The sequence below is a fragment of the Streptomyces sp. WMMC500 genome (genome assembly GCF_027497195.1).
Taxonomy (GTDB): domain Bacteria; phylum Actinomycetota; class Actinomycetes; order Streptomycetales; family Streptomycetaceae; genus Streptomyces.
Map to the genome: position 1 here is coordinate 7,081,197 of NZ_CP114905.1, position 228,654 is coordinate 7,309,850.

Annotated in this window: 205 protein-coding genes, 1 tRNA gene and 2 riboswitches (2 of these 208 running past the window's edge); of the genes, 132 read left to right on the forward strand and 74 right to left on the reverse strand. The window is 73.7% G+C overall.

Annotated elements, in window-relative coordinates:
* From coxB to O7599_RS30505, 4 genes are all read left to right on the forward strand, one after another.
* Positions 1 to 715: the 3' portion of a cytochrome c oxidase subunit II gene (gene coxB, locus O7599_RS30490; RefSeq protein WP_281618822.1), read on the forward strand. 284 nt of this gene lie to the left of the window's left edge; 715 of the gene's 999 nt are visible here — the last part of the coding sequence; the start codon falls outside the window, past its left edge; it ends in the stop codon at positions 713 to 715.
* On the forward strand, positions 712 to 2,463 hold the full coding sequence (gene ctaD, locus O7599_RS30495) for a cytochrome c oxidase subunit I (RefSeq protein ID WP_281618823.1): 1,752 nt from the start codon (positions 712 to 714) through the stop codon (positions 2,461 to 2,463). Before coxB ends, ctaD begins: the two co-directional genes overlap by 4 nt.
* Positions 2,460 to 2,858 (forward strand): cytochrome c oxidase subunit 4, encoded by a 399-nt coding sequence (locus O7599_RS30500; protein WP_281618824.1) that lies wholly within the window; start codon positions 2,460 to 2,462, stop codon positions 2,856 to 2,858. The genes ctaD and O7599_RS30500 overlap by 4 nt, the downstream gene beginning before the upstream one ends.
* Positions 2,859 to 2,972: 114 nt before the next feature.
* A complete protein-coding gene (locus tag O7599_RS30505) occupies positions 2,973 to 4,226 on the forward strand; it encodes an Ig-like domain-containing protein (RefSeq protein ID WP_281618825.1) in 1,254 nt (417 codons plus the stop codon).
* A 103-nt stretch (positions 4,227 to 4,329) separates the two neighbouring features.
* On the opposite strand, the gene O7599_RS30510 is transcribed toward O7599_RS30505, so the two are convergent.
* Entirely contained in the window at positions 4,330 to 4,743 is a 414-nt protein-coding gene (locus tag O7599_RS30510; RefSeq protein ID WP_281618826.1) for a hypothetical protein, read from the reverse strand.
* Between the two features lie 146 nt (positions 4,744 to 4,889).
* On the opposite strand from O7599_RS30510, the gene O7599_RS30515 reads away from it, so the two are divergent.
* From O7599_RS30515 to O7599_RS30540, 6 genes are all read left to right on the forward strand, one after another.
* A complete protein-coding gene (locus O7599_RS30515; RefSeq protein WP_281618827.1) occupies positions 4,890 to 5,513 on the forward strand; it encodes a heme-copper oxidase subunit III in 624 nt (207 codons plus the stop codon).
* Between the two features lie 65 nt (positions 5,514 to 5,578).
* Positions 5,579 to 6,391 (forward strand): c-type cytochrome, encoded by an 813-nt coding sequence (locus O7599_RS30520; protein WP_281618828.1) that lies wholly within the window; start codon positions 5,579 to 5,581, stop codon positions 6,389 to 6,391.
* The gene (locus O7599_RS30525; RefSeq protein ID WP_281618829.1) at positions 6,388 to 7,464 is read left to right on the forward strand and encodes a Rieske 2Fe-2S domain-containing protein; all 1,077 of its coding nucleotides are present in this window, start codon (positions 6,388 to 6,390) and stop codon (positions 7,462 to 7,464) included. The genes O7599_RS30520 and O7599_RS30525 overlap by 4 nt, the downstream gene beginning before the upstream one ends.
* On the forward strand, positions 7,461 to 9,095 hold the full coding sequence (locus O7599_RS30530) for a ubiquinol-cytochrome c reductase cytochrome b subunit (protein ID WP_281618830.1): 1,635 nt from the start codon (positions 7,461 to 7,463) through the stop codon (positions 9,093 to 9,095). The genes O7599_RS30525 and O7599_RS30530 overlap by 4 nt, the downstream gene beginning before the upstream one ends.
* 127 nt (positions 9,096 to 9,222) lie before the next feature.
* A complete protein-coding gene (gene trpD / locus O7599_RS30535; protein WP_281618831.1) occupies positions 9,223 to 10,290 on the forward strand; it encodes an anthranilate phosphoribosyltransferase in 1,068 nt (355 codons plus the stop codon).
* A gap of 115 nt (positions 10,291 to 10,405) precedes the next feature.
* Positions 10,406 to 10,523, forward strand: a riboswitch (SAM riboswitch).
* A gap of 182 nt (positions 10,524 to 10,705) precedes the next feature.
* Positions 10,706 to 12,088, forward strand: coding sequence for an aminotransferase class V-fold PLP-dependent enzyme (locus O7599_RS30540; protein ID WP_281618832.1), 1,383 nt, complete (start codon positions 10,706 to 10,708; stop codon positions 12,086 to 12,088).
* A 60-nt stretch (positions 12,089 to 12,148) separates the two neighbouring features.
* Here the strand turns inward: O7599_RS30540 and O7599_RS30545 are convergent, their stop codons facing one another.
* The 6 genes from O7599_RS30545 to O7599_RS30570 form a co-directional block, all read right to left on the reverse strand.
* The gene (locus O7599_RS30545; RefSeq protein ID WP_281618833.1) at positions 12,149 to 13,339 is read right to left on the reverse strand and encodes a glycerate kinase; all 1,191 of its coding nucleotides are present in this window, start codon (positions 13,337 to 13,339) and stop codon (positions 12,149 to 12,151) included.
* A gap of 79 nt (positions 13,340 to 13,418) precedes the next feature.
* Positions 13,419 to 14,843 carry an SLC13 family permease gene (locus tag O7599_RS30550; protein WP_281618834.1) on the reverse strand — a complete coding sequence of 475 codons (1,425 nt, stop codon included), beginning with the start codon at positions 14,841 to 14,843 and terminating at the stop codon, positions 13,419 to 13,421.
* Between the two features lie 90 nt (positions 14,844 to 14,933).
* Positions 14,934 to 15,626 (reverse strand): response regulator transcription factor, encoded by a 693-nt coding sequence (locus tag O7599_RS30555; protein ID WP_281618835.1) that lies wholly within the window; start codon positions 15,624 to 15,626, stop codon positions 14,934 to 14,936.
* A complete protein-coding gene (locus O7599_RS30560) occupies positions 15,626 to 17,041 on the reverse strand; it encodes an ATP-binding protein (protein WP_281618836.1) in 1,416 nt (471 codons plus the stop codon). Before O7599_RS30560 ends, O7599_RS30555 begins: the two co-directional genes overlap by 1 nt.
* Before the next feature lie 3 nt (positions 17,042 to 17,044).
* Positions 17,045 to 17,380, reverse strand: coding sequence for a hypothetical protein (locus tag O7599_RS30565; protein ID WP_281618837.1), 336 nt, complete (start codon positions 17,378 to 17,380; stop codon positions 17,045 to 17,047).
* A gap of 87 nt (positions 17,381 to 17,467) precedes the next feature.
* Positions 17,468 to 17,749 (reverse strand): Lrp/AsnC ligand binding domain-containing protein, encoded by a 282-nt coding sequence (locus O7599_RS30570; RefSeq protein WP_018837650.1) that lies wholly within the window; start codon positions 17,747 to 17,749, stop codon positions 17,468 to 17,470.
* Positions 17,750 to 17,927: 178 nt separating this feature from the next.
* Here O7599_RS30570 and O7599_RS30575 point away from each other — a divergent pair, with 178 nt between their 5' ends.
* The 6 genes from O7599_RS30575 (at position 17,928) to O7599_RS30600 (ending at position 24,083) form a co-directional block, all read left to right on the forward strand.
* A complete protein-coding gene (locus O7599_RS30575; RefSeq protein ID WP_281618838.1) occupies positions 17,928 to 19,286 on the forward strand; it encodes an NYN domain-containing protein in 1,359 nt (452 codons plus the stop codon).
* 304 nt (positions 19,287 to 19,590) lie between these two features.
* A complete protein-coding gene (locus O7599_RS30580) occupies positions 19,591 to 20,613 on the forward strand; it encodes an NlpC/P60 family protein (protein ID WP_281618839.1) in 1,023 nt (340 codons plus the stop codon).
* A gap of 212 nt (positions 20,614 to 20,825) precedes the next feature.
* Positions 20,826 to 21,866 carry an NlpC/P60 family protein gene (locus tag O7599_RS30585; RefSeq protein ID WP_281618840.1) on the forward strand — a complete coding sequence of 347 codons (1,041 nt, stop codon included), beginning with the start codon at positions 20,826 to 20,828 and terminating at the stop codon, positions 21,864 to 21,866.
* 203 nt (positions 21,867 to 22,069) lie between these two features.
* Positions 22,070 to 23,284: a hypothetical protein gene (locus O7599_RS30590; RefSeq protein ID WP_281618841.1), complete on the forward strand. Its 1,215-nt coding sequence runs from the start codon at positions 22,070 to 22,072 to the stop codon at positions 23,282 to 23,284.
* A 63-nt stretch (positions 23,285 to 23,347) separates the two neighbouring features.
* Complete coding sequence (locus tag O7599_RS30595) at positions 23,348 to 23,941, forward strand: XRE family transcriptional regulator (protein WP_281618842.1); 594 nt, start codon at positions 23,348 to 23,350, stop codon at positions 23,939 to 23,941.
* A gap of 16 nt (positions 23,942 to 23,957) precedes the next feature.
* Complete coding sequence (locus O7599_RS30600; RefSeq protein WP_281618843.1) at positions 23,958 to 24,083, forward strand: DUF6126 family protein; 126 nt, start codon at positions 23,958 to 23,960, stop codon at positions 24,081 to 24,083.
* Between the two features lie 21 nt (positions 24,084 to 24,104).
* On the opposite strand, the gene O7599_RS30605 is transcribed toward O7599_RS30600, so the two are convergent.
* Positions 24,105 to 25,358 (reverse strand): glycosyltransferase 87 family protein, encoded by a 1,254-nt coding sequence (locus O7599_RS30605; RefSeq protein WP_281618844.1) that lies wholly within the window; start codon positions 25,356 to 25,358, stop codon positions 24,105 to 24,107.
* A 104-nt stretch (positions 25,359 to 25,462) separates the two neighbouring features.
* Between O7599_RS30605 and O7599_RS30610 the strand changes: the two genes are divergently transcribed.
* Complete coding sequence (locus O7599_RS30610; RefSeq protein WP_281618845.1) at positions 25,463 to 26,641, forward strand: glycosyltransferase family 4 protein; 1,179 nt, start codon at positions 25,463 to 25,465, stop codon at positions 26,639 to 26,641.
* Positions 26,642 to 26,743: 102 nt separating this feature from the next.
* Here O7599_RS30610 and O7599_RS30615 read toward each other — a convergent pair whose 3' ends face one another.
* Positions 26,744 to 28,564: an AMP-dependent synthetase/ligase gene (locus tag O7599_RS30615; RefSeq protein WP_281618846.1), complete on the reverse strand. Its 1,821-nt coding sequence runs from the start codon at positions 28,562 to 28,564 to the stop codon at positions 26,744 to 26,746.
* 121 nt (positions 28,565 to 28,685) lie between these two features.
* On the opposite strand from O7599_RS30615, the gene O7599_RS30620 reads away from it, so the two are divergent.
* The 6 genes from O7599_RS30620 (at position 28,686) to O7599_RS30645 (ending at position 33,981) form a co-directional block, all read left to right on the forward strand.
* Positions 28,686 to 29,447: a metallophosphoesterase gene (locus O7599_RS30620; protein WP_281618847.1), complete on the forward strand. Its 762-nt coding sequence runs from the start codon at positions 28,686 to 28,688 to the stop codon at positions 29,445 to 29,447.
* 49 nt (positions 29,448 to 29,496) lie between these two features.
* On the forward strand, positions 29,497 to 29,967 hold the full coding sequence (locus O7599_RS30625; protein ID WP_281618848.1) for an SRPBCC family protein: 471 nt from the start codon (positions 29,497 to 29,499) through the stop codon (positions 29,965 to 29,967).
* A 9-nt stretch (positions 29,968 to 29,976) separates the two neighbouring features.
* Entirely contained in the window at positions 29,977 to 31,293 is a 1,317-nt protein-coding gene (locus O7599_RS30630) for an ArsA-related P-loop ATPase (protein ID WP_281618849.1), read from the forward strand.
* Between the two features lie 225 nt (positions 31,294 to 31,518).
* Positions 31,519 to 31,971 carry a DUF5304 family protein gene (locus O7599_RS30635; RefSeq protein ID WP_281618850.1) on the forward strand — a complete coding sequence of 151 codons (453 nt, stop codon included), beginning with the start codon at positions 31,519 to 31,521 and terminating at the stop codon, positions 31,969 to 31,971.
* Positions 31,972 to 32,044: 73 nt separating this feature from the next.
* Positions 32,045 to 32,986 carry an ROK family glucokinase gene (locus O7599_RS30640; protein WP_281618851.1) on the forward strand — a complete coding sequence of 314 codons (942 nt, stop codon included), beginning with the start codon at positions 32,045 to 32,047 and terminating at the stop codon, positions 32,984 to 32,986.
* A gap of 218 nt (positions 32,987 to 33,204) precedes the next feature.
* On the forward strand, positions 33,205 to 33,981 hold the full coding sequence (locus O7599_RS30645; RefSeq protein WP_281618852.1) for an endonuclease/exonuclease/phosphatase family protein: 777 nt from the start codon (positions 33,205 to 33,207) through the stop codon (positions 33,979 to 33,981).
* Here O7599_RS30645 and O7599_RS30650 read toward each other — a convergent pair.
* The 4 genes from O7599_RS30650 to O7599_RS30665 all read right to left on the reverse strand — a co-directional run bounded on the left by O7599_RS30650 (position 33,965) and on the right by O7599_RS30665 (position 37,268).
* Positions 33,965 to 35,026 carry a hypothetical protein gene (locus O7599_RS30650; RefSeq protein WP_281618853.1) on the reverse strand — a complete coding sequence of 354 codons (1,062 nt, stop codon included), beginning with the start codon at positions 35,024 to 35,026 and terminating at the stop codon, positions 33,965 to 33,967. The two genes, O7599_RS30645 and O7599_RS30650, sit on opposite strands and share 17 nt — an antisense overlap.
* Complete coding sequence (locus O7599_RS30655; RefSeq protein WP_281618854.1) at positions 35,019 to 35,672, reverse strand: sigma-70 family RNA polymerase sigma factor; 654 nt, start codon at positions 35,670 to 35,672, stop codon at positions 35,019 to 35,021. Before O7599_RS30655 ends, O7599_RS30650 begins: the two co-directional genes overlap by 8 nt.
* Positions 35,673 to 35,782: 110 nt before the next feature.
* The gene (locus tag O7599_RS30660; protein ID WP_281618855.1) at positions 35,783 to 36,469 is read right to left on the reverse strand and encodes a hypothetical protein; all 687 of its coding nucleotides are present in this window, start codon (positions 36,467 to 36,469) and stop codon (positions 35,783 to 35,785) included.
* The gene (locus O7599_RS30665) at positions 36,456 to 37,268 is read right to left on the reverse strand and encodes an alpha/beta fold hydrolase (protein WP_281618856.1); all 813 of its coding nucleotides are present in this window, start codon (positions 37,266 to 37,268) and stop codon (positions 36,456 to 36,458) included. Before O7599_RS30665 ends, O7599_RS30660 begins: the two co-directional genes overlap by 14 nt.
* Positions 37,269 to 37,470: 202 nt before the next feature.
* Between O7599_RS30665 and O7599_RS30670 the strand changes: the two genes are divergently transcribed.
* The 4 genes from O7599_RS30670 to O7599_RS30685 all read left to right on the forward strand — a co-directional run bounded on the left by O7599_RS30670 (position 37,471) and on the right by O7599_RS30685 (position 42,069).
* Complete coding sequence (locus O7599_RS30670; protein WP_281618857.1) at positions 37,471 to 38,244, forward strand: lysophospholipid acyltransferase family protein; 774 nt, start codon at positions 37,471 to 37,473, stop codon at positions 38,242 to 38,244.
* 35 nt (positions 38,245 to 38,279) lie between these two features.
* Complete coding sequence (locus tag O7599_RS30675) at positions 38,280 to 39,497, forward strand: DUF5931 domain-containing protein (protein WP_281618858.1); 1,218 nt, start codon at positions 38,280 to 38,282, stop codon at positions 39,495 to 39,497.
* Between the two features lie 741 nt (positions 39,498 to 40,238).
* Positions 40,239 to 40,883: a response regulator transcription factor gene (locus O7599_RS30680; protein ID WP_281623582.1), complete on the forward strand. Its 645-nt coding sequence runs from the start codon at positions 40,239 to 40,241 to the stop codon at positions 40,881 to 40,883.
* A 157-nt stretch (positions 40,884 to 41,040) separates the two neighbouring features.
* Positions 41,041 to 42,069: a 6-phosphofructokinase gene (locus O7599_RS30685; RefSeq protein ID WP_281618859.1), complete on the forward strand. Its 1,029-nt coding sequence runs from the start codon at positions 41,041 to 41,043 to the stop codon at positions 42,067 to 42,069.
* Between the two features lie 90 nt (positions 42,070 to 42,159).
* Here O7599_RS30685 and O7599_RS30690 read toward each other — a convergent pair whose 3' ends face one another.
* Positions 42,160 to 44,094, reverse strand: a complete 1,935-nt coding sequence (locus O7599_RS30690) for an anthranilate synthase family protein (RefSeq protein ID WP_281623583.1) — start codon at positions 44,092 to 44,094, stop codon at positions 42,160 to 42,162.
* A 348-nt stretch (positions 44,095 to 44,442) separates the two neighbouring features.
* On the opposite strand from O7599_RS30690, the gene O7599_RS30695 reads away from it, so the two are divergent.
* Together O7599_RS30695 and O7599_RS30700 are read left to right on the forward strand one after the other, a co-directional pair.
* Positions 44,443 to 45,804: a 3-deoxy-7-phosphoheptulonate synthase class II gene (locus O7599_RS30695; protein WP_281618860.1), complete on the forward strand. Its 1,362-nt coding sequence runs from the start codon at positions 44,443 to 44,445 to the stop codon at positions 45,802 to 45,804.
* A 107-nt stretch (positions 45,805 to 45,911) separates the two neighbouring features.
* Positions 45,912 to 46,190: a (2Fe-2S)-binding protein gene (locus O7599_RS30700; protein ID WP_281618861.1), complete on the forward strand. Its 279-nt coding sequence runs from the start codon at positions 45,912 to 45,914 to the stop codon at positions 46,188 to 46,190.
* Between the two features lies 1 nt (position 46,191).
* Here O7599_RS30700 and bfr read toward each other — a convergent pair whose 3' ends face one another.
* Positions 46,192 to 46,674, reverse strand: coding sequence for a bacterioferritin (bfr, locus tag O7599_RS30705; RefSeq protein WP_281618862.1), 483 nt, complete (start codon positions 46,672 to 46,674; stop codon positions 46,192 to 46,194).
* Between the two features lie 159 nt (positions 46,675 to 46,833).
* Between bfr and O7599_RS30710 the strand changes: the two genes are divergently transcribed.
* On the forward strand, positions 46,834 to 47,448 hold the full coding sequence (locus O7599_RS30710) for a sulfite oxidase-like oxidoreductase (protein ID WP_281618863.1): 615 nt from the start codon (positions 46,834 to 46,836) through the stop codon (positions 47,446 to 47,448).
* A 13-nt stretch (positions 47,449 to 47,461) separates the two neighbouring features.
* On the opposite strand, the gene O7599_RS30715 is transcribed toward O7599_RS30710, so the two are convergent.
* From O7599_RS30715 to thiO, 5 genes are all read right to left on the reverse strand, one after another.
* Positions 47,462 to 48,406 (reverse strand): deoxyribonuclease IV, encoded by a 945-nt coding sequence (locus O7599_RS30715; protein ID WP_281618864.1) that lies wholly within the window; start codon positions 48,404 to 48,406, stop codon positions 47,462 to 47,464.
* Between the two features lies 1 nt (position 48,407).
* Complete coding sequence (gene pknB, locus O7599_RS30720) at positions 48,408 to 50,321, reverse strand: Stk1 family PASTA domain-containing Ser/Thr kinase (protein ID WP_281623584.1); 1,914 nt, start codon at positions 50,319 to 50,321, stop codon at positions 48,408 to 48,410.
* Positions 50,322 to 50,534: 213 nt separating this feature from the next.
* The gene (locus tag O7599_RS30725; protein WP_281623585.1) at positions 50,535 to 51,314 is read right to left on the reverse strand and encodes a thiazole synthase; all 780 of its coding nucleotides are present in this window, start codon (positions 51,312 to 51,314) and stop codon (positions 50,535 to 50,537) included.
* Between the two features lie 113 nt (positions 51,315 to 51,427).
* A complete protein-coding gene (thiS, locus tag O7599_RS30730; protein ID WP_281618865.1) occupies positions 51,428 to 51,721 on the reverse strand; it encodes a sulfur carrier protein ThiS in 294 nt (97 codons plus the stop codon).
* Complete coding sequence (thiO, locus tag O7599_RS30735) at positions 51,718 to 52,986, reverse strand: glycine oxidase ThiO (protein WP_281618866.1); 1,269 nt, start codon at positions 52,984 to 52,986, stop codon at positions 51,718 to 51,720. The genes thiS and thiO overlap by 4 nt, the downstream gene beginning before the upstream one ends.
* Positions 52,979 to 53,089, reverse strand: a riboswitch (TPP riboswitch). (Overlaps the previous gene by 8 nt.)
* A gap of 88 nt (positions 53,090 to 53,177) precedes the next feature.
* Here thiO and O7599_RS30740 point away from each other — a divergent pair.
* From O7599_RS30740 to O7599_RS30760, 5 genes are all read left to right on the forward strand, one after another.
* Entirely contained in the window at positions 53,178 to 54,467 is a 1,290-nt protein-coding gene (locus O7599_RS30740; RefSeq protein WP_281618867.1) for an FAD-dependent oxidoreductase, read from the forward strand.
* Between the two features lie 120 nt (positions 54,468 to 54,587).
* Complete coding sequence (locus O7599_RS30745) at positions 54,588 to 54,953, forward strand: Rv2175c family DNA-binding protein (protein ID WP_281618868.1); 366 nt, start codon at positions 54,588 to 54,590, stop codon at positions 54,951 to 54,953.
* A gap of 63 nt (positions 54,954 to 55,016) precedes the next feature.
* Positions 55,017 to 55,715, forward strand: a complete 699-nt coding sequence (gene thiE / locus O7599_RS30750; RefSeq protein ID WP_281618869.1) for a thiamine phosphate synthase — start codon at positions 55,017 to 55,019, stop codon at positions 55,713 to 55,715.
* A gap of 90 nt (positions 55,716 to 55,805) precedes the next feature.
* Positions 55,806 to 56,723 (forward strand): methylenetetrahydrofolate reductase [NAD(P)H], encoded by a 918-nt coding sequence (gene metF, locus O7599_RS30755; RefSeq protein WP_281618870.1) that lies wholly within the window; start codon positions 55,806 to 55,808, stop codon positions 56,721 to 56,723.
* A 40-nt stretch (positions 56,724 to 56,763) separates the two neighbouring features.
* Complete coding sequence (locus O7599_RS30760; protein ID WP_281618871.1) at positions 56,764 to 57,867, forward strand: hypothetical protein; 1,104 nt, start codon at positions 56,764 to 56,766, stop codon at positions 57,865 to 57,867.
* Positions 57,868 to 57,906: 39 nt separating this feature from the next.
* Here the strand turns inward: O7599_RS30760 and O7599_RS30765 are convergent, their stop codons facing one another.
* Entirely contained in the window at positions 57,907 to 59,469 is a 1,563-nt protein-coding gene (locus O7599_RS30765; protein ID WP_281618872.1) for an NAD(P)/FAD-dependent oxidoreductase, read from the reverse strand.
* Between the two features lie 545 nt (positions 59,470 to 60,014).
* Here O7599_RS30765 and O7599_RS30770 point away from each other — a divergent pair.
* From O7599_RS30770 to O7599_RS30780, 3 genes are all read left to right on the forward strand, one after another.
* The gene (locus O7599_RS30770; RefSeq protein WP_281618873.1) at positions 60,015 to 60,491 is read left to right on the forward strand and encodes an SAV_6107 family HEPN domain-containing protein; all 477 of its coding nucleotides are present in this window, start codon (positions 60,015 to 60,017) and stop codon (positions 60,489 to 60,491) included.
* A 578-nt stretch (positions 60,492 to 61,069) separates the two neighbouring features.
* Complete coding sequence (locus tag O7599_RS30775; RefSeq protein WP_281618874.1) at positions 61,070 to 61,909, forward strand: methyltransferase; 840 nt, start codon at positions 61,070 to 61,072, stop codon at positions 61,907 to 61,909.
* Between the two features lie 228 nt (positions 61,910 to 62,137).
* Positions 62,138 to 62,554 (forward strand): DUF3040 domain-containing protein, encoded by a 417-nt coding sequence (locus O7599_RS30780; RefSeq protein WP_281618875.1) that lies wholly within the window; start codon positions 62,138 to 62,140, stop codon positions 62,552 to 62,554.
* Positions 62,555 to 62,836: 282 nt separating this feature from the next.
* Here O7599_RS30780 and O7599_RS30785 read toward each other — a convergent pair whose 3' ends face one another.
* From O7599_RS30785 to O7599_RS30800, 4 genes are all read right to left on the reverse strand, one after another.
* Positions 62,837 to 65,227 (reverse strand): DUF3488 and transglutaminase-like domain-containing protein, encoded by a 2,391-nt coding sequence (locus O7599_RS30785; RefSeq protein ID WP_281618876.1) that lies wholly within the window; start codon positions 65,225 to 65,227, stop codon positions 62,837 to 62,839.
* A gap of 1 nt (position 65,228) precedes the next feature.
* Complete coding sequence (locus O7599_RS30790; protein WP_281618877.1) at positions 65,229 to 66,638, reverse strand: DUF58 domain-containing protein; 1,410 nt, start codon at positions 66,636 to 66,638, stop codon at positions 65,229 to 65,231.
* Positions 66,638 to 67,681 (reverse strand): MoxR family ATPase, encoded by a 1,044-nt coding sequence (locus tag O7599_RS30795; RefSeq protein ID WP_281618878.1) that lies wholly within the window; start codon positions 67,679 to 67,681, stop codon positions 66,638 to 66,640. The genes O7599_RS30790 and O7599_RS30795 overlap by 1 nt, the downstream gene beginning before the upstream one ends.
* Positions 67,682 to 67,827: 146 nt before the next feature.
* Positions 67,828 to 68,385 (reverse strand): carbonic anhydrase, encoded by a 558-nt coding sequence (locus O7599_RS30800; RefSeq protein ID WP_281618879.1) that lies wholly within the window; start codon positions 68,383 to 68,385, stop codon positions 67,828 to 67,830.
* Positions 68,386 to 68,679: 294 nt separating this feature from the next.
* On the opposite strand from O7599_RS30800, the gene rsmH reads away from it, so the two are divergent.
* From rsmH to O7599_RS30880, 16 genes are all read left to right on the forward strand, one after another.
* The gene (rsmH, locus tag O7599_RS30805; protein ID WP_281618880.1) at positions 68,680 to 69,642 is read left to right on the forward strand and encodes a 16S rRNA (cytosine(1402)-N(4))-methyltransferase RsmH; all 963 of its coding nucleotides are present in this window, start codon (positions 68,680 to 68,682) and stop codon (positions 69,640 to 69,642) included.
* A gap of 22 nt (positions 69,643 to 69,664) precedes the next feature.
* The gene (locus tag O7599_RS30810) at positions 69,665 to 70,318 is read left to right on the forward strand and encodes a septum formation initiator (RefSeq protein ID WP_281618881.1); all 654 of its coding nucleotides are present in this window, start codon (positions 69,665 to 69,667) and stop codon (positions 70,316 to 70,318) included.
* Positions 70,315 to 72,327, forward strand: a complete 2,013-nt coding sequence (locus O7599_RS30815) for a penicillin-binding protein 2 (protein ID WP_281618882.1) — start codon at positions 70,315 to 70,317, stop codon at positions 72,325 to 72,327. Before O7599_RS30810 ends, O7599_RS30815 begins: the two co-directional genes overlap by 4 nt.
* 114 nt (positions 72,328 to 72,441) lie before the next feature.
* The gene (locus O7599_RS30820) at positions 72,442 to 74,184 is read left to right on the forward strand and encodes a UDP-N-acetylmuramoyl-L-alanyl-D-glutamate--2,6-diaminopimelate ligase (protein ID WP_348652576.1); all 1,743 of its coding nucleotides are present in this window, start codon (positions 72,442 to 72,444) and stop codon (positions 74,182 to 74,184) included.
* A complete protein-coding gene (gene murF, locus O7599_RS30825) occupies positions 74,181 to 75,608 on the forward strand; it encodes a UDP-N-acetylmuramoyl-tripeptide--D-alanyl-D-alanine ligase (RefSeq protein ID WP_281618884.1) in 1,428 nt (475 codons plus the stop codon). Before O7599_RS30820 ends, murF begins: the two co-directional genes overlap by 4 nt.
* A complete protein-coding gene (mraY, locus tag O7599_RS30830) occupies positions 75,605 to 76,672 on the forward strand; it encodes a phospho-N-acetylmuramoyl-pentapeptide-transferase (protein WP_281618885.1) in 1,068 nt (355 codons plus the stop codon). The genes murF and mraY overlap by 4 nt, the downstream gene beginning before the upstream one ends.
* A 28-nt stretch (positions 76,673 to 76,700) precedes the next feature.
* Positions 76,701 to 78,137, forward strand: a complete 1,437-nt coding sequence (gene murD, locus O7599_RS30835; RefSeq protein WP_281618886.1) for a UDP-N-acetylmuramoyl-L-alanine--D-glutamate ligase — start codon at positions 76,701 to 76,703, stop codon at positions 78,135 to 78,137.
* A 174-nt stretch (positions 78,138 to 78,311) separates the two neighbouring features.
* Positions 78,312 to 79,727 (forward strand): putative lipid II flippase FtsW, encoded by a 1,416-nt coding sequence (gene ftsW, locus O7599_RS30840; RefSeq protein WP_281618887.1) that lies wholly within the window; start codon positions 78,312 to 78,314, stop codon positions 79,725 to 79,727.
* 43 nt (positions 79,728 to 79,770) lie between these two features.
* Positions 79,771 to 80,865 carry an undecaprenyldiphospho-muramoylpentapeptide beta-N-acetylglucosaminyltransferase gene (gene murG, locus O7599_RS30845; protein ID WP_281618888.1) on the forward strand — a complete coding sequence of 365 codons (1,095 nt, stop codon included), beginning with the start codon at positions 79,771 to 79,773 and terminating at the stop codon, positions 80,863 to 80,865.
* 37 nt (positions 80,866 to 80,902) lie between these two features.
* Positions 80,903 to 81,727 carry an FtsQ-type POTRA domain-containing protein gene (locus O7599_RS30850; protein ID WP_281618889.1) on the forward strand — a complete coding sequence of 275 codons (825 nt, stop codon included), beginning with the start codon at positions 80,903 to 80,905 and terminating at the stop codon, positions 81,725 to 81,727.
* 241 nt (positions 81,728 to 81,968) lie between these two features.
* The gene (ftsZ, locus tag O7599_RS30855; protein WP_281618890.1) at positions 81,969 to 83,183 is read left to right on the forward strand and encodes a cell division protein FtsZ; all 1,215 of its coding nucleotides are present in this window, start codon (positions 81,969 to 81,971) and stop codon (positions 83,181 to 83,183) included.
* Between the two features lie 30 nt (positions 83,184 to 83,213).
* Entirely contained in the window at positions 83,214 to 83,951 is a 738-nt protein-coding gene (pgeF, locus tag O7599_RS30860) for a peptidoglycan editing factor PgeF (RefSeq protein WP_281618891.1), read from the forward strand.
* Positions 83,951 to 84,772: a YggS family pyridoxal phosphate-dependent enzyme gene (locus O7599_RS30865; protein WP_281623586.1), complete on the forward strand. Its 822-nt coding sequence runs from the start codon at positions 83,951 to 83,953 to the stop codon at positions 84,770 to 84,772. The genes pgeF and O7599_RS30865 overlap by 1 nt, the downstream gene beginning before the upstream one ends.
* 121 nt (positions 84,773 to 84,893) lie before the next feature.
* Positions 84,894 to 85,529 (forward strand): cell division protein SepF, encoded by a 636-nt coding sequence (sepF, locus tag O7599_RS30870; protein ID WP_281618892.1) that lies wholly within the window; start codon positions 84,894 to 84,896, stop codon positions 85,527 to 85,529.
* 63 nt (positions 85,530 to 85,592) lie between these two features.
* Entirely contained in the window at positions 85,593 to 85,880 is a 288-nt protein-coding gene (locus tag O7599_RS30875) for a YggT family protein (protein ID WP_281618893.1), read from the forward strand.
* A gap of 64 nt (positions 85,881 to 85,944) precedes the next feature.
* Entirely contained in the window at positions 85,945 to 87,174 is a 1,230-nt protein-coding gene (locus O7599_RS30880; RefSeq protein ID WP_281618894.1) for a DivIVA domain-containing protein, read from the forward strand.
* A gap of 179 nt (positions 87,175 to 87,353) precedes the next feature.
* Here the strand turns inward: O7599_RS30880 and ileS are convergent, their stop codons facing one another.
* Entirely contained in the window at positions 87,354 to 90,524 is a 3,171-nt protein-coding gene (gene ileS, locus O7599_RS30885; RefSeq protein ID WP_281618895.1) for an isoleucine--tRNA ligase, read from the reverse strand.
* A gap of 522 nt (positions 90,525 to 91,046) precedes the next feature.
* Between ileS and O7599_RS30890 the strand changes: the two genes are divergently transcribed.
* The 3 genes from O7599_RS30890 (at position 91,047) to O7599_RS30900 (ending at position 93,858) form a co-directional block, all read left to right on the forward strand.
* The gene (locus O7599_RS30890; RefSeq protein ID WP_281618896.1) at positions 91,047 to 92,060 is read left to right on the forward strand and encodes a TraR/DksA family transcriptional regulator; all 1,014 of its coding nucleotides are present in this window, start codon (positions 91,047 to 91,049) and stop codon (positions 92,058 to 92,060) included.
* 113 nt (positions 92,061 to 92,173) lie between these two features.
* Entirely contained in the window at positions 92,174 to 92,881 is a 708-nt protein-coding gene (gene lspA / locus O7599_RS30895; RefSeq protein ID WP_281618897.1) for a signal peptidase II, read from the forward strand.
* Between the two features lie 35 nt (positions 92,882 to 92,916).
* Complete coding sequence (locus O7599_RS30900) at positions 92,917 to 93,858, forward strand: RluA family pseudouridine synthase (RefSeq protein WP_281618898.1); 942 nt, start codon at positions 92,917 to 92,919, stop codon at positions 93,856 to 93,858.
* A 28-nt stretch (positions 93,859 to 93,886) separates the two neighbouring features.
* Here the strand turns inward: O7599_RS30900 and O7599_RS30905 are convergent, their stop codons facing one another.
* Positions 93,887 to 94,969, reverse strand: a complete 1,083-nt coding sequence (locus O7599_RS30905; protein WP_281618899.1) for a mechanosensitive ion channel domain-containing protein — start codon at positions 94,967 to 94,969, stop codon at positions 93,887 to 93,889.
* 53 nt (positions 94,970 to 95,022) lie between these two features.
* On the opposite strand from O7599_RS30905, the gene O7599_RS30910 reads away from it, so the two are divergent.
* Positions 95,023 to 95,616 (forward strand): dienelactone hydrolase family protein, encoded by a 594-nt coding sequence (locus O7599_RS30910; RefSeq protein WP_281618900.1) that lies wholly within the window; start codon positions 95,023 to 95,025, stop codon positions 95,614 to 95,616.
* Positions 95,617 to 95,634: 18 nt separating this feature from the next.
* On the opposite strand, the gene O7599_RS30915 is transcribed toward O7599_RS30910, so the two are convergent.
* On the reverse strand, positions 95,635 to 96,426 hold the full coding sequence (locus O7599_RS30915; protein WP_281618901.1) for a thioredoxin domain-containing protein: 792 nt from the start codon (positions 96,424 to 96,426) through the stop codon (positions 95,635 to 95,637).
* A 62-nt stretch (positions 96,427 to 96,488) separates the two neighbouring features.
* Complete coding sequence (locus tag O7599_RS30920) at positions 96,489 to 97,130, reverse strand: hypothetical protein (RefSeq protein WP_348652637.1); 642 nt, start codon at positions 97,128 to 97,130, stop codon at positions 96,489 to 96,491.
* Positions 97,131 to 97,314: 184 nt separating this feature from the next.
* Here O7599_RS30920 and dnaE point away from each other — a divergent pair, with 184 nt between their 5' ends.
* Positions 97,315 to 100,857, forward strand: a complete 3,543-nt coding sequence (gene dnaE / locus O7599_RS30925) for a DNA polymerase III subunit alpha (RefSeq protein WP_281618903.1) — start codon at positions 97,315 to 97,317, stop codon at positions 100,855 to 100,857.
* A gap of 48 nt (positions 100,858 to 100,905) precedes the next feature.
* Here the strand turns inward: dnaE and O7599_RS30930 are convergent, their stop codons facing one another.
* Both O7599_RS30930 and O7599_RS30935 read right to left on the reverse strand, forming a co-directional pair.
* Entirely contained in the window at positions 100,906 to 101,091 is a 186-nt protein-coding gene (locus O7599_RS30930; RefSeq protein ID WP_281618904.1) for a hypothetical protein, read from the reverse strand.
* 5 nt (positions 101,092 to 101,096) lie between these two features.
* A complete protein-coding gene (locus tag O7599_RS30935; protein ID WP_281618905.1) occupies positions 101,097 to 101,288 on the reverse strand; it encodes a hypothetical protein in 192 nt (63 codons plus the stop codon).
* Positions 101,289 to 101,524: 236 nt separating this feature from the next.
* On the opposite strand from O7599_RS30935, the gene O7599_RS30940 reads away from it, so the two are divergent.
* A complete protein-coding gene (locus O7599_RS30940; RefSeq protein ID WP_281618906.1) occupies positions 101,525 to 102,790 on the forward strand; it encodes an NYN domain-containing protein in 1,266 nt (421 codons plus the stop codon).
* Positions 102,791 to 102,864: 74 nt separating this feature from the next.
* On the opposite strand, the gene O7599_RS30945 is transcribed toward O7599_RS30940, so the two are convergent.
* The 6 genes from O7599_RS30945 to O7599_RS30970 all read right to left on the reverse strand — a co-directional run bounded on the left by O7599_RS30945 (position 102,865) and on the right by O7599_RS30970 (position 108,936).
* Entirely contained in the window at positions 102,865 to 103,551 is a 687-nt protein-coding gene (locus O7599_RS30945) for a hypothetical protein (RefSeq protein ID WP_281618907.1), read from the reverse strand.
* 77 nt (positions 103,552 to 103,628) lie between these two features.
* The gene (locus tag O7599_RS30950) at positions 103,629 to 104,459 is read right to left on the reverse strand and encodes an ABC transporter permease (protein WP_281618908.1); all 831 of its coding nucleotides are present in this window, start codon (positions 104,457 to 104,459) and stop codon (positions 103,629 to 103,631) included.
* Positions 104,460 to 104,581: 122 nt separating this feature from the next.
* Positions 104,582 to 105,532 (reverse strand): ABC transporter ATP-binding protein, encoded by a 951-nt coding sequence (locus tag O7599_RS30955; RefSeq protein ID WP_281623587.1) that lies wholly within the window; start codon positions 105,530 to 105,532, stop codon positions 104,582 to 104,584.
* Positions 105,533 to 106,051: 519 nt separating this feature from the next.
* Entirely contained in the window at positions 106,052 to 106,549 is a 498-nt protein-coding gene (gene ybaK, locus O7599_RS30960; protein WP_281618909.1) for a Cys-tRNA(Pro) deacylase, read from the reverse strand.
* Between the two features lie 17 nt (positions 106,550 to 106,566).
* Entirely contained in the window at positions 106,567 to 107,304 is a 738-nt protein-coding gene (locus tag O7599_RS30965) for an LON peptidase substrate-binding domain-containing protein (protein ID WP_281618910.1), read from the reverse strand.
* Between the two features lie 30 nt (positions 107,305 to 107,334).
* Positions 107,335 to 108,936 carry an oxidoreductase gene (locus O7599_RS30970; RefSeq protein WP_281618911.1) on the reverse strand — a complete coding sequence of 534 codons (1,602 nt, stop codon included), beginning with the start codon at positions 108,934 to 108,936 and terminating at the stop codon, positions 107,335 to 107,337.
* Positions 108,937 to 109,097: 161 nt separating this feature from the next.
* On the opposite strand from O7599_RS30970, the gene hisD reads away from it, so the two are divergent.
* The 8 genes from hisD (at position 109,098) to hisF (ending at position 115,024) form a co-directional block, all read left to right on the forward strand.
* Complete coding sequence (hisD, locus tag O7599_RS30975) at positions 109,098 to 110,480, forward strand: histidinol dehydrogenase (protein WP_281618912.1); 1,383 nt, start codon at positions 109,098 to 109,100, stop codon at positions 110,478 to 110,480.
* Positions 110,477 to 111,583, forward strand: a complete 1,107-nt coding sequence (locus tag O7599_RS30980) for a histidinol-phosphate transaminase (RefSeq protein WP_281618913.1) — start codon at positions 110,477 to 110,479, stop codon at positions 111,581 to 111,583. The genes hisD and O7599_RS30980 overlap by 4 nt, the downstream gene beginning before the upstream one ends.
* Entirely contained in the window at positions 111,580 to 112,173 is a 594-nt protein-coding gene (gene hisB / locus O7599_RS30985; protein WP_281618914.1) for an imidazoleglycerol-phosphate dehydratase HisB, read from the forward strand. The genes O7599_RS30980 and hisB overlap by 4 nt, the downstream gene beginning before the upstream one ends.
* The gene (locus O7599_RS30990; RefSeq protein WP_281618915.1) at positions 112,173 to 112,337 is read left to right on the forward strand and encodes a hypothetical protein; all 165 of its coding nucleotides are present in this window, start codon (positions 112,173 to 112,175) and stop codon (positions 112,335 to 112,337) included. Before hisB ends, O7599_RS30990 begins: the two co-directional genes overlap by 1 nt.
* Before the next feature lie 68 nt (positions 112,338 to 112,405).
* Positions 112,406 to 113,074, forward strand: coding sequence for an imidazole glycerol phosphate synthase subunit HisH (hisH, locus tag O7599_RS30995; protein ID WP_281623588.1), 669 nt, complete (start codon positions 112,406 to 112,408; stop codon positions 113,072 to 113,074).
* A complete protein-coding gene (priA, locus tag O7599_RS31000) occupies positions 113,074 to 113,814 on the forward strand; it encodes a bifunctional 1-(5-phosphoribosyl)-5-((5-phosphoribosylamino)methylideneamino)imidazole-4-carboxamide isomerase/phosphoribosylanthranilate isomerase PriA (protein ID WP_281618916.1) in 741 nt (246 codons plus the stop codon). Before hisH ends, priA begins: the two co-directional genes overlap by 1 nt.
* Entirely contained in the window at positions 113,814 to 114,236 is a 423-nt protein-coding gene (locus tag O7599_RS31005; protein WP_281618917.1) for a RidA family protein, read from the forward strand. Before priA ends, O7599_RS31005 begins: the two co-directional genes overlap by 1 nt.
* A complete protein-coding gene (hisF, locus tag O7599_RS31010; protein ID WP_281618918.1) occupies positions 114,233 to 115,024 on the forward strand; it encodes an imidazole glycerol phosphate synthase subunit HisF in 792 nt (263 codons plus the stop codon). The genes O7599_RS31005 and hisF overlap by 4 nt, the downstream gene beginning before the upstream one ends.
* Before the next feature lie 19 nt (positions 115,025 to 115,043).
* On the opposite strand, the gene O7599_RS31015 is transcribed toward hisF, so the two are convergent.
* On the reverse strand, positions 115,044 to 116,153 hold the full coding sequence (locus tag O7599_RS31015) for an ABC transporter substrate-binding protein (protein ID WP_281618919.1): 1,110 nt from the start codon (positions 116,151 to 116,153) through the stop codon (positions 115,044 to 115,046).
* A 64-nt stretch (positions 116,154 to 116,217) separates the two neighbouring features.
* A complete protein-coding gene (locus O7599_RS31020) occupies positions 116,218 to 116,838 on the reverse strand; it encodes a TetR/AcrR family transcriptional regulator (RefSeq protein WP_281618920.1) in 621 nt (206 codons plus the stop codon).
* Between the two features lie 93 nt (positions 116,839 to 116,931).
* On the opposite strand from O7599_RS31020, the gene O7599_RS31025 reads away from it, so the two are divergent.
* Entirely contained in the window at positions 116,932 to 118,104 is a 1,173-nt protein-coding gene (locus tag O7599_RS31025; RefSeq protein ID WP_281618921.1) for a thiolase family protein, read from the forward strand.
* Positions 118,105 to 118,168: 64 nt separating this feature from the next.
* Here O7599_RS31025 and O7599_RS31030 read toward each other — a convergent pair whose 3' ends face one another.
* The 10 genes from O7599_RS31030 to O7599_RS31075 form a co-directional block, all read right to left on the reverse strand.
* Complete coding sequence (locus O7599_RS31030) at positions 118,169 to 118,579, reverse strand: tetratricopeptide repeat protein (protein WP_281618922.1); 411 nt, start codon at positions 118,577 to 118,579, stop codon at positions 118,169 to 118,171.
* Position 118,580: 1 nt separating this feature from the next.
* Positions 118,581 to 119,231 carry an FMN reductase gene (locus O7599_RS31035; protein ID WP_281618923.1) on the reverse strand — a complete coding sequence of 217 codons (651 nt, stop codon included), beginning with the start codon at positions 119,229 to 119,231 and terminating at the stop codon, positions 118,581 to 118,583.
* Positions 119,228 to 120,334 carry an LLM class flavin-dependent oxidoreductase gene (locus O7599_RS31040; RefSeq protein ID WP_281618924.1) on the reverse strand — a complete coding sequence of 369 codons (1,107 nt, stop codon included), beginning with the start codon at positions 120,332 to 120,334 and terminating at the stop codon, positions 119,228 to 119,230. The genes O7599_RS31035 and O7599_RS31040 overlap by 4 nt, the downstream gene beginning before the upstream one ends.
* A 301-nt stretch (positions 120,335 to 120,635) precedes the next feature.
* Positions 120,636 to 122,672 (reverse strand): glycoside hydrolase family 48 protein, encoded by a 2,037-nt coding sequence (locus O7599_RS31045; protein ID WP_348652577.1) that lies wholly within the window; start codon positions 122,670 to 122,672, stop codon positions 120,636 to 120,638.
* Between the two features lie 278 nt (positions 122,673 to 122,950).
* On the reverse strand, positions 122,951 to 124,321 hold the full coding sequence (locus O7599_RS31050) for a glycoside hydrolase family 6 protein (RefSeq protein ID WP_281618925.1): 1,371 nt from the start codon (positions 124,319 to 124,321) through the stop codon (positions 122,951 to 122,953).
* Between the two features lie 894 nt (positions 124,322 to 125,215).
* Positions 125,216 to 126,106, reverse strand: a complete 891-nt coding sequence (locus tag O7599_RS31055) for a 2-dehydropantoate 2-reductase (RefSeq protein WP_281623589.1) — start codon at positions 126,104 to 126,106, stop codon at positions 125,216 to 125,218.
* Between the two features lie 271 nt (positions 126,107 to 126,377).
* Positions 126,378 to 127,109: a hypothetical protein gene (locus tag O7599_RS31060; protein WP_281618926.1), complete on the reverse strand. Its 732-nt coding sequence runs from the start codon at positions 127,107 to 127,109 to the stop codon at positions 126,378 to 126,380.
* Positions 127,110 to 127,119: 10 nt separating this feature from the next.
* Positions 127,120 to 127,752: a hypothetical protein gene (locus O7599_RS31065; RefSeq protein WP_281618927.1), complete on the reverse strand. Its 633-nt coding sequence runs from the start codon at positions 127,750 to 127,752 to the stop codon at positions 127,120 to 127,122.
* A gap of 134 nt (positions 127,753 to 127,886) precedes the next feature.
* The gene (locus tag O7599_RS31070; protein WP_281618928.1) at positions 127,887 to 128,111 is read right to left on the reverse strand and encodes a DUF397 domain-containing protein; all 225 of its coding nucleotides are present in this window, start codon (positions 128,109 to 128,111) and stop codon (positions 127,887 to 127,889) included.
* Complete coding sequence (locus O7599_RS31075; protein ID WP_281618929.1) at positions 128,108 to 128,938, reverse strand: helix-turn-helix transcriptional regulator; 831 nt, start codon at positions 128,936 to 128,938, stop codon at positions 128,108 to 128,110. The genes O7599_RS31070 and O7599_RS31075 overlap by 4 nt, the downstream gene beginning before the upstream one ends.
* A gap of 219 nt (positions 128,939 to 129,157) precedes the next feature.
* Here O7599_RS31075 and O7599_RS31080 point away from each other — a divergent pair, with 219 nt between their 5' ends.
* The 3 genes from O7599_RS31080 (at position 129,158) to O7599_RS31090 (ending at position 130,490) form a co-directional block, all read left to right on the forward strand.
* Positions 129,158 to 129,892 carry a hypothetical protein gene (locus tag O7599_RS31080; protein WP_281618930.1) on the forward strand — a complete coding sequence of 245 codons (735 nt, stop codon included), beginning with the start codon at positions 129,158 to 129,160 and terminating at the stop codon, positions 129,890 to 129,892.
* Positions 129,893 to 130,029: 137 nt separating this feature from the next.
* Complete coding sequence (locus tag O7599_RS31085; RefSeq protein WP_281618931.1) at positions 130,030 to 130,188, forward strand: hypothetical protein; 159 nt, start codon at positions 130,030 to 130,032, stop codon at positions 130,186 to 130,188.
* A gap of 122 nt (positions 130,189 to 130,310) precedes the next feature.
* Complete coding sequence (locus O7599_RS31090) at positions 130,311 to 130,490, forward strand: hypothetical protein (protein WP_281618932.1); 180 nt, start codon at positions 130,311 to 130,313, stop codon at positions 130,488 to 130,490.
* Positions 130,491 to 130,603: 113 nt separating this feature from the next.
* On the opposite strand, the gene O7599_RS31095 is transcribed toward O7599_RS31090, so the two are convergent.
* From O7599_RS31095 to O7599_RS31105, 3 genes are read right to left on the reverse strand one after another with little or no spacing between them, the layout of a single operon-like run.
* Positions 130,604 to 131,347, reverse strand: a complete 744-nt coding sequence (locus O7599_RS31095) for a succinate dehydrogenase/fumarate reductase iron-sulfur subunit (RefSeq protein ID WP_281618933.1) — start codon at positions 131,345 to 131,347, stop codon at positions 130,604 to 130,606.
* Positions 131,344 to 133,293 carry a fumarate reductase/succinate dehydrogenase flavoprotein subunit gene (locus O7599_RS31100; protein WP_281618934.1) on the reverse strand — a complete coding sequence of 650 codons (1,950 nt, stop codon included), beginning with the start codon at positions 133,291 to 133,293 and terminating at the stop codon, positions 131,344 to 131,346. Before O7599_RS31100 ends, O7599_RS31095 begins: the two co-directional genes overlap by 4 nt.
* A 2-nt stretch (positions 133,294 to 133,295) precedes the next feature.
* Positions 133,296 to 134,057, reverse strand: a complete 762-nt coding sequence (locus O7599_RS31105; protein ID WP_281618935.1) for a succinate dehydrogenase — start codon at positions 134,055 to 134,057, stop codon at positions 133,296 to 133,298.
* A 92-nt stretch (positions 134,058 to 134,149) separates the two neighbouring features.
* Here O7599_RS31105 and O7599_RS31110 point away from each other — a divergent pair, with 92 nt between their 5' ends.
* Entirely contained in the window at positions 134,150 to 135,088 is a 939-nt protein-coding gene (locus O7599_RS31110) for a LysR substrate-binding domain-containing protein (protein WP_281618936.1), read from the forward strand.
* Positions 135,089 to 135,106: 18 nt separating this feature from the next.
* Here the strand turns inward: O7599_RS31110 and O7599_RS31115 are convergent, their stop codons facing one another.
* The 3 genes from O7599_RS31115 to O7599_RS31125 all read right to left on the reverse strand — a co-directional run bounded on the left by O7599_RS31115 (position 135,107) and on the right by O7599_RS31125 (position 138,916).
* On the reverse strand, positions 135,107 to 136,969 hold the full coding sequence (locus O7599_RS31115) for a glycoside hydrolase family 3 protein (protein WP_281618937.1): 1,863 nt from the start codon (positions 136,967 to 136,969) through the stop codon (positions 135,107 to 135,109).
* Positions 136,970 to 137,183: 214 nt separating this feature from the next.
* Positions 137,184 to 138,194, reverse strand: a complete 1,011-nt coding sequence (locus O7599_RS31120) for an endonuclease/exonuclease/phosphatase family protein (RefSeq protein ID WP_281623590.1) — start codon at positions 138,192 to 138,194, stop codon at positions 137,184 to 137,186.
* A gap of 41 nt (positions 138,195 to 138,235) precedes the next feature.
* Positions 138,236 to 138,916 (reverse strand): M15 family metallopeptidase, encoded by a 681-nt coding sequence (locus tag O7599_RS31125; RefSeq protein WP_281618938.1) that lies wholly within the window; start codon positions 138,914 to 138,916, stop codon positions 138,236 to 138,238.
* 86 nt (positions 138,917 to 139,002) lie between these two features.
* Here O7599_RS31125 and O7599_RS31130 point away from each other — a divergent pair, with 86 nt between their 5' ends.
* Genes O7599_RS31130 through O7599_RS31145 form a run of 4 tightly spaced genes read left to right on the forward strand, consistent with a single transcriptional unit; the run spans position 139,003 to position 142,895 of the window.
* Positions 139,003 to 139,707, forward strand: a complete 705-nt coding sequence (locus tag O7599_RS31130; RefSeq protein ID WP_281618939.1) for a response regulator transcription factor — start codon at positions 139,003 to 139,005, stop codon at positions 139,705 to 139,707.
* A 22-nt stretch (positions 139,708 to 139,729) separates the two neighbouring features.
* Positions 139,730 to 140,863 (forward strand): HAMP domain-containing sensor histidine kinase, encoded by a 1,134-nt coding sequence (locus O7599_RS31135; protein ID WP_281618940.1) that lies wholly within the window; start codon positions 139,730 to 139,732, stop codon positions 140,861 to 140,863.
* On the forward strand, positions 140,821 to 141,459 hold the full coding sequence (locus O7599_RS31140) for a helix-turn-helix domain-containing protein (RefSeq protein ID WP_281618941.1): 639 nt from the start codon (positions 140,821 to 140,823) through the stop codon (positions 141,457 to 141,459). The genes O7599_RS31135 and O7599_RS31140 overlap by 43 nt, the downstream gene beginning before the upstream one ends.
* Entirely contained in the window at positions 141,456 to 142,895 is a 1,440-nt protein-coding gene (locus tag O7599_RS31145; protein WP_281618942.1) for an MFS transporter, read from the forward strand. The genes O7599_RS31140 and O7599_RS31145 overlap by 4 nt, the downstream gene beginning before the upstream one ends.
* Before the next feature lie 49 nt (positions 142,896 to 142,944).
* Here O7599_RS31145 and O7599_RS31150 read toward each other — a convergent pair whose 3' ends face one another.
* Together O7599_RS31150 and O7599_RS31155 are read right to left on the reverse strand one after the other, a co-directional pair.
* Positions 142,945 to 143,577, reverse strand: coding sequence for a TIGR03085 family metal-binding protein (locus O7599_RS31150; RefSeq protein WP_281618943.1), 633 nt, complete (start codon positions 143,575 to 143,577; stop codon positions 142,945 to 142,947).
* 82 nt (positions 143,578 to 143,659) lie between these two features.
* Positions 143,660 to 144,337, reverse strand: a complete 678-nt coding sequence (locus O7599_RS31155; protein WP_281618944.1) for a hypothetical protein — start codon at positions 144,335 to 144,337, stop codon at positions 143,660 to 143,662.
* Between the two features lie 115 nt (positions 144,338 to 144,452).
* Here O7599_RS31155 and hisI point away from each other — a divergent pair, with 115 nt between their 5' ends.
* From hisI to O7599_RS31250, 19 genes are all read left to right on the forward strand, one after another.
* A complete protein-coding gene (gene hisI, locus O7599_RS31160; RefSeq protein WP_281618945.1) occupies positions 144,453 to 144,830 on the forward strand; it encodes a phosphoribosyl-AMP cyclohydrolase in 378 nt (125 codons plus the stop codon).
* Positions 144,827 to 146,380, forward strand: coding sequence for an anthranilate synthase component I (locus O7599_RS31165; RefSeq protein WP_281618946.1), 1,554 nt, complete (start codon positions 144,827 to 144,829; stop codon positions 146,378 to 146,380). The genes hisI and O7599_RS31165 overlap by 4 nt, the downstream gene beginning before the upstream one ends.
* A 185-nt stretch (positions 146,381 to 146,565) precedes the next feature.
* Positions 146,566 to 147,180, forward strand: coding sequence for a TIGR02234 family membrane protein (locus tag O7599_RS31170; RefSeq protein WP_281618947.1), 615 nt, complete (start codon positions 146,566 to 146,568; stop codon positions 147,178 to 147,180).
* An 89-nt stretch (positions 147,181 to 147,269) separates the two neighbouring features.
* Positions 147,270 to 147,494 carry an HGxxPAAW family protein gene (locus O7599_RS31175; RefSeq protein WP_281618948.1) on the forward strand — a complete coding sequence of 75 codons (225 nt, stop codon included), beginning with the start codon at positions 147,270 to 147,272 and terminating at the stop codon, positions 147,492 to 147,494.
* Positions 147,495 to 147,630: 136 nt separating this feature from the next.
* A complete protein-coding gene (locus O7599_RS31180; protein ID WP_281618949.1) occupies positions 147,631 to 148,110 on the forward strand; it encodes a DUF2752 domain-containing protein in 480 nt (159 codons plus the stop codon).
* A 148-nt stretch (positions 148,111 to 148,258) separates the two neighbouring features.
* The gene (trpC, locus tag O7599_RS31185) at positions 148,259 to 149,068 is read left to right on the forward strand and encodes an indole-3-glycerol phosphate synthase TrpC (protein WP_281618950.1); all 810 of its coding nucleotides are present in this window, start codon (positions 148,259 to 148,261) and stop codon (positions 149,066 to 149,068) included.
* 7 nt (positions 149,069 to 149,075) lie between these two features.
* The gene (locus tag O7599_RS31190; RefSeq protein ID WP_281618951.1) at positions 149,076 to 149,375 is read left to right on the forward strand and encodes a hypothetical protein; all 300 of its coding nucleotides are present in this window, start codon (positions 149,076 to 149,078) and stop codon (positions 149,373 to 149,375) included.
* Entirely contained in the window at positions 149,350 to 150,591 is a 1,242-nt protein-coding gene (trpB, locus tag O7599_RS31195; RefSeq protein ID WP_281618952.1) for a tryptophan synthase subunit beta, read from the forward strand. The genes O7599_RS31190 and trpB overlap by 26 nt, the downstream gene beginning before the upstream one ends.
* Entirely contained in the window at positions 150,588 to 151,421 is an 834-nt protein-coding gene (gene trpA / locus O7599_RS31200) for a tryptophan synthase subunit alpha (RefSeq protein WP_281618953.1), read from the forward strand. The genes trpB and trpA overlap by 4 nt, the downstream gene beginning before the upstream one ends.
* Positions 151,422 to 151,514: 93 nt before the next feature.
* Positions 151,515 to 151,838, forward strand: a complete 324-nt coding sequence (locus O7599_RS31205) for a hypothetical protein (protein ID WP_281618954.1) — start codon at positions 151,515 to 151,517, stop codon at positions 151,836 to 151,838.
* A 38-nt stretch (positions 151,839 to 151,876) separates the two neighbouring features.
* Positions 151,877 to 152,653, forward strand: coding sequence for a thioredoxin domain-containing protein (locus O7599_RS31210; RefSeq protein WP_281618955.1), 777 nt, complete (start codon positions 151,877 to 151,879; stop codon positions 152,651 to 152,653).
* Positions 152,654 to 152,751: 98 nt separating this feature from the next.
* Positions 152,752 to 153,774, forward strand: coding sequence for a prolipoprotein diacylglyceryl transferase (gene lgt / locus O7599_RS31215; protein ID WP_281618956.1), 1,023 nt, complete (start codon positions 152,752 to 152,754; stop codon positions 153,772 to 153,774).
* A 483-nt stretch (positions 153,775 to 154,257) separates the two neighbouring features.
* Positions 154,258 to 154,986, forward strand: a complete 729-nt coding sequence (locus tag O7599_RS31220; protein WP_281618957.1) for a VIT1/CCC1 transporter family protein — start codon at positions 154,258 to 154,260, stop codon at positions 154,984 to 154,986.
* Positions 154,987 to 155,308: 322 nt separating this feature from the next.
* Positions 155,309 to 159,895, forward strand: coding sequence for a glutamate synthase large subunit (gltB, locus tag O7599_RS31225; protein ID WP_281618958.1), 4,587 nt, complete (start codon positions 155,309 to 155,311; stop codon positions 159,893 to 159,895).
* Complete coding sequence (locus O7599_RS31230) at positions 159,888 to 161,348, forward strand: glutamate synthase subunit beta (RefSeq protein WP_281618959.1); 1,461 nt, start codon at positions 159,888 to 159,890, stop codon at positions 161,346 to 161,348. Before gltB ends, O7599_RS31230 begins: the two co-directional genes overlap by 8 nt.
* Before the next feature lie 259 nt (positions 161,349 to 161,607).
* On the forward strand, positions 161,608 to 163,146 hold the full coding sequence (locus tag O7599_RS31235; RefSeq protein WP_281618960.1) for a PQQ-dependent sugar dehydrogenase: 1,539 nt from the start codon (positions 161,608 to 161,610) through the stop codon (positions 163,144 to 163,146).
* Between the two features lie 262 nt (positions 163,147 to 163,408).
* A complete protein-coding gene (locus O7599_RS31240; protein WP_281618961.1) occupies positions 163,409 to 164,710 on the forward strand; it encodes a sugar ABC transporter substrate-binding protein in 1,302 nt (433 codons plus the stop codon).
* 34 nt (positions 164,711 to 164,744) lie between these two features.
* Positions 164,745 to 165,737: a sugar ABC transporter permease gene (locus O7599_RS31245; protein WP_281618962.1), complete on the forward strand. Its 993-nt coding sequence runs from the start codon at positions 164,745 to 164,747 to the stop codon at positions 165,735 to 165,737.
* Positions 165,734 to 166,561 (forward strand): carbohydrate ABC transporter permease, encoded by an 828-nt coding sequence (locus O7599_RS31250; RefSeq protein ID WP_281618963.1) that lies wholly within the window; start codon positions 165,734 to 165,736, stop codon positions 166,559 to 166,561. The genes O7599_RS31245 and O7599_RS31250 overlap by 4 nt, the downstream gene beginning before the upstream one ends.
* Positions 166,562 to 166,591: 30 nt before the next feature.
* Here the strand turns inward: O7599_RS31250 and O7599_RS31255 are convergent, their stop codons facing one another.
* Positions 166,592 to 167,509: a hypothetical protein gene (locus O7599_RS31255; protein ID WP_281618964.1), complete on the reverse strand. Its 918-nt coding sequence runs from the start codon at positions 167,507 to 167,509 to the stop codon at positions 166,592 to 166,594.
* An 80-nt stretch (positions 167,510 to 167,589) separates the two neighbouring features.
* On the opposite strand from O7599_RS31255, the gene O7599_RS31260 reads away from it, so the two are divergent.
* Positions 167,590 to 168,060 carry a PPOX class F420-dependent oxidoreductase gene (locus O7599_RS31260; protein ID WP_281618965.1) on the forward strand — a complete coding sequence of 157 codons (471 nt, stop codon included), beginning with the start codon at positions 167,590 to 167,592 and terminating at the stop codon, positions 168,058 to 168,060.
* A 62-nt stretch (positions 168,061 to 168,122) separates the two neighbouring features.
* On the opposite strand, the gene O7599_RS31265 is transcribed toward O7599_RS31260, so the two are convergent.
* Complete coding sequence (locus tag O7599_RS31265; RefSeq protein ID WP_281618966.1) at positions 168,123 to 169,898, reverse strand: beta-galactosidase family protein; 1,776 nt, start codon at positions 169,896 to 169,898, stop codon at positions 168,123 to 168,125.
* 125 nt (positions 169,899 to 170,023) lie between these two features.
* Here O7599_RS31265 and O7599_RS31270 point away from each other — a divergent pair, with 125 nt between their 5' ends.
* The gene (locus tag O7599_RS31270) at positions 170,024 to 170,935 is read left to right on the forward strand and encodes an AraC family transcriptional regulator (protein ID WP_281618967.1); all 912 of its coding nucleotides are present in this window, start codon (positions 170,024 to 170,026) and stop codon (positions 170,933 to 170,935) included.
* Positions 170,936 to 170,956: 21 nt separating this feature from the next.
* Here the strand turns inward: O7599_RS31270 and O7599_RS31275 are convergent, their stop codons facing one another.
* From O7599_RS31275 to O7599_RS31295, 5 genes are all read right to left on the reverse strand, one after another.
* Positions 170,957 to 171,619 (reverse strand): response regulator transcription factor, encoded by a 663-nt coding sequence (locus tag O7599_RS31275; RefSeq protein ID WP_281618968.1) that lies wholly within the window; start codon positions 171,617 to 171,619, stop codon positions 170,957 to 170,959.
* On the reverse strand, positions 171,616 to 173,055 hold the full coding sequence (locus O7599_RS31280; RefSeq protein ID WP_281618969.1) for a histidine kinase: 1,440 nt from the start codon (positions 173,053 to 173,055) through the stop codon (positions 171,616 to 171,618). The genes O7599_RS31275 and O7599_RS31280 overlap by 4 nt, the downstream gene beginning before the upstream one ends.
* 152 nt (positions 173,056 to 173,207) lie before the next feature.
* Positions 173,208 to 174,047 (reverse strand): ABC transporter permease, encoded by an 840-nt coding sequence (locus tag O7599_RS31285; RefSeq protein WP_281618970.1) that lies wholly within the window; start codon positions 174,045 to 174,047, stop codon positions 173,208 to 173,210.
* Entirely contained in the window at positions 174,044 to 174,979 is a 936-nt protein-coding gene (locus O7599_RS31290) for an ATP-binding cassette domain-containing protein (RefSeq protein ID WP_281618971.1), read from the reverse strand. Before O7599_RS31290 ends, O7599_RS31285 begins: the two co-directional genes overlap by 4 nt.
* A 114-nt stretch (positions 174,980 to 175,093) precedes the next feature.
* A complete protein-coding gene (locus tag O7599_RS31295) occupies positions 175,094 to 176,107 on the reverse strand; it encodes a DMT family transporter (protein ID WP_281623591.1) in 1,014 nt (337 codons plus the stop codon).
* A 93-nt stretch (positions 176,108 to 176,200) separates the two neighbouring features.
* Here O7599_RS31295 and O7599_RS31300 point away from each other — a divergent pair, with 93 nt between their 5' ends.
* Positions 176,201 to 176,560 carry a chorismate mutase gene (locus tag O7599_RS31300; protein WP_281618972.1) on the forward strand — a complete coding sequence of 120 codons (360 nt, stop codon included), beginning with the start codon at positions 176,201 to 176,203 and terminating at the stop codon, positions 176,558 to 176,560.
* A 32-nt stretch (positions 176,561 to 176,592) separates the two neighbouring features.
* On the opposite strand, the gene O7599_RS31305 is transcribed toward O7599_RS31300, so the two are convergent.
* Positions 176,593 to 177,429: a hypothetical protein gene (locus O7599_RS31305; RefSeq protein WP_281618973.1), complete on the reverse strand. Its 837-nt coding sequence runs from the start codon at positions 177,427 to 177,429 to the stop codon at positions 176,593 to 176,595.
* Between the two features lie 113 nt (positions 177,430 to 177,542).
* Between O7599_RS31305 and pepN the strand changes: the two genes are divergently transcribed.
* From pepN to pyk, 5 genes are all read left to right on the forward strand, one after another.
* Complete coding sequence (pepN, locus tag O7599_RS31310; RefSeq protein WP_281618974.1) at positions 177,543 to 180,101, forward strand: aminopeptidase N; 2,559 nt, start codon at positions 177,543 to 177,545, stop codon at positions 180,099 to 180,101.
* Positions 180,102 to 180,304: 203 nt separating this feature from the next.
* On the forward strand, positions 180,305 to 181,762 hold the full coding sequence (locus tag O7599_RS31315) for an aminotransferase class V-fold PLP-dependent enzyme (protein ID WP_281618975.1): 1,458 nt from the start codon (positions 180,305 to 180,307) through the stop codon (positions 181,760 to 181,762).
* A complete protein-coding gene (locus tag O7599_RS31320; RefSeq protein ID WP_281618976.1) occupies positions 181,752 to 183,170 on the forward strand; it encodes a SidA/IucD/PvdA family monooxygenase in 1,419 nt (472 codons plus the stop codon). The genes O7599_RS31315 and O7599_RS31320 overlap by 11 nt, the downstream gene beginning before the upstream one ends.
* Positions 183,167 to 183,874: an SIMPL domain-containing protein gene (locus tag O7599_RS31325; RefSeq protein ID WP_281618977.1), complete on the forward strand. Its 708-nt coding sequence runs from the start codon at positions 183,167 to 183,169 to the stop codon at positions 183,872 to 183,874. The genes O7599_RS31320 and O7599_RS31325 overlap by 4 nt, the downstream gene beginning before the upstream one ends.
* Before the next feature lie 134 nt (positions 183,875 to 184,008).
* On the forward strand, positions 184,009 to 185,442 hold the full coding sequence (pyk, locus tag O7599_RS31330; protein ID WP_281618978.1) for a pyruvate kinase: 1,434 nt from the start codon (positions 184,009 to 184,011) through the stop codon (positions 185,440 to 185,442).
* A 288-nt stretch (positions 185,443 to 185,730) separates the two neighbouring features.
* Here pyk and polA read toward each other — a convergent pair whose 3' ends face one another.
* A complete protein-coding gene (gene polA, locus O7599_RS31335) occupies positions 185,731 to 188,406 on the reverse strand; it encodes a DNA polymerase I (RefSeq protein ID WP_281623592.1) in 2,676 nt (891 codons plus the stop codon).
* Between the two features lie 154 nt (positions 188,407 to 188,560).
* Between polA and O7599_RS31340 the strand changes: the two genes are divergently transcribed.
* From O7599_RS31340 to O7599_RS31400, 13 genes are all read left to right on the forward strand, one after another.
* Positions 188,561 to 190,891, forward strand: a complete 2,331-nt coding sequence (locus tag O7599_RS31340) for an FdhF/YdeP family oxidoreductase (protein WP_281618979.1) — start codon at positions 188,561 to 188,563, stop codon at positions 190,889 to 190,891.
* Positions 190,892 to 190,909: 18 nt separating this feature from the next.
* Positions 190,910 to 191,362 (forward strand): hotdog fold thioesterase, encoded by a 453-nt coding sequence (locus tag O7599_RS31345; protein WP_281618980.1) that lies wholly within the window; start codon positions 190,910 to 190,912, stop codon positions 191,360 to 191,362.
* 370 nt (positions 191,363 to 191,732) lie between these two features.
* On the forward strand, positions 191,733 to 193,100 hold the full coding sequence (locus O7599_RS31350; RefSeq protein ID WP_281618981.1) for a sulfotransferase: 1,368 nt from the start codon (positions 191,733 to 191,735) through the stop codon (positions 193,098 to 193,100).
* The gene (locus tag O7599_RS31355) at positions 193,097 to 194,278 is read left to right on the forward strand and encodes a glycosyltransferase family 4 protein (protein ID WP_281618982.1); all 1,182 of its coding nucleotides are present in this window, start codon (positions 193,097 to 193,099) and stop codon (positions 194,276 to 194,278) included. Before O7599_RS31350 ends, O7599_RS31355 begins: the two co-directional genes overlap by 4 nt.
* The gene (gene cysC / locus O7599_RS31360) at positions 194,271 to 194,840 is read left to right on the forward strand and encodes an adenylyl-sulfate kinase (protein WP_281618983.1); all 570 of its coding nucleotides are present in this window, start codon (positions 194,271 to 194,273) and stop codon (positions 194,838 to 194,840) included. The genes O7599_RS31355 and cysC overlap by 8 nt, the downstream gene beginning before the upstream one ends.
* Positions 194,837 to 195,763, forward strand: coding sequence for a sulfate adenylyltransferase subunit CysD (gene cysD / locus O7599_RS31365; protein ID WP_281618984.1), 927 nt, complete (start codon positions 194,837 to 194,839; stop codon positions 195,761 to 195,763). The genes cysC and cysD overlap by 4 nt, the downstream gene beginning before the upstream one ends.
* Before the next feature lie 2 nt (positions 195,764 to 195,765).
* The gene (locus O7599_RS31370; protein ID WP_281618985.1) at positions 195,766 to 197,118 is read left to right on the forward strand and encodes a GTP-binding protein; all 1,353 of its coding nucleotides are present in this window, start codon (positions 195,766 to 195,768) and stop codon (positions 197,116 to 197,118) included.
* A gap of 186 nt (positions 197,119 to 197,304) precedes the next feature.
* A complete protein-coding gene (locus O7599_RS31375) occupies positions 197,305 to 197,928 on the forward strand; it encodes a hypothetical protein (protein ID WP_281618986.1) in 624 nt (207 codons plus the stop codon).
* Between the two features lie 255 nt (positions 197,929 to 198,183).
* Positions 198,184 to 199,425 (forward strand): branched-chain amino acid ABC transporter substrate-binding protein, encoded by a 1,242-nt coding sequence (locus O7599_RS31380; protein WP_281618987.1) that lies wholly within the window; start codon positions 198,184 to 198,186, stop codon positions 199,423 to 199,425.
* 108 nt (positions 199,426 to 199,533) lie between these two features.
* Positions 199,534 to 200,463, forward strand: a complete 930-nt coding sequence (locus O7599_RS31385; protein ID WP_281618988.1) for a branched-chain amino acid ABC transporter permease — start codon at positions 199,534 to 199,536, stop codon at positions 200,461 to 200,463.
* Positions 200,464 to 200,468: 5 nt separating this feature from the next.
* On the forward strand, positions 200,469 to 202,262 hold the full coding sequence (locus O7599_RS31390) for a branched-chain amino acid ABC transporter permease (RefSeq protein ID WP_281618989.1): 1,794 nt from the start codon (positions 200,469 to 200,471) through the stop codon (positions 202,260 to 202,262).
* Positions 202,263 to 202,267: 5 nt separating this feature from the next.
* Positions 202,268 to 203,179, forward strand: coding sequence for an ABC transporter ATP-binding protein (locus tag O7599_RS31395; RefSeq protein ID WP_281618990.1), 912 nt, complete (start codon positions 202,268 to 202,270; stop codon positions 203,177 to 203,179).
* Positions 203,176 to 203,892 carry an ABC transporter ATP-binding protein gene (locus tag O7599_RS31400; RefSeq protein ID WP_281618991.1) on the forward strand — a complete coding sequence of 239 codons (717 nt, stop codon included), beginning with the start codon at positions 203,176 to 203,178 and terminating at the stop codon, positions 203,890 to 203,892. The genes O7599_RS31395 and O7599_RS31400 overlap by 4 nt, the downstream gene beginning before the upstream one ends.
* 101 nt (positions 203,893 to 203,993) lie before the next feature.
* On the opposite strand, the gene O7599_RS31405 is transcribed toward O7599_RS31400, so the two are convergent.
* Positions 203,994 to 204,668 (reverse strand): response regulator, encoded by a 675-nt coding sequence (locus O7599_RS31405; protein WP_281618992.1) that lies wholly within the window; start codon positions 204,666 to 204,668, stop codon positions 203,994 to 203,996.
* A gap of 105 nt (positions 204,669 to 204,773) precedes the next feature.
* On the opposite strand from O7599_RS31405, the gene O7599_RS31410 reads away from it, so the two are divergent.
* From O7599_RS31410 to O7599_RS31420, 3 genes are all read left to right on the forward strand, one after another.
* Positions 204,774 to 204,847, forward strand: a tRNA-Leu gene (locus O7599_RS31410).
* A 107-nt stretch (positions 204,848 to 204,954) separates the two neighbouring features.
* On the forward strand, positions 204,955 to 205,734 hold the full coding sequence (locus O7599_RS31415) for a helix-turn-helix domain-containing protein (RefSeq protein ID WP_281618993.1): 780 nt from the start codon (positions 204,955 to 204,957) through the stop codon (positions 205,732 to 205,734).
* A gap of 405 nt (positions 205,735 to 206,139) precedes the next feature.
* Positions 206,140 to 207,540: a hypothetical protein gene (locus tag O7599_RS31420; RefSeq protein WP_281623593.1), complete on the forward strand. Its 1,401-nt coding sequence runs from the start codon at positions 206,140 to 206,142 to the stop codon at positions 207,538 to 207,540.
* A 40-nt stretch (positions 207,541 to 207,580) separates the two neighbouring features.
* Here the strand turns inward: O7599_RS31420 and O7599_RS31425 are convergent, their stop codons facing one another.
* The gene (locus tag O7599_RS31425; RefSeq protein ID WP_281618994.1) at positions 207,581 to 210,250 is read right to left on the reverse strand and encodes an ATP-dependent helicase C-terminal domain-containing protein; all 2,670 of its coding nucleotides are present in this window, start codon (positions 210,248 to 210,250) and stop codon (positions 207,581 to 207,583) included.
* A 98-nt stretch (positions 210,251 to 210,348) separates the two neighbouring features.
* Positions 210,349 to 211,218: a class I SAM-dependent methyltransferase gene (locus O7599_RS31430; protein WP_281618995.1), complete on the reverse strand. Its 870-nt coding sequence runs from the start codon at positions 211,216 to 211,218 to the stop codon at positions 210,349 to 210,351.
* Between the two features lie 338 nt (positions 211,219 to 211,556).
* Between O7599_RS31430 and rpsA the strand changes: the two genes are divergently transcribed.
* The 4 genes from rpsA (at position 211,557) to O7599_RS31450 (ending at position 217,685) form a co-directional block, all read left to right on the forward strand.
* The gene (rpsA, locus tag O7599_RS31435) at positions 211,557 to 213,050 is read left to right on the forward strand and encodes a 30S ribosomal protein S1 (RefSeq protein WP_281618996.1); all 1,494 of its coding nucleotides are present in this window, start codon (positions 211,557 to 211,559) and stop codon (positions 213,048 to 213,050) included.
* 180 nt (positions 213,051 to 213,230) lie between these two features.
* Entirely contained in the window at positions 213,231 to 214,496 is a 1,266-nt protein-coding gene (locus O7599_RS31440; RefSeq protein WP_281618997.1) for a histidine kinase, read from the forward strand.
* Positions 214,493 to 215,161, forward strand: a complete 669-nt coding sequence (locus tag O7599_RS31445) for a response regulator transcription factor (RefSeq protein WP_281618998.1) — start codon at positions 214,493 to 214,495, stop codon at positions 215,159 to 215,161. The genes O7599_RS31440 and O7599_RS31445 overlap by 4 nt, the downstream gene beginning before the upstream one ends.
* A 286-nt stretch (positions 215,162 to 215,447) precedes the next feature.
* The gene (locus O7599_RS31450) at positions 215,448 to 217,685 is read left to right on the forward strand and encodes an MMPL family transporter (protein WP_281618999.1); all 2,238 of its coding nucleotides are present in this window, start codon (positions 215,448 to 215,450) and stop codon (positions 217,683 to 217,685) included.
* A gap of 58 nt (positions 217,686 to 217,743) precedes the next feature.
* Here the strand turns inward: O7599_RS31450 and O7599_RS31455 are convergent, their stop codons facing one another.
* A complete protein-coding gene (locus O7599_RS31455; RefSeq protein ID WP_281619000.1) occupies positions 217,744 to 218,982 on the reverse strand; it encodes an ABC transporter substrate-binding protein in 1,239 nt (412 codons plus the stop codon).
* A 320-nt stretch (positions 218,983 to 219,302) separates the two neighbouring features.
* Here O7599_RS31455 and O7599_RS31460 point away from each other — a divergent pair, with 320 nt between their 5' ends.
* The 5 genes from O7599_RS31460 (at position 219,303) to O7599_RS31480 (ending at position 223,281) form a co-directional block, all read left to right on the forward strand.
* Entirely contained in the window at positions 219,303 to 220,229 is a 927-nt protein-coding gene (locus O7599_RS31460; RefSeq protein ID WP_281619001.1) for a PAC2 family protein, read from the forward strand.
* A gap of 18 nt (positions 220,230 to 220,247) precedes the next feature.
* A complete protein-coding gene (gene coaE, locus O7599_RS31465) occupies positions 220,248 to 220,868 on the forward strand; it encodes a dephospho-CoA kinase (protein ID WP_281619002.1) in 621 nt (206 codons plus the stop codon).
* A 106-nt stretch (positions 220,869 to 220,974) separates the two neighbouring features.
* Positions 220,975 to 221,340 (forward strand): tetratricopeptide repeat protein, encoded by a 366-nt coding sequence (locus tag O7599_RS31470; RefSeq protein ID WP_027771297.1) that lies wholly within the window; start codon positions 220,975 to 220,977, stop codon positions 221,338 to 221,340.
* A gap of 127 nt (positions 221,341 to 221,467) precedes the next feature.
* Entirely contained in the window at positions 221,468 to 222,142 is a 675-nt protein-coding gene (locus tag O7599_RS31475) for a nitroreductase family protein (protein WP_281619003.1), read from the forward strand.
* 266 nt (positions 222,143 to 222,408) lie between these two features.
* On the forward strand, positions 222,409 to 223,281 hold the full coding sequence (locus tag O7599_RS31480; protein WP_281623594.1) for a sugar phosphate isomerase/epimerase: 873 nt from the start codon (positions 222,409 to 222,411) through the stop codon (positions 223,279 to 223,281).
* Between the two features lie 296 nt (positions 223,282 to 223,577).
* Here the strand turns inward: O7599_RS31480 and O7599_RS31485 are convergent, their stop codons facing one another.
* Positions 223,578 to 225,347: a hypothetical protein gene (locus tag O7599_RS31485; protein WP_281619004.1), complete on the reverse strand. Its 1,770-nt coding sequence runs from the start codon at positions 225,345 to 225,347 to the stop codon at positions 223,578 to 223,580.
* 371 nt (positions 225,348 to 225,718) lie between these two features.
* On the opposite strand from O7599_RS31485, the gene O7599_RS31490 reads away from it, so the two are divergent.
* Complete coding sequence (locus O7599_RS31490) at positions 225,719 to 226,360, forward strand: uridine kinase (protein ID WP_281619005.1); 642 nt, start codon at positions 225,719 to 225,721, stop codon at positions 226,358 to 226,360.
* Positions 226,361 to 226,472: 112 nt separating this feature from the next.
* Here O7599_RS31490 and O7599_RS31495 read toward each other — a convergent pair whose 3' ends face one another.
* Positions 226,473 to 226,772, reverse strand: coding sequence for a DUF6343 family protein (locus O7599_RS31495; RefSeq protein WP_281619006.1), 300 nt, complete (start codon positions 226,770 to 226,772; stop codon positions 226,473 to 226,475).
* Positions 226,773 to 226,845: 73 nt separating this feature from the next.
* On the reverse strand, positions 226,846 to 227,157 hold the full coding sequence (locus tag O7599_RS31500) for a hypothetical protein (protein ID WP_281619007.1): 312 nt from the start codon (positions 227,155 to 227,157) through the stop codon (positions 226,846 to 226,848).
* A gap of 161 nt (positions 227,158 to 227,318) precedes the next feature.
* Here O7599_RS31500 and O7599_RS31505 point away from each other — a divergent pair, with 161 nt between their 5' ends.
* Entirely contained in the window at positions 227,319 to 227,777 is a 459-nt protein-coding gene (locus O7599_RS31505) for a type II toxin-antitoxin system PemK/MazF family toxin (protein WP_281619008.1), read from the forward strand.
* A 34-nt stretch (positions 227,778 to 227,811) separates the two neighbouring features.
* Here the strand turns inward: O7599_RS31505 and map are convergent, their stop codons facing one another.
* On the reverse strand, positions 227,812 to 228,579 hold the full coding sequence (gene map / locus O7599_RS31510; RefSeq protein WP_281619009.1) for a type I methionyl aminopeptidase: 768 nt from the start codon (positions 228,577 to 228,579) through the stop codon (positions 227,812 to 227,814).
* A 54-nt stretch (positions 228,580 to 228,633) separates the two neighbouring features.
* Here map and O7599_RS31515 point away from each other — a divergent pair, with 54 nt between their 5' ends.
* Positions 228,634 to 228,654 carry the 5' portion of a helix-turn-helix transcriptional regulator gene (locus O7599_RS31515; protein ID WP_281619010.1) on the forward strand. 264 nt of this gene lie beyond the right edge of the window, so the window shows 21 of its 285 coding nt (coding positions 1-21); it begins with the start codon at positions 228,634 to 228,636; its stop codon lies off the right edge, out of view.

Below are 228,654 nucleotides of genomic sequence, written 5' to 3' on the forward strand. Positions count from 1 at the left end.
CCACCGCCGCTCCAGGACCAAGATCGAGGTCCCGGCCCAGGTCCGGTACAACCTGCCCATCGAGGCGCTGTACACGGTCGTCCCGCTGATCGTCGTGGCGGTGTTCTTCTACTTCACCGCGCGCGACGAGAGCAAGCTGCTGGAGACGTCGGACAAGCCGGACCACGTGGTCAACGTGGTCGGGTACCAGTGGAGCTGGGGCTTCAACTACCTGGAGGACGTGGACGGCGACGCCGCCACGCCGGCGAAGCGGCCCAAGGAACTGGCCGCCATCCCCGACCGGGACTACGAGGCCGTGCCGAAGGGCGCCGAGGGCGTGTACGACTACGGCGTGCCCGCCAGCGAGAACGAGGACACCGGCAACCCGGGTCCCACGCTGGTCCTCCCCAAGGGCGAGACCGTCCAGTTCGTGCTGACCTCCCGGGACGTCATCCACTCCTTCTGGGTGGTGCCGTTCCTGATGAAGCAGGACGTCATCCCCGGCCACACGAACGTCTTCGAGGTGACCCCCAACAAGGAGGGCACCTTCATGGGCAAGTGCGCCGAGCTGTGCGGCGCGGACCACTCCCGGATGCTCTTCAACGTGAAGGTGGTCTCCCCGGAGGAGTACCGGCAGCATCTGCAGGAGCTGGCCGCGAAGGGCCAGACCGGGTCGATCCCGGCGGGCATCCCCCAGACCGACGCCGCTAGGAATGCGGAGACCAACGAGCAATGAGCATCCTCAACGAACCCCAGGGTGCGGCGACCGCGGGCGCGGGTGAAGACGCGTACGAGAACGAGGTGCCGGCGCGTCGCCGCCAGCCCGGCAACGTCGTGGTCAAGTGGCTGACGACCACGGACCACAAGACGATCGGCACGCTGTACCTGGCGACCTCGTTCTTCTTCTTCATCTTCGGCGGCGTCCTGGCCCTGTTCATGCGGGCCGAGCTGGCCCGGCCGGGCACGCAGGTGATGAGCAACGAGCAGTTCAACCAGGCGTTCACGATGCACGGCACGATCATGCTGCTGATGTTCGCGACGCCGCTGTTCGCGGGCTTCGCCAACTGGATCATGCCGCTGCAGATCGGCGCGCCGGACGTGGCGTTCCCGCGGCTGAACATGTTCGCGTACTGGCTGTACCTCTTCGGGTCGCTCATCGCCGTCGCCGGCTTCATCACCCCGCAGGGCGCGGCGGACTTCGGCTGGTTCGCGTACACGCCGCTCTCCGACGCGGTGCGCTCGCCGGGCGTCGGCGCCGACATGTGGATCATGGGCCTGGCGCTCTCCGGCTTCGGCACCATCCTCGGCTCGGTCAACTTCATCACGACCATCATCTGCATGCGGGCGCCGGGCCTGACGATGTTCCGGATGCCGATCTTCACCTGGAACGTGCTGCTCACCGGTGTGCTGGTGCTGCTCGCCTTCCCGGTGCTGGCCGCCGCGCTGCTGGCGCTGGAGGCGGACCGCAAGTTCGGGGCGCACATCTTCGACCCGGCCAACGGCGGTGCGCTGCTCTGGCAGCACCTCTTCTGGTTCTTCGGCCATCCAGAGGTGTACATCATCGCGCTGCCGTTCTTCGGCATCATCTCCGAGGTCATCCCGGTCTTCAGCCGCAAGCCGATGTTCGGCTACATCGGCCTGGTGGCCGCCACGATCTCCATCGCCGGCCTGTCCGTGACCGTGTGGGCGCACCACATGTACGTGACCGGAGGCGTGCTCCTACCGTTCTTCGCCTTCATGACCATGCTGATCGCGGTGCCAACGGGAGTGAAGTTCTTCAACTGGATCGGCACCATGTGGAAGGGATCACTGAGTTTCGAGACACCGATGCTCTGGTCCATCGGCTTCCTGGTGACGTTCACCTTCGGCGGTCTGACCGGCGTCATCCTGGCCTCGCCACCGCTGGACTTCCACGTCTCCGACTCGTACTTCGTGGTGGCCCACTTCCACTACGTGGTCTTCGGCACCGTCGTCTTCGCGATGTTCGCCGGCTTCCACTTCTGGTGGCCCAAGTTCACCGGGAAGATGCTGGACGAGACGCTCGGGAAGATCACCTTCTGGACGCTCTTCATCGGCTTCCACGGCACGTTCCTGGTGCAGCACTGGCTCGGCGCGGAGGGCATGCCCCGGCGGTACGCGGACTACCTCGCGGCCGACGGCTTCACCGCCCTGAACACCTTCTCGACGATCAGCTCGTTCCTGCTCGGCATGTCGATGCTGCCGTTCTTCTACAACGTGTGGAAGACGGCCAAGTACGGCAAGAAGATCGAGGTCGACGACCCGTGGGGCTACGGCCGCTCCCTGGAGTGGGCCACGTCCTGCCCGCCGCCGCGGCACAACTTCACCTCGCTGCCGCGCATCCGGTCCGAATCGCCGGCCTTCGACCTGCACCATCCCGAAATCGCGGCGGCCCAGGTCGGCCACGGCCACGGCGCCGGTGACAAGACGCTCGTCGGCGGCGGCAGCGAAGGGGAAGCGAAGTGAAGATCCAGGGCCACATGTTCGGCTGGCTCGCCGCCTTCATCCTGATCGCGGCGATCGTCTACGGGTACTGGTCGAACGAGCCGGTCGGCACCACCGGGCTCTTCCTGGCCTTCGGCCTGACCGCGATGATCGGGTACTACCTGGTCTTCACGGCCCGCCGGGTCGACACCGGGGCGCAGGACAACAAGGAGGCCGAGGTCGCCGACGACGCCGGCGAGCTGGGCTTCTTCAGCCCGCACAGTTGGCAGCCGCTGTCGCTGGCGATCGGCGGCGCGCTCGCCTTCCTCGGCATCGTTCTCAACTGGTGGCTGCTGTACTTCTCCATCCCCGTGATCCTCGTCGGCATCTACGGCTGGGTCTTCGAGTACTACCGCGGGGCGGACCAGAACCAGTAGCGCACTACAGCACAGCTCCGCCGACGGGGCCGCGGCACGCCGAAAGGGTGTCGCGGCCCCCTCGTACGGCGCACACACCGCGCGCCGCACGGAGTATCTGCCTAGCGTGTGATCATGAGCCAAACGCCCCATCGCCGCACGGCAGTCAGTTGTTCCCTGCTGTTGGTCGCCCTCGCCCCGGGCCTCGCCGCCTGCGGCGCCGGCGGACACCCGCTGGCCCGCGAGCCGGGAGAGCCCGCCGGCCGGATCACCCTGGCCGGCCTGGCCGGTGACACCGAGCTGGCCGACCCGGCCGACGACCTGGAGGTCACCGCCCAGGGCCAGGCGCGCATCACGGACGTCACAGCCGTCGACGAGCGCGGCCGGTACGTACGCGGCCGCCTGTCCACCGACGGCCACACCTGGCGCAGCACCGTGCCCCTGGCCGCGCGGTCCCGCTACAGCGTCGAGGTGAGCACCGAGAACGACGACGGCACGCCCGGCCGCAAGCGGCTGACGTACCGGACGTCGAAGGCCAGGACCAAGAAGCCGATGAAGGTCGAGCTGGGCCCCGACCGGGGCACCTACGGCGTCGGCCAGCCGCTCACCGTGGAGCTCGGCCGGGCCGTGAAGACCCAGGCGGAGCGCGCCGTCGTCGAGCGCGGGCTGAAGGTCACCTCGACCCCGGTGGTCGAGGGCGCCTGGTACTGGGTGGACGACAAGGAACTGCACTACCGCCCCAGGGAGTACTGGCCCGCGGGCGCCCGCGTCCGGCTGGAGAGCAGGCTGGAGGGCGTGAAGGTACGCGAGGGCGTCTACGGGAGCGCCACCAGACCCCTGGAGCTGAAGATCGGCGACCGCATCGAGGCGGTCACCGACGCCGGCTCGTACCAGATGACCGTCTACCGCAACGGTAAGCAGATCAAGATGATCCCGGTCACGACGGGCAAGGCCGGCTTCGAGACCCGCAACGGCAAGAAGGTGGTGCTGGAGAAGCAGTCGCTCGTCCGGATGACGGGCGCCAGCATCGGCGTCGGCGGCACCGGCGAGGACTACGACCTCCAGGTCTCCTACGCGACCCGGGTCACCTGGAGCGGCGAGTACGTGCACGCCGCGCCCTGGTCCGTCGGCTCGCAGGGCGCCGCCAACGTCAGCCACGGCTGCACCGGGATGAGCACCGAGGACGCCGCCTGGTTCTTCAAGACCGTACGGCCCGGCGACATCGTGGAGGTCGTCAACAGCTTCGGCGAGGACATGGCCCCGTTCGGGAACGGCTTCGGGGACTGGAACCTCTCCTGGCCCAAGTGGCAGGAGGGCAGCGCCCTGACCCCCGGCGTCCGCGACGGAGGCGGCCCGGGCGACGCGAACCGCCTCCGGCCCGCGGTCTGAGACGCCCGGCCCGGCCCGGGACCCTCAGGCCGGCCGGGGGAGCGGCGCCCCGAAGGCGCCGCCGGCGCTCAGGAGCCGCCCGCGCTCAGACGCCGCCCCGCGCTCACGCCTCAACCGCCAGCCGGGTGCGCAGCACGCCCGCCAGGGCGTCGGCGAGCGCCGCCGGGTCGACCGGGTGCGCCACGGTGGCCTCGGCGCGGCTCCAGGTCGCCAGCCAGGCGTCCTGCGGGCGGCCGATGAGCAGCAGGACGGGCGGGCACCGGAAGATCTCGTCCTTGATCTGCCTGCACACGCCCATGCCGCCGGCGGGCACCGCCTCGCCGTCGAGCACGCAGGCGTCGATGCCGCCCCGCTCCAGCTCCGTCATGACCGCGGGGAGCGTGGCGCACTCGACGTAGGCCACCGGCGGCAGGTCTGCCGCGGGCCGGCGGCCGGCGGCGAGCCGGACCTGCTCGCGCGTGTTCGCGTCGTCGCTGTAGACCAGCACGTTGACCGGTCCTGCGGCCGTCGACTCCATGGTTCCTCCGGTGGTTCTCGGGCACCGCTCTCACCGCGGATGCTACTCCGCCGGGGGTGCGGCGGTGCAGTCCAGGGCCCCTCTGCCGGGCCCTGACACTCCGAACGGGACCCCCCGGAGTGAGGCGGAGTTAAGGGACCGACATAATGTCGGACGTGGCGACAGCAACAGCAGCAGTAGAGACCGGGCACGCGCACCCGTCGGTCAACAGGCCGAACCTCACCAGCGTCGGAACCATCATCTGGCTGAGTTCCGAGCTGATGTTCTTCGCGGCCCTCTTCGCGATGTACTTCACCCTGCGGTCGGTGATGGGTGCGGACTACTGGAAGGCACAGGCCGAGACCCTGAACCTTCCGTTCGCGCTCGGCAACACCACGATCCTGGTGCTCTCCTCGCTCACCTGCCAGCTCGGCGTGTTCGCGGCCGAGCGCGGTGACGTGAAGAAGCTGCGCATGTGGTTCACGGTGACCTTCGTCATGGGCGCGGTCTTCGTCGGCGGGCAGGTCACCGAGTACGTGGAGCTGGTGGAGCACGAGGGCATCTCGCTCTCCTCCGGCCCGTACGGCTCGGCGTTCTACCTGACCACCGGCTTCCACGGACTGCACGTGACGGGCGGACTGATCGCCTTCCTGCTGATTCTGGGGCGCACCTACGCGGCCAGACGGTTCACCCACCAGCAGGCGACCGCCGCGATCGTGGTGTCCTACTACTGGCACTTCGTCGACGTGGTCTGGATCGGCCTCTTCGCCACCATCTACTTGATCAAGTAAAACCGGCCGGGGAGCCGGCACCGAGAAGCACACCGACGCTGAAGATCCTGATACCGGGGTAATCCGTGAAAAAGCTCTCCGCACGACGGCGCCATCCGCTGGCGGCGCTCGTCGTCCTACTCATCGCGCTGGCGGCCACCGGGGGGCTGTACGCCACATTCGCGCCCACGGGCAAGGCGCAGGCCGAAGACACCAGTGCACAGTCCCTCGCCATCGAAGAGGGGCAGAAGATCTTCCGGGTCGGCTGCGCGAGCTGCCACGGCACCGGCGGGCAGGGCTCCAGCGACGGCCCCAGCCTCGTGGGCGTCGGCGCGGCGGCCGTGGACTTCCAGGTCTCCACGGGCCGGATGCCCCTGCAGCAGCAGGGCGCCCAGGCGCCGAAGAAGCCGAACACCTACACCCAGAAGGAGATCGACCAGCTCGCCGCGTACGTCGCCTCCCTGGGCCCCGGCCCGGCGATCCCCGAGGAGAGCCAGTACGACCCGGCGGGCGGCGACGTCGCCCGCGGCGGTGACCTGTTCCGTACCAACTGTGCGCAGTGCCACAACTTCACCGGCAAGGGCGGCGCCCTGACGGACGGCAAGTACGCACCGAACATCGACGGCGTCGATCCGAAGCACATGTACGAAGCGATGGTGACCGGCCCGCAGAACATGCCCTCCTTCCCGGACAGGCTGCTGACGCCCAAGGACAAGCAGGCCATCATCGCCTACCTCGACACGGTCGGGGGCGACGAGGCCGAGTCGCCCGGCGGGTTCAGCCTCGGCGGCCTCGGCCCGGTGAGCGAGGGTCTGTTCGCCTGGGTCTTCGGGCTCGGGGCCCTCGTCGTCCTGACGATCTGGATCACCGCCCGGAGTGCAAAGGCCAGGAAGTCATGAGTAGCCAGGCTGGACCTGAGAACGAGAACAACGGCGAGAAGCACCTGCCGACCGTCCGGGAGGGCGAGGAGAGCGGGGGCGTCGCGGTCGAGGAGCGCGACCCGTTCGCCAACCCCGGCCTGCCGCCGCACGAGCCGCGCAAGCAGGACATCGACGAGCGGGCCGCCAAGCGGTCCGAGCGCACCGTGTCGCTGCTGTTCACGGTGTCGATGCTCGCGACCGTCGCCTTCATCGCGGCGTTCGTCGCCATCGACGTCGACGAGATCGTCTACATCTTCCCGCTCGGCCACATCAGCGCGCTGAACTTCGCCCTCGGTGTCACCCTGGGCCTCGCGCTGTTCTGCATCGGCGCCGGCGCCATCCACTGGTCGCGCACGCTGATGTCGGACGTGGAGGTCATCCAGGAGCGGCACCCGATCGAGGCCAGCCCGGAGACCGAGGCCATCAGCAAGGGCGACTGGCGGCAGGGCACCGAGGAATCGGCGATCGGCAGCCGTAAGATCATCCGGCGCACCATGCTCGGCGCGCTCACGCTCGTCCCGCTCACCGGCATCGTGCTGCTGCGCGACCTCGGCCCGCTGCCCGGCACCAAGCTGCGCAACACCCTGTGGGACAAGGGCAAGCTGCTCATCAACATGAACACCGACGAGCCGCTGCGCCCGGAGGACATCACCGTCGGTTCGCTCTCCTTCGCCAAGCCCGAAGGGCTGGAGGAAGGCGCCCACAACTTCAACAACGAGATCGCCAAGGCGGCACTGATGCTCGTCCGGATCCACCCGGGCGACATCAAGGACCCGAAGTCGGCCGACTGGGGCCACGACGGCATCCTGGCCTACTCCAAGATCTGTACGCACGTCGGCTGCCCCGTCAGCCTGTACGAGCAGCAGACGCACCACGTGCTCTGCCCGTGTCACCAGTCGACGTTCGACCTGTCGGACGGCGCGCGCGTACTCTTCGGTCCGGCGGGGCACGCCCTGCCGCAACTGAGGATCTCGGTCAACGATGAGGGTCACCTGTACGCGCTCGGCGACTTCGACGAGCCGGTCGGCCCGAGCTTCTGGGAGCGCGGATGAGCACCACCATGACAGACACACGCCGCAAACCGCCGAGCAGAGGCGAGAGGTTCGCCGACTGGACGGACGGCCGACTGGGGCTGCACGCCGCCGGCCGGAAGAACCTCCGCAAGATCTTCCCGGACCACTGGTCCTTCCTGCTCGGCGAAATCGCCATGTACACGTTCCTGATCGTGCTGCTGACCGGCGTGTACCTGACGCTGTTCTTCAAGCCGAGCATGGCGGAGATGACGTACCACGGCTCGTACGCGCCGATGAACGGCGTGACGATGACCGAGGCGTACGCCTCCACGCTGGACATCAGCTTCGACGTCCGCGGCGGTCTGCTCGTCCGGCAGATCCACCACTGGTCCGCGCTGATCTTCATCGCCGCGATGGCGACGCACATGATGCGCGTCTTCTTCACCGGCGCGTTCCGCAAGCCGCGCGAGGTCAACTGGCTCTTCGGCTTCACGCTGCTGGTCCTCGGCTGCGTCGCCGGCTTTACCGGCTACTCGCTGCCCGACGACCTGCTCTCCGGCACCGGCGTCCGCTTCATGGAGGGCGCGACGCTCGCCACCCCGGTGATCGGCACCTACCTGGCGTTCTTCCTCTGGGGCGGTGAGTTCCCCGGGTCGGACATCATTCCGAGATTCTTCGCGGTGCACGTGCTCCTGGTGCCGGGAATCATGCTGGGGCTCTTCCTGATCCACCTGATCCTGATCTTCTACCACAAGCACACCCAGTACGCGGGCTCCGGCAAGACCGAGGACAACGTCGTCGGCATGCCGTTCATGCCCGTCTACGTGGCGAAGGCGGGCGGGTTCTTCTTCCTCGTCTTCGGCGTGGTCACGGTGATCGCGGGACTGTTCACCATCAACCCGGTCTGGGATCTCGGACCCTATCGGCCGGACATGGTCTCCACCGGAGCCCAACCGGACTTCTACATGGGCTGGACCGAGGGGCTGATCCGGTTCATGCCCGGGTGGGAATGGGTCATCCCGGGCGGATACACGATCAACTTCGGGGTGTTCATCCCGCTGATCATCGTGGGCATCATCCCGACGGTGATGGTCGCCTATCCGTTCTTCGAGGCCTGGATCACCGGCGACCGCCGCGAGCACCACATCCTGGACCGCCCGCGCAACGTGCCCACCCGCACCGGCTTCGGCGTGGCCTGGCTGACCTGGGTGTTCGTGCTGCTGGTGGCCGGTGGCAACGACCTGTGGGCGACGCACTTCCACCTCTCGATCGAGGCGATCACCTGGTTCGTGCGGATCGCGTTCTTCGTCGCCCCGGTGGTGGCCTTCTGGGTCACCCGGCGCATCTGCATCGGGCTGCAGCGGCGGGACCGCGAGAAGGTCCTGCACGGCCGGGAGACGGGCATCATCAAGCGGATGCCGCACGGCGAGTTCATCGAGGTGCACGAGCCGCTGTCGCAGGAGGAACTGCACAAGCTCACCGCGCACGACCAGTACGCGCCGCTGGAGCTCGGCCCGACGGTCGACGACAACGGGGTCGTGCGCAAGCTGAGCCCGGGGGAGAAGCTGCGGGCCAGGCTGTCGAAGGGCTACTTCGGCGAGGCCGGCCAGATCCCGAAGCCGACCCGCCACGAGTACGAGGAGATCACCAGCGGCCACGGGCACCACTAGGGCCCGACCGCCGCAGGGCGAGCGACGCCGGGGCCCCCGTCCAGCAGTCGGACGGGGGCCCTTCGGCGTACCCTGCGCTCGATAGGCTGACGCCCGACGACGGAGACGACCCACGGGACGGTGTGCCATGAGCGTGCAGACGGCAGCAGGAGGCGACAGCACGGCGGCGCGTTCCTGGCCGGACGTCATCAGCGCGCTGATCGCCGGGCAGGACCTGGGCGCCGAGGACACCGCCTGGGCCATGGACCAGATCATGTCGGGCACCGCCAGCAACGCGCAGATCGCCGGTTTCGCCGTCGCCCTGCGAGCCAAGGGCGAGACGGTCGCGGAGATCTCCGGGCTGGTGCGGACGATGTACGAGCACGCCAACACCATCGCCGTCCCCGGCCCGACGGTGGACGTCGTGGGCACCGGCGGCGACCGCGCCCGTACGGTCAACATCTCCACCATGTCCGCGATCGTCGTCGCCGGGACCGGCGCGAAGGTCGTCAAGCACGGCAACAGGGCCGCGTCCTCCGCCTCCGGCGCCTCCGACGTGCTGGAGAAGCTGGGGGTCAACCTCGACCTCACGCCGGAGCGGGTCGCCGAGGTCGCGGAGGAGGCGGGCATCACGTTCTGCTTCGCGGTGAAGTTCCACCCCGCGATGCGGCACGTCGCGCAGACCCGCAAGGAGCTGGGCGTCAGCACCCCGTTCAACTTCCTCGGCCCGCTCACCAACCCGGCCCGGGTCGGGGCGCAGGCCACCGGCGTCGCGGACGCCCGGATGGCGCCGATCATGGCCGGCGTGCTGGCCGAGCGCGGCACCTCGGCGCTCGTCTTCCGCGGCGACGACGGGCTGGACGAGCTGACGACGACCGCCACCTCCCAGGTGTGGACGGTGCGCGAGGGCACGGTGCGGCAGGAGAGCTTCGACCCGCGGGACGTGGGCATCGACCGCGTGCCGGTGGAGGCGCTGCGGGGCGCGGACGCCTCGTACAACGCCGATGTCGCGCGCCGGCTGCTGGCCGGCGAGACCGGCCCGGTGCGCGACGCGGTGCTGCTGAACGCGGCGGCGGCGCTCACGGCCCTGGACACCGGCACGGACGGCCCGCTGCCGGACCGGATCGCGGCGGGGATCGTACGGGCCGCGGAGTCAATCGACTCGGGCGCGGCGCAGCGGGTGCTGGAGCGCTGGGTCGCGGCCAGCAACGGCTGAGACGGGCCGGGGGCTTGCGGCTACGCGCCGCTCCCCCGGGCGATATCCGGAGAGTTGCGGACAGTCCGGGCAACCGGGTTGCGCCGCGGCTCTCCGGTGCGCATACTCCTGACCAGGTCACGAGCGACAGCGATCAAGGCCCCGGCCCGCTGTCCGGCAACCCTCCGTCCGTGGCGGGGTGCCCCGGGTGATGACCGGGCCGCAGGCAGCGAGGTCTGCGGCAAGCGCGGACCCCTCGCGATTCCAGGGGTCCTGGTCGGCCGAGGGAGTACCGCCGTGAGCAACCGAATGCGCTAGGGGCCGCTGCCCCGCCGCCGCTGCGCGCGTCCTTCCGCCAGAGCGTCGCGCGCGTCCTCCGTCCGGGCCGTACGGGCCCGTCACCCCGCATCCTCACGTCTGCTCACGGGAGTTCCGCATGTCCGCGCCCACGCTCACCCCCGCCTGGCTGCCCGTCCTCGGCCGCGACGTCCGCGCGCCGCTCGTCACCGGCGGCGACGCCGAGTACGCCGCCCTGGACTACGCCGCCAGCGCCCCGGCGCTGCAGCGCGTCTGGGACGACGTCGCCGCCTACGCGCCCTACTACGGCAGCGTGCACCGCGGCGCCGGCTACCTCTCGCAGTTGTCCACGGAACTCTTCGAGTCCAGCCGGGCCACGGTCGCCGGATTCCTCGGCTGCCGCCCCGACGACCAGGTCGTCTTCACCCGCTCCACCACCGACTCGCTCAACCTGCTGGCGACCGCGCTGCCGCCGGGTACCGAGGTCTACGTGTTCGAGACCGAGCACCACGCCGCCCTGCTGCCCTGGCAGCACGCCGGGTCCGCGGCCGGCCGCGTCACCGTGCTCGGCGCGCCCGGCAGCCCCGAGCAGGCCGTGGCGTCGCTGGACTCGGCGCTCGCCGCGCGGGTCGGCGACGGCCCGGCGCTGGTGTGCGTCACCGGCGCCTCGAACGTCACCGGCGAGCTGTGGCCCGTACGGGAGCTGACCGCGGCGGCGCACCGGCACGGGGCGCGGCTGGTCCTGGACGCGGCGCAGTTGGCGCCGCACCACCCGGTGGACGTGGCGGACCTGGGCGTGGACTGGGTGGCCTTCTCCGGGCACAAGCTGTACGCGCCCTTCGGCGCCGGGGTCCTCGCCGGCCGGGCGGACTGGCTCCGGGCGGCGCCGCCCTACCTCGCCGGCGGGGGCGCGAGCCGGCGGGTACTGCGGGCCGAGGACGGGGGAGTGGACGTCGAGTGGCACACGACGGCCGCGCGGCACGAGGCGGGGTCGCCGAACGTCATCGGCGCGTACGCCATCGCGTCGGCCTGCAAGGCGCTGACGGAGGCCGGGTTCGACGCGCTGGTGGCGCGGGAGCAGGCGCTGGTGGCGCGGGTGCTCGCGGGGCTCGCGGCGCTGCCGGGGGTGCGGGTGCTGTCGCTGTTCGGCGCGGACGCGGCGCGGGTGGGGGTGATCTCGTTCGTGGCCGACGGCTGGAGCAGCTCGCATCTGGCGGCGGCGCTGTCGGCGGAGCACGGGATCGGGGTGCGGGACGGGCTGTTCTGTGCGCACCCGCTGGTGCGGGCGCTGCTCGGCGGGGCGGGCGAGTCGGCCGAGTGCGGGAGCGGGGAGGCGGACGGGGAGCGGCCGCTGAACGCGGTGCGGGTGAGCTTCGGCGCGGGGACGCCGGACGCGCACGTGGACCGGTTCCTGGCGGCGCTGGGGTCGCTGGTGCGCGAGGGGGCGCGGTGGTCGTACCGCACGGTGGACGGCCGCTGCGTACCCGCCTCCGGCGAGGACCGGACTGCTACCGCGGCCTGACCCGGCGGGCAGCCGCGGGGGCAGGCCGCTCGCGACCGCCGGTCGAGCGCCCCTCCGTCGTCAGGCGGGCGGCCGGCTCGCCGACTCGGGCGCCGGCCGCACGGCCATTGCGCCGATCAGCACCATGCGCAGCGTCCGTTCGGCCGCGTCGGCCAGGAACTCCCGGGCGCGCAGCAGCGCCTCGGGCAGCGCCATCGGGCCCGGGATGATCGTGCCGTAGGCGTCGACGCCCGTGCCGTGGACCTCGTGCGCGCCCTCGCCGATCGTGCCGGCGAGCGCCAGGACCGGGCGGCCGTGGAGCTTGGCGCGGCGCGCCACCTCCGCGGGCACCTTGCCGCGCGGCGTCTGGTGGTCGAGGGCGCCCTCCGCGGTGATGACGAGGTCGGCGGCGGCCAGCCGGGCGTCGAGGTCGAGGTGGCCGAGGAGCACCTCGAAGCGGGGCAGGAGGCGGGCGCCGACGGCCGCGAGGCCCGCGCCGAGCCCGCCGGAGGCGCCGGTGCCGGCGCCGCGGCGCAGGTCGGTGCCGGGGGCCGGGAGGTCGCGGGTGAGGACGTCCGCCCAGCGGTCGAGGGCGGCGGACAGCTCCTCGACCTGCTCGGGCGAGGCCCCCTTCTGCGGCCCGAAGACGCGGGCGACGCCGCGGGGGCCGCACAGCACGTTGTACGGGTTGCAGGCCACCAGCAGCTCCGTCTCGGCGAGCCGCGGGTCGAGGCCCGCGGTGTCGATGCGCGCGAGGCGGGCGAGCGCGGCGCCGCCGGGGGCGAGGTCGCGGCCCTCGGCGTCGAGGAGGCGGGCGCCCAGGGCCGTCAGGGCGCCGGCGCCGCCGTCGGAGGTGCCGGAGTCGCCGCAGCCGACGATGATGCGCCGTACGCCGAGGTCGAGCGCGGCGCGGATCAGCTCGCCGACCCCGTACGTCGTGGTGCCCCCCGGGTCGCGCCGGGGGCGGGGCACGAGGGCGAGGCCCGCGACGGCCGCCATCTCCACCACCGCGGTGGTGCCGTCGCCGAGGAGCCCGAAGTGGGTCTCCAGCCGGTCGCCGAGCGGGCCGGTGGCGGTGCGCGGGACGAGCCGCCCGCGGGTCGCGGCGGCCAGCGCCTGCGCGGTGCCCTCGCCGCCGTCGACCAGCGGGATCAGGTCGACGGCGGCGTCGGGCAGCACCCGGCCGACGCCTTCGGCGATGGCCTCGGCGGCGGCCTCGGCGGACAGGGACTCCTTGAAGCCGCTGGGGGCGACGACGACGCGGTCGAGCATGAGGGTCTCCCGAGGATCGGAGGGTTCTGTGGGGGGTCGGCGGTGAGCGGGCGGCGGTCGGCGGGCAGAGGGCCGGCGGTCAGCGGTGCACGACCGGCACGCCGAACAGCGGCCAGACCGCGAGGGCGAACAGCAGCACCAGCGCCGCCGTCAGCGGGGCCAGCACCGCGGCCGTACGCAGCAGGTCCCGCGGCGTGTACGTGGCCACGCCCGGTATGTCGGAGAAGAGTGCGACGGGCTTGGCGGACGCCGGCAGCGTCTGGCAGAAGCCGGCCGCCGCGGTGGACGCCAGCGCGGCGGCCACCGGGTTCACGCCGGCGGCCAGCGCCGCGGCGATGACCAGCGGGACGAGCACGCTGGAGCGCGCGGAGCGGGACTGCAGCACGAGGTGGGCGGCGGTGCTCACGGCGACCACCCCGGCCAGGAACGCCCACCCCGGCACCGACGAGCCGCCCGGGAGCCCGGAGACCAGCCACGCGGCGGCCCTCGACTCCGACAGCGCGATGCCCATCGCCATCGTCGCCGCCATGAACAGCAGCAGCGACCACGGCACCGTGCGCAGCGCGTCCTTCAGCCGTACGGTTCCGATCGCCGGCGACGCCGCGACCACCGCGCCGATCAGCGCCACGACCGCGGGCGGCACCCGGTGCAGCGGTTCGCTGCACCACAGCACCACCACCGTGCCGATCAGCAGCGCGCAGCGCGCCTCGGCCTGCGACAGCGGCCCGGTGACCGGCTGTTCCGTGTGCTCCTGTATCTGCCCGGCGGTCAGGTGCACCGGGCCCTTGCGGTCCGCGCGCTTCGTCGTCGTCAGCAGCACCACCTCGGCGGCGAGATGCGCGGAGGCGATCGCCAGCGGGAGCCCGAGCAGCAGCCAGTCCACGAAGCCGATCCGGTCCCCGGTCGCCTCCCAGAGCACCGACACCGTGATCAGGTGCGCACCGGCGCCGATGAGGGTCGCCACCGCGGAGAGCAGGATGACGGTGGGAAAGAGCAGCGCCAGCATCACCACCAGCCGCTTCCGCTCACCCAGCGCCTTGGCCAGGGCCAGGAACACCGGCAGCGCGAGGGCCGCACGGCCGGAGGTGGCCGGGACGGCGAAGGCGGTGACGACGAGCGCCGCCGTCGTCAGATGCACCAACTGCCGTACGGAGCGCGCCCCGGTGACCAGGAACACCGCCGCCCGGCCCGCCAGGCCCGTACCCGCGACCGCGGCAGCCACAACGAACGCGCAGATCAGCAGCCACACCGTCTCGTCACCCAGCGTGCCGAACAGCGTCTCGCTGTCGAGCACCCCGGTGACGACGAGCGCGAGCCCCGCGCCCAGCGCGATGAAGGTGTCGTCGATCGGCGTGCCGATCCAGGCGCAGGTGGCCAGGGCGAACACGGCGAGGGTCAGACGCCCGTCGGCCGTCAGCCCGGGGGCGTTGCCCGGGACGGCCAGCAGGGCGCAGATGCTGAGGGCCACGCACAACGTCGCGGTCTGGCGCAGGGAGAGGCTCACGCACAAGAGCCTCGGCAGCGGCGGTGAGCCTGTGATGAATCGAAGATGAAGGAGATTTCACCTTTAACCCGGACGTCACCCGAACGGGTGTCAGCGGGACAGCTCCGGTTCATCCGGCCGGCGGGCGGGCAGCCGGTAGCCCATGCCGCGGACGGTCTCCACCCGCTCGGCGCCCATCTTCTTGCGCAGCGCCCGTACGTAGACGTCCACGATGTTGGAGCCCGGGTCGAAGTCGTAGCCCCACACGTGGGAGAGGATCTGCTCGCGCGAGAGCACCTGCCCGGGGTGGCGCAGGAAGAGTTCGAGGAGCACGAACTCGCGGGCGGTCAGGTCCACCATGCGCCCGCCGGCCTGTGCCCGGCGCGTGCGCAGGTCGAGCGAGAGGTCGCCGCTGCGCAGCACGGTCACCTCCGGCGCCCGCGCGGCGGTACGCAGCCGCAGCCGCACCCGGGCGAGCAGCTCCTCGAAGCGGAACGGCTTGGTCATGTAGTCGTCGGCGCCGCCTTCGAGACCGGCGACGGTGTCGGTGACCGACGCGCGCGCGGTGAGCACGATCACCGGCACCGAGGAGCGGGCCTCGCGCAGTTGGCGCAGCACGGTGAAGCCGTCCCGGCCCGGCAGCCCGATGTCGAGGACGACCAGGTCGAAGCCCCCGGTGAGGGCGAACTCGTACGCGGTGTCGCCGTCCGCGGCGACGGTGGTGGTGAAGCCGTTGGCGCGCAGCCCCTTCTCCACGAAGGAGGCGATGCGCTCCTCGTCCTCGGCGATGAGAATCCGGTTCATCACAGACCATCCTGAAGGATCAGAGTAAAGGTGGCCCCGCCGCCTTCGGTGGGGCTGAGTTCGACGCGGCCGCGGTGGCCCTCGGCGATCGCCTTGACGATGGCCAGGCCCAGGCCCGCGCCGCCGCCGCGGGAGCCGCGGCGCGCGGTGCCGCGGCGGAAGCGTTCGAAGATGAGCGTGGCGTCCTGCGGCTGGATGCCGGGACCGCCGTCGGCGACGTACAGCTCGACGTGCCCGCCGGCGGCCCGCGAGCCGATCCGGATGCGGCTGCCGGGCGCGGTGTGCTGGACCGCGTTCTGGGCGAGCTGCACCATGGCCTGCGTGACGCGCTGCGGATCCAGGCGCATCTCGCCCTCGGCGACCTCGCTCAGCTCCCAGTCCCGCTCGCCCAGCGTCCTGGCCTTGACGAACACGTCCGCGGTCAGCTCCGCCAACTGCACCGGCTCCGGCTCGACGAAGTCCGGCCGCTCGGCCTTGGCGAGCAGCAGCAGGTCCTCCACGATCCGGGTCATCCGGTCCAGCTCGTCGGTGACCAGCCGCAGCGTCTCCTCGCGCTCCGCCGGGTCCTCGCCCATCAGCTCCAGGTGCCCGCGCACGATGGTGATCGGCGTCCGCAGCTCGTGCCCGGCGTCGTCGACGAACTCCCGCTGGGCGGCGAACGCCCGCTCCAGCCGGTCCATCATGGCGTTGAACGTCGCCGCCAGCGCCGCCGTCTCGTCCCGGTCGGCCCGCCCGCGCACCGGGATCCGCCGGGTCAGGTCCTGTTCCGTCAACTGCGCGGCGGTCTCGCCGACCAGCCGTACGGGCGCGAGGATGCGGCCCGCCACCGCCCAGCCGATCGCGCTGATCAGCACCAGCGCCACCGCCGAGATCGCGAGCATGATGACGAACACGTCGGCCACCTGCTGCCGCTCGCGCTCGGTGTGGATGGCCACGACGAACGCCGCCGCGTCCGGCCCGTCCGGCGCGCCGATGCCGACCTTGGCCCAGCGCAGCTCGCCCGAGGGCCGGTCGAGGGTGCCCGTGCCGTCCCCGGACTCGAAGATCTCCCGGCGGCCCGCGGGGTCCGCCTCCAGCGGCCGGGTCACCGTCAGGGTCCGGGGCTGTACGAGCTGCGCCGGGCCCCGGTCGGACCGGCCGACCAGGCCGAGCAGCTCCTCGTCCGGGTCCGCGTACTGCCGCTGCAGGAAGACCCACAGCAGCCGGCGCGGGCTGGTGAAGGGCCGCCCGGTCTCGGGGTCGACGCCCTCCTCGTAGAGGTTCGCGAACTCCTGCGTCTCCTGTGCCAGCAGCCGGTCCACCCGGTGATCCAGGTCGCGCAGCAGGATGGACCGCGTGGTGCCGGCGACGGCGGCGAGTGCCACGGTCATCACCACCAGCAGCCACAGCAGGATGCGGGCACGCGCGGAGATCATCGATCAGTCGTCGAAGTCGTCGTCGTCGTTTCCGCCGCCGGAGTCGTCACCGGTGTCGTCGCCGCCGTCGTCGGTGTCGCCGTTGCCCCCGCCGCCGGACGGATCCGCCGAGGTGGGCCCGTCGCGTACCGGCGGCGGGGAGACCACCTCGTCGCTCGGCGAGACCTCGGGGGAGGGGGAGGTGGAGCCCGACGGGGAGGGCGTGCCGCTCTCCATCTCCACCCGGGCGGGCGGGGTCGGCTCCTCCGGGTCGTCGGTCAGGGCGTAGCTGGTCGCGGCGACGCCCAGCGGGATCGCCACCACCGCGGTCAGTGCGGCCATGCGCTGCGAGAAAGCCATACCCGGAAGGCTGCGGCCGGCGGGTGCGGCGCAGCGTGAAGGCCGGATGAGAGATTCTTCATCTGCGCCCCCGCCGCGCGCACCGCGCTACTCCTCGAGGCCGATCGCGAACGCGGCTTCGAGGTCGTGCTGCGAGTACGTGCGGAAGGAGATGTGCGTCTCCGTCGCCGCCACGCCCGGCACCTTGCTGATGCGCCCCGGGATCACGTCGGCGAGATCGTCGTGGCGCGCCACCCGGACGATGGCGATGAGGTCGTGCGCCCCGGTGACGGAGTACACCTCGCTGACCCCGTCGATCGCGGCGATGGACTCGGCGATCTCGGGAATGCGGTCCACGTCGGTGTTGATCAGAACGATCGCGGTGATCATGTGTTCGCTCTCCCTCTCGGACCCGGGTGCGGCGCTCACTCTATCTGTCTGCCTAAGACCTCGCTCCAGGTCGTAGGGTGGGGGCACGGCCTGCGACGACGGTCGGTGCGCCGGGCCGGCGCCGGCGCCGGACGGCCCGGCCGAAGCCGCGGGGATCGCTGAGGCGGAAGGGTGACCGGTGGTGGAGCCGAGGGAAGGCCCGGGCGTCTCCTCCGAGGAGGACGCGGCCGAGGTGCTCGACGGCCCGCTGCCCGAGGGGGTGCGCCGCAGGATCGTCTCGCTCGCCGACGCGTGCTTCGGCGGACTGACCGTCGCTGAGCTGCCCCCGCAGTTGCGGCAGTACGCCCGGTTCACCCCGTCCCGCCGCGTCAAGCTCGCCGGCAACGCGATCGCCGCCGCCCTGGCGGGCGACGCCGGCTTCCGCGACCGGATCGCCGAGCGGGCCGCGGAGCTCCAGCCGGAGCTGGCCGCCGCGCTGCGCGGCGGCAGTCCGCCGGCCGCCGCCGAGCCGGTCGACGTCGCGGCCCTCGCGTACCTGCTGCGCCCCCCGGGCTGGGTCAAGCTCATCGCCGCCGCCGGCGAGGAGGAGCAGCGCGCGGGCGCCGAGCGGGCCGGCGAGGAGGCCGCCCGCGAGCTGGCCCGGCTGCGTACGGAGCTGGCCGAGGCCCGCGCCGCCGCCCGCGGCGAGTCGGAGCGCACCCGGCACGAGCTGGAGGCGCTGCGGCGCGAGAACGAGGGCCTGCACCGCCGCCTGCGCAGCGCGCTCAGCGACGTCAAGCGCGGCGAGGCCGCCGTGCGCAAGCTGCAGCAGGAGACCGCCGCAGCGCGCGAGGAGGCCGCCGCGCACCTGGCCGCGGCCGAGAGCGAGGCGCGCCGGCTGCGCGCCCGCCTCGGCGAGGCCGAGTCCGGCCTGGAGGCCAGCCGCCGCGCCGCCCGCGAGGGGCGCAGCGTGGAGGACATGCGCGTACGGCTCCTCCTCGACACCGTCCTCGACGCGGCCCAGGGGCTCCGCCGCGAACTCGCCCTGCCGCCCGCCCGCATGAGCCCCGCGGACACCGTCCGCGCGGTCGAGCCCGGCACGATGTCGCCGATGGACGTGGCCGCCCGCGCCCTGTCCGCCACCGACCCGGCGCTGCTCGACCAACTGCTCGCCCTGCCGCACGCGCACATGGTCGTCGACGGCTACAACGTCACCAAGAGCGGCTATCCCACCCTCCCGTTGGAGAAGCAGCGCCTGCGCCTCCTCGGCGGCCTCGCCGGCCTCGCCGCGCAGACGGGCGCGGAGGTCACGTGCGTCTTCGACGGCGCGGAGCTGGCCGCGCCGGTGCTGCTCGCGCCGCCGCGCGGGGTGCGGGTGCTGTTCAGCAAGCCGGGCGAGACCGCCGACGAGCTGATCCGCCGGCTCGTCCGGGCCGAACCCACCGGCCGGCCCGTCGTGGTGGTCTCCGCCGACCGCGAGGTCGCCGACGGCGTCGCCGCCGCCGGCGCCCGGCCCGTGTCGTCCGCGCTGCTCCTCAAGCGGCTGGCGCGGAGCTGACAACCCGGGAAACGCGGGCGAGTTCGGACATCACGGCGGTCTCGGCCGGGTGGGGACAGTTCGCCGCTCCGAGTCCAACTCGTTGTCCAACGGTGACTACTGGCCGTGTGATGTGAGTAAAGAAACGCGCTTCGGGGGGACTTTTTTGCCTGAGGGATTTGAACGGATCACCTGAGCCTCGTTAGTGTCTGGCCCGAACCTTCGTGCTGTCGATCGCTCATCCGGGGCGATGGCGAGGGTCCCGCCGGTACCGGGGCGTCCCCAAGCCACGGTCGGGCGGCTGGAGGAAGAGGAGCTCGCCTTCGTGGCGTCCCACCGTCGACCGAAGCAGCCGAACCGGGCCAGGGTCACCGTCTTCACCGCGACCGCCGCCGCAGCAGTCGCCCTCTCCACCCAGAGCGCGCACGCCGCCCCCGACAAGGACGACGTCAAGCGGCAGGTGGACAACCTGTACGAGGACGCCGAGCGCGCCACCGAGAAGTACAACGGCGCCAAGGAGCGGCAGGACAAGCTCGAAGAGGACGTCAAGGAGCTGCAGGACAAGGCCGCCCGCGGCCAGCAGGAGCTCAACGACCTCCGCGACGGCCTCGGTTCGCTGGCCACCGCCCAGTACCGCAGCGGCAGCATCGACCCCTCCGTGCAGCTCTTCCTCTCCTCCGACCCGGACACCTACCTGGACAAGGCGTCCACGATGGACCGGGTCAGCGGCAAGCAGGCCGAGTCGCTGGAGCGCATCGCCGACAAGCAGCGCAGCCTTGCGCAGCAGCGCCAGGAGGCCGGCGAGAAGCTCAAGGACCTGGAGGAGACCCGCAAGGAGCTGGGCTCCCAGAAGAAGAAGGTCCAGAACAAGCTCAGCGAGGCCCGCGCGCTGCTCAACGAGCTGACGGAGGAGGAGCAGGCCGCGCTCGCCGAAGAGGAGCTGCGCGCCAGCCGCGAGGCGGAGGACCGCGTCGACCTCGGCGACCTGCCGCCCGGCTCGTCGCACGGCGCCGCCGCCCTGTCCGCGGCGCAGAGCAAGCTGGGCGCGCCGTACGTCTACGGCGCCACCGGCCCCAGCTCCTTCGACTGCTCCGGCCTCACCGGCTGGGCCTTCTCGCAGGCCGGCGTCTCGCTGCCGCGCATCTCGCAGGACCAGGCCAACGTCGGCACCCGGATATCCTCGGCCAGCGCCCTGCAGCCCGGGGACCTCGTGTTCTTCTACAGCGACCTGCACCACGTCGGCATCTACGCCGGCAACGGGCAGATCATCCACGCCCCGAAGCCGGGCGCGGTGGTGCGCTACGAGGCCGTCGGGAACATGCCGTTCATGTGGGGCGCGCGGGTCTGACCCCCGCCTCCGTCCGTTCCCCGCCGCCCCGCCGCCCGCCGCGGCGGGGCGCGTTCGGAGCCGGCGCGGCCACCGTGCCGCCCGTTCGGGCGAATTGCCGACACCGCGCGTTTCGAACGCCCCGCGGGTGACCTGCGCCGGGCCCCGGGCGCCGACATCGCGCCAAGAGACGGTTCTTGGCGCTGCGTAGTCACGTGGTTACTGTCTGCCGCGTGTCAGCACATCGACGATCCACCCGGCCCTGCGGTGCCGCCCGGCTGCGTACCGGCGTCCTCACCGCCGCCGCGGCGGCGGCGCTGTCCGGCTCGCCCGCCGTCTTCTCCGGCCTCTCCGACGCGGCTCTCGCCGCCCCCGACGACCACGCGGGGGCCAGGGAGCGCGTACACGACCTCTACGTCCGGGCGGAGCGGGCCACCGAGAAGTACAACGCCGCCCGGGAGCGCACCGAGGAGCTGCGCCGCAAGGCGGCGCGGCTGCAGGACCGCGCCGCCCGCGACCTCGCCCGGATCAACCGGATGCGCACCGAACTCGGCTCGCTCGCCGGCGCGCAGTACCGCTCCGGCGGCATCGACCCGAACCTGACCCTGATCCTGTCGGAGAGCCCCGAGGGGTATCTGGAGAAGGCCGCCACCCTGGAGCGCATCGGCGACCGGCAGAGCGGGCGGCTGCGCCAACTCGTCGGCCTGCAGCGGCGGCTGGAGCAGCAGCGCGTACGGGCCCGCGACACGCTCGCGGAACTGGAGCGCGAGCGCGACGCGCTGGCCGGGCACAGGCGCGAGGTCACCGAGCGGCTCGCGGCGGCACGGCGGCTGCTCAACTCGCTGCCGGCGGAGGAACGTCCCGACACCGGCCGCAGCCGGGCCTCCCGCTCCGCGCCGACGCCCGACCTCGGCTCGGCCCCGGCCTCCGGCCGCGGCGCGGTCGCGGTGGCCGCGGCGCGGGGGGCGGTCGGCACCCCGTACGTGTGGGGCGGCGCGGCGCCCGGAGGGTTCGACTGCTCGGGGCTGACGCAGTGGGCCTACGGCCGGGCCGGGGTGTCGATCCCGCGCACGTCGCAGGCGCAGCGCTACGCGGGCCGCCAGGTGCCGCTGGGCGAGGCGAAGCCGGGTGACCTGGTGACGTATCGGGCGGACGCGAGCCACGTCGCGATGTACGTGGGCGGCGGGCAGGTCGTCCACGCGCCCTACCCGGGCGCGACGGTGCGCTACGACCCGGTGGGGATGATGCCGGTCGCGTCGGTGACGCGCCCGTAGCAGCCACCCGCACAAGTCCCGCAGAAACCCCCTGAAGTCCCCCGCACTCCCGCCCAAGGGTAGGCCGCCCCTCTGACAAACCGCCCCACCGGCAACACCGCCCCGGTCGCCCGCCCCCGGCACCCGCCAACGGCGCCCGCCCCCACCACCCGCCCCGGTCCCCGCGCCGCACCGCCGGGACCGGGGCGACGTACGCTCGGGGCGTGGCAGGCGTGCGGACCGTGGTGCTGGTGCTCTGTGCCGGGCTGGTCGCCGCCCTGCTCGCCGGCTGCGGCGAGGACGACGAGTCCCGCGACGCCACCCGCGACGCCACCCGCGCCGTCGCCGAACTGCTCCGGCAGCGCTCCGCCGCCGTCCGCGAGGGCGACGAGGCCGCGTTCCTGCGCACCGTCGACCCGCAGGCCGGCCCGTACCGGGAGCGGCAGCGCACCGCCTTCCGCAACCTCGACGCCCTCCCGCTCGCCGCCTGGACCCTCCGCCCCGACGGCCCGGTACCCGCCGACGGCAACCGCGCCACCGCCGACGTCCGCCTGGCCTACCGACTCCGCGGCTACGACGCCGGCGACGCGACCGCCGCTCCGCGGCTGGAGTTCGTCCGCCGCGACGGCCGCTGGTACGTCGCGGGACCCGCGCCCGGCAGCCCGCCCCAGCCGTGGGACCAGGGCTCCCTGACCGTCGTACGCGGCACGCACAGCCTCGTGCTCGGCGTCGGCCACCCCGAGGGCCGCCTGCGCGGCATCGCCGCCGTCGCCGACCGCGCCGTGCCCGACGTCTCCGCCGCCTGGGGCGCCTCGTGGACTCGCCGCGTCGTGGTGCTGGTGCCCGCCTCGCAGGCCGCGATGGGGGAGCTGCTCGGCGCGGGGCCCACGGCCTACGCCGGCGTGGCCGCCGTCACCACCGGCCGGAACCGGGACCGCACCCCCGCCGACCGCGTCGTCGTCAACCCCGAGGCGTACGACATCCTCGGCGCCCTCGGCCGGCGCATCGTCCTCACCCACGAGACCGTCCACGTCGCCACCCGCGCCCACACCTCCCCGGCCACCCCCCTCTGGCTCTCCGAGGGCTTCGCGGACTGGGCGGCCTTCCGCGGCGCCGCCCGCGGCCCGCGCCAGGGCGCGCCGGAGCTGGCCCGTGCCGTCGCCGCCGGCAAGCTGCCGCGGGACCTGCCCGCCGACGCCGACTTCGGCCGCGGGGCCGGCGGCGAGCGGGTGGCGGAGGCGTACGGCGAGGCGTGGCTGGCGGCCCGGATGGTCGCGGACGAGTGGGGCGCCCAGCGGCTCGTGGCGCTCTACCGCGCCGTGGGCGCCGCGACGTCACGCGAGCAGGCGGTCGGCCCTGTGCTGCGCGCGGAGCTGGGCGTGGGGCTCGGCGAGTTCACGGCGCGCTGGCGGGCGTATCTGGAGCGGGAGCTGGGGTGAGGCCGCGAGGGCGTTTTGCCTGAGAGGCAAGAAGTTTGACTCTGGGGCACTCCCGGTGGCTCAATGGGCGTCATGAGCCCCGACCACCCCCAGGCACCCCGCCTGCGCGAGCTGCGCCGCCGCGCCGGCCTGACGCTGGAGGCCGCCGCCGCCAGGGCAGAGCTCTCGCCCGCCCACCTGTCCCGGCTGGAGACCGGGCAGCGGCAGCCCTCGCTGCCGGTGCTGCTCAAGCTGGCCCGCATCTACGGTACGACGGTCTCCGAGCTGCTCGGCGAGGCGCCCGCGGCCCAGACGTCGGTCGTCAGGGGCGCCGAGGCACCGGTACGGGAGGCCGGCGGCTGGTCGTACCGGCAGGCCGGCGGCACGGACCGGGGGATGCAGGCGCTCCGGGTGCACGTGCCGTACGACGCCGAGCACCGCGACCTCGTCCGCGTCCACCCGGGCGAGGAGTGGCTCTACGTGCTCGACGGGCGGATGCGGCTCGCGCTCGGCGGCACCGAGCACCTCCTCGACCCGGGCGACAGCGCCCAGTTCGACTCGCTCACCCCGCACCGCATCGCCGCCGCCGAACGCGGCGGGCTCGACCTGCTCTTCGTCCACACCCTCCTGCAGAGCGCCGTCGCCGAGCTGTGCCTCGGCGGCGCCGCACGGCACTGACCCGAAGGAGAACGCCGTGTCTAAGCGGATCGAGGAGAGATTCCCCCGCGGCCTGGTGATCCGCCTCCTCGTCTACGTCTTCCTCGGCCACCTCTTCGCCGCCTTCCTGCTCCTCCTCTTCAAGGCGGGCGGCAGCGCGTGACCCGCACCACCGGGGACCCACTCACCACGTGAGCATGTCGCTGTCCGCCGACGCGGTACGCCCCTGCTGCCGCGGCACCGGCGCCCTCCCGTCCCCCGCCCGGACCGGATCCGTGACCGTCGAGCGCCACAGCCGCCGGCACGCCACCACCGTCGCCGCGACCAGCAGCCCGTTCCGCACCGCCAGCAGCGTGATCCCGAACCCGGTGCTCCCCACGACCTCCCCGAACCACACCGGGAACTCCGCCAGCGTCACCCCCGTCGCCGCCAGCACCAGCCCCGCCGGCAGCGCCATCCGCGCCGCCCGCAGCGTCAGGCACACGGCCGCCAGCCCGACGAGCCAGATCAGGTACTGCGGGCTGATCACCCGGCTCGTCGTGGTGAACAGCAGCGCCCCCGCGAACGCCGCCTCGCACCCCGTCGTCGCCGTGAACTCCCGCGCCCGCAGCCGCCACAGCACCAGCCACCCCATCGCCAGCGCGGACAGCCCCAGCGCCAGGGCGCTGACCAGGCCGACGCCCGGCCCGAGGAACTCCATGGAGCCGTAGTGCAGTTGTACGGTGCCCTCCCAGCCGTGGTGCCGGCCGACGTGGAAGACCAGCGCGCCCAGCGACTCCACCTCGGTGCCGCGGTCGCGCTGCGCGGTGACGAAGTCGAAGGCCCCCGGCAGGGCGACGGCCGCCACCAGCGCCACCCCCGCGGCCGTGCCCGCCGCCGCGCCCCACGACAGCCGCGTCGCCCGCCCCCGCGCGGCGCCGAGCAGCAGCAGCGCCGGCCACACCTTCAGCATCGCGCCGAACCCCGCCAGCGCCCCCGCCACCGCCGGCCGCCGGGCCGCGGCCAGCAGCGCCGCGACGGCGACGGCGGTGACCATCACGTCGTAGCGCGCGTACGCGGTCGGCCCCAGCAGCGGCACCCCCGCCACCCAGAACCACGCCCCCGCCCGCGACCGCCCCGCGCCGCCCCCGGCCCGCAGCAGCAGCCCCAGCACCGCCGCGTCCGCCGCGCAGGCCAGCGCGAAGAAGGCGTGCGCGTAGCCGAGGAACGGCAGGAGTGCGGGGGAGAGCACCGGGAGCGCGGCGCCCGGCGGGTACTGCCAGCTCACGTCGCCGACCGGGAACGTGCCGGTGCGCAGCACCTCGTACCAGCCGCGGTAGATCACCTCGACGTCGCTGGTGACGTCGGGACCCGGCAGCGTGACCACCTGGAGCACGAACAGCAGCAGGCCCGCGCGGGTCAGCGCCCACGCCGCCACCGGCGCCGCGACCCGTGCCATGGCTCGACCTCCGCCCCGCCGCCGTGTGCGTCCGACGACACTACGGCACGGCTCCGCCCGGCCGCAGGCGCCCCGCGCCCCCGCCCCCGGTACTGTCGGCCGCGATGGACAACGGACCCGCCGACAGGCCAGCGCGCAAGACGCTCGTCGTCACCAACGACTTCCCGCCGCGCCCCGGCGGTATCCAGAACTTCCTGCACAGCATGTGCCTGCGGCTGGACCCGGAGCAGGTCGTCGTCTACGCCTCCACCTGGAAGCGCGACGCCGAAGGCCGCGCCGCCACCCGGGACTTCGACGCCCGCCAGCCCTTCCAGGTGATCCGCGACCGCACCACGATGCTGCTGCCCACCCCGCGCGTCACCCGCCGCGCGGCGGGGCTGCTGCGCGCGCACGGCTGCCGCGCCGTGTGGTTCGGCGCCGCCGCGCCGCTGGGCCTGATGGCGCCCGCGCTGCGCCGTGCGGGCGCCGAGCGGATCGTCGCCACCACCCACGGCCACGAGGCGGGCTGGGCTCAGTTGCCGGCGGCCCGGCAACTGCTGCGCCGCATCGGCGAGTCGGCGGACACGCTCACGTACCTCGGCGAGTACACCCGCGCCCGGATCGCCCGCGCGCTGGGCGCCGAGGCCGCCGCGCGCATGGTGCAGTTGCCGCCGGGCGTCGACGAGACGGCGTTCCACCCGGGTTCGGGCGGCGAGGCCGTACGCGCCCGCCTCGGGCTCGCGGACCGGCCGGTCGTCGTCTGCGTCTCCCGGCTCGTACCGCGCAAGGGCCAGGACACCCTGATCCGCGCGATGCCGCGGATCCTGGCGGCGCAGCCGGCGGCGGTGCTGCTGATCGTGGGCGGCGGCCCGTACCGCCGGCGCCTGGAGAAGCTGGCGGTGGCCACGGGCGTGGCCGGCTCGGTGCGCTTCACGGGCGCGGTGCCCTGGGAGGACCTGCCCGCGCACTACGGCGCGGGCGACGTGTTCGCGATGCCGTGCCGCACGCGCCGCGGCGGGCTCGACGTGGAAGGGCTGGGCATCGTGTACCTGGAGGCGTCGGCGACCGGCCTGCCGGTCGTCGCGGGCGACTCCGGCGGGGCCCCGGACGCGGTGCTCGACGGCGAGACCGGGTGGGTGGTGCGCGGCGGCGCGGAGCGCCAGGCGGCGCAGGCCGCGGAGCGCATCGTGACGCTGCTGGGCGACGCGGAGCTGCGCGCGCGGACGGGCGCGCGGGGGCGGGCCTGGGTGGCGGAGCGGTGGCGCTGGGACCTGCTGGCGGAGCGGCTGACGTCGCTGCTGTGAGGCGGGCGTACGGTACGGGCCGGACGGCGCTCGTCCGCGCTGGTCCCGCCGGTCCCGTACGGCTACGGCGGCCTCCCGCTCGTACGCCTACCGCTCGTACCCCTACCGCTCGTACAGCGCCTCGATCTCCGCCGCGAAGTCCTTCGCCACCGCGCTCCGCTTCAGCTTCAGCGACGGCGTCAGGTGCCCCGTCTCCTCCGTGAACTGCCCCCGCAGGATGCGGAACTTGCGCACCGACTCCGCCCGCGACACCTGCGCGTTCCCGTCGTCCACCGCCGACTGCACCGCCGCCCGGAGCTCGGCGTCGTCCGCCAGCTCCGCCGCCGTCCGGCCGGTCTTGCCGTTGTCCGCGGCCCACTTGCCGAGGAACTCCTCGTCCAGCGTGACCAGCGCCCCGACGAACGGCCGCGCGTCGCCGACGACCATGCACTCGGCCACCAGCGCGTGCGCCCTGATGCGGTCCTCCAGGACCGCCGGCGCGACGTTCTTGCCGGCCGCGGTGACGATGATCTCCTTCTTCCGCCCGGTGATGGACAGATACCCGTCCTCGTCCAGGCTGCCGAGGTCGCCGGTGTGCAGCCACTCGCCGTCGAGGGCCGCGGCGGTCGCGTCCTCGTCGGCCCAGTACTCCCCGAACACGTTGCCGCCGCGCACCATCACCTCGCCGTCGTCGGCGATGCGGATCGTGCAGCCCGGAAGCGGCTGCCCGACGGTGCCGATCTTCGGGCGCTCCACCGGGTTGACGGTGATCGCGGCGGCGGTCTCGGTCAGGCCGTAGCCCTCCAGGACGGTGAAGCCGATGCCGCGGTAGAAGTGGCCGAGCCGCTCGCCCAGCGGGGCGCCGCCGGAGATCGCGTGCGTGGCCCGGCCGCCGAGGACGGCGCGCAGCTTGGCGTAGACGAGCTTGTCGAAGAGCGCGTGGCGCAGCCGCAGCCCCAGCGCGGGACCGCCGGTGTCCAGGGCGCGGCTGTACGCGATGGCGGTGTGGGCCGCCTTGTCGAAGATCTTCCCCTTGCCGTCGGACTGCGCCTTGGCGCGGGCGGAGTTGTAGACCTTCTCGAAGACGCGGGGCACGCCGAGCAGCAGCGTCGGCCGGAAGGCGGCCAGGTCGTCGGTGAGGTTCCGCACGTCCGGCGCGTGGCCGAGCTTCATCGGGCCGACCATGGCGGCGATCTCCACCAGCCGGCCGAAGACGTGCGCGAGCGGCAGGAAGAGGAGGATCGAGCTGTCGCCGGGCCGGAACAGCGGGCGCAGCAGCTCCACGGCGTTGCCGCACTCGGCGAGGAAGGCGCCGTGGGTGATGACGCAGCCCTTGGGGCGGCCGGTGGTGCCGGAGGTGTAGACGAAGGTCGCGGGGGAGTCGGCGCCGGCCGCGGTGCGGTGCTTCTCCAGCGTCTCGTCGGACACCTCTGCCCCGGCGGCGGTGAGCGCGGCGACGGCGCCCTGGGGGTCGGCGCCGGCGGAGGACCCGCCGTCGATCTGCCACACCCGGCGCAGCTCGGGCACCCGGCCGCGTACCGACTCGACCGCCGCGGCGTGCTCCGCGGTCTCCACCACGCACGCCACCGCGCCCGAGTCGCTCAGGATCCACTGGATCTGCTCCGGCGAACTGGTCTCGTACACCGGGACCGTCACGCCGCCCGCGGTCCAGATCGCGAAGTCCAGCAGCGTCCACTCGTACCGCGTACGGGACATCAGCCCGACCCGCTCCCCGGGCCGCAGCCCGGCCGCGACCAGGCCCCTGGCCGCCGCCCCCACCTCCGCGAGGAAGTCCGCGGCGGACACGTCCTCCCAGTCGCCGGCGGCGCTCTTGCGGGCGACGACGGCCAGCTCCGGAGTCCGGTCGGCGTTGGTGCGGATGAGGTCCGTCAGGTTGGCGTCCGCCGGGACCTCGTACAGGGCGGGAAGGGCGAACTCTCGCAAGACGCTGCTCCTCGACGTTCCGGTGGGCCACCTGCGACCCTATCCCCACGGGGGCACCTCGCGGCAGTGGCGCGGGTCACCGTCGTGCGGGTGCCGTGCGCGCCGGAAGTAGGGTGAGCGCATGAGGGTCCACGTGGTCAGCGACGTGCACGGAAACAGCGCCGACCTGGCCCGCGCGGGCGACGGCGCGGACGCGCTGGTGTGCCTCGGCGACCTCATCCTCTTCATCGACTACGCCGACCACTCGCGCGGCATCTTCCCCGACCTCTTCGGCGTCGCGAACACCACGCGCAGCGTGGAGCTGCGCACCGCCCGCCGGTTCGACGAGCACCGCGACTTCGTGAACGCGCTGTGGGCGGGCAAGGACAAGCGCGACGAGATCGAGAAGGCGGTGCGCAAGCAGTACGCGGAGCTGTTCGCGGCCTTCCCCACGCCGACGTACGCCACGTACGGCAACGTCGACATTCCCCGGCTGTGGCCCGAGTTCGCCCGGGAGGGCACCACCGTGCTCGACGGCGACCGGGTCGAGATCGGCGGGCTGGTCTTCGGGTTCGTCGGCGGCGGACTGCAGACGCCGATGCGCACGCCGTACGAGATCGACGACGAGACGTACGCCGCGAAGGTCGCCGCCCTCGGGGACGTCGACGTGCTCTGCTCGCACATCCCGCCACTCGTCCCCGACCTCTGCTACGACACGGTGGCGCGCCGCTTCGAGCGGGGCAGCGAAGCGCTGCTGGAGGCGGTGCACCGGGTGCGGCCGCGGTACGCGCTCTTCGGCCACGTCCACCAGCCGCTGGCGCGGCGGATGCGGATCGGGGCGACGGAGTGCGTGAACGTCGGGCACTTCGCCTCCCGCGGGAAGCCGTGGGTTCTTACGTGGTGAACCGGGCGCGGTAACCTTCAGCGCGGACGGTTGACGGAGGAGCCCAGGCATGGCAGAGCACACCAGGTCGAGCATCACCATCGACGCCGCGCCGGACGCGGTGATGACGGTGATCGCGGACTTCGACCGCTACCCGGAGTGGACGGGCGAAGTGCGGCGGACCGAGGTGCTCGAAGCGGACGGGCAGGGGCGCGCGGTGCGCGTGCTGCTGGTGCTGGACGCGAAGACGATCCGGGACGAGCAGACGCTCGCGTACACCTGGGCCGGGCCGCACGAGGTGCGCTGGACGCTGGAGAAGTCCCAGATGCTGCGCGCGCTGGACGGCGCGTACCTGCTGAAGCCGCTCGCCGGCGGGGAGCGCACCGAGGTGACGTACGAGCTGACCGTCGACGTCAAGATCCCGATGCTCGGGATGATGAAGCGCAAGATGGAGAAGATCATCATCGAGCGGGCGCTCGACGGGCTGAAGCAGCGCGTCGAGAGCGTCCCGGGCGCGTCCGCCGGCACCGGCACGGACTGACGCCGCCGCGTGCGTACTCTCCTCGTCACCGGCGCGGCGGGCGCGGGCCGTACGACGGTCGCGGCGGCCACGGCGCTGCGGGCGGCGCGCGACGGGGCCCGGGTGCTGCTGCTGACGGCGGACCGGGAGGCCGGCGGGCTGCTGGCGGGGGCGCCGCAGGCGCAGGTTCCCGGGCCGCGGTCGGAGGCGGGGACGTACGCGGGCGAAGCGCCGCCGTGGACGGAGCCGGTCCGCGTCGAGTCGGGTCTGTGGGCGGCGCGGCTGCGGGGGGCGGAGGCGGCGACGGAGTCGCTGGCGGACTGGCAGGAGCAGCACGAGGACACCCTGGAACTGCTCGGCGCGACGCCGCTGGCGGCGGAGGAGCTGACGCCGCCGCCGGGCTCGCGCGAGTTCGCGCTGCTGCGGGCGCTGGCGGCGTTGTACGAGGCGGGGCCGGCGGACGGAACGGGCCCGGCGGACGGTCGTGCCGCGGGGCGGGGCGGCGGCGCGGCAGCCCGGGACCTGACCGTCGTGGACATGCCCGCCGCCTGGGAGACGCTGCGCGCGCTGGCGCTGCCGGAGCAGTTGGTGCGGTACCTGCGGCGGCTGCTGCCCGCGGAGCGGCAGGCGGCGCGGGGGCTGCGGCCGCTGCTCGGGCGGTTGCTCGGGGCGCCGGTGCCGGCGGAGCGGATGTACGAGGCGGCGGCCCGCTGGGAGGACCGGCTAGAGGCCGTACGGGAGGCGGCCGAGGCCGCCGGGGCGCGGGTGCGGCTCGTCCTGGAGCCCACTCCGCGCGGGGCCCGCGAACTGCGCCGCACGCGCGCGGCGCTCGCGCTGCAGGGCTGCGCCGTCGAGGCCGTGGTCGCGAACCGGGTCCTGCCCGCGGGCTCGGAGGACGCCTGGTTCGCGACGCTCGCCGACGAGCAGCACCGGGTCGTCAAGGAGGTGGGCGCGGAGCTGCGCGCCGCGGGCGGTACGTTCTGCGCCCTGCCGCACCTGGGCCCGCAGCCGCAGGGCCCGGTCGCCCTGGCGGCGCTGGCGGACGCGGTGGCGCCGCCGGGAGGACGGCCCGCGGGTGCGGGCCCCGGGGACCCGGCCGAGGTGGACGACCTGCTGGCCGACGAGGGCGTGCTGCTGTACCGCCTGCCGCTGCCCGGCGCCGAGCGGGCGGACCTCACCCTCGTACGCCGCGGCGACGAACTCCTGATCACGGCGGCCGGCCACCGCCGGGCCCTGCCGCTGCCCGCCGCCCTCCGCCGCTGCACCATCACCCGCGCCGGCCTCCACGAGTCCGAACTCCGCATCCGCTTCGCCCCCGACCCCGCGGTCTGGCCCCACCCCCGCTGACCCACCCCCGGTGACCCACCCCGCCGACCCGTCCCCGGCCGACCCGCTGCCCGACCCGCACACGGCCGCGACCGCCGCGGGCCGGGACGGGCGCCCCGCGCGCGCCCGGCGGCGGCCGTGCGCCGGTGCGCCGGCGGCGGCGTCACCCCCGCCTCCCGCCTCCCCGTCGACACAACCTCGTGCGGGGCAGTCAACGTGAAGTCGGCGTTCGGGTACCGTCGATGTATGAGTGATGCCATCGAGCGCCCTGAACCCGGTGCGGCCTCCACCGTCCCGGACCCGGACGCGTGGGCCGAGGCGTGTGCCGAGGACTTCGCTGCCGAGCAGGCCCGGCGGCGCGCGGTCTACGGGCCCGAGCCCGTCAGCGCCGCCGAGGAGCTGCGCCGCTTCTTCGACTCCCTCGCCGACAGGGTCTCCGAGATTCGCGCCCCCGGCGCGACCGGGGGTACCGCCGCGGTCGCGCAGACCGCCGCGCAGCAGTTCGCGAAGCAGTTCCTCGCCTCCGTGAAGACCGTCGTCGAGCCCGTCGTCGAGCGCAATCCGCAGATCTTCGACCACCTCGCCACGGCCGGCACGGAGATCGCCGCGGCCTATCGCGCCGCAGTTCAGCGGCAGGAAGCGGACTGGTCGCGGGACGAGGAACCGCCCAGCAGCCCCAAGCAGATCGACCTCGACTGACGGCCGGGCCCCGCGGTGCCTCCGGTAATGTGAGGAGGCGCAGCGGGGCTCGAACCGAATAACCGAGGGAGACATGGGACTCACCATCGGCGTCGACATCGGCGGCACCAAGATTGCGGCCGGTGTGGTCGACGAAGAGGGCTCGATCATCCGGACGAGCACGGTACCGACCCCCGAAACACCCGAAGGCGTCGTGGACGCCATCTGCGCGGCGGTCCAGGAGGTCACGTCCGCCACCCCCGCCGAGGCCGTCGGCATCGGCGCCGCGGGGTACGTGGACGACAAGCGCGCCACCGTGCTCTTCGCCCCGAACGTCAACTGGCGCCACGAGGCGCTCAAGGACAAGGTCGAACAGCGCATCGGCCTGCCCGTCGTGGTCGAGAACGACGCCAACGCCGCCGCCTGGGGCGAGTACCGCTTCGGCGCCGGCCAGGGCCACGACGACGTCGTCTGCATCACCCTGGGCACCGGCCTCGGCGGCGGCGTGATCATCGGCGGCCGGCTGCACCGCGGCCGCTTCGGCGTGGCCGCGGAGTTCGGCCACATCCGCGTCGTGCCGGACGGGTTGCTGTGCGGCTGCGGCAGCCAGGGCTGCTGGGAGCAGTACGCCTCCGGCCGCGCCCTCGTGCGGTACGCGCGCCAGCGTGCCGCCGCCACCCCCGAGGCCGCGGCGATACTGCTCGCCCTCGGCGACGGCTCGCCCGAGGGCGTCCAGGGGCGGCACGTCAGCGAGGCGGCCCGGCAGGGCGATCCGGTGGCGGTCGACTCGTTCCGGGAGCTGGCCCGTTGGGCGGGGGCGGGGCTGGCGGACCTGGCGTCGCTCTTCGACCCGTCGGCGTTCATCGTCGGCGGCGGCGTATCGGACGAGGGCGACCTCGTCCTCGACCCCATCCGCAAGTCGTTCCGGCGCTGGCTGGTGGGCAACCAGTGGCGGCCCCACGCGCAGGTGCTCGCCGCCCAACTCGGCGGCCGTGCCGGGCTCGTCGGCGCCGCGGACCTGGCCCGCCAGGGCTGAGAGAGGCCCACGTGACGGCCCGCGTGCCGGACGGTGCCACCGCCCGAAGGCACGAGGGCCCACGGCTCCGGGACCCGCACCGCGAGCCGCCCACGCCCGACGTCCCACCGCCGACCGCGCCGTGCCCCACGGCGGCCGGGCGGACCCGGCGCGTCTCACCCCTCGAGGCGCGCTCGGCCGACCGCCACCGGCGCCCGTCCCCGGGTAGTCTCACCCCCGTGCTGCTGCCCGATCTCCCCGCCTCGCGCACCGAGCCGGACGGCTCCGCCGTCGTCCGGCTGCTCAGCTACAACATCCGCTCCCTGCGGGACGACACCGCCGCACTCGCCCGCGTGATCCGGGCCTGCGCCCCGGACGTCGTCTGCGTCCAGGAAGCGCCACGCTTCTTCCGGTGGCGCAAGAAGGCCGCGCGGCTCGCCCGCGCCACCGGTCTGCTCTACGTCACCGGCGGCGCCACCACCGCCGGGCCCATGCTCCTGGCCGGCCTGCGCGCGCACGTGGAGCGCACCGACGAGACGCTCCTGCCCCGCACCCCCGGTCTGCACCAGCGGGGTCTGGCGACGGCGGTGCTGCGCTTCGGCGGCGCCCGGCTGGCCGTCGTCAGCACCCATCTCAGCCTCGCCGGGGCCGAGCGCTACGAGCAGGCCGGGCTGCTGCTCGCGCACGTGCGCGCGCTCGGCGAGCCGCACCTCGTCGTCGCCGGAGACCTCAACGAGCGCCCCAAGGGCCCCGCCTTCCGCCGGCTGGCCGCCGAACTGCAGGACGGCTGGGCGGTGCGCCCGTGGGGCGGCCGGCACACCTTCCCCGCGCTCGACCCGCGCAAGCGCATCGACGCCGTGCTCGCCTCGGACGCCGTGGAGGTCCTGGGCTGCGGCGTCCCGGCGGGCCTGCCGGGCGTCTCCCCGGCCGACCTCCGCGACGCCACCGACCACCTCCCGGTCCTGGCCGCGCTCCGCGTGCCCGCGTCCGGCCTGCCGGCTACGGGCGCTTCCTGACGTCGTCCACGACGTCGTAGGCGTCGAGGTACGAGAGCTTCGTGAACGTCCTGGACTCGTTCGGATCCGAGGAGCGCCGCGTACGCAGACCCAGGTACTCGTGGGTGTCCGCGGCGAACAGCAGGTACGTGGGCGAGTCGTCCGTGTCCCGGCAGGTGAGCGCGAGGGCGTCCCTGCCGTGGGCGTCCTCCGCCCCGTCCGCCACGAGCAGGTCGGGGAACTCCGCCAGCGCCGCGAACACCGCGGGCAGCAGCCCTTCCGGCAGTACGGGGATCCAGTTGAGCAGGCCGCTGAGGTAGAAGAACGACTGCTGCCACTCGTCGTCGCCGAAGTCAGCGGGCAGGATCCGGCGTGGCCCGCCGCCCGGGTAGGGGGAGCTGAGGAACGTCAGCAACGCCTCCGGCTCCGTGGGGATCCCGGCGACCGTGCGCCAGTCCGCCGGCGGCCAGATCGCGCCCGCCTCCTCCTGCTGCCGCCAGCTTCCCCCGCGGCCCCTGCTCAGCCACGACCGGCGCGAGGAGTCCGCCGCGATCCAGCACTCCGACGCGTACGTCACGGCCTTCCCGGTGTCGTCCGCGATCTCCCGGAAGAACACCCGGGTGTAGACGTACTGGCCGCGGCGCGGCTCGAGGGGGGCCCGCAGGCGCTCGCGCTCCCGCTCCAGCCGCGCCGCCCGGCGCAGCACGCCGGCGCCGTCCGCGGCGGGTCCGGTGGCGCCGTCCCCGGCCAGCAGCGTGAGCGGGGTGCCGACGGCCGCCGCCGTGGCACCGGCGGCGACGAGGGTCCGTACCGCCGTACGACGGGACATCCCGCCCGCGGCCGGCGTCCCGCCCGGGCCCGGTCCGCGGACCCCGCCCGGCCCGCGGACCGGGCGGGCCACGAGCCGGAGCCGGGCCCGGCGCGGGACCGCGGCCGGGGCGTGGTTCGCGGCCGGGGCGGCGGCGCGGGCCGCCTCCAGCAGCCGTTCGCGGGCCGCCTGCCGGGCCGCCTCGCGCGGCTCTCCCGCCCCCGCGTCCCAGTCCCGCAGCAGCTTCAGCTCATCCACGTCCGCGCTCCTTCCGCCCGGTGCCCGCATGGTCGGTGTCCGTGCCGCCGGCATCCGGCACATCCCTGCCGCCGGCCACGGCGCCCAGTTCCTTGCGCAGTCGGCCGCGGGCCCGGTGCAGCCGCGAGCGCACCGTGCCCACCGGCACGTCGAGCGCCTGGGCGACCTCCTCGTACGCCAGGTCCGCCCAGGCCACCAGCAGCAGCACGTCGCGCAGCGCCGGCGACAGCCGGGCGAGCGCGGTGGCCAGCTCGCGGCGCAGGCCGTCGGCCGTCGCGCGGGCCGCGACGCGGTCGGCGAGCGGCTCGTCGGTCTCGGCCGGGGCCGGCAGCCGGGACAGGGCGCGGAACCGGCGGGCCTCCGCGCGCCGGTGCCTGCTCACCAGGTGCGTCGCGATGCCGAACAACCACGGGCGCACGTCGCCGCGCCCCGGGTCGAACCGGTCGCGCAGCCGGAAGGCGGTCGTGAACGTCTCCGCCATGACGTCGTCGGCCGCCTCGTCGCCGAGGCGCCGTGCGGCGTAGCGGTGGACGTCGGCGGCGTACCGGTCGAAGACGGCGGCGAACGCCTCCGGCTCTGCATGCGACCGGGCGACGATCGACGCGTCGCTCTCCGGCTCCGTGTGCACGCCCGTCATGCCCCCCATCGAGCGCCTCCAGAAGGTGGTGGACTCGGCCCGTTCCCGGGCCCTGCACCACTACTTCGCCGGGGCGCCCCGACGGGTTCCGTGCCGGGAACGGGCCGGGACCGGGCCCGTCAGACCACCGCGCCGCCGCCCGGCGGCTCGTCGTCATCGTCGCCGCCGGGACGCATCCGGGCGACGAGCGTGGCGAAGCCGCCGAGGAAGCCGCCGATGCCGAGCACCGAGGCCCACCAGGTCATGGGCTGCTGGAAGATGAGCATCAGCAGCAGGAGCAGCGGACCGCCGAGGACCGCGATCCAGGCGAACTTGGTCGTCGTGTCCGCCTTGGGCAGCGGCGGCGGCTCGGGCGGGACGAAGTGGCCCTCGTCGGTCTCGTCCAGGTCGTCGTCCGAAGCTTCGGCCGCCTCCCAGTCGCGCGGGCCGGTGCCGGCGGAGAAGACGATGAAGCTCGCGCCGCCGTCGGCGCCCGCGGGGCCGGCGCCCCCCGGGCCGCTGCTCGCGGGGCCGCCGTCCTTGTCGGTGCCCGACGGGCCCTCCGCGGTGGCGACGCCACCGCCGCCCGGGTCCGCCACGCCGCCGTCCGTGCCGTCCGCCGGGCCTTCGTCCCCGGCCGCCGTGCGCGCCGCCCGCTCGTGCGGGGGCTCCACGGGGTCCTCGTCGAACGCCGCGACGATCTCCGCCCACGCGGCTTCCTCGTCGAGCGGCGTGCCCGACGCCGTCGGCTCCGCGCCCGCCGGCTCCGTCTCCGCGGGCCCGTCGCCCTGCTGCGGGTCCTCCCGGTCCGGGTTACGCTCCGCCACGGGCCCGGGCTCCCTTCCGCTGCTCGCTCTTCCGCTGCTCGCCGCCGTCGGTCTGCGGGGTGTGCCGGTCGATGAAGTGGTCGGTGGCCGTGAAGATCCGTTCGGCGTCGTGGTCCAGCGTGGCGACGTGGTAGCTGTCCTCCAGCACGGTCTCGGTGACGTCCCGCGACGAGACCCGGCTCAGGATGCGGGCGGAGTCCGCCGGTGAGACGACGTGGTCGACGCGGCTGTGCAGCACCAGCAGCGGCTGCGTCACCTGGGGGAGTTCGGCGTCGACGCGGGCGAGGAGCTGCCGCAGCGAGTGGGCGGCGTGCAGGGGCACGCGCGGGTAGCCGGTCTCGACCGCGCCCGCCTTGGCGATGTCGTTGACGACGCCGGGCGCGGTGCGTACCAGAAAGCGGGCCGCGGGCAGGGCCTTCGGCAGCAGCCCGTGCAGCCTGTTCAGCGGGTTGACGGCGACCACGCCGGCGACCGCGTCCCCGTGCAGGGCGGCCAGCCGCAGCACCAGCGCGCCGCCCATGGACAGCCCGCACAGGAAGACCCGCTCGCACTGGTCGGACAGCTCGCGCAGCTCCCGGTCCACCGTCGCGTACCAGTCCTGCCAGCGCGTCATCTGCAGGTCCTGCCAGCGCGTGCCGTGCCCGGGCAGCAGCGGCATGGAGACCGTCAGGCCGCGGGCGGCGAGATGCTCGGCCCACGGCCGTACGGACTGGGGCGAGCCGGTGAAACCGTGGCAGACCAGCACCCCGGTCTCGCCACCCGGCTGGCGGAACGGCTCGGCTCCGGGAAGGACCGGCATGACGGGACTCCGATCGTGTCAGGCGGGCGGCGGATACGTGCCTGGCGCTGCCCTTGAGCGTACTGCCCCGTACGGACGGACGGGCCCCCGCGGACACCCCCCGGAAGGCCCGCCCCGCCCGCGGGCCGGGCGGCCCGCCCCCGGATACCGCTCTCCGACCAGGAGCGCTATGGTCACACGAGCGGATCGCAGGAGGCCCCGGTTGTTCTACAGCGCGATGAAGATGTCTCTCGGCAACAGCCTGAGGCTCGTCTTCCGTCCCTGGGTGGAAGGCATGGAGAACGTGCCGGACACCGGTGCCGCGATCCTCGCGAGCAACCATCTGTCGTTCTCCGACTCGTTCTTCCTGCCCTCCATGCTGCACCGGAAGGTCACCTTCATCGCGAAGGCGGAGTACTTCACCACGCCGGGCGTGAAGGGCCGGCTGACCGCGGCGTTCTTCAAGGGCGTCGGGCAGTTGCCCGTCGACCGCTCCGGCAGCCGCGGCGCCGGCGAGGCGGCGATCAAGAGCGGCCTGGAGGTGCTGGAGCGCGGCGAGCTGTTCGGCATCTACCCCGAGGGCACGCGCTCGCCCGACGGCCGCCTCTACCGCGGCAAGCCCGGCGGCCTCGGCCGGCTGGCGCTGCTCAGCGGGGCGCCCGTGCTGCCGGTGGCGATGATCGACACGGAGAAGATCCAGCCGCCGGGACAGGTGATGCCGAAGGTCATGCGGCCGGGCATCCGCATCGGCAGGCCGCTGGACTTCACGCGCTACCAGGGCATGGAGCACGACAGGTTCATCCTGCGTTCGGTGACCGACGAGGTCATGTACGAGATCATGAAGCTCTCCGGCCAGGAGTACGTGGACGAGTACGCGACGGCGGCCAAGCGGCGGATGGCGGACGCGGCCAAGCGCCGCAAGGCGGAGGAGAAGGCCGGGAAGTCCGAGAAGTCCGACGGCGGCTCCGGCGCCGGCGGGCGGCGGGACGCCGCCTAGCGCGCGGGACGCTGGCGGGAGGGAGAGCCGGGGCGATGGCCGGGCAGAGCAAGCGGCGGATGTCGGTGGAGCAGCCGCTGTGGCAGGCGCTGACGTACTTCCGGGTGCTGACCCTCGCGTACGCGGTGGCGCAGTTCGTCCACCGGCACGACGACGTCGCGCGGCCGGCGCTGGGCTGGGCGTACTTCGCGGTGCTCACCCTGTGGACGCTGGTCACCTTCCGCCGGGTCTCGTCGGCGGAGCGCTGCACGTACCGGTTCCTCGCGGCGGACATCACGCTCACGCTGACCGGCATCCTGCTGACGATCCCGGTGGAGACGGCGGAGCGCATCGACGACGGCGCCACGACGCTGCCGTCGATCTGGGCGGCGGGGTCGGTGCTGGGCTTCGCGATCAAGGGCGGCTGGCGGTGGGGCGCGGCGTCGTCGGCGGCGGTGGGCCTGTCGAACATCGTGCAGCGCGGCGAGGTGGTGCAGGACAACTTCCACAACATCGTGCTGCTGATGGTCGCGTCGACGGCGATCGGCTACATCGTGGAGGTCGCGCGGATCAGTGAACGGACGCTGGCCCGGGCGCTGCAGATCGAGGCGGCGACGCGGGAGCGGGAGCGGCTGGCCCGCGACATCCACGACAGCGTGCTGCAGGTGCTGGCGCTGGTCCAGCGCCGCGGGGCGGCGATCGGCGGCGAGGCGAAGGAACTGGGCCGGCTGGCAGGCGAGCAGGAGGCGGCGCTGCGGACCCTGGTGATGGGCGCGAGGCTGCCGGCGCAGCGGACGGCGGAGTCGGCGGAAGGTTCCGCCGGGCGGCGGGCGGCGGGGCCGGACGGCGGGGAGCCGGGGGCGGACGACGGGGAGACGTCCCTGCGGCTGCTCCTGATGTCGATGAGCGGGCCGAACGTCTCCGTCGCGGAGCCCGGCACGCCCGTGGCGCTGCGGACGCACGCGGCGCGGGAGTTGGCCGCGGCGGTGGCGGCGGCGCTCGACAACGTGCGCGCGCACGTGGGCCCCGAGGCGCAGGCGTGGGTGCTGCTGGAGGAGGAGCCGGACGGCACGGTGGTGGTGACCGTACGGGACGACGGCCCCGGCATCCCGCAGGGCCGCCTGGCGGCGGCGGAGGCGGAGGGCCGGCTGGGCGTCGCGCAGTCCATCCGCGGCCGGCTGCGGGACCTGGGCGGCACGGCGGAGTGGGTCTCGACCCCGGCCCAGGGCACGGAAGTGGAACTCCGCCTCCCCCCAACCCCCGCCCCCCGATGACCCCCCGCCCCACCGAGGCCCGCGGGGCCCGGCGGAGAACCTCTCGCCAGCGCGCCGAAACGCCGCGGTCGCGGCCCCGGCCCCGGCCCCGGCGGAACGTTCCGCCACCGAGCCCTCGCCCCGAGCCCGGCGCCGCCGGCCGCCCTCCGGGCGCGCGGGACCCGCGCCGCCCGTACCGGGCCGGTCGTGGTGGGGCCCGGGCACGCCCCACGCCCCCGCGCCCGCCGCAGGCGCGCCCGCGCCGCGGCCGCTCGCCCACGCTCCTTCGCGCCGTACGCGTCCCCCGCCCCCGCGGCCCCATGCCCCGCCCCCGCGGCCCCATCCCGCCCTCGCGCGGACACACTGTCCCGTCGTCCCCGCGGGCGGCGATACGTGCCGGAACGAGCGACGTGCGCCACCATGGTCCGCGGACCGTGTCCGTCCGTATGCGTCCCCCGCCCCCGCGGGCCCATGCCCCGCACCGCGGGCCCACGTGTCCCGGCGTCCCCGCGGGCGGCGATACGTGCCGGAACGAGCGACGTGCGCCACCATGGTCCGCGGACCGTGTCCGTCCGTATGCGTCCCCTGCCCCCGCGGGGCCCCCGCCCCGCACCGCGGGCCCACGTGTCCCGCCGTCCCCGGGGGCGGCGATACGTGCCGGAACGAGCGACGTGCGCCACCATGGTCCGCGGACCGTGTCCGTCCGACGGCAGCAGGGAGGGAGTCGAGGTGGTCGGTGAAGGCAGGGGTGGGGTCAAGGTGATGGTCGTCGACGACCACCCCATGTGGCGTGACGCCGTCGCCCGGGATCTGGCCGCCGCCGGGTTCGCCGTGGTGGCCACCGCCGGCGACGGGCCCCAGGCCGTGCGGCGGGCCCGGGCCGCCGGGCCGGACGTGCTGGTGCTGGATCTCAATCTGCCCGGGCTGCCCGGGGTGCAGGTGTGCAAGGAGGTCGTCGGCGCCCAGCCCGGCGTGCGGGTGCTCGTGCTCTCCGCCAGCGGCGAGCACGCCGACGTGCTCGAAGCCGTCAAGTCCGGCGCCACCGGCTACCTCGTGAAGTCCGCCAGCACCGAGGAGTTGATCGACGCCGTGCACCGGACCGCCCAGGGCGACCCGGTGTTCACCCCCGGCCTCGCCGGCCTCGTGCTCGGCGAGTACCGCCGGCTCGCCGGCGAGCCGGCCGCCGCGAACGCCGACGAGCCCGAGGTGCCCCAGCTCACCGACCGCGAGACCGAGGTGCTCCGCCTCGTCGCCAAGGGGCTCTCGTACAAGCAGATCGCCGAGCGCCTCGTCATCTCCCACCGCACCGTCCAGAACCACGTGCAGAACACCCTCGGCAAGCTCCAGCTCCACAACCGCGTCGAGCTCGTCCGCTACGCCATCGAGCGCGGTCTCGACGACGACTGACCCCCGCCTCCCTTAGCCTCCCGGTCCCTCCTCCGGGTGAAGTCCGCCGCCTAATTGACAGGTTGGTGCGCGAATCCCGCCGGCTCCGTGCCATGTGAGGTGGATCACCGTTAGCGTTGCTGCAGCGGGGTCACGACCGTCAGAAGGGAAACCTGTGATGCGGGTAGGAGTACTGACCGGTGGCGGTGACTGCCCCGGGCTCAACGCGGTCATCCGGGCCGTCGTCCGCAAGGGCGTCCAGGAGTACGGGTACGAGTTCACCGGCTTCCGGGACGGCTGGCGCGGGCCGCTGGAGGCCGACACCGTCACCCTGGACATCCCCGCCGTCCGCGGCATCCTGCCGCGCGGGGGAACGATCCTCGGGTCGTCGCGCACCAACCCCCTCAAGGTCGAGGGGGGCATCAAGCGCATCAAGGAGAACATGGCGAAGCTGGAGGTGGAGTCGCTCATCGCCATCGGCGGCGAGGACACCCTCGGCGTCGCCCAGCGGCTCGCCGACGAGTACGGCATCAAGGTCGTCGGCGTGCCGAAGACCATCGACAACGACCTCTCCGCCACCGACTACACCTTCGGCTTCGACACCGCGGTCAACATCGCGACCGAGGCCATCGACCGGCTGCACACCACGGCCGAGTCCCACATGCGCGTCCTCGTCGTCGAGGTGATGGGACGGCACGCCGGCTGGATCGCCCTGCACTCCGGGCTCGCCGGCGGCGCGAACGTGATCCTCATCCCCGAGCAGCGCTTCGACGTCGACAAGGTCTGCGGCTGGGTGACCTCCCGCTTCAAGGCCAGCTACGCGCCGATCGTGTGCGTGGCCGAGGGCGCGATGCCGAAGGACGGCGACATGGTGCTCAAGGACGAGTCCCTGGACGCCTTCGGGCACGTCCGGCTGTCGGGCGTCGGCGAGTGGCTGGCGAAGGAGATCGAGCGGCGCACGGGCAAGGAGGCCCGGACGACGGTCCTGGGACACGTGCAGCGCGGCGGCACGCCCAGCGCGTACGACCGCTGGCTCGCCAGCCGCTTCGGGCTGCACGCGATCGAGGCGGTGCACGACGAGGACTGGGGCAAGATGGTCGCCCTTCAGGGCACGGACGTGGTGCGCGTGCCGCTCGCCGCGGCCACGGCGCGCATCAAGACCGTCGACCCGAAGCTGTACGAGGAGGTCGGCGTCTTCTTCGGCTGATCCCCAGGGCCGCCGGCGGCCCGACCGGCGGCCCGAGCGGAGGTCCGGCCGGGTGCCGGGCGGCGCGAGCCGCCGCCCGGCACCCGGCCCTCAGCCCCGTACCAGCACCGCCGCCAGCAACTGCCGCACCAGCCGGTCGCCGTCCAGGGTCAGCACCGACTCCGGATGGAACTGGACCCCGGCGAAGCCGGGCCCGCGCAGCGCGTGCACGTCGCCGCTGCGCGGGTCGCGGCTCAGCTCGACGCCGTGCGCCGCGGCCAGCGCCGCCGCGGCGGCCTCGTCGCAGCGGGCGGTGTACGTGCTGTAGAAGCCGACCGTCTCCGGCCGGCCGAAGAAGTCGATCTCCTCCTGCGCCCCCTGGTACGGCACGTCCTTGCGGACCAGGGGCAACCCCAGTTCGGCGGCGAGGAGCTCGTGCCCCAGGCAGACGCCGAGCAGGCCGTGCCGGTGGCCGTGCAGCAGCTCGCCGGCCAGCCCGCGCAGGAAGCGCATCTTCGGGTCGGCCGTGTCCGCCGGGTCGCCGGGGCCCGGGCCGAGCACGACCGGCCCCCGATGCGCCAGCGCCGCGTCCCGTACGCCGGGCGCATCGAAGCGGCGCACGTCCACCTCGGCGCCGGAGGCGCGCAGGACGTGCGCGAGCATCGCGGTGAACGTGTCCTCGCCGTCGACCACCAGCACCGGTCCCGGCAGCGGACCGGCCGCCGCCGCCCCGGGCGCCGTCGTCGGGCGCTGCACCCGCTGCATGCGCAGCCAGAACGGCGACAGGTGCGTCCTGCGGGCCGCCAGCGCCGCCTGCACCTCCGGGTCCGCGGCGAAGCGCGGCCGGGCCCCGCCCGCCGGCCGCGCGGGCGCGGGGCGTACGCCGAGGGCGGCGAGCACCCCGGCGGCCTTGGCGTGGGTCTCGGCCACCTCGTCGGCCGGCCGGGAGCCGCGGACCAGCGTGGCGCCGACGGGCACCCGCAGCAGGCCGTCCGCGCCGATGTCCGCGGTGCGGATGAGGATGGGGGAGTCCAGGGTCTGCGCGCCGCCGGCGTCGCGGCCGAGGAGGGCGAGCGCGCCCGCGTAGTAGCCGCGGCCCGCCCCGTCCCGGCCGGGGGGCTCGTAGCGCTCGATGACGCGGCAGGCGTTCTGTACGGGCGAGCCGGTCACCGTCGCCGCGAACATCGTCTCGCGCAGCACGTCGCGCGCGTCGAGCGCGGTGCGCCCGCGCAGCTCGTACTCGGTGTGCGCCAGGTGCGCCATCTCCTTCAGCCGCGGCCCGACGACCACGCCGCCCTCGCGGGCGACGGTGCACATCATCTTCAGCTCCTCGTCGACGACCATGGAGAGCTCCTCGATCTCCTTGGCGTCGTGCAGGAACGCGAGCAGCCCGGCCCGGTCGGGGCCGGCCGGCGGGTAGCGGTACGTGCCGCTGATGGGGTTCATCACCACCGTGCCGCCGGTCATCCGCACGTGTACCTCGGGGCTGGCGCCGACGAGGGTGCGCACGCCGGGGCGGTGCACGGCGAAGGTCCAGTACGCGCCCTGCTCGCCGGCCAGCAGCCGGCGGAAGAGGGCGAGCGCGTCGGCGGCGCCGAAGCCGTCGACGCGGCCCTCGTAGGTACGCCGGATGACGAAGTTGGCGCCCTCGCCGGTGCCGATCTCGTCGGCGAGGACGCGGCCGACGATGTCCGCGTACTCCTCGTCCGGCACGTCGAAGCCGCCGCCCGCCACCCGGACGGGATGCGCCGGCAGGGCGTCGAGCAGCGCCGCGGCGGGCAGCTCGTGGACCTCGTCGGGGACCAGGACGGCCAGGGGCGTGCCGTCGTCGCGGACGTCGAAGCCGCGCTCGCGGATCTGCCGGTACGGCACGAGCGCGAGCGCGCCGGCGGCGCCGGGCGCCGGGCCGTCGGGGATGTCCGCGAGCCGGTCCACCTCGTGGACGGGGCCGAGGAGCACCTCGACGGGGGCATCCGGGCGGCCGGGGGTGCGGCGGTGGAGCACGGCGAACGGCGGGGCGCCGTCGGCCAGCAGCCTGCGGACCAGGGCGGCGGCCTCCGCGGCGGCCTCCCCGGCGGGCTGTCCGGCTCTCCCCTCCGGGTGGTCCTGCGGTCGTGACCTGGGATGATGCTGCACGGGTCGTTCCTTCCTGCGACGGAGGGACCGACCCGCGGAAACACCGAAGGCCGCCCCTCGGGCGGCCTTCGCGGAGTCTTCGGGTACGCGAGATCAGGTGGCCGCCGGTAGGACGGGCCACCACCAGGTGCGGGCGTCGAGCGCGTACATGGCGGAAACCCTAGCGGACCGCGGCGCGTCCGGCCGATCGCCGTCTGTTCCGTCTCATCTGTCGGTCACCGGCAGGTGCGGCACGGGCGACCCCGTAATCTTGGCTCCGTGACTGTCAACGCCGAACCCGCCACGAGCGCCGCCGGTATCCCCCAGACCTGGCGCGACCTGCCCGCGGCGCAGCAGCCCGACTGGCCGGACCCCGCGGCTCTGCGCGACGTGACCGCCGAGCTGGAGTCGTATCCGCCGCTGGTCTTCGCCGGCGAGTGCGACCAACTGCGCGACCAACTGGGTGCGGTCGCCCGGGGCGAGGCCTTCCTGCTGCAGGGCGGTGACTGCGCGGAGGCGTTCGACGCGGTCTCGGCCGAGCACATCAGGAACAAGCTCAAGACGCTGCTGCAGATGAGCGCCGTGCTCACGTACGCCGCGTCCGTCCCGGTCGTCAAGGTCGGCCGGATCGCCGGGCAGTACTCCAAGCCCCGCTCCAAGCCGACCGAGACCCGCGACGGCGTCACGCTGCCCGTCTACCGGGGCGACTCCGTCAACGGCTTCGAGTTCACCCCCGAGTCCCGCACGCCGGACCCGGAGCGGCTGAAGCGGATGTACCACGCCTCGGCGGCCACGCTGAACCTGGTGCGCGCCTTCACCACCGGCGGCTACGCCGACCTGCGCCAGGTGCACGCCTGGAACCAGGACTTCGTCCGCTCCTCGCCCTCCGGCCAGCGGTACGAGGCGCTGGCCCGCGAGATCGACCGGGCGATGAGCTTCATGCACGCCTGCGGCGTGGACCCGGAGGAGTTCAAGACCGTCGAGTTCTTCTCCTCGCACGAGGCCCTGATCCTGGCCTACGAGTCGGCCCTGACCCGCATCGACTCGCGCACCGGCAAGCTCTACGACGTCTCCGGCCACATGGTCTGGATCGGCGAGCGGACCCGGCAGCTCGACCACGCGCACATCGAGTTCGCCTCCCAGGTCAGCAACCCCATCGGCGTCAAGCTGGGCCCGACGACCACGCCGGAGGACGCGCTCGCGCTGATCGACCGCCTCGACCCGGAGCGGATCCCGGGCCGGCTGACGTTCGTGACCAGGATGGGCGCCGACAAGGTGCGCGACCGGCTGCCCGAGCTGGTGGAGAAGGTCACGGCCTCCGGCGCCCGGGTGGCGTGGGTGTCCGACCCGATGCACGGCAACACCTTCGAGGCCGCCTCCGGCCACAAGACGCGCCGCTTCGACGACGTGCTGGACGAGGTCAAGGGCTTCTTCGAGGTCCACAAGGCGCTCGGCACCCACCCCGGCGGCATTCACGTGGAGCTGACCGGCGACGACGTGACCGAGTGCGTGGGCGGCGGGGACGAGATCTTCGTCGACGACCTGCACCAGCGCTACGAGACGGCGTGCGACCCGCGGCTCAACCGCAGCCAGTCGCTCGACCTGGCATTCCTGGTCGCCGAGATGTACCGGGACCAGTGAGCGGGCCGGCCGCGACGTAACACAGGTCACGGCAGGGCGGCTCTTTCACGGCACCCCCGGGCCGGGTAAGGTTAGGGTTACCTAATCGTCCCGACCCGGGGGTCTCCGTGTTCGTGTGCTCGTGCTTCGGCATCACCGAGGAGCAGGTGCGCGAGCACGCCTCCGCCGGGCGCTGCACCCCCCGCCAGATCGCCTCGGACTGCAAGGCGGGGACGGACTGCGGCTCGTGCGTGCGCCGGATTCAGGCGCTGCTCGGCCGCGGCGCGGGCTGCGCCCGCGGGGAGCTGCTGGAGGACCGGCAGCCGGCGGCCGGGACCGAGGGTACGGTCCCGATGCCGGTGACGGCCCCGGACCCCGTGACCGTCCCGGACCCGGTGGCCGCCTGACCTACGCCTCCTCCGGCTGCTCGATCTGCTGCGCGATGTACAGCGCCTCACCGAGCTTCTTGATCAGGTCGAGCTGGGTGTCGAGGTAGTCGATGTGGTGCTCCTCGTCCGCCAGGATCGACTCGAAGATGTTCGCCGACGTGATGTCGCTCTTGGCGCGCATCAGCTCGATCCCGCGGCGCAGCCGGTCGATCGCCTCGACCTCGATCTGCCGGTCGGCCTGGAACATCTCGGTGACCGTCTGCCCGACCCGGACGTGGAAGAGCCTCTGGTAGTTCGGCAGGCCCTCCAGCAGCAGAATGCGGTCGGTCAGGATCTCCGCGTGCCTCATCTCGTCGAAGGACTCGGACCGGGTGTACTTCGCCAGCTTCGTCCAGCCGAAATTCTCCTGCATCTTCGCGTGCAGGAAGTACTGGTTGATCGCCGTCAGCTCCGCGGTGAGCTGCTCGTTCAGGAATTCCAGCACCTCGGGGTCGCCCTGCATGGCCGGGACTCCTCTCCACGTGGGTCGGGCAGGTCAGGGCGCATCCTCGCACCCCGGGCCCCGGACGATCCAGTAAGTGCAGGCTTATCCGGGTTGCCCGCGTCCGGCCCCGCCCGCCCCCGGTCATGACCATGCGCAAGCGTCTGCCACCATGGGGTCATGGGTCAGTCGGAGCGCCACGAGGGGGACCTGCCTCCCGGCCAGCGGCTCCAGCGCGGCTGGCCCGTGACGCACTACGGCCCGGTGCCGCGGTTCAAGCCCGACCGCTGGGAGCTCCAGGTCTTCGGGGCCACGGCGAGCGGGGCGAAGCGGTCCCTCACGCACGACGAGTTCACGGCCCTGCCGTACGCGACGGTCGTCGGCGACCTGCACTGCGTGACGAAGTTCAGCATGCTCGGCGCCGAGTGGGGCGGGGTCCGGGCCCGTACGCTCCTGGCGCTCGCGCCGCCCGCGCCCGAGGCCACGCACGTGATGGTGTGGGCGGAGTACGGGTTCAGCTCCAACCTGCGGCTGGCCGACTTCGCCGACGAGCGGACGATCTTCGCCACGCACAAGGACGGCGAGCCGCTGACCGCCGAGCACGGCTTCCCCGTACGGCTGGTGGTGCCGCACCTGTACGCCTGGAAGGGCCCCAAGTGGGTGCGGGGCGTGGAGTACATGACGGCCGACCGCCGCGGCTTCTGGGAGGAGCGCGGCTACCACAACGTCGGCGACCCGTGGCGCGAGCAGCGCTACTCGTACCAGGAGGAGCCGGGCGACGGCCCCGACCTGTAGCCGCTGGCCGCCCCTACGGCGCCGCGCCCTCGCGCAGCTCCTTGAGCAGCGCGATGTCCGCCGCCGCCTTCGGCCCCTCGGGGCCGCCGCCGGGGGTCTCGATGATCAGCGGCACGCCCTCCGTCGCCGGATGCCGCATCAGCTCGCGGAACGGCTCGGCGCCGATCTGCCCGGCCCCGATGTTCTCGTGCCGGTCCAGGCACGAGCCGGCCGCGGCCTTGGAGTCGTTCGCGTGCAGCAGCCGCAGCCGCCCCGGGCCCGCCACCTCCAGCAGCTCGTCCAGCAACTGTTTCGCGCCGCCGCTCGCCGCCAGGTCGTGGCCCGCGGCGAAGACGTGGCAGGTGTCGAGGCAGACGCCGAGCCGCGGGTGCCTGTCCAGCAGGTCCAGATAGGCGCCCAGCTCCGGCAGCCGGGAGCAGAGCGAGAAGCCCTGCCCCGCGGTCGGCTCCAGCAGCAGCGCGGGCGCTCCCGGCTCGTCGGCGGCGTCGCCCAGCTCGTCCAGGAGCGGCAGCGTCAGCTCCCGTACCTGGGCGAGCGCGGTCTCCCGGGGCCGCCCGCCGGTCGCCGAGCCGGTGTGCACCACGACGCCGCGGGCGCCGATCGCCCGGCCGCGGCGCAGCGAGTGCCGCAGCGAGGCGACGGAGTTCTCCGCGGTCGCGGGGGTGTGCGAGCCGAGGTTGATCAGGTACGGGGCGTGCACGTACACCGGGATGTCGTCCTCGGCGCAGCGCCGGCGGAACTCCTCGTCCTGCGCCGGGTCGCCCGGGGGCGTCGCCCAGCCGCGGGCGTTGGCGACGAAGACCTGGACGGCCTCCGCGCCGATCCGGCGGGCGTGCGCCAGGCCCTTGGCGGCCAGCCCGCCGGCGACCGGCACATGGCTGCCGACGGGGTTGCGGACGCGGGCGGCGGCGCGGGGCTCGCCCCCCGAGGGCCGTGCGGGGGTCGTACGGGAGGACACGTCACCTCACCCAGAGGGTGATCTCGCTGCCGCGCGGCGCCTCGTCGCCGCCGTCCACGGACTGCCGCCAGACGGTGTCGCCGAAGAAGATCTGGTTCGCGTCCGCGGCGAAGCCGGCGTCCTCCAGCGTCTCCTCGGCGTCGTCCACGCTCATGCCGACCACGTCCGGGACCTCCAGCAGCTCGGGGCCCCGGGAGATCGTCAGCGTGACCTTGTCGCCCTCGCCCAGCTCCGTGCCCGGCTCCGGCGAGGTCTCCGCGACCGTGCCGGCGTCCTCCTCCGAGTACACCGTCTCCTCGGCGACCTCGACGGTCAGACCCTCCTCGCGGAGCTCCTCCGCGGCCTCGTCCTGGTCGTCGCCGACGACGTCCGGCACCTCGACGGGCGCACCGCGGCTGACCACCATGGACACCGCCCGGCCGGCCCTGATCTCCTCGCCGTCCTCCGGGTCGGTGCTGATCACGCGCCCGGCGGGCAGCTCCTCGCTGAACGCCTCCCGCGTCACGCCCGGCTTCAGCCCGGCGTCGCGCAGCTCGTCCCTGGCCTCGTCGAGCGGGACCGCGTACAGCTCGGGGATCTCGACGATCTCGGGGCCCTTGGAGAGCACGATCGTCACGGAGTCGCCCTGGCGGATGCGGCTGCCGCCCTCGGGGTCGGTACGCAGGACGAGGCCGGGCTTCACGGTGTCGCTGAAGTCCCTCCTGACCTCCGCGTCCAGGTCCTCGCCGGCCAGCGTGCCCAGCGCCTCGGCCTCGGTCTTGCCGAGCACGAACGGGACCTTGGTGAACTGCCCGGAGTTGATGTACCAGACGCCCGCGCCGACGCCCAGCACGAGCACCGCCGCCAGCAGCGCCAGCAGCCCGATGCGGGGCTTGGGGCGGCCCGGCACCGGGTCGCCGGGCGCCGGCGGGCCGGGCGGCGGGGCTGCGGTGGTGTCCGCCGGCGCGGCGGCGGACGTCTCCAGCACGCTCGTGACGTTCAGCCGCTCCCGCCCCGGCGTGCCCGCCGGGCCCGGCACCACGGCCGTACGGTCCTCGGAGCCGATCCGCTCCCCGGCGAGGGCCTGCGGCGGTACCGCGTCCAGCTCCGCGTCGGTGAGCTGCGCGCGGGCGCTCCGTACGGCGGACAGCAGCTCCACGGCGTCCGCCGGGCGCGCCTCGCTGCTGCGCGCGGCGGCGGTGGCGACCAGGTCGTCCAACTGCGCGGGCAGCCCCGGGACGGCGGCGGACGGCGGCTCGACGTCCTCGTGCAGGTGCTGGTAGAGCACGTGCGCGGCGTGCTCGCCGGCGTGCGGCTTGGCGCCGGTGAGCATCTCGTAGAGCATCACGCCGCAGGCGTACACGTCGACGCGGGGGTCGGCGGCGCCGCGCTCGATCTGCTCGGGCGCCAGGTACGACACGGTGCCGAGCACCGTGCCGGTGGAGGCGGTGGTGTGGCTGTTCACGGCGCGGACGAGCCCGAAGTCGGCGACCTTGACCCGGCCGTCGTCGCCGATGAGGACGTTCTCCGGCTTCATGTCGCGGTGGACGAACCCCGCCCGGTGCGCGGCGCCGAGCGCGGCCAGCACGGGCTCCAGGATGTCCAGCGCGGCCCGCGGCTGCAGCGCGCCGCGGTCGTTCAGCACGTCGCGCAGGGTGCAGCCCGGCACGTACTCCATGGCCAGGAAGACGTGCGGGCCGTCGGTGCCCTGGTCGTAAACGCCCACGACGTTCGGGTGGGCGAGGCCGGCGACGGACTTGGCCTCCAGGATGAACCGCTGGACGAAGGAGGCGTCGGCGGCGAGCGACGGGTGCATGACCTTGACGGCGAGCACCCGGTCGAGCCGGGTGTCCAGCGCGCGGTAGACCGTGGCCATGCCGCCGGCGGCGATGCGCGCGTCGACGCGGTAGCGCCCGTCGAGCATCTGCCCGACCATGGGGTCTCCCCACCCTCCCGGCGGATGGGGGGACGGGTCCAGAGTCGTGTCCACGCAGCGCAGTCTACGAGGTGAGGGACGCGTTCCCGTCACCGTTGTGCTGCAGTCCGTTCCCGATGGGGTGCCGATGCCGGTGGCGGTGCCGCCGGTGCGGGTGGCGGTGCGGGTGCCGGTACCGGTGGCGGTGCGGGTGCCGGTACGGGGCCGCGGAGTTCACGCGAAGGCGGGCCGCTCCGGGTCCGGCTCCCCGCCCCCGCCGGGACCGGGCCCGGTCCCCAGCGCCGCGACGCCGGCCGCCGGTGACGACGCGCGCGCGAAGTGCCGGCGCGGGATGCGTCCCGCGCGCGCGGCGTACCGGCCGGCGACGATCGCGTGCCGCATCGCCTCCGCCATCAGCACCGGCTCCTGCGCCCGCGTCACCGCGGACGCGAGCATCACCGCGTCGCAGCCCAGCTCCATCGCCTGCGCGGCGTCGGAGGCGGTGCCGGCGCCGGCGTCGAGGATGACGGGCACCCCGGCGGCCTCGGTGATGAGCTGGAAGTTGTGCGGGTTGCGGATGCCGAGTCCGGAGCCGATGGGGGAGCCGAGCGGCATCACGGCGGCGCAGCCGGCGTCCTCCAGCTTGCGGGCGAGCACGGGGTCGTCGTTGGTGTACGGGAGCACGGTGAAGCCGTCGTCGACGAGCGTCTCGGCGGCGGCCAGCAGCTCGACGGGGTCGGGCAGCAGGGTGCGCTCGTCGGCGATGACCTCCAGCTTCACCCAGTCCGTGCCGAGCGCCTCGCGGGCCAGCCGGGCGGTGAGGACGGCCTCGCCGGCGGTGTAGCAGCCGGCGGTGTTCGGCAGCACGCGGATGCCGTGGCGGCGCAGCACGTCGAGCACCGAGCCGTGCACGCCGGGGTCGACGCGGCGCATCGCGACGGTGGTCAGCTCGGTGCCGGAGGCGAGGAGCGCGCGCTCCATCATGTCCAGGCTGCTCGCGCCGCCGGTGCCCATGATGAGGCGCGAGGAGAAGCGGACGCCGGCGATCGTGAGGGGGTCCGCGGCCGGGTCGGCGGCGGTGGGGTCCGTGGCGTCTGTCGGGGCGGGGGCGGTGCTTGTCACGGTGATCAGCCTCCCTGGACCGCGGTCAGGATCTCGACGCGGTCGCCGTCGGCGAGGGTGGTGGTGGGCCAACTGCCGCGGGGTACGACGTCCTCGTTGACGGCGGCGGCGACGCCGCGGGGCGCGGCGGTGACGGTGGCGACGAGGGCGTCGAGGGTGAGGCCCGCGGCGACACGGCGCGGGGCGCCGTTGACGGTGACGGTGACGGCGGCCGCGGCCGCGGCGTCGGTGGCGGCGGCTTCGGGGGAGTCGGTGGTGTCGGGGGAGTCGGTACGGGTCTGCGTGGCGTTCTCGGTCATGCGTGCCGTCCTTCGTGGTGCTGCCGCGCGCCCGCGAACCGGGTGGCGGCGAACGGGCGGGCGACGTCGGGGAGCTCGCCGCCGGTGAGCACGGCGGCGAGGGCGTCGCCGGTGACCGGGGTGAGGAGCACCCCGTTGCGGTAGTGGCCGGTGGCCAGGTGCAGCCCCGGCAGGGCGGTGGGGCCCAGCAGCGGCGCGTTGTCGGGGGAGCCGGGGCGCAGCCCGGCGCCGGTCTCCACGAGCGGCAGCTCCGTCAGCCCGGGCAGCAGCTCGTGGGCGTCGCGCAGCAGCTCGTACACGCCGCCTGCGGTGACCGTGGTGTCCCAGCCCAGCTCCTCGCTGGTGGCGCCGATGACCAGCTCGCCGCTCTCGCGCGGCACCAGGTACACGCTGCTGCCGCGGACCACGGCCCGTACCGTACGGGACAGGAACGGCGTCCCGGCGCCGGGCATCCGCAGCCGCACCACCTGCCCCTTGACGGGGCGCACCGGGGGCCGCACCGCCTCCGGCACCCCCGCAAGACGGCCGCTGCGGCTGCCGGCGGCCAGCACCGTCTGCCCGGCGGCGATCCGCGTGCCGTCCGCCAGTTCCGCGCCCACCGCCCGCTCGGCGGTGCCGGAGCCGGTCACCCGCAGCCGGGCCGCGAGGCTGCGGTGGAAGGCGACGCCGGCCCGCTCGCAGGCCGCGAGGAGCGCCACGGTCAGCAGCCGCGGGTCCGTCTGGTGGTCGCCGTCGACGCGCAGCCCGCCGCGTACCCCGGGCGCGAGCATGGGCTCCAGCCGGCGGCACTCGCTCCCGCCGAGCCACTCGGCCGACAGCCCCAGCCGCTGCTGGAAGCCGTGCAGTTCGCGCAGTTGGGCGCGGTCGTCGGCATCCAGCGCGACGGACAGCGCGCCGCAGCGGCGGTAGCCGATGTCCCGGCCCGACGCCTCGGCCAGTTCGGCCGCGAACGCCGGATAGCGCTCCGCGGCGGCCAGGTTGAGCGCCAGCAGCGCCTCCTCGCCGTAGTGCAGTTCGGTGACGGCGGCGAGCATGCCGGCCGCGACCTGCGCGGCGCCGCCGTCGGGCGCCGGGTCGGCGACGGCGGTGGCCAGCCCGCGGCGGGCCGCCTGCCAGGCGGTGACCAGGCCGATGACGCCGCCGCCGACGACGAGGACGTCGTACGTGGCGTCCGCCGTGCGCGGCGCGCCGACCGGGCCGGCGGTGCCGGCCGCGGGCGCCGCCGCGGGTTCTTCCGGGGGTGTGTCGCGTGGCTGCATGGGCACGTTCGCCCCTCCCTTCGCCGGCATGACCCGGATCAGGTTCGTACGGTCGGGGGCCGCCAGCCCCCCTCTCAGCCCGGTGCGCCGGGCTCCCGCGAGTCTTCCCGGCCACCCTAACTCCGTAGGCCCGGCCGCTGTAAGGGAGCCTCGCGAGCGGACCCGGCACGAGCGTCGTATGCCGGGCCCGGCATACAGTGATCGGTGTGACCGACGCCGATCCGGACCGCGGCCCCGCCGGCCGGGCCGCCAGCCGCCCCGGGAACTCAACCGCCGGCACCGTCGTCGTCGGTGCCGGCATGGCCGGGGTGCAGACGGCCGTCGCGCTGCGCGAGCGGGGTTACGCAGGCCCCGTCACCCTCGTCGGCGCGGAGCCGCACGACCCGTACGACCGGCCGCCGCTGTCGAAGGCGGTGCTGCTCGGCAAGGCGGAGGGCTCGGCGTTCGAGGTGGACTTCGCGGAGCACGGCATCGGGCTCCGGCTGGGGCTGCACGTCGACCGGCTGGACACCGCGGGGCGGCTGCTGGAGACGGACGCCGGGCCCGTGGCGTACGAGAAGCTGGTCCTGGCCACCGGCGCGGCGCCCGTCCCGCTGCCCGGCGCGCCCGCCGGCACCACGCCCGGCGTGCACCTGCTGCGCACCCTCGACGACGCGGCGCGGCTGCGCGCGGTGCTCGTGCGGCGCAGCCGGATCCTGGTGGTCGGCGCGGGCTGGATCGGCGCGGAGCTGAGCACCGCGGCGCGCGAGCAGGGCTGTGAGGTGACGGTCGTGGAGGCCGCCGGGCACCCGCTGCCGGCGGCGCTGCCCGCGCAGGTCGCGGTGCCGATGGCCGGATGGTACGAGGAGAGCGGTGCCCGGCTGCTGACGGGCCGCCGGGTGGAGCGCGTCGCGCACCTGGGCGAGGACGGCCCGGTCGCGGTGGTCCTCGACGACGGTACGGAGCTGACCGCCGACGCCGTCGTCGTCGGCATCGGCGCCCGTCCCGCGACTGCCTGGCTCGCCGGCTCCGGCGTCGTGCTGGGCGGCGACGGCGCGGTGCGGGCCGACGAGCGGCTGCGCACGAACGTGCCGGGCGTCTGGGCCGTCGGCGACTGCGCGTCGTTCCCCTCCGCGCGCTACGGCGAGCGGCTGCTGATCCACCACTGGGACAACGCCCTGCAGGGCCCGGCGACCGTCGCGGCGGACATCGCCGGGGAGCCGGGCGCGGCGTACGACCCGGTGCCGTACTTCTGGTCCGAGCAGTTCGGCCGGTTCGTGCAGTACGTCGGCCACCACACGGACGACGACGAGCTGCTGTGGCGCGGCGATCCGTCCGCCGCCTCCTGGTCGGTGTGCTGGCTGCGCGCCGGGCGGCTCATCGCGCTGCTGGCCGTCGGCCGCCCGCGGGACCTCACCCAGGGGCGCAAGCTGATCCACGCGGGTGCCGCGCTGGACCGCGAGCGCGCCGCCGACGCGGCGGTACCGCTGAAATCGGCCGCGCTGTGACGTCCGCGGCGCGTCCCGCGCCGGGCCGGCAGCCGCGCATCCGGGGATGCTTCGAGGTGATATGCCGCCCTTTGGCGCTGCCCTGTACCGGCGGGCGGTCCGAGATGGCAGGCTGGGGGTGTGACCGAGATTGATGCGAAGATCGATGCTCTCGTCCCCTCCTGGCTCACCCTTCCCGACGTCGCCGAGAAGCTCGGCGTCGAGGTGACCCGCGTGCGGCAGTTGGTCAAGGAAGGCCAGTTGATCGCGGTGCGGCGGGGTGAGAACAACGCGCTGCAGGTGCCCGCCGAGTTCATCGGCGAGGGGAAGGTCGTCAAGGGCCTCACCGGGACCCTGACGCTGCTCAAGGACGACGGCTTCAGCGACGCGGAGGCGCTGGAGTGGCTGTTCACCCCCGACCCCTCGCTCCCGGGGACTCCCGCGCAGGCGCTGCGCGAGAACCGCGGGACGGAGGTCAAGCGCAGGGCGCAGGCGCTGGCTGTGTAATCTCGCGGGGCCGGGCGCGCGCCCGCGGGTCCGGCCCCGCGACCGTACGAGGGGGAGCGCCGCATGACGGCCGGAACCGCCGCCCGCGCCACCGCCGACGCCCGCGCGCGGCTGGGCGCCGCGCAGCTCTACCTGTGCACCGACGCCCGGACGCGCCAGGGCGACCTGCCCGAGTTCCTCGACGCCGTGCTCGCCGCCGGCGTGGACGTCGTCCAACTGCGCGAGAAGGGCATGGAGGCGCGCGAGGAGCTGGCCCACCTGGAGGTGTTCGCCGACGCCTGCCGCCGCCACGGCCGGCTGCTCGCGGTCAACGACCGCGCCGACGTGGCCCACGCCGCCGGCGCCGACGTGCTGCACCTGGGCCAGGGCGACCTGCCGGTGCCCGCCGCCCGCGCCATCCTCGGCGAAGCGCCCGACGACGTGCTGATCGGCCGCTCCACCCACGCCGAGGCGGAGACCCGCGCGGCGGCCGTCGAGCCCGGCGTCGACTACTTCTGCACCGGCCCCTGCTGGCCCACCCCCACCAAGGCCGGGCGGCCCGCCGCCGGCCTCGGCCTCGTCCGCTACGCGGCGGGGCTCGGCACCGACCGCCCGTGGTTCGCCATCGGCGGAATCGACCTCGGAAATCTCGACGAGGTCCTGGCGGCCGGCGCCCGCCGCGTCGTCGTCGTCCGCGCCCTCACCGCCGCGGAGGACCCCGGAGCTGCGGCGGGGGAGTTCGTACGGCGCCTGCGCGCGGCCCGGAACGGTGACGTCCGGTAGTCGCCGGCCGGCTCCGGGCGCCGGTTCCGGGCCGGGCGATTGAGCTGGCGGTCTTGGGTCAGGAGGTGACCGGCGGTTAACCTGCCGCGTATGGCCACCGGCATCGCTTCGACCAGGAATGATCGCGCAGTCACTGTCCGTGAACTGCTCGCGTCCGGCAAGCAGTCGTTTTCGTTCGAGTTCGCAGCCCCGAAGACCGAGAAGGGCGAGCGGACCCTCTGGAACGCCGTACGGCGCATCGAGGCCGTACAACCGACCTTCGTATCCGTGACCTACGGCGCCGGAGGTTCGTCCCGCGAGGGCACCGTCCGCGCCACCGAGCGCATCGCCACCGACACCACGCTCACACCCGTCGCCCACCTCACCGCGGTCGACCACTCGGTCGCCGAACTGCGCAACGTCATCGGCCAGTACGCGGACGCGGGCATCCGCAACATGCTCGCCGTCCGCGGCGACCCCCCGGGCGACCCGATGGGGGAGTGGGTCGCGCATCCGGAGGGGGTGAACTACGCCGCCGACCTGGTCCGGCTGATCAAGGAGTCGGGCGACTTCTGCGTCGGCGTCGCCGCCTTCCCCGAGCGGCACCCGCGCTCCACGGACTGGGACGACGACATCCGGCACTTCGTCGACAAGTGCCGCGCCGGCGCGGACTACGCGATCACCCAGATGTTCTTCCACGTCGACGACTACCTGCGGCTGCGTGACCGGGTGGCCGCGACCGGCTGCACGACGCCGATCATCCCGGAGATCATGCCCGTCACCAACGCCCGGCAGATCCAGCGGTTCGCCGAGCTGAGCGGGGCAACGTTCCCGCCGGAGCTGGCGGATCGGGTTCTCGCGGTCGAGGACGACCGGGCCGCGGTACGCTCCATTGGCGTCGAGTACGCCACGGACATGTGCGAGCGCTTGCTGTCCGAGGGAATCCCCGGACTCCACTTCATTACGCTGAACACCTCCACGGCAACGCTGGAGATCTACCAGAACCTCGGGCTGAACCGGCTTTCCTGAGGGCAGGCACCACCAAGCGGGGGCGGAAGAGAGGCACGTGATGGGCGACTTGGCCTGGTTGGCCCTCTATGCCGGGTTCGGGGTGGTCGCGCTCTGGCTGCTCTGGGAAGTCCTGATGCAGTACAAGGCGCCGCTGCGCTGGCGCGCCCTGGCCTTCGTCGGCTTCCTCTGCGTGGTGCTCGGCGTGCTCATGCCCGCGGTCCCCGTGATCGGGCTGGGCGTGGTGGTGTTCGGGGTCGGCCAGGCCAAGGTCACGCTCTCCTACCGCAGCGGCTACTCCGAAGGCTGGGCGGTGAACAGGCGCGACGAGCACGGCGACGAGTACGACGCACAGCGGTACGGCGCGGAGCACGACGAAGCGGCGGCGTACGGCGAGCGGCGGGCGCCGCTCCCGGAACGCGGCCCCGCCTACCCGGCGTACGAGCCGGAGGGCGCGCCGCCCGTGCCCCCGGCGCAGGAACAGACCGCGCAGTTCTCGCCCTTCGGCGAGGAGCAGGTCTTCGCGGGCGCCGCCCCCGCGCAGCAGCAGGCGTACGCCGGCGGCTACGACTCGTACGGCGGCGCCGGCTACGACACCGGCGGCTACGCGACCACGTCCGCCTACGACACCGGCGGCTACGCGACGACGTCCGCGTACGACACCGGCAGCCACGTCACGACCTCCGCCTACGACACCGGCAGCCACGCGACCACCTCCGGCTACGAGGCCGGCGGCTACGCCACCAACGGCGCCGGGACGAACGGCTACGGGCAGGACCAGCAGATATACCCGGACTCCGGCGGCTACGGCACGGAGCACCAGTACGCCGGATACGACACGGCCGCCGCGGGGTACACGGACCCCTACGGCGGCACGGAGTACGCCGCGCCGGCCCCGCCGCCGTACTACGACTCCACGCAGGGCGGCGGGCAGTCGTACGACACGAGCGGCGCCGGTTACCCGGGCTACGACCAGCAGCAGTACGCGCAGTACGCCGAGGGCTACGACACCGGCCAGCAGCCGGCGTACGGCCAGGAGTTCTACGGGACGCCGGCGGAGGGCGTCTGGATGCCGCAGCAGCGCGACGCGGACCCGCTGGGCACCGAGGACCCGTACGCCCAGCAGCAGGGCTACCCGGGCTACGAGCAGCAGTACCGCTACTGAACCACCCGGTGTCCCCGCCCCCGGCGGGCCGGCGGGCCGTCAGCGGGAGCCGCGGAAGTCCGCACCCTCCATGATCAGCCCGGCCACCAGGGCCCCCGACATCCCCGCGTGCGCCAGCCCGCCGCCCGGGTGCGACCAGCCGCCCACCGCGTAGAGGCCCAGCACGGCCGTGGTGTTCGGCTGCGGCAGGTACGCGCCGCCGGCGCCGGCCAGGGCGGGCCCCGGCACCGCGCCGCCCGGGGCGTCCGTCTCGGCGGCGGTGTCCGCGGGCGTACGCACCTCGCGCCACAGCACCCGCTCCGCGAGCCCCGGCACCGCGCGCCCGGCCGCGGCCACCATCCGGTCCGCGAACGCCTCCGCGGCCGGTGCGGCTTGCTCCCCGGCCGGTGTGGCCTCGCTGCCCCACGCCCCGGCCGGCACGACGGCGGTCAGCGTCACGGCCTCGTGCCCGGCGTCGGGGCGCTGCGCGGGGTCGTCGGGGCGCAGCACGGTGACGGTGGGCACCACGTCGGTCCCGGGCCGCGCGCCGTCGAAGATCCAGGCCAGTTCGCGCGCGGCGTCCGGGGAGTGCACGACGGTACGGTGCACGGCGTCGTCGTCCCGCGCGCCGCGCAGCGCCAGGCACACGGTCAACCGCCCCGGCACCGCCCGCGCCGCCGCCGGCACGCCGGCCTCGTACGCGCCGGGAGCCAGCTCCGCCAGCCGCGCCCGCGGCACCCCGGCGATCACCGCGTCGGCGTCCGCCCGCTCGCCGCCGGCCAGTTCGACGCCCGCCGCCCGGCCGTCCGCGCCCACCCGGACGGCGGTCACCTCCGCGCCGAACGCGAACGTGATCCCGCGCTCCAGGCAGCGCTCGTACAGCGCGTCCGCCAGTGCCCGCATGCCCCCGCGCACGTACCAGCCGCCGAAGGTCTCCCGCACGTACGGCAGCATCGCGGCGCCCGCCGGCGCGTGCCGCGGGTCGAACCCGTCCGCCAGGGCGTGCTGCGCGAGCATCGTCCCCAGCGCGGGGTACGGCCCCAACTCGCCCGCGCCGACGTCGGCCACGGTGGCGGGCCGCGCGGGCCGGCGCGGGCCGCGCAGGCGGCGCAGCAGCCCGTGCCCGGCCGGCGGCGGGACGGCGGGGTAGAAGTCGGCGGCCAGCGCGCCCGGGTCGGCGGGCAGGGGCTCCTCGACGAGCGGGCGGCGGGCGGCCTCCCAGACCCGGCGGCCCCGGTCGAGCAGGGCGGTCCACGCCTCGCCCGCGCCCGGTCCCGCGGCGGCGTCGAGGGCCCGTACGACGCCCGCGCGGGAGGCGTTGGGCAGGGTGGCGTCGGTGCCGTCGGGGAAGAGGTGCCGCTCGGCCGGGTCCACCGGCACCAGCTCCACGCACTTCTCCAGCTTCCGCCGGCCGGTCTTGAGGAACAGGTCGCGGTAGACCGCGGGGAGGTACAGCACCCCGGGACCGGTGTCGAAGCCGAAGCCGTCGCGCTCCAGCCGCCGGACGCCGCCGCCGTACGTGCCGGAGCGCTCGTGGACCGTCACCCGGTGGCCCGCGAGGGCCAGCCGCGCGGAGGCGGCCATGGCGCCCATGCCCGCCCCGACAACCGCGATCTCTGCCATGGCCCGGACTTTATCCCGGCCGCCGCGGGGGGCCACGGGCGGGAGCGGTGGGGCTGGGGGTGCGTACTCAGCTTTGAGTACGCGTACTCAGACACGTGCTTGAGTACCCGAGCGGATGGGCCCCGACCTGCGCAAACGGCAGAGTGAGGGACGTGGGTCGGACGCAGGAAGGAGTCACGGACCGCCGACACGGGGCGGCGGAACGGGACTTCGGTGCCGGCCCATGAGGGGGGAACGGGGGAAATGGGGGGAAGCTGTCCCGGTGATGGAGCGACGGGGGATCGCTTCGCGCCGGGGCAGCGCCCGTTCCGGGTGGCGCGCGCAGGCGGGGGCGGCGTTCCACGCCGGGGCAGCGCTGGGAGGCAGTGTGGGGCACGGCGCTGGGGCAGCGCCGGGGGCGGCCGTGCGGGCAATTGCCGCGGAGGGTGCGGTCGGGGGCATCGTCGCAGGTAGCGGGGCAGTTCAGGTCGATTGTCAGTGGGGTGCGCCACGATGGGCACATACGAACGAACGACTGAAGGACTGACGCCGACAGGAGGCAAGCCATGGCGGCCGAGCCGGCTTACGCCCCACCGAGTGATGTCCACCCCGTCCTGCGCCCGGGCAGTGCGCCCAAGGCGGCGCTGGAGCTCCTCGCGCAAGCCCACGCCAGTCTGGCGGAGGCGGCGGAGATGGAGACGGCGAACGAGCGCTACTCCCTGGCCCACCTCGCCGCCCTGCGCACCGCCGCGGCGGTGCTCGCGGTGCGCGGGCGCCCAGAGCCGTCGCCGCGGCGCCGGCAGCGCATCCGCAGCGCGTGGGAGGTGCTGCCGGAGGTCGCGCCGGAACTCGCCGAGTGGAGCGCGATGTTCGCGGTCGGCGCCCGGCTGCGGGCCCGCGCGGAGGCGGGCATCAGGGATGCCGTCGACGAGCAGGAGGCGGCCGATCTCCTGCGCGCGGCGGGCATGTTCACGCGGATCGTCGAGCGGATGCTCGTCGTCCAGCCACTGATACGCCCCCAACCGGGCCCAGAGGCGCGCTGAGCCCCGCGGGGGCGCCGGCGACGGGCCGCGAGGGTCCGGCGGACACCCGCGCCTCCCGCGCGCCGGTGCCGCCGGTGCGCACGGGGCCGCCGCCGAAAGGCCGCGCGGGCGGGGCGGCGGGTGCCGCGGCGGCGGGTGCCCGCGTGCCGCGCGCGGCGTGCCGGGCGCCGGTGGCGGTGGGGCGGCTTCGCCGTGCCCGCCGTGCCTCCGCGGATGTGTCCCCAACCGGCCCGGATGCGCGCCCGGGTGGGGTGGGCGCCGGTGGCTGTACGCCGGTCTGTCGTCGGGAGCGGCGCGGGCCGCGCGGCCGGCGGGCCGCACGCCGTCCGCGCGCTCGGCGTGCCCGGCGCCGGTGGCCGTGGGGCGGCTTCGCGGTGCCCGCCGTGCTTCCGCGGCGAGGTCCCCCAACCGGGGCCGGACGCGGGCCGGTCGGAGCGTGCTCCGGCGGGGCCGGGCCGGCCGCGGGCGGCGTGCCGGACGCCGGCGTCGGTGCGGCCGCTCCGCCGTGCCCGCGGCAGGCGTGGACGCGGATGCGCAGCCTCTAAGCTGGGCCACGCCCGATCTTCGAGGAGCGCTCCATGCCCCGTACGACACCGCACGACCCCCTGCCGCGCGCGTCGCTGCGCGCCGCCGTCGTCTGGGAGGCGCTGGAGGACGCCCTGGCCCGGCACGGAGCCGTCGGAAGGGCCGCCGGAAAGGCCGACGGGACGGCCGCCGGGGAAGCCGGTGCGGACGCCGCGGCCGGCGGCACGCCCGCCGGCCGGGCGCTCGACGTGCTGGACACCGGCGGCGGCACCGGCGGCTTCGCCGTGCCCGCGGCCCTCCTCGGGCACCGGGTGACGGTCGTCGACCCCAGCCCGAACGCGCTCTTCGGGCTGCAGCGCCGCGCCGCCGAGGCCGGCGTCGACGACCGGGTGCGCGGCGTGCAGGGCGACATCCACGCCCTCTTCGACGTCGCCGAGCCCGGTGCATATGACGCCGTCCTCTGCCACGGCGTCCTCGAGTACGTCGACGACCCCGCCGCGGGCCTCGCCAACGCCGTCGCCGCGCTGCGGCCCGGCGGCCTCCTCAGCGTCCTGGCGGCGGGCCTCGGCGGCGCCGTGCTGGCCCGCGCGCTCGCCGGACACTTCGCCTCCGCCCACCGGGCGCTCACGGGCGGAGACGGCCGCTGGGGCGAGGCGGACCCCGTGCCGCGCCGGTTCACGCCGGAGGAGCTGACCCGGCTGGTCGCCGCCGCCGGCGTGGACGTGCGGGCCGTGCAGGGCGTACGGACCTTCTCCGACCTGGTCCCGGACGGCCTCGCCGAGTCCGAGCCCGGTGCCCTCGAAGCGCTGCTGGCGCTGGAACGGGCGGCGGCGGAGTCCCCGGCGTTCCAGCCCGTGGCGGCGCAGCTTCATGTTCTGGGCGGCCGGAAGTGATAACCGGTCCGCCCGCGGGCAAAGGTGCAGTAGGCCACAGGCCACCCGTTCGGCCCCGACGCGCCGTATGATCTGAGTCAAGGCCTGCTACGGCGGGCAGGCCCAGATCCGCGCCGCGGATCGGCGGATTTGGCGCAGAGGGGCGGGTTTCACGGGGGCGCATACCTGCCTATCCTGGAGGTGCCGCGTCCCGGTCGCCCCCAAGCGACCGACGAGTAGGAGGACTCCGTGCCGCTCTCGGAGCACGAGCAGCGCATGCTCGAGCAGATGGAGCGAGCGCTGTACGCAGAAGATCCCAAGTTTGCGACAGCGCTTGAGGGAAGCAGGCTGCGCACGTACACCCGCCGTCGGGTGTACCAGGCGGTAGCCGGTTTCCTGGTGGGTATCGCGCTCCTGATGGCCGGTATGGTCGCGCAGCAGATCTGGGTCAGCGTGGTGGGCTTCCTCGTCATGCTGGGATGTGCGGTGCTCGCCGTCACCGGTTGGCGCAGGACTGCGAACCCGAGCGAACAGCAGCAACAGCAGCAGTCGGGCGAAGCCGCGGCCCCTTCGGGCGGTCAGCAGCGTCGCAGGAGCCGGCAGCGTCGTTCCATGATGAACAAGATCGAAGAGCGGTGGCAGCGCCGCCGCGACGAGGGGCGCTAGGCCACCAGGCCCCGCACCGTGCAGAGCTCCCCGGGCCCGGCCCGCGGGAGCTCTCAGCACGCGGTACCACCTTCGGCGCCATCGTGCGCCCACAGGCTCCGGCCCGGTTCCGGACGCATGCGGCCCGTCCCCCCTTCCTGCCCGTTTCCTGCCCGGCGTCCCGGTGGGGGCCTGCGGCCCAGGACGTCCCGCGGGGGGTGCGCGCACAGGGTAGGGCCCGTGCGCGCGCAGCGCGCTACGAGGGACCTGCCTCCCGCGCCGGTCGCCCCACCGCGGGAGGCGTCACGACTGCCGCGACGGCCGCAGCGCCGCGCCCGCGCGGCGTACCGCACCGCCCCAGCGCCCCGTCACCGCCGCCCAGCGCTCCGACACCGCCCACAGCAGCCGCACCGACGAGCGCGGCGCCACCGCCGCGCGCAGCCGCGCTCCCGCGCCCGCACCGCGGGCCAGGGCCGCCCGCACCCTTCGTACGTCTCCCGCCAGCCCGTCGACCTGCCGCGGGCGCGGCGCGTAGAGCGTCTGCTCCACGGCTCCCGCCACCCGCAGCGCCGACTGGGCCGCCGCGCCGTCCAGGCCGCCGAAGCGGATGAGTGCTCCCACCGTCGTCCGCGGCGTCTGCGACTCGTCGGGTGGCAGCCCGAAGTCCCAGGCGCTATCGATCAGTTCACGCCAAGCTGCCAGCGGTCCCGCGCCCGGACGGAGCCGTCTGCTCCGTTCCCGTACGCGCCACGCGGCCGGCAGCGACGGCAGCAGCAGGAGCAGCAGCACCCCGGCCGCCCCGGCCGCGACGCCCGCCGCCGGCGGCCCGCTGTCGGTCGGCCCCGCGGCCCCGCCGCCCGCCGCCTCGTCGTCCGCGCAGCCGTCCACCCGCCGCAGCGACGCCGGGCACTCGTCCTCCGACGCCGAGGGGGACGGCGTCGGGACGGCGGAGCTGCCGGGGTCCGGCAGCTCGTTCGTGGGGTCGCCGCCGCCGCTCGGGGTGTCCTCCAGCGTGTAGTCGGGCAGCGTGCCGCGCGTCGGCGTCGGCTCGAAGCGCGTCCAGCCGGCGCCCTCGAAGTACAGCTCGGGCCAGGCGTGCGCGTCCTGCAGCCCCACCGACATCGACCCGTCGCTCTGCGCCGTGCCCGGCACGAAGCCGACCGCGACCCGCGCCGGGATGCCGAGCGTGCGCGCCATCGCCGCCATCGTGAAGGAGAAGTGGACGCAGAAGCCCTGCTTGTTCTCCAGGAACTTCAGGATCGCGTCGGGGTCGGAGGCGTCGAGGTCGGTCTCGGTGTCGTAGACGAAGTTGGTGGTGAAGTAGTCCTGCAGCGCGAGCGCGCGCTCGTAGTCGTTCGCCGCGTCCCGGGTGATCTCCCGCGCCTGCTGCCCGACTTCGTCCGGCAGCGAGTCCGGCACCTGCGTGTACTCCTCGCTGAGCGCGGGGTCGGGCGGGGGCGCGGTGGCCAACTGGCGCGCGGTGGGCGCCATGATCAGGCTGGTGACCTGGTACTCGGCGCCGCCGGTGGTGGTGCCGCCGTTGCCGACGACGGACCGGCCCTCCGGCTCGTAGCGCCAGTCGTCGCCTATGCGCACCTGGTACGCGGGGTACGGCATCGGCAGCCACTGCTGCCGGAAGTCGTCGTCGGCCCGCACGTTCAGCGTGACGGGCGCGGACCTGATCTGGCTGTTGGAGTAGCCCTGCGGGGTGGGCAGCGGGTCCGGGATGTCCTCGATGCCGCGCCGCGAGGGCTGCCAGGAGGTGCCGTCGAACCGGTCGAGGGCGACGAAGCGCATGTACAGCGCCTGGTTCTGCGCCCCGTCCTCGGTGCGGTAGCGGAACACCTCGCGGTTCTCCGGCTGGTTCAGGCTCTGCTGCAGCCGCACCACGGGGTTGATCGCGGTGACCGTACCGCCGCCGGGGCCCTGGCCGGGTCCGGTGGTCCTGCCGTCCAGCAGCCCGCCGTCCAGCGACGGCAGCACCGCGGGCACGACGAGCGCGAAGCCCAGCGCCACGGCGCCGATCCGCCGGCCCGTACGCACCGGGGCCACCGGCCGGCCGCCGCCCGGGTCGGCCGCGCCGGGCGCGCCCACGGACCGGCCGCCGCCGAACATCCGGCCCCACTGCGCCAGCCGGTCCCGCCCCTCGGCGAGCAGCAGCAGCAGATACCCGGCGCCGGCGAGGAGGAACGTCAGCCAGCTCCCGCCCTGGTTCAGCCCGGCGGCGACGGAGTACAGCGCGAGCAGCGGCAGCCCCGCCGGCGCGGCGCTGCGGAACGTCACCGCCACCGCGTCCACCAGCAGCGCCACCCCGGCGATGCCGGAGAGCAGCATCAGCTCGATGCCGTCGGTGACGGGGGCCGGGATGGAGTAGCGGGAGACGTCGTCGCCGCCCTCCTGGAAGAGCTGCCGGAACTCCTCTATCGCCGAGGGCCCGGGCAGCACGCCGGCCGTCGCCTGGTCGGCGGTGAAGAGCATCGTCAGCAGCAGCACCGTGACCGCGGTCTGCGCGAGCACGGTCAGCGGGCGCGCCAGCGGGACGCGGCGGGCGATCATGCCGACGCCGCTGATCACGACGACCACGAAGATCGCCTTGAAGAACCAGGTCATCCTGTCGGTCAGCGGCAGCAGCGCGGTGGCGGCCAGGAGGGAGGCCGCCGCCGCGGCAATCGCGAGCCGGGTCCGTCCGCTCATGTCAGCTCTCGCCTCCGCGTGCCGCCGCGGCGAGCTGGCCGGCCTGGTTGCCGGCCTCCCGCCACAGGTCGCCCATCGCCATCCCGGGCCGTACGGACAGCACCGTCCAGCCCGCCTCGCGGAGCTGCCGCACCCGCTCGGCGCTCTCCCGGCCGCCCGCCGGGGCCGCGCCGTACGCTCCGGCCGCGCCGCCGTACGCCCCGGCCGCGCCCGGCCGCGACTCCCAGGCCGCGGACTCCGTCACGAAGGCCACCCCCGCCGCCGTCCGCTGCCGCATCCGCGCGGCGAGCGCCGCCTGCTCCTCGTCGAGGTCGCCGAAGAACGCCACGAGCAGCCCCTCGTGCCCGCCGCGCAGCACGTCGTACGCGGCCGAGACCGTGTCCCGCTCGGAGTGGTCGATGACGGCGAGGGTGTCCAGGAGTATCCCCGCCGCGTCGGCCGACTCGCCGCCGCGGGAGCTCAGCGCCCCGTCGACGCCGGTCCCCAGCTCGCCGCCGTCGGTCAGCAGCCGCACGGTGTAGCCGCGCTCCAGCATGTGCAGCGCGACCGAGGCGGCCCCGGAGACGGCCCACTCGAAGGGCGAGTCGGGCCCGGAGCCGGTGTAGGCGTCGCGGCGGGTGTCCAGCAGTACGGTGCAGCCCGCCCGCTGCGGCTGCTCCTCGCGGCGGACCATCAGCTCGCCGTACTTCGCGGTGGAGCGCCAGTGCACCCGCCGCAGGTCGTCGCCGTGCCGGTAGCCCCGCGGGATGACGTCGTCCTCGCCGGCCAGCGCGAGGGTGCGGTGCCGGCCGTCGCCGTAGCCGGTGGCCTCGCCGGCCAGCCGGACGGGCGCCAGCGCCTCGGTGCGCGGCACGACGGTCAGGGTGTCGTACGCGCTGAAGGAGCGGGTCATCTCGCACATGCCGAACGGGTCCGAAAGCCGCAGTTGCAGCGGGCCCAGCGGGTAGCGCCCGCGCAGGTCGGAGCGGACCCGGTAGGTCACCTCGCGCCGGCCGCCCGGCTCCACCCGGTCCAGGACGAAGCGGGGCCGGGGGCCCAGCACGTACGGCAGCCGGTCCTGGAGCATCAGCAGCCCCGTCGGCAGCCGGGAGACGTTCTCCAGCCGCAGGTGCACGCGGGCCTCGGACCCCGCGGGCACCCGGGCGGGCGACAGCTTGCGGCTGCCGCCGACGCGGTAGCGGGTGCGGTGCAGCACGGCCGCGCACACCAGCGGCAGCGCGGCCAGCAGCAGCCCCACCCGCAGCAGGTCGGGCTGGCCCAGTATGTAGCTGCACGCGCCGGCGGCGAGCCCGGCCGCGAGGAACGACCGGCCGCGCGTGGTGGTGCCGGCCAGGGCCATACGCAGCCCGCCGGCCCGGGCGTCCGGGTCCGCGGGCGGCACGGCGGGGGCGGGCGGCGGCGGGCCGGCCATCAGAACCGCCGGCCGTCCGGGCTGTGCGCGCCGCCGCCGTACGCGGGTGGCATCTGCGGCGGCGGCGGCCGGCGCGCGTCGGCGGCGGGCACCGGCACCTGCTGCAGGATCTCGGCGACGATCTGCTCGGCGGTCCGCCGGTTGAGCTGGGCCTGCGCCGTGGGCAGCAGCCGGTGCGCGAGCACGTGCACGGCCAGCGCCTGCACGTCGTCGGGCAGCGTGAACTCCCGGCCCGCCAGCGCCGCGGCGGCCTTCGCCGCCCGCAGCAGGTGCAGCGTGGCCCGCGGCGAGGCGCCGAGCCGCAGCTCCGGGTGCTGCCGGGTGGAGGTCACCAGGTCGACCGCGTAGCGCCGGACGGAGTCCGCGACGTGCACCGTACGCACCGCGTCGATCAGCTTGACGATGTCGTGGGCGTGCGCGACCGGCTGCAGGTCGCCCAGCGGGGAGATCCCGCCGTGCACGTCCAGCATCTCCAGCTCCGCCTCCGGGCTGGGGTAGCCGATGGACAGCCGGGCCATGAAGCGGTCGCGCTGGGCCTCGGGCAGCGGGTACGTACCCTCCATCTCGATGGGGTTCTGGGTGGCGACCACCATGAACGGGACGGGCAGCTCGTACGTCTGCGTGTCGATGGTGACCTGCCGCTCCTCCATCGACTCCAGCAGCGCCGACTGGGTCTTGGGGGAGGCCCTGTTGATCTCGTCGCCGATGACGATCTGGGCGAAGATCGCGCCGGGCTTGAACTCGAAGTCCCGGCTCTGCTGGTCGTAGACGCTCACGCCGGTGATGTCGGAGGGCAGCAGGTCGGGTGTGAACTGGATGCGGCGCACGGAGCAGTCGATCGACTTCGCCAGCGCCTTGGCGAGCATGGTCTTCCCGACGCCCGGCACGTCCTCGATCAAGAGGTGGCCCTCGGCGAGCAGGACGGTCAGCGACAGCCTGACCGCCTCGGGCTTGCCCTCGATCACGCTCTCCACCGACCGCCGGACATCGTCCGCGGTACTGGTCAGATCGCTGAGGCTCGCTCGCTCGTCATACGTCGTCACCGGCCCTCCTCGGCCCGTCGCACGGGCCGTGCGCCGCGGTCGCGGTCCGGCCCTCCCCGATACCGTGGTGCCCCGCGCGCGGCCGGCACGGCCGGCGCGCAACGGAGCCACCACACCCGCATTCTTGCTGCCGAATGCCGGTTTCGTCAGTCGCCCGCCGTGATTTGCTCCGCGGACACCTCGCGGAGCAGTCCCGTGCGCACGTCGAACACGAAGCCTCGCACGTCGTCGGTGTGCAGCAGGAACGGGGAGGTCTCCACCCGGCGGATGGACTGGCGCACGTCCTGGTCCAGGTCGCGGAACGACTCCACCGACCACGCCGGCCGCTGGCCGACCTCGGCCTCCAGCTCGAAGCGGAACTCCTCGGTGATGCTGAGCAGGCCGCAGTCGGTGTGGTGGATCAGCACCACACTGCGGGTGCCCAGGGCGCGCTGGCTGATGGTCAGCGAGCGGATGGTGTCGTCGGTGACCACGCCGCCGGCGTTGCGGATGGTGTGGCAGTCGCCCAGCTCCAGGCCGAGCGCGGCGTGCAGGTCCAGGCGGGCGTCCATGCAGGCGACCACCGCCACCCGCAGCACGGGCCTGGCGTCCATGCCGGGGTCGGCGAAGCCGCCGGCGTACGCGCGGTTGGCGGTCACGAGCCGGTCGGTGACGGTGGCGGCGAGGGCGTTGTTTCCGGTCGACGTGCTCTCAGCGGGCGTCATGCCTACGACGGTATCCGGGCCGGGGCGCCGGTGCCCGCCCCGGGTGAGGTAGCCCACAGAGAGCAACGCGCGCGGCGCCCGCCCGCCACCGCGACGGGGCGCGCCTTCGGTGCTTGACCGACCGGGGGGTGCAGTGGGCTAAAGTGACGCGAAGTGGGAGCCGTGGCGCCCCCTTTCCTGCGGTTCGCCCGCCGCACCCGCGGCCGGCGGCCCGCTCCGGGCCCGGCCGGCGCCGCCGCGCAGGGCGCAGCGGCCGCTCCCCTTCGGCGAACGGGCGGGACAGGAGGCGGCACCGTGAACGACGCACGCGCCGCTGTCCACGTCCCCGTCATGCTGCGCCGCACCACGGAACTGCTGGCCCCGGCGCTGTCCTCGCCGGGCGCGGTGGCCGTCGACTGCACGCTGGGCCTCGGCGGCCACAGCGAGGCCCTGCTCGCCGCCCACCCCGGGCTGCGGCTCGTCGCGCTGGACCGCGACCCCGCGGCCCTGGAGCTGGCCGGCCGGCGGCTGGCTCCGTACACCGGGCGGGTGACGCTGGTACACGCGGTCTACGACGAGCTGCCCGCCGTGCTGGAGAAGCTGGACGTCGGGCCGGTGCGGGGGGTCCTCTTCGACCTGGGCGTGTCGTCCATGCAACTGGACGAGGCCGGGCGCGGCTTCGCGTACGCGCAGGACGCGCCGCTGGACATGCGGATGGACCAGTCCCGGGGCGCGAGCGCCGCCGAGGTGCTGAACACGTACCCGCCCGGCGAGCTGGTGCGCATCCTGCGCGCGTACGGCGAGGAGAAGCAGGCGCGGCGCATCGTCGAGGCCGTGGTGCGGGAGCGGCAGAAGGAGCCGTTCGCGCGCAGCGCGCGGCTGGTCGAGGTGATCCGCGAGGCGCTGCCGCAGGCCGCGAAGCGCACCGGCGGCAACCCCGCGAAGCGTACGTTCCAGGCGCTGCGCATCGAGGTCAACGGCGAGCTCGCCGTGCTCGAACGGGCCGTGCCCGCGGCCGTCGGGGCGCTTGCCGTCGGCGGGCGGATCGCCGTGCTCGCGTACCAGTCGCTGGAGGACCGGCTCGTCAAGCGGGTGCTCGCGGCCGGTGCCGCGAGCACCGCGCCGCCCGGGCTGCCGGTGGTCCCGGAGCACCACCAGCCGCGGCTGCGGCTGCTCACCCGCGGTGCGGAGCTGCCCGGCGAGGAGGAGATCGCGGAGAACCGCAGGGCCGCCCCCGCGCGGCTGCGGGCGGCGGAGCGGATCCGGGAGGACGTGTGAGCCGGAGCGGAGCGGGTGCGCCGTGAGGCGGCCGAGGATCGCGTTCCCGCGCGAGGGCGGCGCCCGGATGCTGGGCGGCAGCTCGGCGGCGCGCGCGCCGTTCGTGCTGCTCGTCGTGGTGCTGCTGGGCGCGGGGCTGCTCGCGCTGCTGCTGCTCAACGCGGCCGTCAACCAGGGTTCGTTCCGCGAGGGCAACCTGAAGAAGGAGACGACGCGGCTGACGGACGAGGAGCAGCGGCTGCGCCAGGAGGTGGAGGAGCACGCGGCGCCGGACGCGCTGGAGGAACGGGCCCGGGAGCTGGGCATGGTGCCGGGCGGGCCGCCGGTCTTCCTGACGCCGGAGGGCGGCGTACGGGGCGAGCCGTGGACGGCGACCGGTCCGCCGCCGCCGGCGCCGAGCCCGGCGGACGCCGCGAACCCGAAGCCGCAGGCTGAGCGCGACGAGGCAGCAGCAGAGGCGGCAGCCGCAGCGGCAGAGGCAGAAGCGGCAGCAGAAGCAGAGGCAGCAGAAGAGGCAGCCGCGGCAGCAGGGGCGGGCGCGGCACACGGGGCGGAGGCGGCCGAGGACGCGGCGAGGGCGGCGGAAGCCGCCACCGCGGGGACGCCCGCGCCCCCCGCCCCCGGGGCGTCCGCGTCCCCCTCGCTCCCCCCGCCCGCCGCCGAGGAGGCACCGTGACGACCCGCGGCTCCGGCAGCACCCCAGGCGACGGCGAAGGACCCCCGCGCCGCCGCGTGCCCCGCCCCGCGAGCGGCGCCGGCGCCCGGCCCCGTACCCGCGCGTCCTCCCGCCCCGCGCCGCAACGCCGCCCCGCCGCCGGCCGCGGCCCGCGCATCCGGCTCGCCTCGCCCCGCCCCCGGCTGCGCCTCGTCAGCGTCGGCCTGACCCTCCTGCTGCTGGTCTTCACCGCCAGGCTGCTGCAGGTCCAGGCCGTGGACGCCGGCGAGTACGCGGAGAAGGCCCAGGTCAACCGGTACGTGCCGATGACGCTCAGCGCCGAGCGGGGCGTCATCACCGACCGCAACGGCGTCGAGCTGGCCAGCACGGTCGACGCGTACGACGTCACCGCCGACCCGTACCTCTTCACGCGCGAGCAGGCCGGCGTCAAGGACGCGCCCCGGCGGGCCGCCGAGGTGCTGGCGCCCGTGCTGCGGGCGGACGCGGACGAGCTGGAGGCCAAGCTCGCCACGCCCGACTCGCGCTACGTGAAGCTCGCGTCGATGCAGACGCCGCAGGTCTGGGACGAGATCAAGAAGCTGAAGTCCGCGTCGGCCGAACGCGAGGCGGCGGGCGGCAGGCAGGACGTGCTCGGCGGGGTCTTCGCGGAGGAGCAGAAGAAGCGCGTCTATCCGAACGGCGACCTGGCCGCCGGGATACTGGGCTTCGTCAACGCCGAGGGCGAGGGCGGCGGGGGCGTCGAGCGGCAGCACGACAAGCTGCTCGCCGGCAAGGACGGCAGGCTGGTCTACGCCCAGTCCGCCGGCCGCCGCATCCCCACCGCGGACGCCGAGGAGAACCCCGCGGAGCCCGGCTCCGACATCGAGCTGACCCTCGACCGCGACATCCAGTGGGCGGCGCAGAGCGCCATCGAGAAGCAGGTCGACGCCTCCGACGCCGACCGCGGCTACGTCATCGTGCAGGACACCGCGACCGGCGAGATCCTGGCCATGGCCAACGCCCCCGGCTTCGACCCCAACGACCTGTCAGGGGCCACCCCGGGCACCCTCGGCAACCCGGCCCTGGAGGACGCCTACGAGCCCGGCAGCGTCAACAAGGTCATCTCCATGGCCGCCGTGCTGGAGGAGGAGGCCGCCACCCCCGAGACCCGCGTCACCGTGCCGAACGTGCTGCCCCGCGGCGGCCACGCCTTCCACGACGACGTCGAGCACCCGACCTGGTACCTCACGCTCAACGGCGTGCTCGCCAAGTCCAGCAACATCGGCACGATCCTCGCCGTCGAGCAGTTGGGGGAGAACCAGCGGGAGGCCAACAAGGTCCTCCACTCCTACCTCCGCGACTTCGGCCTCGGCCGGCCCAGCGGCCTCGGCTTCGCGGGCGAGACCCCGGGCCTGCTGAAGCCCGCGGCCGAGTGGGACCCGGCGCAGCAGTACACGATCCCGTTCGGCCAGGGCCTGTCCATCAACGCCATGCAGGCGGCCTCCGTGTACTCGACCGTCGCCAACGGCGGCGTACGGATCGAGCCCACCCTCGTGCGCGGCAGCCGCGGCCCCGACGGCCGCTTCGACCCGGCGCCCGAGCCGCGCAAGGACCGCGTCATCAGCGGCAAGACGGCCAGGACCCTCTCGCGCATGCTGGAGTCCGTCGTCGACGACGACCAGGGCACCGGCGTGAAGGCCCGTATCCCGGGCTACCGCGCGGCCGGCAAGACCGGCACCTCCAACAGGGTGGACCCGCAGACGGGGCGCTACAACGGCTACACCGCCTCGTTCGCGGGCTTCGCCCCCGCCGACGCGCCGCGCGTCACCGTGTACTGCGCGATCCAGAACCCCACCGAGGGCAGCTACTTCGGCGGCCAGATCTGCGGCCCGGTGTACAAGAAGGTGATGGAGTTCGCGCTCAAGACGCTCCAGGTGCCGCCGACGGGGGTCGAGGCGCCGCCGATGCCGGTCACGTTCGGCGCGGGCACGGACGGCACGGACGGCGGCGGCGCGGCCGACGACGGATAAGCACTGAAAGATCGGACCTGCGCAGTGAGCACAATCACGGACGATCCGGGGAACCGCGAACCGCGGCCCCCCTCGCTTGGCAGGGCGGCAGGCGGGCCCGGTACGCTGCCCGCCGTGCCCCACCCCGATCAGTCCCACCAGGAAGCGTCGGGCGCCCCGGCGAACCATCCGGGGGCGCCCCGCCCCGCCGAGGTCGACCCCGTACCGCTCGCGGATCTGGCCGACCGGCTGGGCACCGGTGTCACCGGCGAGGCCGGGGGCGTCACGGTCACCGGCATCACGCACGACTCCCGGGCCGTACGCCCGGGCGACGTCTACGCCGCGCTGCCCGGCGCCCGGCTGCACGGCGCCGACTTCGCCGCGCAGGCCGCCGACCTCGGCGCCGCCGCGGTGCTCACCGACCCGGCGGGCATGGAGCGGGCCGCGGGCACCGGGTTGCCGGTGCTGGTCGTCGGCGATCCGCGGGGCCGGATGGGGGAGCTGGCCGCGGCGGTCTACGGCGAGCCCGGGCGGGACCTGCTGCAGCTCGGGGTCACCGGCACGTCGGGCAAGACCACCACCGCGTACCTCGTCGAGGGCGGGCTGCGGGCCGCGGCCGAGAAGGCCGGCGCCGGGCTCACCGGCCTCATCGGCACCGTCGAGACGCGCATCGGCGACGAGCGGCTGAAGTCGGAGCGGACCACGCCGGAGGCGACGGACCTGCAGGCGCTGTTCGCCGTGATGCGGCAGCGCGGTGTGGCGTCGGTGGCGATGGAGGTCTCCAGCCACGCGCTGGTCCTCGGCCGGGTCGACGGCGTCCTCTTCGACGTCGCCGTCTTCACCAACCTCAGCCCGGAGCACCTGGACTTCCACACCGACATGGAGGACTACTTCCGGGCGAAGGCGCAGCTCTTCACCCCGGCCAGGTCGCGGGCGGGCGTCGTCAACATCGACGACGAGTACGGGGCCCGCCTGGCCGAGGAGGCCGCGGCCCCCGACGGCGGCGGCGGTTACCCGGTCGTCACGTACTCCGCGGAGGGCCACCCGGACGCCGACTGGCGCGCCGAGGACGTGGAGATCGGCGTGCTCGGCTCCACCTTCACCGCGGTCGGCCCCGGCCGCGTCGCGGTCCCCGCCGAGGCCCCGCTGCCCGGCACGTTCAACGTCTCCAACACCCTCGCCGCCATCGCCGCGCTCGTCACCGCCGGCGTCGACCCGGTCACCGCCGCCGCCGGCGTGGCCGCCGTGCCGGGCGTGCCGGGCCGGCTGGAGCGGGTCGACGCGGGCCAGGGCTACCTCGCCGTCGTCGACTACGCGCACAAGCCCGACGCGCTGGAGTCCGTGCTGCGCGCGCTGCGCAAGGTCACCGACAACCGGCTGCACGTCGTCGTCGGCTGCGGCGGCGACCGCGACCCGCACAAGCGCGGCCCCATGGGCGCCGCCGCCGCCCGGCTCTCCGACACCGCGGTGCTCACCTCCGACAACCCCCGCTCCGAGGACCCCCTCGCGATCCTCGCCGCGATGCTCGCGGGCGCCGCCGAGGTGCCGGTCTACGAGCGCGGCGACGTGCTGGTCGAGGCCGACCGGGCGGGCGCCATCGCCATCGCGGTGGCCCGCGCCGGCGCCGGCGACACGGTGCTCGTCGCCGGCAAGGGCCACGAGCAGGGCCAGGACACGGCCGGTGTCGTACGCCCCTTCGACGACCGCGACGAGCTGCGCGAGGCGATCCGCGGGCGCCTCGCCGGCGGGGCCGCGGGCTGGGGGACCGCCGGCCCTGAACCCGGCTCCGAAGTCGCACCGACGCGCGGTGGCCCGTCCGCCGGCCCGCCCGGCTCCGCAGGCCCCGCCGGAGGCGACCCCGCGGGAGGCGACCGGTGATTCCGCTCAGCCTCGCCGAGGTGGCCGACCTGACCGGAGGCGAGCTGCACGGCGTGGCCGACCCGCAGGCGCCGGTCACCCGCCCCGTGGTCATCGACTCGCGGCAGGCCGAACCGGGCAGCCTCTTCGCCGCGTTCACCGGCGAGCACGTCGACGGGCACGACTTCGCCGCCCGCGCCGTCGCCGCCGGCGCCACCGGCGTCCTGGGCACCCGCCCCGTCGAGGGCGTGCCGACCGTGGTGGTCCGGTCCGTACCCCCGGCGCTCAGCGCGCTGGCCAAGCACGTCGTCGCCCGCCTCGAAGGCTCGCTCACCGCGCTCATCGCGCTCACCGGCTCCTCGGGCAAGACGTCCACCAAGGACCTGCTCGCCCAACTGCTCCAGCGCCTCGGCCCGACGGTCTTCACCCACGGGTCGTTCAACAACGAGATCGGCCATCCCGTCACGGCCCTCCAGGCCGCCCCGGACACCCGCTACCTGCTGCTGGAGATGGGCGCCCGCGGGCTCGGCCACATCCGCGAGCTGGCCGAGGTGACGCCGCCGCGCATCGGGCTCGTCCTCAACGTCGGCACCGCGCACATCGGCGAGTTCGGCGGCCGGGAACAGATCGCCGCGGCCAAGGGCGAGCTGGTCGAGGCGCTGCCGCCGGGGGCCGACGGCGGGGTGGCGGTGCTCAACGCCGACGACCCCCTCGTCCGCGCGATGGCGTCCCGTACCCGGGCGCGCACCGTCTACTACGGCGAGGCGCCCGAGGCCGACGTACGGGCCGCGGACGTCCGTCTCACCGATGACGGGCGGCCGGAATTCACCCTGCACACACCCGCCGGCAGCGCCGGTGTGATCATGCGGCTGTACGGTGAGCACCACGTGTCGAACGCGCTTGCCGCCGCCGCCGTCGCGTACGAGCTGGGCATGCCCCCGGCGCGGATCGCCGAGGCGCTCTCCGTGGCCGAGGCGCTGTCCGGCCGGCGCATGGAGGTCAGGCGGCGGCCGGACGGCGTGACGGTCGTCAACGACGCGTACAACGCCAACCCCGAGTCCACGCGGGCCGCGCTGCGCGCGCTCGCCGCCATGGGTCGGGGCAGCACGGCGCCGGGGGGACGGACGTTCGCCGTGCTGGGCGCGATGGCGGAGCTCGGCGACCACGCCATGGCCGAGCACGACGGCGTGGGCCGGCTGGCCGTCCGCCTGGGCATCAGCAAGCTCGTGGCAGTGGGCCGGCAGGAGGCCGCCTGGCTGGACATGGGCGCGAAGAACGAGGGTTCGTGGGGTGAGGAGTCGGTGCACGTGTCCGACGTCGACGCGGCGGTCGACCTGATGCGCGGCGAGCTGCGGCCGGGAGATGTCGTGCTCGTCAAGGCGTCCAGATCCGAGGCACTGTGGCGCGTGGCGGAAGCGCTGCTCGAGGAGGGCGCCGCCCGATGAGGCAGATCCTCTTCTCCGGGGCACTCGGGCTGTTCTTCTCCCTCCTCGGCACCCCGCTGCTGATCAAGCTCCTGGCCCGCCGGGGCTACGGGCAGTTCATCCGCGACGACGGCCCCCAGGCGCACCACAGCAAGCGGGGCACGCCGACGATGGGCGGCGTCGCGTTCATCCTGGCCACGCTCATCGCGTACGCGATCACCAAGATCGCCACCAGCAGCTCGCCCACGTACTCCGGGCTGCTGGTGCTCTTCCTCATGGCCGGCCTGGGCCTGGTCGGCTTCCTCGACGACTACATCAAGATCGTCAAGCAGCGGAGCCTGGGCCTGCGGGCCAAGGCGAAGATGCTCGGCCAGTTCACCGTGGGCATCGCCTTCGCGGTGCTCTCGCTGAACTTCGAGGACGCCCGCGAGCTGACCCCCGCGTCCACGAAGCTCTCCTTCACCCAGGACTTCGGCTGGTCGATCGGCCCGGTGCTCTTCGTCCTCTGGGCGCTGTTCATGATCCTGGCGATGTCGAACGGCGTGAACCTCACCGACGGGCTCGACGGCCTGGCCACCGGCGCCTCGGTGATGGTCTTCGGCGCGTACGTCTTCATCGGCGTCTGGCAGTACCAGGAGTCCTGCATCAACGCGGACGTCCTGACCAACCCCGGCGCCTGCTACGACGTACGCGACCCGCTCGACCTCGCGGTCGTCGCCTCCGCGCTGATGGGCGCCTGCTTCGGCTTCCTGTGGTGGAACACCTCGCCCGCGAAGATCTTCATGGGCGACACCGGCTCGCTGGCTCTCGGCGGCGCGCTCGCGGGCCTGGCCATCGCCTCCCGCACCGAGCTGCTCCTCGCCATCCTCGGCGGCCTGTTCGTCCTCATCACCCTCTCCGTGGTGATCCAGGTCGGGTCGTTCCGGATGACCGGTAAACGGGTCTTCAGAATGGCGCCACTCCAACACCATTTCGAGCTCAAAGGCTGGAGCGAAGTGCTCGTGGTGGTCAGATTCTGGATCATCCAGGGCATGTGTGTGATCGTCGGCCTGGGCATCTTCTACGCGGGCTGGGCGGCCCGGTGAGCGGCCCGCGGGCGTACGGGGAGCCGGCGTGAGCGAGTTCGACGGCAGGGCCGTGACCGTCGCGGGGCTCGGGGTCAGCGGCGGCCCCGCCGCCCGCGCGCTGCACCGGCTCGGCGCGCGGGTGACCGTCGTCGACGGCGCCGACCACGAGCGGGCCCGGGCGCAGGCCGCGGAGCTGACACCGCTGGGCGTGACCGTACGCCTCGGTGACGGCGACACCCTGCCCGAGGGCACCGACCTGGTGGTCACCACGCCCGGCTGGAAGCCCTCCGCCCCGCTGTTCGCCGCCGCGGCGGCGGCCGGCGTGCCCGTCTGGGGCGACGTGGAGCTGGCCTGGCGGCTGCGCGGCCCGTCGCCGGCGGGCCGGCCGCCCGCCGACTGGCTGGCGATCACCGGCACCAACGGCAAGACCACCGCGGTGAAAATGCTCGCCGCCATGCTCGAGGCCGCCGGGCTGCGCACCGCCGCCGTCGGCAACATCGGCGTCCCGCTGGTCGACGTCGTCACCGGCCACGGCCCGTACGCGGACCTCGACGTGCTCGCCGTCGAGCTGTCCAGCTACCAGCTTCACTGGGCGCCGTCGGTGCGCGCCCACTCCGCCGCCGTCCTCAACCTCGCGCCCGACCACCTCGACTGGCACGGCTCCATGGAGGCGTACGCGGCCGACAAGGGCCGTGTGTACGCGGGCAACCGGGTGGCGTGCGTCTACAACGCCGCCGACCCGGTCACCGAGGAACTGGTGCGCGCGGCCGACGTCGAGGAGGGCTGCCGCGCGGTCGGGTTCACCCTCGGCGCCCCCGCCCCCGGGCAGCTAGGCGTCGTCGACGGGCTGCTGGTGGACCGGGCGTTCGTGCCGGACCCGCAGCGCGCGGCGCAGGAACTGGCCGCCGTCACCGACGTCCGGCCGCCCGCCCCGCACAACGTCGCCAACGCGCTTGCCGCCGCGGCCCTCGCGCGGGCGTACGGCGTCGAACCCGCGGCCGTACGCGAGGGGCTGCGCGCCTTCCGGCCCGAGCCGCACCGCATCGCACACGTCGCCGATGTCGGCGGCGTGACCTACGTGGACGACTCCAAGGCCACCAACACCCACGCCGCCGAAGCCTCCCTGGCCGCGTACGACGGCATCGTGTGGATCGCCGGCGGGCTGGCCAAGGGCGCCACCTTCGACGACCTCGTCGCGGGCGCGGCGAAGCGGCTGCGCGGCGCGGTACTGCTCGGCCGGGACCGGGCGCTGATCGCCGGTGCGCTGGCGAAGCACGCGCCGGAGGTGCCGGTGGTGGACCTCGACAGGACCGACTCCGGGGCGATGGCCGCGGCCGTCGCCGCGGCGGCGCGGCTGGCCCGGGAGGGCGACACCGTGCTGCTGGCGCCGGCCTGCGCGTCGATGGACATGTTCACGAACTACAACGTGCGCGGCGACGCCTTCGCCGCCGCGGTGAACGACCTGGCCTCCGGCCGGGCTTAGGGCCTGCCCCCGGACTCGGTCCTGCCGCCCGCGGGCGGGTGGCCGACGACGGGCCGGGGGCGCCCGGCGCCCCGATGTGACCGGCGCACCGTCGCGTCGTGCCCCCGGGCGGGGCGCCGGCGTGGCAACCTCGTTGCCCATGGGCGGAGTGCGGTGCCACCGAGGAGACGGCGGATGAGCAGAGCGGACCAGGAGCGGCGCGCGCGGCGACCGGCCGCCGCGCGCGGTACGGCGTCGAAGCCCCCGCCGCGGTCGGCCCGCGCCCGGTCCCGTACCGGCACCGCGGAACGTCCGGCCCGCCGCCCGGGCGCGGGCCCGGACGGAGTGCGCCGGCTCGCGCGCCGCGTACGCCGGGCTTGGGACCGGCCGCTGACCGCGTACTACCTGCTGCTCGGCGGCAGTCTGCTGATCACCGTGCTGGGCCTCGTGATGGTCTTCTCCGCCTCCCAGATCGAGGCGCTCAACAGCGGCCTGGCGTCCACGTACTACTTCCGCAAGCAACTCGTCGCCGCCGCCCTCGGCACCGTCCTGCTGCTCGCCGCCTCCCGGATGCCGATCCGGCTGCACCGCGCGCTCGCGTACCCGATACTGGCGGTCTCGCTGTTCCTGATGGCCCTGGTGCAGGTGCCCGGGATAGGGCATTCGGTCAACGGCAACACCAACTGGCTGAACTTCGGCGGCCCGTTCCAGTTGCAGCCCAGCGAGTTCGGCAAGCTGGCGCTGGTGATGTGGGGTGCCGACCTGCTGGCGCGTAAACAGGACAAGAAGCTGCTCACCCAGTGGAAGCACATGCTGGTGCCGCTGGTGCCCGCCGCGCTGCTGCTGCTCGGCCTCATCATGCTCGGCGGCGACATGGGCACCGCGATGATCCTCGGCGCGATCCTGCTGGGCCTGCTGTGGGTGGCCGGCGCCCCGACCCGGCTGTTCGCCACCGTCATCGCGGTCGCCGCGACGCTGACCGTCGTGCTGTTCACCTCCAGCCCGCACCGCATGGACCGGCTGCGCTGCATCGGCGCCACGGAACCGGGCCCCGGGGACGTCTGCTGGCAGGGCCTGCACGGCATCTACGCCCTCGCCTCCGGCGGCTGGTTCGGCTCGGGGCTCGGTGCGAGTATGGAAAAATGGGGCGAACTCCCGGAACCGCACACCGACTTCATCTTCGCCGTGACCGGGGAGGAACTCGGCCTGGCGGGGACGCTGTCGGTGCTGGCACTCTTCGCGGCTCTAGGCTATGCGGGTATCCGCGTGGCCGGACGTACGGAGGACGCCTTCGTAAGGTATGCCGCGGGGGGCGTGACCGCCTGGATCATGGCGCAGGTCGTGATCAACATCGGCGCGGTCCTGGGGTTGCTGCCCATCGCCGGCGTCCCGCTCCCGCTGTTCTCCTACGGAGGGTCCGCCCTGCTGCCGGCGATGTTCGCCGTGGGGTTGCTGATCGCGTTCGCGCGCGAGGAACCGGCGGCGCGGGCGGCGCTGGCCATGCGGCCCGCGGGGGTGCTGCAGTCTGCTAGAAGAGTGCTCGCCGGAAACAGGCCGGAGAGCACGGCCAACACGGCCAACAGAGCCACGACAGCCAGGAAAACAAGGTGACGGACCGCCGGCGGGCGGCCGTCGCGGAGAGCGGTGAAATTCGGTGCATGTCGTACTCGCCGGTGGGGGGACCGCCGGCCACATCGAGCCCGCGCTCGCCCTCGCCGACGCCCTGCGCAGGCAGGACCCGACGGTGGGCATCACGGCGCTCGGTACCGAGCGCGGCCTGGAGACCAGGCTGGTCCCGGAGCGCGGCTACGAACTGGCGCTGATCCCCGCGGTCCCCCTGCCGCGCAAGCCCACGCCCGAGCTGATCACCGTCCCCGGACGGCTGCGCGGGACCATCAAGGCCGCCGAGGAGGTGCTGGAGCGTACGAAGGCCGACTGCGTGGTCGGCTTCGGCGGCTACGTCGCCCTGCCCGGATACCTCGCGGCCAAGCGCCGCGGCGTGCCGATCGTGGTGCACGAGGCCAACGCCCGCCCCGGGCTTGCCAACAAGATCGGCTCGCGCTACACGAAGTTCGTCGCCGTCTCCACGCCCGACAGCAAGCTGCGGCACGCGAACTACATCGGCATCCCGCTGCGCCGCTCCATCGCCACCCTGGACCGCGGCGCGGCACACCCCGAGGCGTGCGCCGCGTTCGGGCTCAACCCCAACCTGCCGACGCTGCTGGTCTCCGGTGGCTCGCAGGGCGCCCGGCGGCTGAACGAGGTCGTCGAGTCGGTGGCGCCGCACCTGCAGCGCTCCGGCGTGCAGATCCTGCACGTCGTCGGGCCGAAGAACGAACTGCCGCAGGTCGACAATATGCCCGGCATGCCGGCGTACGTTCCGGTGCCGTACGTGGACCGCATGGATCTCGCCTACGCCGCCGCCGACATGATGCTCTGCCGCGCCGGCGCGATGACGGTCGCGGAACTGTCCGCGGTCGGGCTCCCGGCCGCGTACGTCCCGCTGCCCATCGGCAACGGCGAGCAGCGGCTCAACGCCCAGCCGGTCGTCAAGGCGGGCGGCGGGCTGCTCGTCGACGACGCGGAGCTGACGGCGGATTGGGTGCGCCGGGAGGTGCTGCCCGTCCTCACCAACCGCCAGCGGCTGCACGAGATGTCCTGGGCCGCCGCGGAGTTCGGCCGGAGGGATGCCGACGAACTCCTCGTCGGCATGGTGTACCAGGCCGTGGAGGGCCGGCGGGGATCATAGGGCGGTCGGTCTCACCACACCAGGCAGGGGGTACGGGATGGCCGGAGCGGTCCGCGAGAAGGCGGCGGCCGGCCGCGAGGAGCGCGGCGGCGGCGCCGGACCGGGCAGCCCGCCCGGCGGCCGGCGGCCGGGCGGGGACCGGGGCCGGCGGCTGCGGCTGCCGGGCCGCCGGGTGCTGATCTCCGTGCTGCTCACGGTGGTCGTGCTCGGCGGGTTCTCCGGCTGGGCCCTGTACGGCTCGCACTGGCTGCGGGTGGAGCAGGTGACGGTCTCCGGCACGGACGTGCTCGGCGCCGAGGAGGTGCTGGACGCCGCCCGGATCTCCGAGGACGTGCCGATGGCCACCGTCGACCCGGACGCCGTCGAGGCGCGGCTGGCGGCGGAGTTGCCGCGTATCGACACCGTCGACGTGGACCGCACCTGGCCGCACCGGATCGAGGTGCGGGTCACCGAGCGGCAGCCCGCGGTGCTGTTGCGCGAGGGGGAGTCGTTCGTGGAAGTGGACGACGGCGGCGTGCGGTTCGCCACGGTCCGCACGCCGCCCCGGAACGTGCCGATAGTGGAGATGCAGGTGGCGGAGTCACCGAGCCTGGACCGCTTCGGCCGGCAGCGGCTGCGGGAGAGCGCGGTACGGGTCGCGGGCGCGCTCTCCGAGAGCGTGCGCCGCGACACCCGTACCGTCCTTGTGCGTTCATATGACTCCGTCACCCTGGAGCTGACCGGCGGGCGTACGGTCCTGTGGGGCAGCGCGGAGCGCGGCGCGGCGAAGTCGAAGGCCCTCGCGGCGGTGATGAAAGCGGAGCGCGATGCGCGGTACTTCGACGTGAGCGTTCCCAGCGCCCCCGCGGTGTCGTCGAGTTGACGCACATATGCGCAGTTCAGACCCCCCGTGCGGGGCCGCAACGCCTGATCACATAGGGTGAAAAGAAAAACGGGAGGTTCGGCGTGTTCATTGAACGCGGAAGCCTTGTCGACTTAGTGTCTCGTTCCAAGAGTCCAGGTACGGGATGCTGCGGGAACCCTAAACTTCACGCTTAGGGTTCGACCGGCGTTCGGGGACCCCCACAAACGGCAGACGTAACTCGAGGCGAGAGGCCTTCGACGTGGCAGCACCACAGAACTACCTCGCGGTCATCAAGGTCGTCGGTATCGGCGGCGGTGGCGTCAACGCCATCAACAGGATGATCGAGGTCGGTCTCAAGGGCGTCGAGTTCATCGCGATCAACACCGACGCGCAGGCACTGCTGATGAGCGACGCGGACGTCAAGCTCGACGTCGGTCGCGAGCTGACCCGCGGACTCGGCGCGGGCGCCAACCCGGATGTCGGCCGCAAAGCCGCCGAGGACCACCGGGAGGAGATCGAGGAGGTGCTGAAGGGCGCCGACATGGTCTTCGTCACGGCCGGCGAGGGCGGCGGCACCGGCACCGGCGGCGCGCCCGTGGTGGCGAACATCGCCCGCTCGCTGGGCGCGCTCACCATCGGCGTCGTGACCCGCCCGTTCACCTTCGAGGGGCGGCGCCGCGCGAACCAGGCCGAGGACGGCATCGCCGCGCTGCGCGACGAGGTCGACACCCTCATCGTGATCCCGAACGACCGGCTGCTCTCGATCTCCGACCGCCAGGTGAGCGTGCTCGACGCCTTCCGCTCCGCGGACCAGGTGCTGCTCTCCGGTGTCCAGGGCATCACCGACCTGATCACCACCCCGGGCCTGATCAACCTGGACTTCGCTGACGTCAAGTCCGTGATGTCGGAGGCGGGTTCCGCGCTCATGGGCATCGGCTCGGCGCGCGGGGACGACCGCGCGGTGGCCGCGGCCGAGATGGCGATCTCCTCGCCGCTGCTGGAGGCGTCCATCGACGGCGCCCGCGGCGTGCTGCTGTCCATCTCCGGCGGCTCGGACCTCGGCCTCTTCGAGATCAACGAGGCCGCCCAGCTCGTCAGCGAGGCGGCCCACCCGGAGGCGAACATCATCTTCGGCGCGGTGATCGACGACGCCCTCGGCGACGAGGTGCGCGTCACGGTCATCGCCGCCGGCTTCGACGGCGGCCAACTGCCCTCGAAGAACCGGGACAAGGTCCTCGGCTCGTACAGCGGGCGCGACGAGTCCCCGGCCGAGCCGGCCGTGGACACCGCGCTCTCCCGGTCCGCGGAGCCGGAGCGGCCCGCGTTCAGCGGCCTCGGCTCCCTCTCCGGCGACGGCGCGGACGACGGCACCCCGGCGCCCGTGCCGTCGCCCGCCACGCCGCAGGTGCCGGCGGCCCGGCCGTACCAGGACAGCGAGGCCGAGGAGCTGGACGTGCCGGACTTCCTCAAGTAGCCGACCGGCTGATCGCGTAGCGTACGACCCGTGATAGGGCAGACATATACGACAGGCGGCGCTCACTTCGCCTTCACCGACCGGTGGGGCGGCGTGAGCGCCGCTCCGTACGCGGAGCTGAACCTCGGCGGCGCCGCGGGCGCGGACAAGGCAGAGGCGGTGGCGGTCAACCGCGAGCGCGCCGCCCGCTCGCTCGGCGTGGAGCCCGCGCGGGTCGTGTGGATGCACCAGGTGCACGGGCGCGACGTGGCGGTCGTGGACGGGCCCTGGGGCGACGCGCCCCCGCCCGCCGTGGACGCCGTCGTCACCCGCGCCCGCGGCGTGCCGCTCGCCGCCCGCGGCGCCGACTGCGTGCCGCTGCTCCTCGCCGACCCCGCCGCCGGGGTGGCGGGCGCCGCGCACGCCGGGCGGCCCGGGATGGTCGCCGGGGTGGCCGGGGCCGCGGTCGAGGCGATGGCCGGGCTGGGCGCCGACCCGGCGCGGATCGTCGCCCACCTCGGCCCGGCCGTCTGCGGCCGCTGCTACGAGGTCCCCGCGGCGCTGCGCGAGGAGGCCGCGGGGCAGGTGCCGGCGGCGCGGGCGACGACGAGTTGGGGGACGCCGGCACTGGACATCCGTGCGGGTGTGGTCGCGCAGTTGGAAGCGCTGGGTGTGGGAATGATCACAGTGTCGGAGGTGTGCACGCTGGAGTCCGGGGACCACTTCTCGTACCGGCGCGAGGGTGCCACGGGCCGGCACGCGGGATACGTCTGGCTGGACGGGGAATGATGGCCGAGTTCGCGGGGGACGGCGGGGTGCCGGAGGCGGAGGACGGGGAGCGCCGGGGCGAGTTGGCGGCGAACCTGGCCCGCGTGGAGGAACGTATCGCCGGCGCGTGCGCCGCGGCGGGCCGCAAGCGCGAGGAGGTCACGCTCGTGGTCGTGACCAAGACCTATCCCGCGAGCGACGTGCTGCTGCTGGCGGACCTGGGCGTACGGCACGTGGCCGAGAACCGCGACCAGGAGGCGGCCGGCAAGGCCGCCCGGTGTGCGGAGCGGGGCGCTGATGCGCTGCTCACGTGGCACTTCGTCGGTCAGTTGCAGACCAACAAGGCGCGCTCCGTGGCGCGCTACGCGGACTACGTGCACTCGGTCGACCGCCCGCGGCTGGTCACCGCGCTCGCCGCCGCGGCGGAGCGCGAGGGCTGCGAGCTGGGGTGTCTGCTGCAGGTGGCGCTCGACAGGGACCTCGACAGGGACCTCGACAAGGAAGCGGTGTCCGGCGAGGATTCCGGCAGCGGTGCGACGGCGGACCGCGGCGGCGTCGCGCCCGCTGACGTCCCGGCGCTGGCGGACGCGGTGGCGGCGGCCCAAGGGCTGCGGCTGAGCGGGGTGATGACGGTCGCGCCGCTGGCCGGGGCCTACGCGGGGCGGCAACGGGCGGCGTTCGAGCGGCTGATGGAAATCTCATCCCGCCTGCGCGTGGCGCATCCGGCTGCAACCATGGTCTCGGCAGGGATGAGCGGTGACCTGGAGGAGGCAATTTCCGCAGGAGCGACACACGTACGCGTCGGCACCGCGGTACTCGGAGTCCGGCCTCAGCTCCGGTAACGTCGCCAAGCGAGTCGGACGACAGTAGAAAATAAGCTTCATTCCCGGTCAATTCAGGCAGGGCAGTGTGGATCACGTCACCTGCGAGGGTCGATCCACCGCAGAGCGGAGGGCGTAGAGCATGGCCGGCGCAATGCGCAAGATGGCGGTCTACCTCGGCCTCGTGGAGGACGATGGGTACGACGGCCCGGGGTACGACCCCGACGACGAGTTCGAGCCGGAGCCCGAGCCCGAGCGACGCCACCGCAACCAGGTTCCGCAGCCGCCCCAGCAGGAGGAGCCGCCCCGGGCGATCGCTCAGCCGCCGGCGCAGCGGGATCGGCCCATGGACCGGGAGCCCGCGGGGCGTTCACCCGGACTCCTGCCCGAATCGGGGCGTTCGGGGCGAATCGCTCCCGTGTCTTCCATCACACCTGACCGTCCCAGCCTGGAGAAGAGCGCCCCGGTGATCATGCCCAAAGTCGTGTCCGAGCGGGAGCCTTACCGGATCACGACGCTCCACCCGCGTACGTACAACGAGGCACGTACCATCGGGGAACACTTCCGCGAGGGTACGCCTGTGATCATGAACTTGACCGAGATGGACGACACGGACGCGAAGCGACTTGTCGACTTTGCGGCTGGACTCGTCTTCGGCCTGCACGGCAGCATCGAGCGCGTGACCCAGAAGGTGTTCCTGTTGTCGCCTGCTAACGTCGATGTAACAGCGGAGGACAAGGCCCGCATCGCAGAGGGCGGGTTCTTCAACCAAAGCTGAGCCAAGCAACACTGTGCGAGCGGCCAAGGGGCCGGAACGCGAAGGGGAGAGGACCACAGCGAGATGGACGTCGCGCTTCAAGTGATCTACATCGCGCTGTTCGTTTTCCTGATCGTGCTGATCTTCCGGTTGATCATGGACTACGTGTTCATGTTCGCCCGCTCCTGGGAGCCGGGCAAGCCCATGGTGGTGTTGCTTGAGGGCGCCTACACGGTCACGGATCCACCACTCAAGCTCCTGCGGCGGTTCATTCCGCCACTGCGTCTAGGGGGCGTGGCGCTGGACCTGTCCTTCTTCGTCCTGATGATCATCGTCTACATCCTGCTCACCGTGGTGGGCGGAGCGAGGTGACGATGAAGCAGGGCGGAGAGTGTCGATATGCCGATGTCGCCGATGACTACGTTGAGGTGAAGAAATGCCGCTGACCCCCGAGGACGTGCGGAACAAGCAGTTCACGACCGTCCGACTCCGAGAGGGCTACGACGAGGACGAAGTCGACGCGTTCCTCGACGAGGTCGAGGCCGAACTGACCCGGCTGCTCCGCGAGAACGAGGACCTGCGGGCCAAGCTGGCCGCGGCGACCCGGGCTGCCGCGCAGAACCAGGGGATGCGCAAGGGCCCCGACCCGCAGGACCGCCCCGGTCCCCCCGGACACGGTGGTCCGGTGCCCGCCGCCATATCGGGCCCGCAGCCGGTGCCGCCGCAGCAGATGGGCCCGCCGCAGGGCGGTCCGCCTCAGTTGCCTTCCGGCGCACCCCAGCTGCCCGCAGGTCCCGGCGGCATGGGCCCCGGCGGTCCGGGTGGTCCCGGCGGCCCCGGTGGTCCCGGTCACGGCCCGCACGGCCCCGGCCCGATGGGTCCCGGCCCCGGCGGCCCCGGTCACGGCCCGCACGGCCCCGGCCCGCACGGCGGTCCCCCGCAGCAGCACCTGGGCGGCCCGCCGCAGCAGCACGTCGGCGGCCCCCCGCAGCAGCACGGCGGCCCCGGCCCGCAGCAGGGCGGTCCCGTCGGCGGCGACAGCGCCGCCCGGGTGCTGTCGCTGGCCCAGCAGACCGCCGACCAGGCGATCGCCGAGGCCCGCGCCGAGGCCAACAAGATCGTCGGTGAGGCCCGCAGCCGCGCCGAGGGTCTGGAGCGCGACGCGCGTGCCAAGGCCGACGCCCTGGAGCGGGACGCGCAGGAGAAGCACCGCGTGGCGATGGGCTCCCTGGAGTCCGCGCGCGCCACGCTGGAGCGCAAGGTCGAGGACCTGCGCGGCTTCGAGCGCGAGTACCGCACGCGGCTGAAGTCGTACCTGGAGTCCCAGCTCCGCCAGTTGGAGAACCAGGCGGACGACTCGCTCGCCCCGCCCCGTACGCCCGCGGCGGCCTCGCTGCCCGCGGCGGCGCCCGCGCCGGCGCCCTCCATGGCCCCGGCCGGTGCCGGCGCCATGAGCGGCCCCCCGAGCATGGGCGGCGGCACGATGGGAGGCCAGCAGGGCATGCCGACCCGGCAGCCGCCGGCCGGTGGCCCGTCGTACGGCAGCCAGCAGCAGATGTCCCCGGCCATGACGCAGCCCATGGCGCCGGTGCGCCCCCAGGGCGGTCCGATGCAGCAGCCGCCGTCGCCGATGCGCGGCTTCCTCATCGACGAGGACGACAACTGAGCACGGCCTGACGGCCGTCGGCATATCGCACTGGGCCGGGTCCCGCGGAACGCTCGCCGCGGGACCCGGCCCTGTGCGTGCCCCCGCTACGGAGCCGGAGCCCCCGCGGCGCGGGTGCGGAACGGGAACGGCGCCCGCCCCTGTCTCACGGGGGCGGGCGCCGTCTTTGCGGGGCGGGGTCAGGCCCGTACGAGCCGGAACGTCAGGGACAGCGGCTCGTCCGTGAACGGCTCGCCGTAGCCCTCGGCCTCGGCCGTCCCGCCCGCGGCGAAGTCCGTCGCGAGGACCTCCTCCGCGATCAGCCCGGCGTGGTCCGTGAGCGCCTGGCGGACCTCGGCGTCGGTCGTGGACCAGCGCAGCCGGATCCGGTCCGCGACGTCCAGGCCGGAGTTCTTCCGCGCGTCCTGGACCAGCCGGATCACGTCCCGGGCCAGGCCCGCGCGGCGCAGCTCCGGCGTGATCTCCAGGTCCAGCGCCACCGTCGCGCCCGCGTCGGAGGCCACCGACCAGCCCTCCCGCGGGGTCTCCGTGATGATGACCTCCTCCGGGGAGAGCGCCAGGGTCTCCCCGCCGACCTCCACCGTCGCGCTGCCGCGGTCGCGCAGCGCGGCCGACAGGGCCGCCGCGTCCGCCGCCGCGACGGCCCTCGCCACGTCCTGCACCCGCTTGCCGAACCGCTTGCCCAGCGCGCGGAAGTTGGCCTTCGCGGTGGTGTCCACCAGCGAGCCGCCGGCCGTGCCGCCGGTGGCCTCGGAGAGGGTCGCCAGCGTCGTGACGTTCAGCTCCTCGGCGATCTGCGCGCGCAGTTCGTCCGGCAGCGTCGCGAAGCCCGCGGCGGCCACCAGCGCCCGCGACAGCGGCTGGCGGGTCTTCACGCCGGACTCCGCCCGCGAGGCCCGGCCGAGCTCCACCAGGCGCCGTACGAGCTGCATCTGCCGCGACAGCTCCGGGTCGAACGCCGCCGGGCCCGACCCGGCCGGCTCCGGCCAGGCCGCCAGGTGCACCGAGGCCGGGGCGTCGGGCACGACGGGCACCACCAGGTCCTGCCAGACGCGCTCGGTGATGAACGGGACCACCGGGGCCAGCAGCCGCGTCACGGTCTCCAGCACGTCGTGGAGCGTGCGCAGCGCCGCCTTGTCGCCCTGCCAGAAGCGCCGCCGGGAGCGGCGCACGTACCAGTTCGACAGGTCGTCGACGAAGGCGGACAGCAGCTTGCCGGCGCGCTGGGTGTCGTAGCCGTCGAGGGCGTCCGTCACCCGGGTCGTCAGCGCGGCCAGCTCGCCGAGCAGCCAGCGGTCCAGCAGCGGCCGGTCCGCGGGCGCCGGGTCGGCCGCCGAGGGCGCCCAGCCGGCGGTGCGGGCGTACAGCGCCTGGAACGACACCGTGTTCCAGTACGTCAGCAGGGTCTTGCGCACGACCTCCTGGATCGTCCCGTGGCCGACCCGGCGGGCCGCCCATGGCGAGCCGCCGGCGGCCATGAACCACCGCACCGCGTCGGCGCCGTGCCGGTCCATGAGCGGGATGGGCTCCAGGATGTTGCCCAGGTGCTTGGACATCTTGCGGCCGTCCTCGGCGAGGATGTGCCCGAGGCAGACCACGTTCTCGTAGGAGGACTTGTCGAAGACGAGCGTGCCGACGGCCATCAGCGTGTAGAACCAGCCGCGGGTCTGGTCGATGGCCTCGCAGATGAACTGCGCGGGGTAGCGGGTCTCGAAGACGTCCTTGTTCTTGTACGGGTACCCCCACTGGGCGAAGGGCATCGAGCCGGAGTCGTACCAGGCGTCGATGACCTCGGGCACCCGCTCCGCGCGCAGCGCGCAGCCGTCGGCGGTGCAGGGGAAGGTGACCTCGTCGATGTACGGGCGGTGGGGGTCCAGGGACGACTGGTCGGTGCCGGTCAGCTCGGTCAGCTCGGCCAGCGACCCGACGCAGGTGAGGTGGTCCTCGGCGCAGCGCCAGACGGGCAGCGGGGTGCCCCAGTAGCGGTTGCGGGACAGGGCCCAGTCGATGTTGTTGTTCAGCCAGTCGCCGTAGCGGCCGTGCTTGACGGAGTCCGGGTGCCAGTTGGTCCGCTCGTTCTCGCTCAGCAGGGCGTCCTTGACGCGGGTGGTGCGGATGTACCAGGACGGCTGCGGGTAGTAGAGCAGCGGCGTGTGGCAGCGCCAGCAGTGCGGGTAGCTGTGCTCGTACGGCTCGTGGCGGAAGAGCAGGCCGCGCGCGTCGAGGTCGGCGACCAGCGTCTCGTCGGCCTTCTTGAAGAACTGGCCGCCGACGAGCGGCAGGCCCTCGCCGAAGGTGCCGTCCGCGCGTACCGGGACCTCGACCTCGATGCCGTACTGCCGGGAGACCTTGAAGTCGTCCTCGCCGAACGGGGCCTGGTGGACCAGGCCGGTGCCGTCCTCGGTGGTGACGTAGTCGGCGTTGACGACGTAGTGCGCGTCGGAGAGGTCGACGAGGCCGAAGGGCGGCCGGTACGTCCAGCGCTCCATCTCGGCGCCGGTGAACGACTGCCCGGTGGTCTCCCAGCCCTCGCCCAGCGCCTTGCCGACCAGCGGCTCGGCGACGACGACCTTCTCGGTGCCGTCGGTGGCGACGACGTAGGTGACGTCCGGGTGGGCGGCGACGGCGAAGTTGGCGGTCAGCGAGAACGGCGTGGTGGTCCAGATGACCAGCGCCGCCTCGCCGGCCAGCGGGCCGGAGGTGAGGGGGAAGCGGACGTAGACCGAGGGGTCGACCACGGTCTCGTACCCCTGCGCCAGCTCGTGGTCGGACAGGCCGGTGCCGCAGCGCGGGCACCAGGGGGAGACGCGGTAGTCCTGGACGAGCAGGCCCTTGTCGTAGATCTGCTTCAGGGACCACCAGACGGACTCCACGTACTCGGAGTTCATCGTCCAGTACGCGTCGTCCAGGTCGACCCAGTAGCCCATCCGCTCGGTCAGCTCGGCGAAGGCGTCCGTGTGCCGCTGGACCGAGGCGCGGCACTTGTCGTTGAACGCGGCGATGCCGTACGCCTCGATGTCCTGCTTGCCGTTGAAGCCCAGCTCCTTCTCCACGGCCAGCTCCACCGGCAGCCCGTGGCAGTCCCAGCCGGCCTTGCGGGCCACGTGGTAGCCGCGCATGGTGCGAAAGCGCGGGAAGACGTCCTTGAAGACGCGCGCCTCGATGTGGTGCGCGCCCGGCATGCCGTTCGCGGTGGGCGGGCCCTCGTAGAAGACCCACTCGGGCCGGCCCTCGGACTGCTCCAGGGAGCGGGCGAAGACCTTCTGCTCGCGCCAGAAGTCGAGCACGGCGTGTTCGAGGGCGGGCAGGTCGACCTGGGCGGGTACCGGGCGGTACAGGGGCGTGGTCATCGGGGACTCTTCCTCCGGCTGGCGTGCTGACGGCCGAACCGGAGGGACGAGAGCCGGGGCTCCCGCGGTACCACCCTCCTTGGCGGCGGAGCGCGCGCCGCACGCCCACCGCCCCCTCATTGGGGCAGCGCTGCCGGTTCTACTCGCCCGGGGGCTTTCCTCCGGCGGCTCCGGGGTGATCTTCGCTCCGCGCACGCCGCCCGGGCTCACACCGTCCCCGGGTCGCTCCTCGGCTGCGTACGGAGGTACTCGTCCCCATCCACGCCTGTCGCTGCCGACAGTGTACGGCCACGGGCCGTGCGCCGCCGACAGGGTTTCCGCGGCGGCCGGCGCTGGGCCGTTCGGCCCAGCCCCGGCAAACCGCACGGGCGAGCGGAAGCCCGGGATTACCCGGCGCGGGGCTGGGCACAACGTTTTGAGACCGGTCAGCCATGGCGTGCCCTGTTGCCGCGGACCCAGTGTCGATTTATCGTTCCGGCACCGTTCGCGAACAAGATCACAATATGTGAAGGGGTCCCGGCCATGGTTGCGAAGAAGACCGCGCCGGCGGCGGAGAAGTCCACAGCGAAGAAGACCACGGCGAAGGCGGCGAAGAAGACGGCGAAGAAGGCGCCGGCGAAGAAGGCCGCCGCGGGCCGGGCCCCGGCGAAGGCCGCGGGGGAGCGGGCGGCGAAGAAGCAGGCCCCGCGGAAGCAGGCCACGAAGAAGGCCGCCAAGCAGGCCACGAAGGCGGCCACGAAGACGGCCGCGAAGGCCGCCACGAAGGCGGCCGCGAAGAAGGCCACGAAGAAGGCCACGAAGAAGCAGGCCACGAAGAAGACGGGGAAGAAGGCGGCGGGGAAGAAGACGGCGGCGACCGCGGGGGCGGCCGGTGGCGCCGCCCCCGCGAAGAAGTCGCCGCCCGCGAAGAAGGCCGCGGCCGGGAAGGCACCGGCCGCACGGACCGAGCCCGCGAGGAAAACCGCGGCACGGGCCGCCGCCCCGGCGCGGAAGCCGGTGCAGAAGGCGGCGGCCAAGAAGACGTCCGCCAGGACGTCTCCTGGGAAGAAGACGGGAGCCAAGACGGTGGTCGCAAAGAAGACGCAGGTGGTGGAGGCCCCGGTGGCCGAGGCGGCGGGCGGGACGGCAGCTCCGGCCGAGCCGGGCGAGCTGGCCGTGCGTCCGGGGGAGGACCCCTGGACTCCCGAGGAGGTCGCGGAGGCCCGGCAGGGCCTGCTGGACGAGGTCGCGAGCCTGCGCTCGGAGATCCGCGCCTCCGAGGAGGCCGTCAGCGGCCTGATGCGCGACTCCGGCGGCGGCGCCGGGGACGACCAGGCCGACACGGGGACGAAGAACATCTCGCGCGAGCACGAGATGGCGCTCGCCGCGGGCGCCCGGGAGCGGCTGGTGCAGACCGAGCGCGCCCTCGTACGGCTCGACGACGGGACGTACGGGCGCTGCGAGTCCTGCGGCAAGCCGATCGGCAAGGCCCGCATGCAGGCGTTCCCGCGGGCCACCCTGTGCGTGGAGTGCAAGCAGCGGCAGGAGCGCCGCTGAGGGGTCGCCGGAGGCGCTGACGGGGCCGGTGGGCGGCGGTTACGGGCTGTGGTGCGACGGCTCGTACGGGTGTGTCGTACGCTCGACCCCAGTCAGCGCACCGGAGGGCACACGTGACAGAGGCGGAGCGGATCAGCGGGGACGCCACGGAGCCCCGCGGGCAGGACGAGGGCGCCTCCGCGGCGGACGAGAAGGCCGTGGCCGACGGCCCCACCGACCCGGCTGACCCGGCCGACCGGGCCGCCCCGGCCGGCAGCGCCTCCCAGACCGACACGGACGGCAAGGCGAGGCCCGGAGAGGCCGAAGGCGGCGCGGCACAAGCGGCGCCGCGCGGCCCCCGGCGCATCGGCGTGCTCCTCGGCGTCGCCGCCCTCGTCTACGCCCTCGACCTCGTCACGAAGCTGATCGTGGTCGCCGAACTGGAGCCGGACAACCGCTCCGTCGAGGTGGTCGGCGACCTGCTGCGCTTCCAGGTCGTCCGCAACGCGGGCGCGGCGTTCGGCATCGGCGAGTCGATGACCGTCATCTTCACGCTGATCGCCGTGATCGTCATCGGCGTGATCGCCCGGCTGGCGCGCAAGCTCTACAGCCTGCCCTGGGCCATCGCCCTCGGCCTGCTGCTCGGCGGCCCGCTCGGCAACCTCACCGACCGCCTCTTCCGCTCCCCGGGCTTCTTCAAGGGCCACGTCGTGGACTTCATCGCCCCCGAGCACTTCGCGGTGTTCAACCTCGCGGACTCCGCGATCGTCTGCGGCGGCATCCTCATCGTGGTCCTGTCCTTCCGCGGCCTCGACCCCGACGGCACCGTCCACCGCGGCTGACCGGGGCGCCCGTACGCGCCTGCGATACTTCCCGGGTGAGTACCGTGCCCGAGATCCGCACCCTGCCCGTACCCGACGGCCTCGAAGGCGAGCGGCTCGACGCCGCGCTCGCCCGGATGTTCGGGTTCTCCAGGACCAAGGCCGCCGAACTGGCCGGCGCCGGCAAGGTCCTCGTCGACGGGCGGGAGGCGGGGAAGTCGGACCGGGTGACGGCCGGGGCATGGCTGGAGGTCGAGATGCCGGCGCCCGCCGCACCGGTGCGGGTCGTCGCCGAGCCGGTGCCCGGGATGACCGTCGTCTACGACGACGAGCACGTGGTCGTCGTGGACAAGCCCGTCGGCGTCGCCGCCCACCCCAGCCCCGGCTGGAGCGGGCCCACGGTCGTCGGCGGCCTGGCCGCCTCGGGGTACGCCATCTCCACCTCCGGCGCCGCCGAGCGGCAGGGGGTGGTGCACCGGCTGGACGTCGGCACCTCGGGGCTGATGGCGGTGGCCAAGTCGGAGCGCGCGTACACGCTGCTGAAGCAGCAGTTCCGGGAGCGCACGGTCGACAAGCGCTACCACGCGCTGGTCCAGGGCCACCCCGACCCGCTGAGCGGCACCATCGACGCGCCCGTGGGCCGCCACCCCGTGCACGACTACAAGTGGGCCGTCGTCGCCGACGGCAAGCCCAGCGTCACGCACTACGACCTCGTGGAGGCGTTCCGCGCCGCCAGCCTGCTCGACATCAAGCTGGAGACCGGCCGCACCCACCAGATCCGCGTGCACATGTCCGCCCACCGGCACCCGTGCGTCGGCGACCTCACCTACGGCGCCGACCCGGTGCTCGCCCGGCGGCTCGGCCTGGACCGGCAGTGGCTGCACGCCGTCAGGCTGGGCTTCGAGCACCCCGAGGACGGCCGGTGGGTGGAGTTCGCCTCGGAGTACCCCGAGGATCTGCGGCGGGCCCTGGACACCGTACGGGCGGAGAGCGCCTGACGGCCGCGGCGGCGCCGCTGTCCGCGCCCTACGGCAGCCCGACGCCCGGGGCCTGCGCGGTGGCCCCGCCCCGCGGCGCCTGCGCCGTCATCACCTTCGGCAGCGCGTACGGGTGCTTCTCCCGCAGCCAGCCGATCAGCTCCTCGCGCACCATGCAGCGCAGGTCCCACAGCGCGTCCGCGTCCCGCGCGGTGGCCAGCGCCCGCACCTCCATCGTGGTCGGCGTGGTGTCCGTGACCACCAGGCTCCAGCCGCGCCCGTCCCAGTGCGCGCACCCGAGCAGCACCTCGTGCAGCCGCTCGCGCAGCGCGCGCACCGGCGTGGAGTGGTCCAGGTGGAAGTAGACCGTGCCGGTCAGCTCGGACCCGCCGCGCGACCAGTTCTCGAACGGCTGGCTGGTGAAGTACGACACGGGGATGGTGATGCGGCGCTCGTCCCAGGTCTTCACGGTCAGGAACGTCAGCGTGATCTCCTCGACCGTCCCCCACTCGCCCTCGACGACGACCGTGTCGCCGATGCGCACCAGGTCGCCGAAGGCGATCTGCAGCCCCGCGAAGAGGTTGCCGAGCGTCGACTGCGCGGCGATGCCCGCGATGATCCCGATGACGCCCGCGGACGCGAGCATCGAGGTGCCCACCGTCCGCATCTGCGGGAACGTCAGCAGCATCGAGGCCGCCGCGACCGTGCAGATGACGAACACCACCACGCGCTGGATCAGCGTGAGCTGCGTGCGCACCCGCCGGCGGCGGGCGGAGTCGCGGGCCTTGGCCTTGTAGCGGTGGTACGTCAACTCCACCGCGACCGCGACGACCTTCGTCAGCAGCCACGCCACCGACGCGATCAGCAGCAGCGCCAGCACCCGGGTGAGCACCGTGCGGCTGTCGTCGCCGTGGGTCAGCTCCGTCCGCTCGTACGTGCCCAGCAGGATCGACGTCAGGATGGCGAGCTGCAACGGCACCCGGCAGCTTCGCAGCAGGCCCCATATCGGGGTCTCGGGGTGCCGGGCGTCGGCGCGGCGCAGCAGCAGGTCGACCACGACCCCGGCGATCGCGGTGACCGCCACGGCACCGCCGATGACCAGGACGGGCCGGAGCACATCCTCGGTGGACACGTGAGCCTCCTTCGAACGCGGACCTTCCCGACCGTATCTGCCACGATGGGCGCATGACGATTCTGCTTTTCCACTCCGTTCACGGAGTGCGTCCGGCCGTGCACGCGACGGCGGAGCGCTGGCGCACCGCCGGGCACGAGGTGGTCGTCCCCGACCTCTTCGACGGCCGCACGCCCGCGACGGCGGAGGAGGGCAGGGAGGTCAGGGACGCGATCGGCACGGACGAGCTGCTGGCGCGGGCCGTCAAGGCCGCGGCGCCGTACTCGGCGCGCGGGGTGCTGTACGCGGGGCTCTCGCTCGGCGGGGCACTGGCGCAGAACCTGGCGCTCGCCGACGCGCACGCGCGGGGGCTGCTGCTGATGCACGGCACGTCCGACGTCGCGGACGGGGCCACGGCCGCCGCCGGGGAGCTGCCGGTGCAACTGCACGTGGCGGACCCCGACCCGTACGAGACGCACGACTGGCAGACGGCCTGGTACCTGCGGATGGGCCGGGCCGGCGCCGACGTGGAGGTCTTCCGCTACCCGGGCGCGGGGCACCTGTTCACCGACCCCGACCTGGCGGACTACGACGCGGAGGCGACGCAGTCCGCCTGGCGGGTGGCGGATGCGTTCGTGGCGGAGCTGGACGAGCGCTCCGCCACGTGACCCGGGGGGCGGGGGTTCCTACGCGCCCAGCTTGTCCAGCTCGGCCGGGAGCAGGTTGGTCTCGACGTTCTTACCGTCGATCTTGATCGTCGGCGTGCCCTCGATGCCGGCGTCGTCGAAGCTGGCGATCATCTGCAGGGCCCACTTGTCGAACGTGCCCTTGTTGACGTTCTTCTGGAACTCCTTGTTGCCCTTCAGCTCGTCGACGTTCTTGGCGACGTCCAGCAGGTACTCGTTGTCGGCGAACTTGTCCTCGGCCTCCGGCGGGTGGTGCTCGGCCGAGTAGAGCAGCCCGTGGTACTCCTTGAACGCCTCGGTGCTGACGTCGAGGGCCGCGCCCAGGGCGCTGGCGGCGTTCTTGGAACCGTCGCCGCCGAAGTTGCCGTCGATGATCGCGCCGAGGTGGACGCGCAGTTGGTACTTGTCGTCCTCGGCGCCCTTCTTGATCCGCTCGCCCAACTGCTGCTCGAACTGCGCGCAGGCGGGGCAGCGCAGGTCCTCGTAGACGTCGATGGTCTTCTCGGCGTCCTTGCCGCCGAGTACGACGGTGGTGCCGTCGTCGCCCTCGGCGTTCGCCGGCTGGACCAGCTTGGCGTTCTTCGCGGCGCCCCAGTCCTTGTCGCTGCCGTCGTCGCCGCCGAGGGCGGAGACGGCGACGACGATGCCGCCGATGACGGCAAGCACGCCGACGACGGCACCGCCGACGAAGAGCTGCCGGCGCACCTTCTCCTTCTTGGCCTGCTTCTCGCGCTCGACGCGCAGCCGCTCGCGCGCGGCCCGCTTGGCTTCCTGACTGTTTCGCTTGCTCATGGTGGGAGGTCCTCGTCGGTTCGGGGTGGCTGTGTCCGTGCGTGTGCGGCGGAGCTGCCGGATCAGGCAGCGGCCGGGCACGGCGGGCCACGCCGCAGGACCGAGTGCAGCAGGTGCGGCTGCGGGCGGACGGCTCGGGTACGGTCCGAGCGGCGGCCGGGGAGGCCGGTGCTCCGTACCGGGGCGACGGTGACGATCGCGACGGCCAGCAGCAGCGGCCGGAAGGCGACGGCCGCGGCGGCGCGCAGCAGCCCGGCCAGGGCCACCTCACCGCGGCGCAGCCAGGCGGCGGCGGCCAGGCCGACGCCGACGTGGCCGGCGAGCAGCAGCCACGGGCTGGCGGCGGTGCCGGCCAGGGCCTCGCCGCGGGCGGTCATCCGGACCAGAGGGGTGCCGAACTCGCCGGAGCAGAGCAGATCGAGCCCCAGGGAGCGCATGGAGCCGGCGACCGGGCCGCCGGACTGCCCGTAGCAGGTGTGCTGGCCGGTGGTGAAGACCGTGTCCGCCGCCAGCTCCAGCGGCACGAGCAGGGCCGCGATGCTCCAGTAGCCGCGCTCGCGGCGGCCTGCGAGCAGGTAGGCGACGACGAAGACGCCGGCGGAGACCGCGGCCAGCATGCCGATCGGCAGGGGGTTGGCGGACAGCAGCACGTGGGCGCCCGCGGACAGGCTGATGCACAGCGCGGTGAAGACCGCCGCGCGCATCACCCTGATCGTTACGGCCGCATGTTCCATCGGGCGCGATTCTGCCATGGCGGAGGGTAAACCGCGGCTAAAGGGGAGGCCCCGCTTCGCTCCGGCCGGGAGCCGCGGTGTCAGTGCCGCGTCCTAGACTTCCCAGCGTCCTGCCCGAGCCCTCGCGCCCGTCGCCTGCTGGAGGTCCTCCGCCGTGGCCAAGCCGCCTTTTACGCATCTGCATGTGCACACGCAGTATTCGCTGCTGGACGGGGCGGCGCGGTTGAAGGACATGTTCGCGGCGTGTCGTGAGATGGGGATGTCGCATATTGCGATGACGGATCACGGGAATCTGCACGGTGCGTATGACTTTTTCGCGCAGGCGACGGCGGCGGGGGTGACGCCGATCATCGGGATCGAGGCGTATGTGGCGCCGGAGTCGCGGCGGAACAAGCGGAAGGTGCAGTGGGGGCAGCCGCATCAGAAGCGTGATGACGTGTCGGGTTCTGGTGGGTATACGCACAAGACGATCTGGGCGTCGTCGCGTACGGGGCTGCACAATCTGTTCCGGTTGTCGTCGGATGCGTACAAGGAGGGGTGGCTGCAGAAGTGGCCGCGGATGGACAAGGAGGTGATCGCGGAGCATGCGGAGGGGTTGATCGCTTCTACGGGGTGTCCGTCGGGTGAGGTGCAGACGCGGTTGCGGCTGGGGCAGTTCGACGAGGCGCTGGCGGCGGCGGCGTGGTATCAGGAGGTGTTCGGGAAGCAGCGGTATTTCCTGGAGTTGATGGATCACGGGATCGAGATCGAGCGGCGGGTGCGGGACGGGCTGCTGGAGATCGGGCGGAAGCTGGGGATTCCGCCGCTGGTGACGAATGACTCGCATTACACGTATGCGCAGGAGGCGGGGGCGCATGATGCGTTGTTGTGTATTCAGACGGGGAAGAACCTGTCGGATCCGGATCGGTTCAGGTTCGACGGGACGGGTTATTACCTGAAGTCGACCGAGGAGATGTATGCGGTCGATTCGTCGGATGCGTGGCAGGAGGGGTGTGCGAACACGCTGCTGGTGGCGGAGCAGATCGACACCGCGGGGTGGTTCGAGAAGCGGGACCTGATGCCCAGGTTCGAGGTCCCCGACGGCTACACCGAGGTCACCTGGTTCCAGGAGGAGGTCCGCCGCGGCATGGCCCGCCGCTACCCCGGCGGTGTCCCCGAGGACCGCCAGAAGCAGGCGGGGTACGAGATGGACGTCATCATCCAGATGGGGTTCCCGGGGTACTTCCTGGTGGTCGCGGACTTCATCATGTGGGCGAAGAACAACGGGATCGCGGTGGGTCCGGGGCGTGGTTCGGCGGCGGGTTCGATCGTGTCGTACGCGATGGGGATCACGGACCTCGATCCGATCGAGCACGGGCTGATCTTCGAGCGGTTCCTGAATCCGGAGCGGGTGTCGATGCCGGATGTGGACATCGACTTCGACGAGCGCAGGCGGGCGGAGGTGATCCGCTATGTGACGGAGAAGTACGGTGCCGACAAGGTCGCGATGATCGGTACGTACGGGACGATCAAGGCGAAGAACGCGATCAAGGACTCCGCGCGGGTGCTCGGCTATCCGTACGCGATGGGCGACCGCATCACCAAGGCCATGCCCGCCGACGTGCTCGGCAAGGGCATCCCGCTGTCCGGCATCACCGACCCCGACCACCCCCGGTACTCCGAGGCCGGCGAGGTCCGCGGCCTGTACGAGAACGAGCCGGACGTGAAGAAGGTGATCGACACCGCGCGGGGCGTGGAGGGCCTGGTGCGGCAGATGGGGGTGCACGCGGCGGGTGTGATCATGTCCAGCGAGCCGATCGTGGACCACGTCCCGGTCTGGGTGCGGCACACCGACCAGGTGACGATCACGCAGTGGGACTACCCGACGTGCGAGTCGCTCGGCCTGCTGAAGATGGACTTCCTGGGCCTGCGGAACCTGACCATCATGGACGACGCCGTCAAGATGGTGAAGCAGAACAAGGGCCGGGAGATCGAGCTGCTCTCCCTGCCGCTCGACGACCCCACGACCTTCGAGTTGCTCGGCCGCGGCGACACCCTCGGCGTCTTCCAGTTCGACGGCGGGCCCATGCGCTCCCTGCTGCGCATGATGAAGCCCGACAACTTCGAGGACATCTCCGCGGTCTCGGCGCTGTACCGGCCGGGCCCCATGGGCATGAACTCGCACATCAACTACGCGCTGCGGAAGAACGGCCAGCAGGAGATCACCCCGATCCACCCGGAGCTGGAAGAACCGCTCAAGGAAGTCCTCGACATCACCTACGGCCTGATCGTGTATCAGGAGCAGGTGCAGAAAGCCGCGCAGGTGCTCGCCGGCTATTCGCTGGGACAGGCGGACCTGCTGCGGCGGGCGATGGGCAAGAAGAAGAAGGAAGTCCTCGACGCCGAGTTCGTCAACTTCCAGAAGGGTGCCCGCGAGAAAGGCTACAGCGACCAGGCGATCCAGGCCGTCTGGGACGTCCTGGTCCCGTTCGCGGGTTACGCGTTCAACAAGGCGCACTCCTCCGCGTACGGCCTCGTCTCCTACTGGACTGCGTATCTCAAGGCGAACTATCCGGCCGAGTACATGGCCGCGCTGCTGACGTCCGTGCGCGACGACAAGGACAAGTCGGCGATCTATCTCAACGAGTGCCGGAAGATGGGCATCAAGGTGCTCCCGCCGGACGTCAACGAGTCGGACGCGAACTTCACTCCCCGCGGTGATGACACGATCGTGTTCGGCCTGACCGCCGTGCGCAACGTCGGGCAGAACGTCGTGGATTCGATCGTTCGCAACCGCAAGGCCAAGGGGCGCTACGCGTCGTTCCCCGACTTCCTCGACAAGGTCGACGCCGTCGTGTGCAACAAGCGCACCGTCGAGTCGCTGATCAAGGCGGGCGCGTTCGACGCCCTCGGCCACACCCGCAAGGGCCTCACCGCGCAGTACGAGCCGATGATCGACAACGTCGTGTCGGTCAAGCGGAAGGAGGCCGAGGGGCAGTTCGACCTCTTCGGCGGCATGGGCGACGAGGCGGCGGCGGACGAGCCGGGCTTCGGGCTCGACGTGCAGTTCACGGACGAGGAGTGGGAGAAGTCGTATCTGCTCGCCCAGGAGCGGGAGATGCTCGGGCTCTACGTCTCCGACCACCCGCTGTTCGGCATCGAGCACGTGCTGGGGGACAAGGCGGACGCCGCCATCGCCGCGCTCAACGGCGGTGAGCACGCGGACGGGGCGATCGTCACCATCGGCGGCATCATCTCGGGGCTGCAGCGGAAGATGACCAAGCAGGGCAACGCCTGGGCCATCGCCACCGTCGAGGACCTCGGCGGCTCCATCGACTGCATGTTCTTCCCGGCCACCTACCAGTTGGTCTCCACCCAGCTCGTCGAGGACGCGATCGTCTTCGTCAAGGGCCGGCTCGACAAGCGCGAGGACGTGCCCCGGCTGGTCGCCATGGAACTCGCCGTCCCCGACCTCTCCGAGGTCTCGGCGAACGCGCCGGTGACGATCACGATCCCCACGGTCAAGGTCACCCCGCCGCTGGTGGAGAAGCTGGGCGAGGTGCTGTCGCAGCACCGCGGCGGCACGGAGGTGCGCGTGAAGCTCCAGGGCTCCCGCACCACCACCGTGCTCCGCCTCGACCGCCACCGGGTGACGTCGGACCCGGCGCTCTTCGGCGATCTGAAGGCCCTGCTCGGCCCGTCCTGTCTGGCGGGCTGACGGGCGTGGGCGGGCGCGCCCGCGAGGGGCGCGCCCGCCGGTCCGTGTTCAGTTGTGACCGAAGCGCTTCTCCCTGTGCTTCTGGGTCTTGTTGCTGCCGGAGCCGGGGTTCACCGCCTCGCTGACCTGGTCGGGCGGCGGCCCGCCCGCCGGAGTGGCGGAGTCGGCTCCCGCACGTTCCTCCGGCGGGGCGGCGGCGCGGTCGTTCTGGCGGTTCCTGTTCTTACGGCTCATGGGGCTCACCGCTCCCCGAGCCGGGCACGCCGCTCGGCGTCGCCCGCGGGCGACTCGGCCCGGCGGTCGCCCTGCGGCGCGGTCTCGTCCGGGGACTGCGGCCGGCCGCGGTTCGGTATGCCCGCGGGCGACCCGGCGTACTTGTCCCGGTGGGAATGCTGTTGCTGCTGCTTCTCGCGGTTCTTGCGCTTACCCATCACTGATCCTTTTCAGGCGCGGTCCCCCGCGGAGATCACCTTCGCACGGCCTGAGATGCCTCGCATGTCGGATAATTACCGTGCGTAGTACGCGCTGTTCACGACCGGCCATCCGGGTCCGCCACGCCGATGATCGATGCCCTGCTGTTAACCACCCCTCAGTGGGGCAGACTCGAAGGCAACCCGCCGTGAACTCCGCGGCACGGGCCCGGAACCGGCTGAGAAGAGGGTGAATCGTGGACCGCTGCGTCGTCCTGGTGGACGCCGGCTACCTGCTGGGCGCCGCCGCGAGCCTGCTCGCCGGAGAGCCCGCCCGTTCCCGGATCACCGTCGACCACCCCGAACTCATCCAGGGCCTGCGGGAACAGGCCGAGGCCGACACGGGGCAGCGGCTGCTGCGCATCTACTGGTTCGACGGCGCCCCCGACCGCGTACCGCAGCCGGAACACCGGCGGCTGCGCGTGATGTCGCGCGTCACCGTCCGCCTCGGCGCGCTCACCCGCAGCGACGGTCGCTGGGCGCAGAAGGGCGTCGACGCCGCGATGCACGCGGAGCTGACCGAGCTGGCCCGGAACCGCGCCTGCGCCGACGTCGTGCTCGTCACCGGGGACGGCGACCTGCTGCCGGGCATGATGTCCGCGAAGGAGCACGGCGTCGCCGTCCACCTGTGGGCGGTCCAGGCCGCCGACGGCGACTACAACCAGTCCGAGGACCTGGTCGCCGAGGCCGACGAGCGGCGCGTGCTCGACCGGGTCTGGATCACCCGCGCCATGCAGGCCAAGGACCTCACCGGGATCTGCGCCCCCAGCCCCGTGCCGCGGCCCGAGATCGCCGCGATCCTCTCCGCCCCGCCGTCGGAGAACTCCGTGGCCGGCAAGCAGACCGTCGCCAACGGCACCGCGCAGCCCACCGCCCCGGGCACCGTGCGCCGCCACGACGACGCGGACGCGGCGCCCGAGACCGTACCCGACGACGAGGAGGACCCCGGCGGCAAGGGCGGCGTGCCCACCCCGAAGGACCTGGCGAGCCTGGGCCGCCCCACCGTGCCCGAGGGCCGCCACGGGCCCCCCGTGGGCAGCGCCACGCTGCGCTGGTCGTCCGACCGCGGCTGGGTGGAGCGGCCGGGCGCGGAGCCGCCGGACATCGCCGGGCTGCCCACCCTCGCCCAGCTCACCACGGCGGAGCAGCGCTGGGGGGACCGCGAGGAGGACATCACCGTCATCGGCGGCGACCCCTTCGAGGTGGGGCAGGTCTTCGCCCGGCGCTGGATGGAGCGGCTGGCGGACCAGGTGAAGCTGCGGCTGCTGGCCGGCCAGTACCCGCGTATCCCGCACCGCATCGACGGCGAGCTGCTCCGCTACGCCGCCCGCTTCGGGCTGCTGGCCCACAAGGACGACCAGATCGACGAGCGCGACCGGTATGCGATCCGGGCCGGGTTCTGGCGTGAGATCGACGTCAGCTCGAGCACCGAGCACGCGCAGACGGCGGAGCCGGAGGCGTAGCAGCCGCCCGCACGCCGGCGGCGGACCTCGTCGTACGGCACCGTGCGGGCCCCGGACAGCCCGGGCCCGCCTCCTCAGCGCGTGGGCGGGCTCCAGCCCTGCCAGCCGCCGGTCGGCGGCGGTGGCACCTCCGGCTCGGAGTCGCGCGGCCCGAACAGCCCGGTCAGCACCAGGTGCACGGCCATCGCCGCCCCCGGCCAGGCCAGCAGGGCGCCCTTGGCCTTCAGCTCCAGCGGCGCGTCGAACCCGGCACCGTCGCGCAACTCCTTCGCCCGCTGCGCCACGTTCCCCGGCGGGCCCAGCCAGATGCCGAACCGCCAGGCCACCACCGCCCCGATCAGCGAGCCCAGCGCCAGCCCCAGCACCAGCGGCAGCCCGCCGCGCCGCCGCCACAGGAACACCGCCAGCGCCGTCACCGCGCCGAAGGCAAGACCCAGCAGCGCGAACGTGCCGTCGATGGAGATCGCGTCCTCGCTCTCGCTCTGCCCCAGCCAGGCTTCGCCCCCGCGTACCACCAGCGGCACGCGCGGTGCGAGCCGCTCCCACAGGAAGCCGAGCAGCAGGCCCAGCGCCGCCACGCCCACCAGTACCAGGAAGGCCTGCCACAGCTCCCCGGCGAGATCGTCGTCGCCCTTGGCCCTCCTCCTGCGCTTCCCGCCCGTCGTCCCGTCGGCGGCGCCGGACGAGGAGGGGTAGTGCCACGGGTTCTGGCCCGGCTGTCCGTGCGGCGGCTGCTCGTGCGGTGTCAGGGGAGCGGTCACCCCGTCATCGTGCCAGGGCCGGGGCCGCCCGCCGTAGCCAGGACGGTCGTTCGGAATGTCGCCGTGACCGACCGCCCTCACGAGCGCAGCGCCGCCCTGCGGTACGCCCACGTCGCCGCAGCCAGCGCGGGCACCCCGACACCGGCGCAAACCCCCAGGTCGGCGACGACCGCCGCCCAGTCGGGACCGGGCGCGAACGTCTCCATCAGCGCCTCCACGCCGTACGTGGACGGCAGCAGGTCGCGGGCGAAGGACACCGGTCCCGGCATCCGTTCCGCGGGCAGCACCCCCAGCAGGAGCGCCGCCGACATGCCGAGCTGGCCGCAGAGCGTCGCCAGCTCCGGCCGCGGCGCCAGCAGCCCGAGCACCGCCCCGAGCCCGGCCAGCGCGGCGCCGGACAGCGGCACGACGGCCACCAGGATCCACAGGTGCGTCAGCGGCAGCTCGAAGAGGAGGCTGCCCGTCACGGCCGTGACGACCGTGCCCGGCACGGTGAACGAGGCGTACGCGCCCGCAGCGCCGAGCACCACCGCGGCCGGCGGCACCGGGAGCGTCGCGTAGTGGTCGAGGCCGCCGGTCGCGCGCAACTGGCCGAAGTACTGGGCGAGCAGGTTCAGTGCCACGAACGCCACGATCAGCACCGTCGACCCGGCGACCACCGCGTGGGCCTCGGAGCTGCCCGCCTCGGCGTCGACCACCCCGCGCATCAGGACCATGATCCCGACGGACTGGAAGGTGGCGACGAACAGCAGCGGGAGCCGGGCCACCTTCGCGCGGGAGAGCTGGGCGCGGTAGACGGCGGCGAGGGCGGGGAAGAGCGGTACGCGCGGCGCGAGGGGCACGGCGGCGGGGGCGGGAGCGGGGCCGGCGGAGTCCTCGCCGGCGCCGTCGGCGGCCCCGTTCGGCATGACAGTCCCCCTTGCCGTCCCGTTCGCGGGAGCGGACCCGGGCGCCGCCGGTCCATCCGCCGGTCCCGCCGGCGGCCCGGCGGCGCCGGGCGGGGCCTGCGCGAGGCCGAGCTGTCCGTCCGTCATGCCTTCACCAGTCCCTCGTCCCGCCCGCCGAGGGCCAGGTACACGTCCTCCAGGCTCGGCGTCGTCAGCGTGAAGTCGTCCAGCGCGGCGAACGCCGGCCCGCCCGTGACCGCCGCGACCGCGGCGCGCGCCGCGTCCTGCGGGAGCCGCAGCGTCCAGCGCCGGCCCGTGCGGCGGGCGGTGCGGGCCAGCTCCGCGATCTGCGGCACGTCGAGCGGCGGCTCGTCGCGCCAGACGAGGTCGAGCCGCACCTCCCCGCCCACCAGGGCCTTCAGCCCGGTGGGGGAGTCGCAGGCGATGACCCGGCCGCGGTCGAGCACCGCGATCCGGTCGAGCACGGTCTCGGCCTCGATGACGTTGTGCGTGACGAGCAGCACCGTCGCGCCGCGCTCGGTCCTGCGCCGGTCGATCGCCGTCCAGACGGCGCGGCGGGCCACCGGGTCCATGGCGGTGGTCGGCTCGTCCAGCACCAGCAGCGGGCGCGTGCCGACCAGCGCCGCGGCCACGCACGCCAGCCGCCGCTCGCCGCCGGAGAGCCGGCGCAGCGGGCGGTCGGCGAGGTGGGTGAGGCCCAGCTCATCGAGGACCGTGTCGCGCTCGGCGCGGGCCGCGGGCGCGGGCAGGCCGCGCAGCCGCGCGGTGGTCTCGGCGGCCAGCGCCACCGTCAGGTCGTCCAGCGCCGTCGACTCCTGGCCGAGGTACGCCAGCAGCCGCGCGGCCAGTTCCGGGCGGCGTACGAGGTCGTGGCCGAAGAGCTCGATGGTGCCCGAATCGGGCCGCAGCAGGCCCGTGAGCTGGCGTACGAGGGTGGACTTGCCGGCGCCGTTGGGGCCGAGGAGGCCGAAGATCTCTCCCTCGTGGATGTCGAGGCCGACGCCCGCGCAGGCCCGTACGGGACCGGCGGGTGCGGGCGTCCGCGTGCCCCGGCGGCCCGCCCAGCGCCGCATCCGCTGCTCGCGGGGCGGGGGATAGGTCTTCACGAGATCGCGCACGGCACACACCACCGCGCCCGGCGGGGTGGCGGTCCCGGCCGCGGCAGGACCCGCCGCTTCGCTGCGCGTACTCACGAACTACGAGGGTACGCGGTGCCGAACGGCCCGGGCGTGGGGGGGAGGTCTGCGCGGAGCCTGGACGGATTCCGTGCACTCCGGTATGACCTGGACATGTCGAAGAAAACGCGCAAGCGCAAGTGGCGTACCCGCAAGGGCAAGGCCAACCACGGGCGCCGCCCGGCCTAGCCCGGACCGACCGGACGGGCTGGACGGGCTGGACCAGCATCGTCCCGGCCCTGGCCAGGGCCGCCGGGGGCGGGGTGCGGTCTCCGGTGGAGGGGCTGCCTTGGCGGAGGGGCGTTGTCGGAGGGGCGGCCTACCCTGGGGTGGGTGTGCGGGGAAGTGCGGGACGGCTCGGCCGCCCGGCCCCGGCCAGGCCCGGCCAGGCCCGGCCAGGTCCGCCCGGCGCCCGGGTCAGCGGCCGTCGCGCGCGATCGGCGCCACCACGGCGCCCGTCAGCTCCGCCAGCACCGTCGGCGACAGCTCCACCTCGAGGCCGCGCCGGCCCGCGGAGACGCAGACCGTCGCCCGCCCGCCCGCCGAGGAGTCCAGCACCGTCGGCAGCCGCTTGCGCTGGCCAAGCGGGGAGATCCCGCCGCGGACGTAGCCTGTGGTGCGCTCGACGTGCGCCGGGTCCGCCATCACGGCCTTCTTGCCGCCGGCCGCCGCGGCCAGCGCCTTGAGGTCCAGGGAGCCGGAGACGGGCACGATCGCGACGGTCAGTGCGCCGTCGACCTCGGCGACCAGGGTCTTGAAGACCTGTCCCGGATCGACGCCGAGCGCCTGTGCCGCCTCCTCGCCGTACGACGCGGCGGCCGGGTCGTGGGCGTAGGCGTGGACGGTGAACTCGGCGCCGGCCTTGGTCAGCGCCACCGTGGCCGGGGTGGATCCGGTCTGCTTCTTCTTGGCCATGTCGTCAGGGGCGGGGCTCAGTTGGGGCTCGTCGGGGTCCGCGTCAGGTCGACCGCGGGCAGCGACGGGAGCTTACCCAGCACCGCGCTCTCGCGCCGCAGGATTTTCAGCTCGGCCGACAGCCGCGCCGCCGTGTCCCGCGCCTGGAGGAGCTGCTGCTTCGACGGGGTGTCCAGCACGGCCGCCGCGGCGACGAGATAGGACAGCACCGACGGCTCGTCCGGCAGCTCCGTGGCCGCGCCCAGCGACCGCTCGCGGGCGCCTGCCAGCCTCTTCTGGTACGTCCTGAAGGCCCGTACGACCGCCGCGGACAGCACGCCCGCGCCCTCGCCCGACCGCTCGGGCAGCGCCTCGACCTCACCGGTCAGGTACTCGCCCGAGGCGTCCACCGACAGCAGCCGGAACCGCCGGGTGCCGGTGACCAGCACCTCGTACCCGCCGTTGTCCTTCTCCCGGATCGTCGCCGCGTCCGCGACACAGCCCACGCCGTAGAACGCCTGCATCGGGTCGGCGCCGAAGCCGGCCGCCGGGCCGCGCTCGGGCAGCGTGGTCGGGTCCGGCAGGCCGGGGCCCGTGGGCGCGACCTCGCGGCCGTCCCGGATCGCCACCACGCCGAACCGCCGCTCCGACTCGGGCAGCTTGCGCAGGTCCCGCATCATCGCCCGGTACCGCTCCTCGAAGACGTTCAAGGGCATGACGAGGCCCGGGAACAACACCGCGTTCAGCGGGAAGAGGGGCAGGCGTGCGGTGGTCACAGGCGGATCCTAACGGTCCCGGCCGGTACCTCACTGGCGGCGCAGCGCACGGGAGACGCCGGCCGCCACCGTGGTGGCGAGCACCCAGCCGGCGAGCACCATCACCGTCGCCGTCCACTGGTAATGCCCCGCCTGATGCCAGGCGTTGTCCTGGCCCAGGTCGATGACGGGCAGCAGCAGATCGAGCACGTAGAGCGGCGGGTTCCACTCGGGCCCCTCGCCGGGGCGTAAGGCGCGCGGCTCGTGGCGGGCGAAGTACAGCGAGCCCACCGCCCACAGCACCGCCATCCACACCACCGCGCGGGTGGGCCGGTAGCCGTACGCCACCGTCCAGTCCTGCAGCAGGCCCCACGCCTTGCCGGCCAGCGGCAGCGTCTCGCGGTGCCTGCGGTGCTTGGCGAGCATGACCTCGCGGGCGTCGTGGTCCTCGCCGCTGTTGCGCAGGACGGCGGCCAGCAGCTCGTACGGCTCGGGGGAGAACTCCGGTGTGGCGGCCTCCACCCACTCCAGCCGGTGCACCAGCGGGAAGGCGCCGACGGGTATGAGGTGCTCGTAGAAGAAGCCGGCCATCGCCAGCCGGCCGGGGCCCGGCCAGCTCGTGTACTTGTCGCGGAGGTTGACGACCCGGGCGCCGGACAGCACGACCTTGCCGCCCTCCGGCTCACGCCCCATGAAGCGCAGCTCGGGCGTCTGTATCCGGCGCATGGACATCTCCTGCTCCGGATCCATCACGAACCGCGCGCCGTCGAGGTCGACCGAGTCGCCGAAGCGGCCGTCGTCCAGCCGCAGCCCGCCGTGGCACTCGAAGCGCTGCATCCGCGTGCCGCGCGGCGGGGTGTGGCCGCTGATGCCGTACGGGGGCGTGGCCATGCCCGTCGCGGCCTCGGGGACCGCCGCCGGGCCCATGTGCAGCGAGCGCTCGACGGTGAGCTGCGGCGCGTTGAGCGCGCGCTTGCCGTACGGGTTGCGCAGGACGCTGCCGTTCAGGTTCAGCGAGACGCCGACCGTGGCGCCGCGCATCCGCAGCTCGCCGTGCGCCTGGAGCAGGTCGGCCTGGAGGTCCTGGCCGACGGTGATGCCGTCGGCGGCGACGGCCACGCCGCGCCGGTCCCGGCCGACGGTGAGCTGGCTGAGCAGCAGGTCCGTGCCTATCTGGGCGTCGGTCAGCCGGATGCCGCCGTCCACGGTGCAGCGGGGCATGTGCAGGTCGCCGCTGGTGGTCAGCCGGGCGGCCTCCAGCCGCGGGACCGAGCACTCCACCAGGCGCAGCGTGACGAAGGAGCACTCGGGCAGCAGCATCTCGTTCTCGAAGCGGCAGTTGCGCAGCTCCACGTACGGATCGACGCGGCCGCCGGAGAGGTCGAGCGTGCCCGTGACGAACGCGCCGGCCAGCTTCAGCGACGACACCCGGCCGGGCCGGGCCGGCGGGCCGTGCAGCAGGAGCCGGGCGAGCAGCGAGGCGCGCACGCTGCGGTCCGGTCCCCAGACATGCAGCCCCGCCGGGTCGTTCTGCCCGGGATCGCGCGAGCGCAGATCGTAGGTCGCTCCTTCCTGGAAGGCCTCCCACAGCCCCCGCTCGGTCACCGAAAGGTCCTCGGGCGCCTCCGCCCGGTCGTGCTGTACAGCGGTCAACGACACGCTCCCCTGCTCTTCCCGCGTCCGTCCCGTACGGCTCTGATTCCCCTTGGGGCGGCACACTGAACGCTAGTACCAGGTACTGACAGTGACGAGTTTGCGGTCCAGCCTGTGGACAACCGGGCCGGGCGCCCGGGCCGTCTGAGAGACTTGGACACGTGATCTCCCGAATCGATCTGCGCGGCTCCGCCGCCGCTTCCGACGCAGGCGGCGGCATTGACCGCGACCTGCTGCCCCGTGCCGAGATGGACGTCGAGGCCGCCCTGGAGAAGGTGCGGCCGCTGTGCGAGGACGTCCGGCATCGCGGCACGGCGGCGGTGATCGAGATCACAGAGCGTTTCGACGGCGTGACCCTGGAGCGGCTGCGGGTGCCCGCGGAGGCGCTCTCGCGCGCGCTGGCCGAGCTGGACCCGAAGGTGCGCGCCGCGCTGGAGGAGTCCGTCCGCCGCGCCCGCATCGTCCACCGCGAGCAGCGCAGGAGCGACACCGCGGTGCGGGTCGTCCCCGGGGGGACGGTCACGGAGCGCTGGCTGCCCGTCGCCCGCGTCGGGCTGTACGTGCCGGGTGGCCAGGCCGTGTATCCGTCGTCCGTGGTGATGAACGTGGTCCCCGCCCAGGAGGCGGGCGTGCCGTCGCTGGCCGTCTCGTCGCCCCCGCAGAAGGACGTGCCGAACTCGTGGGGCGCGGGTCTGCCGCACCCGACGATCCTCGCCGCCTGCGCGCTGCTCGGCGTGGACGAGGTGTATGCCGCGGGCGGCGCCCAGGCCGTCGCCATGTTCGCGTACGGGACGGAGGAGTGCGCCCCCGCCGACCTCGTCACCGGCCCGGGGAACGTGTACGTGGCCGCCGCCAAGCGCCTGTTGAAGGGCCGCATCGGCATCGACGCCGAGGCCGGTCCCACCGAGATCGCCGTCCTCGCCGACGACACCGCGGACGCCGCGCACGTGGCCGCGGACCTCATCAGCCAGGCCGAGCACGACGAGCTGGCCGCGGCCGTCCTCGTCACGCCCTCCGAGCGGCTCGCCGAGGCCGTCGAGGCCGAGCTGAAGACGCAGGTGGCCGCCACCCGGCACGTCGAGCGGGTCAGCGCCGCCCTGGGCGGCAGGCAGTCCGGCATCGTGCTCGTGGACGATCTGGAGGCCGGCCTGCGCGTCGTCGACGCCTACGCCGCCGAGCACTTGGAGATCCAGACCGCCGACGCCGCCGCGCTCGCCGCCCGGGTGCGCAACGCCGGCGCGATCTTCGTCGGCCCGTACGCCCCGGTCTCCCTCGGGGACTACTGTGCGGGCTCCAACCACGTGCTGCCCACCGGCGGTTGCGCCTGCCACTCCTCGGGCCTGTCCGTGCAGTCGTTCCTCAAGGGCGTCCACGTCGTGGAGTACACGCGCGACGCCCTCGCCGACATCGCCCCGCACGTGGTCACCCTCGCCGAGGCCGAGGACCTGCCCGCCCACGGGGCCGCGGTGAAGGCGCGTTTCCGTGGCGAACCGGAGGAGCACACCGCCGGAGGAGACAGTGACGGGAAGGGGCCGCGGCCGTGACCACGATCGACGACCTGCCGGTCCGCGCCGAGCTGCGCGGCACGTCCCCGTACGGCGCCCCCCAGCTCGACGTGCCCGTCCGGCTGAACACCAACGAGAACCCCTACCCCCTGCCCGAGCCCCTGGTCCGGCGCATCGCCGAGCGCGTCACCGAGACCGCCCGCCACCTCAACCGCTACCCCGACCGGGACGCGGTCGAGCTCCGCACCGAGCTGGCGCGCTACCTGTCGCGCACCGCCGGGCACGAGGTGACCACCGCCCACGTCTGGGCGGCCAACGGGTCCAACGAGGTCATCCAGCAACTGCTGCAGACCTTCGGCGGCCCCGGCCGCACGGCCATCGGCTTCGAGCCGTCGTACTCGATGCACGGCCTCATCTCCCGCGGCACCGGCACCGGCTGGCTCTCCGGCCCGCGGCGCGAGGACTTCACCATCGACGTCGACGCGGCCGAGCGCGCCATCGCCGAGCACCGCCCCGCCGTGGTGTTCGTCTGCTCGCCGAACAACCCCACCGGCACCGCCGTCGAGCGCGAGACCGTCCTCAGGCTGTACGAGGCCGCCCAGGCCGCGGGTCCCTCGATGCTCGTGGTGGACGAGGCGTACGGCGAGTTCAGCCACCGCCCGTCGCTGCTGCCGCTGATCGAGGGCCGCCCGCGGCTCGTCCTCACGCGCACGATGTCCAAGGCGTTCGGCGCCGCCGGCCTGCGGCTCGGCTATCTCGCCGCCGACCCCGCCGTGGTCGACGCGGTCCAGCTCGTCCGCCTGCCGTACCACCTGTCGGCCGTCACCCAGGCCACCGCGCTCGCAGCCCTGGAGCACACCGATACCCTGCTCCAGTACGTCGAACAGCTCAAGCAGGAGCGGGACCGGCTGGTGTCGGAGCTGACCGCGCTCGGCTGCGAGGTCACCGAGTCCGACGCCAACTTCGTGCAGTTCGGCCGTTTCCCCGACGCGCACGCCGCGTGGGAGCGGCTGCTGGACCACGGGGTGCTGGTCCGGGACAACGGCGTGCCCGGCTTCCTGCGCGTCAGCGCGGGCATCCCGGCGGAGAACGACGCGTTCCTCGATGCGGTGGGCGCGCTGAAGAAGGAGAGCAACTCATGACTCGCGTGGGCCGCGTCGAGCGCACCACGAAGGAGACCTCGGTCGTCGTCGAGCTGGACCTCGACGGCCGCGGCGAGGTCTCAGTGTCGACGGGCGTCGGCTTCTTCGACCACATGCTCGACCAGTTGGGCCGCCACGGCCTCTTCGACCTCACCGTCAAGACCGACGGCGACCTGCACATCGACAGCCACCACACCATGGAGGACACCGCCCTGGCCCTGGGCGCCGCCTTCCGCCAGGCCCTCGGCGACAAGCGCGGCATCGTGCGGTTCGCCGACGCCTCCGTTCCGCTGGACGAGTCGCTGGCCCAGGTCACCGTGGACCTCTCCGGCCGCCCGTACCTGGTGCACTCCGAGCCCGAGGGCATGGCCCCGATGATCGGCGCGGACTACGACACGACGATGACCCGGCACATCCTGGAGTCGTTCGTCGCCCAGGCGCAGATCGCGCTGCACGTCCACGTGCCGTACGGGCGCAACGCGCACCACATCGTGGAGTGCCAGTTCAAGGCGCTGGCCCGCGCGCTGCGCTACGCGTCGGAGATCGACCCGCGGCAGACCGGCATCCCCTCGACCAAGGGCGCTCTCTGATGAACGGCCTGTCGATACTGCTGATCTTCGTGGGGCTCTTCCTGCTCGGCGGCGTCATCTCCTTCGCCAAGCAGGGCCAGTCGAAGAACGTGATCGCCGTGCTCGCCGTCGGCTCCGCGATGGCGCTCGCCGCCGGCATCCTCCGGCTGGGGGTGTGGGGTTGAGCGACAGCGCCGTGCCCACCGCCTCCGCCACGTCCGGAGCCGCAGCCGCCACGGCGGCGCCGGCCGCCGTGCCCGCCGCCCGCAGCGGCGGGGGGCGGGGCGGGCGCAAGAGCGTCGTCGTCTTCGACTACGGCTTCGGCAACGTCCGCTCCGCCGAGCGCGCCGTCGCCCGCGCCGGCGCCGCGGTGGAGATCACCGGCGACTACGACCGGGCGATGGCCGCCGACGGCCTGCTGGTGCCCGGCGTCGGCGCCTTCGCCGCCTGCATGGGCGGGCTGAAGGAGGCCCGCGGCGACTGGGTCGTCGAGCGTAGGCTCGCCGGCGGCCGGCCCGTGCTGGGCATCTGCGTCGGGATGCAGATCCTCTTCGAGCAGGGCGTCGAGCACGGCGTACGGACCGACGGCATGGGGGAGTGGCCCGGCACGGTCGAGGCGCTCAAGGCCGACGTCGTGCCGCACATGGGCTGGAACACCGTCGAGATCGCGGCCGGCTCCCGGATGTTCGCGGGCGTCGACCCCGGGGAGCGCTTCTACTTCGTCCACTCCTACGCCGCCCGCCGCTGGGAGCTGGAGGTGCACAACCCGCGCATCGCCCCGCCCGCCGTCACCTGGAGCACCCACGGCGAGCCGTTCGTCGCAGCCGTCGAGAACGGACCCCTGTGGGCCGCCCAGTTCCACCCCGAGAAGTCCGGCGACGCCGGTGCCCTGCTCCTCAAGAACTGGATCGAGACCCTCTGATGACGCCCCGCGAGACGACCACCGTCCTGGAGCTGCTGCCCGCCGTCGACGTCCGCGACGGCCAGGCCGTCCGCCTCGTGCACGGCGAGTCCGGCACCGAGACCGGCTACGGCGACCCGCTGGAGGCCGCGCTCACCTGGCAGCGCGCCGGCGCCGAGTGGCTGCACCTCGTCGACCTCGACGCCGCCTTCGGCACCGGGGACAACCGCGCCCGTATCGGCGAGGTCGTCCGGTCGATGGACATCAAGGTCGAGCTGTCCGGCGGCATCCGCGACGACGCGTCCCTCGCCGCCGCCCTCGCCACCGGCTGCACCCGCGTCAACCTCGGCACCGCCGCCCTGGAGTCCCCCGAGTGGGTCGCCGGGATCATCGCCGAGCACGGCGACCGCATCGCGGTCGGCCTCGACGTCCGCGGCACCACGCTGCGCGGCCGCGGCTGGACCCGCGACGGCGGCGACCTGTACGAGACCCTGGCGCGGCTCGACGCCGAGGGCTGCGCGCGCTACGTGGTCACCGACATCGACAAGGACGGCACCCTCCGGGGGCCCAACCTGCAACTGCTGCGCAACGTCTGCGCCGCCACCGACCGGCCGGTCGTCGCGTCCGGCGGCGTCTCCTCCCTTGACGACCTGCGGGCCATCGCCACGCTGGTCCCCGAGGGTGTCGAGGGCGCGATCGTGGGCAAGGCCCTCTACGCGAAGGCGTTCACCATGGAAGAGGCTTTGGAGGCGGTGTCCTGATGGCCGGTGGCGGCGTACGTCGCATCTCGTCCGGTGCCCCCTGGGAGGAGGAGTTCGGCTACTCGCGCGCGGTGGAGCTGCCCAACGGCCTCGTGCTGGTGGCCGGCTGCACGTCCGTCGTCGACGGTGTGATCGTCGGCGAGGGCGATCCGCACACCCAGGCCATGACCGCCTTCGGCGTCGCGTTCGAGGCGCTGAAGAAGATCGGCCTGGAGCGCGAGGACGTCGTGCGGACCCGGATGTTCCTCACCCACGCGCGGGACGTGGAGGCCGTCGGCGGCGCGCACAAGGAGCTGTTCGGCGCCATCCGCCCCGTCTCGTCGCTGATCATCGTCTCCGGCTTCGTCGACCCTCGGCTGGTCGTCGAGATCGAGGTCGAGGCGTACCGCCCCGGCGGCCCCCGGGAAGCGGCCGGCGCATGACCCTGGCGGTGCGGGTCATCCCCTGCCTCGACGTGGACGGCGGGCGGGTCGTCAAGGGCGTCAACTTCCGTAACCTGCGCGACGCCGGCGACCCCGTCGAGATGGCCCGGGTGTACGACGCGGAGGGCGCCGACGAGCTGACGTTCCTCGACATCACCGCGTCCTCCGGCGACCGCGAGACGACGTACGAGATGGTGCGCCGTACCGCGGAGCAGGTCTTCATCCCGCTCACCGTCGGCGGCGGCGTGCGTACGGTGACGGACGTGGACCGGCTGCTGCGCGCGGGCGCGGACAAGGTCGGCGTCAACACCGCGGCGATCGCCCGGCCTGAGCTGATCCGCGAGATCGCCGAGCGCTTCGGCAGCCAGGTGCTGGTGCTCTCGGCGGACGCGCGGCGCTGCGCCGACGGTGCGGCGGCCACGCCCTCGGGCTTCGAGGTGACGACCCACGGCGGGCGGCGCGGCACGGGCATCGACGCCGTCGAGTGGGCCGCGCAGGCCGCGGAGCTGGGCGCGGGAGAGATCCTGCTCAACTCGATGGACGCCGACGGTACCAAGGACGGCTACGACACGGAGATGATCGCCGCGGTGCGCAGGCGCGTGACGATCCCCGTCGTCGCCAGCGGCGGCGCGGGCCGGCTCGACCACTTCCCGCCGGCGATCGACGCGGGCGCGGACGCGGTGCTGGCGGCCTCGGTGTTCCACTTCGGGGACCTGCGGATCGGCGAGGTGAAGGAGACGCTGCGCACCGCGGGCCGTGCCGTACGGGGCACGCCGGCGCGGGGCTGAGCCGGCGCCCCCGGACCGCTCAGCCGGTGTGCAGGACCCGGAAGCGGCCGGGGTCCGCCGGGTCCCGGTCCACGACCTGCACCGGCGGCCAGGCCCACTGCCACACGCCGGTCTCCGGCACGCGCGAGAACCGGATCGGCCCGCGGGTCCCGTCGACCGCGACGTCCGCCCAGGCCCCGGCCGTACGCGCCCCGGCCGTACCGCCGCGACGCAGCACGTCGGCGAGGACGGCGACCGTGTCGTAGCCCTCGAAGGCGACGAAGGAGGGTGCTCCGCCGAGTCGTTCGCGCAGCGCCGCCTCGACGCGCACGCCGAGCGGCGGGAGGCGGTCGGGCAGGTAGCGCAGGAACGGGACCGCCGCGCCCTCGCCACCCGGCAGCGCCGCCCACTCGGCGAACTCCGGCTGTCCGGCCGGGGCACCGACGAGCAGCCCGGCCAGGCGCGGGTCGCGGCGTACGGACCTGACGAGCGGCAGCGCGGGCTCCGGGTGGCCGACGAGCAGCAGGAGCGCGGTGGCGCCGCTGCCGGCGAGGGCGTCGCACAGGGCCTCGGGGGTGAGCGCGCCCGCGTCCAGCTCGGTCACGGTGCCGCCGTGCGGGGCGAGCCGGTCGCGCAGGATGCGGGTCCCGGACGTCCAGTACACGCTGGGCTGGGTCGCCACGGCGAGGCGGCGGTGGCCCGCGCCGAGGAGGAAGTCCGCGTAGAGCCGCCAGCCGTGGGACTGCGCCGGGGCGATCCGCGCGACGCCGTCTGCCTGACGCTCGGTCAGCGCGTCGAGGACCGCCGACGAGCACAGGAACGGCACCCCGAGGTCGTCGGCGCGCGTGGCGGCGGTGCGGGCGACGACGCTGTGGTACTCGCCAGCCAGCGCGGCGACGCCGAGTCCTGCCAGCTCGTCGACGGCCGCCGCGGCGCGCCGCGGATCGGCGGCGGTGTCGCGCACCACCAGCTCCAGGGGCCTGCCGGCGATCCCGCCCGCGTCGTTGACCTCGCGGGCGGCCAGGTCGAGCCCGGCGACCAGGTGCCGGCCCGCCTCGGCCCAGCCGGGCGGGGTGAGCGGGGCGAGGGCGCCGATCCGTACCGGCTCGTCGGGCCGTGAGGGGCGCGCCTGGGTGACCATGGCGGCCATTGCACAGGCCGACGGGGCGGGCGGCAACCGATTATCGGGCTACGGGCCCGCTCATCCGGCCTGTTCATCCGGCCCGGGCCGCCGTCGCGCCCGGCACCGCCCCCACCAGCAGGTCCATCTGCCGCAGCGACGCCGCCAGCACCGCGTCCGGGTCCTGCGCGTGCGCCACCGCCATCGCGCACTCGCACAGCGCCCCGAAAACCACCGAGGCCATCGCGTCCAGCTCCACCGCCGGCACGGTGTCCGCACCGCCGGCGTGAACGGCCTGCTCCAGCCCGCGCCGCGTCATCGCCCGGCAGTCCGCCTGCACCTCGCGCATCACGGCCCAGCCCAGCGCCCCCGGGGCGTCGAGCAGCGTGATCCGCTGGGTGCCGGGCTCGATGGAGCCGGTGAGGAACGCGCGCTGGCCCGCCCGCAGCCCGTCCCACGGGTCCGCGCACGCGCGGAAGGCGTCGGCGATGGCGTCGCGCAGCCGGTGCTGCTCCGCCTCGTAGACGGCGCGGAAGAGGGTCTGCTTGTTGCGGAAGTGGTGGTAGAGGGCGCCCTTCGAGATGCCCGCCTGCGCGCAGATCGCGTCCAGGGAGGCGGCGGCGTAGCCGACCCGGGCGAAGTGCGCGCGGGCGGCGCCGACCAGGTCCTTCGTCGTGGCCGCCGTGCGCTCCTGCTGCGTTCTGCGGGTCTTCATGCGCGCATTCTAGGCGGGGTTACCCTGTACATACGTACTCCCGGTATGTAACTCTTCGGTAGGCCGAGAGAAGCGAGAGAGGGGTGTACGCCCATGACCACCACCGCAGTCATCGTCGACGCCGTGCGCACGGCCTCCGGCAAGGGCAAGCCCGGTGGCGCCCTGTCCGGCGTCCACTCCGTCGACCTCCTGGCCGAGGTGCTGCGCTCGGTCGCCGACCGCAGCGGTCTCGACCCCGTGCGGCTCGACGACGTGATCGCCGGCTGCGTCACCCAGGCCGCCGACCAGTCGTTCAACGTCGCCCGCAACGCCGTGCTGGCCGCCGGCTTCCCCGAGTCCGTGCCGGGCACCACCGTCGACCGGCAGTGCGGCTCGTCGCAGCAGGCCGCCCACTTCGCGGCGCAGGGGGTGATGGCCGGTGCGTACGACATCGCCGTGGCCGCCGGTGTCGAGTCGATGAGCCGGGTGCCGATGGGCACGGCCGCCGTGGGCCGGGACCCGTTCGGCGACCGCCTCGCGGCCCGCTACCCCGGCGGGCTGATCGCCCAGGGCCACTCCGCGGAGCTGATCGCGGCCCGGTGGGGGCTCGGGCGCACGGAGCTGGACGCGTTCTCGGAGCGCTCGCACCGGCTGGCGGTGCGGGCGTGGGAGCGGGGCGTCTTCGACGGGGACGTGGTGCCCGTGGGGGAGCACCGCAGGGACGAGACCGTACGGCCGTCGACCTCCCTGGACGGGCTCGCTGCGCTCAAGCCGTCCTTCTACGACCCCGCCGTCGCCGCACGCTTCCCCGAGATCGGCTGGCACATCACGCCCGGCAACTCCTCGCCGCTCACGGACGGCGCCTCCGCCGTGCTGATCATGAGCGAGCAGCGCGCCGCGGAGCTGGGCCTCACGCCGCGGGCGCGGTTCCACTCCTTCGCGGTGACGGGGGACGACCCGGTGCTGATGCTGATGGGCGTCGTACCGGCGACGCGGAAGGTGCTGGCCAAGGCGGGGCTCACGATCGCCGACATCGACGCCTTCGAGGTGAACGAGGCGTTCGCGCCGGTGCCGCTGGCGTGGCAGCGCGAGGTGGGCGCCGACCCGGAGCGGGTCAACGTCCACGGCGGAGCGATCGCCCTGGGCCACGCGCTGGGTGCCTCGGGCACGCGGCTGCTGGGCACGCTGCTCGGCGCGCTGGACGCGGTGGACGGCCGATACGGGCTCCAGGTGATGTGCGAGGCGGGCGGCCTGGCGAACGCGACGATCGTGGAACGGCTGAGCTGAGCGGCGTCCCCTGCGCGGGGCACGGCGGGGTGGGCGGCCCGCAGACCACCCACCCAACCCTCTGTTACCCGCCCAGCGCTGCGGCCGTGCGCAGGGCGCCCGCCGCTTCCTCGTCGCGGCCCTGGCGCTGGAGCGTGCGGCCCAGCATCAGGTGGGCGTACTCCTCGACCGGGTCGCGGTCGAGGACCGCGCGCAGCTCCGTCTCGGCGCGGCCCAACTGCGCGGAGTGGTAGTACGCCCGTGCCAGCAGCAGCCGGGGCGCGACCTGCTCGGGGTACTCCTCGACCACGCGGGCCAGCAGCTTCGCCGCCCCCGCGTAGTCCTTCCCGTCGAAGAGCACGCCGGCCCGCTCCCAGCGGGACGCCGCGTCCGCGGCCTCCGGCGCCGCGAAGATGGTCAGCGCGTCGCTCCACCGGCTCGCGGCGGGCTCGCCGTCCGGACCGTGGGCGTTGAAGCCCCGGAACTCCTCGGACATGTCACTCCTTCCGGGTGTCCGGCCGCAGCGCGGCCAGTTGCTGCTCGAACGGGACGACCTGCTCGGCACCGCCGGCCGCCGGGCGCGGCTGCCGGCCGTGCATCAGCTCGGCCAGCTCGCCCGCCGCCCGGGCGATGCGGGTGGGCAGGGTGTCGGTCAGCGGGTCGCCGCTGCCGCCCCAGTCGTCGGCCGCCGCGTACACCGCGGTCGGCACGACGACGGACCGCAGGTAGGAGAAGAGCGGGCGCATCGCGTGCTCCAGCACCAGTGAGTGCCGCGCCGTCCCGCCGGTCGCCGCGACCAGCACCGGCTTCCCGGCCAGCGCACCGTCGTCCGCCGCCCCGATCACGTCGAAGAACGACTTGAACAGTCCGCTGTACGAACCGGAGAAGACCGGCGTCACGGCGATCAGCCCGTCGGCGCCCGTGACCGCGTCGATCGCCTCGGCGAGGGCGGGCGACGGGAAGCCGGTGACCGTGTTGTGGGCGATGTCCGCCGCCAGGTCGCGCAGCTCGACCACCCGCACCTCGACCCGCCTGTCGTCGTCGGCCGGCTGGCGGCGTACCGCCTCCGCCAGCCGGTCGGCCAGCAGCCGGGTGGACGAGGGCACGCTCAGCCCGGCCGACACCACGGTCAGCTTCAGCGCGGTCACTTCGCCACCTCCGCCTTCTCGCCCTGCTCGGCTGCCGCCGCCGCCACGCGGGCCGCGTGGGTCGGCGCCTCCGGCACGTCCGCCGGCCGGTTCTTCGCGAACTCCTCGCGAAGCACCGGCACGACCTCCTCGCCGAGCATGTCCATCTGCTCCAGCACCGTCTTCAGCGGCAGGCCCGCGTGGTCGACCAGGAAGAGCTGCCGCTGGTAGTCCCCGAAGGACTCGCGGAACGTCAGCGTCTTGTCGATGACCTCCTGCGGGCTGCCGACGGTCAGCGGCGTCTGCTCGGTGAAGTCCTCCAGCGAGGGCCCGTGCCCGTACACCGGCGCGTTGTCGAAGTACGGCCGGAACTCGCGGACCGCGTCCTGCGAGTTCTTCCGCATGAACACCTGCCCGCCCAGGCCGACGACCGCCTGCTCGGGGGTGCCGTACCCGTAGTGGGCGTAGCGCGTGCGGTACAGCTCGATGAGCCGCTGGAAGTGCTCCTTCGGCCAGAAGATGTTGTTGGCGAAGAAGCCGTCCCCGTAGTACGCGGCCTGCTCGGCGATCTCCGGCGAGCGGATGGAGCCGTGCCAGACGAACGGCGGCACGCCGTCCAGCGGGCGCGGCGTGGACGTGAAGCCCTGGAGCGGGGTGCGGAAGCGCCCCTCCCAGTCGACGACGTCCTCGCGCCACAGCCGGTACAGCAGCGCGTAGTTCTCCACGGCCAGCGGGATGCCCTGCCGGATGTCCTGGCCGAACCAGGGGTAGACGGGACCGGTGTTGCCCCGGCCCATCATCACGTCCACCCGGCCGTCCGCCAGGTGCTGGAGCATCGCGAAGTCCTCGGCGATCTTCACCGGGTCGTTCGTGGTGATCAGCGTGGTGGACGTGGACAGGATCAGCCGCTCCGTGCGCGCCGCGATCCAGCCCAGCATGGTGGTCGGGGAGGAGGGGACGAACGGCGGGTTGTGGTGCTCGCCGGTGGCGAAGACGTCGAGACCGACCTCCTCGGCCTTGAGCGCGAGGGCCGTCATCGCCTTGATCCGCTCGTGCTCGCTCGGCACCCGACCCGTGGTGGGGTCCTGGGTCACGTCGCCCACACTGAAGATCCCGAACTGCACCGGACTCACCCTCTCCGTGGTTGAATGCTCAATCACAGCGGAGAACGTGTGTCCGCGCAACCCTATTCCCCGCCGCGTCCGGGCAGGTGGAAGCCCCGGTACGGGTCCGCGCGGGGGTCAGGGACGAAGGACCCGTACCGGGGGAGCGAGGGGCGGCCGGGCCCGGCCTCCCGCACCGGGCCCGGCCGGCGCGGGGGCCGCTCCCGGGGCCGCCGGGGAGCGGCGCGGGGTAGCGGCTCGGCTACCCCGCGTGGGCGGAGCGGGCCGCCGGTCCCGTGCGGCGGCCCGCTCCGCCGCCGCCTCAGGCCGACGGGAACAGCTCGGCGTACACCGCGAAGGCGATCGCCAGCCCCGCCTGCGCCCAGAAGCGGTGGTACGTGAACTCCGGCGCCGGTCCGCCGTCCAGGTGGTCCTGCACCTTCTGCCACTCCGGGTCGTCGCGGTACCACGAACGCAGCTCGATGAAGGTGACGCCCGGCTCGATGGTGTCGCCGTTCGGCATCGTGCCCGACCAGCCGTCCGGGATGTACACCTCGTCACCGAAGCGCCCGTAGTCGGCCCGCGTCTCCGGCACCGCGATGCCGAGGTCGTCGGCGTTCGCGGCCAGCGCGTCCAGCAGCCGCTTGGCCAGGTCGGCCGTCGCGGTGTCGCCGGCCTTGGCCGCGTAGTACGTCAGCGTCTTGGCCAGCGCCGAGGCGACGCCCACGTCCGTGCCGTACTCCGCGACCGAGACGTGCAGCCCGGCGTTGGCGCCGGGGCTCGCCGGGTCCCAGGTGTCCGGCTCGCCGTCCCAGGACAGCGTCGACGGGATCCGGAACGTGCCGTCGGCCTCCGCGGTGATCTCCGGGGTGACCCAGGCCACCCACTTCTCCAGCAGCGCCTGCGCGGTCGCGTTGCCCGAGGCGTAGTACAGCTCCGCGACCCGTTCCATGCCCCAGCACTGCATGCCGAACCAGTTGTTGCTGGGCGGGTCGTGGTAGACGGGCTGCCAGTCGTAGGCCATGCCGTAGAAGGTGGGCGTGCCGGGGGGCGGGGTGCCGTACTGCCCCTCCCAACTGTTGGTGCAGCCGCCCGCGATCCCGCCCTCGGCCGACTGCAGCCAGCGCAGGAACTCCAGTTGCCGGGTCAGGCTCGTGGACCAGTCGTTCTTCGCGGTGGGGGACCTGGGCGTCAGCTCGGGGACGGTGGACAGCGCCCAGGCGGCGAAGGGGTTCTGGTAGCCCTGGTGGGCGGCGCCGTCGCCGATGCGCCAGGCCCAGCCGCCGCCACCGCCCGCGGCCCCGCCCCAGGCGTAGTACCAGGACAGCAGGTAGTGCTGGGAGTTGCGGCCGCTGCCCGCGGCGCAGCCCGTGGGGCTGGTGCAGTCACCGATCTTCTTGAAGTACTTGTCGAACATCGCGTACCGCAGGTAGTCGCCCATCTTCGCGGCCCGCTGCACCGAGGCGGAGATCTGGCCCGCGTTGCCCTGCTCGGTGGCCCAGGTCAGTGCCCAGTACGCGGCCTGCACGGCGCGCGCGTCGGCGTCGGGCGCGTTGGTGTACTTCCACTGTTGCGCGTAGGAGGCGTCGCCCACGAACAGGTCGAGGTACCCGTTGGGGCCGCCGAACTCGAACAGGTCGGTCGTCGGCTGGGGAACGGTCTCCCACACCGACTCCTCCGAGCCGCGCTGGTAGCTGTTGATGTACGAAGGGCCCGGGCCCGGGCCGTTCTGGCCGCCGGTGCCGGGGGTGTTGCCGTAGCCGTAGGTGTTGTCGACGTCGAGCAGCCAGTGCATCCCGTAGATGTCCATCGTCCCGTACGCGGACGCCAGTTCGGCCGCAAGCGGGTCCTGGCCGACGGGCACCGCGGGGTCGAGCTGCGCGGGGTACTGCGTGACGTCGGGGTGCTCGGGCGCGTAGGTCGCGGGCGAGCCCGGGTTGTACGAGCTGTTGGTGGGCTGGTCGGCCTGGGTCGGGATGATGTACTGCTCGGTCACCTCCCAGGCGGTGTTGAACGGGCCCCAGTCGCCGGTGACCCTGCCGTACGCGGCCTCCAGCCACATCCAGTAGCTGAACGCCTCGGACGTCGTCTCGTGCCCGTGGTCGGGCGCCTCGACGAGCAGCGTCTCGACGCTGTGGTAGGGGATGCCGTCCGGGCTGAAGTACCCGTTGGCCGGGTCCTTGATCTTCTCGTACTGGGCGAGGAAGAGGTCGTCGTACGGACCCTGCGGGGCCGCCGCCGTCGCCTTCGTCGTCTCGGGTGCCGTGCCGGCGCGGGCGGCGGCCGTTCCGGCGGCCGTCGCGAGTGCGGCGCCGCCGGCCGCGGCGGTGAAGCGCCTGCGGCTCAGGGAGCTGGACATGGGGGATCTCCTCGGGGAGCCCGCGGGGCGGGTGGCCCTGCGGGAGGGGTGGAGGTGGGGTGCGCGGCTGTGCGGGGGTCGCCGCCCGGCGGGCCGGTGGTTCCGAAGGGCCGGCCGGCTCGGGGGGCCGGCGGGCTCGGGTGGGCGGGACCCGGTGGGTGACCGGTCGGATGCCCCGGTTGGATGCCCGGTGGCGGCCGTCCCGGGGGCCGCCACCGGGCCGCTCCGCCGCCGGGATCCGGCGGCCGGCGGCGGAGGGTGGGGGGAACTCGCGTGCGCTAGCTCACCGGCGGGTTGGCGTTGGCGATCAGCTCCTCGAACTGCGCCTGGAACCAGTGGCCGGAGGTCGGCGCGCCGTCGAGGGCGCCCGACATGTTGTACTGGTTGCGTGCGTTGCCCTCGTACGTCGGGTCGCACATCCGGTCGAAGCCCTTGTCGTCGTCCGGGATCTCCTCGCTGGCGCCGTCCGACTCACCCGGAGGCTTGATCCAGGCGTAGGCGTGGATGTTGGGCGCGGGCGAGGCGGTCGGCCGCTCGCCGAGGCCGGCACCGGACTGGTTGCACCAGTTGCCGAGGTGGATCCGGCGGTCGGTACGGCTGTCGTTGACGTAGTCCTCACCGGGCCCGGAGATGTCGCCGGGGCCGGACGGCCGGTCCGCGCCGCCCCAGCCGTTGCGCGAGGTGTCGATGATCGCGCCCATGCCGGACGGGAACCCGGCGCTGGTGGCAGCCTCGGTCACGAACGCCTGCGCGAAGGACTGCTCGTCGACGTAGCGGTTCCAGTCCACCCACGAGCTGTGTCCCTCCCGGATGGGACCGTCGCCGGCGACGTCGTCGATGGAGAAGTACGGCTCCTCGGTCGCGCCGTAGTTCGCGGTGTTGGCGGCGAAGCCGGTCACGTCCTCGGGCGAGGCGCCCTCGGCGTTGGCGGCTTCGTAGAGCAGGTCGGCGGTCGCCTGGAAGTTGTCGTCCCAGCCGATCCAGCCGTGGTGGCCGATGTCGATGTAGTTGTAGACGTTGCCGTTGTCGCCCAGGGTGCCGAGGTTGTAGCCGACGCCCTTGACGTAGTTGCCGTTGGCCTTCATCACGTCGCACTCGGGCGTCGCGGTCTCGCGCCCGCCGACGTTGGTGATGAGGTTGGGCAGCGAGTCGATCTCGACGACGTTGATGATCTTGAGGTTCTCGTAGGCCGGGTCGTCGATGATCGCGTCGATCGCGTCGATGAACTCGGTCTTGTACCGGTCGATCTCGGTCGGGCCCAGCTCGCCCCGAGAGGCGAGTGCAGCGCAGTCGCGGCCGGGAAGGTTGTAGGTGACGATCTGGATGGCGTCGGCGCCCTGTGCCAGCGCCTCGTCCATGTGCTCACGCAGGCCCATGTTGTTGGAGCCGTCGGAGCCACTGGTGATCGCCCCGATGCTGTCGAGCCAGACGGCGGTGGGGGTGTCGGCGATGGCCGCGCCGCCGCCCTCGGTGGCCGCGGCGGACCAGTCGGGGTTCACGTACAACTGGCTGCCCGCGTAGGGGTTGTCGCCGGGCGCCGCGACCTCGGCCGCCGCGGGGGGCGCGGACAGCGAGTACGTCAGCAGGGTGCCCGTGGCGGCCAGCGCCGCGGCGCTGATGCCGGTGACTCGGAGGCGTGACTTTCTCATGCGGCTCTCCTTCCACGCCCGTGAGGGCGCTGGATGTGGGGGGAGTGGGGGTGTGTGGGGGGCGGTGCCGGAGCGCGAGTTACTGACGAGTACATGTCAATCTTGACCTTCCCTCCGCGCGTCCCGAGCGGTGGTGTATGAAGGGTGGGAGCGCTCCCATATCGCGCTGCGAGGCTAACAGCTCAAAGAAGTGTTGTGAAGGGTCCGTCCGCGAGGACGGACGTCTTCACTGTTCGTAGGCGCGGAACGGGCGGGCGGGGCACGGCGGTTCAGCGGTGTGCCCTGCGGTGCGCGGTGTGCCGGTGCGGTACGCCGGGCGTCGGGGGGCCGGTGGGCGGGGCCCGGCGGTGGGGCAGGCCGGGGGCATGTGAGGCGGGCCGGGGGACGGGGGGTGCCGGGGCAGGCCGGGGGTACGTGAGACGGGCCGGTTCGGAGGGCCGGCGGTGGAGCAGACCCCGGTATTTGAGGCGGGCCGGTGGACGGGGTGGTCGGTGTCGGGGTGGCCCGGGGGGTGCCCTGACGTACACCCTTTTCCCCTCGCCGGTCCTCCCCGTCCACCGGCCCACCCCACGCACGACAGTGCGCCCGGCACCGTACCCCCGCGCCCGACTCGCCCCGCGCACCGGCGACCGCCCGGCACCGTACCCCCGCAACCGGGCCACGCTCACACCGCGCTCGCCCACGACGCCGGTGACCCGGGCGCGTTGTCACAGCAGGGGCATACCCTTGGGCGGGCGTGCGGGGAGAGGGGGGCCCGGCGAACGACGGATGGACCCGAGCCTGGCGACAGCCGGCGACGGCCCACGCGCCACCGACCGCCCCGGCACCGTACCCCCGAATCCGGCCCACGCCCGCAACACACCTGCCGGCCACGCCGCCGGCCCCGGTGTGCCGCTACGCGCCCGCGCGGGCCCCGATCTCCGCGACCAGCCGCTCCGCGACCGGCACGGCGATCCCGTGGGCCTGCGCGCCGCGCAGCAGCGCGCCGCCGATGGCGTCGAGTTCGAGGGGCCGGCCGGCCTCCGCGTCGCGGAGCATCGAGGACTTCGTACGGGCCGGGAAGGCGTCGTACATCGACGCGACGGCCTCCGCGTCCACCTGCGCCCCGCTCGCCCCCGCCACCGCCGCGGTCTCCGCCAGCAGCGCCAGCATCTCGTCCCGGTGCTCGGTCCGTACGCCGCCGACGGGCAGGCCGTGGCGGGTGGTGAGCAGCGCCATCGGCGCGAGAAAGGCCATCTTCGTCCACAGGATGCTCGCCTCGTCGTCCCGCACCTGCACCTCGATGCCGGCGTCGGTCAGCACCCCGGCCACCGCCTCCAGCCGCTCGGGCGGCGCGGTCGCGGAGGCGAGCGAGACCCTGGTGAACGGGCTGCCGTGCTCGATCAGCCCGGGCGCGACCCGCGTGGACTCCACCGTGATCGTGCCCGCGGCGACCTGCTCGGGCCGGTAGCGCTCACGGAGCGCGGCCATGTGGTCGACGCCGTTGAGCAGCGGCACCACGAGCCCGCCGCCGAGCGCCGCGGGCGGTACGCGCTCCAGCGCGGCGGCGAAGGCGGTGGCCTTGACGGCGACGACGCACACGTCCACGGGCTCACGCAGCTCGGTGTCGCCCGCCACGTGGGTGGCGAAGTCGCCGAACTGCCTGCTGTTGACGGTGATCCCGTCCGCCTGGAGGGCGCTCGCCGTCGCCGCGCCGGCTACACAGGTCACCCGGTGCCCGGCCCGGGCCAGCAGCCCGGCGAGCAGCCCGCCGACCCCGCCGGGGCCGAGCACGGCAGCGTTCATCGTGTCCATGCGGAGCAAGTAAAGGCCAGTTGGCCGACGCCGTCCACACCACCCGCGGTCAGCTCCGCGCCGCCGCCGGGGCGCCCGAGCGCGGCGGCTCGCCGCGGCACGGGTACGGGACGTACCGCCGGCCCCGGCCCCGGCCCCGGCCCCGGCCCAGGCCCACGCCCCGGCTTCGGCGACGTGGGGCAGGTGTACGACCCGTGGACGGCAGAAGCCGCTCCGGCGCACACCTCGTGTGCGCCGGAGCGGCCCCCCGCCGGTTGACGGGTCAGCGGCCGAAGTCCTGCCGCGCGGTCGGCTGTGCCGCGTCGAGTGCGGCGCGCAGGTCGGTCGCCGACCTGCCCGTCATCTCTTTCTTCAGGGAAGGGCCGCCCTCGCCCTCGTCCGCATGTTCGGCCGCGGCGGCGGCCTGCTCGCTGCCCTCGGACTCACCCCTGCCGATCACACCGTCGTCGTACGGAAGCGTGGAGTTCTCGCCCAGTCCGCGCCACTGTCCGGGGATGGTCTCGCCCTCCTCGGTGAAGGCGGGGCGCCAGGTGAGAGCCATCAGATAGCGGTGCCCGACCTCGACGCGGGGCCGGTCCTCCAGCGCCATCGGGCTCCTGCTGCCGTCCTGCCTGAACGTCCAGCCGGGCGCGGGCCAGGTGAAGTCGGGTGCCGGCGCCGACTCGGCGGCGCCCGCGCGGGACCACACGACGTCATCGACTTCGAGAGTGACCTCGCGCGGGATGTAGCCCTGGCCGGCTTCCACCTCTTCGGGATCGGCCGGGAGCTCCCGCTCGGCCGTCGCCGTGACGACCACGACGTGGTCGGCGTACGTCACCCAGTCCGACGCCGTCCGGTTGGGCAGCCGGTCCGAGGCATGGGCGACGACGACCTCGTCGGCGCCACCGGAGTCCCCTCCGCGGTCGTTGCCGGCCGCCCAGGACGCCGCGAACGGCGCACCGGCGAGAAGGGTCACCATGGCCGCAGCGGCGGCCCACGCTTTGGCGTGCTTCACTGCAGCCCCCTCAGTAGGTGGTGTTGATGTTGTCCCGGTTGACGCTGCCGAGCACGGCATCGGTAGGGGACGGCGTCTTCATGCAGCCGAGCTGGTGATGCGTGTTGCTCACCGAGGGATCGGCCCTGATCCCGTGCACCAGCCCTACGGCGTGGCCCGCCTCGTGGCAGATCGTGCCCTGGTCGAACTCGCCCGGCTCGATGCGCACCATGTGCTGATCGCACTCGAACTCCCCGCCCTGGGGGTCGTCGCACCAGGTCGTGCCGACCGCGTCACCGGACAGGTCTCCCTTGGCGTAGATGACGTCCGTTTCGTTGTCTCCCGTCCAGACCGGTTCGGCCGGGTAGTGGAGAGACAGGTCGGTGGGGCCGTACTCCTGATCCAGCACGATCTTCACCCGGAGCTTCTCGTTCGAGGTGAGGGAGTTCTCCCGGAAGATCGTCCAGTAGTCGTTGTCGGTCCTGCAGATGACGGCGTTCTGGGGCTCTCCCTTGCTGCAGCCCGGGTTGTAGTTGCCGGTCGGCACCATGTTGTAGATCGCGGCACCCCAGGAGGTGCCGGCGAGGGCCACCAGGGTCGTACCGACGGCTCCGACGGTCAGGGCCCGCCGTCGCCAGGTGCGCTTCTGTGTGTTCGCCGCCACGGCAGTCCACTCCCTGCGCTCGGTCCGAGGCTGGACGTCGTACGGCACGATCCTGGGTCACGGACCTGGGCGGAAACCTTGACGGAACCTGGCGGGAAGTCGCGAACCGGACCCCGGCGGAGTCACCGCTGTCTCTAGTGAACTACCAGGTAAGTCCCCGTCTTCACGTCGGCGATGAAGGCCGTCCAGGCGTCGGCTGTGAAGGTGAGGGCGGGCCCGTCCGGGTCCTTGGAGTCCCGGACGGGCACGATGCCGGCTGCGGCGAAGCCGGGGGCCCACTCGACGCAGTTGCCACCGTCACCGTTGCTGTAGCTGGATTTGATCCAGCGGACACCGGACGAGTGAGGGGTGGTGCTCATGGGGAAAGCGCCTCCATCGCGGATCGGATCACCGCCGCCGTGTCTCGCGGCGACAGGGCGTAGGCCCTGAGCAGATCGTATGCCCGGCGCCGCTTTCGAGCGCTTTCCGATGTCTCGATCAAGTGACCGGTCGTGATGCCCTCCTCGTAGGCCACCACTGGCGCATCGTCAATGGTGAGCAGGGTCAACGACCCGCCCATCAGGCCATGTTCCCCGTGAGCGAAGGGGAGAACCTGCACGATGGTGTGCGCGGTATCCGCGAGCGGGAGCAGCCCCGCGAGTTGGGTGCGCATGACGGCCGGGCCGCCGATCGGGCGCCGGATCACCGCTTCGTCAAGGATCACCGAGAGATAGGGCGGGGTTGCCGCCTTCAAGATCTGCTGGCGGCCAAGTCGCGCCGCGACTCTGTCCTCGACCTCGTCGGCGCTCATCTCCGGGTTGGACGCACGGAAGACCGCGCGCGCGTACTCCTCGGTCTGGACCAGGCCGGGAACGATGTAGCCCGAGTACTCCTCGATGATCCGCGCCCGCTCTTCGAGTTGCATCCGGCGCTTGTACTTGTCGGGATGCACTTCGTGCCGCGCGATGCCGTACAGGCGCCCGAAGTGGCCGTCCGTGCCGAAACAGGCATCCAGCCTGTCGCTCAGGTCCGGGGGCGGGATCACCTCTGCCGTCTCGATCCTTGACAGGTGGGCCCTGCTGTACATCACCACACCGGAGAGAGCCTCCAGCGACATCCCCGCATTGTTGCGGTACCGGCGGATCTCCGATCCGTACAGATCGCGGGCGGAACGGTCCGGGTGCAGCTCGCGTGATTTCGCGACCATGGCGCAAACCCCCATGTCCTTTGGCTGGTTGGGCCGACGACAGGACCGAGCTTAGCGCCGGAGAGTAACTAAATACTCACAACAGGTAACCTGCACGAGGGATTGTCAAAGACCCCGCGACGGCGTGTCAGCATGGGTGACCAGCCCGAAGCCTCTAGGAGCGCCCCGTGGCCGCCCTGCCCGGGACCCGTCCCGGCTCCCTACCGCTACACAGGGCGGATGACATACGTGACGCGCCGTCGCCCCGCAACATACGCGGCCATCACCGCGCTGCTCGTCGTACTGCTGGCGTCTTGCGGCTCATCAGAACCGGAGACGTCGCCGGGAAAGCTGTTCCAGGAGTACACGAAGTCGGTCGACGTCAAGAACGACAGATTTCCCAGCGACGGGGCCTCAAGCGAGGACCGGCTCGCCAATTTCGCTGCCTACTACACACCCGAACAGTTGCAGGGCGCACTCCTGTCGGCGACCCCTTGCGACGCCACCGCCGATGTCGAGACCGACACGGACTACGAAGCCAACACCGGCTGCCCGCCGGGTGCCTCGGTGTCCGAGGCTGCGCGGGACTTCGCCGGGTCCGAGGGCGAGCTTTTCCGACGCTCCGTCCTGGTCAAACGCGAGGACGGCTCACTCGAACTGATCACCCTGTATGTGGCACGGGCGCCGGACAAGACCGCCGCCCTGATCGACTCCCACGGCAAGACCTACACCGGTGGCCTGGACGACTTTCGGGAGAACAACGAGCTGCTCGGCTCGGACGACGTCATCCTCACCCTCCGCAACATCACCTCGGTACCCGGCGAAGGAAGGATCGTCACCGTCTTCGGGCACACTCCCTCGAAGGCGCGGTTCTGGCTCATCGGCGGAGTCGTCACGGTCGTGGTGATCGGTCTCGGGCTCACCCTGGCCGGCCATCGACGGACCCGAACTGCCACCGATGCACAAACCGAGTGACCAACTTTCGTCTGATGGGCGAAGTTTCGTCAGCTCGGTCAACGGCCGCATCCCCGGGGCCGGTTATCTCGGGGCCAGTTGAGGATCGCTGAGGCGACCGGTATGCGGATCACCTGCTTCGCGAAGAGAATCACTGGATGACCAGCAATGAGATCCGGTTCGACTGCCTGCACCGGGGCGAGGGCGGCCCGCTCGTGATCGTCCCCCGCATCGACGGAGCACCGCTCACCGAGCTGATCGACGGGTTCGAGATCGCGGCCGGTATGCAGCCCGCAGGCGCCGTCTACGGCGTCTGATCCCGGAGTTCTTCCGGTTCGGCCCGATGGGGGACCACTTCCTCGGACGGTCCACCCAGGCCATGGGGCCGAAGACACCCGTTCTCGGCTGTGAATGCGGCGAGTGGGGATGCTGGCCGCTCATGGCCCGCATCACCGCGACGGCAGACCGCGTGATCTGGGACTCCTTCGAGCAACCCCACCGCAAGACCCGCGACTACCTCGCATTCGGTCCGTTCCGGTTCGACCGTCACCCATACGATGACGCCTTGCGAGCGCTGAGCGCGGTGCTGGACCCCGGTGTCGAGGGCACGCGCGCCTGAGCGCTACCGGGCGCGACCTGCTGGTGTCGGTGCGCTCGCCCTGACGGCGCCGGTTACCCGGGGAACCGGCGCCCCGGGGAGCCGGCGCCCCGGGTCCCGAGGCAGGACCGGCGTTACGCCGACTTCCTCGCCGCGCGGAGGAACTCGCGGTTCAGGGACGAGATCGCCTGCAGCGGGATGCCCTTCGGGCAGGCCACCGCGCACTCGCCGGTGTTCGTGCAGCCGCCGAAGCCCTCGTCGTCCATCCGGCCGACCATGTCCAGCACCCGCGACTCCCGCTCCGGCGCGCCCTGCGGCAGGGCGCCCAGGTGCACGACCTTCGCGGCGGTGAACAGCATCGCCGAGCCGTTGGGGCAGGCCGCCACGCAGGCGCCGCAGCCGATGCACTCGGCGTGTTCGAAGGCCGTCTCCGCCGCGGGCTTGGGTACCGGGGTGGCGTGGGCGTCGGGGGCGCTGCCGGTGGGGGCCGTGATGTAGCCGCCGGCGCCGATGATGCGGTCGAAGGCCGAGCGGTCCACGACCAGGTCCTTCACCACCGGGAACGCCGCCGCCCGCCACGGTTCCACGTCGATGACGTCGCCGTCCGCGAACGACCGCATGTGCAACTGGCACGCCGTCGTACGCTCCGGGCCGTGCGCCCGGCCGTTGATGACGACGCCGCACGCGCCGCAGATGCCCTCGCGGCAGTCGTGGTCGAAGGCGACGGGCTCGTCGCCGGTGAGGATCAGCCGCTCGTTGAGGGTGTCCAGCACCTCCAGGAACGACATCTCCGGCGTGACGTCCTCGACCTCGTACGAGACCATCTCGCCGGCCGCGTCGGGGCCCGGCTGCCGCCAGACCCGCAGGGTCACCTTCACTGATAACTCCGTTGGGTGGGAATGACGTACTCGAACTCCAGGGCCTCGCGGTGGAGGACCGGGGCGGTGCCGGTGGCGGTGAACTCCCAGGCCGCCGCGTACGAGAAGTGCTCGTCCTCGCGCGCCGCCTCGCCCTCGGGGGTCTGGCTCTCCTCGCGGAAGTGGCCGCCGCACGACTCCGCGCGGTGCAGCGCGTCGAGGCACATCAGCTCGGCCAGCTCCAGGTAGTCCGCGATGCGGTTGGCCTTCTCCAGGGACTGGTTCAGCTCCGTCCCGGTGCCCGGCACCTTTATCCGGCGCCAGAACTCCTCGCGCAGCGCCGGGATCCGCTCCAGCGCCTTGCGCAGCCCGGGCTCCGTGCGGGCCATGCCGCACTCGTCCCAGAGCAGTTCACCCAGCTCGCGGTGGAAGGAGTCGGGGGTGCGGTCGCCGTCGACCGCGAGGAGGAGATGGAGGCGGTCCTCGGTGTCCGCCACCGCCTCGGCGACCGCCGGGTGGTCGGGGGAGACCTGCTCGGGGCGGTGGCGGGCGAGGAAGTCGCCGATGGTGGCGGGGAGGATGAAGTAGCCGTCGGCCAGGCCCTGCATGAGCGCGGAGGCGCCGAGGCGGTTGGCGCCGTGGTCGGAGAAGTTCGCCTCGCCGATGGCGAAGAGGCCGGGGACGGTGGTCTGGAGGTCGTAGTCGACCCACAGGCCGCCCATCGTGTAGTGGATCGCCGGGTAGATGCGCATGGGCACCTGGTACGGATCCTCCGCCGTGATCCGCTCGTACATCTCGAAGAGGTTGCCGTACCGCTCCTCGACCGCCGCGCGCCCCAGCCGCCGGACGGCGTCCGCGAAGTCGAGGTAGACGCCCTGGCCGCCGGGGCCGACGCCGCGGCCCTCGTCGCAGACGTTCTTCGCCGCGCGCGAGGCGATGTCGCGGGGGACGAGGTTGCCGAAGGAGGGGTAGAGGCGCTCCAGGTAGTAGTCGCGCTCGTCCTCGGGGATCGCGTTCGGCGGGCGGGTGTCGCCGTGCGCCCTGGGCACCCAGATGCGGCCGTCGTTGCGCAGCGACTCGCTCATCAGCGTCAGCTTCGACTGGTGGTCGCCGGAGCGCGGGATGCAGGTGGGGTGGATCTGGGTGAAGCAGGGGTTGGCGAAGTACGCGCCGCGGCGGTGCGCCCGCCAGATGGCGGTCGCGTTGGAGTTCTTGGCGTTGGTGGAGAGGTAGAAGACGTTGCCGTAGCCGCCGGTGGCCAGCACCACGGCGTCCGCGAGGTGGGTCTCGATCCGGCCGGTGACCAGGTCGCGTGCGACGATGCCGCGGGCCCGGCCGTCGACGACGATGAGGTCGAGCATCTCGGTGCGCGGGTGCATCTCGACGTTGCCGGCCTCGATCTGCCGGGACAGGGCCTGGTACGCGCCGAGGAGGAGCTGCTGCCCGGTCTGCCCGCGGGCGTAGAACGTGCGCGAGACCTGGACGCCGCCGAAGGAGCGGGTGTCGAGCAGGCCGCCGTACTCGCGGGCGAAGGGCACGCCCTGCGCGACGCACTGGTCGATGATCTCGACCGAGACCTGCGCGAGGCGGCGCACGTTGGACTCGCGGGCGCGGAAGTCGCCGCCCTTGACGGTGTCGTAGAAGAGGCGGTGGACGGAGTCGCCGTCGTTGCGGTAGTTCTTCGCGGCGTTGATGCCGCCCTGCGCGGCGATGGAGTGGGCGCGGCGCGGGGAGTCCTGGTAGCAGAACTGGACGACCTGGTAGCCCTGTTCCGCGAGGGTGGCGCCGGCCGCGCCGCCGGCGAGGCCCGTACCGACGACGATGACGCGGTAGCGGCGGCGGTTGGCGGGGTTGACCAGCCGGGCGGTGAAGCGGCGGCGGTCCCAGCGCTCGGCGATGTCGCCGGGCGGGGCGGCGGCGTCGGCGACGGGCTCGCCCTCGGCGTACTGCGCGTATGCGGGTGACATCCTCAGTTCACGACTCCCGTCATGACGGCCACGGGGATGGAGACGAAGCCCAGGGTCAGCACCAGCGCGGAGGTGTCGGTGACGACCCTGAGGGCCCGTTCGCGGCCCGCGCTCGCGGCGCCGAGGGTCTGCACGGCGCTCCACATGCCGTGCCGCAGGTGCAGGCCCAGGGCGACCATCGCGGTGATGTAGATGGCGTTGCCGTACCAGGTGGAGAAGGTGGCGACGGTGTTCTCGTACGGGTGGCCGGTCTGGGCGTTCTCGTTCACGGTGAGCGTGGTCAGGTCGAGGATGTGCCAGACGACGAAGAGGCCGAGGATCACCCCGCCCCAGCGCATGGTGCGGGTGGCGTAGCTGGTGCGGCGGCGCTTGTGCACGTACGCGACCGGGCGGGCGGCGATGTCGCGGCGGCTGAGCTGGTACGCGGCCACGCCGTGCAGCACGACGGCGACGACCAGCACGACGCGGAGGATCCACAGGGCCCACTCGTAGTGCAGCACCGGGCCGCCGAGGGTGCGCAGCCAGTGGCCGTAGTCGTTGAACTCCTCCGCGCCGAAGAAGATCTTGAGGTTGCCGACCAGGTGGGCCACGAGGTAGGTGATCATGATCAGGCCGGTGACGGCCAGCACCGTCTTCTTGCCGACGGTGGAGCGCCACAGCAGCGCGACGAGCGACGGCGGGTGGGCCGCGCCCCGCGGGCGGTCCTTCGACTCGGAGGACTTGCGGGCGCCCGGTTCCGGCGCCGGCTTGGTGGTCAGGGCCATGACTGTGACGGTAGAAGCACGCACGGCATCCGTCCAAGACATGAAATCGCTGCTTTCGATAGGTGATGCCTATCAGCAGCTACGCTGGCTCCATGCACCTGCAGCAGCTCCGCTACTTCGCCGCCGTCGCCGAGACCCGCCACTTCACCCGGGCCGCCGAGCGCGAGCACGTGGCGCAGCCGTCGCTGTCGCAGTCCGTACGGGCGCTGGAGCGGGAGCTGGGCGCCGAGCTGTTCCTCCGGGCCCGGGGGCACATCACGCTCACCGACGCGGGCGAGGCGCTGCTGCCGCTGGCGCGGCGGATCCTCGCCGACACCGAGACGGCGCGCCGGGAGGTGCAGGAGGTCGCGCAGTTGCGCCGGGGGCGGGTGCGGCTGGGGGCCACGCCGAGCCTGTGCGCGAGCCTGGTGCCGGACGCGCTGCGCGCGTTCCACGCCCGCTACCCGGGCATCGAGCTGCACGTACACGAGGACGGCTCGCAGGACCTCGTGCGCACGCTGGCCGCTGGCGAACTGGACCTCGCGCTGGTCATCACGCCGCTGGCGGGGCAGGCACCGGCGCTGACGACCACGGAGCTGCTGCGCGAGGAGCTGGTCGTGGTCTCGTCACCGGACGCGCCGCCGGTGACGGGAGCCGAGGCGGGAGACGGGGGCGTAGCGGGGGACGGCGGGATCCGGATCGGGGATCTGCGGGGGCGGCCCCTGGCGATGTTCCGGCACGGGTACGACCTGCGCGAGTTGACGGTCGCGGCGTGCCGGGAGGCGGGCTTCGAGCCGGTGTTCGGGGTGGAGGGCGGCGAGATGGACGCGGTGCTGGGGTTCGTGCGCGCGGGGCTGGGGGTGGCGGTGGTGCCGAGCATGGTCGCGGAGCGCTCGGGGCTGCGCACGACGGCGTTCGCGCCGCCGGGGCTGCACCGGACGATCTCCGTGGCGCACCGGGGCGACGTGTCGCCGCCCCGGGCGGCGCGGGAGCTGCGCCGGCTGCTGATCAGCGCGGCGGGCGGCTGGGCGGCCGAGCCGCCGGCCGGCTGAGCGGGCCGCCGCGGCGGCTCAGTACCCCAGCCCGTGCCCCAGCGGGAACAGGTCCGCGCCCGTCGCCCCCTGCTCCGGGATCGCCACCGGCAGCCGCCCCGTCGGGCGCAGGTCGCCGTAGAGCGCGTCGACCGCCGCCGTCAGCGCCCCCGTCCCCGTGCCGTACGTGCACAGATACGCCGGCGCCTCCGGGAACCGCCGCACGTCGTACGGGTTGCGCACCGCCACGACCACGACCGGCGTCCCCGAGGCGAGCAGCGCCCGCACCAGCGCCGCCTGCGCCGCGCCCCGCTCCGCCACCGGCTCCGCGCCGGCCGCCGCGTTGGCGCCGACGACCACCAGGTCGTGGGAGCGCGCCGCCGCCACCGCCGCGTCGATCACCGGCTGCGCGGGGGTCCCGCCCGTCGCCAGCACCGTCGCCGTCTGCCCGCCGCGCGCCCCGACCGCCCGCGCCAGCCGGTCCAGCGCCGGCGCCGACGACGTCTGCCACCCCGCGACCAGCACCCGCCGCGCCCCGGCGGCCAGCGGCAGCAGCCCCGCGTCGTTCTTCACCAGCGTCACCGCCCGCCCGGTGAGCGTCCGCGCGTCCGCGACGTGCCCGGCGTCGCCCACGATCCGCTCCGCGCGGCGCTCGTCGACGAACGGGCCGAAGAACAGCCCCTCGTCGATCTTGCGCGCCAGGATGCGCACCACCGACTCCTCCAGCCGCCGCGCGCCGATCTCGCCGCCCCGTACGGCCGCGAGCACCGCCTCGTACGCGACGTCCATCTCCGGCGGCAGCACCAGCATGTCCGCGCCCGCCGCGAACGCCGCGACCGACGCCCGGTCCGGCGGGTACTGGGACGTGGCGCCGCCCATGTCCAGCGCGTCCGTGACGATCAGGCCGTCGAAGCCCAGCTCCCCGCGGAGCAGCCCGGTCAGGATGCGGTGCGACATGGTGGCGGGCACGCCGTCGTCGAGCGCGGGGACGAGGATGTGCGCGGTCATCACCGTGTCCAGCCCCGCGGCGATGGCCGCCCGGAACGGCGGCAGGTCCAGCTCGTGGATCTCCTCCAGGGTGTGCTCGATGCGCGGCAGCAGGAAGTGGCTGTCCTGGCCCGTGTCGCCGTGGCCGGGGAAGTGCTTGGCGGCGGAGGCGACGCCGCCGCGGCGCTGCCCGCGCACGGCCGCCGCGACCATGCGCGCGACCTGCTGCGGGTCGGCGCCGTAGGAGCGCAGGCCGATGACGGGGTTGTCGGGGTCGACGTTGACGTCGGCGACGGGCGCGTAGTTCTGGTTGATGCCCAGCGCCGCCAGCTCCCGCCCGGTGATCTCGGCGGCGCGGTGGGCGTCGGCGGTCGACCAGGTGGCGCCGAGCGCCATGCTGCCGGGCAGTTCCGTGGCCGGCGGGATGGGCAGCCGGTGGACCAGGCCGCTCTCCTGGTCGGTGGAGATGATCAGCGGTACGCCGCGGCGGTGCGCGAGCGAGGCGCGCTGCAGGCCGTTGGAGAGCCGGGCGATCTGCCGGGGGTCCCGGAGGTTGTCGTCGTTGCGCGAGCTGAAGTAGATGACGGCGCCGGGGCGGTACTTGCGTACGACGTCGGCGGGGGTGCGGACGCCGTAGCGCCGCTCGTTGACGGCGGCGGCCGCGTCGGTCACCTCGTCCGCGTCCTGGCCGGCGACCTCGACCACGAAGAGCTGGCCGACCTTCTCCTCCAGCGTCATCCGGGAGGCCAGCGCCCGGGCCAGCAGCCGGGTGTACCAACCGGAGCCCGCCGTACCGGCGGAGCGGGCCGCCGCGGGGCCGGCGGCGGACGCTCCGGCCGACCCGCCGGCGCCGAGCGCCGCCGCGGTGCCGAGGAGGCCGGTGACCGCCTGTCTGCGCGTGGTGGTTGACCGCATGTGAGACCACTCCTCAGCGCGTCGGGTGTGCTGCATGGGCATCGGTGGCCGGCCGACGGGGCTGCTCCCCCTGTGGAGGCCGCCGAGGAGAACTCGGCCGCGGAGTCTGGCAACGGCGCAGGGGCGCGTCAATGCTTCGGTGAGCGCAGTGTCATCTTCCTGTCACCTTCCGCGAAACCGGATTGCGGGCGGCATCCTCACCCGCGCCCCGCGGTCACCAGGCGACGCCCGCCGCCACCGGCAGGTGGTCGCTGCCCGTGGCCGGCAGCACCCACGAGCTCCGCGGCTCCAGGCCGCGTACCAGGATCTGGTCGATCCGCGCCACCGGGAAGCCCGCGGGCCAACTGAAGCCGAAGCCGTTCCCCGCCTCCTCCTGGGCCGAGCGCACCTGGCCGGTGAGGTCGTCGAACGCGCGGTCGTCGACGGTGCCGTTGAGGTCGCCGAGCACCACCACCCGGTCGTTCGGCTCGGCGGCGACGGCGGCGGCGAGCCGCTGTGCCCCGTCGTCGCGCTGGGCGGTCGACAGGCCCGCGCGGGGGTTCATGCGGACGGACCCCAGGTGGGCCACGTACACCGCCAGCGGCCCCCGCTCGGTGGCCACGGTGGTGCGCAGCGCGCGGGAGGGTTGCATCGCGATGTCGACGGGCCGGGTGTCCGACAGCGGCAGCCTGCTCCACAGCCCGACGGTGCCCAGGGTCGTGTGGTACGGGTACGTCTTCGCCAGCTCCGCCGCGTACAGCGGCTGCGCCGTCGGCGTGACCTCCTGCAGCGCCAGCAGGTCCGCGCCGGAGGCGGCCAGGTCGCGGGCGGTGCCGGCCGGGTCGGGGTTGGCGGCGCCGACGTTGTGGCTTGCCACCGTGAGGTCGGCGCCCGGCCGGGACTTGTCGGCGAGCAGCCCGCCGAAGAGGCTCAGCCACACCGTGACCGGCAGCACCAGCGCGACCACCGCGGAGGCGGAGCGGCGCCACAGCGCCCCGGCGAGCAGCGGGAACACGGGGAGGCCGAACCACGGCAGGAAGGTCTCCACCAGGCTGCCGGGATTCCCGGAGCCGCTCGGGATGGCCGCGTGCAGCATCATCGTCAGGCCGAGCAGCAGAGCCAGCGCCGCGAGCACCCAGCCGCGCCGCCAGGGCGCGGGGCGGCCGAGGGCACGGGCCGCCCGGTACGGGGCCGTGAGCCGGCCGCCGGGGCCCGCGTCGCGGCGGTCCCCGCCGGCCCGCCGGATCTCCACCGTGTCGTCCTGCGACCTCGTCGCCACCTGCTCGCTCAACTCTGCATCCTCGGGTCGTGGGTGGGGTCGGCGTACAGGACCGGGCAGTGGCTGCCGATCGCCTCGGTGCGCAGCTCGTAGTGCCAGGGCTCGTTCCGGTACACCGGGCACAGCCCGTAGGCGGCGCCGTGCTCGACGAGCCACGTCTGCGCGTCGGCCTTCCCGATGTCGACGGCGTCGCCCGACACGTGCGGCGACGTCCGGGGGGTGGCCACCCACCGGGCGGCCTCTTCCGCCGACCCGTATTTCCCGACCGCCTCACGGAGAAGGCGCTCCTGGTACGCCGGAGAACGCCAGCCGCTATTGACCTGGAATTCGACTCCGTACGCCGCGGCGTCCGTCGCCGCCTCGCGCAGCGCCGTGAGCAGATCCGTGTCGAGTTCCGCCACGGCCGGAATCGCGTCGTCGAATACGGTCGTGCCGTCCGGCACGACGCCGTCGGCTTCGCCGACCGGTCCGCCGTGCGCACGGCGCGGGGATTCCGTGGCCGTGGGCTCCGGGGTCTTCCCGGCGGCCGGGACAGTGGTGGCGGTCGGGGCGGCGGAGTCGCCGGGTGCCTGCATCGAGCGGTAGCCGAACGGTGCGACGACCGCCGCGACCAGGGCGATCAGGCCGACGCCCAGCAGCGTACGGGTCCGGTGGGCGGCTCTCTGCGCCGATCGTCGGGATCGAGTCATACCGCCAGTGCAGGCGGCGGGGCGTTGCCGGTGTGTATGCGGTTTTCTATACGCGGACGATATGCGTGCACTCGTACCATCGACGCATGCGCGTGCTGATAGTCGAGGACGAGCCCTATATGGCGGAGGCCATCCGCGACGGCCTCCGCCTGGAGGCGATAGCCGGCGACATCGCGGGTGACGGAGACGCCGCCCTGGAGCTGCTGAGCGTGAATGCGTACGACATCGCCGTCCTGGACCGCGACGTCCCCGGGCCTTCCGGCGACGAGATCGCCCGGCGCATCGTCGAATCCGGCAGCGGCATGCCGATCCTCATGCTCACCGCCGCCGACCGGCTGGACGACAAGGCCACCGGCTTCGGACTCGGCGCCGACGACTATCTCACCAAGCCCTTCGACATCCGCGAACTCGCGCTGCGGCTCCGCGCGCTCGACCGCAGGCGCGCCCACGTCCGGCCGCCCGTGCGGGAGATCGCCGGGCTGCGGCTCGACCCGTTCCGCCGGGAGGTCTACCGGGACGGCCGGTACGTCGCGCTGACCCGGAAGCAGTTCGCCGTCCTCGACGTCCTCGTGGCCGCCGAAGGCGGGGTGATCAGCGCGGAGGAGTTGCTGGAACGCGCCTGGGACGCCAACGCCGACCCGTTCACCAACGCCGTACGCATCACCGTCTCGGCGCTCCGCAAGCGGCTCGGCGAACCCTGGCTGATCGCCACGGTGCCCGGCGTCGGCTACCGCATCGACACCGCGTCCGGCGCCGGTGACGAGGGAAGCGCCGGGCAGGCCCGTGCGTAGGCCGCCCGGGCTGAGCGTCCGCATGAAGCTCACGCTCAGCTACGCCGGATTCCTCATGCTGGCGGGCGCCCTGCTGCTCGCCGCCATCGGCGTGTTCCTCCTGCGGCAGGGGTGGTTGCAGACCACCGACGAGGGGGCGTGGAGGGCGACTCCGGGCACCTCGTTCCTGCGCGGCTTCGCCCCGACGGCGGCGGCGGTCATGCTGTTCCTCCTGGTGTTCGGCCTCCTCGGGGGGTGGTTCCTCGCCGGCCGCATGCTCGCCCCGCTCACCCGCATCACGGACGCCACCCGCAAGGCCACCAGCGGATCGCTCTCCCACCGGATCCGGCTGCCGGGCCGCAGCGACGAGTTCCGCGAACTCGCCGACGCCTTCGACGCGATGCTCACCCGGCTGGAGGCGCACGTCGCCGAGCAGCGGAGATTCGCGGCCAACGCCTCGCACGAGCTCCGCACCCCGCTCGCCATCTCCAAGACGCTCCTCGACGTGGCACGTACCGACCCGCACCAGGACACCGCCGAACTCCTCGCCCGCCTCCGCACGGTCAACACCCGGGCGATCGACCTCACCGAGGCGCTGCTGCTGCTCAGCCGCGCCGACCAGCGGTCCTTCACCCCCGAGCACGTCGACCTGTCCCTGCTCGCCGAAGAGGCCACCGAGACGCTGCTGCCGCTCGCGGAGAAGCACGGCGTCACCGTCGAGACCGGCGGCGACATCACCCCCGCGAGCGGTTCTCCGGCGCTGCTGCTGCAACTCACCTCGAACCTCGTCCACAACGCGATCGTCCACAACCTGCCCGAGGGCGGCGCCGTGTGGGTCACCACCGGCGTCCGCCCGACGACCGTCGTGCTCACCGTCGAGAACACCGGCGAGCGGATCGACCCGCGGCTGGCCTCGACGCTCACCGAACCGTTCCAGCGCGGCACCGAACGCGTCCGCACCGACCACGCGGGGGTCGGCCTGGGCCTGGCCATCGTCCAGACCCTCACCACGGCCCACGACGGCACGCTCACCCTCACCCCGCGCCCCGCCGGCGGGCTCCGCGTCAGCGTGGAACTGCCGGGGATCGCGAAAGAAGTATTGCGCAATGATTCTTTCGTATCTACGGTCCCCGCATGGGGCGAGAACCGGAGCGCATCACCGAGCTGGAGCAACTGAAGGCGTTCACCCACCCGCTGCGCATCGAGCTGTACCGGCTGCTCACGGTGGCCCGTACCGCCACCGCGTCGCACCTGGCGGAGCAGGTGGACGAGGCGGTGTCGCTGGTCAGTTACCACCTGCGCAAGCTCGCCGGGCACGGCTTCATCGAGGAGGCGGCGGAGCAGGGCAGGGACGGGCGGGAGCGCTGGTGGCGGGTCTCGGCGCAGCGGTCCTTCACCTTCCGGTCCGCGGACTTCGACGACACCCCGGAGGGCGCGGCGGCGCTGACGGGCGTCACCCGCGAGCTGCTGGCCACCCGGACGCGCACCTACCTCGGCTACCTGGACCAGCAGGCCGGGTGGGGGCGGGAGTGGACGCGGGCGGCGTTCAGCTCGGAGTACACCGTACGGCTGACGGCGGACGAACTGCGGGAGCTGGCGGAGGAGATGGGCGCGTTCGTCCGCAGGTGGCGGGAGCGGGCTGAGGCGGCGGAGGCGGCTGAAAGGGCCGAGCCGGCTGAGCCGGCCGAAAGGGCCGAGGGCGCGGAGGCCGCGGAACCCGCCGGGCGTGAGACCGTCGCCCTCCACCTCTACGGCTTCCCGTTCCGCCCGTGAGCCCCGGGCCCGCCCCCAGGCCCGCCACCGCCACCGCCGCGCCACAGGCGCCGCCCGCGTACCGCGACGCCGGCGTCCTGCGGTGGCTCGCCGCGTACACCCTCTCCGTGCTCGGCGACGGCGTGTTCTTCCTCGCCCTCGGCTGGGCCGCCCAGCGGACGGCGGGACCGGCGGAGACCGGGGTGGTGATGGCGGTGGGCTCGGTGCCGCGCGCGGTGCTGATGCTCGGCGGGGGAGTGGTCGCCGACCGCTTCGGGCCGCGCCTGGTCGTCATCGGCGCGGACGCGGCGCGCTGCGTCCTCATCCTGGCCGGCGCCGCGGCCGTAGGGATCGCCGCACCCGGGCTGTGGCTGCTGGTCGCGGTGGCGCTGGCGTTCGGCGCGGCCGACGCGCTGTTCCTGCCCGCGGTCGGCGCGCTGCCGGCGCGGCTCGCGCCGCCGGAGGAACTGGGCCGGATCGCCGGGCTGCGGTTGCTGGCCCTGCGTCTCGGCGGCGCCGCCGCCGCGCCGGTCGGGGGGTACGCGCTGGTGCTGGGCGGCCCCGCGGCGGCGTTCGCGGCGGCGGGGCTGCTGTTCGCCGCGTCGGTGCCGCTGCTGACGACGCTGCGCGTACGACCCCTGCCCGCAGGGGGCGCACGGGACGACGCGCACCGGCCGGACACGGACACGGACGCGGGCGCGGGCGCGGCGCGGCGGCGGCGCGGTCGCCTCCGCCGGCGGCCCCGGCCGGGGCCCGGCCCCCGGCGCCACTCGGCGGGCGCCGGGCGGGAGTTGCGCGAAGGGCTGCGCTACGTACGCGGCCACCGGCTCGTCGGGCCGCTCGTACTCTCCGGCGCGATCAGCGAGTTCGGCCTCAACGGCCCGCTCAGCGTCGGCCTCGTCCTCCTCGCCGCGGAACGCGGCTGGGGCGCCGCCGGACTCGGCTGGCTCGTCGGCGCGTTCGGCCTCGGCGCCGGCGCCGGAGCGCTGCTCCTCGCCGTCGCCGGCGGGCTGCCGCGCCCCGGGATCGTCCACATCGTCACGCTCGTCGTGTCCGGCGCCGCACTCGGCTCCGTCGCGCTCGCGCCGTCACCCGGGCTCGCGGTTGCCGCCTGCGGACTCGGCGGCCTCGCGGGCGGCGTCTGCGGGGGACTGGCGTACGCGCTGATCCAGACCTCCGCCGCGCCCGCCTACCTCGGCCGCGTCACCGCCGCCACGAGCCTGACAGGACTGGGTCTTGCGCCGCTGTGCTACCCGCTGGTCGGCGCGGCCGTCGGCGCCTGGGGGAGCGCGCCGGTCTTCCTCGCCTGCGGCGCGTTCAGTTGCCTGGGCGCCGTCGTCTGCCTCGCCGCGCCCGCCGTACGCCGGGCAGAGCTGCCCCGGGCGCGCGGCCCGCGCCGCAGGCGTGGCGCCGGTACGGGCCCGCTGGCGGACCCGCCGCCCGTCCCGGCCCCGTAGCGGAGCACGCGCGGCGCCCCCGCGCCGCGCAACTCGCCGCCGCGGGACGTCAGAAGCCGAGCGGCGCCGACTGCGCCACCGCCACGGCGTCGTCGTCGCCCGCCAGCTCCACCTTCGCCGCCTCCTGCCGCCCGGTGGCGAACAGCAGCAGCTCCCCCGGCTCCCCGGTCACCGTGACCACCGGCGCGCCCCGGTGGGCCACCGCCGTCTGCCCGTCGGGCCGGCGCAGCACGAGACCCACTGGCGACTTGCGGCCCATCATCCGGGCGCCGCGCTCCAGGCGGTGCCACAGCGCGTCGGAGAAGACCGGGTCCAGCTCCCGCGGCGCGTAGTCCGGCTGCGCGCGGCGGACGTCCTCGGCGTGGACGTAGAACTCCACGATGTTCGCGGCCTCGTCGACCTGCTTGAGCGCGAACGGCGAGAACCGCGGCGGCCCGCCGCGGATGAGCCCCACCAACTCCTCGTAGGGCTTCTGCCGGAACTCCGCCTGCACGCGCTCCAGCCGGTTCTGCAGTTGCTTGAACAGCAGGCCGCCCGCCGCGTCCTGCCGCCGCTCGCGCACCACCACGTGCGCGGCCAGGTCGTACGTCGTCCAGCCCTCGCACAGCGTCGGCGCCTCGGGCCCGGCGCCCTCCAGCAGATCGGCGAGGAGCAGCCGTTCCCGCTTCGCATGGGTCGTCATGCGGCAACCCTACGGCCGCCGGCACCGCCGGGGCACGCAAGGCCGCGCCGGGAGTCGGCGCCCGCGCGGCGCGGGCGGGGGGTCAGGGCAGCGGCCCGGTCAGCTTCGGTCCTTCGGGCTCGGTGCTCAGTGTCAGCGCGCAGGAGATCTCGTCCTGGCTCTGGTACTCGTACGTCGTCAGCGTCGGGTAGAGCGCGTAGTAAAAGTAGTGCCGCCCGTCCGCCGGCATCGTCTCCAGCTTCTCCTCCGCGGCCCGCTGGCACAGCCCCAGCGCCTCGTCGTCGAGCGCGTCGCCGTCCGGGAAGTCGCCGGTGAGCGTGCGGTTGCCGATGACCTCGCCGTCGTGCGGGCCGGTGCACGAGCGGGTCTCGACCGAGTCGACGTCGGTGTCCAGCGAGGGGTGGTCGAAGCACTCGCCGGTCCGCAGCACCACGTACGGGAGGTGCGACTCGCTCGGCTCCAGATCACCCCGCGCGTCGGCGGTGCCCGCCGCGGATCCCGCGCTCGCGCTCTTCGTCTCCTTGCCGCCGCCGAGGTCGTCGTCTCCCGAAGGCTCTCCCGACGGATCGCCCGCCGGCCGCTCCGCGCTGCCCAGCGGGCGCGGTCCGCCCGCCTGTGTCCCGTCGCCCTCGCCGCCGCCGCGCAGCGCGAGGAAGGCGACGGCCGCCACGGTGACGAGCAGGGCCGCGGCCACCGCGACGGTGACGGCGGTCTTCGGCCCGCGAGGTCTCGCGGGCGGATCCGGAGGTGGGTTGGTCATGGGCGAAGCATGCCCTATCGACACGATCCGATGTACGGGAAGGGTCATCCCCGTACCGCGCGCGCCGCGCCGTCCGGCACCGTGGTGCGGTCGTCTCTGTTGGCACAATGGCCCCATGACCGGCAACCGGCCCGCGCGGCCCTCCGACCTCGATCCCGCCGTCGCGGCGCGCCTGAAGCGGAACGCCGACGGGCTGCTGCCCGCCGTCGTGCAGCAGTACGACAGCGGCGAAGTGCTCATGCTCGCGTGGATGGACGACGAGGCGCTGCACCGCACGCTGACCACCGGCCGCGGCACGTACTACAGCCGCAGCCGAAAGGAGTACTGGGTCAAGGGCGAGACGTCCGGTCACGTGCAGCACGTGAAGTCGGTCGCGCTCGACTGCGACGCCGACACCGTGCTCGTCCGCGTGGACCAGGTCGGCCCCGCCTGCCACACCGGCAGCCGCACCTGCTTCGAGGGCCGCGAGCTGACCGTGGGCGGCGCCCGGTGAACATCCCCGACCGGGAGACGTTCCGCACGCTGGCCAAGGACCGCCGCGTCATCCCCGTCGTGCGCCGGCTGCTGGCCGACGGCGACACGCCCGTGGGGCTGTACCGCAAGCTCGCCGGCGAGCGCCCCGGGACCTTCCTGCTGGAGTCCGCGGAGAACGGCCGCACGTGGTCGCGGTACTCGTTCGTCGGCGTGCGCAGCGCCGCCACGCTCACCGAGCGCGACGGCCGCGCCCACTGGCTCGGCACCCCGCCCGTCGGCCTGCCCACCGAAGGCGACCCGCTCGCCGCCCTGCGCGCCACCGTCGAGGCCCTGCACACCCCGCGGGACCTGCACGAGCGCGCTGACGGCCGGGACGCGCTGCCGCCCTTCACCGGCGGCATGGTCGGCTATCTCGGCTACGACGCCGTGCGGCGGCTGGAGCGCATCGGCGACAGCACCGCCGACGACCTGCGGCTGCCGGAGATGACGATGCTGCTCACCTCCGACCTCGCCGTCCTCGACCACTGGGACGGCAGCGTCCTGCTGATCGCCAACGCGATCAACCACAACGACCTCGACACCGGCGTCGACGAGGCGTACGCGGACGCGGTCGCCAGGCTCGACGCGATGACCGCCGACCTCGCCCGCCCGGCCGCCGCGAGCGCGGCGCCGCTGCCGCCCTCCGAACTGCCGGCGTACGGCGAGCTGTGGGGCGGCGCGGAGTTCCGGTCGGCCGTCGAGGACATCAAGGAGCGGATCAGGGCGGGGGAGGCGTTCCAGGTCGTGCCCTCGCAGCGGTTCGAGACGCCGTGCGCCGCGAGCGCCCTCGACGTCTACCGCGTGCTGCGGGCCACCAACCCCAGCCCGTACATGTATCTGATCCGGCTGCCCGAGACCGCGGGCGCGGGGAGCGCGTTCGACATCGTCGGCTCCAGCCCCGAGGCGCTGGTCAGGGTCGAGGACGGGCGCGCCCTGCTGCACCCCATCGCGGGGACGCGCCCGCGCGGCGCCACGCCGCAGCAGGACGCGGCGCTGGCCGAGGAGTTGCTCGCCGACGAGAAGGAGCGCGCCGAGCACCTGATGCTCGTCGACCTCGGGCGCAACGACCTCGGCCGGGTCTGCGAGCCCGGCAGCGTCGAGGTCGTGGACTTCATGTCGGTCGAGCGCTACAGCCACGTCATGCACATCGTCTCCACGGTCACCGGCCGGCTCGCCCCGGGACGTACGGCCTTCGACGTGCTCACCGCCTGCTTCCCCGCCGGGACGCTGTCGGGGGCGCCCAAGCCGCGGGCGCTGCAGATCATCGAGGAGCTGGAGCCCACGCGGCGCGGGCTGTACGGCGGCTGCGTCGGGTACCTGGACTTCGCCGGCGACGCGGACACCGCCATCGCGATCCGCACGGCGCTGCTGCGCGACGGAACGGCGTACGTGCAGGCGGGCGCGGGCATCGTGGCGGACTCCGACCCGGCGGCCGAGGACACGGAGTGCCGCAACAAGGCGGCGGCGGTGCTGCGGGCGGTCGCCGCGGCGGGGCACCTGTCGCGCGCGGGCCGGGAGGCGGGGGCGTAGCGGGACGCCCGGCTGCCGTGCGGGCCGGCTGCGGCGGCGGGACCGGGCCGCGACCGCGGTGGCGGTGCGGCCGTACGCAACGGGCCCTGTCAGCCCGGCCCGAGGGCCGCGGCTCCGGCGTACGCGTTCCGGCCACCCGCGCCCCCTGACCGAAGCGGCCCCGGCGGGTGCGAGACACTTGCGGGGTGACAGCTCAGTCCGGCTCCCGTGCCCCCCTCGCCGCCGCCCTGCTCTCCGGCGCGCTCGGAGCCGCCGTGGTCCTCGTCGCCGCCGGCCGCACCTGGGCCGAGGGCGAGGCCCCCACCCCCGTCGCGGACGCCGTGCTGCCCGTGACCGCCGGCGGCCGGGACGTCACCGGCGTACCGGCCGCGCTGGCGATCGTCGGACTCGCCGCGCTCGTCGCCGTCTTCGCCGTCCGCCGCGCCGGCCGCGTCGTCGTCGCCGCACTGCTCACGCTCTGCGGCGTCGGCGTGATCGCCGCCTCCGCCCTCGGCGCCTCCGACACCGACGCACTCGACGACCAGGCCGCGGAGGCCGCGGGCCTCACCGGCGCCGCGGTGGAAGCCGTCAGCCACACCGCCTGGCCCTGGGTGAGCCTGGCCGGCGGCGTGCTGCTGCTCTGCGCCGGGCTGCTCGCGCTGCGCTACGGCTCCGGCTGGCCGGCGATGTCCGGGCGCTACGAGCGCCCCGGCGGCGCCGTCGCGGCCCGCCCGCGGCGGTCCGCACCCGTGGACCCCGAGCGGCCCGAGGAGCTGTGGAAGGCCCTCGACCGCGGCGAGGACCCCACCCGCGAGCGCTGACCGGACCCCCGCGCCGGAGGCGTAGACCGATCGGGGACAATGGCGGCGTCTGGTGATATGAGCGGTTGTATGTTTCGAGGAGCGCAGTAATGGCGGAGAACCACGACCACGGACACACGCCGGCCGCATGGACCGCGGTGGTCATCATCTTCATCGGGTTCTGCGTCTCGGGCGCCCTGATGGTCATGGACCAGCCGCTGCTCTTCTGGCTGAGCCTGATCATCATTCCCCTCGGCGGCGTGGTCGGCGCCGTGATGCGCGGCATGGGGCTGGGCAAGAAGCCGGTGCCGCCGGTGCGCATGGCCGGCGAGTAGCCCGTACGACCCGCGGCGGGTCCCCGGCGCGCGACGCCCGGGGCCCGCGGCCACCGCCCGCGTTCCGCGTCGCCCCTCCCGGCCGTGCGCCCCGCCGCGGGATGCGCCGCCGGGCCGAAACCGGGACAATTCGGGTGTGTTCGCCCGTACCGCCGCAACTGTTCCGCTACGGCGCCTCGCGCCCCCGCTCGCCGCGCTGGCCTGCGCCGCCGCCGGCTTCGCCGCGGTCGGCGCCCTCGACCCGAACGAGCCCGGCCGCTACCCGCGGTGCCCCGTCCCGGCGTACACGGGCCTGGCCTGCCCCGGCTGCGGCGGCCTGCGTGCCATCCACGCGCTCGCCCACGGCGAGGTGACCGCCGCGCTCGGTGCCAACGCCCTCGTGGTCCTCGGCGCGGCCGTCCTCGCCGTGGCGGTGCTGCGCTCACTGCTCGCGGCGTTCCGGCCGCGCCCGGCGTCAGCGCCGGGGGCGCAGCCGCGGCCCGCCGGCGCGGCGGCCCGGCCGGCCCGCGGGCCGCTCCCGATTTCCGCGCCGTCGCCGGGGGTGGTGCTGTTCGCGCTGGTCGCGGCGTTTACGCTCGTGCGGAACCTGTCGTTCGGCTCGGTGCTCGGGCCGTAGCGGCACCCCGTCCGACCCGTGGGACGGAGAAGGTCCGGATTCGGGGCTTCCGCCCGGTGCCGGATACCATCGCTGTACCCGAACAGCCGCCCGTCGGCCGCCGGCGCCCCGCGCCGGCACCGGCGCCAGCAGAAAGGGGTCCGCTCGCGTGAGTGTGCTCGACGAGATCATTGACGGCGTGCGCGACGACCTCGCCGAGCGGCAGGCCCGGGTCGGCCTCGACGAGCTGAAGGAGCGCGCCGCCCGGGCGCCCGAGGCGCGGGACGGAGTGGCCGCGCTGCGCGGCGACAGCGTCACCGTCGTCTGCGAGGTCAAGCGCTCCAGCCCGTCCAAGGGCGCGCTCGCGGCCATCGCCGACCCGGCCGCGCTCGCCGCGGACTACGAGGCGGGCGGCGCCGCCGTCATCAGCGTCCTGACCGAGCAGCGCCGCTTCGGCGGCTCGCTGGCCGACCTGGAGGCCGTGCGCGCCAAGGTGGACCTGCCGGTGCTGCGCAAGGACTTCGTCGTCACGGCGTACCAGCTCTGGGAGGCGCGGGCGTACGGCGCGGACCTGGTGCTGCTGATCGTCGCCGCGCTGGACCAGGAGGCGCTGGTCTCGCTGGTGGAGCGGGCCGAGTCCATCGGGCTCACGCCGCTGGTCGAGGTGCACGACGAGGAGGAGACCGAGCGGGCGGTGGCCGCCGGGGCGAAGATCATCGGCGTGAACGCGCGGAACCTCAAGACGCTCGAGGTGGACCGCGGCAACTTCGGCCGGGTGGCCCCCGAGATCCCCGACCACATCGTCAAGATCGCCGAGTCCGGCGTGCGCGGCCCGCACGACCTCATCGCCTACGCGAACGACGGCGCCGACGCCGTGCTCGTCGGCGAGTCCCTGGTCACCGGCAAGGACCCGCGCGCCGCCGTCGCCGACCTCGTCGCCGCCGGCGCCCACCCCGCGCTGCGGCACGGACGGGGCTGACGCCCCGGTGACCGTGCGAGTGGACCGGCCACTTCCGTCCGGCGGCCCGGGCGGCGTCGCCGCGGGGGCCGGGCGCCGTGCCGTACGCACGGCAGTCGCCCAGCCGTCGGGCGTCCTCGCCCCCGGGTGCCGGCCGCGCGGCTGCCGGGCCCCGGCGCGGCGCGTGCGCGGGCGGCGCGTGCGGTACCACATCGGGGCCGAGCCCGGTCAGATCAACGGCATGCGATGGCAGCCGGCGTGTCCCCGCGCCGTCCGTCATCCGTTCCGACCGAGGATCCCTCATGCCCAGAGACTTCTTCATCCCTGACCCAGACCGTCAGGTGCCCACCGCCGAGGGCTATTTCGGCGCGTACGGCGGCAAGTTCATCCCCGAGGCGCTGCGCGCGGCCGTCGACGAGGTCGCCGTCGCGTACGACAAGGCCAAGGGCGACGAGTCGTTCGTCGCCGAGCTGAACGACCTGCTGGTCAACTACACCGGCCGGCCCAGCCCGCTCACCGAGGTGCCGCGCTTCGCGGAAGAGGCCGGCGGCGCCCGGGTCTTCCTCAAGCGCGAGGACCTCAACCACACCGGCTCGCACAAGATCAACAACGTGCTGGGCCAGGCCCTGCTCACCCGCCGCATGGGCAAGACCCGTGTCATCGCCGAGACCGGCGCGGGCCAGCACGGCGTGGCCACCGCCACCGCCTGCGCCCTCCTCGGCCTGGAGTGCACCGTCTACATGGGCGAGGTCGACACCGAGCGGCAGGCGCTCAACGTCGCCCGCATGCGGATCCTCGGCGCCGAGGTCGTCCCGGTGAAGTCCGGCAGCCGCACCCTGAAGGACGCCATCAACGAGGCGTTCCGCGACTGGGTCGCCAACGTCGAGCACACCCACTACCTCTTCGGCACGGTCGCGGGCCCGCACCCCTTCCCCGCGCTCGTCCGCGACTTCCACCGGGTGATCGGCATCGAGGCCCGGCAGCAGTTGCTCGACCGCACGGGCCGGATGCCCGACGCGGCCGTCGCCTGCGTCGGCGGCGGCTCCAACGCCATCGGCCTCTTCCACGCCTTCCTGCCGCACCCCGCCGTGCGCCTCGTCGGCTGCGAGCCCGCCGGGCACGGCCTGACCAGCGGCGAGCACGCCGCGACCCTCAGCGTCGGCGACCCCGGGATCCTGCACGGCTCCCGGTCGTACGTCCTCCAGGACGAGGACGGCCAGATCACCGAGCCGTACTCGATCTCCGCCGGCCTCGACTACCCGGGCGTCGGCCCCGAGCACGCCTACCTCAAGGACGCCGGCCGCGCCGAGTACCGGGCCGTGACCGACGACGAGGCCATGCGCGCGCTGCGGCTGCTGTCGCGCAGCGAGGGCATCATCCCGGCCATCGAGAGCGCCCACGCGCTGGCCGGCGCGCTGGACGTCGGCCGCGAACTGGGGCCCGACGGGCTGATCGTGGTCAACCTCTCCGGCCGCGGCGACAAGGACATGGACACCGCCGCCCGCTACTTCGGGCTCTACGACGCCGAGGAGGCGGACCGGTGACGGGCAACATCGCGCGGCTCGACGCCGTTCTCGCCGCCGCGAAGGCGGAGGACCGGGCGGCCCTCATCGGCTACCTGCCCGCCGGCTTCCCCGACGTGGACACCGGCGTACGGGCCATGACCGCCATGCTCGAAGGCGGCTGCGACGCCGTCGAGGTCGGCCTGCCGCACAGCGACCCCGTGCTGGACGGCCCGGTGATCCAGACCGCCGACGACATCGCGCTCCGCGGCGGGCTGCGCATCAAGGACGTGATCCGCACCGTCGCCGAGGTGCAGTCCGCCACCGAAGCGCCGGTGCTCTGCATGACGTACTGGAACCCGGTCGACCGCTACGGCCCCGAGCGCTTCGCCGAGGACCTGGCCGCGGCGGGCGGCGCGGGCTGCATCCTGCCCGACCTGCCCGTCGAGGAGTCCGGGCCGTGGCGGCAGGCGGCCGACAAGCATGGGCTGGCCACGGTCTTCGTGGTCGCGCCCAGCAGCCGCGAGCAGCGTCTCGGGGTCATCACGGCGGCCGGCAGCGGCTTCGTCTACGCCGCGTCGCTCATGGGCGTCACCGGCACCCGCGAGTCGGTCGGCCGCGAGGCCCGGGACCTGGTCCGCCGCACCCGCGCCACCGGGGCGGTACGGGACGGCGGCCTGCCCGTCTGCGTCGGCCTGGGCGTCTCGACGGCGGAGCAGGCGGCCGAGGTCGCCGCGTTCGCCGACGGCGTGATCGTCGGCTCGGCCTTCGTCAAGCGGCTGCTGACCGCGGGTGATGACCACGAGGCCGGCCTTGCGGCGGTGCGGGCGCTGGCCGGCGAGCTGGCCGCGGGGGTGCGCCGCCGGGCCTGAAGCCCGGTGCGGGTCGTCCACAGGGCCCTCCGCAGTGCGTACGGACGTGCGATCCTGGAGAGGAGCAATCCGTGCCGTAATGGGGAGGGCCCGATGGCCGGCAAACAGCCCGGCGCCGACGACGAAGCGCGTCTGCCCGAGGACATCTGGGAGCGGTTCCAGAACGACTCCCCGGGCCAGATAGACAGCACCGCGCCGAAGGAGCACTCCGCGCGGTGGTACGAGGTCACCGAGCGCCTCGCCGCCGAGGACGCCCGGCGCGCGGCGGCCCCCCGGCCGCGCCGGAGCCGCCGCCCGCGCCCGCGGATGCCGCGGGGGCCGGTGCCGCGCGCCTTCACCGTGGGCGCCGTCCTCGTCTCGGTCGTGCTGGTGCTCTCCGCCGCCGCCGCATACCTGCAGTACGGGCAGGTGTTCTGATCCGTCACCGGGCGGCCGGTCCCTCGTTATAGCCGGGCGTGAGCGAGAACAACCGTCGAGGAAAGCGCACCGCCCGGGAGCGGATGCAGGCCGAGCGCGCGCGGCAGAAGTCCCAGGACAAGCGGCGGCGCATGCTGGTCGTGCTCGCCGCGGTGGTGGGGGTGCTCGCCGTGGTCGCGGTGGTCGGCGTCCTCATCGGCCAGAACAGCGGTGACGACGACGCCGCCGGCAAGCCCGTGGCGTTTCCGAGGGGCGCCGCCGGCAAGGACCGGCTGGCGCTGCCGGCGGGGAAGGCGGACGCCCCGGCCGACCTCACCGTGTACGAGGACTTCCGCTGCCCGGCCTGCGGCCAGTTCGAGTCCGGCTTCAGCAAGACGATCAACGAGCTGGAGGACGCCGGGAAGCTGCGCACCGAGTACCGGCTGGTCAAGCTCATCGACGGCAACTTCGGCGGCTCCGGCTCGCTGAACTCCGCCAACGCCGCCGCCTGCGCCCAGGACGCCGGCAAGTTCGTCCCGTACCACGACGTGCTCTTCCGCAACCAGCCGCCGGAGACCGACGACGCCTTCGCCGACAAGGGGCACCTGAAGGACCTGGCCGGCAAGGTCGACGGGCTGAGCGGCAAGCGCTTCGACGCCTGCGTCGACGACGGGAGGTACGACGGCTGGGTCGACGCCTCCGACGAGGCGTTCGGCACGTCCGGCCACACCTCGACGCCCACCGTCCTGCTGGACGGCGAGAGCATCTGGGGCCAGGGCACCGACCTCACGCCGGAGAGCTTCAAGCAGCTCGTCGAGGACGCCGGCAGGAACTGAGCCGCCGGGGCGCAGCGCCGCACTCGCGGAGAGTTACGGAGCCGTTGTGCCCGCGGACTCCCCGCGCCGCGCCGCGGCACGGTACCGTCGGTGCTGCTATGGATCTCGCATACATCCCCAGCCCTTCCGACGGCGTCTGGCACCTCGGACCGCTCCCGCTGCGCGGTTACGCCCTCGCCATCCTGCTCGGCATCTTCGCCGCCATCTGGCTCGGCGGACGCCGCTGGATCGAGCGCGGCGGCCGGCCGGGGACCGTCGCGGACATCGCCATCTGGGCCGTGCCCTTCGGTCTCGTCGGCGGCCGGCTCTACCACGTCGTCACGACCCCGGAGCCGTACTTCGGCGAGGACGGCGACTGGGCGAAGGCCTTCGAGATCTGGGAGGGCGGCCTCGGCATCTGGGGCGCCATCGCGATGGGCGCGCTGGGCGTGTGGATCGGCTGCCGCCGCCGCGGCATCGCGATGCCGCCGTACGCCGACGCGGTCGCGCCCGGCATCGCGCTCGCGCAGGCCCTGGGCCGCTGGGGCAACTGGTTCAACCAGGAGCTGTACGGCAAGCAGAGCGACGCCCCCTGGGCCGTCGAGATCGACGCGGACCACTCCATCACCGGCGCCGCCGAGACCTTCCACCCCACCTTCCTGTACGAGTCGCTGTGGTGCGTGGGCGTCGCGCTGCTGGTGATCTGGGCCGACCGGCGCTTCCGCCTCGGCCACGGCCGGGCCTTCGCGCTCTACGTCGCGGGGTACACGGCGGGCCGCGGCTGGATCGAGTACCTGCGCGTGGACGACGCGCACGAGGTCCTCGGGCTGCGGCTCAACGTCTGGACGTCGATCCTCGTCTTCGCCGCCGCGGTGGCCTACATGGTGGTGTCGGCGAAGAAGCGGCCGGGCCGCGAGGAGGTCGTGGAGCCGGGCGCGGCGGACGGCGGGCCCGCGGACGCCGACGAGGGCGACGAGGGCGACGTCAGCCTGACGAAGGCGGGCAGCGGGGCGGACGGTGCGGACGGGCGGGACGAGCCCGGCGACGCCGCCGGGACCGCCGGGGTACCCGAGCCGGCGTCCGCCGCCGCGGCCGAGGCCACCGGGGACGCCCCCGCGGGGGAGCGCGGCCGGCACACGTAGCCGCCCGGGACACCGGGCCGGTCGGCACGCGCAGCCGCCCGGCACACCGCACGCACGGCAGGGCCGTCACCGCACCCGCGGCGACGGCCCCGCCCGTGTCCGGCCCGGTGTCCCGGCCGGATCGTCCCCCTAGAGTCTGTCCGGCGAGTCCGGCGGCGGAACCCCGGCTTGCGGGCCCCGCGCCCGGCGCGCGGTGGCGACAGTACGCCGCGTGCGCGCCGGCGCCGCCGCCACCGCCCGCCCCGGCCCGCCCCCGCGTGCCGGCCGCGCACCCCCGCACCCCAGCCGCTTCCCCGGCCCGGGCTCCGAACAGCCCCGACCACACCCGGCCGCACACCCCCGCCCCACACCCCCCGGCACCTCCGGAGCGCCCGCGGCCCGCCGGACCGGCACGGCCGCCGGGTGAGTACGGCCTGCCTTGCTGGCGGGGGTCCGGGGCCCCGCGTATCGTCGAACTGAAGATCGACGAGGGGAGCGCGATCCATGTCCGCGGGGTTGCAGGCGGGCCGGCCGGCCGAGCGGCACGGCCACACCCACCGCGACGTCACCGGCGGCTGGCTGCGGCCCGCCGTCTTCGGCGCGATGGACGGCCTGGTGTCGAACCTCGCGCTGATCACCGGCGTGGCCGGCGGCTCCGTCTCGTCCTCGACCGTTGTCCTGACCGGCCTCGCGGGGCTGGCGGCAGGTGCGTTCTCGATGGCCGCGGGGGAGTACACCTCGGTCGCCTCCCAGCGCGAGCTGGTCCTCGCCGAGCTGGACGTGGAACGGCGCGAGCTGCGCCGGCACCCCGAGGACGAGCTGCGCGAGCTGAGCGACCTGTACGTGTCCCGCGGGGTGGACCCGGAGCTGGCGGCCGAGGTGTCGAAGCAGCTCATGCGCGACCCCGACCAGGCGCTGGAGATCCACGCCCGCGAGGAGCTGGGCGTCGACCCGGGCGACCTGCCGTCGCCCACGGTGGCGGCGCTGTCGTCGTTCGGCTCGTTCGCCGTCGGCGCCATGCTGCCGGTGCTGCCGTATCTGCTGGGCGCCACGACGCTGTGGCCCGCGGTGCTGCTCGCCCTGGCCGGGCTCTTCGCCTGCGGCGCGACCGTGGCCCGCATCACGGCCCGGAGCTGGTGGTACAGCGGCCTGCGGCAACTGCTGCTCGGCGGCGCCGCGGCGGCGGTCACGTACGGCCTGGGCGCGCTCTTCGGGGCCGCCGTCGGGGGCTGACCGCCGCGCCGCGCACGCGGCCGAATCCCGTATGCTCGGAAGCGGCCTGCCCCGCACTCATGATCTATTTCGGTGGCGTTTCGACCCCGACCCGCGTGGGCATGTGAGGAGAACCGCGGGCAGTGCCGCCCGCGTTCTGCTGCACGAACCGTGCAGATCCCCCGCGCGGCGGGGCGCGCTCCCCGACCGGGGGTGTCCGGATGCTGATACGCAGTATCCGCTTCCTGAGCTGCAGGTCATCATGTAACCTGCACGAAATTTCGGCCAGGGCCAGCGTCGTCCCTCGGCACGCATCACTGCCACGACGACGACGGGAGAGCCGATGCGGCACGCATCCCAGGCGGCCCGCCCTGCAGCGCAGGGGCTGTACGACCCCCGGTACGAGCACGACGCCTGCGGGGTCGGCTTCGTCGCCACGCTGAGCGGTCAGGCCAGCCACGCACTCGTCCAGCAGGCGCTGACGGTGCTGCGCAACCTGGAGCACCGCGGTGCCACCGGCTCCGACCCGGACACCGGCGACGGCGCCGGCATCCTGCTGCAGGTCCCCGACGCCTTCCTGCGTGCCGCGGTGAGCTTCCCGCTGCCGGCCGCCGGTTCGTACGCCGTCGGCATGGCCTTCCTGCCGGTGGCCGAGGACGAGGCCGCCGCCGCCCGCGAGCGCGTCGAGGCCATCGCCGCCGAGGAGGGCCTCGCCGTACTCGGCTGGCGCGAGGTGCCCGTGGCGCCCGAGCTGCTCGGCGCCGGGGCCCGCGCGACGATGCCGTCGTTCGCCCAGCTCTTCGTCGAGAGCGCCGACCCGGCGGCCCGCAAGAGCGGCATCGAGCTGGACCGGTCCGCGTTCGTGCTGCGCAAGCGCGCCGAGCGCGAGACCGACGTGTACTTCCCGTCGCTGTCCTCGCGCACCCTCGTCTACAAGGGCATGCTGACCACCGGGCAGCTCGAACCGTTCTTCCCCGACCTGTCCGACCGCCGGCTGGCCACCGCCATCGGCGTCGTGCACTCCCGGTTCTCCACCAACACCTTCCCGAGCTGGCCGCTGGCCCACCCGTACCGCTACATCGCGCACAACGGCGAGATCAACACGGTCATGGGCAACCGCAACTGGATGCGGGCGCGCGAGTCCCAGCTCTACTCGGAGCTGTTCGGCGAGCACGACCTGGAGCGGGTCTTCCCCGTCTGCACCCCCGGCGCCTCCGACACCGCGTCCTTCGACGAGGTGCTGGAGCTGCTGCACCTGGGCGGCCGGTCGCTGCCGCACGCGATGCTGATGATGATCCCGGAGGCGTGGGAGAACCACGAGTCCATGGACCCGGCCCGGCGCGCGTTCTACCAGTACCACTCCACCGTGATGGAGCCCTGGGACGGCCCGGCCGGCGTCAGCTTCACCGACGGCACCCTCGTCGGCGCCGTCCTGGACCGCAACGGCCTGCGCCCCGGCCGCTACTGGGTCACCGACGACGGCCTGGTCGTGCTGGCCTCCGAGGTCGGCGTGCTCGACTTCGACCCGGACCGCGTCGTGCGCAAGGGCCGGCTCCAGCCCGGCCGGATGTTCCTGGTCGACACCGCGCAGCACCGCATCGTCGAGGACGACGAGATCAAGGCGGAGCTGGCCGCGGAGCACCCGTACGCGGAGTGGCTGGACGCCGGCATCGTCGCGCTGCCGGAGCTGCCCGAGCGCGAGCACATCGTGCACACCCACGCCTCGGTCACCCGCCGCCAGCAGACCTTCGGCTACACCGAGGAGGAACTGCGCGTCCTGCTCACGCCCATGGCGCGCACCGGCGCGGAGCCGATCGGCTCCATGGGCTCCGACACCCCGCTCGCCGGGCTCTCGGATCGCCCGCGGCTGATCTTCGACTACTTCACGCAGCTCTTCGCGCAGGTCACCAACCCGCCGCTGGACGCGATCCGCGAGGAGCTGGTCACCTCGCTGCACTCCGCGCTCGGCCCGCAGGCCAACCTGCTGGAGCCCACGCCCGCGTCCTGCCGCACGGTCACGCTGCCCTTCCCCGTCCTGGACAACGACGAGCTGGCCAAGCTCATCCACGTCAACGCCGACGGCGACATGCCGGGCTTCAAGTCCGTGACGCTCTCGGGCCTGTACCGCGTGCACGGCGGCGGCCCGGCGCTCGCCGAGCGGCTCGCGGAGGTCTGCGCGGAGGTCGACGCCGCGATCGACTCCGGCGCCCGGCTGCTGGTCCTCTCCGACCGGCACTCCGACGCCGAGCACGCCCCGATCCCGTCGCTGCTGCTCACCTCCGCCGTCCACCACCACCTGATCCGCACCAAGCAGCGCACCGAGGTCGGCCTGCTGGTCGAGGCGGGCGACGTGCGCGAGGTGCACCACGTCGCGCTGCTCATCGGCTACGGGGCCGCCGCGGTCAACCCGTACCTGGCGATGGAGTCCGTCGAGGACCTGGTCCGCGCCGGCACATACCTCGAAGCCGGCCCGGACGGCGACTCGCAGGCCGCCATCCGCAACCTGATCAAGGCGCTGGGCAAGGGCGTGCTGAAGGTGATGTCCAAGATGGGCATCTCCACCGTCGCCTCGTACCGGGGCGCGCAGGTCTTCGAGGCCATCGGCCTGGACCAGGAGTTCGTGGACACGTACTTCCACGGCACCACCTCGAAGATCGGCGGCGCAGGACTCGACGTCATCGCGCGGGAGGTCGCCGCCCGGCACGCCAAGGCGTACCCCGCCTCCGGCATCGCCCCGGCGCACCGCAACCTGGAGATCGGCGGCGAGTACCAGTGGCGCCGCGAGGGCGAGCCGCACCTGTTCGACCCGGACACGGTCTTCCGGCTGCAGCACTCGACCCGCACCCGCCGCTACGACATCTTCAAGCAGTACACGCAGCGCGTGGACGAGCAGTCCGAGCGGCTGATGACGCTGCGCGGCCTGTTCCGGCTGGCCTCCGACCGCCCGGCGGTGCCGCTGGACGAGGTCGAGCCCGTCTCGGCGATCGTCAAGCGGTTCTCCACCGGCGCCATGTCGTACGGTTCCATCTCGCGCGAGGCGCACGAGACGCTGGCCATCGCGATGAACCAGCTCGGCGGGAAGTCCAACACCGGCGAGGGCGGCGAGGACGCCGACCGTCTCTACGACCCGCGGCGGCGCTCGGCGATCAAGCAGGTCGCCTCCGGCCGCTTCGGCGTCACCAGCGAGTACCTGGTCAACGCCGACGACATCCAGATCAAGATGGCGCAGGGCGCCAAGCCCGGCGAGGGCGGGCAGTTGCCCGGCCACAAGGTGTACCCGTGGGTGGCCAGGACCCGGCACTCCACGCCCGGCGTCGGCCTCATCTCGCCGCCGCCGCACCACGACATCTACTCCATCGAGGACCTGGCGCAGCTCATCCACGACCTGAAGAACGCCAACCCGCAGGCCCGCATCCACGTGAAGCTGGTCAGCGAGGTCGGCGTCGGCACGGTCGCGGCCGGGGTGTCCAAGGCGCACGCCGACGTGGTGCTGATCTCCGGCCACGACGGCGGCACCGGCGCCTCCCCGCTGACGTCGCTCAAGCACGCCGGCGGCCCCTGGGAGCTGGGGCTGGCCGAGACGCAGCAGACGCTGCTGCTCAACGGGCTGCGCGACCGGATCGTCGTGCAGACCGACGGCCAGCTCAAGACCGGCCGCGACGTCATCGTCGCCGCGCTGCTCGGCGCCGAGGAGTTCGGCTTCGCGACCGCGCCGCTGGTGGTCTCCGGCTGCGTGATGATGCGCGTGTGCCACCTGGACACCTGCCCGGTCGGCATCGCCACCCAGAACCCGGTGCTGCGCGAGCGCTACACCGGCCAGGCCGAGTTCGTCGTCAACTTCTTCGAGTTCATCGCCGAGGAGGTCCGCGAGCTGCTGGCCGAGCTGGGCTTCCGCAGCCTGGACGAGGCCGTCGGCCACGCCGAGATGCTGGACGTCAGCCGCGCCGTCGACCACTGGAAGGCCCAAGGCCTGGACCTCGCGCCGCTGCTGTACGTCCCGGAGCTGCCGGACGGCGCCGCGCGCTACCAGGTCACGGGCCAGGACCACGGCCTGGAGAAGGCGCTCGACAACGAGCTGATCAAGCTCGCCGCCGACGCGCTGGCCGCGCCGTCCGCCGCCGAGGCCCATCCCGTACGGGCCCGGGTGGCGATCCGCAACATCAACCGCACGGTCGGCACCATGCTCGGCCACGAGGTGACGAAGAAGTTCGGCGGCGACGGCCTGCCGGACGACGCGATCGACATCACGTTCACCGGCTCCGCCGGCCAGTCGTTCGGCGCCTTCGTGCCGCGCGGCGTGACGCTGCGGCTGGAGGGCGACGCCAACGACTACGTCGGCAAGGGCCTGTCCGGCGGCCGGCTCGTGGTCCGGCCGGACCGCGGCGCGGACCACCTCGCCGAGTACAGCGTCATCGCGGGCAACACCCTCGCGTACGGCGCCACCGGCGGCGAGATCTTCCTGCGCGGCAAGGTCGGCGAGCGGTTCTGCGTACGCAACTCCGGCGCGCTCGTCGTCGCCGAGGGCGTCGGGGACCACGGCTGCGAGTACATGACCGGCGGCCACGCCGTCGTGCTGGGCGAGACCGGGCGCAACTTCGCGGCCGGCATGTCCGGCGGCGTCGCGTACGTCGTCGACCTCGACCCCGACAACGTCAACGAGGGCAATCTCGCCGCCGTCGAGAAGCTCGACGACGACGACAAGCAGTGGCTGCACGACGTGGTGCGCCGCCACCACGAGGAGACCGGCTCGACGGTCGCCGGGAAGCTGCTCGCCGAGTGGGACGCCCCCGACGCCGGCGTCGCCCGGTTCAGCAAGGTCTACCCGTCCACGTACAAGGCAGTGCTCACCGCCAAGGACGCCGCTGAGCGGGCCGGCCTCACCGAGGCCCAGACGCACGAGAAGATGATGGAGGCTGCGCTCCATGGCTGACCCCAAGGGCTTCCTGACCACCGGCCGCGAGATCGCCGAGACCCGGCCCGTCGACGAGCGGGTCAGGGACTGGAACGAGGTCTACGTCCCGGGCTCGCTGCTGCCCGTCATCAGCAAGCAGGCCGGCCGCTGCATGGACTGCGGCATCCCCTTCTGCCACAGCGGCTGCCCGCTGGGCAACCTCATCCCCGAGTGGAACGACTACGCCTACCGCGGGGACTGGACCGCCGCCAGCGAGCGGCTGCACGCGACCAACAACTTCCCGGAGTTCACCGGGCGGCTGTGCCCGGCCCCGTGCGAGACGGCCTGCGTGCTGGGCATCAACCAGCCGGCCGTGACCATCAAGAACGTCGAGGTCACCATCATCGACAAGGCGTGGGAGGCCGGCGCCGTCACGCCGCAGCCGCCGGAGCGTCTTTCGGGCAAGACGGTCGCCGTCATCGGCTCGGGACCGGCCGGGCTGGCCGCCGCGCAGCAGTTGACCCGGGCCGGGCACACGGTCGCCGTCTACGAGCGGGCCGACCGGATCGGCGGGCTGCTGCGCTACGGCATCCCCGAGTTCAAGATGGAGAAGCGGCACATCAACCGGCGCGTCGAGCAGATGCGCGCGGAGGGCACCAAGTTCCGTACGGGCGTGGAGATCGGCCGCGACATCGACGCCGCCAAGCTGCGCAAGCGCTACGACGCCGTGGTCATCGCGGCCGGCGCCACCACCGCCCGCGACCTGCAGGTGCCGGGCCGTGAACTCAACGGCGTCCACCAGGCGATGGAGTACCTGCCGCTGGCCAACAAGGTCCAGGAGGGCGACTACGTCGCCCCGCCGATCTCCGCCGAGGGCAAGCACGTCGTGGTGATCGGCGGCGGCGACACCGGCGCCGACTGCGTCGGCACCGCGCACCGGCAGGGCGCGGCGTCCGTGACCCAACTGGAGATCATGCCGCGGCCGTCGGACGAGCGCCCCGAGGGCCAGCCGTGGCCGACGTACCCGCTGACGTACAAGGTCACCTCCGCCCACGAGGAGGGCGGCGAGCGCGTCTACTCGGTCTCCACCACCCACTTCGAGGGGGACGAGGACGGCAACGTGGCCTTCCTGCACCTGATCGAGGTGCGGTTCGAGGACGGCGGGTTCAAGCCCGTGCCGGGCACCGAGAAGAAGATCCCGGCTGAGCTGGTCACGCTCGCGATGGGCTTCACCGGCGTGGATCGCGAGAACGGGCTGGTCGAGCAGTTGGGCCTGGAGCTGGACGCGCGCGGCAACGTCGCCCGCGACGCCGACTACGCCACCAGCGTCCCCGGCGTCTTCGTCGCCGGCGACGCCGGCCGCGGCCAGTCGCTGATCGTCTGGGCGATCGCCGAGGGCCGTTCCGCGGCGCGCGGCGTGGACCGTATGCTGACGGGCGCCAGCGACCTGCCGGCGCCGATCCGGCCGACGGACCGGGCGCTGGCGGTCTGACGCCCGGCTCCACCGCACGCTGATTCTTCTCGGGGTCCCCGGGATGTCCGTACAACGAGGTACGGAACAGCAAGACCCGTGGCGCCTGCCTCTCCCCGACCGTTGAGGCGGGCGCTTCGGCGTGTCCGGCGGGGCGCGGCGGGGGTGCGGGACGGGCGGGGCGGGCGGGGGTGATGCGGTCTGGTGCGGCCGGGGCCGAGCGGATACCTTCCGGGAAGGTGCGCCGTCATGCAACTCCCGTTGGATCCCAGGAGTCCACATGCTCAGACGTCGCTCGACGGCACCGCTGTTCCTCGCACTGGTTCTCGCCCTGTTCGCCCCGCTCACGGCCGCGGCCGCCCCAGAACCGACCGTCACCGGTTCGGGTCCGGCCGCCGACGTCCCGCTGGAGGAGCTGGCCGTGACCACCACCCAGGTGGCCTCCGGACTGCGCCGTCCCATCGACATCGCCGCGCCCGACGACGGCAGCGGCCGGCTGTTCATCGCCGAGAAGCGCGGCACCGTCCGCGCGTACCACCCCGACACCGGTCTCGCCCCGGAGCCGGTCGCCGACCTGACCGACGTCGTCGACGAGTCCGGCAACGAGCGCGGGCTGCTCGCCGTCGTCCCCGACCCCGCCTTCCCCGAGGTGCAGGACCTGTACGTGGTCTACAGCGCGCTGCCCGACGGGGCGATCACCCTCGCCCGCTACGGGCTCGACGACGGCGGTCTTGAGGTGCTGCTCGCCCAGGAGCACGCCGAGTACAGCAACCACAACGGCGGCACGATCGCCTTCGGCCCCGACGGCTACCTGTACTGGACCATCGGCGACGGCGGCGGCGCCGGCGACCCGTTCGACAGCGGCCAGCGCCTCGACACCCTGCTCGGCAAGCTGCTGCGCATCGACGTGAGCCGGACCTGCGGCGACCTTCCGTACTGCGTGCCCGAGGACAACCCGTTCGTGGGCACTGCGGGCGCCCGCCCGGAGATCTGGGCGTACGGGCTGCGCAACCCCTGGCGGTTCTCCTTCGACTCCGCGGACGGCTCGCTGTGGCTCGGCGACGTCGGCCAGGGCCGCTGGGAGGAGATCGACCACGTCGCCCGGACGGAGCAGGCCGGCGCGAACTTCGGCTGGTCCTGCCGCGAGGGCTTCGAGGTCTTCGACGAGGTCCAGTGCGCCGGGGGCGCCGACTACACCGATCCCGTCTTCACCTACTCCCCGCAGACCGGCGGCTGCGCCGTCGTCGGCGGACGCGTCTACCGCGGTGAGCGCTACGCCGACCTGCTGGGCGGCACGTACATCGGCACCGACTACTGCTCCTCGGCCGTCTGGGCGCTCCGCGAGGACGGCGAGGGCGGCTACCGGCAGGCGGAGATCGGGCAGTTCCCCACCCAGATCACCGACGTCGGCGAGACGGTCGACGGCGAGTTCTACGTCGTCAACGACCTGCCGGGCGGGCTGCACAAGGTCGCCTTCGAGCGGCAGCAGCCGACCTGCCGGCTCGACGTCGCGTCGACGACCTGGGGCGGCGGCCTGACCGCGGACCTGACGGTCACCAACACCGGCGGCACGCCGATCGACGGCTGGACGCTGAAGTTCCCGCTCGCCGTGGGCCAGACCGTGATCTCGGACTGGGACACCGACCTCTTCCAGGGCGGTGACATGATCACGGCGACGAACGCCGCGCACAACGCGGTGATCGAGCCCGGGGAGAGCGTCTCGCTGGGCTATCTGGCGAGCCACACGGGTGACATTTCGCCGCCGAAGCGCGCCGTGCTCAACGGCGACGCCTGCACCCTGACCGCCTCCGGCGGCTGACGGTGCGCAGGTAGCAAGCGCTTCCACACCCGCCCCCGGGCGCGCGCCGGGGGCGGGCGGGAAGAAAAAGGCGATGATAGTTTCGGATGCACAGCGCGCAACGTCAGAGGTCGGACAATTGTCGGACGGACGCTTCGGCGACAGCCCAGACAACGGTTCGGCATCACCTCGAAACCACCCTTGACCCTGGTTAAACCACTCCATACCGTCCTGCTGGTCTAGACAAGTTCAGGTTCGGCTCACTGAGGAGCGGGAGCGGTTCATGCGGAAGTTCGTCATCGGCGCAGTGAGCGCCGCAATGGTGCTGGGGCTCGCCGCTTGTGGCAGCGACTCCGATGATGAAGGCGGCGGCGGCGACGCGCTGGACGGCAAGGGCAAGACCCTGGACGTCTGGATCATGAAGGGGACCAACCCCGATGCCGAGCCGTTCTTCGACAAGCTGAACAAAGAGTTCGAGAAGAAGACCGGCGCCAAGGTCAACGTCGAGTACCAGCAGTGGGAGAGCGCACAGCGCAAGTTCACCACTGCGATCGAGGGCGGCCCGGACCAGGTGCCGGACGTGGCCGAGGTCGGCACCACCTGGGTACCGCAGTTCGCCGAGACCGGCGGCCTGGTGGACGTCACCGACCAGGTGAAGGAGGCCGGGCTCGACCAGGACCTGGTCGAGGGCCTGAAGGACGCGGGCACGCTGGAGGGCAAGCAGTACGGCATGCCCTGGTACGCGGGCGTCCGCGGCCTCGTCTACCGCAAGGACGTCTTCGACAAGCACGGCCTGAAGCCCCCGACGACCTGGGAAGAGCTTCGCGACGTCGCGCTCACGCTGAAGAAGGAGGAGCCGGACATGATCTCGTTCCCCGTCGCCGGCGGGGCCGAGATGTTCGCGATGCCCTTCGTCTGGGGCGCGGGCGGCGAGCCGGCCGTGCAGGACGGCGACACCTGGAAGTCCGCCATCAACTCGCCGGAGTCCGTCGAGGGCCTGCAGTTCTACACCGACCTGGCGACGAAGGACGGCCTGTCCCCGGCGAAGGTCACCACCTGGCGCGAGGACGAGGTGGCGCAGGAGTTCACCAAGGGGAACGTCGCCATGACGATCTCCGGGAACTGGACCCCCAAGACCTTCCTGGACGAGGCCCCCGAGCTGGAGGGCAAGATCGCCGCCGCGCCGATCCCCGGCAAGGACGGCGGCATGAGCCCGTCGTTCCTCGGCGGCTCCTACCTGTCGACGTTCAACAGCGACAACAAGGAACTGGCCTGGGAGTACGTCAAGATGGCCACCACCGGCAAGTACGCCGCCGAGTGGGCCAAGCAGACCAACTACTTCCCCGGCACCAACACCGAGCTGCAGAAGATCGCCGACCAGGGCGACCCGCTCGTCGAGCCGTTCGCCAAGCAGATGATGGAGGCCGGCGCGACCGTCCCGAAGACCACCGCCTACGGCGAGATCCAGGCCAGCCAGGTGGTGCTGAAGTTGGTGCAGTCCGTGCTCAAGGGCGACCAGAGCGTCCAGGAGGCCGCGGACAAGGCCGCGGGCGAGATGGACGACATCTTCGCCAAGTCCGAGTAGACCCGGGTTTCGGACAAGGACACGGAAAGACACAGTGAAGGATTCGCTCGCCGCCGAGGCCGCGCTGGTTCCCCCCAAGGAGCCCTCGCGGCCCGGCCGCGCCTCCGCTGACGCCGCCCGCCGCCGCAAGCGGCTGGTGACGGGGACCCGGCCGTGGCTGCTGCTGGCACCCGCCCTCGTGGTGCTCGGCGGGCTGCTGCTGTGGCCGCTGGTCGAGGTCGGCAAGCTGTCGCTGCAGGACTACGAGGTCAAGTTCGGCGGCGGCGTCGGCACCTGGACCGGCTTCGACAACTACTCCGCCCTGCTCTCGAACGACCTGCTGTGGCGCACGGTGCTGCCGAACACGGCGTTCTTCGCGTTCGCCTGTGTGATCCTCACCGTGGGGTTCGGCACCCTCGTCGCGCTGCTGCTGAACCGGCTGGGCACCGCGTGGCGGGTGATCTGCTCCACCGCGATCATGGCCGCGTGGGCGATGCCCGCGGTCACCGGCACGTACGTCTGGGTGTGGCTCTTCGCGCCGGAGGACGGACTGATGAGCCGGGTCGCCGGCGGCCTCGGGCTGATCGACCCGGAGACCACCAACTGGTTCACCGAACGGCTCGGCTTCTACGCCATCGCCACCCTGAACGTCATCCACCACGGCTTCCCCTTCGTCGCCATCACCGTGCTCGCGGGCCTGATGACCGTGCCGAAGGAGCTGTACGAGGCCGGAATGATCGACGGCGCGAACGCCTGGCAGCGGTTCTGGCGCATCACCGTGCCGGCGCTGCGGCCGATCTTCCTGGTCGTGACCATCCTCTCGACCATCTGGGACTTCAAGGTCTTCACCCAGATCTTCCTCATGCCCGGCGGCAGCGGAAGCAACGAGGAGGTCATGAACCTCGGCGTGTACTCGTACATCGAGGCCTTCGCCAAGAACGACTACGGGGCCGGCGCCGCCGCGGCCGTGATGCTCACGCTGCTGCTCATCGCCATCACCCTCGTCTACATCCGCACGCTCTTCCGGCAGGGGGAGGAGGACCTGTGAAGCGCACCTCGATCGCCTCGCGCGTCGGCCTGCCGGCCGCCGTCGCGGGACTGCTGATCTTCACCCTCTTCCCCGTCTACTGGATGATGAGCACCGCGCTCGACCCGCGCGCCACCTCCCGGGGTTCGGACATCCTGCCGAGCGGGATCTCGTTCGAGCACTTCAGCCGGGTGTGGAACGAGGGCGACTTCGACCGCTACCTGCTCAACTCGGCGATCGTCGGCCTCGGCACCATCCTGGCCGCCGCCGCGCTGTCGCTCTTCGCGGCCGTGGCCGTGGCGCGCTTCCGGTTCAAGTTCCGCACCTCCGTGCTGATCATGATCCTGATCGTGCAGATGGTGCCGCTGGAGGCCCTGGTCATCCCGCTCTTCCTGCAGATGCGCGACTACGAGATGCTCAACAGCCTGCTCGGGCTGACGATCGTCTATATCGCGCTGTCCCTGCCGTTCGCCATCTGGACGCTGCGCGGGTTCGTCGCCACCGTGCCGAAGGAGGTCGAGGAGGCGGCGTACATCGACGGCTGTACCTGGCCGCGGATGTTCTGGTCGGTGCTGCTGCCGCTGGTGGCGCCCGGCCTCGTGGCCACCAGCGTGTTCGCCTTCATCACCGCCTGGAACGAGTTCGTCTTCGCGTACACGTTCATGAAGGACAGCGACAAGTACACGGCGGCCGTCGGGATCTACCAGTTCTTCGGCGAGAACGACACCGCGTGGGGGCCGGTGATGGCCAGCTCCACGCTGATCACGCTGCCGGTGCTGATCTTCTTCGTGATCGTGCAGCGGCGGCTGGCCTCCGGGCTGGCGGCCGGGGCGATCAAGGGCTGAGGGCGCGGCACGTACCGACGTCCGCGCCGGTCACGTGTCGCACTCCAGCACCGCCTTGCACAGCCCGCAGCGCGCCCGTACGTGTCCGCGCACCGGCACCCGGATGCGCTGGTGGCAGACGGGGCACGGGAACGACACCCGCAGCGGGGAGCCGTCCTCGAAGGCGTAGCCGTCGTCGGGGGCGGCCGTCGTCGTCAGCCCGCCGCCGCCCGCCCGCGCGAACAGCTCCTGCGCCCGCCTGCGGTCCCGGGTGTACCGGTGCCGCCCCAGGCGTCCGCTCGCCGTCAGCGGCGGGCGCCGGGCGTCGCGGCGGGCCATGTCCATGCCGGCGGTGTACGCCTCGTACGCCTGCGGGCTGGTGAACCAGACCTCCGGGTTCTCGCCGAACGCGAGGGCGCGCTTGGCGACGACGTAGCCGAACTCCTCCGGCGTCAGGTAACCGAACCGCTGCGAGGCGCCGCCGCCCTCCCGGAAGGCGTCCAGGAGCAGCCAGCCGGCGCCGAGGTAGGCGGTCGCGGTGTCGGTGAGGATCTCGTTGTCCGCGGTGCCGGGGAAGGACAGGCCGAGGCGGTCCAGGCAGACGTGCATCACCTCGTGCGCGAGCGCTCCGCCGATGTCCCGGCGGTACTCGCGGAAGCGCGGGTTCAGCTCGACGAAGTACTCCGGGCCCGCGGCCAGCTCCACCACCGCGGCCTCCGGCATCTCCCGGAACCCGACGATCACGCGCGCGTCCGGCAGCCGCAGGTGCTGCACCAGGGCGTGCGCCACGCGCTGGACGCCGAGGTGCAGGTCCTCGTCCGCGGCCAGCGCCACGTCCGCGGCGGGGACGCTGAGGGCGAAGTCGGCGTGCAGGACGTCCGCGGTGATCCGCCGGTAGAGCGCGGTCAGGGCCGACCGCACGGTCCGCAGATGCGGAAAGCCGTGCACGACCTCGCTCGCGCTGTCCACCGGCGACCCCCAGGGTGTCCGACTCCAGCCCACTGTACGGGCCGCGCGCCGCCGGCCCCGGCCGACGTATCGTGGCGCGCATGAGTCCGAACATCGCCACCAACACCCGGGTCGACCTCGCCGCCCTGCTGGATTTCGTACGGCCCAGGCACCGGGCCCTGCTGCTCACCCGGCGGGCCGACGGCTCGCCGCAGGCGTCGCCGCTGACCTGCGGGGTGGACGACGCGGGGCGGATCGTGGTGTCCACCTACCCGGAGCGGGCCAAGACGCGCAACGCGCGGCGGGACCCGCGGGTCGGGATCGTCGTGCTCTCCGAGGAGTGGAACGGGCCGTGGGTGCAGGTCGACGGCGCGGCGGAGGTGATCGACGCGACGCAGGACGTGGAGCCGTTCGTGGAGTACTTCCGGAACATCTCGGGGGAGCACCCGGACTGGGACGAGTACCGCGAGGCCATGGTGCGGCAGGGGAAGTCGCTGATCCGGATCACGCCGGAGCGGTGGGGTCCGGTGGCCACCGGGGGCTTTCCGGCGCGGCTGGCGGAGGGGGCGTAGCGGCGGTCCGCGGCAGGGACGGCGGTCACACGGCCCGTCGGCACGGCCGGCCGGCACCGCGGTCACGGAGGCGGCGGGCGGAGCAGCGGGTCCCCGCCCGCCTCGACCAGCTCCAGCAGCAGCACCTCGTTGGCGCCCGTGCGCAGCACGGGCCCCGGGACGTACAGCGACTCCTGCGGGCCCGCCGCCCAGTAGCGGCCCAGGCAGAAGCCGTTCACCCACGTCCAGCCCCGCCCCCACCCCGGCAGTGCGAGCGCCGCGTCCCCGGGCTTCGCGACCTCGGCCGACGCCCGGTACAGCCCCGCGGCGCCCGCGTCCGGCGGGCCGTACGGGAGCGCCGCGACCGCCTCGGTGTCGTCGAAGGCGTCGAGGCGCAGCCCGCGGGCCCGTACGCCGTGCACGTACTGGCGCTCGTGCAGCAGGCCGCCGGTGATCCCCTTCGGCTCGCCGAGCCGCGGGCCGTAGTTGACCCGGCCCAGGGACTCCACCCACACCTCGACCTCGGCCGGCCCCGCCACGTCCCCGAGCGGCGCCTCCTCGCCGGCGAGCGCGATCCGCCGCTCGCCGGCCGCGTCCCGCACGTACGCCACGGCCACGTCCCTCAGCCCGGTGACCAGCAGCGGGTACGGCCGGCGGGGGCCGGGGACGCGGAAGAGGTAGCGGACCAGCCCGCGGTCGACGTCCAGCTCCTCGAACGTCGGCGGCACCCCGTACTCCGGCTCCGCGTCCGCCGGGCCCGGCCCGCCCAGCGCGGCCAGCACCCGCGCCGCCGGGACGTGCCCGTCGACCGGCGCCGGCACCGGCGCGTCCAGGGCCCGTGGCGGGGGCGGCGGCTCGGGGAGCGGGCCGCCCGCGTACCGGGCGAGCACCTCGCGGAACGCCGCGAACGTCGCCGTGGGCCGCCCGTACTCGTCGACCGGCGCGCCGTAGTCGTACGACGTGACGTCCGGCTGGAGCGCGCCGCGGTGCAGGTCGCCCGCGCGGTTGGCGCCCGCCCAGCCGCCGAAGCTCGTCCCACCGTGGGCCATGTAGAAGTTCACCGACGCGCCGCAGCCGAGGATCTCCGCCAGCGTTGCGACCGCGTCGGCCGGCTCCCGCACGACGTGCTCCTCACCCCAGTGGTCGAACCAGCCGCACCAGAACTCCGCGCACATCAGCGGCCCGTCCGGCCGGTGCCCGCGCAGTGTCGCGAACGCCTCCCGGGCGCCGGAGCCGAACGTCAGCGCCGCGGTGACGCCGGGCAGGGTGCCGGCGGTGAGCATGTGGTCCTCGGGGCCGTCCGCCGTGAACAGCGGTACGGTCACGCCGCGGGCCCGCAGGCCGTCGGCGAGGTGGCGCAGGTAGGCGCGGTCGCTGCCGTACGAGCCGTACTCGTTCTCCACCTGCACCAGCAGCACGGGGCCGCCCCGCGTCACCTGCCGGGCGACGACCTGCGGCAGCGCGGCGTCGAACCACTCGTCCACGGCGGCCAGGAACTCCGGGTCGCGGGTGCGCACCCGCGCGCCCAGGGGGCCCGTCAGCCAGTGCGGCAGCCCGCCGTTCTCCCACTCGGCGCAGATGTACGGGCCGGGGCGGACGATCACCCAGAGCCCCGCGGCCTGCGCGGCGTCGATGAAGCGGCCAGCCGCCGCCACGTCCTCGTAGCGGCCGGGGCGCGGCTCGTGCAGGTTCCACGGGAGGTACGCCTCCACGCAGTTCAGGCCCATCGCGCGCAGCATGGCCAGGCGGTGGCCCCAGTACGCCTCGTGCACCCGGAAGTAGTGCATGGCCCCGGACAGCAGCCGCACCGGCCGTCCGTCCAGCGCGAAGCCGTCGCCGTCCACCGTGAACTCAGGCACCCGATTCCCGCCGTTCGTCGCCGATTGCCGGGCAAATACTCTCGCCCCCTGGCCACCCGCCCGTCCATGGACAAAGATCGACGGTGCTTGGACTCGGCGCGTGGAGTCGCAAGGAGGGGCGGGCGATGAGCCACCACACGTGGATGCGCTACTTCACTCCCGGCCCGGTGCACCGCAGGCTCGGCCTGGTCTGTCTGGGCGTGGGCCTGCAGTACGGCGACCTGCCGGTGGTCGGGCCGCGCACGCTCGACCACCACGTCGCCGTCGTCATCAGCAGCGGGCGCGGCTGGTTCCGGGGCGGCGACGGGCCGGTGCTGGACGTCGCGGCGCCCGCGCTGCTGTGGCTCACGCCGGGCGCCGTCCACCACTACGGGCCCGACCCCGCGACGGGCTGGGACGAGGCGTTCGTCGACTTCACCGGGTCCGCCGTCGCCGCGTACACCGAGCTGGGCTACGTCCAGCCGGAGCGGCCCGTGGTGCCGCTCAGCGACGCCGTCGGCCCGCGCACCGTCGTCACGCGCATCGCGCGCGCCGCCCGCCGCGGCAACCCGATGCTGGAGGTCGAGACGTCCGCCGCCGTGCACGACCTGCTCGTGGCGCTGCGCCGGTCGCGCGCGGACATGGCCCCGGACGGCGACCCCGTGCTGCCGGCGCTGGCCCGCGACGCCTTCCTGCCGCTGTCCGTCGCCGAGCACGCGGCGCGGCACGGGATGACGACGGCGGAGCTGCGCTCGGCGGTGCGGCGGGCCGCGGGGTGCAGTCCGAAGGACTACCTGCTGGGGATACGGCTCGGGCGGGCGAAGGAACTGCTGGCCGCCACCGAGCTGCCGATCGCGGCGGTCGCCCGGCGGGTCGGGTACGACGACCCGGCGTACTTCTCGCGGCTGTTCACCCGCCGGGTCGGGGTGGCGCCGGTGCGCTTCCGTGACCAGCAGGGGCGTACGGTGCCGGGCGGCTGGAGCGACCGGATCCCGGAGCCCGGGGACCCGCCGGTGGCGGAGGGGGCGCCGCGGGGCACGGGCGGAGGACCGGCGTAGGCGGCCCTCTCGCGGGACGGGTCAACCGGGGCGTACCAGGCGGGTGTCGTACGCGAAGATCACCGCCTGCACCCGGTCGCGGGCCCCGGTCTTGCCGAGGATCCGGCCGATGTGCGTCTTGACGGTCGACTCGGCGAGGTGCATCCGCTCGGCGATCTCGCCGTTCGTCCACCCCAGCGCGACGGCACGCAGCACCTCGCGCTCCCGGTCGGTGAGCACGTCGAGCCGCGGATCCGGGCCCGCGGGCTCGGCGCCGGCGGGCAGGAGGTGCGCGTAGCGCTCGATGAGCCGGCGGGTCAGCGCCGGGGCGACCACGGCCTCGCCGGAGGCCACCGCGCGGATCCCGGCGAGCAGTTCGTCCGGCAGCGCGTCCTTGACGAGGAACCCGCTGGCGCCGGCGCGCAGCCCGGCGAAGGCGTACTCGTCGAGGTCGAACGTCGTCAGGATCAGCACCCGGGTACGGCCGCCGGAGGCGGCGATGCGGCGGGTGGCCTCGATGCCGTCGAGGCCGGGCATGCGGACGTCCATGAGGACGACGTCGGGCCGCAGTTCGGCGACCAGCCGCACCGCCTCCGCGCCACCGCCGGCCTCGCCGGCGACGGCCATGTCGCCCTGGCTCTCCAGCAGCATCCGGAACCCGAGCCGCTGCAGGGCGTGATCGTCGGCGATGAGCACGCTGGTCACGGAGCCGCCTCCGGCGAGGAGCAGGGCCCGGGCGGCAGCGTGGCGTACACGCGCCAGCCGCCGCCGGGGGCGGGGCCCACGTCGAGGACGCCGCCGTAGACCGCGGCGCGCTCGCGCATGCCCGCGACGCCCCGGCCGGGGTCCCCGCCGCCGTCCCGCCCGGAGGGCGTCCCCGTGTCGGTCACCTCGATCTCCACTCCGCCCGCCGCGCAGTCGAGCCGTACCGCCGCCGTCGCGCCCCCGCCCCCGTGCTTCAGCGTGTTCGTGAGCGCCTCCTGCACGATCCGGTAGACCGTCAACTGCCGCCCCTCCGACAGCGTTCCCGCGTCTCCGCGCACCGTACAGCGCACCGGCAGCCCCGCCTCCCGTACCCGCTCCAGCAGCGGCTCCAGTTCGGCCAGACCCGGCTGCGGCGCGAGGTGCGCGGGGTCCGGGCCGTGCGCGTGCAGGACGCCCAGCAGCCGGCGCAGCTCGCCCAGCGCCTCCCGGCCGGTGGCGGAGATCGCCTCCAGCGCCTGCGCCGGCCGCTCCGCGGACCGGTCGGCGGACCCGTCGGCGGACCGATCGGTGGCGGGCGCGTCACCGGTCCCGGCCGCCGCGGGGCGCCCGCCGCCGCGGGCCGCGTACGCGCCGCCGTCCGCGAGGCCGACGATCACCGACAGGTTGTGGGCCACGATGTCGTGCATCTCGCGTGCGATCCGGGCGCGTTCGGCCGCGGCGGCGAGCCGGGCCCGCTGGTCGCGCTCGACCTCCAGCCGGTCCGCCCGGTCGAGCAGCGAGGCGATGTAGTCGCGCCTGGTGCGCACGGTGATGCCGCTCATCACGATCGCCGCGACGAGGGCGACGACCGGCAGGTAATCGCGGACGAAGTCCTCCGGCGGCTCGCGCAGCGCCTCCGCGCCGATGTTCACCGCCAGGATCCCGGCGACCCACAGCAGCCTCGACAACGGCAGCCGCAGCGCGACGTTGTACAGGGCGATGCCGATGGCGAGCACGGAGACGAGCACCAGATCGTACGCGTCATGGACGAAGGTCAGCGCGGCGACGCCGGAGAACACCGCGAACGGATACCGCCGGCGCCACGGCATCGCCAGCACCATCCCCGCCCAGAGCAGCCACGGCACGGCGGTCGGCACCGACGACAGATCGGCGGGGTCGCCGGGCTGGTCCCGGGAGTCGCGCCAGTCGCTGACGCTGAGCTGCACGAGGCCGGGGAGGGCGACGAGGGCGGCCAGCACCGCGTCCCACACGGACGGGTGACGGGCGTCGAAGGCCCGAACGTGCTGCGCGGCGGCGTGGATCCGGTGCGTGGGCGGGGGCGCGGGCGGCGCTTCCGTGTCGCCGTCCCTGCCTGCCGGCGTCCCGCCGCCCGCGGCCGTCGTCTCCGTATCCTGCGCCATCGCTTCCCGCGCCGTTCCTGCCGTGTCTGTCGTCATGGCCATCCCCGCCGCCCCCGGTGCCCGCCGTCCCGTCATCCCCGCCGCCTCGCGATCCCGGACGGGGCAGTCCGCCGCGTGGCGCCCGCCGAGCCGCCGGTCACAGATCTGCGCCTCCCGCGGTACCCGGCCCATCGTCCCCCGGCGGGCGCTCAGACGTCATTACGCCGCAGCCGCACTGCCGCCGCGGCCAGCCCGGCCGCCGCCCACACGGCCATGCTGACCAGCGCGCCGCCCACCGGCGGCGTGTCCGGCTCCACGGCCGCGGCCATCAGCGGCTCCATGGCGGCCAGCGGGGTGTAAGCCACCGCGTCCTCGACCCACTCGTACGGCAGCAGCGGCGCCACGTTCGGTACGACCATCAGCACCGCCACGAACGCCCCGATGGACGCCGGGACGCTGCGCAGCAGCGCACCGACGGCCACCCCGAGCACGCCGATCAGCGCCGCCCCCGCGGCCGTGGTGACCAGCGCCCGCCCCACTCCGGGGTCGCCGAAGCCGGCGGCGAGGGAGGTGCCGCCGAGGAACGCCTGCGCCAGCGGGAAGGTCGCCAGCGCCGTCGCCAGCGTCAGGACGAAGCACACGGCGCCGAACACGGCGGCCTTGGCGCCCAGCACCGGCAGCCGGCGCGGCACCGCCGTCATGGTGGCCCGCACCATCCCCGTCGACCACTCGCCCGCGGAGGTGAGGATGCCCAGCACCGGCAGGATCAGCAGGCCGAAGTTCAGGCCGAGCAGGGACATCTCGACGGGGTCACCGGAGTCGTCGCCGCTGTCGGTGTACGTGGCGCCGACGGCGAGACCGATGCCGAGCGCCAGCACGACGACGGCCGCCAGTGCGTACCAGGTCGAGCGGAGCGACCACAGCTTCGACCACTCCGAGCGCAGTACGCGCGGGTACGTCACGCGGTAGCCGGCACGGCCGCCGGCACCGGTGCTCGCGGCGCCCGGGCCGGGCGGGGTCGGGGGTGCGGTCAGGGGCGGGGTGCTCATGCGGCGATCTCCTCCTGCCGCCCCGCGGCGGGGGCGTGGTACTCGACGGCGTCCCGGGTCAGCTCCATGAACGCCTCCTCCAGCGACACCCGGTGCGGCGTCAGCTCGAACAGCGGCACGCCGTGTGCGGCGGCCGTCAGGCCGATGTCCTCGGCGCCGACGCCGCGGACCCGCAGTTCGCCCGGCGCGTCCGAGGTGACCTCGACTCCGGGGCCGGCCAGCAGCTCCCGCAACCGGCCCGCCTGCGGTGACTTCAGCGACACCTCGTCGCGCCCGGCGGACCGCACGAACTCCGCCACCGTCGTGTCCGCGAGCAGCCGCCCGCGGCCGACGACGACCAGGTGCTCGGCGGTCAGCGCCATCTCGCTCATCAGGTGGGACGAGACGAACACCGTGCGGCCCTCCGCCGCCAGCGCCTTGAGCAGGTTGCGTATCCACAGGACGCCCTCGGGGTCCAGGCCGTTGACCGGTTCGTCGAGCACGACGGCCGCCGGGTCGGCCAGCAGCGCGGCGGCGATGCCGAGCCGCTGCCCCATGCCCAGCGAGAACCCGCCGGCGCGCTTGCGCGCCGCACCGGCCAGCCCCACCGCCTCGATCACCTCCTCCACCCGGCCGCGCGGGATGCCGTGGGTCAGGGCGAGCGCGAGCAGGTGCTTGTACGCACTGCGCCCGGTGTGCACCGACCGGGTCTCCAGCAGCGCGCCGAGCTCCGTGAGCGGCGCCGGGTGCCGCGCGTACGGGCGCCCGCCCACGGTGACGGAGCCGCGGGTCGGTGCGTCCAGGCCCACGATGAGGCGCATCGTGGTGGACTTGCCGGCGCCGTTGGGCCCGAGGAAGCCGGTCACCGTGCCCGGGCGCACGGTGAAGGTCAGGTCGTCGACGGCGGTCTTCTCGCCGTACCGCTTGGTGAGTCCGCGTACTTCGATCGTCATACCGGCGACGCTAGGCCGCGCGACCGCGCCGTTCGTCCGACCACGGCCCGTATCCGCGCGACGCCGTAGTACCGCGGGAGGACCCGCGCTACGACCCGGGCACACCCCCGCCGCTCAGCAGGGCTTCTCCTCCCGCGCCGGCTGCCCGGCCGCAGACTCCCCGGGCCGGGGTTCCCGTGTCTGCGGCACCGCACCGGCCGCCGGCACCCCGTCCGCCGCCGCGCCTCCCGCCGCGCCGGAACCCGCCGCCGTACCGCCCCCGGCGACGACGCGCGCTCCCGGGCGTATGCCCCGCCGTCGCGACACGGCCACGCCCGCCAGGCACAGCGCGCCGCCCAGCAGCGTCGGCACCTCCGGCACCTCGCCCAGCGCCGCCCAGGACATCAGCACCACCAGCGCCGGCACCGCGTACGTCGTGGCGCCCATCTTCCCCGCCGTGGTGCGCGCCAGCGCGTACGCCCACGTCGTGAACGCCAGCGCCGTCGGGAAGATGCCGAGATACACCATGTTCGCCGTTGCCGACAGCGGCGCGTCGCCCACCTGCCCCGCCAACTGCCAGGTGAACGGCAGGCACAGCACCGCGCCCGTCATGCAGCCGAAGGCGGTGGCCTGCAGTGGCGAGGCGTGCGCCAGGGCCGGCTTCTGGCTGACGACCCCGCTTGCGTACGTCGCCGCGGCCAGCAGGCACAGCAGCACCCCGCCGAGCGACGAGCTGCCCCCGTCGGACATCGATATCCCGACCACCACGGCGCCCGCGAAGGACACGGCCAGACCCGCCAGCAGCATCGGCGGGAAGCCCTCCTTCAGCAGCCAGCCGCTGAGCAGCGCTATGAGCATCGGCCCGACGTTCACGACCATGGCGGCCGTGCCCGCGTCGACCAACTGCTCACCCCAGTTGAGCGCCACCATGTACACCCCGAACCAGAGCGCGCCGGACACGGCGATGCCCGGCCACGCCGCCCGCGGCGGCAGCCCCTCCCGGCGCACGACGAGGAGCAGCGCCAGCGCAACGGAGCCCGCCAGAAGCCGGCCGAGCGCCAGTGCGCCGGGGCTGAAGTGCTCGCCCGCGTCCCGGATCGAGACGAACGCCGACGCCCACAGCACCACCGTCACCGCCGCCGCGGCCATCGCCCGCCGATCCGCCCCCGCCTGCACGTTTCCCATGCCCAGGAACGTAACAGCCGGCACTGACAACGGGCCCGCCCCTGTTACGGTGGCCCGATGACCGACCACCCCTCGTCTCCGTCGGCCATGGACGGCCTCACCGACTCCGCGGTACGAGCCGAGCTCGACCGGCTCCGCGACAGCATCGACAACATCGACGCGGCCGTCGTGCACATGCTCGCCGAACGCTTCAAATGCACCCAGCAGGTCGGCCGCCTCAAGGCCGCCCACCACCTGCCCCCCGCCGACCCCGCCCGCGAGGCCCGCCAGATCACCCGCCTCCGCGAGCTGGCGGAGAACGCCAAGCTGGACCCGGCATTCGCGGAGAAACTTCTCAACTTCATCATCGCCGAGGTCATCCGCCACCACGAGACCATCGCCAACTCCGCCGCCCCGGAGCCGCCCGCGCGCGGCTGACCGCCGTACCGCGCGCCGCGTCCAGCGTCCCCCTAGCCTGTGCCCGCCCCCGTGTCGTACGCCGCGAAGGCCCGCTCCGGCAGCAGCCAGCCCTCCTCGCGGAAGATCCGCGTCCCCGCCTCCCGCGCCGCCGCGTCGGCTCCCGCGCGGGCGACCCAGTCGCGGGGCGTCGGGCCCAGGAGGTCGTGCAGCCGCGGCGAGGCGGCGAGGAGGCGGGCCAGGAGGGCGGGCTGGTCCGGGGTGTGGGGGAGCGGGCGGCCGCCGGCGGGGGACAGGGACAGGACGCCGCGGGCGTTGTAGTAGACGTACGCGAACGGCAGCCGCTCGCCGCCGGGCAGCCGCACCGGGAACCGGGCCGCCGGCAGCAACGCGCGCCCGTAGTTCGGCAGCTCCGTGCCGTCCACGGCGCGCAGTTGGCCGTCGTCCAGCCACGTGACCCACAGCCGCGCCTCGGCGGCCTCGTCGGCGTACGGTGCCGCCGCGACGTACCCCGGGCGGCTGATGTGCGCCGAGACGCCGACGCCGAGCCCGCCGACGGCCGCGGGCGTGACCGGCACGACGGCGGGCAGCCCCAGGCGCGTCAGCTTGTGGCGCACCTGCCCCGGCGCCGCGTTGGACCCCAGCGCCAGCACCGCGAACCGTTCCGCGGCCGGCGCCTGCCCCAGCGCCGCCAGCGCCTCGTCCAGCTCCGTTTCCGCACGGCCCTGCGCCACCCGCCACCGCCCCAGCCCGCCCGGCGCGGGCCGCAGGGGCAGCAGCCGGTCGCCGGCGAGCAGCGTGGGACCGGGCACCGGCGGCCCCGGATACGTCAGCGGCTCCAGCAGGGGTACGGTCGCGAGGCCCAGCGCCTCCAGCGTTCTGTCCGGCACGCCGGGCAGCGTAGCGGCGCCGGCCGCGCCGCCCCGGCCCCCGTGCGCGAGTCCGCGGCCCGATGCCGCCCGGGTGTCGTCGTACCCGCAGGTGGTGAGGCAGCATAAGCCGCATGCCCGCACTCACCCGCGCCGAGGCGCAGCTCCGCGCCGACCTGCTGGACGTCCGCCACTACGCCGTCGACCTCGACCTGACGCGCGGTGCGGAGGTCTTCGGCTCCAGCACCGTGATCACCTTCGCCGCCCGCGCGGCGGAGGAGACGTTCGTCGAGATCAGGCCCGCTGAGCTGGTACGGGTCACGCTCGACGGCCGGGACCTGGACACCGGCGCGCTCGACGACAACCGCCTCGCGCTGCACCCCGGCGAGGGCGAGCACGAACTGCGCGTCGAGGCCGTCATGCGCTACTCGCGCACGGGCGAGGGCATGCACCGCTTCACGGACCCCGCCGACGGCGAGACGTACGTCTACAGCCAGCTCTTCCTGGACGACGTGCAGCGCGTCTTCGCCGCGTTCGACCAGCCCGACCTCAAGGCCGTCTTCGACGTCTCCGTCACCGCGCCCGCCGGCTGGACCGTGCTCGGCAACGGCATCGCCCACCAGGAAGCGGACCGCGGACCGGACGCCGATCCCGCAGCCGGCGTCCGCTGGCGGCTGACCACCACGCCGCCGCTGGCCACCTACTTCGTCGCCGTCGCCGCAGGACCCTGGCACTCGGTCCACACCGAGCACGCCGGGCTGCCCTTCGGCCTGCACTGCCGCCGCTCGCTCGCCGGCCACCTCGACGCCGACGCCGACGAGCTGTTCGACATCACCCGGCGCTGCTTCGACCGCTACCACGAGCGGTTCGCCGAGCCGTACCCCTTCGACTCCTACGACCAGGCGTTCGTCCCGGAGTTCAACGCCAACGCCATGGAGAACCCGGGCCTGGTCACCTTCCGCGACGAGTTCGTCTACCGCTCCGCCGTCACCGACACCGAGCGCCAGACCCGGGCCATGGTCATCGCGCACGAGATGGCGCACATGTGGTTCGGCGACCTGGTCACGCTGCGCTGGTGGGACGACATCTGGCTGAACGAGTCGTTCGCCGAGTACATGGGCTACCAGATCCTCACCGAGGCCACCCGCTTCACCGGCACCTGGACCGACTTCGCCATCGCCCGCAAGAGCTGGGGCTACGACGCCGACCAGCGGCCCTCCACGCACCCCGTCGCCCCGCCCCGCGTCGCGGACAGCGCCTCCGCGCTGCAGAACTTCGACGGCATCTCGTACGCGAAGGGCGCGAGCGTCCTGCGCCAACTCGTCGCCTGGATGGGCGAGAAGGACTTCTTCGCCGGCCTCGACGACTACTTCTCCCGGCACCGCTTCGGCAACGCCACCCTCGCCGACTTCATCGAGTCCCTGGCCCGCGCCTCCGGCCGCGACGTGCCGGAGTGGGCCGACGCGTGGCTGCGTACCACCGGCGTCGACACCTTCCGGCCGGAGACCTGGGAGGGCGAGGACGACGTGTGGGTGCTGGAGGTCGAGCACACGGGGCGCCGCCCGCACCGGCTGGACGTCGGCCTCTACGACGAGGCCCCGGACGAGCCGGGCCGGCTGGTGCTGCGCGAGAAGGTGGCGCAGGAGTTCGCCGCGGACCTGGGGCTGAAGTCCGCGTCCGCGGAGGGCCGGGCGCCCGACCTCGTCCTCGTCAACGACGGCGACCTCACGTACGCCAAGATCCGGCTCGACGAGCGCTCCTGGGAGACCGCCGTCCGCTGCCTGTCCGGTATCCCCGACCCGCTCAGCCGGGCCGTGCTGTGGAACGCCGCCCGCGACATGGTCCGCGACGCCGAACTCCCGCCCGCCGACTACCTCCGGGCCGCCGCCGCCCACCTGCCGGCGGAGGACGACCTCGCCGTCGTCCAGGGCGTGCTGGCCTTCGCCCGCGGGCCGGTCGCCAACGGCTACGTACCCGACGAGGACCGCCCGGCGGCCCGCGCGACCGTCGCGGGGATCTGCCGCGAACTGCTGCGCCGCACCGACGGCAACGCCGACCCCGGGCTGCGGCTCGCGGCCGTACGCGCCCTCGTCGACTGCGCCGACGAGCCCGACGAGGTCCGCGACTGGCTCGCCGCCGGCACCGTCCCCGGCGGCCCCGTGCTCGACCCCGACCTGCGCTGGCGCTGCCTCACCCGGCTCGCCGTCCTCGGCGCCGCGACCCCGGAGCGGATCGAGGCGGAGGTCGCCCGCGACCCCGGCGCCTCCGCGCAGGAGGGGGCCGCGCGGTGCCTGGCCGCGCTCCCGGGGGCCGGGGCGAAGGCGGCGGCCTGGGAGAGGATGTACGGGGACGGGGACGCGGCAGCCGGCGGGGAGCCCTCCAACTACCTGTTCACCGCCACCGCCGCCGGCTTCTGGCAGTCGGAGCACCGCGAGGTGCTGGCCCCGTACGTGCCGCGCTGGTTCGCCGAGACGCCCGCGCTCGCCGCGCGCCGCGGCCCCGCCATCGCGCAGGCGGCGGGGCGCTGGGGGTTCCCGCGGGGGTTCGTGGACGCGGAGACGCTGCGCCTCGGGGAGGAGTGCCTGGCGCGCGACGAGCTGGTGCCGGCGCTGCGCAGGCGGCTCGCCGACCAGCTCGACGACCTGGGCCGGACGCTGCGGGTACGCCAGGCGGCGGGCGCCGGGGGCGCGTAGCGGAGCCGGACGGGCGCGACGGGACGAACGTCGCGCCCCGGTCCCGTAGCAGATCACGGAACGCGCCCCTCCGCGTCGTCGCGCGTTCCCACGTACGGGCGAACTCCCGGGCAGAACGGCACGTTTCGGAGAAATGGCGGAAGTAGCTTAGGGCCGCCTCACCTCACACCGGTCCGCCGGGACCGGCGCCCCCAGGAGCCTGCATGCCCGCTGCCGCCGAAGCCGCCCTCGCGGGCGGCCCCGCCGGCCCCCGCGCCCTCCGCCCGTACCTCGACACCGTCCTCGCCGCCCTCGGCGACGGCGCCGCTCGCCGCCGGGGGCCGCTGCCAGCCGGCGGCCCGGCGGCCGTCGCCGGGCGGGTGCGCGCGGCCGTCCGCCCCGTGCTGCCCGACACCGGCGTCGGCGCGGAGGCGGCCCTCGCGGGCCTCGTCCGCCTCCTCGCCGAGGGCGCCGCCGACCCGGCGGACCCGCACTGCGCCGCCCACCTGCACGCCCCGCCGCTCGCCGTCGCCGCCGCCGCGGACCTCGCGGCCGGCGCGCTCAACCCCTCGCTGGACTCCTGGGACCAGGCCCCGGCCGCCGCCGAACTGGAGGCCGAGGTGGCCGCCGCCGTCGCCGCCGAGGTCCACCCCGGCGCCGCCCGGCCCGACGCGCTGGTCACGACGGGCGGCACGGAGGCCAACCAGCTCGCGCTGCTGCTGGCCCGCGAACTCCTCGGCCCCGGCGTGCAGGTGGTCGCCGGCGCCAACGCCCACCACAGCGTCCACCGCGCCGCGTGGCTGCTGGGCATGCGCGCCCCGCACACCGTCCCCACCCCCCGCGGCGTCCTCGACCCCGCCGCCGTACGGGACGCGCTCGCGTGCGTCCGGGGTCCCGGCGGCGCGCCGGGCCCGGCGCTGGTCGTCGCCACCGCCGGCACCACCGACGGCGGCGCCGTGGACCCGCTGCCGGCGCTCGCCGACGCCGCCGCGGCACACGGCGCCCGGCTGCACGTGGACGCCGCCTACGGCGGGCTGCTGCTGCTCGCCCCGGGCCGCGCCCACCTCGTCGCCGGGCTCGACCGGGCCCACACCGTCGCCCTCGACCTGCACAAGCTGGGCTGGCAGCCGATCGCCGCCGGCTTCCTGGCCGTACGCGACGGCGCCGACCTGGCCCCCCTCGCGTACACCGCCGACTACCTCAGCGCCGACGACGACACCGACGCCGGGCTGCCCGCTCTGCTGCACCGCTCGCTGCGCACCACGCGCCGCGCCGACGTGCTCAAGATCGCCGTCACGCTGCGCGCGCTCGGCCGCGCCGGGGTCGCGGAGCTGGTGGAGGGCACGTTCGCCGCGGCGGCGCGGCTCGCGGAGCTGGTCGCGGACGACCCCGAGCTGGAGCTGTACGCGCCGCCGACGCTGACCACGGTCCTCTTCCGGCCCGTGGGAGCCGACGACGCCGCGGTCGCCGCGCTGCGGCGGCGGCTGCTCACCGACGGGCACGCGGTGCTCGGCCGCGCGGAGGCGGGCGGGCGGCGCTGGCTGAAGGCGACCCTGCTCAACCCCCATGTCCACGCCGGCGACCTGCGCAACCTGCTCAAGCTCGTCACCGAGGCCCACCGGGCACCGGCCCCCGCGGCCCGGCGGGACCCCGAGAACGGATCCGCCCCCGATGCCCGCTGAGCACACCGGCGGCCGGCGCCCCCTCGACCTCGCCGGGATCGGCATCGGCCCGTCCAACCTCTCGCTGGCCGCCCTCGCCGCCCGCGTCCCCGGCCTGACCACCGCGTTCTACGAGCGCTGTGCCGAGTTCCGCTGGCACCCGGGGCTCCTCATCGAGGGCACCACCCTGCAAGTGCCCTTCCTCGCCGACCTCGTCACGCTCGCCGACCCCACCAGCCCGTACAGCTTCCTCAACTACCTGCGGGTGCGCGAGCGGCTCTACCCCTTCTACTTCGCCGAGCGCTTCCACGCCCACCGCGCCGAGTACGACGCGTACTGCCGCTGGGTCGGCGGGCAGCTTCCCGGCCTGCACTTCGACCACCAGGTCGACGACGTCCGCTGGAACGCGGAACGCGGCCTCTTCGAGGCCGACTTCGCCCGCCTCGACGCCTCCGGCGAGGCTGCGGCGCTGGGCCGCGCGCACGCCCGGCACCTCGTCGTCGGGGTGGGCACCGAGCCGTACGTGCCGGAGGCGCTGCGCCCGCTCGCGGCCTCGCCCACGGCCGACGTCGTGCACGCCGCCGACTACCTGACCCACCGCGCCCGCCTCGTGGCCGCCGGGCACGTCACCGTCGTCGGCGCCGGGCAGTCCGGCGCGGAGGTCTTCCTCGACCTGCTGCGGGCCCGGACCGCGGGCGCGGAGGGGCTGCACTGGCTGGCCCGCACGCCCGCGTTCGCGCCGATGGAGTACAGCAAGCTGGGCCTGGAGCAGTTCACGCCCGACTACGCGCGCTACTTCCACGGGCTGCCCGAGGCCGTACGCGACGAACTGCTGCCCCGGCAGTGGCAGTTGTACAAGGGCATCGACGCCCAGACCATCGCCGCCGTCCACGAGGAGCTGTACCGCCGCACCCTCGGCGGCGGCTGGCCCGACGCCGTCCTCACCCCCGGCGTCACCGTACGCACGGCGGGGCGCCTCGGCGGGGACCGCATCGAACTGCACCTGGAGCACTCCGCGCAGGGCGCCCGCGAGACGCTGCACACCGACGCGGTCGTGCTCGCCACCGGCTACCGCGAGCGCCCGCTCGACGGCCTCCTCGCGCCGCTGGAGCCGCTGCTGCGCCGCGACGCCGCGGGCCGCCCGCAGGTCGACGAGCGGCACCGGCTCGTCCTCGACCCGGAGGTCACGGGCCGGATCTACGTCCAGAACGCCGAGCGGCACACGCACGGCGTCGGCGCGCCCGACCTGGGCCTGGCCGCCCACCGCAGCGCCGTCATCCTCAACGACGTGACCGGCGCGGAGCCGTATCCGCTGCCGCACCGCACCGCGTTCACCACCTTCGGGCTCCGGCAGTCCCGGCGCGAACGCCCCGCCGAGCCGGCGCACGGGACCCCGCGCGCGCCGGACCCTGGCACAGTGAAGGCATGACGAACCCGCCCCCCGCTTCTCCGCCCACCCCCTACGGCACCCCCGACGAGCCGCGCCTGGCCGTCCGCGGCGAGGCCCGGCTCGAAGTCGACCCCGAGATCGCCCGGATCGCCGTCACCGTCGCCGTCCGGGGCACCGACAGGCGCGCCGCGCTGGACGACCTCACCCAGCGCAACGCCGAGGCGCGCGAGCTGATCAGGTCGTACGGCGACGCGGTCGAGAAGCTGGAGACCGGAGCGCTGCTCGTCACCCCCGAACTCGGCCGGCACGGCCGCGGCGAGCGCGTGCGCCGCTACCACGGCCGGGTCCGGCTGACCGCGACGTTCAGCGACTTCACCGCGCTCGGCGAGCTGAGCACCCGGGCCGCGGACCTCGACCTGGCGAGCGTCGAGGGGCCGTGGTGGGCGCTGCGCCCGGACTCGCCGGTGCACCGCGAGGCGCGGCGGCAGGCGGTACGGGAGGCGGTGACGCGCGCCCGCGAGTACGCCGAGGCGCTGGGCGCGGAGCTGACGGCGGTCGTGGAGGTCGCCGACGAGGGGACGGAGCACCCGGACGCGTGGATGGCACGGGAGGCGTCCCGCGGCTACGGCGGCATCGCCGCGGCCGGCGCGGAAGCGGCCCCCGCGCTCGACCTCGAACCTCAGCGACAGACTGTCTACGCACGAGTGAACGCAAGGTTCCTCATGACCCGTCCGCAACTCTGAAAGCGCTCATCAGAGCAGCGGGCCGCACGTTTTATTAGTTGTCAGCTCGCGCTCAATAGACCTTCGCTCAAATGTCGTTGGGGAATGACCGATACCCGGTTCCCTACCTGCCGGTAAGTCATAGAGTCGAAAGCATGCGCCGAGCGAAGATTGTCTGCACCCTGGGTCCCGCGACCGACACATACGACCAGATCAAGGGCTTGGTCGAGGCGGGAATGGACGTCGCCAGGTTCAATCTCAGCCATGGCACTTACGCTGAGCACGAAGAGCGCTACGCACGGGTGCGGAAGGCCGCGGACGAAACGGGGCGCAGCGTCGGCGTGCTCGCCGACCTTCAGGGCCCGAAGATCCGTCTGGGCACCTTCCGGGAAGGTCCTGTATTTCTCGAACGGGGCGATGAATTCACCATCAGCGTCGAGCCCGTCGAAGGCGACCGCCAGTGCTGCGGCACGACGTACCCCGGGCTGGCCGCCGACGTCGCGCGGGGCGAGCGGATCCTCGTCGACGACGGCCGCGTCACCCTGGAGGTGACCGCCGTGGACGGGCCCCGGGTCCGCACCATCGTCATCGAGGGCGGCATGGTCTCCGACAACAAGGGCCTCAACCTGCCCGGCGTCGCCGTCTCCGTCCCCGCGCTCTCCGACAAGGACCGCGACGACCTGCGCTGGGCGCTGCGCACGGGCGCGGACGTCATCGCGCTGTCCTTCGTACGCTCCGGGCAGGACGTCCGCGACGTCCACCGGATCATGGACGAGGAGGGCCGGCGGGTCCCGGTGATCGCCAAGGTGGAGAAGCCGCAGGCGGTCGAGAACCTGGACGGCATCGTCGACGCCTTCGACGGGCTCATGGTGGCCCGCGGCGACCTCGGCGTGGAAATGCCGCTGGAGCAGGTGCCGATGGTGCAGAAGCGGGCGGTGAAGCTCGCCAAGCGGAACGCCAAGCCGGTCATCGTCGCCACGCAGATGCTCGAATCGATGATCGAGGCGTCCCGGCCGACGCGCGCGGAGGCGTCCGACGTCGCCAACGCGGTGATGGACGGCACGGACGCGGTGATGCTGTCCGGCGAGACGAGCGTCGGCAAGTACCCGATCCAGACGGTGCGGACGATGGGCCGGATCGTCGCGGCGGCCGAGGAGGAGATGCTCGCCAAGGGCCTGCCGCCGCTGACCGAGCGCAGCAAGCCGCGCACGCAGGGCGGCGCGGTGGCGCGCGCGGCGGCGGAGATCGGCGACTTCCTCGGAGCGCGCTATCTGGTGGCGTTCACGCAGTCCGGCGACACCGTGCGGCGGCTGTCGCGCTACCGCTCGCCGATCCCGGTGCTGGCCTTCACCCCGGACCCGGCGACGCGCAGCCAGCTCAACCTGACGTGGGGCGTGGAGACGTTCCTCGGCCCGATGGTGCAGACGACCGACGAGATGGTGGCGCAGGTCGACGAGCAGTTGCTGAAGATCGGCCGCTGCCGCGAGGGCGACGTGGTCGTGATCACCGCCGGCAGCCCGCCCGGCATCCCGGGCTCGACCAACCTCGTCCGCGTCCACCACATCGGCGAGGACGACCCCGCAAGCTGACGGGACGGGGTCCGGTCGCCCGCGTCGGAGACGGCCGGGCGGAACGAGAATCGCGCCGGCGCCGGCTCGCGCTCCTGCACCACGCCGCGTCCGCCCGCCGCAGGCGGCGCGGTACGCGCCGCGGCAGGCACGTGCCTGCTCGCGCCCCGGCACCGGCGAGCGCTCGTTCCCACCCGGCTGAGCGGCACCCGCGCGCCTCCGTGCCTTCGGCGGAGCGACAGTCCTGCGGCTCCCACGCAACCGACCGCCGCGGACTGCGGTTTCCTGCCCGCGCCGGGGGAGAGGCGCTCAGTGGGCGGCCGACTCCCAGTCCGCCCCCACGCCCACCGCCACGTCCAGCGGCGCCCGCAGGGCCACCGCGCCGGCCATCTCGCGCCGCACCAGCTCCTCCACGCTCTCGCGCTCGCCCGGCGCCACCTCCAGCACGACTTCGTCGTGCACCTGCAGCAGCAGCCGCGTCTGCAGCGACGCCGCCGTCAGCGCCCGGTCCACCCGCAGCATCGCGAGCTTCACGATGTCCGCCGCCGTGCCCTGGATCGGCGCGTTGAGCGCCATCCGCTCGGCCATCTCGCGCCGCTGGCGGTTGTCGCTGTTCAGGTCGGGGAGATACCGGCGGCGGCCGAACATCGTCTCCGTGTAGCCCGTCGCCCGGGCCTCGTCCACCACGCGGCGCAGATAGTCCCGTACGCCGCCGAAGCGCTCGAAGTAGTTCTCCATCAGCTTGCGGGCCTCGGCCGCCTCGATGCCGAGCTGCTGCGAGAGGCCGAACGCGGACAGCCCATAGGCCAGCCCGTACGACATCGCCTTGATCTTCCGCCGCATCTCGGCCTCGACCTCGGTGCGGGGGACTGCGAACACCTGCGAGGCGACGGTGTCGTGCAGGTCCTCGCCGGAGGCGAACGCCTCGATCAGGCCCTCGTCCTCCGACAGATGGGCCATCACACGCAGCTCGATCTGGCTGTAGTCGGCGGTCAGGAGCGACTCGTACCCCGCGCCGACGACGAAGCCGCGCCGGATCGCCCGGCCCTCGTCCGTGCGGATGGGCACGTTCTGCAGGTTCGGGTCCGTGGAGGAGAGCCGGCCGGTGGCGGCGACGGTCTGGCTGAACGTGGTGTGGATCCGGCCGTCCGCCGCGATGGTCTTGATCAGGCCCTCGACGGTGGAGCGCAGCCGGGCCTGCTCGCGGTGGCGCAGCATGATGACCGGCAGCTCGTGGTCGGTCTGGGTGGCCAGCCAGGCCAGCGCGTCGGCGTCCGTGGTGTAGCCCGTCTTGGTCTTCTTGGTCTTCGGCAGGCCCAGTTCGCCGAAGAAGACCTCCTGCAACTGCTTGGGCGAGCCGAGGTTGAACTCGTGCCCCACCGCGTCGTGCGCCTCCCGGACGGCCTGCTGCACGGCGCCGGCGAACTGCTCCTCCATGGCCTCCAGATGGGCCCGGTCGACGGCGACGCCGGCCCGCTCCATCCCGGCCAGCACCGCGGAGACCGGCAGCTCCATGTCGCGCAGCAGCTCCGCCGCGCCGACCTGCGCCAGCTTCTCCGACAGCGCCTCGCCGAGGTCCAGGACCGTACGGGCCGTGCGCATCAGCGCGTCCCGCTCGGCCGCCTCCTGGTCGCCCTCCTCGCCGTCGAGGCCCAGCTCGAGCTGCCCGTCGGCGGCCGGGGGCTCCAACTCGCGGCCCAGGTAGGCGATCGACAGCGCGTCGAGCGCGAAGGTGCGCCGGCCGGGGGTGACCAGATAGGCGGCCAGGGCGGTGTCCATCGCCACGCCCTCGACCGTCCAGCCGTGCTCGGCGAAGACGCGCATGGCGCTCTTGGCGTCGTGGACCGTCTTGGGGCTGGCGGCGTCCGCGAGCCAGCCCGCGAACGCTCCCTCGTCCGCCGCGTCCAGCCGGGCCGGGTCGAACCACGCGGCCGGCCCCCCGGCGGTGGCCAGCGCGACTTCGGTGACGCTGCCGACGCCGAGCTGCCAGGTGCCGACGGTGGCCACGCCGAGCGGGCCCGAGCCGTGCTCGGCGAGCCACGGCGCCAGCTCGCCGGTCTCCAGCACCCGGCCGTCCACCTGCACGCCCGGCTCGGGCTCGGCCTCCGCCTCGGCGGCGCCCGGGTCGGCGTTGAACAGCCGCTCGCGGAAGTTCGGGTTGCGGAACTCCAGCGCGTCCATGACGACCTGGAGCGACGTCCGGTCGTACGGCCTGCGCTCCAGAGCCTCGGGCCGGGCCGGCAGCTCGACGGTGCGGTCCAGCTCGGTGAGCCGGCGGTTGAGCTTCACCGCGTCCAGATGGTCGCGCAGGTTCTGCCCGGCCTTGCCCTTGACCTCCTCGGCCCGCTCGGCCAGCTCAGCGAACGACCCGAACTGCCTGATCCACTTGGCCGCGGTCTTCTCGCCGACGCCCGGGATGCCCGGCAGGTTGTCGGAGGGGTCGCCGCGCAGGGCGGCGAAGTCCGGGTACTGCGCGGGCGTCAGGCCGTACCGCTCCTCGACCTTCTCCGGGGTGAAGCGGGTCAGCTCGGAGACGCCCTTGGTGGGATACAGCACCGTCACGTGGTCGGAGACGAGCTGGAAGGAATCCCGGTCGCCGGTGACGATCAGCACCTCGAACCCCGCCGCCTCGGCCTGCGTGGCCAGCGTGGCGATCACGTCGTCCGCCTCGAAGCCCTCGACGGCGAAGCGCGGCACGTTCATCGCGTCGAGCAGCTCGCCGATCAGCTCGACCTGGCCCCGGAAGTCGTCGGGCGTCGACGACCTGTTCGCCTTGTACTCCGCGAACTCCGCGCTGCGCCAGGTCTTGCGCGAGACGTCGAAGGCGACGGCCAGGTGCGTCGGCGCCTCGTCACGCAACGTGTTCGACAGCATCGACGTGAAGCCGTAGATCGCATTGGTGACCTGCCCGCTGGTGGTGGAGAAGTTCTCCGCGGGCAGCGCGAAGAACGCCCGGTATGCCAGGGAATGTCCGTCCAGCAGCATCAGGCGGGGGCTGCCGGGGCTGCGGGGGTCAGGGGGTTTCGATGCGTTCTCAGCCACGGATCCGATCCTGCCATGCCGCACCGACAACGGAGCCGTGACGGTGCGGCATGGCAGGATCGGTCCCGTACGCCCGACACGAGAAAGGGTGACCGCCATGGCCGGCAAACCGCCCGTCGGCGACCCCGTGCAGGACGCCCCCGAGGTCACCGGTCCCCAGCAGTCGGCCGTCGGCGCCGCCGCCGTCGCGCACGCGCTGCGCAGCGGACAGGAACAGATGGGCGTACGGCGCACGGCCCGCACCCTGCTGCGCGTCAACCAGCGGGACGGCTTCGACTGCCCCGGCTGCGCCTGGCCGGAGCCGGACCGGCCGCACACCTTCGAGTTCTGCGAGAACGGCGCCAAGGCCGTCGCCGAGGAGGCGACGCTGCGCCGCGTCACCCCCGGCTTCTTCGCCGCGCACCCCGTCGCCGACCTCGCCGGCCGCAGCGGCTACTGGCTGGGCCAGCAGGGCCGCCTCACCCACCCCGTGTACCTCGCCGAGGGTGCCGAGACCTACGAGCAGGTCTCCTGGGAGCGGGCGTTCGCGATCATCGCCGAGGAACTGACCGCCCTCGACTCGCCCGACGAGGCGGTCTTCTACACCTCCGGGCGCACGAGCAACGAGGCCGCGTTCCTCTACCAGCTCTTCGCCCGCGAGTTCGGCACCAACAACCTGCCGGACTGCTCGAACCTGTGCCACGAGTCGTCCGGCTCCGCGCTCACCGAGACCCTCGGCGTCGGCAAGGGCAGCGTCCTGCTCGACGACCTGCACCGGGCCGACCTGATCATCGTCGCCGGGCAGAACCCGGGCACCAACCACCCGCGCATGCTCACGGCACTGGAGCGCGCCAAGGACGACGGCGCCCGCATCATCACCGTCAACCCGCTGCCCGAGCCCGGCATGGTCCGGTTCAAGAACCCCCAGACGGTACGCGGCCTCGCGCGCGGCGGCACCGCGCTGACCGACCTGTTCCTCCAGGTCCGCGTCGGCGGCGACCAGGCGCTCTTCCGCGCCCTGGCCCGCCGCGTCCTCGCCGCGCACGACTCCGGCGCGAAGGCCGTCGACGAGGAGTTCGTCGCGGAGCACACCCACGGCTACGAGGAGTACGCGGCCGCCGCCCGGGCCTACGCCGACGCGGACGCCGAGCGCGCCACCGGCCTGACCGCCGCCGACCTCGACCGCGCCGCCGACCTGGTGCTCGCCGCCGACCGGATCGTCGTCTGCTGGGCCATGGGCCTCACCCAGCACAAGCACGCGGTGCCCACCATCAAGGAGATCGTCAGCCTCCTGCTCCTCGGCGGGCACATCGGCCGCCCCGGCGCCGGCGTCTGCCCCGTGCGCGGCCACAGCAACGTCCAGGGCGACCGCACCATGGGCATCTTCGAACGGCCCGCACCCGCCTTCCTGGACGCCCTGGAGAAGGAGTTCGGGTTCGCCCCGCCCCGCCGCCACGGCTACGACGTCGTACGCGCCATCCGCGCGCTGCGCGACGGCGACGCCAAGGTCTTCTTCGCCCTCGGCGGCAACTTCGTCTCCGCCTCGCCCGACACCGAGGTCACCGAGGCCGCGATGCGCCGCGCCCGGCTGACCGTGCACGTCTCGACCAAGCTCAACCGCAGCCACGTCGTCACCGGCGCCCGCGCCCTCATCCTGCCCACCCTGGGCCGCACCGAGCGCGACCGGCAGCCGGGGCCCGACGGCCGCGGCCACGAGCAGTTCGTGACCGTCGAGGACTCCATGGGCGTCGTGCACGCCTCCCGCGGCCGGCTCGCGCCCGCGAGCGACGCGCTGCTGTCCGAGGTCGCGATCGTGTGCCGGCTCGCCCGCGCGGTGCTGGGGGCGGACAGCGCCACACCCTGGGAGGAGTTCGGCGGGGACTACGCACGCATCCGCGACCGCATCGCGCGCGTGGTGCCCGGCTTCGACGACTTCGACGCCCGCGTCCGCCGCCCCGGCGGCTTCACCCTCCCGCACGCCCCGCGCGACGAGCGCCGCTTCCCCACGAGCACCGGCAAGGCCAACTTCACCGCCGGCCCCGTGACGTACCCGCAGGTGCCCGAGGGGCGGCTGCTGCTGCAGACGCTGCGCAGCCACGACCAGTACAACACCACGATCTACGGCCTGGACGACCGCTACCGGGGCGTGCGCGGCGGCCGGCGTGTCGTCCTCGTCCACCCCGACGACGCCGCCGCCCTCGGACTCGCCGACGGGGCGTACGCGGACATCGTCGGCGAGTGGCACGACGGCGTCGAGCGGCGCGCGGACGGCTTCCGCGTCGTGCACTACCCGACGGCCCGCGGCTGCGCGGCCGCGTACTACCCGGAGACCAACGTGCTGGTGCCGCTGGACTCCACCGCGGACACGAGCAACACCCCCACGAGCAAGTCCCTGGTGGTCAGGCTGGAGAAGGCCGCGTCTACGGTGGAGCCCGACACGACGGCGTAAAGGACGGAGCCGGCGCCCATGGGCGAGCACACCACGACGAAGTTCCCCCAGGAGATCCTCGACGAGTTCGCCGGCGTCGGCGTCGACCTGGAGAAGCTCTTCTCCGCCGGCGCCCTCGGGCAGCGCATGGGCCTCAGGGTGCTGGAAGCGGCGCCCGAGCGGGTCGTGGGCACCCTGCCGGTGGAGGGCAACACCCAGCCCTACGGGCTGCTGCACGGCGGCGCCTCCGCCGTGCTCGCCGAGACGCTCGGCTCCGTCGGCGCGATGCTGCACGGCGGCCCGGCGAAGCTCGCGGTCGGCGTCGACCTCAACTGCACCCACCACCGGGGCGCGCGCTCCGGCGTGGTCACGGGCGTGGCCACGCCGGTGCACCGCGGCCGGTCCACCGCGACGTACGAGATCGTCGTCAGCGACGAGGAGGGCCGCCGGGTGTGCACCGCACGGCTCACCTGCCTGCTGCGCGACGCCTGACCCGCGGCCGGCCGGGATCACGGCGGCGACCGCGGCGCGCGGCACGGACCCGGGGATGAGAAGCTCATGAGAACCGCTCACCCACTACGCTCAGACGCACCGCCCCCGGGACCCGTCCCTCTCATCCCGCTCTCAGGGTTCTCAGCACCCCCTCACCCCTGGTGGCGCCGACGCCCCGTGCGGAATTCACCCGTCCGGGCGGTGCGAAGCAGTGCTCCGTACGGGACGCCGCAGGTCTGCGCGGGCCGTCCGAGGGCGCTGTGACCAGCGCCACGCCGCATCAATCAAACTGGCTATGACCTGCACGTTTAGTGAACATGCCGCTCGGGTACGTTGCCCGTCTCACAAACGCCTTCTAGCCTCGGGGCGCATGAACCTCCTCCGGAAGCTGAATCACAAGCTCGGCGCAACCACGGGTTTCGAGATCCGTAAGGCCGGGCTGCCGCACGTGCCTGCCCCGAAATCCGCCGGGGCCAAGGAGCCCGCCGAGCCGAAACCGGCCACGCAGGTCGCGTACCGCCCCCCGGAGGATCCCGAAGTCGACCGGCTGCTCCGGCGGCCCGTGTTCATCATGTCGCCGGTGCGCTCCGGCTCCACCCTGCTGCGCCTGCTCCTCAACGCGCACTCGCGTCTGCACTCGGCGCACGAGCTCCACTTCCGCCGGCTGGAGGTCAACGCCAGCACCAAGCTCGCCGAGCGCGCCATGGCGGAGCTGGGCCTGGAGCGCGGCGACCTGGAGCACCTGATCTGGGACCGGGTGCTCCACCGCGAGCTGGTCCGCTCCGGCAAGGACTTCCTGGTGGAGAAGACGCCCAGCAACACCTTCGCGTACAAGCGCATCGCCGCCTGCTGGCCCGACGCCCGCTTCATCTTCCTGCTCCGCCACCCCGCCTCCATCGCCCGCTCCTGGTACGAGGCCGACCCGGAGAAGCGCACCGAGGAGGAGGCCGCCCTCGACGCGCTGCGCTACATGCGCGCCACCGAACGCGCCCGCCAGGCCCTGCCGGGACACGTCGTGCGCTACGAGGAGCTGACCGACGACCCCGAGTCCGCCATGAAGGCCATCTGCTCCTACCTGGAGATCGACTTCGAGCCGGGCATGCTCGACTACGGCTCCCAGACCCAGACCAGCTACAAGAAGGGCCTGGGCGACTGGAAGGACAAGATCCGCAGCGGCCAGGTGCAGGCCGGCCGCGCGCTGCCCTCCGAGAAGGAGATCCCCGAGCCGCTGCGTGAGATCAGCGCCGCCTGGGGCTACCTCGCGGGCCAGGGGCCGGACACCACGGCGGCCACGGCCGCCGCCCGCGAGCCGCACGCCGAGATCGCGGAGGTCTGGCCCCGCGACGGCGCCGTACGCCTCACCGGCAGCCTGCACGGCGTCCCCGAGGGCGGCGACGGCCCCTGGACGGTGCTCCTCGTCCGGCGCGACCACGAGGACCAGCAGTTGCGCTACCCGGCGGAGCTGTCGGACGGCGGCTTCGACGTCACCGTGCCCGTGGCCGACCTGACGCCCGCGGGTCTTTCGACCCCGGCCCAGTGGGACATCCACCTGGCCGCCGGCGAGGGCGACGCGGAGGTCCGGCTGCGCGCGGGCCGCCACCTCGACGGGATCACCGGCAAGAAGAACATCATGGTCTTCCCCGGCCAGCCCGCCCAGGTCGACGGCGCCGACGTCGAGGTCAAGCCGTACTACACGATCAAGGACAACCTCTCCGTCGAGGTACTGCCGGCCTCATGAAGATCCGCTATCTGCTGATGCACGCCTACGGCACGGGCGGGACCATCCGCACCGTGTTCAACCAGGCCGGTTCCATGGCCGCCGCGGGCCACGACGTCGAGATCGCCAGCATGCAGCGCGGCCGCGACGAGCCTCACTTCCCCCTCCACCCCGACGTCACCGTCACCACCCTGGTGGACCAGCGCCCCGGCGCCCGCGAGGCGGAGCTGGCCGCGGCGGGCCCCCGGGCCGCGGAGAAGCGCGTCGAGCGGGAGGGCCAGCCGCCCCGGCACATCCCGCCCGGGGAGTTCGCGTACGAGCGCTACAACCGCCACATCGAGGACACCGTCATCGGCTGGCTGGAGCGGCAGAGCGACGCCGTGATCGTCCCGACCCGCCCCGGGCTGAACTTCCTGACGGCCAGGTTCACGCCCCGCTCCTGCCGGAAGATCGCCCAGGAGCACATGAACCTGGGCACGCACCCGGCGGACATCCGCGCCGCCATCCAGCGCGAGTACCCCCGCTTCGACGCCGTCGCCGTCCTCACCCACGGTGACCGCGAGGACTACCAGGAGCTGCTCCCCGACACCCGCGTCGTGCGCATCCCCAACGCCGTGCACACCGGGGAGAAGAAGCTCACCACCTACGCCAACCACATCGCCGTGGCCGCCGGCAGGCTCTTCCCGCAGAAGGGCTTCGACATGCTGATCCCGGCGTGGGCGCAGCTCGTGGAGAAGTTCCCCGACTGGCAGTTGCGTATCTTCGGCACCGGCGAGAAGAAGGCCGAGCTGCGCCGTCTGATCAACGAGAACCACCTCTACAACCACGTCTTTCTGATGGGGCACACGCACAAACTGGACGACGAACTTGCGAGAGCGTCCTTTTATGTGCTCAGCTCGCGGTTCGAGGGTTTGCCCATGGTGATGATCGAATCGATGACCCACGGACTCCCCGTGGTGAGCTTCGACTGTCCGACGGGCCCCGCCGACGTGCTCACCCACGGGAAGGACGGCCTGCTGGTGCGCCGCAAGGACGTGGACGGGCTCGCCGAGGCCATGGGACAGCTCATGGACGACGAGGGCCTGCGGGCCGACATGGGAGCGGCGGCACTGCAGACGTCGCGCTCCTACACTCCCGAGGCGGTCCATCCGCAGTGGGAGGCACTGTTCGAGGAGATTCACGGGAGTGGGAGTGCCTGACAACGCACCCGGCGCCGACGACGTACACGCGCGCGGCGCCACGATCTGGCTCACCGGCCTGCCCAGCGCCGGCAAGACGACGCTGGCGCGCGCCTTCGGCGAACGGCTCCGGGCCGCCGGCCACCGGGTGGAGCTCCTGGACGGCGACGAGATCCGGGAATTCCTCACCGCCGGCCTCGGTTACTCGCGGGAGGACCGCGACACGAACGTGCAGCGCATCGGCTTCGTCGCCGAACTGCTCGCGTCGCACGGCGTGAAGGTCCTCGTGCCGGTGATCGCCCCGTACGCGGACAGCCGCGAGGCCGTGCGCAAGCGCCACCAGACGGAGGGTACGACGTATGTGGAGGTGCACGTGGCGACGCCCGTCGACGTCTGCGCCGAGCGCGACGTGAAGGGCCTCTACGCCAAGCAGGCGGCCGGCGAGATCTCCGGCCTCACCGGCGTGGACGACCCGTACGAGCCGCCCGCGGCCCCCGATCTGCGCATCCCCACACACGAGCAGAGTGTCGAAGAATCCGCGGCGATGCTTCACGCCGCACTGGTGGAACGAGGTCTCGCATGAGCCAGTTCGGGCAGGCCACCGCCCAGGACTTCCAGTTGCCCCACCTGGACGTGCTGGAGTCGGAGGCGGTGCACATCTTCCGCGAGGTCGCGGGTGAGTTCGAGCGTCCGGTGATTCTCTTCTCCGGCGGCAAGGACTCCATCGTGATGCTCCACCTGGCGCTGAAGGCGTTCGCGCCCGCGCCGCCGCCGTTCGCGCTCCTGCACGTGGACACGGGACACAACTTCCCCGAGGTCCTGGAGTACCGCGACCGCGTCGCCGCACAGCACAACCTGCGGCTGCACGTCGCCTCCGTCCAGGACTTCATCGACCGCGGCGAGCTCAAGGAGCGCGCCGACGGCACCCGCAACCCGCTGCAGACCGTGCCGCTGCTGCGGGCCATCGAGGAGGCCCGCTACGACGCCGTCTTCGGCGGCGGCCGGCGCGACGAGGAGAAGGCCCGCGCCAAGGAGCGCATCTTCTCCCTGCGCGACGAGTTCGGCGGCTGGGACCCGCGCCGCCAGCGCCCCGAGCTGTGGCAGCTCTACAACGGCAAGCACGCCGTCGGCGAGCACGTCCGGGTCTTCCCGCTGTCCAACTTCACCGAGCTGGACGTCTGGCAGTACATCGCCCGCGAGAAGATCGTGCTCCCGGAGATCTACTACGCGCACCGCCGCGAGGTCTTCCTCCGCAGCGGCATGTGGCTCGCCCCCGGCGACTGGGGCGGCGCCAAGCAGGGCGAGCGCGTCGAGACCCGCATGGTGCGCTACCGCACCGTCGGCGACATGTCCTGCACCGGCGCCGTCGACTCCGACGCCGACACCATCGAGAAGGTCATCGCCGAGATCGCCGCCACCCGCCTCACCGAGCGCGGCGCCACCCGGGCCGACGACAAGATGTCCGAGGCCGCCATGGAAGACCGCAAGCGCGAAGGCTACTTCTGATCATGACCGTGAACCCACCCACCACCACGGAGCCGGCCGCGCTCACCGAGGTCTCGCTGCTGCGCTTCGCCACCGCGGGCAGCGTCGACGACGGCAAGTCGACCCTCGTCGGCCGGCTGCTGCACGACTCCAAGTCGGTACTCGCCGACCAGTTGGAGGCCGTCGAGCGCGCCTCCGCCAGCCGCGGCCAGGAGGCCCCCGACCTGGCGCTGCTCACCGACGGGCTGCGCGCCGAGCGCGAGCAGGGCATCACCATCGACGTGGCGTACCGCTACTTCGCCACGCCCCGGCGCCGCTTCATCCTCGCCGACACCCCCGGCCACGTGCAGTACACCCGCAACATGGTCACCGGCGCCTCCACCGCCGAGCTGGCGGTCATCCTCGTGGACGCCCGGCACGGCGTCGTCGAGCAGACCCGCCGGCACGCCGCGGTCGCCGCGCTGCTGCGCGTGCCGCACGTGGTCCTGGCCGTCAACAAGATGGACCTCGTCGGCTACGCCGAGGACGTCTTCGCCACGATCGCCGCCGAGTTCACCAAGTACGCCAAGGCCCTCGGCGTGCCCGCCGTGACCACCATCCCCATCTCGGCGCTGGAGGGCGACAACGTCGTCACCCCGTCGGCCACCATGGACTGGTACGCGGGCCCCACGGTGCTGGAGCACCTGGAGACCGTGCAGATCGACCACGACCCGCGCGGCCGCGTGACCCGCTTCCCCGTGCAGTACGTGATCCGCCCGCAGACCGCGGACCACCGCGACTACCGCGGCTACGCCGGGAAGATCGCCTCCGGCATCTTCCACGTCGGCCAGCCGGTCACCGTGCTGCCGTCCGGCCACACCTCCAGCATCGCCGCCATCGACGTGCTGGGCGAGAGCGTCGACGCCGCCTGGGCGCCCCAGTCGGTCACCATCCGGCTCGCCGACGACATCGACATCTCCCGCGGCGACATGATCGCCCCCACCGAGCAGGCCCCCGAGGCCACGCAGGACATCCAGGCCACCGTCTGCCACCTGCACGACACCGCGCTCACCCCCGGCGCCCGGGTGCTGCTCAAGCACACCACCCGCACCGTCAAGGCGATCGTCAAGCAGATCCCCGACCGGCTCACCCTCGACGACCTCTCCCACCACCCCGCCCCGGGGTCCCTGGAGGTCAACGACATCGGCCGCGTCGTACTCCGCACCTCGGAGCCGCTGCCCATGGACGCCTACGGAGACTGCCGGCGCACCGGCTCGTTCCTGCTGATCGACCCCGCCGACGGCGCCACCCTCGCCGCGGGCATGGCGGGCGCCGCGTTCGCGGGTGCGGACAGCGAGAAGCGGGCGGAGCTCGACGACGCCGAGTGGGACTTCTGACCGCGTCCCGCCCGGCCGCGGGACGCTGACGGCGCCCCGCGGCCCGCGGACCGCCTCGGTAGCCGAAACGGCGGCGGGAAGGGGCTTCAGCCCCGGCTCCCGCCGCCGTTCGCGCACGTTCGGTAGTCGGACGCGGGCGTGCACGGCCCCCTGCCCCGACGGGCGAACGCCCTTACTCTGTCGGCCATGAGCGCGCCCACCCGGCCGGAGCCCGGCCCCGAGCCGGACCCCGGCCCGCCCGCGGAGATCCTCGGCGGCGGCTCCGCGGAACCGCGCCTCGGCGAGCGCTGGACGGCGCTGCCGCCCCGCTCCCGCCGGCTCGCCGCCACCGGCGCCGGCCTCGCCGCGCTGGCCGCTCTCGGCGCATACGTCCTGGCCACACGGCCGGAGCCGGAGCCGCCCGCGCCCGTGCCGTACCCGATCCAGTCGACGGACTTCTCCTTTCTCGGGATAGAAACCCCCAAAACCGGCGATACCGCTTTTGACGCCCAGCTCATCGCCACCTCCGACAGCGGCGCCTCACTGGAGAAGATCACCCAGGGCTACGGCGGCCTGAAACTGTCCGCCCGGCCCCCACTGCCGCTCCGGCTCCCCGAAGGCCAACCGATCCGGGTCACCGTCAGGTTCGAGGTCACCGAGTGCGCCGGCCTCCCCCTCGACGCGAGTCTGCCCTCCCTGCGCGTAACGCTGCGTAACACGCGCGCAATACAGGACTACAGCTCCATCCTCGGCGCGACCTACGCCGCAGAACTGTCCCGGGCGCTGCGTACGATATGCGAACCCGCTCCGCGGGCTGCCCCCGGCGCATAGGACACCAGCAGCGGCTTCACGCCCGTTCGGGCGTCCGGACTCCGCGGATCCGGCACAGACCACGCCCGTCGGCGCGCCCGGTAGCTGTAAGGGTCATAACAAGAGAGTCACAGCATGGCCTGCACCTCTGCCCCCTCGACCCGGGGCGGCTTAGAGTCACGCCCAGTCACCGCGCAGCAGGTCACCATCCGACGCCTGCCGCGTGCACCGGCCCACTCTGCGCAGTCGAGGCCGCGCCAGGGGAAAGGACTGATCGTGCGTCACCGTTCCTTGCTCATACTCACCACTGCGGTCACCGCAGGGGCTCTCACGCTGTCTGCTTGCGGTTCCCGCGACGACGACAGCGAAGACGGGGGCGGTGGCGACGGAACGACCGTCGTTATCGGTCTCGACGCCCCGCTGACGGGCGACCTCTCGGCCCTGGGCATCGGCATCCAGAACTCCGCCGAGCTCGCCGTGAAGACGGCCAACGAAAACGAGGAGGTCAAGGGCGTCACGTTCGAGCTCGAACCCCTCGACGACGTGGCGCAGGCCCAGCAGGGCCAGCAGAACGCCACCAAGCTCGTCGGCAACGAGGACGTCATGGGCGTCGTCGGCCCGCTGAACTCCGACGTCGGCCAGTCCATGCAGAAGGTCTTCGCCGACGCCGACCTCGTCCAGGTCTCGCCCGCCAACACCAACCCCGCCCTGACCCAGGGCGAGGAATGGCAGTCCGGCGAGAAGACGCGGCCCTTCGACACGTACTTCCGCGTGGCCACCACCGACGCCATCCAGGGCCCGTACACGGCGCAGTACCTCTACAACGAAGAGAAGCTCAAGAAGGTCTTCGTCATCGACGACAAGAAGACCTACGGCGCCGGCCTCGCCGGCACCTTCGCCGACGAGTTCGAGAAGCTCGGCGGCAAGGTCGTCGGGACCGACCACGTCAACCCCGACGACAAGGACTTCGCGGCCATCGCCACGAAGGTCAAGAACTCCGGCGCCGAGTTCGTCTACTACGGCGGCGAGTACCCGGCCGGCGCCCCGCTGGCCGCCCAGGTCAAGAAGGCCGGGGCCAAGATCCCCACCGTCGGCGGCGACGCGCTGTTCAGCGCCGAGTACGTCGCGCTGGCCAAGGAGAACGCCGAGGGCGACATGGCCAGCTCCGTCGGCGCGCCGCTGACCGAGCTGGACACCGCCAAGGAGTTCATCAAGAACTACGAGGCCGCCGGCTACGAGGACGCCTACGAGGCGTACGGCGGCTACAGCTACGACTCCACCTGGGCCATCATCCAGGCCGTGAAGACCGTCGTCGAAGAGAACGACGGCGAACTGCCCGGTGACACCGACGAGGCCCGCCTCGCCATCACCGAGGCCATGAACGACGTCTCCTTCGAGGGAGTGACCGGCAGCGTCGGGTTCGACGAGTTCGGCGACACCACCAACAAGCAGTTGTCGCTGTACCAGGTCAAGGACGGCGAGCACGTGCCGCTGACCAGCGGCGAGTTCGAAGGCTGACCGGGGCGACCACCACCGCCCATTGATCACACAGACCGCACGCGGCGCGGGGGGCGCACACAGCGCCCCCCGCGCGGCCATATCTGACACCCACTCGGAGGCCCAGCGGTGAACGATCTGCCGCAGCAACTTGCCAACGGCCTGCTACTCGGCGCCTTGTACGGGCTCATAGCCATCGGCTACACGATGGTGTACGGCATCGTCCAGCTCATCAACTTCGCCCACGGCGAGATATTCATGATCGGCGGCTTCGGCGCCCTGACGATGTGGCTCTGGATGCCCGACGGCACCAGCCTGCTCGTCGCCCTGCCACTGATGATCCTGTTGGCCGTCATCTGTTCCGTCCTCGTCGGCGTCGGCGCCGAACGCTTCGCCTACCGCCCCTTGCGCGGCGCACCCCGGCTCGCCCCCCTGATCACCGCGATCGGCCTGTCCATCGCCCTGCAGCAGGCCATCTGGGCCTGGTACCCCGACGCCACGAAGTCCCGGCCCTTCCCGGAGTTCTCCGGCCCCCGCCTCGACTTCGGCGCGTTCACCATCGAACGCGGCGAGCTCTACCTGCTCATCGCCGCCCCCGTGTGCATGATCGCCCTCGGCTTCTTCGTCTCCAAGACCCGCACCGGCCGCGCCATGCAGGCCACCTCGCAGGACCCGGACACGGCCAAGCTCATGGGCATCAACACCGACCGCATCATCGTCATGGCCTTCGCCATCGGCGCCGCCTTCGCCGCCATCGCGGCCATCGCCCACGGCCTGCGCTACGGCGAGGTCAACTTCAAGATGGGCTTCATCGCCGGCCTCAAGGCCTTCACCGCCGCCGTCCTCGGCGGCATCGGCAACATCTACGGCGCCATGATCGGCGGCGTCGTCCTCGGCCTCTCCGAGGCCCTGGCCACCGCCTACATCGCCGACATCCCCGGCATGGAACAACTCGGCGGCGGTGCCTGGAAGGACGTCTGGGCGTTCGTCCTGCTCATTCTCGTACTGCTCTTGCGGCCCCAGGGCCTGCTGGGCGAACGCGTCGCGGATCGGGCGTGATAGCGATGACCACCCTGGAGAACACCACCGCATCCGCCACCGCCCCCGCGGGCGGCGCGCTGCCCCTGCCGCCGGGCACCGCCCGGCTCCTCGCCTACGGCGGCGCCGTAGGCACCCTCATCTCCACCTTCCTCTCGTGGACCTACACGGAGGAGTTCCCCGGCAACCTCACGGTCTACGGATACCCCGGCGGCCTGCAGCTCCTGACGCTCACCGGCGCCCTGCTCACCCTGCTGTTCCTGCTCTCCGGCAGCGGCGTGCGCGGCCTGCGCTGGCTCACCCCCGCCGGGCCCCACAGCGCGGTACGGCTGCTCGCGCTCGGCACCCTCGGCGTCACCGGCTACACCGTCGGCGCCATCATCAAGAACCTCGGCGGCCTGATCAACGTCGACCCCGGCGGCTACATCGCCGTCGCCATGGCCCTGACCGCCGCCGTCGGCGCCCTCGGGCTGCCCTCCGACGTCCCCGTGGACACCGAGAAGCCGCCCGCCAACCCCTGGGAACGGCTCGTACACTCGCTGAAGGCACCGACCCCCGGGAAGCTGAAGGACCTGCCCGGCTGGGTGGAGATCGTCATCATCTCCGTCTCCTTCGCCCTCGGCCTGTACGTCTTCACGTTCGGAATCGACACCGACTACGCCGAACTCTTCATCGGCTACATGGTGCTCGTCTCCTTCGCGTTCCCCGCCGTGGGCCGCGCCGGCCTCACCCGGCAACTGGGCCAGCTCACCAGCAAGCACCGCAACGTGACCGTGACCGCGGCCTTCGTCGCCGCCTTCGCCTTCCCGTTCACCCAGAGCAACGACGCCTACGCCAGCATCGGCACCAACATCCTCATCTTCGCCACCGTGGCGCTCGGCCTCAACGTCGTCGTCGGCCTCGCGGGCCTGCTCGACCTCGGCTACGTCGCCTTCCTCGGCGTCGGCGCCTACACCGCGGCCCTCGTCTCCGGCGCGCCCACCTCCACCATCGGGGTCACCTTCCCGTTCTGGGCGGCCGTGCTCACCGGCGCCGCCGCATCGCTCGTCTTCGGCGTCCTCATCGGCGCCCCCACCCTGCGGCTGCGCGGCGACTACCTCGCCATCGTCACCCTCGGCTTCGGCGAGATCTTCCGCATCGGCGTGCAGAACCTCGACGGCGACTCCGGCCCCGACATCACCAACGGGCCCAACGGCATCCCGAACATCCCCGAACTGGAGCTCTTCGGCTTCAACCTCGGCGAGGAACACACCATCCTCGGCACCGAGCTGGGCCGGTTCTCCAACTACTTCCTGCTCATGCTGGTGTTCACGGTCGTGATCGTCACGATCTTCCGGCGCGCGGACCAGTCGCGCATCGGCCGCGCCTGGGTCGCCATCCGCGAGGACGAGACCGCCGCGCGGGCCATGGGCATCAACGCCTTCCGGCTCAAGCTCCTCGCCTTCGCGCTCGGCGCCACCCTGGCCGGCATGGCGGGCACCGTACAGGCACACGTGACCTACACCGTCACGCCCACCCAGTACAAGTTCGTCGAAGCCGTACCGCCCAACTCCGCGTTCCTGCTCGCAGCCGTGATCCTCGGCGGCATGGGCACCGTCAGCGGCCCGCTCATCGGCGCGTCGCTGCTCTACCTGATCCCCGCCAAGCTGCAGTTCGTGCAGGAATACCAACTGCTGCTCTTCGGCGTGGCGCTCGTCCTGCTCATGCGCTTCCGCCCGGAGGGCCTCATCGCCGACCGCAGGAAGCAACTGGAGTTCCACGACACCGGTCAGCTCGACGTGCCCAAGGAAGATACCGGCCTCAGCAAGGTGGGGGTGTGACACCGATGGCCAGCGACACCATCCCCGCCAGGGAACCGGCGGTCGGCGGCACCGTCCTGGACGCCCGCGGCGTCACCATGCGCTTCGGCGGCCTCACCGCCGTACGCAACGTCGACCTCACCGTCGACCAGGGCGAGATCGTCGGCCTCATCGGCCCCAACGGCGCCGGCAAGACCACCTTCTTCAACTGCATGACCGGGCTGTACATCCCCACCGAGGGCACCGTCCGGTACCGGGGCACGGTCCTGCCACACCGCTCCCACCGCGTCACCGAGGCGGGCGTCGCCCGTACCTTCCAGAACATCCGTCTCTTCGCCAACATGACGGTCCTGGAAAACGTCCTCGTCGGCCGGCACACCCGCACCAGCGAAGGGCTGTGGTCCGCACTCCTGCGCGGCCCCGGCTTCAAGAAGGCGGAAACCACGTCCGAAGCGCGCGCCATGGAACTCCTGGAGTTCACCGGGCTGGCCGCCAAACGCGACCACCTCGCCCGCAACCTCCCCTACGGCGAACAGCGCAAGCTGGAAATCGCCCGGGCACTGGCGAGCGAACCCGGACTGCTGCTCCTCGACGAGCCCACCGCGGGCATGAACCCGCAGGAGACCCGGGCCACCCGCGAACTGGTCTTCGCGATCCGCGAACAGGGCATCTCGGTGCTCGTCATCGAGCACGACATGCGGTTCATCTTCGGGCTCTGCGACCGCGTCGCCGTCCTCGTCCAGGGCGAAAAACTGGTCGAGGGGACCCCGGAAGTCGTCCAGAGCGACGACCGCGTCGTCGCCGCGTACCTCGGGACCCCCTTCGAGGGCGCCCCCGAGGACGAGGGCGCCGCCGAGGTCGCCGCCGCCGAGCAGGCGCGCGCCCGGGACACCGGGAGCGGCAGCACCACCAAGACCAGCAAGGAGGGCGACGCGTGACCGCGCTACTGCAGGTCGACGACCTGAAGGTCGCCTACGGCAAGATCGAAGCCGTCAAAGGCATCTCGTTCAGCGTCCAGAAGGGCGAGGTCGTCACCCTCATCGGCACCAACGGCGCCGGCAAGACGACGACCCTGCGCACCCTCTCCGGACTCCTGAAGCCCGCCGGCGGAAAGATCTTCTTCGACGGCCAGCCCCTCGACGGCATCGGCGCCCACAAGATCGTCGCCATGGGCCTCGCCCACTCCCCGGAGGGCCGCCGGCTCTTCCCCCGCCTCACCATCACCGAGAACCTCCAACTCGGCGCCTTCCTCCGGAAGGACACGGCGGGCATCGAGCAGGACATCACCATGTGCTACGAGCTGTTCCCGATCCTCGGCGAACGGCGCAAGCAGGCCGCCGGCACCCTGTCCGGCGGCGAGCAGCAGATGCTCGCCATGGGCAGGGCCCTGATGTCCAGGCCCAAGCTGCTCATGCTCGACGAACCCTCCATGGGCCTCTCGCCGATCATGATGCAGAAGATCATGGACACCATCCGGGAACTGAAGTCCCAGGGCACCACCATCCTGCTCGTCGAGCAGAACGCCCAGGCCGCGCTCTCCATCGCCGACCACGGCCACGTCATGGAGGTCGGCAAGATCGTCCTGTCGGGCACCGGAGAGGAACTGCTGCACGACGAGTCCGTGCGCAAGGCCTACCTCGGCGAAGACTGAGAACCCGCCCGCAACCAGAGCGGCCCGCGCCCCGGGGAGGGGGGCACGGGCCGCTCAAGCGGTTCACGGAGGCCGTACGGAAACGCCTCCGCTGGTTCCCGCTAGCCCTGCTTCTTCTTCGCCTTCTTCTCCGCGTCGTCCTCGATCACAGCCTCGGCCACCTGCTGCATCGACAGCCGGCGGTCCATCGACGTCTTCTGGATCCACCGGAACGCCGCCGGCTCCGACAGCCCGTACTCCGTCTGCAGGACGCTCTTCGCCCGGTCCACCAGCTTCCGCGTCTCCAGCCGCTGCGTGAGGTCGACGACCTCCTTCTCCAGCGTCTTCAGCTCCGTGTAACGCGAGACGGCCATCTCGATGGCGGGCACCACATCACCCTTGCTGAACGGCTTCACCAGATACGCCATGGCCCCCGCGTCCCGCGCCCGCTCGACCAGCTCGCGCTGGGAGAACGCGGTGAGCATGAGCACCGGGGCGATGGAGTCGGCGGCGATCTGCTCGGCGGCGGAGATCCCGTCGAGCACGGGCATCTTCACATCCATGATCACCAGATCCGGCTGATGCTCCCGCGCCAACCGCACCGCGGTCTCCCCGTCCCCCGCCTCGCCGACGACGGTGTACCCCTCCTCCTCCAGCATCTCCTTGAGATCGAGCCGGATGAGGGCCTCGTCCTCGGCGATGACGACCCGGGTGGTCTGCGGCGGCACGTGCTCGTCGCCTCCGGCGCTGGCGGCGGCGATGTCCTCCGGGGGTTCGGGGGTCTCGGGGGCGCTCACGGTGCTCCTCGGGGTGTTACTGACTGGGAGTGGGCACCCACGAGGGTACCTATCTCCTGTATGTTTGAGCGCCGGAGGGGTTAGACTCACCTTCGGATCGCAGGAGCTCCGGTAGTCCAATCGGCAGAGACGATACCCTCAAAAGGTATTCAGTGTGGGTTCGAGTCCCACCCGGGGCACTCGCCTTTGAATTCAAGGCTGTCGCCCGCTGTGGATCTTCACGCATTCCGGTGATCGGCTGGGATTTTCTCCCCATCCGGCTCGTTCTTCGGACAGTCTCGCTTGCGTGTACGACCTTGACACGCGCAAGCGGGCACTCTCTCTGGTCGCCGGGGGCCGAAGCATGAACTCCGTGAGCAAGGAGATGGGCATATCGCGGGCCGCGATCCGTGACTGGAAGGTGCGGATCGAGCCGCTCCCCTCAGTGGCGAAGCGAGGTGAGTGTGTGCGCTGCCGCCCGGTGCCGGGCATGCCGACGGATCCTGAGGCGTACGCCTACCTCCTGGGGTTATACCTGGGTGACGGATGCGTCAGCCGCCAGCCGCGCGGCAACTACTCGCTGCGCATTGCCTGCGCTGACGCGTGGCCAGGGCTCATCGACGCCTGCGCCGACGCCATCCGTGCGGTCCGGCCGGAGAACAAGGTCTGCCGTGTGCAACAGCAAGGGTGCGTGTCGGTGACCAGTTACAGCATCCACTGGCCGTGCTTGTTCCCGCAGCACGGCCCCGGGCCCAAGCACGGGCGGCCGATCACTTTGGAGACTTGGCAGCAGCACATCGTCGGCGCATACCCGTGGCCGTTCATCCGCGGTCTGATCCATTCCGACGGGTGCCGGATCACCAACTGGACTGTGCGCCCTGTCAGGGGTGTGCCGAAGCGCTATGAGTACCCCCGCTACTTTTTCACCAACCGTTCCGCCGACATCGTCCGGCTGTTCTGCGCCGCACTTGACCAGGTGGGCGTCGAATGGAAGCCCGCCCGCCAGAACCGCCTGGCGAAGAACATCTCCGTCGCCAAGCGCGCCTCCGTCGTCCTCATGGACGCCCACGTCGGGCCGAAGTACTGACCCCGACCCCGCCTCCAAACCCCGGTGTCCTAGGGGTGTCCGAGGGGTGTGCGGGGGCGGTTACCGTTCATCCACAGGCGGTAGAACGCGGCATCAACTTGACGTATGGTCGCGAGCATTGCTGTGCGGGGGAGCCTGCAGACCTACGGAGGGGACGGGTAGGCGATGTCTGCGCCGACGCGACGACGACTGCGCAAGGGTGCGATGACCGCGGCGGTGGCCGCCGCCGCGATGGCGGCGCTCACGGCGTCGCAGGCGCCGGGGCTCTCGGCGGGGCCCGAGGCACCCGGGAAGAGCGCGCCCGACCAGGCGCCGGGGGGCGGGGAGGACTCGATCACGGGTGGCTCTCCCTACTACACCGATCTGCCGCCGCTGGAGAGCGCCAACCCGTCTCCGGGTGGTGAGTTGGAGGACGAGGCCGACGACTCCGGTATACCGGCGACGGTTCTCGACGCGTACAAGCAGGCCGAGAGCCGGCTCGCGCGGAGCAACCCCGGGTGCAACCTGGAGTGGGAGCTGCTGGCGGCCATAGGCCGGGTGGAGTCCGGGCATGCCCGCGGCGGCGACGTGACCGCGGACGGTACGACCCGGAACCCGATCCTCGGTCCCGTGCTGAACGGCAACGGCTTCGCCAACATCACGGACACCGACGGCGGCGAGTACGACGGGGACACCAGCCACGACCGTGCGGTCGGCCCGATGCAGTTCATCCCCTCGACGTGGGCCACCTGGGGCACCGACGGCAACGACGACGGCCAGCGCAATCCGGACAACATCTACGACGCGGCGCTGGCCGCCGGGCGGTATCTGTGTGCGGGCGGGCGTGACCTGTCCTCGCAGGCCGATCTGGAAGCCGCCATCCTCGGGTACAACCAGTCGGAGTCGTATCTCCGTACGGTCCTGACCTGGTACGACTTCTACAAGGAGGGTGGCGCCGACGCGGTGCCCGACGGCACCGGTGCGGACCCCGGGGACCGGAGCGACGGCATCAACACGCCGTCGCCGTCGCCGACCCCTTCGGACAGCGACAAGCCCGGCAAGGGCGGCGACAAGAAGGACGACGACAAGGGCGGCGGCAAGGGCGGCGGCGACCCGACGCCCGGGCCCACCCCGCCGCCCGGCGGGGACGAGGACCCCGGTCAGCCGGCGCCGACCATTGCGGACCTGCGCGTGGCGAGCCCGCAGTCGGCCACCGCGTACACGGGTGCCGACTTCGCGGAGCGGCCGAAGGTGCGGGGCGTGACGTCGCGGGGCGCCGGCGTGTCCGGCAAGACGGTCACGTTCACGATCAGCGGGCAGACCGGTGCGGTCTTCGCCGGTGGCGGGAAGACCGCGTCCGTCACGACCAACTCCTCCGGTTACGCGACGGCGCCGGTGGTCAAGGCGGGGCAGTTGGCCGGTGACTTCACGATCCGCGCGACGACGGGCCGCGGCGTGAGCCCGGTGGACTTCGCCGCCGCGGTGGAGGCGTCGTACGGGCTGGCCCGGGTCGGTGACGGGGCGCTGAAGGCGGCGGCGGGCGGCGAGTTCGGTGCGGTCGAGGCCAAGGTGACGTACCGGGGCGGTCCGGCTGCCGAGGCGCCGGTGACGGCGGCGATGGTCACGGCGGCGGGCGAGCAGAACGACAAGGGCCCGTACTTCGCGGACGCGGAGGGCAACCCGGTCCGCAAGCTGAACCTGACGACGCTCGCGGACGGCACGGTGAAGCTGCCGGTGATCCACGCGGGCGACGAGGCGGGGACGTTCCTGCTGCTGCTGACCACGAGCGAGGGCGTGACGCTGACGCTGGAGCTGACGGTCGAGTAGTCGCCCGGCGGGTAGCGGCCACACGCCGGGCGAACGCCGGTCAGCGGCCGGCGTTCGTGCGGCGCGTGGTGTGCCGGGTGGGCGTGGCGGTGGCCGGGTTCTCGGGCCAGGGGTGCTTCGGGTAGCGGCCGCGCAGTTCGGCGCGGACCGCGGGGTAGCCCTGTCGCCAGAAGGACTCCAGGTCGGCGGTGACGGCGGCGGGGCGGCCGGCGGGTGACAGCAGGTGCACCAGGAGCGGTACGCGGCCGTCCGCGATCCGCGGGGTGTGCTCCAGGCCGAAGAGTTCCTGGAGTTTGACGGCGAGTACGGGCTGCTGCGGGTCGTCGTAGTCGACGCGGATGCGGGAGCCGCTGGGCACCTCGACGCGTTCGGGGGCCAGTTCGTCGAGGCGGGCGGCTTCGCCGCGGGTCCAGGGGAGGAGCCCTTGGAGTACGCGGCCGGCGTCGACGCGGCGCGGTTCGTCGTCCAGCCAGTCGTCGGCGCGGGTGAGGAGTGCGTCGTCGGAGACGTCGGGCCAGGGGTCGCCGAGTGCGCGGTGCAGGAACGCGAGCCGGCGGCGCAGTGCGCGGGCGTGGTCGGACCAGCGGAGCAGGGCGGTGCCTTCGCGGCGCAGCCCGTCGAGGCGGGCGGCGCGGAGGCGGGCCGGGTCGGGGCGGGGGAGGGGCCGGGCGCGGAGTTCGATCGCGCCGAGGCGGGTGACGCGGCGGGCGACGGTTTCGCGGCGTTCGGCGGCCCAGGTGACGTCGTCTTCGGTGGCGAGGAGTGTTTCCGCGGCGCGCAGGGCGGTGTCCTCGTCGATGGGTGCGCCGAGCCGGAGCCGGGCGCCGGCGGCGCCGACGGGCCGGTCGGCGACGGCGACGGCCAGCCACGGCTGGCCGCGCAGGGCGGATTCGGCGCCGGTTTCGACGCGGGTTCCGGAGGCCATGAGGTACGACCCGGCGCCGCGCCCGCGCGCGACGCGCTCGGGGAAGGCGAGGGCGGCGACGAGCCCGGCGACGGCGTCGTCGCCGAGCGCGCCGCCGTTTCCGCGGGCGGGTCCGGCCGGGGCGTCGCCGGGGGTGCCGCTGTCGCCGGGGTCGGCGGGCGCGGTCGGTCGCCGGCCGGGTGCGGCGGCGTCTTCCGGTGGGGCGGTCCCGGGCGTTGCGCGTCGCCGGTCCACGGCCGGGTCGCCCGCGGCGGTGCCGAGGGCGCGCCGGAGGCGCTGGGCCTCGCGGCGCCAGCGGGTGGCGTAGGCGTCGCCGCCGCGGCGGGCGCGGCGCCAGGCGGCGGCGAGGTCGTCGCCGTACGGGCGCGGCGGTTCCTCGCTGAGCAGTGCCACGGCTTCCGCCGCCGCCCGCGGGCCGGCTTCGGCGGCGGCGTCGATGAGGGCGCGGCCGAGCCGGGGGTGCAGGCCGAGGCGGGCGAGGCGGGTGCCGCGGGGTGTCGGGCGGCCGGCGGTGTCGACGGCGCCGACTGCGCGCAGCACGTCGCGGGCGGCGGCCATCGCGCCGGGCGGCGGGGTGTCGAGGAGGGCGAGTCCGGTGGCCTCGGGGTCGCCCCAGCAGGCGGCCTGGAGGGCGAAGGGGGCAAGGTCGGCGACGGCGATCTCCGGTGACGGATAGCGCGGCAGCCGCCCGTCCTCGGCCTCCGGCCAGCAGCGCAGGGCGAGCCCGGGGCCTTCGCGCCCGGCGCGGCCGAGCCGCTGGGTGGCGGTGGCGGCGGAGACCCGTACGGTCGTGAGCGCGCCGAGCCCGCGGGCGTGGTCCATGCGCGGTTCGCGGGCGAGTCCGCCGTCGACGACGGTCCGTACCCCCGGCACGGTCAGGCTGGATTCGGCCACCGCGGTCGACAGGATCACGCGCCGCTCGCCGGGGGCGCTTCCGCGCAGTACGGCGTTCTGCACGTCGGCCGGTGCCTGCCCGTGCAACTGCAGCACTTCTGCGGCCGTGTCCGTGAGCAGCCCGGCGACCCGGGCGATCTCGCCGACGCCGGGCAGGAAGCAGAGCACGTCGCCGTCGGTGCGGCGCAGGGCTTCGCGCACGACGTCGGCGATGTGGGCCAGCAGCGCCGGGTCGACGCGGGTGCCGTGCGGGGGGCGTACGCCGGCGGGCGGGGGGCGGTAGCCGATGGCCACGGCGTGCATCGTGCCCTCGCCGCGTACGACGGGGGCGGGGGCGCCGCCGTCGGGCGCGGCCAGGAGCCGGGCCCAGGCGTCGGTGTCGGAGGTGGCGGAGGCGGCGACGAGGCGCAGTTCGGGGCGGAGGGTGGCGCGTACGTCGACGAGGAAGGCGAGTGCGGTGTCGGCGTCGAGGTGTCGTTCGTGGCACTCGTCGAGCAGTACGGCGTCCACGCCGGCCAACTCGGGGTCGCGCTGGAGGCGTTGGAGGAGGACGCCGGTGGTGACGACCTCGACGCGGGTGCGGGGCCCGGCGCGGCGTTCGCCGCGGACGGTGAACCCGACCCGGTCGCCGGCCTCCTCGCCGAGCAGCCACGCCATGCGGCGTGCGGCGGCCCGGGCCGCCATGCGGCGGGGCTCGGCGACGAGCACCCGGCGGGGCGGGGCCTGGGCGCCGGGGACGAGCCCGGCGAGCGCCAGGGGCACGAGCGTGGTCTTGCCGGTGCCGGGCGGCGCCCCGAGCACGGCGGCGCCGGGGCCGTCGAGGGCGGCGCGCAGGGCGGGGAGCGCGTGCCGTACGGGCAGGGCGTCGAGTGCGTTGGAGCGGAGGGCCACGGACGCCAGTGTGCTACGGCCCGCGCCCCGGGCGGCGGGCGCCCGTCACGCGGCCGGATCGCTCGGGCTGCTCCTGCTGGTCAGGCTGGTCAGGTCTTTCAGGCCGCTTCGCAGACGAAGATCGCCGTCCCGGGGATCAGGTGCCCGCGCAGCGGCGACCAGCCGCCCCACTCCTGGTCGTGCCATTCCGGCCACTCCGGTTCCACCAGGTCGAGCAGCCGGAAGCCGCCGTCCACCACGTCGCGGACCCGGTCGCCGAGCGTCCGGTGGTGCTCGACGTAGACCGCGCGCCCCTCGTCGTCCTGCTCGACGTACGGCGTGCGGTCGAAGTACGACGCGGCGACCGACAGCCCCTCAGGGCCCGGTTCGTCCGGGAAGGCCCAGCGCACGGGGTGGGTGACGGAGAAGACCCACCGCCCGCCCGGGCGCAGCACCCGCCGGACCTCGCGGATCACCGCGACCGGCTCGGCGACGAAGGGCACGGCGCCGTACGCGGAGCACGCCAGGTCGAACGCCGCGTCGCGGAACGGCAGCGCGGTCGCGTCCGCCTGCAGCAGCGGAAACGGCGGGGCTTCCGCCGCTTCGAGGGCCGAGAGGCGTGCGTGCTGGAGCTGGCGGTGCGAGAGGTCCAGCGCTACGGGCCGCGCCCCCTGCGCCGCGAGCCAGCGCGAGCACTGTGCCGCCCCCGCGCCCACCTCCAGCACCGTGCGCCCCGCCAGCGAACCCGCCGGCCCGAGGAGCCGCGCCTCGGCCTCGTCCAGCCCTTCCGGGCCCCAGATGAAGCGCGCGCCGTCCGCGCCGCCGAGGAAGCCGCCGTGTTCGCGCTGATAGTCGTCGGCGTTGCGGTCCCACCAGCCACGGCTCGCCTGCCGGGTTTCCCGCGCGGGGACGGGCCGTCGGGTAGCCTCTGCCGGAACATCCGCGTCAGCGGCACCGCCGCCGGCACTTTTCTCGTACTCGTGGACCATCGGCCGGACCGTCGTAGTACCTTCCTGCCACGCGCGAGAGTGACGGGGCGCCACTACTGCCAGGTATGGGGCGGCATGCCCCAGGTGCACTCTTCGCGCATTGACCATGCCCGGCTGCCCCCGTATGCTACAAGTTGCGCTGCGGGCCTGCGTGCCTCGGACGGAGCAGGCCGCGCTCGCATCTGTTGTATGTCCCCTCGGTTCACGAGGCGCTGCCGGACTTCCTGGTGGAGTCGGGAAAGCGCCTCTTAGGCTGTCCGGCTTCGGCGGTGCGATCACAGGGCTCTCGGCGTGGAGTGACGACGACTCAACTTGCCCGTACCGGAGCCCAATCCCACATGACGAGCAGCACCGAGAACACCGCGGCCGCCACTGCGCAGGTCGCGGTCAACGACATCGGTTCCGAGGAAGCCTTCCTCGCCGCGATCGACGAGACGATCAAGTACTTCAACGACGGCGACATCGTCGACGGCGTCATCGTGAAGGTCGACCGGGACGAGGTCCTGCTCGACATCGGCTACAAGACCGAGGGTGTCATCCCATCGCGGGAGCTCTCGATCAAGCACGACGTCGACCCGAACGAGGTCGTCGCCGTCGGCGACGAGATCGAGGCCCTTGTGCTCCAGAAGGAGGACAAGGAAGGCCGGCTGATCCTCTCGAAGAAGCGCGCGCAGTACGAGCGCGCGTGGGGCACCATCGAGAAGATCAAGGAAGAGGACGGCATCGTCACCGGTACCGTCATCGAGGTCGTCAAGGGCGGTCTCATCCTCGACATCGGCCTGCGGGGCTTCCTGCCCGCGTCGCTGGTCGAGATGCGCCGCGTGCGCGACCTGCAGCCCTATGTCGGCAAGGAGCTCGAAGCCAAGATCATTGAGCTGGACAAGAACCGGAACAACGTGGTTCTGTCCCGCCGCGCCTGGCTGGAGCAGACCCAGTCGGAGGTCCGCCAGACCTTCCTCACCACCCTGCAGAAGGGCCAGGTGCGATCGGGTGTGGTGTCCTCGATCGTCAACTTCGGCGCCTTCGTGGACCTGGGTGGCGTGGACGGACTGGTGCACGTGTCCGAGCTGTCCTGGAAGCACATCGACCACCCGTCCGAGGTGGTCGAGGTCGGCCAGGAGGTCACGGTCGAGGTCCTGGACGTCGACATGGACCGCGAGCGCGTCTCGCTGTCCCTGAAGGCGACCCAGGAAGACCCGTGGCAGCAGTTCGCGCGCACGCACCAGATCGGTCAGGTCGTGCCCGGCAAGGTCACGAAGCTCGTGCCGTTCGGCGCGTTCGTCCGTGTCGACGAGGGCATCGAGGGCCTGGTCCACATCTCCGAGCTGGCCGAGCGGCACGTGGAGATTCCGGAGCAGGTCGTCCAGGTCGGCGACGAGATCTTCGTCAAGGTCATCGACATCGACCTGGAGCGTCGCCGCATCAGCCTCTCGCTGAAGCAGGCGAACGAGACCTTCGGCCCCGACCCGATGGCCGTCGACTTCGACCCGACGCTCTACGGCATGGCCGCCTCGTACGACGACCAGGGCAACTACATCTACCCCGAGGGCTTCGACCCGGAGACCAACGAGTGGCTCGACGGGTACGAGAAGCAGCGCGAGGAGTGGGAGGGCCAGTACGCCGAGGCCCACACCCGCTTCGAGCAGCACCAGGCGCAGGTCGTCAAGTCCCGCGAGGCCGACGCCCAGGCGGCGGCCGAGGCGGGCGACTCGGCGCCGGCTCCGACCGGCGGCGGTTCGTACTCCTCCGAGGGTGCCGACGACTCCGGCGCGCTGGCCTCGGACGAGGCGCTGGCGGCGCTCCGCGAGAAGCTGGCCGGCGGCCAGAGCTGACCGCGGGCCGGGTGGCTTAGCAGGCAGTACGCAGGAAGCAGCACGACAGACGGAAGCCCGTCGTCCCCTCGGGGCGGCGGGCTTCCGCCGTGCCCGCCTGTCGCGGGGGCGGTTCGCGGGGGCTCACGGGGGTGTGTGCCTTCGCTCCGGGGCGTGCGCCCGGGCACGTACGCTGGGGTCGTGCCCCTGCCCGTACGTCAGCTCCGCCTGCCCCAGGGCCGCGCGGCGGACACCGCCCTCGCGGCCGGGACGGGCGTGCTGGTGGCGCTGGGCACGGTGCAGGCGTTCGTCGGCCAGCGCAGGGAACCGTGGGCGACGACGGCGCTGGGCTGGGTGCTGATCGCGCTCGCCTGCGGGGCGCTGTACTTCGCCCGCCGCCATCCGGTCGCCGTGGGCACGTTCGTCACCCTGGCCGTCGGCGTCTACTACGTGAACAGTGCGTACGACGGTCCGCTGTTCGTCGTGCTCGTCATCGCGCTGTACTGCGTGGCCGCCGCGGGGCGGCTGCGCGCGGCGGTGGCGCTGGGCGCGCTCGTCGTCGCCGGCACCGCCGCGGGGACGATGTCGGGCAATGACGACGTCAACGGCATCGCGCTGTTCATGCTCACCGGCTGGGTCGTCGCCGTGGTGGCGCTGGGCGCGATGTGGCACGGGCGCCGGGCGTACGTCGAAGGCGAGGCGCGCCGCCGCGCGACCGAGGAACGGCTGCGCATCGCACGCGAGTTGCACGACGTGATCGGGCATCACATCTCGCTCATCAACGTCCAGTCGGGGGCCGCCCTGCACCGGCTGAAGAAGAGCGACGCCCCGGACCCGGCCGCGGCCGACGCCCTGGCGACCATCAAGGAGACGAGCCGCGAGACGCTGCGCGAGCTGCGCGCCACCCTGGGGGTGCTGCGGCAGGTCGACGACGAGGCGCCGACGGCGCCCGCGCCGGGGCTGGCGCGCCTGGGTGAACTGACCGAGCGGGCGGCGGGCACGGCGGGACTGCGGGTGCGCACGGTGGTGGCGGGCGCGGAGCGGGCCCTGCCGGCGGAGCTGGACCTGACGGCGTACCGCGTCGTGCAGGAGTCGCTGACGAACGTCGCGCGGCATGCGCGGGGGGCCACGTCCGTGACCGTACGGCTGGACTACGGTGAGCGTGAGCTGCGGCTGACGGTCGAGGACGACGGGCGGGGCAGCGCCGCCGAGGCCCGCGCCGGGGGCGGGGCCGGAGCCGGTGGCGGGGCCGCGGCCGGGGTCGGGGCCCGGATCGGCGCGGTCGGCGGCGGCGTCGGCGGCGGGAGCGGCGTCGGCGGCGGGAGCGGTGGTGGCAGCGGCATCGGCGGGATGCGGGAGCGGGCGCGGGCGGTCGGCGGGGAGCTGGCCGCGGGGCCGCGGCCGGGCGGCGCCGGCTTCGTCGTCACGGCCCGGCTGCCCTACGGAACGGAGCACGCCCAGCCATGATCAGGATTCTGCTGGCGGACGACCAGAAGCTGGTGCGCGCCGGCTTCCGCTCGATCCTGGAGGACGAGGCCGACCTCGACGTGGTCGGGGAGGTGAGCGACGGCGCCGAGGCGGTGGCCGCATGCCGCGAACTGCGCCCCGACATCGTCCTGATGGACATCCGGATGCCCGGCACGGATGGCCTGGAGGCCGCCCGGCGGATCGCCGCGGACGAGCGGCTGGCGGACGTCCGGGTCGTCATCCTGACGACGTTCGACCTCGACGACTACGTGTACGGGGCGCTGCGCGCCGGCGCCGCCGGGTTCCTGGTCAAGGACACGGAGCCGGAGGAGCTCATCCACGCGGTGCGGGTGGCGGCGCGCGGCGACGCGCTGATCAGCCCGTCGGTGACGCGGCGGCTGATCGCCGAGTTCGCGGGCCGGGTGAAGGCGCCGGAGCCGGGGCCGCGGCTGAACGCGCTGACCGAGCGGGAAGCCGAGGTGATGCGGCTGGTGGCGGCGGGGCTGACGAACGACGAGATCGCGGCGCGGCTGGTGCTGAGCCCGGCGACGGCGAAGACGCACGTGAGCCGGATCATGACGAAGCTGGGGGTGCGGGACCGGGCGCAGTTGGTGGTGCTGGCGTACGAGTCGGGGATGGTCAGGCCGGGCTGGCTGGCGCCCTGACGGGGGCCCGCGAGCACCTCGCTGTCGGTGGGGCGGCCTACCCTTGGGCGGGTGCGTGGGGGACGTGCGGGACAGGAGGCGTGGCCACCTGGTGACACTGGCGCGTGGGGCATGTGGCGCCGGGCCGTAGGGGTTTTCGCGTCCGCCACCTAGGGAATACGGCGGCATTCGGGGCGCGGTCGCAACCCGGGTAGTACGGGTCGGCGGGCGGTGCAACCGGTGGGGTAGTGCCGTTGCCCGCGTCCGGCCGATGTGCCCGCCGCAGGCGGCCCGGCACGCTGACGGCATGTCCGCACACAGCACCGCTCCACCACCCGCCCCTTCCGGCACACGCCCCGGGCTCTTCGCCCGTCTCGCCGACTGGTCGCGCCGGCGTCGCCGGCTCGCGATCCTCCTCTGGGTCGCCGTCCTCCTCGGCGTCACCGCCGCCTCCCAGGCCGCCGGGAGCAACTGGCGCAACGACTTCTCCCTCCCCGGCACCGACTCGCAGGCCGCCACCGACCTGCTGGAGCGGCACGGCTCCGCGCAGGCGGGCGACAGCGTGGAGATCGTGTTCAAGGACGAGCGGGGGCTGCGCGCCGCGGGCACCGAGCGGGACGTCGAGCGCATGCTCGACCAGGTGCGCGGGCTGCCGAGCGTCGTGGACGTGCGCAGCCCGTACGCCGACGGCGGGGCGGCGGTCTCCGAGGGCGGCGACGTCGCGTACGCCACCGTCACCCTGGACGACAAGGCGGAGCTGGTGCCGAAGGAGGACGTCCGGGAGATCATCGACACCGCGCAGCGGGCCGGGAGCGACGCGCTGCAGGTCGAGCTGGGCGGCGACGCCGTGCGCGGCGTGGAGGAGGAGAGCGGCGGGGCCGCCGAGGGTGCGGGGATGCTCGCCGCGCTGGTGATCCTGGTGCTGCTCTTCGGCTCCCTGGTGGCCGCCGCGGTGCCGCTGGGCACCGCGCTGTTCGCGGTCGGCACCGCCGTCGGGCTGATCACCCTGGCCGGGCACGTCTTCACCGTCGCCGACTTCACCCCGCCGATCATGATGCTCGTCGGTCTCGGCGTCGGCGTCGACTACGCGCTGCTCATCTTCTACCGGTACCGCCACGAGCTGATCCGCGGCGCGGACCGGGACGGCGCCGCACGTATCGCGCTCGACGCCGCCGGGCGCACGGTCTTCTTCGCCGGCTGCACCGTCATCATCGCGCTCCTCGGCCTGGTCGCCCTCGGGCTCGGCGCGCTCCAGGGCGTGGCGCTCGCGGTGGCGCTGACCGTGCTGGTCACCATGGCCGCGTCGCTGGTGCTGCTGCCCGCGTTGCTCGCCGTGCTCGGCCGGCGCATCCAGCGCCACGTCCTCAAGCGCGCCGGGAAGGCCGCGGCCAAGGGCAGGACCGAGGACAGCCGCTGGCGCGCGCTGGCGACCGCGGTGCAGCGCCGCCCGCTGCCGGCGCTGGTCGCCGCCCTCGTGGCGCTGACGGCGCTGTCCGCGCCCGCGCTCGGCATGCGGCTCGGCTTCGCCGACGCCGGGAACGACGCGCCCTCGACCACCAGCAGGCAGGCGTACGACCTGCTCGCCGAGGGCTTCGGGCCCGGCTTCAACGGCCCGCTCGTCGTCGTCGCGCAGGGCGGCGGGGCGGCCGGCGCGGCCGAGGCGGGAGAAGAGGCGCAGGCCCGGATCGCGCAGGCCGACGGGGTCGCGGCGACGACCCCGCCGATGCCGTCCGAGGACGGCGAGGTCACCACCGTCATCGTCTTCCCCGAGTCCGCGCCGCAGGACGCCGCGACCGCGGACCTCGTCCACGACCTGCGCGACGACGTGCTGCCGCGGCTGTCGGCCGAGACGGGCTCGGAGTACCTGGTCGGCGGCGCCACCGCCGCCACCCAGGACTTCTCCGACACCGTCGCCGACCGGATGCCGCTGTTCGTCGCCCTCGTCGTCGGGCTGTCGACACTGCTGCTGATGCTGGTGTTCCGCTCGCTGTGGATCCCGCTCAAGGCGGCGGTGCTGAACCTGCTGTCCATCGGGGCCGCACTCGGCGTGATCACGCTGGTGTTCCAGGAGGGCTGGTTCGGCGTGCAGCCGGGGCCCATCGAGGCGTTCATTCCCGTGATGATCTTCGCGATCGTCTTCGGGCTCTCCATGGACTACGAGGTCTTCCTCGTCTCCCGGATGCACGAGGAGTGGGAGCGTACGAAGAACGCCGCACACGCGGTACGGGAGGGCCTGGCCGTCACCGGGCAGGTGATCACGGCGGCGGCGCTGATCATGATCGTGGTGTTCGCGGCCTTCATCCTCAGCCCGAGCCGGATGCTGCAGCAGTTCGGCCTGGGCCTCGCGGTGGCGATCCTGCTGGACGCCCTGGTGATCCGCTGCCTGATCGTGCCCGCGGTGATGCAGTTGCTCGGGCGGCACGCCTGGTGGCTGCCGGGGCCGCTGGCCAGGAGGCTGCCGAAGGTGGCGCTGGAGCGTCCCGGGGAGCCCGCGGAGGACGCGGGGCGGGAGCGGTCCGAGCGGCGGGGTGCCGGGGTCCCGTAGGACACCGGCGACCACCGGCCGCGCGGCGGGGGTACGGGCACGCCCGTACCCCCGCCGCTCAGCGGTGCTCCTCCGCCTGCTGCCGCCACCGGCCGTCCTCCCGGAGGTCGAGCCACACCACCGGGTGTGCCTCGGCCTCCGACAACTGCGTCCACCAGCCGCCCAGCGTCCCCCGCACCGGCACCGTCGGCAGCGCCTCGGCCAGCGCCGCGCGCGCCAGGTCCGGCTCGTTGCTGCTGCGCTCCTCCGCCGAGACGGTGTCCCAGGCGGAGAGCATGGCGCGGGCGGCGTCGTAGGTCTCGACGGCGTACGGGCGCGTGGCCAGGTCGTCGCCGAGGGCCCGGCGGACGGCGGCGCGGCGGTCGGCGTCGGGGTCCAGGGCGACGTCGTAGTGGCCGCGGACGGTCAGCCAGCCGTCCGGTACGGAGAAGTCCGCGTCGGCGGCGGCGTTGCGGCCCGTGCAGGTCGGCGCCGTCGGGTCCCACAGCGCCTTCACGCCGTCGAACCCGCTGTCCTCGACCTGCTCCAGCCACTCCGCCAGGTTCGCCGCCCCGCCCTCCAGGAACACCGCGTCCGGCCGGAACCCGGCGATGCCGTCGGCGAGCTGCCCCGCGTCGTCGGCGCGTACCTCGACGCCGTCCGCGCGCAGCCGCCTCACCAGCGCCCGGGTGGGGTCGGCGGCGGTGTCGCCGCGGACGTAGACCCGGCGGACCCCGGGCGCGGCGGCGAGGTGGCGGGCCAGGACGACGCCCATGTCGGCGGTGGAGGCGGAGGAGCGCAGCTCGTTGGTGTCGGCGTAGCGCGGCTCGGGGCTGAGACCGGCGCCTTCGTGGCGGCAGGCGCGTACGACGGGGAGGCGGAAGGACGTCAGGCCGCTCTCCGGCAGCCTGAGGGCGGGGTCGCCGCCGACGACCCCGGTCAGGCCGGGCTCCATCTCCAGCCAGCGGGCTATCAGCCGGCCGTTCGCGGGCTCGGTGGACTCCTTGTGGGCGGTGAGGTCCGAGACGGCCAGCCGGGGTGTCGCCAGGGCGCCGTTGCCCCCGGCGCCACCGCCGCCGTGGTCGGCGAGCGCCCGGGTCACGCTGCGGGTCAGGACGGTGTCCCGGCCGCCGCCCGGATCGGCGTCCCCGAGGGCGCCTATGCGGTACACGCCGGTGAAGGCGGCCGCGGTGGTGGCGTCCGGCGAGGGCATCCCCGGCGGTCTCAGACCGGTGTCGCCGGGCCACACGGCCACGACGATGCTCGCGATCACGAGCACGCAGGCACCGATGGCGGCGAGCGTGAGGGAGCGCGACACTCGGTGCCGCCCCCCTCGGCGGGGCCGCAACGGCTCCCGCAACCCGCCGCGCCCGCCCGGGACTTCTCCTCCCGGCCCCTCCTGAGGCACGACGACCCCCTCCTTCCGCGAAGAAGGACGCTATCCGTCACGGAGAGGTTCCGCCGCCGCAGGGCATGATCCAGCCACAAGATCCAGCCACGTGATCCGGCCACATGGTCCGGCCGGATGTGAGGGCCTGCGGCACGGCCGGCCTGCCCGTACGGGCGGCCCGGCCGCCGCGGGCGGAATCCGTTTGCGTCACCGGGAATCACCGGGGACACGCGGGGTGTTACACCCGCATGAGCATGTACGAATGGGACCCCAGCGGGCTCGCGGCCGTCGACGCGGTGCTGGAGCACGACTCGGCGGGGCTGACTCTGCTCTACCACCTCGAAGGCTTCATGGACGCCGGCGAGACCGGCGCCCAGATCAACGAGCGGCTGCTCGACGATCTGCCGCACGAGGTCGTCGCCCGCTTCGACCACGACCGGCTCGTCGACTACCGCGCGCGCCGCCCCCTGATGACGTTCCGGCGCGACCACTGGGCCGCGTACGAGGTCCCCGCGCTCGAACTGCACCTGGTGCGCGACGCGACCGCCAGCCCCTTCCTCCTGCTGTCGGGTCCGGAGCCCGACGTGGAGTGGGAGCGGTTCGCCGAGGCCGTCCGCGAGATCGTGGAGCGGCTGAACGTGCGCCTGGCGGTCAACTTCAACGGGGTTCCCATGGGCGTGCCGCACACCCGCCCGGTGGGCCTCACGCCGCACGGCAACCGCATCGACCTGGTGCCGGGCCACCGCGGCGTCTTCGACGAGGCGCAGGTCCCCGGCAGCGCCGACGCGCTGCTGGAGTACCGGCTCGGTGAGGCCGGGCACGACGTCCTGGGCGTCGCCGCGCACGTGCCGCACTACCTGTCCCGCACCCCGTACCCGGACGCGGCGCTGACCGTCCTGGAGTCGATCACCTCCGCGACGGGCCTCGTCCTGCCGGGCGTGGCGCACGCGCTGCGCTCCGAGGCACTGAAGGTGCAGAACGAGATCGAGCGGCAGGTCGACGAGGGCGACGAGGAACTGGTGGGCATGGTCCGCGGGCTTGAGCACCAGTACGACGCGCTGTCCGGCGGCGACGAACGGGAGAACCTGATGGCCGAGCCCGCCGAGCTGCCCTCGGCGGACGAGCTGGGCAGCGCCTTCGAGCAGTTCCTCGCGGAGCGCGAGGAGGGGGACTGAGGCGCCTACGCTGGACCCATGCTGACGGTGGGACTGACCGGCGGGATCGGCGCCGGCAAGAGTGCGGTGGCGCGGGCCCTGGCCTCGTACGGAGCGGTGATCGTCGACTCCGATGAGATCGCCCGCGAGGTGGTGGAGCCCGGCACGCCGGGTCTTGCGGCGGTCGTCGCGGAGTTCGGAGCGGAGGTGCTCACCGCGGACGGGAGCCTGGACCGGGCGAGGCTCGGCGGCATCGTCTTCGCGGACGCCGGCCGGCGCCAGGCCCTGAACGGCATCGTCCACCCCCTGGTCCGCGACCGCTCCGCGGCGCTCCAGGAGGCGGCGGGACCGGACGCGATCGTCGTGAACGACGTGCCGCTGCTGGCCGAGAACGATCTTGCCGGGCTGTACGACGTCGTCGTGGTCGTCGATGCCGCGCCGGCCACGCAGCTCGACCGGCTGGTGCGGCTGCGCGGCATGGCGCCGGACGAGGCGCGCGCCCGGATGGCGGCGCAGGCCACGCGCGAGCAGCGGCTGGCGATCGCCGACATCGTCGTGGACAACGACGGGACGCCGGAGGAGCTGGCCGAGCGGGTACGGAAGGTCTGGGAGGAACTGGTGGCACGCAAGGGGGTCAGGGGGCGGAACGGCGGGGCATGATCCCCTGTTGGAGGCCGGTCGTCTCCCGCCGGGAACGTAGGAAGACGCGAGACACCGGACGCGACACGCGAAACGGAAGACAGGGAAGTCGAGGAAGGAGTACGCCGTGGCCGAGCGCAGCCCGGAGACCGACGTCGTCGACTACCGGGCGGCCGAGCAGTTGCTCGCCGCCCGCGATCCGCGCGGCGCGGTCCAACTGCTCGACCCGCTGGTCGAGGCCCATCCCGAGAAGGTCTCGCCGCGGCTGCTGCGCGCCCGCGCGTACTTCATGAGCGCCCGCCTCCGCGCGGCGGAGGCCGACTTCCGCACGGTCATCGACCGGGAGCCGGACAACGCCTACGCGCACTTCGCGCTGGCCCGCACGCTGGAGCGGGCCGGCGGCGACCCGGACGAGGTGCGGCGGCACTTCCGGCTGGCGGCGGCGCTGGATCCGCGGCCGGACTTCGTGGACGCGGCGGGGTTCGAGGAGTAGCGGGGGCGCGGGCCGGCCGCCCGGCGGGCGGCGGCGGACGGGTGCGGCGGGGGGCCGCGCGGCGGGCGCGGGCCTTCGGCTCGTACCAGGTCTAGGCCGGGCCGCCGGGCCGTGTTCTGCTGGCCTGATGACGACCTCGCAGCCGCATCCGGCCCCGTATCCCACCGTCCCGTACGAGCCCCTCGGCGTGCCGGCACCGGACGCGGCGGTGCGCAGCCGCGCCTTCCACGACGCGATGACGCGCCGCCGTACCGTGCGGGACTTCTCCCCGCGCCCGATCCCGGACGACGTGCTGGAGTGGGCGGTCCGTACCGCCGCCACCGCGCCCAGCGGCGCCAACGTGCAGCCCTGGCGCTTCGTCGTCGTCACCGACCCGGAGCGCAAGCGGCGGCTGCGGGAGGCGGCGGAGGAGGCGGAGCGGGAGTTCTACGCGCGCCGGGCCTCGCCGGAGTGGCTGGCGGCGCTGGCGCCGCTGGGCACGGACTGGCACAAGCCCTTCCTGGAGACGGCGCCCGCGGTGATCGTCGTCTTCGAGGTGCACAAGGGTCCGCGGAGCCCGCGCCCGTACTACACGAAGGAGTCGGTCGGCATCGCCGTCGGCTTCCTCCTCGCTTCGCTGCACCAGGCGGGGCTCGCGACGCTCACGCACACACCGAGCCCGATGCGGTTCCTCGGCGAGGTGTGCGAGCGGCCCCCGGAGGAGCGGGCGGCGTACGTGATCCCGGTCGGCTACCCCGCGGACGGGGCGCGGGTGCCGGACATCCGGCGCAAGGACCTGGACGACGTGCTGGTCCGGCTCTGAGCCGGGGGCGCCAATGCGCGGGCGCGCGCGGGGCGGTGCTGCGGTGCGCCCGGTTGGGCTGTGGGCACCGCAGAAGTCGCCGGGGGTGCCGACCCGTTGACCGCGTGACGCGGGCCGCTTACGCTGATGCGCGCATGCCAGAAAGCGCTTTCTAGGCGGCGGACTCGTCATACGCGGGAGAGGCGGTTGTGCGCATGAACGGCAGGCACGAGACGGACCACGGAGCCGGGGGGACGGGCAGGTCCCGGCGGCGGGCGACGAGCGGGATGGGACGGCGCGCGCTGCTCACCGCGGCGCTCGGCGCCGGTACCGCCGCCGCCCTGGGCGGCACGGCCGGACCCGCGGCGGCGGCCGGGGCCGAGGCACACGGCAGGTGCGGCAAGCGGCGCATCCCGCCGGGCGGCATCGGCATGCACCTCTACACCATGCGCGGGCCGCTGGCCACGGACTTCGCCGGCACCCTGCAGCAGTTGGCGGACATCGGCTACGCCACCGTCGGCGTCAGCGGCCGGCACGGCCACGACGCGCAGCAGATCCGCGGCATGATCGACGACGCCGGGCTCAAGGCCGTGCTGGAGCACGTCGGGTACGACATCGTCTCCGGCAGCGGGCTGCCGAAGGCGATCGAGGACGTGCACACCCTGGGCGGCCAGTGGGTCGTCGTCCCCAGCCTGCCCGGTGCCATGCACACGCCGGCCGGCTTCCGCGAGGCGGCGCGCGTCCTGAACGAGGCCGGCCGCGCCTGCCGGGAGGCCGGGCTGCAGCAGGTGCTCTTCCACAACCACGGCAACGACCACGCCACCGTCGACGGCGAGGTGCTCTTCGACATCCTCGTCAACGAGACCGATCCGCAATTGGTCGCCTTCGAGTTCGACCTGTACTGGGCGGTGGACGGCGGCGCCGACCCGCTCACGTACTTCCGCCGGCACCCGGGCCGCTTCCCCGCGCTGCACGTCAAGGACATGGCGGAGAACGGCGACATCGCCGACGTCGGCTCGGGTGTGCTGGACTTCGCGGAGATGTTCCAGGGGGCGAAGAGCGGCGGGATCAAGCAGTGGCTCGTCGAGCACGACAACCCGTCGGACCCGTTCGCGACGGCGCGCAACAGCTACGAGTACCTCGCGGCGCTGCGCTACTGAGGCGTGCGGCCGGTCCAGCCGTGCCGACGGCGCTTCCTGCGGTCACGTCGGTCACGGCACTCACGCTGCATTCGGTGAGTCCGGTGGTTCCGGTGCGTTCCCGGGCGGGGAACGCACCGGGCGGACCCGCACCCGGGCGGGTGTTCGCGGGTCCCGGCGCGGCGGCAGCGGCCCTCGCGGGCGGGCCCTCCCGGCCCCCGTCGACGGCCGCTGCCGCTCGGGCCGCAACCCGGGGCGGTGGGGGACGTGCCGGGTGCCGGACCTGACGTGAACCCCCGCCCTCAGAGGCTGTCCGGCTAGGGCCTGTTCAGCGCCCGCGCGGCGCCGGCGGCCGCGGCGGTGGCGAGAATCCACCCGGCGGCGGTGAGCAGATACGCCACCCACTGCGAGCCGCCGTCGGGCGCGAACGCGTTGCCCTGGCCGAAGTCGACGACCGGCAGCAGCGTGTCCAGGGTGTAGACGAACGGGTTGAAATCGATCTTCTTGCCGGGCTCCAACGGCCGCGGCCGGTCGGCCCGGAAGAGCAGGGAGCCCAGCGCCAGCAGCCCGGCCAGCCAGACGACGGCGCGCTCGGGGCGGTAGCCGTAGCCGACGGCGGCGTCCTGGACGAAGCCCCAGGCGCGGGCATACCAGCGCAGTTGGGTGCGGCGGGCGCGCTGCTTGGCGAGCAGGACGCGCCGGGCGTCGTCCTCGTGCCCGAGGCTGCGGTAGGCGGCGGCGAGTTGCTCGTAGGGCTGCGGGACGTACGTGCCGTCGCTGCGACCGAGCCAGGGCAGCCGCTCGGCGGCGGAGAGGGGGTTGCGGAGCTGTTCGTACACCGCGCCGTCGAGGCGGAGCCGGGCCGGCCAGGTGTCTGCCGCGTCGTGCAACACGCCGAGGGTGGAGTAGCGCAGGTCCAGGGCGCCGTCGAGGCGTGCGGTACCCAGATCGGCCTCGCGGGCAGTGGTGCGGCGCAGGCTGAGTGCGGTGGCACCGGGCGTGTGGCCCCTGATGTGGCTGCCGCCGGCCTGGATACGGCCAGTGATCTGCGCTCCCGACATCCGGATCAGACCGGTGGCCGTCAGCCGGTCCAGCACGACGTCGGCACCGACCTGTATCCCGTACGCGTCGAGCGCGGCGTCGTCCGCCTCCGTCCGCAGGTGCGCCCCGCTCATCACCAGCCGGCCGCCGACGGTCGCGTCGGCCAGCCGTATCTGGCCGTGGGATCGGAAGCGGTTGTCGAGCACGACATCGGACCCGACGTGCACACCCGGGGCGTCCAGGGTGCGTCCGGCGGGGTTGTCGAGCGTGGCACCGCGCAGGAACGCGGCGCCCGCGACGGCGGCGTTCCGGAGGCCGAGCCTGCCGGTCGCCGCCAGCCGGTACGCGGCGAAGTCGCCTTCGATCTGGACCCGGGCGGCGTCGAGTGCGGCGTCGCCGGAACCGGCGTCGAGCCGGGCCTCGCGCAGGTCGATGCTGCCGCCGACGCGGGCGCTGCGCAACACGACCGTGCCCCGGGCGGAGAAGCCGTCGCGCATGAGGATGTCGTTGTCGACTTGCAGCCGGGTGCCGTTGAGCACCTCGCCTTCGGGGTTGTGGAGCCGGGCGCCGTTGAGTATGAGGGTGCCGGCGATACGGGTCGCGACGAGCCGGACCTTGCCGCTGGTCGTACAACCGGTCAGGCGGAGGTTGCCCTCGGCCCAGAGGTGCGAGGCGAGCAGGCCCGGCAGATGCGAGCCGTTGAAGCTGAGCTGGCGCGTACGGGCGCCGTAGAGGTCGACGGACTCCTCGAACGAGCAGTCCTGGAGCCGCAGATGGTGCGCCACGTCGGCGTGGTCGAGGGCGAGGCGCCCGGTGATCCGCGCGCCGGTGAGCTGTACCGCGGCGGTGTGCCCGGACTCGGTGTCGCGCGCGCCGAGCAGCAGCGCGGTGACGACCTCGGCGCGCACGACGCGCTCCGGGCCCCAGGCGGCGCCCCCGGCCGGGTCGTCCGCGGCGGGGTCGCCCACCCGGAGGTCGACGCGCGTGGCGGTGGGGAAGGCGTCCCACAGCCGCCGCTCGGGCGGGCTCAGCTCGTCCGGTCCCACATGTCCCCCTCGCCTTCGGCGCCGACCGCGGTACGCCCGCTCGCATCCGCTGCCGGTACTCAACCACCCTCGCCGTCCACCGGGTTGGGCACCCCACCGGACCCGCCGAGCCCGGGGGGAGCGGACCGGCGCGCGGCACGGCGAAGGAAGCCGCCCTGGCCTGGCGGAGCCGCTGCGGAGGGCCCTCGCGCGTACGCCCGTGCCGTCCGATCCCACGACCCAGTCCCCGCCTGCGGGAGCGCCCCGGCGCGCACGCCCGTGCCACGGGACGTTCCAGGCGCCCGCCGAGCCGCCCGGCCCCGGCAAGGGCCCGGCCCCGGAGTGGGCCCGCACTCGGGCAACCCCCTGCGGCCAGGCGGCATCATGGAACCGTGCGGTTCGAAGCGATCTCCTGGGAGCGGCTCACCGAGGCGCTGGCCGAGCGTGTCGCCGACACGAAGGCGGCCGACGGCGGCGCGTGGCCGCGCGTCGCCGTGGACGGTGCCCCCGCGGCGGAGCCCGGCCTGCTCGCCGCCCGGGTCGCCGACGCCCTGCGGGTACGCGGGCGTGACGCCCTCGTCCTCGACGCGGGCGGATTCCTGCGGCCCGCCTCCCTCCGCTACGAGTTCGGGCGCGAGGATCCCGACGCGTACCACGACACCTGGCTCGACACCGGCGCCCTCTGGCGCGAGGTCTTCGGGCCCCTGGAGCCCGGCGGCGACGGCCGCGTCCTGCCCGACCTCTGGGACCCCGTCACCGACCGCGCCACGCGCACCCCGTACACCTCCCTGCCGGCCGGCGCCGTGCTGCTGCTGCACGGGCCGCTGCTGCTCGGCCGCTGGTTCCCCTTCGACCTGACCGTTCACCTCCGGCTCTCCGCCTCCGCCCTGGCCCGGCGCACACCCGAGCGGGACCGCTGGACACTGCCCGCCTTCGCCCGCTACGAGGAGGAGGCCGATCCCGCGGGCGCCGCCGATGTGCTCGTACGCCTCGATGACCCGCGCCGCCCGGCCTGGCGCCCCGAGCGGCCGTAGGGGACACCTCCCGGGAAGCCGGCCGGACCGCTCCTGCGGATCCGGCCGGATCCGGCCGCTCGCGCTCCGGCCCGCGACGGACCCCGCCGCAGGCGCGCGGCGCGCCCCCGCGTCAGGGCAGCCGCTTCGGCCTGGGCGGTTCCTCGTCCTCGCGTATCGGCTCGTACGGGGGCACGTCCGCGCCCGGCTGGAAATGCGAACCCTGTCTGATGCGCCGGACCACCACCACCATGTCGACGATCGTGATCGCGGCGAGTGCCGCGGTCACCGCGGCCCAGGCCGGTTGGTCGACGACGACGAAGAAGACCGTGCCCGCGATCATCCAGAGCGTTCCCCACAGCGCCAGCCAGAAGCGCATGCGCAGCGGAGAGCGGGCGTGTACGGGCTCGTCGCCGGAGCGGTTCAGCCTCATGCGTAGCACCTCCTGCCCCCAGCATCCGACTCTCCGGGGCCGAGGTCCAACCAGGCGCTGCGCGTACGGCCCCCTACTGCGCGCAGCGCGCCAGGGATATCCGGCGGCCCTGCGGCCACTGCGCCTCCGGCAGGCCCTCCGCCCGCTCGGCGTCCGCGACCCCGTCGGCCCTGCGGGCGGACCACACCGCCGCGTCCGCCCCGACCTGCACCTCCGCGGCCGCGCCCGGCCGGTCCGCCCCGGTCGGCTCCGTGCGCTCCGCCAGCTCGGCGGCCAGCCCCGCCAGGTCCAGCCCGGCACCCTCGGTCTCGTCCACGTCGCACGCGGCCAGGCCGAGCTCATGCTCCGCCGATTCGAGCTCGTCGACAACGTCGTGGTAGTCCATGCCCTGGAAGCTACAACCCCCCACTGACAACGGCCGCCCCGGCCGCCCTCAGCGCCCCATTTTCCCCGGCATATGGCACCCTGCCCGGCCGTCCCGCCGTGGTGCGTCCACGCGGACGGGCGGTCGCCGCCCGCCCGCCGGCGGTTGCTACGGTGCACGGCGTGACCACGTCGACCGACGAGAACGGCCAAGCGGCCCGGCCCGGCCAGTCCGGCCCGTCCGCCACCACCGAGATAGACCCGCGCGCCGCCGGTGTCGTACGCACCTCCTACGCGCCCGACCCCGACGGCGACCCCGACCCCGGCGAGATCGTCTGGACCTGGGTCCCGTACGAGGAGAACGACGGCCGCGGCAAGGACCGGCCCGTCCTCGTCGTCGCCCGCGAGTCCGCCGGCACGGTCCTCGCCGTCCAACTGTCCAGCAGGCGCCGCGACGACGACCACGACTGGGTACGCATCGGCGCAGGACCCTGGGACCGCGAGGGCCGCGAGTCGTGGGTCGACCTGGACCGTGTGCTGCGGCTGCACGACGGCGGCATGCGCCGCGAGGCGTGCTCGCTGGACCGGCAGCGCTTCCACCTCGTCGAGCACCGCCTGCGGCTGCGCTACGGCTGGCGCTGACCCCCAGCCCGCGCCACGGCCCGCGCCCCGGCCCTCACAGCGTCGTCAGCACCCGCGGCCCGTCCCTCGTCACCGCGATCGTGTGCTCGATGTGCGCCGCCCTGCTGCCGTCCGCGGTCCGCAGCGTCCACCCGTCGCGGTCGACCCCGTAGTCGTCCGAGCCGCCCGACAGCAGCATCGGCTCGATCGCCAGCGTCAGCCCGTGGCGCAGCGGGTAACCCCGCCCCGCGCGCCCGCGGTTGGGCACGTGCGGGTCCTCGTGCATCCGCCGCCCGATGCCGTGTCCGCCGAAGTCCGCCGGCATCCCGCAGCCCGCCTCCGCGGCCACGCGCCCCACGGCGGCGGAGATGTCGCCCAGCCGCCCGCCCGCGACCGCGGCCGCGATCCCGGCGTCTATCGCGCGCTGGGTGGCGGCGATCAGCGCCGTGTCCCCGGGCCGCGGCGTGCCCACGGTGAAGCTGATCGCCGCGTCGCCCGTCCAGCCGTCCAGTTCCGCGCCGAAGTCGAGGGACACGAGGTCGCCGTCGCGCAGCCGGTGGCCGGTGGGGATGCCGTGCACGATCGCGTCGTTGACGGAGGTGCAGAGGACCGCGGGGAAGGGCGTGGCGGCGAACGACGGCCGGTAGCCGAGGAACGGCGATCCCGCCCCCGCCTTGTCCAGCACCTCCCGCGCGACCTCGTCCAGCTCCAGCAGGCTGACGCCGACGCCGGCCGCGTCCCGCGCGGCGGCGAGGGCCTGGGCGACGACGCGGCCGGCCTCCCGCATGGCGTCCAGTGCGGCGTCGTTCTTGATCTCGACCATGACGTGGCTCTCCCTCGGCCTCCCAATTACTATACCGGTATTAGTATCACGCTCATGGTTCGTACTCCACTGACC

Bases quoted from the DNA above. Each gene is read 5' to 3' on its own strand.
- ctaD (WP_281618823.1), top strand. From the start codon at position 712: ATGAGCATCCTCAACGAACCCCAGGGTGCGGCGACCGCGGGCGCGGGT.
- O7599_RS30505 (WP_281618825.1), top strand. From the start codon at position 2,973: ATGAGCCAAACGCCCCATCGCCGCACGGCAGTCAGTTGTTCCCTGCTG.
- O7599_RS30510 (WP_281618826.1), bottom strand. From the start codon at position 4,743: ATGGAGTCGACGGCCGCAGGACCGGTCAACGTGCTGGTCTACAGCGAC.
- O7599_RS30515 (WP_281618827.1), top strand. From the start codon at position 4,890: ATGTCGGACGTGGCGACAGCAACAGCAGCAGTAGAGACCGGGCACGCG.
- O7599_RS30525 (WP_281618829.1), top strand. From the start codon at position 6,388: ATGAGTAGCCAGGCTGGACCTGAGAACGAGAACAACGGCGAGAAGCAC.
- O7599_RS30530 (WP_281618830.1), top strand. From the start codon at position 7,461: ATGAGCACCACCATGACAGACACACGCCGCAAACCGCCGAGCAGAGGC.
- trpD (WP_281618831.1), top strand. From the start codon at position 9,223: ATGAGCGTGCAGACGGCAGCAGGAGGCGACAGCACGGCGGCGCGTTCC.
- O7599_RS30540 (WP_281618832.1), top strand. From the start codon at position 10,706: ATGTCCGCGCCCACGCTCACCCCCGCCTGGCTGCCCGTCCTCGGCCGC.
- O7599_RS30545 (WP_281618833.1), bottom strand. From the start codon at position 13,339: ATGCTCGACCGCGTCGTCGTCGCCCCCAGCGGCTTCAAGGAGTCCCTG.
- O7599_RS30555 (WP_281618835.1), bottom strand. From the start codon at position 15,626: ATGAACCGGATTCTCATCGCCGAGGACGAGGAGCGCATCGCCTCCTTC.
- O7599_RS30560 (WP_281618836.1), bottom strand. From the start codon at position 17,041: ATGATCTCCGCGCGTGCCCGCATCCTGCTGTGGCTGCTGGTGGTGATG.
- O7599_RS30565 (WP_281618837.1), bottom strand. From the start codon at position 17,380: ATGGCTTTCTCGCAGCGCATGGCCGCACTGACCGCGGTGGTGGCGATC.
- O7599_RS30570 (WP_018837650.1), bottom strand. From the start codon at position 17,749: ATGATCACCGCGATCGTTCTGATCAACACCGACGTGGACCGCATTCCC.
- O7599_RS30595 (WP_281618842.1), top strand. From the start codon at position 23,348: ATGGGCGTCATGAGCCCCGACCACCCCCAGGCACCCCGCCTGCGCGAG.
- O7599_RS30605 (WP_281618844.1), bottom strand. From the start codon at position 25,358: ATGGCACGGGTCGCGGCGCCGGTGGCGGCGTGGGCGCTGACCCGCGCG.
- O7599_RS30610 (WP_281618845.1), top strand. From the start codon at position 25,463: ATGGACAACGGACCCGCCGACAGGCCAGCGCGCAAGACGCTCGTCGTC.
- O7599_RS30620 (WP_281618847.1), top strand. From the start codon at position 28,686: ATGAGGGTCCACGTGGTCAGCGACGTGCACGGAAACAGCGCCGACCTG.
- O7599_RS30625 (WP_281618848.1), top strand. From the start codon at position 29,497: ATGGCAGAGCACACCAGGTCGAGCATCACCATCGACGCCGCGCCGGAC.
- O7599_RS30635 (WP_281618850.1), top strand. From the start codon at position 31,519: ATGAGTGATGCCATCGAGCGCCCTGAACCCGGTGCGGCCTCCACCGTC.
- O7599_RS30640 (WP_281618851.1), top strand. From the start codon at position 32,045: ATGGGACTCACCATCGGCGTCGACATCGGCGGCACCAAGATTGCGGCC.
- O7599_RS30655 (WP_281618854.1), bottom strand. From the start codon at position 35,672: ATGGGGGGCATGACGGGCGTGCACACGGAGCCGGAGAGCGACGCGTCG.
- O7599_RS30665 (WP_281618856.1), bottom strand. From the start codon at position 37,268: ATGCCGGTCCTTCCCGGAGCCGAGCCGTTCCGCCAGCCGGGTGGCGAG.
- O7599_RS30675 (WP_281618858.1), top strand. From the start codon at position 38,280: ATGGCCGGGCAGAGCAAGCGGCGGATGTCGGTGGAGCAGCCGCTGTGG.
- O7599_RS30680 (WP_281623582.1), top strand. From the start codon at position 40,239: ATGGTCGTCGACGACCACCCCATGTGGCGTGACGCCGTCGCCCGGGAT.
- O7599_RS30685 (WP_281618859.1), top strand. From the start codon at position 41,041: ATGCGGGTAGGAGTACTGACCGGTGGCGGTGACTGCCCCGGGCTCAAC.
- bfr (WP_281618862.1), bottom strand. From the start codon at position 46,674: ATGCAGGGCGACCCCGAGGTGCTGGAATTCCTGAACGAGCAGCTCACC.
- O7599_RS30710 (WP_281618863.1), top strand. From the start codon at position 46,834: ATGGGTCAGTCGGAGCGCCACGAGGGGGACCTGCCTCCCGGCCAGCGG.
- pknB (WP_281623584.1), bottom strand. From the start codon at position 50,321: ATGGTCGGGCAGATGCTCGACGGGCGCTACCGCGTCGACGCGCGCATC.
- O7599_RS30725 (WP_281623585.1), bottom strand. From the start codon at position 51,314: ATGGGCACCGGCGGCGCGAGCAGCCTGGACATGATGGAGCGCGCGCTC.
- thiS (WP_281618865.1), bottom strand. From the start codon at position 51,721: ATGACCGAGAACGCCACGCAGACCCGTACCGACTCCCCCGACACCACC.
- thiE (WP_281618869.1), top strand. From the start codon at position 55,017: ATGACGGCCGGAACCGCCGCCCGCGCCACCGCCGACGCCCGCGCGCGG.
- metF (WP_281618870.1), top strand. From the start codon at position 55,806: ATGGCCACCGGCATCGCTTCGACCAGGAATGATCGCGCAGTCACTGTC.
- O7599_RS30760 (WP_281618871.1), top strand. From the start codon at position 56,764: ATGGGCGACTTGGCCTGGTTGGCCCTCTATGCCGGGTTCGGGGTGGTC.
- O7599_RS30765 (WP_281618872.1), bottom strand. From the start codon at position 59,469: ATGGCAGAGATCGCGGTTGTCGGGGCGGGCATGGGCGCCATGGCCGCC.
- O7599_RS30770 (WP_281618873.1), top strand. From the start codon at position 60,015: ATGGCGGCCGAGCCGGCTTACGCCCCACCGAGTGATGTCCACCCCGTC.
- O7599_RS30775 (WP_281618874.1), top strand. From the start codon at position 61,070: ATGCCCCGTACGACACCGCACGACCCCCTGCCGCGCGCGTCGCTGCGC.
- O7599_RS30785 (WP_281618876.1), bottom strand. From the start codon at position 65,227: ATGAGCGGACGGACCCGGCTCGCGATTGCCGCGGCGGCGGCCTCCCTC.
- O7599_RS30790 (WP_281618877.1), bottom strand. From the start codon at position 66,638: ATGGCCGGCCCGCCGCCGCCCGCCCCCGCCGTGCCGCCCGCGGACCCG.
- O7599_RS30800 (WP_281618879.1), bottom strand. From the start codon at position 68,385: ATGACGCCCGCTGAGAGCACGTCGACCGGAAACAACGCCCTCGCCGCC.
- mraY (WP_281618885.1), top strand. From the start codon at position 75,605: ATGAGGCAGATCCTCTTCTCCGGGGCACTCGGGCTGTTCTTCTCCCTC.
- ftsW (WP_281618887.1), top strand. From the start codon at position 78,312: ATGAGCAGAGCGGACCAGGAGCGGCGCGCGCGGCGACCGGCCGCCGCG.
- O7599_RS30850 (WP_281618889.1), top strand. From the start codon at position 80,903: ATGGCCGGAGCGGTCCGCGAGAAGGCGGCGGCCGGCCGCGAGGAGCGC.
- O7599_RS30865 (WP_281623586.1), top strand. From the start codon at position 83,951: ATGGCCGAGTTCGCGGGGGACGGCGGGGTGCCGGAGGCGGAGGACGGG.
- sepF (WP_281618892.1), top strand. From the start codon at position 84,894: ATGGCCGGCGCAATGCGCAAGATGGCGGTCTACCTCGGCCTCGTGGAG.
- O7599_RS30875 (WP_281618893.1), top strand. From the start codon at position 85,593: ATGGACGTCGCGCTTCAAGTGATCTACATCGCGCTGTTCGTTTTCCTG.
- O7599_RS30880 (WP_281618894.1), top strand. From the start codon at position 85,945: ATGCCGCTGACCCCCGAGGACGTGCGGAACAAGCAGTTCACGACCGTC.
- ileS (WP_281618895.1), bottom strand. From the start codon at position 90,524: ATGACCACGCCCCTGTACCGCCCGGTACCCGCCCAGGTCGACCTGCCC.
- O7599_RS30890 (WP_281618896.1), top strand. From the start codon at position 91,047: ATGGTTGCGAAGAAGACCGCGCCGGCGGCGGAGAAGTCCACAGCGAAG.
- O7599_RS30910 (WP_281618900.1), top strand. From the start codon at position 95,023: ATGACGATTCTGCTTTTCCACTCCGTTCACGGAGTGCGTCCGGCCGTG.
- O7599_RS30915 (WP_281618901.1), bottom strand. From the start codon at position 96,426: ATGAGCAAGCGAAACAGTCAGGAAGCCAAGCGGGCCGCGCGCGAGCGG.
- O7599_RS30920 (WP_348652637.1), bottom strand. From the start codon at position 97,130: ATGCGCGCGGCGGTCTTCACCGCGCTGTGCATCAGCCTGTCCGCGGGC.
- O7599_RS30930 (WP_281618904.1), bottom strand. From the start codon at position 101,091: ATGAGCCGTAAGAACAGGAACCGCCAGAACGACCGCGCCGCCGCCCCG.
- O7599_RS30935 (WP_281618905.1), bottom strand. From the start codon at position 101,288: ATGGGTAAGCGCAAGAACCGCGAGAAGCAGCAGCAACAGCATTCCCAC.
- O7599_RS30950 (WP_281618908.1), bottom strand. From the start codon at position 104,459: ATGCCGAACGGGGCCGCCGACGGCGCCGGCGAGGACTCCGCCGGCCCC.
- O7599_RS30955 (WP_281623587.1), bottom strand. From the start codon at position 105,532: ATGCGGCGCTGGGCGGGCCGCCGGGGCACGCGGACGCCCGCACCCGCC.
- ybaK (WP_281618909.1), bottom strand. From the start codon at position 106,549: ATGGCCAAGAAGAAGCAGACCGGATCCACCCCGGCCACGGTGGCGCTG.
- hisB (WP_281618914.1), top strand. From the start codon at position 111,580: ATGACTCGCGTGGGCCGCGTCGAGCGCACCACGAAGGAGACCTCGGTC.
- O7599_RS30990 (WP_281618915.1), top strand. From the start codon at position 112,173: ATGAACGGCCTGTCGATACTGCTGATCTTCGTGGGGCTCTTCCTGCTC.
- priA (WP_281618916.1), top strand. From the start codon at position 113,074: ATGACGCCCCGCGAGACGACCACCGTCCTGGAGCTGCTGCCCGCCGTC.
- O7599_RS31005 (WP_281618917.1), top strand. From the start codon at position 113,814: ATGGCCGGTGGCGGCGTACGTCGCATCTCGTCCGGTGCCCCCTGGGAG.
- hisF (WP_281618918.1), top strand. From the start codon at position 114,233: ATGACCCTGGCGGTGCGGGTCATCCCCTGCCTCGACGTGGACGGCGGG.
- O7599_RS31015 (WP_281618919.1), bottom strand. From the start codon at position 116,153: ATGGCCGCCATGGTCACCCAGGCGCGCCCCTCACGGCCCGACGAGCCG.
- O7599_RS31020 (WP_281618920.1), bottom strand. From the start codon at position 116,838: ATGAAGACCCGCAGAACGCAGCAGGAGCGCACGGCGGCCACGACGAAG.
- O7599_RS31025 (WP_281618921.1), top strand. From the start codon at position 116,932: ATGACCACCACCGCAGTCATCGTCGACGCCGTGCGCACGGCCTCCGGC.
- O7599_RS31030 (WP_281618922.1), bottom strand. From the start codon at position 118,579: ATGTCCGAGGAGTTCCGGGGCTTCAACGCCCACGGTCCGGACGGCGAG.
- O7599_RS31045 (WP_348652577.1), bottom strand. From the start codon at position 122,672: ATGTCCAGCTCCCTGAGCCGCAGGCGCTTCACCGCCGCGGCCGGCGGC.
- O7599_RS31050 (WP_281618925.1), bottom strand. From the start codon at position 124,321: ATGAGAAAGTCACGCCTCCGAGTCACCGGCATCAGCGCCGCGGCGCTG.
- O7599_RS31055 (WP_281623589.1), bottom strand. From the start codon at position 126,106: ATGAACGCTGCCGTGCTCGGCCCCGGCGGGGTCGGCGGGCTGCTCGCC.
- O7599_RS31070 (WP_281618928.1), bottom strand. From the start codon at position 128,111: ATGAGCACCACCCCTCACTCGTCCGGTGTCCGCTGGATCAAATCCAGC.
- O7599_RS31075 (WP_281618929.1), bottom strand. From the start codon at position 128,938: ATGGTCGCGAAATCACGCGAGCTGCACCCGGACCGTTCCGCCCGCGAT.
- O7599_RS31080 (WP_281618930.1), top strand. From the start codon at position 129,158: ATGACATACGTGACGCGCCGTCGCCCCGCAACATACGCGGCCATCACC.
- O7599_RS31085 (WP_281618931.1), top strand. From the start codon at position 130,030: ATGACCAGCAATGAGATCCGGTTCGACTGCCTGCACCGGGGCGAGGGC.
- O7599_RS31090 (WP_281618932.1), top strand. From the start codon at position 130,311: ATGGCCCGCATCACCGCGACGGCAGACCGCGTGATCTGGGACTCCTTC.
- O7599_RS31100 (WP_281618934.1), bottom strand. From the start codon at position 133,293: ATGTCACCCGCATACGCGCAGTACGCCGAGGGCGAGCCCGTCGCCGAC.
- O7599_RS31105 (WP_281618935.1), bottom strand. From the start codon at position 134,057: ATGGCCCTGACCACCAAGCCGGCGCCGGAACCGGGCGCCCGCAAGTCC.
- O7599_RS31110 (WP_281618936.1), top strand. From the start codon at position 134,150: ATGCACCTGCAGCAGCTCCGCTACTTCGCCGCCGTCGCCGAGACCCGC.
- O7599_RS31115 (WP_281618937.1), bottom strand. From the start codon at position 136,969: ATGCGGTCAACCACCACGCGCAGACAGGCGGTCACCGGCCTCCTCGGC.
- O7599_RS31125 (WP_281618938.1), bottom strand. From the start codon at position 138,916: ATGACTCGATCCCGACGATCGGCGCAGAGAGCCGCCCACCGGACCCGT.
- O7599_RS31130 (WP_281618939.1), top strand. From the start codon at position 139,003: ATGCGCGTGCTGATAGTCGAGGACGAGCCCTATATGGCGGAGGCCATC.
- O7599_RS31135 (WP_281618940.1), top strand. From the start codon at position 139,730: ATGAAGCTCACGCTCAGCTACGCCGGATTCCTCATGCTGGCGGGCGCC.
- O7599_RS31140 (WP_281618941.1), top strand. From the start codon at position 140,821: ATGGGGCGAGAACCGGAGCGCATCACCGAGCTGGAGCAACTGAAGGCG.
- O7599_RS31150 (WP_281618943.1), bottom strand. From the start codon at position 143,577: ATGACGACCCATGCGAAGCGGGAACGGCTGCTCCTCGCCGATCTGCTG.
- O7599_RS31155 (WP_281618944.1), bottom strand. From the start codon at position 144,337: ATGACCAACCCACCTCCGGATCCGCCCGCGAGACCTCGCGGGCCGAAG.
- hisI (WP_281618945.1), top strand. From the start codon at position 144,453: ATGACCGGCAACCGGCCCGCGCGGCCCTCCGACCTCGATCCCGCCGTC.
- O7599_RS31175 (WP_281618948.1), top strand. From the start codon at position 147,270: ATGGCGGAGAACCACGACCACGGACACACGCCGGCCGCATGGACCGCG.
- trpB (WP_281618952.1), top strand. From the start codon at position 149,350: ATGCCCAGAGACTTCTTCATCCCTGACCCAGACCGTCAGGTGCCCACC.
- O7599_RS31205 (WP_281618954.1), top strand. From the start codon at position 151,515: ATGGCCGGCAAACAGCCCGGCGCCGACGACGAAGCGCGTCTGCCCGAG.
- lgt (WP_281618956.1), top strand. From the start codon at position 152,752: ATGGATCTCGCATACATCCCCAGCCCTTCCGACGGCGTCTGGCACCTC.
- O7599_RS31220 (WP_281618957.1), top strand. From the start codon at position 154,258: ATGTCCGCGGGGTTGCAGGCGGGCCGGCCGGCCGAGCGGCACGGCCAC.
- gltB (WP_281618958.1), top strand. From the start codon at position 155,309: ATGCGGCACGCATCCCAGGCGGCCCGCCCTGCAGCGCAGGGGCTGTAC.
- O7599_RS31230 (WP_281618959.1), top strand. From the start codon at position 159,888: ATGGCTGACCCCAAGGGCTTCCTGACCACCGGCCGCGAGATCGCCGAG.
- O7599_RS31235 (WP_281618960.1), top strand. From the start codon at position 161,608: ATGCTCAGACGTCGCTCGACGGCACCGCTGTTCCTCGCACTGGTTCTC.
- O7599_RS31240 (WP_281618961.1), top strand. From the start codon at position 163,409: ATGCGGAAGTTCGTCATCGGCGCAGTGAGCGCCGCAATGGTGCTGGGG.
- O7599_RS31260 (WP_281618965.1), top strand. From the start codon at position 167,590: ATGAGTCCGAACATCGCCACCAACACCCGGGTCGACCTCGCCGCCCTG.
- O7599_RS31270 (WP_281618967.1), top strand. From the start codon at position 170,024: ATGAGCCACCACACGTGGATGCGCTACTTCACTCCCGGCCCGGTGCAC.
- O7599_RS31280 (WP_281618969.1), bottom strand. From the start codon at position 173,055: ATGACGACAGACACGGCAGGAACGGCGCGGGAAGCGATGGCGCAGGAT.
- O7599_RS31285 (WP_281618970.1), bottom strand. From the start codon at position 174,047: ATGAGCACCCCGCCCCTGACCGCACCCCCGACCCCGCCCGGCCCGGGC.
- O7599_RS31290 (WP_281618971.1), bottom strand. From the start codon at position 174,979: ATGACGATCGAAGTACGCGGACTCACCAAGCGGTACGGCGAGAAGACC.
- O7599_RS31295 (WP_281623591.1), bottom strand. From the start codon at position 176,107: ATGGCCGCGGCGGCGGTGACGGTGGTGCTGTGGGCGTCGGCGTTCGTC.
- O7599_RS31300 (WP_281618972.1), top strand. From the start codon at position 176,201: ATGACCGACCACCCCTCGTCTCCGTCGGCCATGGACGGCCTCACCGAC.
- pepN (WP_281618974.1), top strand. From the start codon at position 177,543: ATGCCCGCACTCACCCGCGCCGAGGCGCAGCTCCGCGCCGACCTGCTG.
- O7599_RS31315 (WP_281618975.1), top strand. From the start codon at position 180,305: ATGCCCGCTGCCGCCGAAGCCGCCCTCGCGGGCGGCCCCGCCGGCCCC.
- O7599_RS31320 (WP_281618976.1), top strand. From the start codon at position 181,752: ATGCCCGCTGAGCACACCGGCGGCCGGCGCCCCCTCGACCTCGCCGGG.
- O7599_RS31325 (WP_281618977.1), top strand. From the start codon at position 183,167: ATGACGAACCCGCCCCCCGCTTCTCCGCCCACCCCCTACGGCACCCCC.
- pyk (WP_281618978.1), top strand. From the start codon at position 184,009: ATGCGCCGAGCGAAGATTGTCTGCACCCTGGGTCCCGCGACCGACACA.
- polA (WP_281623592.1), bottom strand. From the start codon at position 188,406: ATGCTGCTGGACGGACATTCCCTGGCATACCGGGCGTTCTTCGCGCTG.
- O7599_RS31340 (WP_281618979.1), top strand. From the start codon at position 188,561: ATGGCCGGCAAACCGCCCGTCGGCGACCCCGTGCAGGACGCCCCCGAG.
- O7599_RS31345 (WP_281618980.1), top strand. From the start codon at position 190,910: ATGGGCGAGCACACCACGACGAAGTTCCCCCAGGAGATCCTCGACGAG.
- O7599_RS31350 (WP_281618981.1), top strand. From the start codon at position 191,733: ATGAACCTCCTCCGGAAGCTGAATCACAAGCTCGGCGCAACCACGGGT.
- O7599_RS31355 (WP_281618982.1), top strand. From the start codon at position 193,097: ATGAAGATCCGCTATCTGCTGATGCACGCCTACGGCACGGGCGGGACC.
- cysD (WP_281618984.1), top strand. From the start codon at position 194,837: ATGAGCCAGTTCGGGCAGGCCACCGCCCAGGACTTCCAGTTGCCCCAC.
- O7599_RS31370 (WP_281618985.1), top strand. From the start codon at position 195,766: ATGACCGTGAACCCACCCACCACCACGGAGCCGGCCGCGCTCACCGAG.
- O7599_RS31375 (WP_281618986.1), top strand. From the start codon at position 197,305: ATGAGCGCGCCCACCCGGCCGGAGCCCGGCCCCGAGCCGGACCCCGGC.
- O7599_RS31390 (WP_281618989.1), top strand. From the start codon at position 200,469: ATGACCACCCTGGAGAACACCACCGCATCCGCCACCGCCCCCGCGGGC.
- O7599_RS31395 (WP_281618990.1), top strand. From the start codon at position 202,268: ATGGCCAGCGACACCATCCCCGCCAGGGAACCGGCGGTCGGCGGCACC.
- O7599_RS31430 (WP_281618995.1), bottom strand. From the start codon at position 211,218: ATGGTCCACGAGTACGAGAAAAGTGCCGGCGGCGGTGCCGCTGACGCG.
- rpsA (WP_281618996.1), top strand. From the start codon at position 211,557: ATGACGAGCAGCACCGAGAACACCGCGGCCGCCACTGCGCAGGTCGCG.
- O7599_RS31445 (WP_281618998.1), top strand. From the start codon at position 214,493: ATGATCAGGATTCTGCTGGCGGACGACCAGAAGCTGGTGCGCGCCGGC.
- O7599_RS31450 (WP_281618999.1), top strand. From the start codon at position 215,448: ATGTCCGCACACAGCACCGCTCCACCACCCGCCCCTTCCGGCACACGC.
- O7599_RS31460 (WP_281619001.1), top strand. From the start codon at position 219,303: ATGAGCATGTACGAATGGGACCCCAGCGGGCTCGCGGCCGTCGACGCG.
- coaE (WP_281619002.1), top strand. From the start codon at position 220,248: ATGCTGACGGTGGGACTGACCGGCGGGATCGGCGCCGGCAAGAGTGCG.
- O7599_RS31475 (WP_281619003.1), top strand. From the start codon at position 221,468: ATGACGACCTCGCAGCCGCATCCGGCCCCGTATCCCACCGTCCCGTAC.
- O7599_RS31480 (WP_281623594.1), top strand. From the start codon at position 222,409: ATGGGACGGCGCGCGCTGCTCACCGCGGCGCTCGGCGCCGGTACCGCC.
- O7599_RS31495 (WP_281619006.1), bottom strand. From the start codon at position 226,772: ATGAGGCTGAACCGCTCCGGCGACGAGCCCGTACACGCCCGCTCTCCG.
- O7599_RS31500 (WP_281619007.1), bottom strand. From the start codon at position 227,157: ATGGACTACCACGACGTTGTCGACGAGCTCGAATCGGCGGAGCATGAG.
- map (WP_281619009.1), bottom strand. From the start codon at position 228,579: ATGGTCGAGATCAAGAACGACGCCGCACTGGACGCCATGCGGGAGGCC.